218 protein-coding genes, 1 tRNA gene, 8 pseudogenes and 1 riboswitch (2 of these 228 only partly in view) are annotated in these 224,391 nt (G+C 61.3%); of the genes and pseudogenes, 92 read left to right on the top strand and 135 right to left on the bottom strand.

Features of this window, described 5'->3' with window-relative positions; all coding sequences use genetic code 11:
• The 10 genes from KHO53_RS15430 to KHO53_RS15385 form a co-directional block, all read left to right on the top strand.
• Positions 1-486: the end of a KpsF/GutQ family sugar-phosphate isomerase gene (locus KHO53_RS15430; RefSeq protein ID WP_010223379.1), read on the top strand. It extends 489 nt beyond the left edge of the window; 486 of the gene's 975 nt are visible here — the last part of the coding sequence; its start codon lies off the left edge, out of view; its stop codon occupies positions 484-486.
• The gene (locus KHO53_RS15425) at positions 487-1,011 is read left to right on the top strand and encodes a KdsC family phosphatase (RefSeq protein WP_010223380.1); all 525 of its coding nucleotides are present in this window, start codon (positions 487-489) and stop codon (positions 1,009-1,011) included. It abuts the gene before it with no gap.
• A gap of 8 nt (positions 1,012-1,019) precedes the next feature.
• The gene (gene lptC / locus KHO53_RS15420; RefSeq protein WP_010223381.1) at positions 1,020-1,595 is read left to right on the top strand and encodes an LPS export ABC transporter periplasmic protein LptC; all 576 of its coding nucleotides are present in this window, start codon (positions 1,020-1,022) and stop codon (positions 1,593-1,595) included.
• Complete coding sequence (gene lptA / locus KHO53_RS15415; protein WP_010223382.1) at positions 1,582-2,106, top strand: lipopolysaccharide transport periplasmic protein LptA; 525 nt, start codon at positions 1,582-1,584, stop codon at positions 2,104-2,106. Before lptC ends, lptA begins: the two co-directional genes overlap by 14 nt.
• Positions 2,107-2,832 carry an LPS export ABC transporter ATP-binding protein gene (gene lptB / locus KHO53_RS15410; RefSeq protein ID WP_010223383.1) on the top strand — a complete coding sequence of 242 codons (726 nt, stop codon included), beginning with the start codon at positions 2,107-2,109 and terminating at the stop codon, positions 2,830-2,832.
• A gap of 179 nt (positions 2,833-3,011) precedes the next feature.
• Complete coding sequence (locus KHO53_RS15405) at positions 3,012-4,505, top strand: RNA polymerase factor sigma-54 (RefSeq protein ID WP_010223384.1); 1,494 nt, start codon at positions 3,012-3,014, stop codon at positions 4,503-4,505.
• Positions 4,506-4,586: 81 nt separating this feature from the next.
• Entirely contained in the window at positions 4,587-4,895 is a 309-nt protein-coding gene (gene hpf, locus KHO53_RS15400) for a ribosome hibernation-promoting factor, HPF/YfiA family (RefSeq protein WP_010223385.1), read from the top strand.
• 12 nt (positions 4,896-4,907) lie between these two features.
• Positions 4,908-5,372: a PTS IIA-like nitrogen regulatory protein PtsN gene (gene ptsN, locus KHO53_RS15395; protein WP_010223386.1), complete on the top strand. Its 465-nt coding sequence runs from the start codon at positions 4,908-4,910 to the stop codon at positions 5,370-5,372.
• A 2-nt stretch (positions 5,373-5,374) separates the two neighbouring features.
• Positions 5,375-6,229: an RNase adapter RapZ gene (gene rapZ / locus KHO53_RS15390; RefSeq protein WP_010223387.1), complete on the top strand. Its 855-nt coding sequence runs from the start codon at positions 5,375-5,377 to the stop codon at positions 6,227-6,229.
• Between the two features lie 20 nt (positions 6,230-6,249).
• On the top strand, positions 6,250-6,522 hold the full coding sequence (locus KHO53_RS15385; RefSeq protein WP_010223388.1) for an HPr family phosphocarrier protein: 273 nt from the start codon (positions 6,250-6,252) through the stop codon (positions 6,520-6,522).
• Positions 6,523-6,537: 15 nt separating this feature from the next.
• Here the strand turns inward: KHO53_RS15385 and KHO53_RS15380 are convergent, their stop codons facing one another.
• The 6 genes from KHO53_RS15380 to pmbA form a co-directional block, all read right to left on the bottom strand.
• Positions 6,538-7,431: a ZIP family metal transporter gene (locus KHO53_RS15380; protein ID WP_036993956.1), complete on the bottom strand. Its 894-nt coding sequence runs from the start codon at positions 7,429-7,431 to the stop codon at positions 6,538-6,540.
• A gap of 11 nt (positions 7,432-7,442) precedes the next feature.
• Positions 7,443-8,054 carry a superoxide dismutase gene (locus KHO53_RS15375; RefSeq protein ID WP_010223391.1) on the bottom strand — a complete coding sequence of 204 codons (612 nt, stop codon included), beginning with the start codon at positions 8,052-8,054 and terminating at the stop codon, positions 7,443-7,445.
• Position 8,055: 1 nt separating this feature from the next.
• A complete protein-coding gene (locus tag KHO53_RS15370; protein ID WP_010223392.1) occupies positions 8,056-8,517 on the bottom strand; it encodes a DUF2753 family protein in 462 nt (153 codons plus the stop codon).
• Positions 8,518-8,544: 27 nt separating this feature from the next.
• A complete protein-coding gene (locus KHO53_RS15365; protein WP_159388156.1) occupies positions 8,545-9,921 on the bottom strand; it encodes a class II fumarate hydratase in 1,377 nt (458 codons plus the stop codon).
• Positions 9,914-10,315: a FagA protein gene (locus KHO53_RS15360; protein ID WP_081492803.1), complete on the bottom strand. Its 402-nt coding sequence runs from the start codon at positions 10,313-10,315 to the stop codon at positions 9,914-9,916. The genes KHO53_RS15365 and KHO53_RS15360 overlap by 8 nt, the downstream gene beginning before the upstream one ends.
• A 215-nt stretch (positions 10,316-10,530) precedes the next feature.
• The gene (pmbA, locus tag KHO53_RS15355) at positions 10,531-11,877 is read right to left on the bottom strand and encodes a metalloprotease PmbA (protein WP_010223395.1); all 1,347 of its coding nucleotides are present in this window, start codon (positions 11,875-11,877) and stop codon (positions 10,531-10,533) included.
• A gap of 108 nt (positions 11,878-11,985) precedes the next feature.
• Between pmbA and yjgA the strand changes: the two genes are divergently transcribed.
• Positions 11,986-12,507 carry a ribosome biogenesis factor YjgA gene (yjgA, locus tag KHO53_RS15350; protein WP_010223396.1) on the top strand — a complete coding sequence of 174 codons (522 nt, stop codon included), beginning with the start codon at positions 11,986-11,988 and terminating at the stop codon, positions 12,505-12,507.
• 42 nt (positions 12,508-12,549) lie between these two features.
• Here yjgA and tldD read toward each other — a convergent pair whose 3' ends face one another.
• The 8 genes from tldD to mreB form a co-directional block, all read right to left on the bottom strand.
• Positions 12,550-13,989: a metalloprotease TldD gene (gene tldD / locus KHO53_RS15345; RefSeq protein ID WP_010223397.1), complete on the bottom strand. Its 1,440-nt coding sequence runs from the start codon at positions 13,987-13,989 to the stop codon at positions 12,550-12,552.
• 2 nt (positions 13,990-13,991) lie between these two features.
• Positions 13,992-14,843 carry a carbon-nitrogen hydrolase family protein gene (locus tag KHO53_RS15340; RefSeq protein ID WP_010223398.1) on the bottom strand — a complete coding sequence of 284 codons (852 nt, stop codon included), beginning with the start codon at positions 14,841-14,843 and terminating at the stop codon, positions 13,992-13,994.
• A gap of 8 nt (positions 14,844-14,851) precedes the next feature.
• Positions 14,852-18,667 (bottom strand): YhdP family protein, encoded by a 3,816-nt coding sequence (locus KHO53_RS15335; RefSeq protein ID WP_213570475.1) that lies wholly within the window; start codon positions 18,665-18,667, stop codon positions 14,852-14,854.
• 88 nt (positions 18,668-18,755) lie between these two features.
• Entirely contained in the window at positions 18,756-20,213 is a 1,458-nt protein-coding gene (rng, locus tag KHO53_RS15330) for a ribonuclease G (protein ID WP_010223400.1), read from the bottom strand.
• 80 nt (positions 20,214-20,293) lie between these two features.
• Entirely contained in the window at positions 20,294-20,896 is a 603-nt protein-coding gene (locus KHO53_RS15325) for a Maf family protein (RefSeq protein WP_010223401.1), read from the bottom strand.
• A 35-nt stretch (positions 20,897-20,931) separates the two neighbouring features.
• Positions 20,932-21,420: a rod shape-determining protein MreD gene (mreD, locus tag KHO53_RS15320; protein ID WP_010223402.1), complete on the bottom strand. Its 489-nt coding sequence runs from the start codon at positions 21,418-21,420 to the stop codon at positions 20,932-20,934.
• Entirely contained in the window at positions 21,420-22,463 is a 1,044-nt protein-coding gene (gene mreC / locus KHO53_RS15315) for a rod shape-determining protein MreC (RefSeq protein ID WP_010223403.1), read from the bottom strand. The genes mreD and mreC overlap by 1 nt, the downstream gene beginning before the upstream one ends.
• Positions 22,464-22,678: 215 nt before the next feature.
• Complete coding sequence (gene mreB / locus KHO53_RS15310) at positions 22,679-23,716, bottom strand: rod shape-determining protein MreB (protein ID WP_008371426.1); 1,038 nt, start codon at positions 23,714-23,716, stop codon at positions 22,679-22,681.
• A 202-nt stretch (positions 23,717-23,918) separates the two neighbouring features.
• On the opposite strand from mreB, the gene gatC reads away from it, so the two are divergent.
• From gatC to KHO53_RS15280, 6 genes are all read left to right on the top strand, one after another.
• Positions 23,919-24,206, top strand: coding sequence for an Asp-tRNA(Asn)/Glu-tRNA(Gln) amidotransferase subunit GatC (gene gatC, locus KHO53_RS15305; RefSeq protein ID WP_010223404.1), 288 nt, complete (start codon positions 23,919-23,921; stop codon positions 24,204-24,206).
• Between the two features lie 16 nt (positions 24,207-24,222).
• Positions 24,223-25,674, top strand: a complete 1,452-nt coding sequence (gene gatA, locus KHO53_RS15300; RefSeq protein ID WP_213570474.1) for an Asp-tRNA(Asn)/Glu-tRNA(Gln) amidotransferase subunit GatA — start codon at positions 24,223-24,225, stop codon at positions 25,672-25,674.
• A gap of 11 nt (positions 25,675-25,685) precedes the next feature.
• A complete protein-coding gene (gene gatB / locus KHO53_RS15295; protein ID WP_010223406.1) occupies positions 25,686-27,131 on the top strand; it encodes an Asp-tRNA(Asn)/Glu-tRNA(Gln) amidotransferase subunit GatB in 1,446 nt (481 codons plus the stop codon).
• Between the two features lie 137 nt (positions 27,132-27,268).
• Positions 27,269-27,640, top strand: coding sequence for a septal ring lytic transglycosylase RlpA family protein (locus KHO53_RS15290; protein ID WP_010223407.1), 372 nt, complete (start codon positions 27,269-27,271; stop codon positions 27,638-27,640).
• A gap of 62 nt (positions 27,641-27,702) precedes the next feature.
• Positions 27,703-28,746: a calcium/sodium antiporter gene (locus KHO53_RS15285; protein ID WP_213570627.1), complete on the top strand. Its 1,044-nt coding sequence runs from the start codon at positions 27,703-27,705 to the stop codon at positions 28,744-28,746.
• A gap of 11 nt (positions 28,747-28,757) precedes the next feature.
• Entirely contained in the window at positions 28,758-29,135 is a 378-nt protein-coding gene (locus KHO53_RS15280; protein WP_010223409.1) for a carboxymuconolactone decarboxylase family protein, read from the top strand.
• A gap of 22 nt (positions 29,136-29,157) precedes the next feature.
• Here the strand turns inward: KHO53_RS15280 and KHO53_RS15275 are convergent, their stop codons facing one another.
• On the bottom strand, positions 29,158-30,531 hold the full coding sequence (locus tag KHO53_RS15275) for an amino acid permease (RefSeq protein ID WP_213570473.1): 1,374 nt from the start codon (positions 30,529-30,531) through the stop codon (positions 29,158-29,160).
• A 52-nt stretch (positions 30,532-30,583) separates the two neighbouring features.
• Positions 30,584-31,525: an AEC family transporter gene (locus tag KHO53_RS15270; protein ID WP_036993947.1), complete on the bottom strand. Its 942-nt coding sequence runs from the start codon at positions 31,523-31,525 to the stop codon at positions 30,584-30,586.
• Positions 31,526-31,707: 182 nt separating this feature from the next.
• Here KHO53_RS15270 and KHO53_RS15265 point away from each other — a divergent pair, with 182 nt between their 5' ends.
• Together KHO53_RS15265 and KHO53_RS15260 are read left to right on the top strand one after the other, a co-directional pair.
• Positions 31,708-33,348: a hypothetical protein gene (locus tag KHO53_RS15265; RefSeq protein WP_010223413.1), complete on the top strand. Its 1,641-nt coding sequence runs from the start codon at positions 31,708-31,710 to the stop codon at positions 33,346-33,348.
• Positions 33,349-33,362: 14 nt separating this feature from the next.
• Positions 33,363-33,554, top strand: a complete 192-nt coding sequence (locus tag KHO53_RS15260) for a hypothetical protein (RefSeq protein ID WP_036993946.1) — start codon at positions 33,363-33,365, stop codon at positions 33,552-33,554.
• Positions 33,555-33,648: 94 nt separating this feature from the next.
• On the opposite strand, the gene KHO53_RS15255 is transcribed toward KHO53_RS15260, so the two are convergent.
• Entirely contained in the window at positions 33,649-34,209 is a 561-nt protein-coding gene (locus tag KHO53_RS15255; protein ID WP_010223415.1) for a response regulator transcription factor, read from the bottom strand.
• Positions 34,209-35,465, bottom strand: coding sequence for an ATP-binding protein (locus tag KHO53_RS15250; RefSeq protein ID WP_010223416.1), 1,257 nt, complete (start codon positions 35,463-35,465; stop codon positions 34,209-34,211). Before KHO53_RS15250 ends, KHO53_RS15255 begins: the two co-directional genes overlap by 1 nt.
• Before the next feature lie 202 nt (positions 35,466-35,667).
• Here KHO53_RS15250 and KHO53_RS15245 point away from each other — a divergent pair, with 202 nt between their 5' ends.
• The 13 genes from KHO53_RS15245 (at position 35,668) to KHO53_RS15185 (ending at position 51,232) form a co-directional block, all read left to right on the top strand.
• Positions 35,668-36,384: an SIMPL domain-containing protein gene (locus KHO53_RS15245; protein ID WP_213570472.1), complete on the top strand. Its 717-nt coding sequence runs from the start codon at positions 35,668-35,670 to the stop codon at positions 36,382-36,384.
• 314 nt (positions 36,385-36,698) lie between these two features.
• Positions 36,699-38,324 (top strand): ABC transporter substrate-binding protein, encoded by a 1,626-nt coding sequence (locus KHO53_RS15240; protein WP_010223418.1) that lies wholly within the window; start codon positions 36,699-36,701, stop codon positions 38,322-38,324.
• Between the two features lie 254 nt (positions 38,325-38,578).
• The gene (locus KHO53_RS15235) at positions 38,579-40,171 is read left to right on the top strand and encodes an ABC transporter substrate-binding protein (protein ID WP_010223419.1); all 1,593 of its coding nucleotides are present in this window, start codon (positions 38,579-38,581) and stop codon (positions 40,169-40,171) included.
• A gap of 168 nt (positions 40,172-40,339) precedes the next feature.
• Positions 40,340-41,719, top strand: a complete 1,380-nt coding sequence (locus tag KHO53_RS15230; RefSeq protein ID WP_010223420.1) for an OprD family porin — start codon at positions 40,340-40,342, stop codon at positions 41,717-41,719.
• Between the two features lie 72 nt (positions 41,720-41,791).
• Positions 41,792-43,387 carry an ABC transporter substrate-binding protein gene (locus KHO53_RS15225; RefSeq protein ID WP_036993943.1) on the top strand — a complete coding sequence of 532 codons (1,596 nt, stop codon included), beginning with the start codon at positions 41,792-41,794 and terminating at the stop codon, positions 43,385-43,387.
• Between the two features lie 74 nt (positions 43,388-43,461).
• A complete protein-coding gene (locus KHO53_RS15220) occupies positions 43,462-44,472 on the top strand; it encodes an ABC transporter permease subunit (protein ID WP_036993941.1) in 1,011 nt (336 codons plus the stop codon).
• Positions 44,473-44,482: 10 nt separating this feature from the next.
• The gene (locus tag KHO53_RS15215) at positions 44,483-45,412 is read left to right on the top strand and encodes an ABC transporter permease subunit (protein ID WP_036993939.1); all 930 of its coding nucleotides are present in this window, start codon (positions 44,483-44,485) and stop codon (positions 45,410-45,412) included.
• 10 nt (positions 45,413-45,422) lie between these two features.
• Positions 45,423-46,391: an ABC transporter ATP-binding protein gene (locus tag KHO53_RS15210; RefSeq protein ID WP_010223425.1), complete on the top strand. Its 969-nt coding sequence runs from the start codon at positions 45,423-45,425 to the stop codon at positions 46,389-46,391.
• On the top strand, positions 46,391-47,359 hold the full coding sequence (locus tag KHO53_RS15205) for a peptide ABC transporter ATP-binding protein (RefSeq protein WP_036993936.1): 969 nt from the start codon (positions 46,391-46,393) through the stop codon (positions 47,357-47,359). Before KHO53_RS15210 ends, KHO53_RS15205 begins: the two co-directional genes overlap by 1 nt.
• Before the next feature lie 86 nt (positions 47,360-47,445).
• On the top strand, positions 47,446-48,255 hold the full coding sequence (locus KHO53_RS15200) for an AraC family transcriptional regulator (RefSeq protein WP_036993934.1): 810 nt from the start codon (positions 47,446-47,448) through the stop codon (positions 48,253-48,255).
• A 61-nt stretch (positions 48,256-48,316) separates the two neighbouring features.
• A complete protein-coding gene (locus tag KHO53_RS15195; RefSeq protein WP_213570471.1) occupies positions 48,317-49,723 on the top strand; it encodes an NAD(P)/FAD-dependent oxidoreductase in 1,407 nt (468 codons plus the stop codon).
• A 32-nt stretch (positions 49,724-49,755) separates the two neighbouring features.
• A complete protein-coding gene (locus KHO53_RS15190) occupies positions 49,756-50,097 on the top strand; it encodes a cupin domain-containing protein (protein WP_010223429.1) in 342 nt (113 codons plus the stop codon).
• A gap of 55 nt (positions 50,098-50,152) precedes the next feature.
• Positions 50,153-51,232, top strand: coding sequence for a polyamine ABC transporter substrate-binding protein (locus KHO53_RS15185; RefSeq protein ID WP_010223430.1), 1,080 nt, complete (start codon positions 50,153-50,155; stop codon positions 51,230-51,232).
• A 108-nt stretch (positions 51,233-51,340) separates the two neighbouring features.
• Here the strand turns inward: KHO53_RS15185 and KHO53_RS15180 are convergent, their stop codons facing one another.
• Positions 51,341-52,924 carry a peptide chain release factor 3 gene (locus KHO53_RS15180; RefSeq protein WP_213570470.1) on the bottom strand — a complete coding sequence of 528 codons (1,584 nt, stop codon included), beginning with the start codon at positions 52,922-52,924 and terminating at the stop codon, positions 51,341-51,343.
• 334 nt (positions 52,925-53,258) lie between these two features.
• Here KHO53_RS15180 and KHO53_RS15175 point away from each other — a divergent pair, with 334 nt between their 5' ends.
• The 4 genes from KHO53_RS15175 to KHO53_RS15160 are packed head-to-tail and all read left to right on the top strand — an operon-like array spanning position 53,259 to position 56,695.
• The gene (locus KHO53_RS15175) at positions 53,259-53,972 is read left to right on the top strand and encodes an ABC transporter permease (protein WP_010223432.1); all 714 of its coding nucleotides are present in this window, start codon (positions 53,259-53,261) and stop codon (positions 53,970-53,972) included.
• Positions 53,973-53,986: 14 nt separating this feature from the next.
• Positions 53,987-54,895: a glycine betaine ABC transporter substrate-binding protein gene (locus tag KHO53_RS15170; RefSeq protein WP_010223433.1), complete on the top strand. Its 909-nt coding sequence runs from the start codon at positions 53,987-53,989 to the stop codon at positions 54,893-54,895.
• 1 nt (position 54,896) lies between these two features.
• Positions 54,897-55,544: an ABC transporter permease gene (locus KHO53_RS15165; RefSeq protein WP_036993928.1), complete on the top strand. Its 648-nt coding sequence runs from the start codon at positions 54,897-54,899 to the stop codon at positions 55,542-55,544.
• Positions 55,541-56,695, top strand: a complete 1,155-nt coding sequence (locus tag KHO53_RS15160; protein ID WP_036993927.1) for an osmoprotectant ABC transporter ATP-binding protein OsmV — start codon at positions 55,541-55,543, stop codon at positions 56,693-56,695. Before KHO53_RS15165 ends, KHO53_RS15160 begins: the two co-directional genes overlap by 4 nt.
• Positions 56,696-56,785: 90 nt before the next feature.
• Here the strand turns inward: KHO53_RS15160 and KHO53_RS15155 are convergent, their stop codons facing one another.
• The 3 genes from KHO53_RS15155 to KHO53_RS15145 all read right to left on the bottom strand — a co-directional run bounded on the left by KHO53_RS15155 (position 56,786) and on the right by KHO53_RS15145 (position 60,813).
• On the bottom strand, positions 56,786-59,224 hold the full coding sequence (locus KHO53_RS15155) for a TonB-dependent siderophore receptor (RefSeq protein WP_213570469.1): 2,439 nt from the start codon (positions 59,222-59,224) through the stop codon (positions 56,786-56,788).
• Positions 59,225-59,332: 108 nt separating this feature from the next.
• Positions 59,333-60,307: a FecR family protein gene (locus KHO53_RS15150; protein ID WP_010223438.1), complete on the bottom strand. Its 975-nt coding sequence runs from the start codon at positions 60,305-60,307 to the stop codon at positions 59,333-59,335.
• A gap of 17 nt (positions 60,308-60,324) precedes the next feature.
• A complete protein-coding gene (locus tag KHO53_RS15145; RefSeq protein ID WP_010223439.1) occupies positions 60,325-60,813 on the bottom strand; it encodes a sigma-70 family RNA polymerase sigma factor in 489 nt (162 codons plus the stop codon).
• Positions 60,814-61,461: 648 nt separating this feature from the next.
• Here KHO53_RS15145 and KHO53_RS15140 point away from each other — a divergent pair.
• Positions 61,462-62,625 (top strand): type III PLP-dependent enzyme, encoded by a 1,164-nt coding sequence (locus KHO53_RS15140; protein WP_036993923.1) that lies wholly within the window; start codon positions 61,462-61,464, stop codon positions 62,623-62,625.
• 91 nt (positions 62,626-62,716) lie between these two features.
• On the opposite strand, the gene KHO53_RS15135 is transcribed toward KHO53_RS15140, so the two are convergent.
• Positions 62,717-63,226, bottom strand: a complete 510-nt coding sequence (locus KHO53_RS15135) for a hypothetical protein (protein WP_213570468.1) — start codon at positions 63,224-63,226, stop codon at positions 62,717-62,719.
• 108 nt (positions 63,227-63,334) lie between these two features.
• Between KHO53_RS15135 and KHO53_RS25845 the strand changes: the two are divergent.
• A pseudogene (locus KHO53_RS25845) lies at positions 63,335-63,477 on the top strand (type III PLP-dependent enzyme); the annotation flags it as partial.
• Between the two features lie 56 nt (positions 63,478-63,533).
• On the opposite strand, the gene KHO53_RS15130 reads toward KHO53_RS25845, so the two are convergent.
• The 4 genes from KHO53_RS15130 to KHO53_RS15115 all read right to left on the bottom strand — a co-directional run bounded on the left by KHO53_RS15130 (position 63,534) and on the right by KHO53_RS15115 (position 66,294).
• Positions 63,534-64,028: a hypothetical protein gene (locus tag KHO53_RS15130; RefSeq protein WP_010223442.1), complete on the bottom strand. Its 495-nt coding sequence runs from the start codon at positions 64,026-64,028 to the stop codon at positions 63,534-63,536.
• 230 nt (positions 64,029-64,258) lie between these two features.
• Positions 64,259-64,747 carry a hypothetical protein gene (locus KHO53_RS15125; protein WP_010223443.1) on the bottom strand — a complete coding sequence of 163 codons (489 nt, stop codon included), beginning with the start codon at positions 64,745-64,747 and terminating at the stop codon, positions 64,259-64,261.
• 104 nt (positions 64,748-64,851) lie between these two features.
• On the bottom strand, positions 64,852-65,610 hold the full coding sequence (locus KHO53_RS15120) for a tetratricopeptide repeat protein (RefSeq protein WP_213570467.1): 759 nt from the start codon (positions 65,608-65,610) through the stop codon (positions 64,852-64,854).
• Positions 65,611-65,613: 3 nt separating this feature from the next.
• Positions 65,614-66,294 (bottom strand): Fe2+-dependent dioxygenase, encoded by a 681-nt coding sequence (locus KHO53_RS15115; protein ID WP_100781960.1) that lies wholly within the window; start codon positions 66,292-66,294, stop codon positions 65,614-65,616.
• A 229-nt stretch (positions 66,295-66,523) separates the two neighbouring features.
• Here KHO53_RS15115 and KHO53_RS15110 point away from each other — a divergent pair, with 229 nt between their 5' ends.
• Positions 66,524-69,079, top strand: coding sequence for a PepSY domain-containing protein (locus tag KHO53_RS15110; protein ID WP_213570466.1), 2,556 nt, complete (start codon positions 66,524-66,526; stop codon positions 69,077-69,079).
• Positions 69,080-69,154: 75 nt separating this feature from the next.
• Here the strand turns inward: KHO53_RS15110 and KHO53_RS15105 are convergent, their stop codons facing one another.
• The 21 genes from KHO53_RS15105 to trmJ form a co-directional block, all read right to left on the bottom strand.
• Entirely contained in the window at positions 69,155-69,946 is a 792-nt protein-coding gene (locus KHO53_RS15105; RefSeq protein ID WP_010223447.1) for an amidohydrolase, read from the bottom strand.
• Positions 69,934-71,082: a pyridoxal phosphate-dependent aminotransferase gene (locus KHO53_RS15100; protein WP_010223448.1), complete on the bottom strand. Its 1,149-nt coding sequence runs from the start codon at positions 71,080-71,082 to the stop codon at positions 69,934-69,936. The genes KHO53_RS15105 and KHO53_RS15100 overlap by 13 nt, the downstream gene beginning before the upstream one ends.
• Before the next feature lie 171 nt (positions 71,083-71,253).
• Positions 71,254-72,717 carry a ribosome biogenesis GTPase Der gene (gene der, locus KHO53_RS15095; RefSeq protein ID WP_010223449.1) on the bottom strand — a complete coding sequence of 488 codons (1,464 nt, stop codon included), beginning with the start codon at positions 72,715-72,717 and terminating at the stop codon, positions 71,254-71,256.
• A gap of 116 nt (positions 72,718-72,833) precedes the next feature.
• Entirely contained in the window at positions 72,834-73,985 is a 1,152-nt protein-coding gene (gene bamB, locus KHO53_RS15090; RefSeq protein ID WP_213570465.1) for an outer membrane protein assembly factor BamB, read from the bottom strand.
• Complete coding sequence (locus KHO53_RS15085) at positions 73,978-74,586, bottom strand: tetratricopeptide repeat protein (protein ID WP_174242319.1); 609 nt, start codon at positions 74,584-74,586, stop codon at positions 73,978-73,980. The genes bamB and KHO53_RS15085 overlap by 8 nt, the downstream gene beginning before the upstream one ends.
• 72 nt (positions 74,587-74,658) lie before the next feature.
• Positions 74,659-75,948 (bottom strand): histidine--tRNA ligase, encoded by a 1,290-nt coding sequence (gene hisS / locus KHO53_RS15080; protein ID WP_010223452.1) that lies wholly within the window; start codon positions 75,946-75,948, stop codon positions 74,659-74,661.
• 28 nt (positions 75,949-75,976) lie between these two features.
• Complete coding sequence (gene ispG / locus KHO53_RS15075) at positions 75,977-77,086, bottom strand: flavodoxin-dependent (E)-4-hydroxy-3-methylbut-2-enyl-diphosphate synthase (protein WP_159388143.1); 1,110 nt, start codon at positions 77,084-77,086, stop codon at positions 75,977-75,979.
• Positions 77,087-77,089: 3 nt separating this feature from the next.
• On the bottom strand, positions 77,090-78,136 hold the full coding sequence (locus KHO53_RS15070) for a RodZ domain-containing protein (protein ID WP_213570464.1): 1,047 nt from the start codon (positions 78,134-78,136) through the stop codon (positions 77,090-77,092).
• A complete protein-coding gene (pilW, locus tag KHO53_RS15065; protein ID WP_010223455.1) occupies positions 78,136-78,894 on the bottom strand; it encodes a type IV pilus biogenesis/stability protein PilW in 759 nt (252 codons plus the stop codon). The genes KHO53_RS15070 and pilW overlap by 1 nt, the downstream gene beginning before the upstream one ends.
• A 13-nt stretch (positions 78,895-78,907) precedes the next feature.
• Positions 78,908-80,053, bottom strand: coding sequence for a dual-specificity RNA methyltransferase RlmN (gene rlmN / locus KHO53_RS15060; protein ID WP_010223456.1), 1,146 nt, complete (start codon positions 80,051-80,053; stop codon positions 78,908-78,910).
• 28 nt (positions 80,054-80,081) lie between these two features.
• Entirely contained in the window at positions 80,082-80,507 is a 426-nt protein-coding gene (ndk, locus tag KHO53_RS15055) for a nucleoside-diphosphate kinase (protein WP_010223457.1), read from the bottom strand.
• Between the two features lie 90 nt (positions 80,508-80,597).
• Positions 80,598-80,798 (bottom strand): Fe-S cluster assembly protein IscX, encoded by a 201-nt coding sequence (iscX, locus tag KHO53_RS15050; RefSeq protein WP_010223458.1) that lies wholly within the window; start codon positions 80,796-80,798, stop codon positions 80,598-80,600.
• Between the two features lie 14 nt (positions 80,799-80,812).
• On the bottom strand, positions 80,813-81,154 hold the full coding sequence (fdx, locus tag KHO53_RS15045) for an ISC system 2Fe-2S type ferredoxin (protein WP_010223459.1): 342 nt from the start codon (positions 81,152-81,154) through the stop codon (positions 80,813-80,815).
• Positions 81,155-81,157: 3 nt separating this feature from the next.
• On the bottom strand, positions 81,158-83,020 hold the full coding sequence (hscA, locus tag KHO53_RS15040) for a Fe-S protein assembly chaperone HscA (protein ID WP_010223461.1): 1,863 nt from the start codon (positions 83,018-83,020) through the stop codon (positions 81,158-81,160).
• A gap of 42 nt (positions 83,021-83,062) precedes the next feature.
• Positions 83,063-83,584, bottom strand: a complete 522-nt coding sequence (gene hscB, locus KHO53_RS15035; RefSeq protein ID WP_010223462.1) for a co-chaperone HscB — start codon at positions 83,582-83,584, stop codon at positions 83,063-83,065.
• An 8-nt stretch (positions 83,585-83,592) separates the two neighbouring features.
• Positions 83,593-83,916: an iron-sulfur cluster assembly protein IscA gene (iscA, locus tag KHO53_RS15030; RefSeq protein WP_010223463.1), complete on the bottom strand. Its 324-nt coding sequence runs from the start codon at positions 83,914-83,916 to the stop codon at positions 83,593-83,595.
• 28 nt (positions 83,917-83,944) lie between these two features.
• Positions 83,945-84,331, bottom strand: a complete 387-nt coding sequence (gene iscU, locus KHO53_RS15025) for a Fe-S cluster assembly scaffold IscU (RefSeq protein WP_002552476.1) — start codon at positions 84,329-84,331, stop codon at positions 83,945-83,947.
• 46 nt (positions 84,332-84,377) lie between these two features.
• Positions 84,378-85,592 (bottom strand): IscS subfamily cysteine desulfurase, encoded by a 1,215-nt coding sequence (locus KHO53_RS15020; RefSeq protein ID WP_010223464.1) that lies wholly within the window; start codon positions 85,590-85,592, stop codon positions 84,378-84,380.
• A gap of 42 nt (positions 85,593-85,634) precedes the next feature.
• Positions 85,635-86,126 carry a Fe-S cluster assembly transcriptional regulator IscR gene (gene iscR, locus KHO53_RS15015; RefSeq protein WP_036993915.1) on the bottom strand — a complete coding sequence of 164 codons (492 nt, stop codon included), beginning with the start codon at positions 86,124-86,126 and terminating at the stop codon, positions 85,635-85,637.
• A gap of 153 nt (positions 86,127-86,279) precedes the next feature.
• The gene (gene cysE / locus KHO53_RS15010; RefSeq protein WP_010223467.1) at positions 86,280-87,062 is read right to left on the bottom strand and encodes a serine O-acetyltransferase; all 783 of its coding nucleotides are present in this window, start codon (positions 87,060-87,062) and stop codon (positions 86,280-86,282) included.
• Entirely contained in the window at positions 87,063-87,836 is a 774-nt protein-coding gene (gene trmJ, locus KHO53_RS15005) for a tRNA (cytosine(32)/uridine(32)-2'-O)-methyltransferase TrmJ (RefSeq protein ID WP_010223468.1), read from the bottom strand.
• 145 nt (positions 87,837-87,981) lie between these two features.
• Between trmJ and suhB the strand changes: the two genes are divergently transcribed.
• On the top strand, positions 87,982-88,800 hold the full coding sequence (gene suhB / locus KHO53_RS15000; RefSeq protein ID WP_010223469.1) for a type III secretion system regulator SuhB: 819 nt from the start codon (positions 87,982-87,984) through the stop codon (positions 88,798-88,800).
• Between the two features lie 185 nt (positions 88,801-88,985).
• Here the strand turns inward: suhB and KHO53_RS14995 are convergent, their stop codons facing one another.
• From KHO53_RS14995 to queA, 6 genes are all read right to left on the bottom strand, one after another.
• The gene (locus KHO53_RS14995) at positions 88,986-89,534 is read right to left on the bottom strand and encodes a glycine zipper 2TM domain-containing protein (RefSeq protein ID WP_010223470.1); all 549 of its coding nucleotides are present in this window, start codon (positions 89,532-89,534) and stop codon (positions 88,986-88,988) included.
• 119 nt (positions 89,535-89,653) lie between these two features.
• Positions 89,654-90,565: a protein translocase subunit SecF gene (gene secF, locus KHO53_RS14990; protein WP_010223471.1), complete on the bottom strand. Its 912-nt coding sequence runs from the start codon at positions 90,563-90,565 to the stop codon at positions 89,654-89,656.
• A gap of 9 nt (positions 90,566-90,574) precedes the next feature.
• Positions 90,575-92,440 (bottom strand): protein translocase subunit SecD, encoded by a 1,866-nt coding sequence (secD, locus tag KHO53_RS14985; protein WP_010223472.1) that lies wholly within the window; start codon positions 92,438-92,440, stop codon positions 90,575-90,577.
• Between the two features lie 63 nt (positions 92,441-92,503).
• Complete coding sequence (gene yajC, locus KHO53_RS14980) at positions 92,504-92,839, bottom strand: preprotein translocase subunit YajC (RefSeq protein WP_010223473.1); 336 nt, start codon at positions 92,837-92,839, stop codon at positions 92,504-92,506.
• Between the two features lie 47 nt (positions 92,840-92,886).
• A complete protein-coding gene (gene tgt / locus KHO53_RS14975; RefSeq protein ID WP_010223474.1) occupies positions 92,887-94,002 on the bottom strand; it encodes a tRNA guanosine(34) transglycosylase Tgt in 1,116 nt (371 codons plus the stop codon).
• A 14-nt stretch (positions 94,003-94,016) separates the two neighbouring features.
• Positions 94,017-95,066: a tRNA preQ1(34) S-adenosylmethionine ribosyltransferase-isomerase QueA gene (queA, locus tag KHO53_RS14970; RefSeq protein WP_010223475.1), complete on the bottom strand. Its 1,050-nt coding sequence runs from the start codon at positions 95,064-95,066 to the stop codon at positions 94,017-94,019.
• 108 nt (positions 95,067-95,174) lie between these two features.
• On the opposite strand from queA, the gene KHO53_RS14965 reads away from it, so the two are divergent.
• The 4 genes from KHO53_RS14965 to KHO53_RS14950 all read left to right on the top strand — a co-directional run bounded on the left by KHO53_RS14965 (position 95,175) and on the right by KHO53_RS14950 (position 98,981).
• Positions 95,175-95,259: transfer RNA gene (locus tag KHO53_RS14965), tRNA-Leu, on the top strand.
• 163 nt (positions 95,260-95,422) lie between these two features.
• Positions 95,423-96,727 carry a tyrosine-type recombinase/integrase gene (locus KHO53_RS14960; RefSeq protein ID WP_213570463.1) on the top strand — a complete coding sequence of 435 codons (1,305 nt, stop codon included), beginning with the start codon at positions 95,423-95,425 and terminating at the stop codon, positions 96,725-96,727.
• Between the two features lie 1,004 nt (positions 96,728-97,731).
• On the top strand, positions 97,732-98,709 hold the full coding sequence (locus KHO53_RS14955; protein ID WP_213570462.1) for an integrase domain-containing protein: 978 nt from the start codon (positions 97,732-97,734) through the stop codon (positions 98,707-98,709).
• Positions 98,706-98,981, top strand: coding sequence for a hypothetical protein (locus tag KHO53_RS14950; RefSeq protein ID WP_213570461.1), 276 nt, complete (start codon positions 98,706-98,708; stop codon positions 98,979-98,981). The genes KHO53_RS14955 and KHO53_RS14950 overlap by 4 nt, the downstream gene beginning before the upstream one ends.
• A 449-nt stretch (positions 98,982-99,430) precedes the next feature.
• Here KHO53_RS14950 and KHO53_RS14945 read toward each other — a convergent pair whose 3' ends face one another.
• A complete protein-coding gene (locus tag KHO53_RS14945) occupies positions 99,431-101,983 on the bottom strand; it encodes an AAA family ATPase (RefSeq protein WP_213570460.1) in 2,553 nt (850 codons plus the stop codon).
• 571 nt (positions 101,984-102,554) lie between these two features.
• Between KHO53_RS14945 and KHO53_RS14940 the strand changes: the two genes are divergently transcribed.
• Both KHO53_RS14940 and KHO53_RS14935 read left to right on the top strand, forming a co-directional pair.
• Positions 102,555-103,373, top strand: a complete 819-nt coding sequence (locus KHO53_RS14940; RefSeq protein ID WP_213570459.1) for a GIY-YIG nuclease family protein — start codon at positions 102,555-102,557, stop codon at positions 103,371-103,373.
• Between the two features lie 33 nt (positions 103,374-103,406).
• The gene (locus KHO53_RS14935) at positions 103,407-104,390 is read left to right on the top strand and encodes a hypothetical protein (RefSeq protein WP_213570458.1); all 984 of its coding nucleotides are present in this window, start codon (positions 103,407-103,409) and stop codon (positions 104,388-104,390) included.
• A 379-nt stretch (positions 104,391-104,769) separates the two neighbouring features.
• On the opposite strand, the gene KHO53_RS14930 is transcribed toward KHO53_RS14935, so the two are convergent.
• From KHO53_RS14930 to sodC, 6 genes are all read right to left on the bottom strand, one after another.
• The gene (locus KHO53_RS14930; protein ID WP_213570457.1) at positions 104,770-106,602 is read right to left on the bottom strand and encodes a DUF3732 domain-containing protein; all 1,833 of its coding nucleotides are present in this window, start codon (positions 106,600-106,602) and stop codon (positions 104,770-104,772) included.
• Between the two features lie 71 nt (positions 106,603-106,673).
• Positions 106,674-107,141: a three component ABC system middle component gene (locus KHO53_RS14925; RefSeq protein ID WP_213570456.1), complete on the bottom strand. Its 468-nt coding sequence runs from the start codon at positions 107,139-107,141 to the stop codon at positions 106,674-106,676.
• Positions 107,134-108,288: a hypothetical protein gene (locus tag KHO53_RS14920; protein WP_213570455.1), complete on the bottom strand. Its 1,155-nt coding sequence runs from the start codon at positions 108,286-108,288 to the stop codon at positions 107,134-107,136. The genes KHO53_RS14925 and KHO53_RS14920 overlap by 8 nt, the downstream gene beginning before the upstream one ends.
• Positions 108,289-108,523: 235 nt before the next feature.
• Entirely contained in the window at positions 108,524-109,030 is a 507-nt protein-coding gene (locus tag KHO53_RS14915) for a hypothetical protein (RefSeq protein ID WP_213570454.1), read from the bottom strand.
• A 760-nt stretch (positions 109,031-109,790) separates the two neighbouring features.
• Positions 109,791-110,096 (bottom strand): HigA family addiction module antitoxin, encoded by a 306-nt coding sequence (locus KHO53_RS14910; protein ID WP_026001347.1) that lies wholly within the window; start codon positions 110,094-110,096, stop codon positions 109,791-109,793.
• A gap of 72 nt (positions 110,097-110,168) precedes the next feature.
• Positions 110,169-110,681, bottom strand: coding sequence for a superoxide dismutase family protein (gene sodC / locus KHO53_RS14905; RefSeq protein ID WP_010223486.1), 513 nt, complete (start codon positions 110,679-110,681; stop codon positions 110,169-110,171).
• 139 nt (positions 110,682-110,820) lie between these two features.
• Here sodC and KHO53_RS14900 point away from each other — a divergent pair, with 139 nt between their 5' ends.
• Complete coding sequence (locus tag KHO53_RS14900; protein WP_213570453.1) at positions 110,821-111,297, top strand: GNAT family N-acetyltransferase; 477 nt, start codon at positions 110,821-110,823, stop codon at positions 111,295-111,297.
• Positions 111,298-111,349: 52 nt separating this feature from the next.
• A pseudogene (locus tag KHO53_RS14895) lies at positions 111,350-111,976 on the top strand (bestrophin family ion channel); the annotation flags it as partial.
• Positions 111,977-111,998: 22 nt separating this feature from the next.
• Here the strand turns inward: KHO53_RS14895 and KHO53_RS14890 are convergent.
• Both KHO53_RS14890 and KHO53_RS14885 read right to left on the bottom strand, forming a co-directional pair.
• Positions 111,999-112,298, bottom strand: coding sequence for an addiction module antidote protein (locus tag KHO53_RS14890; RefSeq protein WP_010223489.1), 300 nt, complete (start codon positions 112,296-112,298; stop codon positions 111,999-112,001).
• Position 112,299: 1 nt separating this feature from the next.
• Entirely contained in the window at positions 112,300-112,593 is a 294-nt protein-coding gene (locus KHO53_RS14885) for a type II toxin-antitoxin system RelE/ParE family toxin (protein WP_036993896.1), read from the bottom strand.
• Positions 112,594-113,018: 425 nt separating this feature from the next.
• Here KHO53_RS14885 and KHO53_RS14880 point away from each other — a divergent pair, with 425 nt between their 5' ends.
• The 5 genes from KHO53_RS14880 (at position 113,019) to KHO53_RS14860 (ending at position 118,375) form a co-directional block, all read left to right on the top strand.
• The gene (locus tag KHO53_RS14880; RefSeq protein ID WP_081492801.1) at positions 113,019-113,255 is read left to right on the top strand and encodes a hypothetical protein; all 237 of its coding nucleotides are present in this window, start codon (positions 113,019-113,021) and stop codon (positions 113,253-113,255) included.
• A 334-nt stretch (positions 113,256-113,589) separates the two neighbouring features.
• Positions 113,590-114,270, top strand: a complete 681-nt coding sequence (locus KHO53_RS14875; protein ID WP_213570452.1) for a hypothetical protein — start codon at positions 113,590-113,592, stop codon at positions 114,268-114,270.
• Positions 114,271-114,334: 64 nt separating this feature from the next.
• Positions 114,335-114,862, top strand: coding sequence for an RNA polymerase sigma factor (locus KHO53_RS14870; protein ID WP_026001351.1), 528 nt, complete (start codon positions 114,335-114,337; stop codon positions 114,860-114,862).
• Positions 114,855-115,826: a FecR family protein gene (locus KHO53_RS14865; RefSeq protein WP_213570451.1), complete on the top strand. Its 972-nt coding sequence runs from the start codon at positions 114,855-114,857 to the stop codon at positions 115,824-115,826. The genes KHO53_RS14870 and KHO53_RS14865 overlap by 8 nt, the downstream gene beginning before the upstream one ends.
• 107 nt (positions 115,827-115,933) lie before the next feature.
• Positions 115,934-118,375 (top strand): TonB-dependent siderophore receptor, encoded by a 2,442-nt coding sequence (locus tag KHO53_RS14860; protein ID WP_213570450.1) that lies wholly within the window; start codon positions 115,934-115,936, stop codon positions 118,373-118,375.
• A 37-nt stretch (positions 118,376-118,412) separates the two neighbouring features.
• Here the strand turns inward: KHO53_RS14860 and phnE are convergent, their stop codons facing one another.
• The 4 genes from phnE to KHO53_RS14840 are packed head-to-tail and all read right to left on the bottom strand — an operon-like array spanning position 118,413 to position 121,640.
• Positions 118,413-119,180, bottom strand: coding sequence for a phosphonate ABC transporter, permease protein PhnE (gene phnE / locus KHO53_RS14855; protein WP_010223495.1), 768 nt, complete (start codon positions 119,178-119,180; stop codon positions 118,413-118,415).
• Positions 119,177-120,004 (bottom strand): PhnE/PtxC family ABC transporter permease, encoded by an 828-nt coding sequence (locus tag KHO53_RS14850; RefSeq protein WP_213570449.1) that lies wholly within the window; start codon positions 120,002-120,004, stop codon positions 119,177-119,179. Before KHO53_RS14850 ends, phnE begins: the two co-directional genes overlap by 4 nt.
• Positions 119,998-120,792, bottom strand: a complete 795-nt coding sequence (locus KHO53_RS14845) for a phosphonate ABC transporter ATP-binding protein (protein ID WP_010223497.1) — start codon at positions 120,790-120,792, stop codon at positions 119,998-120,000. Before KHO53_RS14845 ends, KHO53_RS14850 begins: the two co-directional genes overlap by 7 nt.
• On the bottom strand, positions 120,789-121,640 hold the full coding sequence (locus KHO53_RS14840) for a putative selenate ABC transporter substrate-binding protein (RefSeq protein ID WP_010223498.1): 852 nt from the start codon (positions 121,638-121,640) through the stop codon (positions 120,789-120,791). The genes KHO53_RS14845 and KHO53_RS14840 overlap by 4 nt, the downstream gene beginning before the upstream one ends.
• 122 nt (positions 121,641-121,762) lie before the next feature.
• Here KHO53_RS14840 and selD point away from each other — a divergent pair, with 122 nt between their 5' ends.
• Both selD and mnmH read left to right on the top strand, forming a co-directional pair.
• Positions 121,763-122,797, top strand: a complete 1,035-nt coding sequence (selD, locus tag KHO53_RS14835; protein WP_010223499.1) for a selenide, water dikinase SelD — start codon at positions 121,763-121,765, stop codon at positions 122,795-122,797.
• Positions 122,797-123,900 (top strand): tRNA 2-selenouridine(34) synthase MnmH, encoded by a 1,104-nt coding sequence (mnmH, locus tag KHO53_RS14830; RefSeq protein ID WP_010223500.1) that lies wholly within the window; start codon positions 122,797-122,799, stop codon positions 123,898-123,900. The genes selD and mnmH overlap by 1 nt, the downstream gene beginning before the upstream one ends.
• A 2-nt stretch (positions 123,901-123,902) precedes the next feature.
• On the opposite strand, the gene KHO53_RS14825 is transcribed toward mnmH, so the two are convergent.
• The 6 genes from KHO53_RS14825 to alaC form a co-directional block, all read right to left on the bottom strand.
• On the bottom strand, positions 123,903-124,286 hold the full coding sequence (locus tag KHO53_RS14825) for a lysozyme inhibitor LprI family protein (protein ID WP_213570448.1): 384 nt from the start codon (positions 124,284-124,286) through the stop codon (positions 123,903-123,905).
• A 48-nt stretch (positions 124,287-124,334) separates the two neighbouring features.
• Positions 124,335-124,886 carry a hypothetical protein gene (locus tag KHO53_RS14820; protein ID WP_036993889.1) on the bottom strand — a complete coding sequence of 184 codons (552 nt, stop codon included), beginning with the start codon at positions 124,884-124,886 and terminating at the stop codon, positions 124,335-124,337.
• Positions 124,886-125,413: a hypothetical protein gene (locus tag KHO53_RS14815; RefSeq protein ID WP_145997583.1), complete on the bottom strand. Its 528-nt coding sequence runs from the start codon at positions 125,411-125,413 to the stop codon at positions 124,886-124,888. The genes KHO53_RS14820 and KHO53_RS14815 overlap by 1 nt, the downstream gene beginning before the upstream one ends.
• A gap of 69 nt (positions 125,414-125,482) precedes the next feature.
• Positions 125,483-126,052, bottom strand: coding sequence for a GNAT family N-acetyltransferase (locus KHO53_RS14810; protein WP_159388122.1), 570 nt, complete (start codon positions 126,050-126,052; stop codon positions 125,483-125,485).
• Between the two features lie 54 nt (positions 126,053-126,106).
• The gene (locus KHO53_RS14805) at positions 126,107-126,481 is read right to left on the bottom strand and encodes a YkgJ family cysteine cluster protein (RefSeq protein ID WP_010223505.1); all 375 of its coding nucleotides are present in this window, start codon (positions 126,479-126,481) and stop codon (positions 126,107-126,109) included.
• A 180-nt stretch (positions 126,482-126,661) separates the two neighbouring features.
• Positions 126,662-127,882, bottom strand: a complete 1,221-nt coding sequence (alaC, locus tag KHO53_RS14800; protein WP_010223506.1) for an alanine transaminase — start codon at positions 127,880-127,882, stop codon at positions 126,662-126,664.
• A gap of 211 nt (positions 127,883-128,093) precedes the next feature.
• Here alaC and KHO53_RS14795 point away from each other — a divergent pair, with 211 nt between their 5' ends.
• The gene (locus KHO53_RS14795; RefSeq protein ID WP_283772001.1) at positions 128,094-130,280 is read left to right on the top strand and encodes a TonB-dependent siderophore receptor; all 2,187 of its coding nucleotides are present in this window, start codon (positions 128,094-128,096) and stop codon (positions 130,278-130,280) included.
• An 8-nt stretch (positions 130,281-130,288) separates the two neighbouring features.
• On the opposite strand, the gene KHO53_RS14790 is transcribed toward KHO53_RS14795, so the two are convergent.
• From KHO53_RS14790 to KHO53_RS14745, 10 genes are all read right to left on the bottom strand, one after another.
• The gene (locus tag KHO53_RS14790) at positions 130,289-131,422 is read right to left on the bottom strand and encodes a hypothetical protein (RefSeq protein WP_010223508.1); all 1,134 of its coding nucleotides are present in this window, start codon (positions 131,420-131,422) and stop codon (positions 130,289-130,291) included.
• Between the two features lie 109 nt (positions 131,423-131,531).
• Positions 131,532-133,292 carry an isocyanide synthase family protein gene (locus tag KHO53_RS14785; RefSeq protein WP_010223509.1) on the bottom strand — a complete coding sequence of 587 codons (1,761 nt, stop codon included), beginning with the start codon at positions 133,290-133,292 and terminating at the stop codon, positions 131,532-131,534.
• A 27-nt stretch (positions 133,293-133,319) separates the two neighbouring features.
• The gene (locus KHO53_RS14780) at positions 133,320-134,024 is read right to left on the bottom strand and encodes an HAD family hydrolase (RefSeq protein WP_036993883.1); all 705 of its coding nucleotides are present in this window, start codon (positions 134,022-134,024) and stop codon (positions 133,320-133,322) included.
• On the bottom strand, positions 134,024-135,019 hold the full coding sequence (locus tag KHO53_RS14775; RefSeq protein WP_010223511.1) for an isocyanide synthase family protein: 996 nt from the start codon (positions 135,017-135,019) through the stop codon (positions 134,024-134,026). The genes KHO53_RS14780 and KHO53_RS14775 overlap by 1 nt, the downstream gene beginning before the upstream one ends.
• Positions 135,020-135,293: 274 nt before the next feature.
• Positions 135,294-136,181 (bottom strand): heme o synthase, encoded by an 888-nt coding sequence (gene cyoE / locus KHO53_RS14770; protein WP_213570447.1) that lies wholly within the window; start codon positions 136,179-136,181, stop codon positions 135,294-135,296.
• An 11-nt stretch (positions 136,182-136,192) separates the two neighbouring features.
• Complete coding sequence (gene cyoD, locus KHO53_RS14765; RefSeq protein WP_010223513.1) at positions 136,193-136,525, bottom strand: cytochrome o ubiquinol oxidase subunit IV; 333 nt, start codon at positions 136,523-136,525, stop codon at positions 136,193-136,195.
• A complete protein-coding gene (locus KHO53_RS14760) occupies positions 136,526-137,155 on the bottom strand; it encodes a cytochrome o ubiquinol oxidase subunit III (protein ID WP_026001353.1) in 630 nt (209 codons plus the stop codon).
• A 3-nt stretch (positions 137,156-137,158) separates the two neighbouring features.
• Positions 137,159-139,177 (bottom strand): cytochrome o ubiquinol oxidase subunit I, encoded by a 2,019-nt coding sequence (cyoB, locus tag KHO53_RS14755; RefSeq protein ID WP_010223515.1) that lies wholly within the window; start codon positions 139,175-139,177, stop codon positions 137,159-137,161.
• A 3-nt stretch (positions 139,178-139,180) separates the two neighbouring features.
• Positions 139,181-140,125 carry a ubiquinol oxidase subunit II gene (gene cyoA / locus KHO53_RS14750; RefSeq protein ID WP_010223516.1) on the bottom strand — a complete coding sequence of 315 codons (945 nt, stop codon included), beginning with the start codon at positions 140,123-140,125 and terminating at the stop codon, positions 139,181-139,183.
• A gap of 563 nt (positions 140,126-140,688) precedes the next feature.
• Complete coding sequence (locus tag KHO53_RS14745; RefSeq protein WP_010223517.1) at positions 140,689-141,195, bottom strand: disulfide bond formation protein B; 507 nt, start codon at positions 141,193-141,195, stop codon at positions 140,689-140,691.
• A 226-nt stretch (positions 141,196-141,421) separates the two neighbouring features.
• On the opposite strand from KHO53_RS14745, the gene KHO53_RS14740 reads away from it, so the two are divergent.
• Complete coding sequence (locus tag KHO53_RS14740; RefSeq protein WP_010223518.1) at positions 141,422-141,685, top strand: YebG family protein; 264 nt, start codon at positions 141,422-141,424, stop codon at positions 141,683-141,685.
• A gap of 6 nt (positions 141,686-141,691) precedes the next feature.
• Here the strand turns inward: KHO53_RS14740 and KHO53_RS14735 are convergent, their stop codons facing one another.
• A complete protein-coding gene (locus KHO53_RS14735) occupies positions 141,692-142,711 on the bottom strand; it encodes a Leu/Phe/Val dehydrogenase (protein WP_010223519.1) in 1,020 nt (339 codons plus the stop codon).
• A 125-nt stretch (positions 142,712-142,836) separates the two neighbouring features.
• Here KHO53_RS14735 and KHO53_RS14730 point away from each other — a divergent pair, with 125 nt between their 5' ends.
• Complete coding sequence (locus KHO53_RS14730) at positions 142,837-143,643, top strand: SirB1 family protein (RefSeq protein ID WP_100781948.1); 807 nt, start codon at positions 142,837-142,839, stop codon at positions 143,641-143,643.
• On the opposite strand, the gene KHO53_RS14725 is transcribed toward KHO53_RS14730, so the two are convergent.
• The 4 genes from KHO53_RS14725 to hmgA are packed head-to-tail and all read right to left on the bottom strand — an operon-like array spanning position 143,564 to position 148,243.
• The gene (locus tag KHO53_RS14725; protein ID WP_010223521.1) at positions 143,564-144,958 is read right to left on the bottom strand and encodes an MFS transporter; all 1,395 of its coding nucleotides are present in this window, start codon (positions 144,956-144,958) and stop codon (positions 143,564-143,566) included. The two genes, KHO53_RS14730 and KHO53_RS14725, sit on opposite strands and share 80 nt — an antisense overlap.
• Before the next feature lie 48 nt (positions 144,959-145,006).
• Positions 145,007-145,633 carry a maleylacetoacetate isomerase gene (gene maiA, locus KHO53_RS14720; protein ID WP_100781947.1) on the bottom strand — a complete coding sequence of 209 codons (627 nt, stop codon included), beginning with the start codon at positions 145,631-145,633 and terminating at the stop codon, positions 145,007-145,009.
• A gap of 12 nt (positions 145,634-145,645) precedes the next feature.
• Positions 145,646-146,938 (bottom strand): fumarylacetoacetase, encoded by a 1,293-nt coding sequence (fahA, locus tag KHO53_RS14715; protein WP_159388120.1) that lies wholly within the window; start codon positions 146,936-146,938, stop codon positions 145,646-145,648.
• A gap of 3 nt (positions 146,939-146,941) precedes the next feature.
• The gene (gene hmgA / locus KHO53_RS14710) at positions 146,942-148,243 is read right to left on the bottom strand and encodes a homogentisate 1,2-dioxygenase (protein WP_010223524.1); all 1,302 of its coding nucleotides are present in this window, start codon (positions 148,241-148,243) and stop codon (positions 146,942-146,944) included.
• A gap of 173 nt (positions 148,244-148,416) precedes the next feature.
• Here hmgA and KHO53_RS14705 point away from each other — a divergent pair, with 173 nt between their 5' ends.
• Positions 148,417-149,208, top strand: a complete 792-nt coding sequence (locus KHO53_RS14705) for an IclR family transcriptional regulator (protein ID WP_036993879.1) — start codon at positions 148,417-148,419, stop codon at positions 149,206-149,208.
• Between the two features lie 309 nt (positions 149,209-149,517).
• Here KHO53_RS14705 and KHO53_RS14700 read toward each other — a convergent pair whose 3' ends face one another.
• From KHO53_RS14700 to KHO53_RS14680, 5 genes are all read right to left on the bottom strand, one after another.
• Positions 149,518-149,871, bottom strand: a complete 354-nt coding sequence (locus KHO53_RS14700) for a hypothetical protein (RefSeq protein ID WP_010223526.1) — start codon at positions 149,869-149,871, stop codon at positions 149,518-149,520.
• Between the two features lie 75 nt (positions 149,872-149,946).
• The gene (locus KHO53_RS14695) at positions 149,947-150,861 is read right to left on the bottom strand and encodes an SDR family oxidoreductase (protein WP_036993877.1); all 915 of its coding nucleotides are present in this window, start codon (positions 150,859-150,861) and stop codon (positions 149,947-149,949) included.
• Positions 150,862-150,984: 123 nt separating this feature from the next.
• Positions 150,985-151,890, bottom strand: a complete 906-nt coding sequence (locus KHO53_RS14690; RefSeq protein WP_010223528.1) for an alpha/beta fold hydrolase — start codon at positions 151,888-151,890, stop codon at positions 150,985-150,987.
• A 187-nt stretch (positions 151,891-152,077) separates the two neighbouring features.
• Entirely contained in the window at positions 152,078-152,764 is a 687-nt protein-coding gene (locus KHO53_RS14685; RefSeq protein WP_010223529.1) for an LrgB family protein, read from the bottom strand.
• The gene (locus KHO53_RS14680; RefSeq protein WP_010223530.1) at positions 152,754-153,140 is read right to left on the bottom strand and encodes a CidA/LrgA family protein; all 387 of its coding nucleotides are present in this window, start codon (positions 153,138-153,140) and stop codon (positions 152,754-152,756) included. Before KHO53_RS14680 ends, KHO53_RS14685 begins: the two co-directional genes overlap by 11 nt.
• Positions 153,141-153,236: 96 nt before the next feature.
• Between KHO53_RS14680 and KHO53_RS14675 the strand changes: the two genes are divergently transcribed.
• Entirely contained in the window at positions 153,237-154,124 is an 888-nt protein-coding gene (locus KHO53_RS14675; protein ID WP_036993874.1) for a LysR family transcriptional regulator, read from the top strand.
• Here KHO53_RS14675 and KHO53_RS14670 read toward each other — a convergent pair whose 3' ends face one another.
• Positions 154,125-154,580, bottom strand: a complete 456-nt coding sequence (locus KHO53_RS14670; RefSeq protein WP_010223532.1) for a flavodoxin — start codon at positions 154,578-154,580, stop codon at positions 154,125-154,127. It abuts the gene before it with no gap.
• A gap of 142 nt (positions 154,581-154,722) precedes the next feature.
• Between KHO53_RS14670 and KHO53_RS14665 the strand changes: the two genes are divergently transcribed.
• Positions 154,723-155,184 carry a PAS domain S-box protein gene (locus KHO53_RS14665; protein ID WP_010223533.1) on the top strand — a complete coding sequence of 154 codons (462 nt, stop codon included), beginning with the start codon at positions 154,723-154,725 and terminating at the stop codon, positions 155,182-155,184.
• Between the two features lie 68 nt (positions 155,185-155,252).
• Positions 155,253-155,858, top strand: a complete 606-nt coding sequence (locus KHO53_RS14660) for a hypothetical protein (protein ID WP_213570446.1) — start codon at positions 155,253-155,255, stop codon at positions 155,856-155,858.
• On the opposite strand, the gene KHO53_RS14655 is transcribed toward KHO53_RS14660, so the two are convergent.
• Positions 155,855-156,805 (bottom strand): MerR family transcriptional regulator, encoded by a 951-nt coding sequence (locus KHO53_RS14655; RefSeq protein WP_010223535.1) that lies wholly within the window; start codon positions 156,803-156,805, stop codon positions 155,855-155,857. The genes KHO53_RS14660 and KHO53_RS14655 overlap by 4 nt on opposite strands.
• A gap of 238 nt (positions 156,806-157,043) precedes the next feature.
• On the opposite strand from KHO53_RS14655, the gene KHO53_RS14650 reads away from it, so the two are divergent.
• The 4 genes from KHO53_RS14650 to KHO53_RS14635 are packed head-to-tail and all read left to right on the top strand — an operon-like array spanning position 157,044 to position 159,022.
• Positions 157,044-157,613, top strand: a complete 570-nt coding sequence (locus tag KHO53_RS14650; protein WP_010223536.1) for an antibiotic biosynthesis monooxygenase — start codon at positions 157,044-157,046, stop codon at positions 157,611-157,613.
• A 55-nt stretch (positions 157,614-157,668) separates the two neighbouring features.
• Complete coding sequence (gene folM / locus KHO53_RS14645) at positions 157,669-158,367, top strand: dihydromonapterin reductase (protein ID WP_010223537.1); 699 nt, start codon at positions 157,669-157,671, stop codon at positions 158,365-158,367.
• 24 nt (positions 158,368-158,391) lie between these two features.
• A complete protein-coding gene (locus tag KHO53_RS14640) occupies positions 158,392-158,688 on the top strand; it encodes a DUF1244 domain-containing protein (protein WP_010223538.1) in 297 nt (98 codons plus the stop codon).
• Entirely contained in the window at positions 158,681-159,022 is a 342-nt protein-coding gene (locus KHO53_RS14635) for a HopJ type III effector protein (protein ID WP_010223539.1), read from the top strand. The genes KHO53_RS14640 and KHO53_RS14635 overlap by 8 nt, the downstream gene beginning before the upstream one ends.
• On the opposite strand, the gene KHO53_RS14630 is transcribed toward KHO53_RS14635, so the two are convergent.
• The 8 genes and pseudogenes from KHO53_RS14630 to KHO53_RS14600 form a co-directional block, all read right to left on the bottom strand.
• Positions 159,006-159,959, bottom strand: coding sequence for an alpha/beta hydrolase family protein (locus tag KHO53_RS14630; RefSeq protein ID WP_010223540.1), 954 nt, complete (start codon positions 159,957-159,959; stop codon positions 159,006-159,008). The genes KHO53_RS14635 and KHO53_RS14630 overlap by 17 nt on opposite strands.
• Positions 159,960-159,968: 9 nt before the next feature.
• Positions 159,969-160,655: a GNAT family N-acetyltransferase gene (locus KHO53_RS14625; protein ID WP_026001356.1), complete on the bottom strand. Its 687-nt coding sequence runs from the start codon at positions 160,653-160,655 to the stop codon at positions 159,969-159,971.
• Positions 160,656-160,834: 179 nt separating this feature from the next.
• Positions 160,835-162,034, bottom strand: a complete 1,200-nt coding sequence (fabV, locus tag KHO53_RS14620; protein WP_010223542.1) for an enoyl-ACP reductase FabV — start codon at positions 162,032-162,034, stop codon at positions 160,835-160,837.
• A gap of 171 nt (positions 162,035-162,205) precedes the next feature.
• Positions 162,206-162,721: pseudogene (locus KHO53_RS26025) on the bottom strand (methyl-accepting chemotaxis protein); the annotation flags it as partial.
• 339 nt (positions 162,722-163,060) lie between these two features.
• Positions 163,061-163,267, bottom strand: a pseudogene (locus KHO53_RS26020) (HAMP domain-containing protein); the annotation flags it as partial.
• Between the two features lie 1,186 nt (positions 163,268-164,453).
• Positions 164,454-165,287 carry a regulatory signaling modulator protein AmpE gene (ampE, locus tag KHO53_RS14610; RefSeq protein ID WP_010223544.1) on the bottom strand — a complete coding sequence of 278 codons (834 nt, stop codon included), beginning with the start codon at positions 165,285-165,287 and terminating at the stop codon, positions 164,454-164,456.
• Positions 165,284-165,850, bottom strand: a complete 567-nt coding sequence (ampD, locus tag KHO53_RS14605) for a 1,6-anhydro-N-acetylmuramyl-L-alanine amidase AmpD (protein ID WP_010223545.1) — start codon at positions 165,848-165,850, stop codon at positions 165,284-165,286. Before ampD ends, ampE begins: the two co-directional genes overlap by 4 nt.
• Positions 165,851-165,929: 79 nt before the next feature.
• Positions 165,930-168,128 carry a DUF1631 domain-containing protein gene (locus KHO53_RS14600; RefSeq protein ID WP_100781943.1) on the bottom strand — a complete coding sequence of 733 codons (2,199 nt, stop codon included), beginning with the start codon at positions 168,126-168,128 and terminating at the stop codon, positions 165,930-165,932.
• Between the two features lie 254 nt (positions 168,129-168,382).
• On the opposite strand from KHO53_RS14600, the gene nadC reads away from it, so the two are divergent.
• Positions 168,383-169,231 carry a carboxylating nicotinate-nucleotide diphosphorylase gene (gene nadC / locus KHO53_RS14595; RefSeq protein WP_010223547.1) on the top strand — a complete coding sequence of 283 codons (849 nt, stop codon included), beginning with the start codon at positions 168,383-168,385 and terminating at the stop codon, positions 169,229-169,231.
• A 59-nt stretch (positions 169,232-169,290) separates the two neighbouring features.
• Here nadC and trxB read toward each other — a convergent pair whose 3' ends face one another.
• Both trxB and KHO53_RS14585 read right to left on the bottom strand, forming a co-directional pair.
• Positions 169,291-170,253, bottom strand: a complete 963-nt coding sequence (gene trxB, locus KHO53_RS14590; protein ID WP_010223548.1) for a thioredoxin-disulfide reductase — start codon at positions 170,251-170,253, stop codon at positions 169,291-169,293.
• Positions 170,254-170,388: 135 nt separating this feature from the next.
• Positions 170,389-170,988 (bottom strand): peroxiredoxin, encoded by a 600-nt coding sequence (locus KHO53_RS14585; RefSeq protein WP_010223549.1) that lies wholly within the window; start codon positions 170,986-170,988, stop codon positions 170,389-170,391.
• A 271-nt stretch (positions 170,989-171,259) separates the two neighbouring features.
• On the opposite strand from KHO53_RS14585, the gene cysZ reads away from it, so the two are divergent.
• A complete protein-coding gene (gene cysZ / locus KHO53_RS14580) occupies positions 171,260-171,988 on the top strand; it encodes a sulfate transporter CysZ (RefSeq protein ID WP_010223550.1) in 729 nt (242 codons plus the stop codon).
• Positions 171,989-172,027: 39 nt separating this feature from the next.
• Here cysZ and KHO53_RS26015 read toward each other — a convergent pair.
• Positions 172,028-172,387, bottom strand: a pseudogene (locus KHO53_RS26015) (methyl-accepting chemotaxis protein); the annotation flags it as partial.
• A gap of 231 nt (positions 172,388-172,618) precedes the next feature.
• Positions 172,619-173,254: pseudogene (locus tag KHO53_RS26010) on the bottom strand (PAS domain-containing protein); the annotation flags it as partial.
• Positions 173,255-173,521: 267 nt separating this feature from the next.
• Between KHO53_RS26010 and KHO53_RS14570 the strand changes: the two are divergent.
• Positions 173,522-174,739 (top strand): glycosyltransferase family 4 protein, encoded by a 1,218-nt coding sequence (locus KHO53_RS14570; protein WP_036993864.1) that lies wholly within the window; start codon positions 173,522-173,524, stop codon positions 174,737-174,739.
• On the opposite strand, the gene KHO53_RS14565 is transcribed toward KHO53_RS14570, so the two are convergent.
• The 3 genes from KHO53_RS14565 to KHO53_RS14555 form a co-directional block, all read right to left on the bottom strand.
• Positions 174,708-175,811 carry an NADH:flavin oxidoreductase gene (locus KHO53_RS14565; protein WP_213570445.1) on the bottom strand — a complete coding sequence of 368 codons (1,104 nt, stop codon included), beginning with the start codon at positions 175,809-175,811 and terminating at the stop codon, positions 174,708-174,710. The two genes, KHO53_RS14570 and KHO53_RS14565, sit on opposite strands and share 32 nt — an antisense overlap.
• A gap of 149 nt (positions 175,812-175,960) precedes the next feature.
• On the bottom strand, positions 175,961-176,443 hold the full coding sequence (locus KHO53_RS14560; RefSeq protein WP_010225806.1) for a glutathione peroxidase: 483 nt from the start codon (positions 176,441-176,443) through the stop codon (positions 175,961-175,963).
• A gap of 153 nt (positions 176,444-176,596) precedes the next feature.
• Positions 176,597-177,082 carry an FKBP-type peptidyl-prolyl cis-trans isomerase gene (locus tag KHO53_RS14555; protein WP_010225804.1) on the bottom strand — a complete coding sequence of 162 codons (486 nt, stop codon included), beginning with the start codon at positions 177,080-177,082 and terminating at the stop codon, positions 176,597-176,599.
• Here KHO53_RS14555 and KHO53_RS25615 point away from each other — a divergent pair.
• The 4 genes and pseudogenes from KHO53_RS25615 to KHO53_RS14540 all read left to right on the top strand — a co-directional run.
• A pseudogene (locus tag KHO53_RS25615) lies at positions 177,051-177,167 on the top strand (DUF3565 domain-containing protein); the annotation flags it as partial. The gene KHO53_RS14555 and the pseudogene KHO53_RS25615 overlap by 32 nt on opposite strands.
• A gap of 93 nt (positions 177,168-177,260) precedes the next feature.
• Complete coding sequence (gene pta / locus KHO53_RS14550) at positions 177,261-179,357, top strand: phosphate acetyltransferase (protein ID WP_010225802.1); 2,097 nt, start codon at positions 177,261-177,263, stop codon at positions 179,355-179,357.
• A 2-nt stretch (positions 179,358-179,359) separates the two neighbouring features.
• Positions 179,360-180,262 carry a 1-acylglycerol-3-phosphate O-acyltransferase, YihG family gene (gene yihG, locus KHO53_RS14545; protein WP_010225801.1) on the top strand — a complete coding sequence of 301 codons (903 nt, stop codon included), beginning with the start codon at positions 179,360-179,362 and terminating at the stop codon, positions 180,260-180,262.
• Between the two features lie 68 nt (positions 180,263-180,330).
• Positions 180,331-180,915, top strand: a complete 585-nt coding sequence (locus KHO53_RS14540; protein ID WP_159388111.1) for a hypothetical protein — start codon at positions 180,331-180,333, stop codon at positions 180,913-180,915.
• Between the two features lie 112 nt (positions 180,916-181,027).
• Here the strand turns inward: KHO53_RS14540 and KHO53_RS14535 are convergent, their stop codons facing one another.
• The 6 genes from KHO53_RS14535 to KHO53_RS14510 form a co-directional block, all read right to left on the bottom strand.
• Positions 181,028-181,345: a DUF3077 domain-containing protein gene (locus KHO53_RS14535; RefSeq protein WP_010225799.1), complete on the bottom strand. Its 318-nt coding sequence runs from the start codon at positions 181,343-181,345 to the stop codon at positions 181,028-181,030.
• Between the two features lie 439 nt (positions 181,346-181,784).
• On the bottom strand, positions 181,785-182,480 hold the full coding sequence (locus tag KHO53_RS14530; protein ID WP_010225798.1) for a YiaD family glycine zipper/OmpA-like lipoprotein: 696 nt from the start codon (positions 182,478-182,480) through the stop codon (positions 181,785-181,787).
• A gap of 95 nt (positions 182,481-182,575) precedes the next feature.
• Positions 182,576-183,220 (bottom strand): MBL fold metallo-hydrolase, encoded by a 645-nt coding sequence (locus tag KHO53_RS14525; RefSeq protein WP_010225797.1) that lies wholly within the window; start codon positions 183,218-183,220, stop codon positions 182,576-182,578.
• Positions 183,221-183,285: 65 nt separating this feature from the next.
• Positions 183,286-183,672: a hypothetical protein gene (locus KHO53_RS14520; protein ID WP_213570444.1), complete on the bottom strand. Its 387-nt coding sequence runs from the start codon at positions 183,670-183,672 to the stop codon at positions 183,286-183,288.
• The gene (locus tag KHO53_RS14515; RefSeq protein ID WP_010225795.1) at positions 183,669-184,361 is read right to left on the bottom strand and encodes a sensor histidine kinase; all 693 of its coding nucleotides are present in this window, start codon (positions 184,359-184,361) and stop codon (positions 183,669-183,671) included. Before KHO53_RS14515 ends, KHO53_RS14520 begins: the two co-directional genes overlap by 4 nt.
• Positions 184,358-185,965 (bottom strand): tetratricopeptide repeat-containing response regulator, encoded by a 1,608-nt coding sequence (locus KHO53_RS14510; protein WP_010225793.1) that lies wholly within the window; start codon positions 185,963-185,965, stop codon positions 184,358-184,360. Before KHO53_RS14510 ends, KHO53_RS14515 begins: the two co-directional genes overlap by 4 nt.
• A gap of 431 nt (positions 185,966-186,396) precedes the next feature.
• Here KHO53_RS14510 and KHO53_RS14505 point away from each other — a divergent pair, with 431 nt between their 5' ends.
• A complete protein-coding gene (locus KHO53_RS14505; RefSeq protein ID WP_213570443.1) occupies positions 186,397-187,890 on the top strand; it encodes an aldehyde dehydrogenase family protein in 1,494 nt (497 codons plus the stop codon).
• A 71-nt stretch (positions 187,891-187,961) separates the two neighbouring features.
• Here the strand turns inward: KHO53_RS14505 and KHO53_RS14500 are convergent, their stop codons facing one another.
• The 6 genes from KHO53_RS14500 to KHO53_RS14475 all read right to left on the bottom strand — a co-directional run bounded on the left by KHO53_RS14500 (position 187,962) and on the right by KHO53_RS14475 (position 198,967).
• A complete protein-coding gene (locus tag KHO53_RS14500) occupies positions 187,962-189,866 on the bottom strand; it encodes a sigma-54-dependent Fis family transcriptional regulator (RefSeq protein ID WP_213570442.1) in 1,905 nt (634 codons plus the stop codon).
• Between the two features lie 118 nt (positions 189,867-189,984).
• On the bottom strand, positions 189,985-192,705 hold the full coding sequence (locus tag KHO53_RS14495) for a winged helix-turn-helix domain-containing protein (RefSeq protein WP_010225788.1): 2,721 nt from the start codon (positions 192,703-192,705) through the stop codon (positions 189,985-189,987).
• 205 nt (positions 192,706-192,910) lie between these two features.
• Entirely contained in the window at positions 192,911-194,275 is a 1,365-nt protein-coding gene (locus tag KHO53_RS14490; protein ID WP_010225787.1) for a DUF1329 domain-containing protein, read from the bottom strand.
• A 27-nt stretch (positions 194,276-194,302) separates the two neighbouring features.
• Positions 194,303-196,192, bottom strand: coding sequence for a DUF1302 domain-containing protein (locus KHO53_RS14485; protein ID WP_010225786.1), 1,890 nt, complete (start codon positions 196,190-196,192; stop codon positions 194,303-194,305).
• Positions 196,193-196,525: 333 nt separating this feature from the next.
• Positions 196,526-198,208 (bottom strand): fatty acid--CoA ligase, encoded by a 1,683-nt coding sequence (locus KHO53_RS14480; RefSeq protein WP_213570441.1) that lies wholly within the window; start codon positions 198,206-198,208, stop codon positions 196,526-196,528.
• A 129-nt stretch (positions 198,209-198,337) separates the two neighbouring features.
• Positions 198,338-198,967 carry a LysE family translocator gene (locus tag KHO53_RS14475; RefSeq protein ID WP_010225784.1) on the bottom strand — a complete coding sequence of 210 codons (630 nt, stop codon included), beginning with the start codon at positions 198,965-198,967 and terminating at the stop codon, positions 198,338-198,340.
• Between the two features lie 147 nt (positions 198,968-199,114).
• On the opposite strand from KHO53_RS14475, the gene KHO53_RS14470 reads away from it, so the two are divergent.
• From KHO53_RS14470 to KHO53_RS14450, 5 genes are all read left to right on the top strand, one after another.
• Entirely contained in the window at positions 199,115-199,693 is a 579-nt protein-coding gene (locus tag KHO53_RS14470; protein ID WP_010225783.1) for an NAD(P)H-dependent oxidoreductase, read from the top strand.
• Positions 199,694-199,704: 11 nt separating this feature from the next.
• Complete coding sequence (locus KHO53_RS14465) at positions 199,705-200,073, top strand: MerR family transcriptional regulator (protein ID WP_010225782.1); 369 nt, start codon at positions 199,705-199,707, stop codon at positions 200,071-200,073.
• 21 nt (positions 200,074-200,094) lie between these two features.
• A complete protein-coding gene (locus KHO53_RS14460) occupies positions 200,095-201,057 on the top strand; it encodes a 2-hydroxyacid dehydrogenase (RefSeq protein WP_213570440.1) in 963 nt (320 codons plus the stop codon).
• Between the two features lie 51 nt (positions 201,058-201,108).
• Positions 201,109-202,107, top strand: coding sequence for a methyltransferase (locus KHO53_RS14455; RefSeq protein WP_036993850.1), 999 nt, complete (start codon positions 201,109-201,111; stop codon positions 202,105-202,107).
• 38 nt (positions 202,108-202,145) lie between these two features.
• Positions 202,146-202,267, top strand: a riboswitch (yybP-ykoY riboswitch).
• A gap of 87 nt (positions 202,268-202,354) precedes the next feature.
• Positions 202,355-202,942: a TMEM165/GDT1 family protein gene (locus KHO53_RS14450; protein WP_010225776.1), complete on the top strand. Its 588-nt coding sequence runs from the start codon at positions 202,355-202,357 to the stop codon at positions 202,940-202,942.
• 111 nt (positions 202,943-203,053) lie between these two features.
• Here KHO53_RS14450 and KHO53_RS14445 read toward each other — a convergent pair whose 3' ends face one another.
• On the bottom strand, positions 203,054-203,869 hold the full coding sequence (locus KHO53_RS14445) for a M48 family metallopeptidase (protein WP_213570439.1): 816 nt from the start codon (positions 203,867-203,869) through the stop codon (positions 203,054-203,056).
• A gap of 154 nt (positions 203,870-204,023) precedes the next feature.
• Here KHO53_RS14445 and KHO53_RS26005 point away from each other — a divergent pair.
• Positions 204,024-205,310 (top strand): annotated as a pseudogene (locus KHO53_RS26005) (methyl-accepting chemotaxis protein); the annotation flags it as partial.
• A 12-nt stretch (positions 205,311-205,322) separates the two neighbouring features.
• Positions 205,323-206,165, top strand: coding sequence for a methyl-accepting chemotaxis protein (locus KHO53_RS26000; RefSeq protein ID WP_502937696.1), 843 nt, complete (start codon positions 205,323-205,325; stop codon positions 206,163-206,165).
• Positions 206,166-206,274: 109 nt separating this feature from the next.
• Here the strand turns inward: KHO53_RS26000 and KHO53_RS14435 are convergent, their stop codons facing one another.
• Genes KHO53_RS14435 through KHO53_RS14425 form a run of 3 tightly spaced genes read right to left on the bottom strand, consistent with a single transcriptional unit; the run spans position 206,275 to position 207,354 of the window.
• Entirely contained in the window at positions 206,275-206,898 is a 624-nt protein-coding gene (locus tag KHO53_RS14435) for an SOS response-associated peptidase (protein WP_010225773.1), read from the bottom strand.
• Between the two features lie 13 nt (positions 206,899-206,911).
• Positions 206,912-207,172: a putative signal transducing protein gene (locus KHO53_RS14430; protein WP_010225772.1), complete on the bottom strand. Its 261-nt coding sequence runs from the start codon at positions 207,170-207,172 to the stop codon at positions 206,912-206,914.
• Complete coding sequence (locus KHO53_RS14425) at positions 207,172-207,354, bottom strand: CPXCG motif-containing cysteine-rich protein (RefSeq protein ID WP_010225771.1); 183 nt, start codon at positions 207,352-207,354, stop codon at positions 207,172-207,174. Before KHO53_RS14425 ends, KHO53_RS14430 begins: the two co-directional genes overlap by 1 nt.
• 124 nt (positions 207,355-207,478) lie before the next feature.
• Here KHO53_RS14425 and KHO53_RS14420 point away from each other — a divergent pair, with 124 nt between their 5' ends.
• A complete protein-coding gene (locus KHO53_RS14420; protein ID WP_026001466.1) occupies positions 207,479-208,642 on the top strand; it encodes a 1-acyl-sn-glycerol-3-phosphate acyltransferase in 1,164 nt (387 codons plus the stop codon).
• A gap of 96 nt (positions 208,643-208,738) precedes the next feature.
• Here the strand turns inward: KHO53_RS14420 and KHO53_RS14415 are convergent, their stop codons facing one another.
• Positions 208,739-208,999, bottom strand: a complete 261-nt coding sequence (locus tag KHO53_RS14415; RefSeq protein ID WP_036993845.1) for a hypothetical protein — start codon at positions 208,997-208,999, stop codon at positions 208,739-208,741.
• Between the two features lie 170 nt (positions 209,000-209,169).
• Here KHO53_RS14415 and KHO53_RS14410 point away from each other — a divergent pair, with 170 nt between their 5' ends.
• Positions 209,170-209,376, top strand: coding sequence for a hypothetical protein (locus KHO53_RS14410; protein WP_010225766.1), 207 nt, complete (start codon positions 209,170-209,172; stop codon positions 209,374-209,376).
• Between the two features lie 63 nt (positions 209,377-209,439).
• Here the strand turns inward: KHO53_RS14410 and KHO53_RS14405 are convergent, their stop codons facing one another.
• The gene (locus KHO53_RS14405) at positions 209,440-210,024 is read right to left on the bottom strand and encodes a YajG family lipoprotein (RefSeq protein ID WP_010225764.1); all 585 of its coding nucleotides are present in this window, start codon (positions 210,022-210,024) and stop codon (positions 209,440-209,442) included.
• Positions 210,025-210,197: 173 nt separating this feature from the next.
• On the opposite strand from KHO53_RS14405, the gene KHO53_RS14400 reads away from it, so the two are divergent.
• Positions 210,198-210,431: a hypothetical protein gene (locus KHO53_RS14400; RefSeq protein ID WP_010225763.1), complete on the top strand. Its 234-nt coding sequence runs from the start codon at positions 210,198-210,200 to the stop codon at positions 210,429-210,431.
• 605 nt (positions 210,432-211,036) lie between these two features.
• Positions 211,037-212,542, top strand: coding sequence for a malate dehydrogenase (quinone) (gene mqo / locus KHO53_RS14395; RefSeq protein ID WP_010225762.1), 1,506 nt, complete (start codon positions 211,037-211,039; stop codon positions 212,540-212,542).
• 52 nt (positions 212,543-212,594) lie between these two features.
• Here mqo and KHO53_RS14390 read toward each other — a convergent pair whose 3' ends face one another.
• The 3 genes from KHO53_RS14390 to KHO53_RS14380 form a co-directional block, all read right to left on the bottom strand.
• On the bottom strand, positions 212,595-212,885 hold the full coding sequence (locus KHO53_RS14390; protein ID WP_010225761.1) for a PA4642 family protein: 291 nt from the start codon (positions 212,883-212,885) through the stop codon (positions 212,595-212,597).
• 70 nt (positions 212,886-212,955) lie between these two features.
• A complete protein-coding gene (locus KHO53_RS14385) occupies positions 212,956-213,423 on the bottom strand; it encodes a hypothetical protein (protein ID WP_010225760.1) in 468 nt (155 codons plus the stop codon).
• Positions 213,424-213,543: 120 nt separating this feature from the next.
• A complete protein-coding gene (locus tag KHO53_RS14380) occupies positions 213,544-214,101 on the bottom strand; it encodes a hypoxanthine-guanine phosphoribosyltransferase (protein ID WP_010225758.1) in 558 nt (185 codons plus the stop codon).
• 164 nt (positions 214,102-214,265) lie between these two features.
• On the opposite strand from KHO53_RS14380, the gene upp reads away from it, so the two are divergent.
• Positions 214,266-214,904: a uracil phosphoribosyltransferase gene (gene upp, locus KHO53_RS14375; protein WP_010225757.1), complete on the top strand. Its 639-nt coding sequence runs from the start codon at positions 214,266-214,268 to the stop codon at positions 214,902-214,904.
• Positions 214,905-214,906: 2 nt separating this feature from the next.
• Complete coding sequence (locus KHO53_RS14370) at positions 214,907-216,181, top strand: uracil-xanthine permease family protein (RefSeq protein ID WP_010225756.1); 1,275 nt, start codon at positions 214,907-214,909, stop codon at positions 216,179-216,181.
• Positions 216,182-216,290: 109 nt separating this feature from the next.
• On the opposite strand, the gene hemH is transcribed toward KHO53_RS14370, so the two are convergent.
• Positions 216,291-217,304 carry a ferrochelatase gene (hemH, locus tag KHO53_RS14365; protein WP_010225754.1) on the bottom strand — a complete coding sequence of 338 codons (1,014 nt, stop codon included), beginning with the start codon at positions 217,302-217,304 and terminating at the stop codon, positions 216,291-216,293.
• Positions 217,305-217,317: 13 nt separating this feature from the next.
• Positions 217,318-218,223, bottom strand: coding sequence for a TIGR01777 family oxidoreductase (locus KHO53_RS14360; protein WP_010225752.1), 906 nt, complete (start codon positions 218,221-218,223; stop codon positions 217,318-217,320).
• A gap of 186 nt (positions 218,224-218,409) precedes the next feature.
• Here KHO53_RS14360 and KHO53_RS14355 point away from each other — a divergent pair, with 186 nt between their 5' ends.
• From KHO53_RS14355 to KHO53_RS14335, 5 genes are all read left to right on the top strand, one after another.
• Positions 218,410-219,396, top strand: a complete 987-nt coding sequence (locus KHO53_RS14355) for an NAD(P)/FAD-dependent oxidoreductase (RefSeq protein WP_010225750.1) — start codon at positions 218,410-218,412, stop codon at positions 219,394-219,396.
• 149 nt (positions 219,397-219,545) lie between these two features.
• A complete protein-coding gene (locus KHO53_RS14350; protein WP_010225748.1) occupies positions 219,546-220,514 on the top strand; it encodes a YbgA family protein in 969 nt (322 codons plus the stop codon).
• Positions 220,504-221,427 (top strand): MerR family transcriptional regulator, encoded by a 924-nt coding sequence (locus KHO53_RS14345; RefSeq protein ID WP_036993832.1) that lies wholly within the window; start codon positions 220,504-220,506, stop codon positions 221,425-221,427. The genes KHO53_RS14350 and KHO53_RS14345 overlap by 11 nt, the downstream gene beginning before the upstream one ends.
• Entirely contained in the window at positions 221,418-222,860 is a 1,443-nt protein-coding gene (gene phrB / locus KHO53_RS14340; RefSeq protein ID WP_100781934.1) for a deoxyribodipyrimidine photo-lyase, read from the top strand. Before KHO53_RS14345 ends, phrB begins: the two co-directional genes overlap by 10 nt.
• Positions 222,857-223,579 (top strand): SDR family NAD(P)-dependent oxidoreductase, encoded by a 723-nt coding sequence (locus KHO53_RS14335; protein ID WP_232531797.1) that lies wholly within the window; start codon positions 222,857-222,859, stop codon positions 223,577-223,579. The genes phrB and KHO53_RS14335 overlap by 4 nt, the downstream gene beginning before the upstream one ends.
• A 24-nt stretch (positions 223,580-223,603) precedes the next feature.
• Here KHO53_RS14335 and KHO53_RS14330 read toward each other — a convergent pair whose 3' ends face one another.
• Positions 223,604-224,122, bottom strand: a complete 519-nt coding sequence (locus KHO53_RS14330) for an acyloxyacyl hydrolase (protein WP_036993825.1) — start codon at positions 224,120-224,122, stop codon at positions 223,604-223,606.
• Between the two features lie 116 nt (positions 224,123-224,238).
• Positions 224,239-224,391, bottom strand: partial view of a glutamate racemase gene (gene murI / locus KHO53_RS14325; RefSeq protein ID WP_036993824.1) — the 3' end only. It continues 648 nt past the right edge of the window; only the last 153 of its 801 coding nucleotides appear in the window; its start codon lies off the right edge, out of view — the gene reads right to left on this strand; its stop codon occupies positions 224,239-224,241.

Genomic DNA, 224,391 nt, shown 5'->3' with positions numbered 1-224,391 from the left:
GTACTGGGCGATGCCCTGGCCATCGCGCTGCTCGAGGCCCGCGGCTTTACCGCTGAAGACTTCGCGTTCTCGCACCCTGGCGGCGCCCTCGGCCGACGCCTGCTGCTCAAAGTCGAGAACGTCATGCACGCTGGCGACGAGTTGCCGCAGGTTCAGCGCGGTACCCTGCTCAAGGACGCGCTCCTCGAAATGTCTCGCAAAGGTTTGGGCATGACCGTGGTACTCGAAGCCGACGGACGGCTGGCCGGGATCTTCACCGACGGCGATCTGCGCCGTAGCCTCGATCGCAACATCGATGTGCACAAGACCCTCATCGAGGAAGTCATGACTGCCCACGGCAAGACCGCCCGCGCCGAGATGCTCGCCGCCGAGGCCCTGAAGATCATGGAAGACCACAAGATCAGCGCCCTGGTGGTGATCGACAAGGACGAGCGCCCGGTTGGCGCCCTGAACATGCACGACCTGTTGCGTGCGGGAGTGATGTAAATGACCCAGGACCTGCTCCAGCGCGGCAAAGCCATCAAACTGGCAGTTTTCGACGTAGACGGCGTACTCACCGATGGGCGCCTGTACTTTCTCGAAGACGGCAGCGAATTCAAGACCTTCAACACCCTCGACGGCCAGGGCATCAAGATGCTCATGAACTCGGGCGTGACCACCGCCATCATCAGCGGGCGCAAGACCCCGGTGGTCGAGCGCCGGGCAAAGAACCTCGGCATTCCTCACCTGTACCAGGGCCGCGAAGATAAATTGGTGGTATTGGACGAGCTTCTTGGCCAGCTCAACCTAAGCTATGAACAGGTTGCCTATCTGGGCGACGACCTGCCTGACCTGCCCGTGATCCGACGGGTCGGGCTGGGCATGGCGGTGGCCAACGCCGCCGCCTTCGTTCGCGAGCACGCTCATGGGGTGACCCTGGCGCGCGGCGGCGAAGGTGCAGCTCGCGAGTTCTGCGAACTGATCCTGCAAGCCCAGGGCAATCTTGAAGCGGCCAACAGCCATTACCTGTAGAGCGACACATGTTCAGTAAGAAAATCCGCAACATTGCGCTGTTCAGTGTGATTGCCGCCTTGCTGGTGGCGATCGGCTACTGGAACATCAGCCCCGAGAGCTTCCTCGACAACAAACCTGTTGTCGGGCCCGACCAGAGCGCCATTGACTATTACGCCGTGAACGCCCGCAGCGTGCAGTTCCTGCCCGACGGCAAGATGCAGTACGAGATGACCGCCGACAAGGTCGAGCACCTCAAGGCCAGCGAAGTGACCTTGCTGACCACGCCGGACCTGCAGATGTACCGTGGCACCACTTACCCGTGGCACGTGCAAAGCGAGCGCGGCGAGGTCAACCCCGATGGCAGCGAAGTCGAACTGATCGACTCGGTACGGGTTGCCCGCACCGATGAAAAAAACCGCACCATGATCATTACCACCAGCCGCATGACGGTATTCCCGCAGAAGCAATATGCGCAAACCGAGCAAGCCGTTAGAATCGACGGCGCCGGTGGCGTAACTACGGGCAATGGAATGAAAGCGTATTTGAAAGACGGCAGGATGGACCTGCTGTCCAACGTAAGAGGACAGTATGAGGCTCGTTAAAACCCTCCCCTTTTTGCTCAGCCTGAGCGCAGCACTGGGAAGCGCGAGCGCCTGGGCCCTGCCGACCGACCGTGACCAGCCGATCCGTATCCAGGCTGACCATGCTCAACTGGATGACAAACAAGGCGTCGCCACCTACACCGGTGACGTGATCATCACCCAGGGTTCGATGATGATCAAAGGCAACACCGTGACCATCACCCGCACTGCCGGTGGCGACATCGACGTGGTGACCTCGGTGGGCAACCTGGCCTACTTCGAACAGCAGCAGAGCGCGGCCAAGCCAGACAAGATGCAAGGCTATGGCAAGACCATCCAGTACAATGCGCCGCAAAACCGCATCGTCCTGATCGACCGCGCCAAAGTGATCAACGAAGGCAACACCACCGAAGGCGAGAAGATCGTCTACGACACGGTGAAACAGATCGCTACCGCCGGTCGCGGTGGCAAAGTCACCGAGTCGCGCCCACGCATCGACATGGTGATCCAGCCGAAGAAGAAGGCCGAGTAAATGGCAACCCTCAAAGCCCAGCACCTGGCCAAGAGCTACAAGAGCCGGCAAGTGGTCCGCGACGTCAGCCTGTCGATCGACAGCGGCCAGATCGTCGGCCTGCTCGGCCCCAACGGCGCCGGCAAGACCACCTGTTTCTACATGATCGTCGGCCTGGTCCAGGCCGATCAGGGCCGCGTCCTGATCGACGACCACGATGTCAGCCATCAGCCCATGCACGGCCGCGCGCGCGCCGGTATCGGCTACCTGCCGCAGGAAGCCTCGATCTTTCGCAAGCTGTCGGTGGCCGACAACATCATGGCCATCCTTGAAACCCGCAAGGACCTCGACCGCGATGGCCGGCGCAAGGAACTGGAAAGCCTGCTGCAGGAATTCCACATCAGCCACATCCGCGACAACCTCGGCATGAGCCTCTCCGGTGGCGAGCGTCGCCGCGTCGAGATCGCCCGCGCCCTGGCCACTGCGCCGAAGTTCATTTTGCTCGACGAACCCTTTGCCGGTGTCGACCCGATCTCGGTCGGCGACATCAAGCAGATCATCCACCACCTGAAGGCCAAGGGCATTGGCGTTCTGATCACCGACCACAACGTCCGTGAAACCCTGGATATCTGTGAAACCGCTTACATCGTCAACGATGGCCAACTGATCGCCGAAGGCGATGCAGAGACCATCCTGGCCAACGATCTGGTCAAAGAGGTTTACCTCGGCCATGAGTTCCGCCTGTAGGCTCAAGGTGTAAGGCGCTGCCAGAGCGCTCTCGATCAAGCCAGTTCATGGCTTAATTGTTACGGCGCTCTAGGCAAACGCTGCAATTTCAGGCATATAATTTGCTTAAAGTTGGCGCTTCGGTGCCCTTGTAGTGGATGGCGCATGTGCGCCGGCAAATAAGGTGTTAAGCCCCTGCCATGAAACCATCGCTCGTCCTAAGAATGGGCCAGCAACTGACGATGACCCCGCAGTTGCAACAGGCCATACGTCTGCTCCAGCTTTCTACCCTGGACCTCCAGCAGGAAATCCAGGAAGCGCTGGAATCAAACCCGATGCTCGAACGCCAGGAAGACGGCGACGACTTCGACAACAGCGACCCGATGGCTGACAACGCCGAGAGCAAACCCGTCGCCGAAGTTCAGGAAACCAGCTTCCAGGAGACCGCCCCGACGGTGGACAACCTCGAAGAAGGCGAATGGAACGAGCGCATCCCCAACGAGCTACCGGTCGATACCGCCTGGGAAGACATCTACCAGACCAGCGCCAGCAGCCTGCCCAGCAACGACGATGACGAGTGGGACTTCACCACCCGCACCTCCGCTGGCGAAAGCCTGCAGAGCCACCTGCTCTGGCAGCTCAACCTGGCACCGATGTCCGACACCGACCGGCTGATCGCCGTGACCCTGATCGACTGCATCAACAACCAGGGCTACCTCGACGAAACCCTGGAAGAAATCTGCGACTCCTTCGACCCCGAGCTCGACATCGAGCTGGATGAAGTCGAAGCCGTGCTGCACCGTATTCAACAGTTCGAACCGGCCGGCATCGGCGCGCGCAACCTCAGCGAGTGCCTGTTGCTGCAATTGCGCCAACTGCCGCCAGGCACCCCGTGGATGGCCGAAGCCCAGCGCCTGGTCAGCGACTACATCGACCTGCTCGGTGGCCGCGACTACAGCCAGCTGATGCGCCGCATGAAGCTCAAGGAAGATGAACTGCGCCAGGTCATCGAACTGGTGCAGAGCCTCAACCCGCGCCCAGGTTCGCAGATCGAGTCCAGCGAAGCCGAATACGTGGTGCCGGACGTGATCGTGCGCAAGGACAACGAGCGCTGGCTGGTCGAGCTCAACCAGGAAGCGGTACCGCGCCTGCGGGTCAACCCGCAGTACGCCGGCTTCGTTCGCCGCGCCGACACCAGCGCCGACAACACCTTCATGCGCAACCAGTTGCAAGAGGCGCGCTGGTTCATCAAGAGCCTGCAAAGCCGTAACGAGACCCTGATGAAGGTCGCCACCCAGATCGTCGAGCACCAGCGTGGCTTCCTCGATCACGGCGATGAGGCGATGAAGCCGCTGGTGCTGCACGATATCGCTGAAGCGGTGGGCATGCACGAATCGACCATTTCCCGGGTCACCACGCAAAAATACATGCACACCCCTCGCGGTATTTACGAGCTGAAGTACTTTTTCTCCAGCCACGTCAGCACCTCCGAAGGCGGCGAGTGCTCGTCCACGGCGATCCGCGCGATCATCAAAAAACTGGTTGCAGCGGAAAATCAGAAAAAGCCATTGAGTGACAGCAAGATCGCTGGTTTACTGGAGGCACAAGGCATCCAGGTAGCACGTCGCACCGTCGCCAAGTACCGCGAGTCCCTCGGCATTGCACCGTCGAGCGAGCGCAAGCGATTGATGTAACGGCTCCTGAGGTGTGCCACCGCAGTTCAGTGGCAGGCGCAACACCTGCCTCTTATGCACCGGCAACAAAGGAGAAGCTGTATGCAAGTCAATATCAGTGGACAGCATGTAGAAGTTACTCAGCCCCTGCGTGAGTACGTCGAGCAGAAGTTGAAACGGCTGGAGGGGCATTTCGACAAGATTACCAATGTGACGGTAATCATGAAGGTCGAGAAGTTGCAGCAGAAGATTGAAGCAACGCTGTTCATTCCCGGCGGCGAAGTGGTTGCAAATGCCGAACACCAAGACATGTATGCAGCGATCGATGCCTTGACTGACAAGCTCGACCGCCAACTGAAAAAACACAAGGAAAAACAGCAAAGCCTGCTGCAAGGTGCAGCGGCCCGCTGATCCCCCTCATCCATGATCCGACTTGAAACCATCCTGACCCCCGGCCGTTCCCTTGTGAACGTGCCGGGCGGCAGTAAAAAGCGTGCGCTCGAACAGATCGCCAATCTGATCGGCAAACAAGTGCCCGAGCTGGACACCCAGGACGTGTACGAAGCCCTGATCGCCCGGGAAAAACTGGGCTCTACCGGCTTCGGCAACGGCATTGCCATTCCGCATTGCCGCCTCAAGGGCTGCGAATCGCCGGTCAGCGCACTGTTGCACCTTGACGCCCCTATCGATTTCGACGCCATCGATGGCGCCCCGGTCGACCTGCTGTTCGTACTGCTGGTCCCGGAAGCGGCTACCGATGCGCACCTGGAGCTGCTGCGCCAGATCGCCAGCATGCTCGATAGCAAGGACGTACGCGACAAACTGCGTGCGGCCACCAGTAACGAATCCTTGTACCAGGTCGTACTGGACGTACAGAACGGGCACTGAACATGCGCTTGATCATCGTTAGCGGCCGGTCCGGCTCCGGCAAGAGCACCGCCCTCGATGTACTTGAGGACAACGGTTACTACTGCATCGACAACCTGCCGGCGGGCTTGCTGCCGCAGCTGGCCGAAAACGCCCTGATCAATACCGAACTGATGCAGCCCAAGGTGGCGGTGTCGATCGACGCGCGCAACCTGCCAAGCCACCTCACGCGCTTCCCCGAACTGCTTGAGGAAGCCCGTAGCCGGCACATCCAGTGCGATGTCCTGTACCTGGACGCCGACGAAGAAACCCTGCTCAAGCGTTTCTCGGAAACCCGTCGCCGCCACCCGCTGACCAATGCCGAACGCTCGTTGGCCGAAGCCATCAAGGTCGAGAGCGATTTGCTCGGGCCGATCGCCGACCTCGCTGACTTGAAGATCGACACCACCAACCTGAACCTCTATCAGTTGCGTGATTCGATCAAGTTGCGCCTGCTGAACCAGCCGGAGCCAGGCACGGCCTTCCTGGTCGAGTCCTTCGGCTTCAAGCGCGGCATGCCGGTAGACGCCGACCTGGTGTTCGATGTGCGCTGCCTGCCCAACCCTTACTGGAAGCCGGAACTTCGCGACCATTCAGGGCTGGAGCAACCGGTGATCGACTACCTGGCAGCACAGCCGGATGTCGAGGACATGTTCCAGGACATCTCCAGCTACCTGCTCAAATGGTTGCCACGCTTTGCCGCCAGCAACCGCGCCTATGTCACCATTGCCATCGGCTGCACCGGCGGTCACCACCGCTCGGTGTACCTGACCGAGCGACTGGGACAGCTGCTGCAACAATCGTTGAAGAACGTCCAGGTTCGCCACCGCGACCTCTAGCCCACAGGATCCCCGCCTCGATGCCCGCTCGTGAAATCACCATCATCAACAAGCTGGGGCTGCACGCCCGGGCGGCGGCGAAATTCGTAGGTGTAGCCGGACGCTTTCCCTGCCAGGTCCGAGTGGGCCGTACACCCCAGAGCCTGGTCGACGGCAAGAGCATCATGGCCGTGATGATGCTCGCAGCTGGCAAGGGCACTCAGGTGCACCTGCACACCGAAGGCGAAGAAGACGACGCAGCACTGGCTGCACTGGTCGAGCTGATCAACAACTACTTCGACGAGGGCGAGTAACCCGCCCCCGTTTTCTCAAGACAGCGCCGTGTCCATCACCATCATCAGGCAGAAGCCGATGCACAGGCCAAGACTGGCCAGCCGGTGATGGCCATTGCTGCGCGATTCCGGAATGATTTCCTGGGTCACCACCAGCAACATCGCACCTGCCGCGCAGGCCAGCCCCAATGGCAGCAACAACTCCGCCACGCTAACCAGCCAGGCGCACACCACTGCCGCCAGCGGCTCGACCAGACCTGAAGCCGCACCGATCAGAAACGCCTTGAAACGGGCCATCCCCGCCCCTGCCAGCACCAGGGCGATGACCAGGCCTTCGGGCACATCCTGCAAGGCGATACCCATGGCCAGGCTGTCGGCATCAGGCATGCCGCCGCCGGCAGACACGCCAATGGCCATCCCTTCCGGAATGTTATGGGCAATGATGGCGATGACGAACACCCAGATCCGCGCGGCGATCACCGGCTGCTGGGCAGTACCGACCAGCGCCTCCGGTGAAGCGCCGGAGACCTTCAGGTCCACCAGGTACAGACAGAAGGCCCCGAACAGCAAGCCGAAGCTGATCAAGCCACCCGCGCCCCATTTACCCAGGCCAATGGCCTGGGCGGCATCCAGCCCGGGAATGATCAGCGAGAAAGCCGTGGCCGCCAGCATCACCCCGGCACCGAAGCCCAGCAGGGTATCGGCGAGCGCCACCGGCATGTTGCGGATCACCAGCACCGGCACGGCGCCCAGGGCAGTGCCCAGGGCGCACAGCGCACCGCCTTCAAGTGCCCGCAGCATGCGCGGCTCCAGATCAAGCCAGGCGATACCCTGAGCCACCAGCAGCGCGAAGCCGACCAGCAGCAACAGGGTACCGAGCGCCAGGCGAAACAGCCGCACTCCGGCAATGGACATCACATCCGAACGCATACCAGCGCGACTCACACAAGCGCGGCTGCGTAACGACGCTCTACCTCGGACCAGTCGATCACGTTGTAGAACGCGTTGATGTATTCCGGACGGCGGTTCTGGTACAGCAGGTAGTAAGCGTGCTCCCAGACGTCCAGGCCGAGGATCGGCGTATTGCCGTTCATCAGCGGGCTGTCCTGGTTACCACTGCTTTCGACCACCAGGGTCTTGGCCGGGGTCACGCTCAACCAGGCCCAGCCGCTGCCGAAACGGGTCAGCGCAGCCTTGGTAAAGGCCTCCTTGAAGGCGTCGAAGCCACCCAATTGCTCCTCGATGGCCTTGGCCACGGCGCCTTGTGGCAAGCCGCCGCCCTTGGGCGACATCACCGTCCAGAACAGCGAGTGGTTGGCGTGTCCGCCCCCCTGGTTGATCACGGCGTTCTGCAGTTTTTCCGGCAGCTGTTTAACGCTGGCGACCAGTTTTTCCACCGGCCACTCGGCATACTCGCTGCCTTCTACCGCCGCATTGAGGTTGTTGATGTAGGTCTGGTGGTGCTTGCTGTGGTGAATCTGCATGGTCTGGGTATCGATGTGCGGTTCCAGCGCATCGTAGGCGTAAGGCAATGCAGGCAAGGTATAAGGCATATCACTGGATTCCATATCGTAGGGCTGAAGGCGCGGTGCTTTCCTGGCCGGCATGCAGGGCCGGCTGCGGCTCGTGCCGGTAGAGCAGACGTTCGGTGCGCGGGTACTGGCCGTACTCGCTGATAAAGCTCAGCAACTCGGTGTAGGTCTTGCTGCTGTGGCGCAGCGCAGCTTCACGCAACCTCGGCGCCAGGCGTGGGTCCTGGGCGCTCTGCAGCAGCCGCTGGTGAATGGCGCAGAGGTACTCGGCGCTTTCCTGCGGCTGATTCAGGCGCAGGTGCAAGTCGGCCAGGTTATGGTGGGCGATGACACAAGCGGCCACCGCTTCGTCGGCGTCATGCCAGCGCTCGAACAACACCTGGGCAAGCGCCAGGGCCTGCAGATACAACTCGCGGGCATCGACCAGCTCGCCCTGCTCGAACAAGCGGTTGGCAATTTCGGTGGTGCGTTTCCAGTGCTGCATGACTAACCTCCAGAGCGGTGGACCGGCTCAGATCCCGCCAGCGGTGAGCTTTTCCGGATCGAGCAGCGCTTCAAGCTGGCTGCGCGGCAGGTCGGTATGTTCCAGGGCCACGTCAATAATCGGGCGACCTTGCTTGTAGGCGGTCTTGGCGATCTCGGCGGCCTTTTGGTAGCCGATGATCGGGTTCAGCGCGGTCACCAGGATCGGGTTGCGTGCCAACGCTTCCTTGAGTTTTGGCTCGTTGACCTTGAAGCTGGCAATCGCCTTGTCGGCCAGCAGGCGGCTGGCATTGGCCATCAGCTCGATGCTGCTGAGCAGGTTCTGGGCAATGATCGGCAGCATCACGTTGAGCTCGAAGTTGCCCGACTGTCCGGCCACGGCGATGGTCGCGTCGTTGCCGATCACCTGCGCGGCAACCATGGCGGTAGCCTCCGGAATAACCGGGTTGACCTTGCCCGGCATGATCGAGGAGCCCGGCTGCAAGCCTTCGAGCTCGATTTCGCCAAGGCCCGCCAGTGGCCCGGAGTTCATCCAGCGCAAGTCGTTGGCGATCTTCATCAGCGCCACCGCCGTTGTCTTGAGCTGGCCGGAAACGGCCACTGCGGTGTCTTGCGAGCCGATCAGGGCAAACAGGTTATCCCCAGGGACGAACTCGACGCGGGTCAGCGCGGTCAGTTGCCGGCTGAAGCGGGCAGCGAATTCAGGGTGGGCATTGATGCCGGTGCCCACCGCGGTACCGCCCTGGGCCAGCGCCTGCAGGCTTGGCAAGGTGGCTTGCAGGTGAGCAATAGCCGCCTTGATCTGCGCCGCCCAGCCACCCAGCACCTGGCTCATGCGCACCGGCATGGCGTCCATCAGGTGGGTGCGGCCGGTCTTGATGAACGGATGCACCTGTTCAGCCTTGGCGTCGATGACCTTGACCAGATGGTTTAGTGCCGGCAGCAACTGCTCATGCAAGGCCAGCGCGGCGCTGACATGAATGGTGGTGGGGATGATGTCGTTGCTGCTTTGCCCGCAGTTGACATGATCGTTGGGGTTGACCGTGTCGCCCAGCACGCGGCTGGCCAGGGTGGCGATCACCTCGTTGGCGTTCATGTTCGAGCTGGTCCCGGAACCGGTCTGGAAGATATCCACCGGGAAGTGCTGCATGAAATCGCCCGCCAGCAGTTGCTCCACGGCGTTGACGATCGCCTCGCCCCGGGCCGGGTCCAGCTGTTTGAGCTCGATATTGGCCTTGGCCGCGGCAGCCTTGGCCAGCAGCAGCGCGCGAATGAACTGGGTCGGCATGCGTTGCTGGCTGATCGGAAAGTTGTTCACCGCGCGCTGGGTCTGGGCGCCATACAGGGCCTCGGCCGGCACCAGCAGTTCACCCATGCTGTCGCGCTCGATACGGGTATTACTCATCATCAAGTCCTTGCATCAGTTCATCGTAGGAAATCGAAGGCAGCAGCACGCAGTTCGCCAATTGCAGGGCGAAGGGCTGCCAGCGCTGGTTGTGTTCATGGCGATCTAGGTTGCGCAGCTCCAGCAGCGGGCGCCAGGCCTGGTCCAGGCACAGGCAGCGCCAATGCCAGGGCAGTGCACGATCGCAGGCGGTATCCAGCAACAGGCGAAATGAAGTCAGGGCGACGGTCCAGGCGCTGGTACCGGTGCAGCACACCAGGTAGCGGCCTTCAGTGAGGTAGTGCTCGATCAGGCGCGGCTCGTCCGGGTCCAGGGCACAGCGAATGCGCCGGCTCAGCCAGCGCCAGTTTTCCAGGTAGGGCAATTCGTGGAGGACTGGTTTCATGAACATCATCGCCGAGATAATGATATTCATTATTAGGTGATAATCAGAATCAGTTCAAGGGCGAGAAAAAAGAAAAACAAAAAGCCCGACACAGGGCCGGGCTTTGCAGGGGGTGTAGGAACGGGCTCTGCGCGCTCGATCGCTGGCAAGTCCAGCTCCCACAGGTCCAGCTTACATCGAACCATTGTGGGAGCTGGCTTGCCAGCGATGAGGCCGGTAGGGGCTTAACTGCCCGCTACGGTCATCCGCTCAATCAATACCGAACCTGTGTGAATATTGCTGCGGGTTTCAAGATCATTACCGATCGCGACGATTTGCTGGAACATGTCCTTCATATTGCCGGCGATCGTCACCTCCTGAACAGCGAACTGAATCTCGCCGTTTTCAACCCAGAAGCCTGCGGCACCACGAGAATAGTCACCGGTGACCATGTTCAGGCCATGGCCCATCAGCTCGGTGACCAACAGCCCGCGGCCCATGCGCCGCAGCAAGGCCGCCTGGTCTTCGACGCCATGGGTAACGAACAGGTTATGCACGCCACCGGCGTTGGCGGTGCTCGGCAAGCCGAGCTTGCGTCCGGAATAGGTGCCCAGCACATAAGACACAAGCTGGCCATTCTCGACGAACGGTTTGGCGTAGGTTGCCAGGCCATCACCATCGAAGGCCGCACTGCCCAACGCCCTTTGCAGGTGCGGACGCTCATCCAGCGTCAGCCAGCTCGGGAACAGGCGCTGGCCCATGGCGCCATCAAGGAAAGATGACTTGCGATACAGGTTGCCGCCGGAAATCGCCGAGAGGAAGCTGCCGAACAAACCGCCAGCAAGCTCGGCGGAGAACAGCACCGGTACTTCACAGGTCGGCACCGGGCGCGCGCCGAGGCGGCTGGCCGCCCGTTGCGCGGCGCGAATGCCGATGCTGCGCGGGTCGGCCAGCAATTCGCCCTGGCGGTTGACGTCATACCAGTAATCGCGCTGCATCTGCCCGTCGGCTTCGGCAATCATCACGCAGCTCAGGCTGTGCCGGGTCGAAGCGTAGCCGCCAATAAAGCCATGGCTGTTGCCGTAAACGCGGCAGCCCTGGTGGGTGTTAAGGGTGGTGCCGTCGGCGTTCTTGATCCGTGCATCGGCGTCGAAGGCCGCAGCCTCGCACTCAAGCGCCTTCTCGATAGCCTGCTCGGGGGTGATGTCCCAGGCATGGTACAGGTCGAAATCCGGCTGTTCACGGGCCATCAGTGCCGGATCGGCAAGCCCGGCGCACTCGTCTTCGGAGGTGTGCTTGGCAATCGCCAAGGCGGCGGCGACGGTTTCCCGGATCGCCTCGCTGCCGCTGGCCGACGTGCTCGCCGAGCCCTTGCGCTGCCCCACGTACAGGGTAATGCCGAAGCCCTGGTCGCGGTTGAACTCCACGGTTTCGACTTCGCGCTGGCGCACCGAGGTCGACAACCCCTGCTCCAGCGATACCGCCACTTCACAGGCGCTGGCGCCCTGGCGCCGGGCTTCGGCGATGATCTGCTCGACCTGCTCCTGCAACGCCGGCAGGGCCTGTGGACCTACGCTCTGGACTGCACTCATGGTTTTCTCCACTCAAATTCTGCGTTCGGCGCGGGTCAATCTACGACCGGACCGGACAAGCGGCCCCCGACTGGTTATCATGGCGGCGATTCTCAGCGGACTGCCCCCATGGTTGATTCTTACGACACCGCCTTTGACGGCGAAAAAAGCAAAACCCAGATCAAGCGCGAGATGCAGGCGCTGGTTGATATGGGCGAGCGCCTCACTACGCTCAAGCCCGACACCCTGGCCAAACTGCCGTTGACCGACGAACTGCGCATGGCCCTGGAAGAACACAAGCGGCATACCGCGAACGAGGCGAAAAGACGTCATAAATCGTTCATCGGCAAGCTGATGCGTGACCAGGACATCGACGCGATCAATGCGCTTCTTGACCAGCTCGACGCCTCCTCGCGCCAATACAACGAGCGCTTCCACAATCTCGAACGCTGGCGCGACCGGCTGATCGACGGCACCGACGAAGTCCTGGAGAAATTTGTCCAGGAGTATCCGGATGCCGATCGCCAGCAGCTGCGCTCGCTGATCCGCCAGGCCCAGCACGAGCTGGCGCGCAACAAAGCGCCAACCGCGAGCCGCAAGATCTTCAAATACATCCGCGAGCTCGACGAGATCCAACGCGGCCTGCGTTGAGCCCCGCACACGGGCAGGCGCCCTGCCTGCCCGGTTTCACCTTCATGCGCCCGTGCCACCGACGGTGATCGCATCGATCTTCAGGGTTGGCTGGCCGACACCCACCGGCACCGACTGACCATCCTTGCCACAGGTACCGACACCGCTGTCCAGCGCCAGGTCGTTACCGACCATCGATACCCGGCTCATGGCTTCCGGACCGTTACCGATCAGGGTTGCGCCTTTGACCGGAGCGGTGATCTTGCCGTCTTCGATCAGGTACGCCTCGCTGGTAGAGAACACGAACTTGCCGCTGGTGATGTCCACCTGTCCGCCGCCGAGGTTGGCGCAGTAGATGCCCTTTTTCACCGAGGCGATGATTTCTGCCGGGTCGCTCTCGCCAGCACGCATGTAGGTGTTGGTCATGCGCGGCATCGGCAGATGCGCATAGGACTCGCGGCGGCCATTACCGGTGCGCGCCATGCCCATCAGACGGGCGTTGAGCTTGTCCTGCATGTAGCCCTTGAGGATGCCGTTCTCGATCAGGGTGGTGCACTCGGTCGGAGTGCCTTCGTCATCGACGCTCAGCGAACCGCGACGCCCTTCCAGGGTGCCATCATCGACGATGGTGCACAGGCTTGAAGCCACCTTTTCGCCCATGTGGCCGCTATAGGCCGAGCTGCCCTTGCGGTTGAAGTCACCTTCCAGGCCATGACCCACCGCCTCGTGCAGCAACACGCCGGACCAGCCCGAACCGAGCACCACCGGCAAGGTACCGGCCGGCGCCGGGATCGCTTCAAGGTTGACCAGCGCCTGGCGCAGGGCCTCGCGGGCAAAGCCCATGACCCGCTCGTCAGTGAAATAGCGGTAATCGGTACGCCCGCCACCGCCATGGCCGCCACGCTCGCGGCGACCGTTCTGCTCGACAATCACGCTGACGTTGAAACGCACCAGCGGGCGAATGTCGGCCGCCAGGCTGCCGTCGGCAGCGGCCACCAGGATGCGCTCCCAGACCCCGGCCATGCTGACGGTGACTTGCTGGATGCGTGGATCAAGCTTGCGCGTGGCGGCGTCGACCCGCTTGAGCAGGTCGACCTTTTCGGCGCGGCTGATGACTTCCAGCGGGTTGTCGGTGCCATACAACTGGACGACGTCCTGGCTGTTGAACGCTTGCACACTGCCATTCTGCCCGGCACGGGAGATCGACCGGGCCGCGCGGGCCGCCGACGTCAGGGCTTCGAGATTGATTGCATTGCTGTAGGCAAACCCGGTCTTCTCGCCGGACTGGGCACGCACGCCCACGCCCTGATCGAGGTTGAAGCTGCCTTCTTTGACGATGCCGTCTTCCAGTGCCCAGGATTCGGAAATCTGCCCCTGGAAGTACAGGTCGGCGGCATCGATGCCTGGCCCTGCCAGCTCGCCCAGCACTGACTGCAGGCTGTCGAGGGTCAGGCCGCCCGGCGCCAGCAGGTGTTCGCTGACAGTGGATAACATCTGGCTCATAGTCACTCCGAGGTGTGCGCAGGCCGCAAGGCGTCCTGCGAGAAAAAGCGCCGGTGCAAGGTCACCGGCATCCGCGCCCGGATGGACGCTTGTTCGCTGCTGTCGCGCTCGCCGAGCAGCACGGCCTCGCCACTGGCCTGTTCGGCGACGATGCGCCCCCAGGGGTCGACGATCGCCGCATGGCCATAGGTTTCCCGTGGCCCCGGGTGGGTGCCGCCCTGGGCTGCGGCCAGGACATAGCATTGGGTTTCAATGGCCCGTGCGCGTATCAGCACTTCCCAGTGCGCTGCACCGGTCACCGCAGTGAAGGCCGACGGGGCGCTGATCAATTCGGCCCCGGCCTCGCGCAGCGCACTGTACAGCTCAGGGAAGCGCAGGTCATAGCAGACGCTCAGGCCCAGACGACCCACCGGGGTATCGGCAACCACCACCTGCCCGCCGTGGGCATAGTCATCGGATTCGCGATAGCGGCCGCGGTTATCCGCCACATCGACATCGAACAAGTGCAGCTTGTCGTAGCGCGCCACCTGCTCGCCATGTTCATCGATCAGCAAGGAACAGGCGTGGGACTTGGCCTCGGCCTGGCCGACCGGCGGCAGCGGCAAGGTCCCGGCCACTATCCATAACTTGAGGTCGCGGGCAGTCTGTTTCAACCAGGGCAGGATCGGGCCTTCGCCCAGCGCTTCGGCGCGGCCGATTGCAGCGCTGTCGCGCCGGCCCATGGCGGCGAAGTTTTCCGGTAGCACGGCGAGCCGCGCGCCACCTGCGGCCGCCTGCTCAAGCAGGTGCCGGGCTCGCTCCAGGTTGGCCAGAACGTCGCTCTGGCTGACCATCTGGATAACCGCTGACTTCATGCCGGCTCCTAGCGTGTTTTTTCGAAAGGTTTGATAAAGCTTATCTTAGGCTCTTTCCACGGACCCTCGACGCGATAATGCACGCTGGCGTATCGCGCCACCCGATCACCGAGCAGCCGGTCAACCAGGAACAATGCCCCGCCGATGGCCGGCGCCCCGACAATCAGGGCGGCAATCGGCAGGTTGTTGGTCACCGGCAAGGTCACCAACAGGTTGGCGTCGACCCGGTCACGGACCATGTCCAGGGTGCCATCCAGTTCCAGGTTGCTGGACGGGCCCGTCAGGGTAATCGGCTCGCGGGTCACGTAGACCCCTTCACTGGCCACCAGCAGGCCCTTGACCCGGTCGTAGCTCAGACCCTTGTCGAGCAGGTCGGAGAAGTCCAGGCGCAAGCGCCGACCAATCGAGTTGAAGTTGAGCAGGCCGAACACCCGCAGCGCCTGGGCGCCGCCTTCCACTTCAACGAACTGACCTTTGCGCAAGGCAGCATCGAGGCTGCCGGAGAAACGCTTGAGCCCGACCCAGGCAGGCGAGCCGGGCCAGCGACCATCGACATCGAGGCGGAAATCACGGCTGGTGACCGTCGGGGCAAAGTTCCAGGCCTTGAGGATGTCAGCCAGGTTCTTGCCTTCCAGGCGGCCCTTGTACCAACTGGCGCTGGCCCCCGGCGCGCCTTCCCAGCCACCGTTGCCGTCGATCTGCAGGCCTTTGACGCTGACGTCGAGGTCGTTGAGAGCGATACCTTTGGCGGTCGGGCGAACTTTTACCGCCCAGCTGCCGAGCAGGTCGTCACCGCGGAACAGCTTGTCGATGGTCAGGTCGACGGCTGGAATCTTGCGCGGATCGATGTTGGCCATCGGATCCGGACCGTCATCGGAAGAGACTTCAGCGGGGTCGGCGGGCGGCAGGTGAATGGTCTGCAGGTTGATCACCATCGGCGCCCCCTTGGCATCAGGGATGCGGGCGTTGCCGATGAGTTCCTTGCTGTCCAGGCGCAAGGCCCACAGGTTGCCGCTGCGGTCCACACGTACCACCGCCTGGGCCAGGTTCAGGCCAAAGCCCTTGAGCTGGCCAATACTCAGGTCGACGCCGCGCAGCATCTGCTTGGCACTGCCGCTCGGGTCATTGCCGGCAAAGCGATCAAGCTGCTTCTGCCAGGGCTCCAGGTCCAGCTCCGCCAGGCGGCCACGCACCCGCAGGCCCTGGCCCGGTGGCAACTGGACGGTCCCGGCGCCGAACAGCAATTCGCCACGCCCCTGGTCGAGCTTGTCCATGGGCGCGGCATAGAACGCCTTGGCGACATCGGCGTAAGTGACATTGAAACGCCGCTCCGGCCCCTGCAAGGTCATGCTGAACTGGCTGTTGCGGGTTTCACTGGAAGCCTTGCCAAAGGGTGCTGGCAAGTCCACCGTCAAGCCCTTGAGGCTGGAATCGACCGTCAGCAGGTTTTCGCGACTGCCCAGGCTCACCTGCAACTGATAAGGCAATTCGCCGGACAGCGGCAGGGCCTGCTTGACCTGCAGCCAGTCGGTCAGCGCCTTGACAGGCATCTGGCCCTTGGCGTTGACGCGAGTTTGCAACTGGCCGGACTTGCCTTCGGCAAAGATCTGCGCGGTGATCGGCTTGTCGAAGGACCGTGCGCTGATGTTCTCGCCGCTCAGGCCCTTGTCGAAGTCAAAGCGGAAATCGCCCTTGAGCTGGTTCAGCTCCAAGGCTGGCGCGGCGATCTTCAACCGTGCATCGCCGGTAGCGAAATCGACCACGATCTTGGGCTTCTGCCCCTTGGCCAAGGGGATATCCAGCTTCAGCTTGCCCTTGAGGCTGCCCTCGCCTTCCCAGCCGGCGAAGATCGGCCCGGTGCCGATCGGGGCGTCCTGGAGAATCTTCAGGCCATCGCCGAGCCCGCCGTCGAATTCACCGTCCAGATAAAGGTGATTGTGTTCACCGGCCACGACATGGGGAATGTTGACCTCAACGTCACGCACCTGGGTATTGAGTAACTGCCCGCTTTGCGCCTTGATGCGCACGCCAGCGTCGTCGATGAACACATCACCGGCAACTTTCTGCACCTGCGGCCAGCCCGGCTGAAAGTCCAGGGCGGCATCGTGCACCTTGAAGAACAGGCTGATGCTCCGGGCCTGCGCCGGGGCACCGTGATTGATCGAGCCCTGATACTGGAAATACCCTTCATCAACCGCGCCCTTGAGGATTGCCGTGCGCAGCCATTCATCCAGCCCCGGGCTGAGCACCTCGGGCAGGTACTTGGCAGTGTAGCGACCATCGCCGTCGACCAGGCCGACACGCAGGTCCATGTAGTCTTCGCGGGTTTCATCGAACAGCAGGCGAATCAGGAAGTCGCCGGCGATCTTGCCCTCATCGCCCAGCACCTTGAGGTACGGCGCGATCAAGGTGAAGCCTTCCTGGTCCAGGCGCCAGGTCAGCCGTGCATTGGCCTTCTGGTAGTGCCAGGGTTTCTCGAAGATCGGGTACAGGTGCAGCATGAAGACATCGGTATCCAGGCGCAGCTCGCCCTGGCCGAGGTCGCCGCTGATGCTGCCGCTGACATTCCCCGCCGCCGGGGCGCCGTGATAGGCATCAAAACCTACCCGCTCCAGGTTGGCAGCGAAGCTCAGGCGCTGGTCACCCTGGGCTTTAGGCCGGATATCCAGACGCACATTGCGCAAGGCCCCCGTGACCTTGAGGCCATCGACTACCGCCATGAGTTTTTCCGGAAGCGGTGCCAAGGCATCGAGCAGCGGCGTGACGGGCGTCAGGTCGAGGCGGTCGGCCTGGATCGCCCAGGTTTCATCGCTCGACTCGGTCGCTGCCGTCTGCTTGAGCTGCACGTGGGATTCCCAACGGGTCTTGCCCAGGCTCATGGCCAGGGAGTCGACCAGCACATCAAGCCCCTTCTCGCTTCGCTGGAACCAGGCATTGAGGGCCAGGTTATCGACCTGCACCGGCTTGCGTTCGGCATAGTTGCCGCGCAGCTGCGGCGCATTGAGGCGCACCATGGCGCTTTGCAACTGGCCCTTGCCCCAGTTCGCCCACAGCTCGCCACCCGCGCGCAGCTCGGTGGCCTGCCACTGGCCCAGCAGGCGAGGTGGCAGCCAGCGCGCCCAGTCGCTTTGCGGCAAGCTCAGGTAGGCATCGACTTCACCGTCGCGCCACTGGCTTGGGCGGATGCGGCTGCGCAGGCTCAACGCCAGCGGCTGGCCATCGGGCAGGGTCACCCGCGCATCCAGGCGCTGACGCACGCTGCCGGTCTGCAGGCCAAGGCTGACGTAGGTGAGGGTCATCGGCTCGCGCTGGAACGCCTGCAGCGTCACCTGGCTGTCGACCACCGTGACCTTGGACACCACCTGGATTTGCTTGAGCAGTTGCTCGGGGTCCAGCGGCTTGTCGTCTTTTTTCGGCAGCCCTTCCAGAGCCCAGGCGCCATTTTCATCTTCGCGCAGACTGAGCTGCAGGCCACCGACCTCGAGGTTGGCCAGGCGCACTTGACGCTCGACCAGGCTGGCCCAGAGGTCGGGCACCAGCTTGACGCCGTCCAGACGCAGGGCCGTTGCCCCTTCGCCGACCTGGATATCACGCACCCGTACAATCGGCGCCAGGCCGCTCCAGTGCCCTTCCAGGGCACCAATATGCACCGGCATGCCCAGGGCCTGCTCGGCCTTGGTTTCGACTTCGGCGCGGTACTCGGCCACCAGCGGAATGAACTGCCGACCGAGGCTGACATACAGCGCCACCAGCACCGCCAGCAAGGCACTGAAGCCGAGCCCCCAGCGGGTCAAGGCGCCAAGAACGCGTATTAGTCGTTCCATGCCAGTGGCCCTCCAGATCGTGGCTTAACTATGGCCGCAACCCGGCGCTTTGCCAGCCGACGCACGGCGCAATGTTGTTCAGAACGAGTCAGAGGAGCACCACATCGTATTGTTCCTGGGAATACATGGACTCGACCTGGAAGCGAATGGTTCGACCGATGAAGGCTTCAAGCTCGGCAACATTGCCCGACTCTTCGTCCAGCAAGCGGTCTACCACCTTCTGGTTGGCCAGTACTCTATAGCCTTCGGCCTGATACGCACGGGCTTCACGAAGGATCTCGCGGAAAATCTCGTAACAGACTGTCTCGGGGGTTTTCAGCTTGCCGCGCCCCTGGCAGCAGTAGCAGGGCTCGCACAGCACCTGCTCGAGGCTTTCGCGGGTGCGCTTGCGAGTCATCTGTACCAGGCCCAGTTCGGTGATGCCGATGATGTTGGTCTTGGCGTGGTCGCGCTCCAGCTGTTTTTCCAGGGTGCGTAGCACCTGGCGCTGGTGTTCTTCATCTTCCATGTCGATGAAGTCGATGATGATGATCCCGCCGATGTTGCGCAGGCGCAGTTGCCGGGCAATGGCGGTGGCCGCCTCAAGGTTGGTCTTGAAGATGGTTTCTTCGAGGTTGCGGTGGCCGACGAAGGCCCCGGTATTGACATCGATAGTGGTCATCGCCTCGGCCGGGTCGACCACCAGGTAGCCGCCGGACTTGAGCGGCACCTTGCGGTCCAGGGCACGCTGGATTTCGTCTTCGACGCCGTAGAGGTCGAAGATCGGTCGCTCGCCCGGGTAATGCTCCAGGCGATCGGCGATCTCCGGCATCAGTTCGGCGACGAACTGCGTGGTTTTCTGGAAGGTTTCCCGCGAGTCGATGCGAATCTTCTCGATCTTCGGGTTGACCAGGTCGCGCAAGGTGCGCAAGGCCAAGCCCAGGTCTTCATAGATTTCGGTCGGCGCGCCGACGGTCTTGATCTGAGTGCCGATCTGCTCCCAAAGCCTGCGCAGGTAGCGGATGTCCATGAGGATCTCATCGGCGCCGGCACCTTCGGCGGCGGTACGCAGGATGAAACCGCCGGCGTCCTGGATGTTCTCCTGGGCGATACAGTCGGTAACCACCTGTTTGAGGCGCTCACGCTCGGCTTCGTCTTCGATCTTCAGGGAAATGCCGACATGGCTGGTGCGCGGCATGTACACCAGGTAACGGGACGGGATCGACAGCTGGGTCGTCAGGCGCGCGCCTTTGGAGCCAATCGGGTCCTTGGTCACCTGCACCACCAGGCTCTGGCCCTCATGCACCAGGGCACTGATGCTCTCGACCGACGAACCTTCGCGCAGGGAGATTTCCGACGCGTGGATGAACGCTGCGCGGTCCAGGCCGATGTCGACGAACGCCGCCTGCATGCCCGGCAGCACCCGCACCACCTTGCCTTTGTAGATGTTGCCGACAATGCCGCGGCGCTGGGTGCGCTCGACATGCACCTCCTGCAGTACACCGTTTTCCACCACCGCCACGCGTGATTCCATCGGTGTGATGTTGATCAGAATCTCTTCACTCATGGCAGGCTCTCGTCAAATGACTTCAGTAATGATGGATCGCGCGTTGGCGACTGGCTAGGGCAGTTCTGGCTTATCCTCGCTCAACGGGCCGACAGGCGCTGCCAGCAGGGGATGCCGAATTGGCCAAGCAGTCCAGCGGTTTCACTTAGAGGCAGGCCGACCACCGCCGAATAGCTGCCTTCAAGGCGCTGTACGAAAACGGCACCCAGGCCCTGTATGGCATAGCCGCCCGCCTTGTCGGCCGGCTCGCCGCTGGCCCAGTAGGCCTCGGCTTCCTCGGCGCTGATGGGGCGAAACAGCACATGGCTGCTGACACTGACGCTCAGGCAACGCTCATGATCGGCCACGGCGACTGCGGTCAGCACCTGATGCTGGCGCCCGGAAAGGGCTGCCAGCATCGCCAGGGCGTCTTCGCGGTGTTGTGGCTTGCCGAGAATTCGACCTTCGAGCACCACGGCGGTATCGGCCCCCAACACCGCTACCGGGCTGTTGTTGCCCTGGGGCAACGACGCCAGGCCGGCGCAGGCTTTTTCCCGCGCCAGACGCTCGACATAAGCCTCGGCCAACTCGGCGGGCAGCGGCGTCTCGTCGATCGCGGCACTCAGCGAAGAAAAGGGAATGCCGATCTGGGTCAGCAACTCACGGCGGCGTGGCGAGCCAGAGGCCAGGTACAGCAGGGTCATCTTGACGTCTCCCTGTCAGCGTCGAATGTAAGTGCTCAGTTGATGCTCAGGCGGCGGCGCAGACCACGCAGGCCATAGCTGATCCACGGCCAGAGCAAGGCGCTGATGACCGCCGACCAGATCAGCGCCAGGGTCGGCAGGCGGTTGCCGGTCAGGGCGCTGAGCCACAGCTGGATCAACTGGGCCAGGCCGAAGATCACCAGGATCACCAGGCTCTGCTGCCACATCGGGAACATCCGCAGGCGCTGTTGCAACGACAGCACCAGGAAGGTGATCAGGGTCAGCACCAGAGCATTTTGGCCCAATAGCGTGCCGTACAGTACGTCTTCGGCCAGGCCCAGGACGAACGCGGTGGTCATGCCGACCCGGTGCGGCAGGGCCAGGGTCCAGAAGGCCAGCAGCAGTGCCAGCCACATCGGCCGGAACACTTCGGCGAAGGGCAGCATCGGCGATACGCTGAGCAGCATACCGATCAGAAAAGTCAGCCAGACGACCCAGCCATTACGGCTGCGGGTGCTTACCATCAGTGTCTCTCCCGGGAAATGACTGGCGCGCCCGGCGTTGCAGCAGGGGCTGCGGGGGCTGCCGTGGCGGGCGGATGGGCACTGGTTGCCGGTGTGGCGGGTGCGGCAGGCGCTGGTGCTGCTGGCGTCGAAGCGGCCGCTGCCGGTGTGACCGCAGCAGGCGCAGCCGGGGACGCGGCAGGCGCAGCACCCACCGCCGAAGCAGGCAGGCCCTGGCGATCCGCCTGTTCCTGGGCAATCGCCGCATCACTGGCACGTTGCTCGGGCGAACGACTGTCGGTGAACACCAACAGCAGGTAGCGGCTGCGGTTAAGCGCAGCAGTCGGGATCGCCCGGACGATGGCAAACGGCTGGCCGGAGTCGTGGATCACTTCCTTGACCGTGGCCACCGGGTAACCGGCCGGGAAGCGCTGGCCGAGGCCCGAGCTCACCAGCAGGTCGCCTTCCTTGATGTCGGCGGTGTCGGCAACGTGGCGCAGCTCAAGGCGCTCCGGGTTGCCGGTACCGCTGGCAATCGCCCGCAAGCCGTTGCGGTTGACCTGCACCGGAATGCTGTGGGTGGTGTCGGTCAGCAGCAGCACCCGCGAGGTGTAGGGCATCAGTTCGACCACCTGGCCCATCAGGCCACGCGCGTCGAGCACCGGCTGACCGAGGACCACGCCATCGCGCTCGCCCTTGTTGATCAGGATCCGGTGGGTGAAGGGATTGGGATCGACGCCGATCAATTCGGCGACTTCGACCTTCTCGTTGACCAGCGCCGACGAGTTGAGCAACTCGCGCAGGCGCACGTTCTGCTCGGTCAGGGCCGCCAGCTTCTGCAGGCGACCTTGCAGCAGCAAGGCTTCGGTCTTGAGTTTCTCGTTTTCGGCAGCGAGTTCGGTACGGCTGCCAAACTGGCTGGCAACCCCCTGCCACAAGCGCTGGGGCAGATCGGTAACCAGGTAGGACGGCATCAGCACCAGGCCCATCTGGCTGCGCAGAGGCTTGAGCAGGGTGAAGCGTGCATCGACCACCATCAGGGTGATCGACAGCACAACCAGCACGAGCAGGTGTACGCCCAGCGAAGGGCCCTTGGCGAAAAGCGGTTTAATGGGCCGCTCCTCGTGGACGACGATTCAAGAGGTCATTCATACGGCAACGCACCGGCCTGCTTGCGGATTGACGGAAAATGACGCCCACACGGACGTCAGCCCAGCACATACAGGTAGCACTGTGAGCACTACCTGTAAACCGGGCGGCGTGAACTGCAGGTTCCAGCTTATTCGCTGGAGAGCAGGTCCATGGTGTGTTTGTCCATCATTTCCAGGGCACGGCCACCACCGCGCGCCACGCAGGTCAGCGGGTCTTCGGCGACGATCACCGGCAGGCCGGTTTCCTGGGCCAGCAGCTTGTCGAGGTCGCGCAGCAGGGCGCCACCACCGGTCAGCACCAGGCCACGCTCGGCGATGTCCGAAGCCAGCTCCGGCGGCGATTGCTCCAGGGCGCTCTTGACCGCCTGGACGATGGTCGCCAGGGACTCCTGCAGGGCTTCAAGCACTTCGTTGGAATTCAGGGTGAAGGCACGTGGCACGCCCTCGGCCAGGTTGCGGCCGCGGACATCGACTTCACGGACTTCGCCGCCCGGATAGGCGGTACCGATTTCCTGCTTGATGCGCTCAGCGGTGGATTCACCGATCAGGCTGCCGTAGTTGCGACGCACGTAGGTGACGATGGCCTCGTCGAAACGGTCGCCACCGACCCGTACGGATTCGGCGTAAACCACACCGTTCAGGGAGATCAGCGCGATTTCAGTGGTACCACCACCGATATCGACGACCATCGAACCGCGAGCCTCTTCAACTGGCAGGCCGGCACCGATGGCGGCGGCCATCGGCTCTTCGATCAGGAACACTTCACGGGCACCGGCGCCCAGCGCCGATTCACGAATGGCCCGGCGCTCGACCTGGGTCGATTTGCACGGCACGCAGATCAGCACCCGCGGGCTTGGCTGCAGGAAGCTGTTTTCGTGAACCTTGTTGATGAAGTACTGCAGCATTTTCTCGCAAACGCTGAAATCGGCGATCACGCCGTCTTTCATCGGACGAATGGCAGCAATGTTGCCAGGCGTACGGCCCAGCATTCGCTTGGCTTCAGTACCGACAGCGACGACACTTTTCTGGTTGCCGTGAGTACGAATGGCCACAACCGATGGCTCATTCAGGACGATACCGCGCTCACGCACGTAAATAAGGGTGTTGGCAGTGCCCAGGTCGATGGAAAGATCGCTGGAAAACATGCCACGCAGTTTCTTGAACATGGGAAAGTGACCCTAGGCAACGCGTGGGTAAAAAAGTGCGGCAAACTCTAACAACGGCGGGGATTTTGGGCAAGGCACCAATATGTTAAATTGGTGGTTTTTCCGAGCAAGCCTGCACATGATCGCGGCCTTATGACCGTAATACTGCCAGCATGTTCCTCATCGCGGACCAAATCCGTTTTTGTTTCCCCAGGAGATCCCCATGGCGCTTGAACGCTGCGACGTGGAAAAGATCGCTCATCTGGCCCGACTTGGCCTGAATGAAAGCGATCTGCCACGCACTACCGATGCCCTGAACAGTATTCTGGGACTGGTCGACCAGATGCAAGCAGTCGACACCACTGGCATCGAGCCACTGGCCCACCCACTGGAAGCCACTCAGCGCCTGCGCGCCGATGTGGTAACAGAAAGTAACCACCGTGACAGCTACCAGGCCATCGCCCCGGCGACGGAAAACGGCCTGTACCTGGTTCCGAAAGTCATCGAGTAAGGGAATAGAGCCTGCCATGCATCAATTGACCCTGGCCGAGATCGCCCGCGGACTCGCCGACAAGAAGTTTTCTTCCGAAGAGCTGACCCGTGCCCTGCTGGCGCGGATCCACCAGCTCGATCCGCAAATCAACAGCTTCATCAGTGTCACCGACGAACTGGCCATCAGCCAGGCCCGTGCTGCCGACGCCCGTCGCGCTGCCGGCGAGAGCGGCGCCCTGCTGGGCGCGCCGATCGGCCACAAGGACCTGTTCTGCACCCAGGGCATCCGCACCAGCTGCGCCTCGAAGATGCTCGACAACTTCAAGGCGCCGTATGACGCCACCGTGGTCAGCAAGCTGGCCGAAGCCGGTACCGTGACGCTGGGCAAGACCAACATGGACGAATTCGCCATGGGTTCGGCCAACGAGAGCAGCTACTACGGCGCGGTGAAAAACCCGTGGAATTTCGAGCACGTGCCTGGCGGTTCCTCCGGTGGTTCGGCTGCCGCGGTTGCCGCGCGCCTGCTGCCGGCGGCCACCGCCACCGACACCGGCGGCTCGATCCGCCAGCCGGCGGCACTCACCAGCCTGACTGGCCTGAAACCGACCTACGGCCGTGTTTCGCGCTGGGGCATGATTGCCTACGCATCGAGCCTCGACCAGGCTGGTCCGCTGGCCCGCACCGCCGAAGACTGCGCGCTGCTGCTGCAAGGCATGGCCGGTTTCGACGCCAAGGACTCCACCAGCATCGATGAACCGGTGCCGGACTACAGCGCCAGCCTCAATGCCTCGCTCGAAGGCCTGCGCATCGGTCTGCCGAAGGAATACTTCGGCGCCGGCCTCGACCCGCGCATCGCCGACCTGGTCCAGGCCAGCGTCAAGGAGCTGGAAAAACTCGGCGCCGTGGTCAAGGAAATCAGCCTGCCGAACATGCAGCACGCGATTCCGGCCTACTACGTGATCGCCCCGGCTGAAGCCTCGTCCAACCTGTCGCGTTTCGACGGCGTGCGTTTCGGCTACCGCTGCGAGAACCCGGTCGACCTCACCGACCTGTACAAGCGCTCCCGTGGCGAAGGCTTCGGTGCCGAAGTGCAGCGCCGGATCATGGTCGGTGCCTACGCCCTGTCGGCCGGCTACTATGATGCCTACTACCTGCAGGCGCAGAAAATCCGCCGTCTGATCAAGAACGACTTCATGGCTGCCTTCAACGATGTCGACGTGATTCTCGGCCCGACCACGCCAAACCTGGCCTGGAAGATCGGCGCCAAGAACAACGACCCGGTCGCTGAATACCTGGAAGACGTCTACACCATCACCGCCAACCTCGCCGGCCTGCCAGGCCTGTCGATGCCGGCCGGTTTCGTCGATGGTCTGCCGGTTGGCGTGCAGTTGCTCGCGCCGTATTTCCACGAAGGCCGCCTGCTCAACGTCGCGCACCGCTATCAGCAAGTGACTGACTGGCACACTCGCGCACCTAACGGCTTCTGAGGGACCACCACATGCAATGGGAAGTTGTCATCGGGCTGGAGATTCACACCCAGCTCGCCACCCAGTCGAAGATTTTCTCCGGCAGCGCCACCACTTTCGGCTCCGAGCCAAACACCCAGGCCAGCCTGATCGACCTGGGGATGCCCGGCGTACTGCCGGTGCTGAACCAGGAAGCGGTGCGCATGGCCTGCATGTTCGGCCTGGCCATCGATGCCGAAATCGGCCAGCACAACGTGTTCGCGCGCAAGAACTACTTCTACCCCGACCTGCCCAAGGGCTATCAGATCAGCCAGATGGAGCTGCCGATCGTCGGCAAGGGCCACCTGGACATCGCCCTCGAAGATGGCACGGTCAAGCGCATCGGCATCACCCGTGCGCACCTTGAAGAAGACGCCGGCAAGAGCCTGCACGAAGACTTCAGCGGCTCCACCGGCATCGACCTCAACCGCGCCGGCACGCCGCTGCTGGAGATCGTCTCTGAACCTGACCTGCGCAGCGCCAAAGAGGCGGTCGCCTACGTCAAGGCCATCCATGCCCTGGTGCGTTACCTGGGCATCTGCGACGGCAACATGGCCGAAGGCTCGCTGCGTTGCGACTGCAACGTCTCGGTACGCCCCAAGGGCCAGGCCGAGTTCGGGACCCGCTGCGAGATCAAGAACGTCAACTCGTTCCGCTTCATCGAGCGCGCCATCAACACCGAAGTGCAACGCCAGATCGAACTGATCGAAGACGGCGGCAAGGTCATCCAGGAAACCCGCCTGTACGACCCGAACAAGGACGAGACCCGCTCCATGCGCAGCAAGGAGGAAGCCAACGATTACCGTTACTTCCCCGATCCGGACCTGCTGCCGGTGGTCATCGAGAACGCCTTCCTCGAAGCCACCCGCGCCACCCTGCCGGAGTTGCCACCGCAAAAGCGCGAGCGCTTCCAGAGCCAGTTCGGCCTGTCGGTCTACGATGCCAACGTGCTGGCGACCAGCCGTGAGCAGGCAGACTACTTCGAACAGGTGGTCGGCGTGTGCGGCGATGCCAAGCTTGCCGCCAACTGGGTCATGGTCGAGCTGGGCAGCCTGCTCAACAAACTGGGCCTGGAAATCGACCAGTCGCCGGTCAGTGCCGAGCACCTGGGCGGCATGCTCAAGCGCATCCTCGACAACACCATCAGCGGCAAGATCGCCAAGGTAGTGTTCGAGAAAATGGCCGCCGGTGACGGTGATGCCGACCAGATCATCGAAGCCGAGGGCCTGAAACAGGTCACCGACAGCGGTGCGATCGAGAAGGTCCTGGACGAAGTCCTGGCAGCCAATGCCGAGCAGGTCGAGCAGTACCGCGCTGCCGACGAGGCCAAGCGCGGCAAGATGTTCGGCTTCTTCGTCGGCCAGGCCATGAAAGCCTCCAAGGGCAAGGCCAACCCGCAGCAAGTGAACCAATTGCTCAAGAGCAAGCTCGAAGGGTAGTTCGCATTACCCTGTGGGAGCCGGCGTTGCCGGCGATGCAAGGCGAAGCCTTGCCAGTTTCTGGGGCTGCCGAGCAGCCCATCGCCGGCAACGCCGGCTCCCACAGGTGATCACTTCACCTCGGAGCAACTGATTTGATGTGGCGTCCCCTCAGCGCACTCGCGCTCTTCACCCTGCTGGCCGGCTGCGCCAGCCACGATATCGACCCGCGCGGTTACGACCAGACCGGTACCGCCTCCTATTACGGCTCCCGTCACCACGGCAAACGTACCGCCAGTGGCGAGCCCTTCAATCAACACGGTATGACCGCCGCCCACCGCAGCTTGCCGTTTGGCTCGCAGGTCAAGGTCACCAACCTGAACAACGATCGCAGCGTCGTGGTCCGCATCAACGACCGCGGCCCGCATACCCGCGGCCGGCTGATCGACCTGTCACGCGCTGCCGCGGAAAAACTCGGGATGATCCGTAGCGGAACCGCGCGCGTACGGGTACAAAGTCTCAGCGACTGACCTGCCCCCGGAGCACGACCATTTTCGACCTGGCCGCTTTACCCACCTTCAGCCTGCTGCAACTGAGCATCGGCCTGCTGTTGCTGATCGCCGGCGCCGAGCTGCTGGTACGCGCCGCCCTGCGCCTGGCCGCCAGCCTGCAAGTACGGCCGCTGATCATCGGCCTGAGCCTGGTGGCATTCGGCAGCAGCGCGCCGCAATTGACCGTCAGCCTGCAGGCCGCCTACACCGGCGCGCCCGACGTGGCCGTCGGCAGCGTGATCGGCAGCAATATCTTCAACATCCTGGTAACCCTGGGCCTGGCTGCGCTGATCATTCCGTTGCGGGTCTCCCGGCAACTGGTGCGCCTGGATATCCCGCTGATGATCGCCGCCAGCCTGGCGGTGTATCTGCTGGCCTTCAACGAACTGCTGGGCCGGCTGGAAGGCGCACTATTGCTGTGCGGCCTGTTCGGCTACCTGGCGATGCTCTGGCACCAGTCCCGTCATCATGCCCGCACCTACCCGGCCCCCGGCCCACGCCCGCAACGTGGTAGCCGCTTCTGGCTGGGGAGCGTGCTGCTGATGCTGGCCGGGCTTGGCCTGCTGAGCATGGCCGGTCATCTGCTGCTGGAGGCGGCGGTGGAGGTCGCCCAGGACCTGGGCCTGTCGGAACGGGTCATCGGCCTGACCGTGGTGGCCGTCTGTACCTCGCTACCGGAGCTGGCCACTTCGCTGATCGCCGCCCTGCGCGGCGAGCGCGAAATCGCCGTGGGCAATGTCATCGGCAGCAATCTGTTCAACCTGCTGGCGGTGCTCGGCCTGACTGCGCTGGTCGCCCCCGAGCCCTTGTCGATCTCACCCAATGCCCTGGCCTTCGACCTGCCGGTGATGCTCGGGGTCGCGGTGCTGGCCCTGCCGGTGTTCTACTCCGGCTACCGGGTGACGCGCGCCGAAGGTCTGGTGTTCCTCTGCCTGTACCTGGCTTATGGTCTGCACGTGGTGGCCTTTACCACCGGCATGCCACTGGCCAGCCGACTTGAAAAACTGATGCTGTTCTACGCATTGCCAGCACTGGGGGCGTTGCTGCTGTACACCACCCTGCGTGCCTGGCGCCGCCAACACTAAGGAAAACAAAAATGGGCGACAACAACAAAACCGGCGAACAGGTTCGCCGCCAGGTCATGGGTGATGCCTTCGTCGATCGCGCACTGAACAACGCCACCGACTTCACCCAGCCGCTGCAGGACTTCGTCAATGAGCATGCCTGGGGCAGCGTCTGGAGCCGCGAAGGCCTGCCCTTGAAAACCCGCAGCCTGATCACCCTCGCCGCCCTCACCGCACTCAAGTGCCCGCAAGAGCTCAAGGGCCACGTGCGCGGCGCCTTGAACAACGGTTGTACGGTCGAGGAGATTCGTGAGGCGCTGCTGCACTGCGCGGTGTATGCCGGTGTCCCGGCAGCCATCGATGCCTTCCGCGCCGCCCAGGAAGTGATCGACAGCTACCAGCAGGGCTGAACGATCACTTGCGCCAAGGCCGTCAGTTGTTGACGACCGGGGCCTTCTGGCCCTTTTTCTTCAGCCAGAAGGCCACGCCCAGGGTGGCGATCCAGGCCGGGATCAACATGACCGAAATGCGGATCGGCGGGGTCAGGTACATCACCACCAGAATCAGGCCGATGAACGCCAGGCACAGGTAGTTGGTCAGCGGATGCCCCCAGCTCTTGTAGAAGGTCGACTCGCCCGACGCCTGCTTGGCGCGGCGGAACTTCAGGTGGGTGATGCTGATGCTGGCCCAGTTGATCACCAGTGCCGAGACCGCCAGGGCCATCAACAGGCCGAAGGCCTCGCCCGGCATCAGGTAGTTGATCAGCACGCACAGACCGGTGGCCAGGGCAGAAACGCCCAGGGCGGTCAGCGGTACGCCACGGCGGTTGACCTTGAGCAGGGCCCGCGGCGCGTCACCCTGGCTGGCCAGGCCGAACAGCATGCGGCTGTTGCAGTATACGCAGCTGTTGTACACCGACAGCGCGGCGGTCAATACCACCACGTTGAGGATGGTCGCCACCAGGTTGCTGTCCAGGTTGTGGAAGATCATCACGAACGGGCTGCCGCCCTGCACCACCTTCTGCCACGGATACAACGACAGCAGTACCGCCAGTGCACCGATGTAGAAAATCAGGATGCGATAGACCACCTGATTGGTGGCGCGCGGAATGCTGTGGCGCGGATCGTCGGCTTCGGCAGCGGTGATACCGACCAGCTCCAGGCCACCGAAAGAGAACATGATCACCGCCATGGCCATCAGCAAGCCGGTGAAGCCGTTGGGGAAGAAGCCGCCGTACTGCCAGAGGTTGGCCACGCTGGCATCCGGCCCGCCGTTACCACTGGCCAGCAGCCAGGCGCCAAAACCGATCATGCTGACGATGGCGATCACCTTGACCAGGGCGAACCAGAACTCCATCTCGCCATAGACCTTCACCTGGGTCAGGTTGATCAGGTTGATCACCACGAAGAAGATCGCCGCCGTGGCCCAGGTCGGAAAATCCGGCCACCAGTACTGCACATAGATGCCTACCGCTGTCAGTTCGGCCATACCGACCAGTACATAGACCACCCAGTAGTTCCAGCCAGAGACGAAACCGGCGAACTCGTTCCAGTAGCGGTGGGCAAAGTGGCTGAAGCTGCCGGCAACCGGCTCGTCGACCACCATCTCGCCCAGCTGGCGCATGATGAAGAACGCCATCAGGCCGGCAATCGCGTAACCCAGCAGCACGGCCGGGCCGGCCATCTGGATGGTCTGGGCAATGCCCAGAAACAGGCCGGTACCGATGGCGCCACCCAGGGCAATCAACTGGATATGGCGATTTTTCAACCCGCGCTGTAATCGCTCTGGGGGGATCTGTTCTTGCATGAAGTGTCCTTGAAGGTGGAAGGCAGTGTTGGCTTTATTGTCGGCACAGAATCTAGATCCAGCCGCCCCACTGCAAGAGGAAAATGCCGATATTCGTGGTTATGGCGGCCATCAGCGTGGTAATCACGATGATCGAGGCGGCCAGTTCATGGTTACCGTTGGCCGCCCGGGCCATGACATAACTGGCGGCGGCGGTCGGGCTACCGATGTACAGGAACAGGATGCCCAGTTCCGCCCCGCGAAAGCCGCAAAGCCAGGCAGCCAGGGTACCGATCACCGGCAGCCAGATCATCTTCACCAGGCTGGCGCTGACCGCCAGGCCGCCGCTTTCACGCAAGGAAGCCAGCGACAGGGTACCGCCGATGCAGATCAACGCCAGCGGCAGGGTCATCTGCGCCAGGTAATCGCCGGAGGTCAGCAACCAGTTTGGCAGCGGCACTTGCCCGTAGGCCATGGGCGTAGCCAGCAACACGCTGATGATCAGCGGGTTGCGCAGGATACTCTTGAAGATGCTCCAGGGGTCGGACTTCATGCTCGGGCTGTACACCGCCAGCACCACCGATGACAGCGAGTTGTACAACAGAATCACCAGGCCGGCGAGGATTGCCCCCAGCGAGATGCCGTAATCGCCATACATACTCGCCGCCAGGGCCAGGCCAATGACCCCGTTATTGCCGCGAAAGCCGCCCTGGGTGTAGATGCCGCGATCCTCGCGCGGGCAGCGCCACAGGGCAAAGCCCCAGGCCAGGGCAAAACTGCCCAGCGTGGCGACCACGAAAAACACCAGCAACCCGGGTTTGACCGCCGCCGTCAGGTCAGCGTGATAAATCCCGAGAAACAGCAGCGCCGGCATACAGACGTTGAACACCAGCGACGACGCGGTGTGGATGAAGCCGTCGTTGATGGCCTTGATGCGCTTGAGCAGCACGCCCATGAACAGCATGGCGAACACCGGCGCCGTGATGTTCAGCGTCTGGATAAAAAGGGCGAGCATGCAGGGTGGTCCCGATGGCTGTCGTTAGGGGGCTAATGATACGTCAGCCGCAAGTTGATGAATCGCATTCTGACGTAAGAAAAAAGAATTGTTGACGTAGGAGACAGATTGGATATGATCCAAACAACTGTACATAAATACAGTTGTTTACGGAAATCCATGACATCTCAAAGGAGTTGAATATGTCAGGTATGCAAACCGGACTGCACGCCCAAAAGGCGCTCGCCACCACCGTGGTCGCCGACCTCGATGCCCTGTTCAGTGTCGACGGTATCAAGATCCCCGGCCCCGATACCCGTATCGTGCTGGTGCTCGATGGTCACCACACGATCAAATACCACCGCCTTGGCCTGCCCGCCAAACCGCCAACCAGCGGCAAGCCGGTGCTGCGCTTCGAAGGTGGTGAACACACCGCCATCGGCGACAACACCCTGCTGCGCTTCAGCCAGGACAGCGCGCCGATCCCCGCCTGGAAAGTCGCCCTGCACCTGCCCAACGGCCTGACCCTCAGCTATGGCCAGATCGTTGCCCTGGGCGGCGACTTCTATGGTGTTCCCGAGCGGCCGATTGCCGATGGCGCCAATGCTGAAGAACGCGTCCAGCGCTTTGCCGCCGCCTTTGATTCGCTGGCCGTGCTTCCCGCCTCCCGGGAAGAAGCCGGCAAGATCCTGGCGGTCATGCAACGGGAAATCGCCGCGGCCAACCAGGCGATCAAAGACGGTCGCCAGCCCCACGAAGCCTACGATCAGTTGGGCGACACCCTCTCGGAAGAATGGAACAAGATCACCGGAGGTGGCAGCTTCGTCTCGCCGATGTTCCCACTTGGCCGCTACCTGAAACTGGCTGCGAGCAACTGGGACCACTTTGGCGAATGGGCGCTGCTGGCCTATATCGCCGGCCACACCGCCGCTCTGCGCCAGGCCGTGAAAGCACGGGCCAGCGGCGATGACGGGCAGCTGGAACTGGCCTACGCGATGAACGCCTTCGCTGACCACTTCCTCACCGACCTGTTCTCGGCCGGCCATGTGCGGGTGCCGCGCAAGGCCATCAAGGACAACGTCACCCCGGCCGACCTCGGCTCGCTGATCTCGCGCTTCATGCACGATGAAGACAGCAAGTACGGCCTGGTGCTGCGCAACGCCCAGGGCGATACCTGGCGTGGCTATGGCGACAAGCGCTACTTCGACAGCATCGATGTGGCCAACCGCAAGCAAGTGGGCCTGGCGGTGCAGAAGTCTGCCGATGAGATCTTCCAGGCGTTCGACAGCGGTAATCTGCCCGCGCCGACAGCCTATGGCGCCCTGCGCATCGCCGCCGACCTGCAGGCCGCGGTAGAGGGGCAAGTGCCGGGCAACTTCGCGCCGCTGTTCGCCCTGCGCAACGGCAAACTGATGCGCCGCGCCGACGTCAACAACCTCAATGACCCGGCGCAGATCGACAACTGGTGGGGCTGGAGCACCTACCTGCTGCTCAAGGACTACACCCCGAACACACCCGCCGGCTACCTCCAGGCCCCTGCCGGTGCACCGAGCGTGCGCGCCGACGGCTGGCAGACCCAGGTACCGAGCCAGCCGAACTGGCTGCCCGGCCATGCCGTGCGGTATGCGGTCAGTGTGGTCAACGGCCTGAATGAATCGTACATCGGCCCGTGGAGCGACTATGCCGAACTGACCGAGCGCTTCCAGCCGACCTTGACGGTGCCGGTGGACACCTCCGGCAAGTCAGTTTCGCGCAACCTGTTTCGCCAGTTCCGCGGTGGCTCGCCGGAACTGATCGCCTCGCTGGATGCGAGCACCACGACCTACATCGATCAACACCCGTGATAAGGAAATCACTCATGAGCATTACCCTGAACATTGAGCTGGCGTCGGGCCAGTCACTCAAGGATGTCCCCCTGGAACTGCTGCGCGATGGCGTAGTGATCGGCCGGGCCAAGCTGGCCGAGACGGGCAAGGTGGTGTTTGACGCCGCGCCCGGGGCCGGGCAGTTGGCAGTGAGGGTGGATCGAACGATCCTCGGCGGCAAGTAGATTCATCGCGGGGCAAGCCCGCTCCCACAGATAAGGCGCTGCTCCCGGGGTTGGCGCAGGACCTGTAGGAGCGGGCTTGCCCCGCGATTTGCGCTCAGCGCCGCACCGGGCGCTTCTGCAGTTTGCGCTGCAAGGTCCGCCGGTGCATGCCCAGGGCCCGGGCCGTAGCGGAGATATTGCCTTCATGCTCGGTCAGCACGCGCTGGATGTGCTCCCACTGCAGGCGGTCGACCGACATCGGGTTTTCCGGCACCAGGCTGTCGAGGTCGGCATGCTCGGAGAGCAATGCGGCCAGCACATCGTCAGCATCGGCCGGCTTGCACAGGTAGTTGCAGGCACCGCGCTTGATCGCTTCAACCGCCGTGGCGATGCTCGAGTAACCGGTGAGGATCACCACGCGCATTTCCGGGTCCAGCTCCAGCAGCTTGGGCAGCAGTACCAAACCGGAATCGCCGTCCATCTTCAAGTCCAGCGTGGCGTAGTCCGGCACGTCGTCCTGGGCGATTTTCAGGCCCTCCTCGGCAGAACCTGCGGTGCTCACGCGAAAGCCGCGGCGACTCATCGCCCGGGCCATCACCCGGGTAAAGGTGGCGTCGTCGTCAACCAGCAACAGGTGCGGCAGCTCTTCGCCTTCAACCTGGATTTCATCACTCATCACACATCTCCTCGCGCGTCACGCGGCAGGCGCAGCTCGGTGAGCGTACCGCCTTCTTCATGACTATAGAGTTTTACCGAGCCGCCAGCACGGGTCACGCTGGCCTTGCTCAAGAACAGGCCCAGGCCGAAGCCTTTGCCCTTGGTGGTAAAGAAGGGTTTGCCGATCGATTCGGCAATCGCCGCCGGCACGCCGGGGCCATGGTCACGGATGCTGATCACCATGTCCTGGGCATCCCAATCCAGGCGTACTTCCAGATCATCCGGGCAGGCATCGGCGGCGTTGTTCAACAGGTTGAGCAGGGCCTGGGTCAGGTCCGGCGGCGGCGCCAGGCGTGGCACGCTACCCTGGCCCAGGCGCTGGAAGCGGTAACTGGCTTCCGGGCGCATCAGGTGCCAGCGGTTGAGCGCCTCGTCGAGCCAGAAGGTCACTTCCTGGTTCTCGACGGCCAGGCGCCGGTTGGCTTCGGCGGCGCGCACCAGATTCTGCAGGGTTTCCTTGCACAGTTTGACCTGATCCTGCAGCACCGCCAGGTCTTCCTGCAGCAGCGGGTCGCTGTGGTCCTGGCGCATTTCCTTGATCAACACGCTCATGGTCGCCAAAGGCGTGCCCAGTTCATGGGCGGCGCCCGCCGCCTGGGTAGCCACGGCCAGCAGTTGCTGGTCACGCAGCCCCTCCTCCCGGCGCTCGGCGCGCAGTTGTTCCTGGCGGCGCAGCTCTTCGGCCATCTTCGCGGCGAAGAAGGTAATCACCGCGGCGGCCAGGGCGATACTCAGCCACATGCCGTAGACCTGCATCTTCTCCCGGGCCATGGGGAAGGTTTCCAGCGGGTAGAACTGCACCAGCAGCAGGCTGTAGGCCGCCAGGGCGATACCGGAAAGGATCAGCGAATAGACCCAGGGCAAGGTCACCGCGGCGATGGCCAGTGGCACCAGATAGTAGGACACGAAGGGGTTGGTCGACCCCCCCGAGTAATACAGCAAGGCACTGTGGATCAGCAGGTCACAGGCCAGCTGGAAGGCATACTCCAGCTCGGTGACCGGCAGCGTAAGACGCAAGCGCAAGGCCGTGAAGGCGCACAGCAGCATCGACAGGCCAAGGGTGATGACCAGCGACAGCCACGGCAGCGGCAGCAGTTCGGTCCAGTAGGCGACACCGACCGAGCCGGCCTGGGCGGCAAGCACCAGGATGCGGATGAAGGTCAGGCGCCAGAGGTTCTGACGGGTTGCAGACAACATTTGTACGGGGGCGAGCATGAGCTCTCCTGATGAGTGCTCCAGGCGAATCGTCGCGAGTATACCGAAGCTGTGGCCTGGTCTGCAGTGATGCGGCAAAGCGCCACACTTTTTTACACAACAATGATGGCCATTTTGAACCTCACTACACTGTTGCCAGTCTTATGGGCCTGCGCACACTGCTTCTGTTCAGTGTTCGCGCCTCAATTTCAAGGAGTCATACATGTTTATCACCCGCAGCAGCGCCGCCCTGGTCATGGCCACCAGCTTGCTTGCCAGCCTTCCGGCCCTGGCTGAAGAAGCCCCTCGCTACAACCAGATTTCGCTGCGCGCCGAAGTCAGCAAGGAAGTGGCCCGCGACCTGATGGTCGTGACCCTGTACAGCGAAGCGCAGAATACCGACCCGGGCAAGCTTGCCACGCAAATCACCGAAACCATGAACAAGGCGGTGAAACAGGCCCGCGAAGTCAAGGACGTGAAGATCAGCCAGGGCAGCCGCAACAGCTATCCGATCTACGACAACAAGGGCCAGAGGATCACCGGCTGGCGTGAGCGCGCCGAACTGCGCCTGGAAAGCGCCAACTTCCCGGCCCTGTCGCAACTCACCGGTACCCTGTTGCAGGACCTGAAAATGGGCGGCATGGACTTCTCCATCGCCCCGGCCACGCGCAAGACCAGCGAAGACGAGTTGCTCAAGGATGCCGTCAGCGCCTTCAAGGCCCGCGCCCAACTGGCCACCGAAGCGCTGGGCGGCAAAGGCTACAAAGTGGTCAACCTCAACCTCAACAGCAGCGGCTACCCGCATCCTTATGCCCGTAGCGCGCCGATGATGATGAAAGCCGGCATGGCCGAAGACGCTGCTGCCGTTCCAGAAATCGAGGCGGGCACCAGCCAGGTGACCCTCAGCGCCGACGGCACCATCGAAGTCCAGATGCCTTAAACAACGTTACTTTTCTGCTGTTTCGCGGCAGCTTCGGCTGCCGCGAACCCTGTTACTCGTAGCACCTCACGCCCCAATTTAGTGCAAAGACTGACTCGATATAGAGACAACGTCTTCGAAATACACTGAAACACCCCCTCGCAAACGATCAACTCCATAAAAAATTATACGGATGCGACATTCTTGTACGTTCGTCCCACTGTTTTCCGTCACACATCCCTTTGAGTGTTGCATTGGGTATGGGGCCTGCATAAGTATCCGCAGGTCGGCTCACAAGGCCCCCTCAAATCAAAAATGACAACAATGAGGCCACCATGCTCAAACACGCGGTCATTCCGTTTCTGGTCGGCGCAGGCTTGCTTGCCGGCGCCCCCTCTGCCCTTGCGGCGACTAACCTGGTGTTTTGCTCCGAAGGCAGCCCTGCGGGCTTCGACCCTGGCCAATACACCACCGGAACCGACTTCGATGCCTCAGCCGAGACAGTCTTCAACCGTCTGAGCCAGTTCGAGCGTGGCGGCACTGCGGTCATCCCGGGCCTGGCAACTCGCTGGGACATTTCCGAGGATGGCCTGACCTATACCTTCCACCTGCGTGAAGGGGTCAAGTTCCATACCACCGATTTCTTCAAGCCGACCCGCGAATTCAACGCCGACGACGTGTTGTTCACCTTCAATCGGATGCTCGACAAGGACATGCCGTTCCGCAAGGCATACCCCACCGAGTTCCCGTACTTCACCGACATGGGCATGGACAAGAACATCGCCAAGGTCGAAAAGCTCGACGATCACACGGTCAAGTTCACCCTCAATGGCGTCGACGCCGCCTTCATCCAGAACCTGGCCATGAGCTTCGCCTCGATCCAGTCCGCCGAATACGCCGACCAGTTGCTCAAGCAGGGCAAGCCCGCCGACATCAACCAGAAACCGATCGGCACCGGCCCGTTCGTGTTCAGCAAGTACCAGAAAGACGCGCAGATCCGCTTCAAGGGCAACAAGGACTACTGGAAGCCTGACGATGTGAAGATCGACAACCTGATCTTCGCCATCACCACCGATGCCTCGGTGCGCATGCAGAAGCTCAAGAAGAACGAGTGCCAGGTCACCCTGTTCCCGCGCCCGGCCGATATCGAGCCGCTGAAGAACGACCCCAACCTGAAGATGCCTGACCAGGCCGGCTTCAACCTCGGCTACATCGCCTACAACGTGATGGACAAGATCAAGGGCAGCAACCAGCCCAACCCGATGGCCCAGCTCAAGGTCCGCGAAGCGCTGGACATGGCGGTGAACAAGCAGCAGATCATCGACTCGGTGTACCAGGGCGCCGGCCAGCTGGCGGTCAACGCCATGCCGCCGACCCAGTGGTCCTATGACACCACCATCAAGGACGCCAAGTACGATCCGGAAAAAGCCAGGCAACTGCTCAAGGAAGCCGGCATCAAGGAAGGCACCGAGATCAACCTCTGGGCCATGCCGGTGCAACGTCCGTACAACCCCAATGCCAAGCTGATGGCCGAGATGCTGCAGTCGGACTGGGCCAAGGTCGGCATCAAGGCCAAGATTGTCAGCTACGAGTGGGGTGAGTACATCAAGCGCTCCAAAGGCGGCGAAAACGGCGCCATGCTGATTGGCTGGAGCGGCGATAACGGTGACCCGGACAACTGGCTGGGCACCCTGTTCGGTTGTGATGCCCTGGAAGGCAACAACTTCTCCAAATGGTGCTACAAGCCGTACGACGACCTGGTCAAGCAAGCCAAGGCCACCTCCGACCAGGCCAAGCGCACCGAGTTGTACAAGCAAGCGCAACACATCCTCAAAGAACAGGTTCCGATGACACCCATCGCTCACTCGACGGTGTATCAACCTATGCGTTCAACCGTACAGGACTTCAAGATCAGCCCCTTTGGCTTGAACTCCTTCTATGGGGTCAGCGTGACCAAGTAGCAGCCAAACGGATCGGCCCCGCGACGCCACACGGCACCCGGGGCCGCAACCTGATGGCCTGGCAGGTCAACCGCTAGCGCATCGACAAGGAAACGTCGCCCGCTCTATCGGATACCTCCTACACACCTCTGCGCAATCGCACCTATCTGCAACGCCCTGATGGACCTACCGTCAAGGGTGCAGCGTAGTCGGCGCGATTCGTACAGCTGTGCGCCATGGACCACGTGAAAAACAACAAGAGAGAAGGGATTGTCATGCGCCACACTCCGATTTATGCGGCATTGCTGGGCCTTGGCCTGCTCGCCCAGGCCCCTACCAGCCTGGCCAACAACCTGGTGTTCTGCTCCGAAGGCAGCCCGGGCGGTTTTGACACGGCGCAGTACACCAGCGCCACCGACAACGACGCCGCCGAACCGATCTACAACCGCCTGGTGGAATTCGAACGAGGGGCGACGGCCGTGAAGCCAGCCCTGGCGAAAAGCTGGGAGGTTTCCGACGACGGCCTGACCTACACCTTCCACCTGCGCGAAGGGGTCAAGTTCCACAGCAACAAGGCTTTCACTCCCAGCCGCGACTTCAACGCCGACGACGTGCTGTTCACCTTCAACCGGATGCTCGACCGCAACCACCCGTTCCGCAAGGCCTACCCCACCGAGTTTCCCTACTTCGTCAGCATGAGCCTGGACAAGAACATCGCGCGGATCGAGACGACCGACCCGATGACCGTGGTCTTTACCCTCAACAGCGTCGATGCCGCTTTTGTGCAAAACCTGGCGATGAACTTTGCCTCTGTACTCTCGGCCGAATATGCCGAGCAGTTGATGACGTCGGGGCGCCCCAGCGACATCAACCAGAAGCCGATCGGCACCGGCCCGTTCGTGTTCCAGCGTTACCAGAAGGACTCGCAGATCCGCTACCGCGGCAACAAGGACTACTGGGACCCGAGCCAGGTGAAGATCGACCAGTTGATCTTCTCGATCAACACCGACCCGTCGGTGCGCATCCAGAAGCTGCGCAAGAATGAATGCCAGGTCACCCTGCACCCGCGCCCCGCCGATCTCAACGCCCTGAAGAGCGACCCGAAGCTGCAGGTCATCGAAAAGCCCGGTTTCAACCTCGGCTACATCGCCTACAACGTGCGGCACAAACCCTTCGACCAGCTCGAGGTGCGCCAGGCCATGGACATGGCGATCAACAAATCGGCCATCGTCAAAGCGGTGTACCAGGAGGCTGGGCAGCTGGCGGTGGGCAGCATGCCGCCGACCCAGTGGTCCTACGACGACAGCATCAAGGATGCCGATTACAACCCGGACAAGGCCCGCGAATTGCTCAAGGCCGCCGGGGTCAAGGAAGGCACTGAAATCACCCTCTGGGCCATGCCTGTCCAACGCCCGTACAACCCCAATGCCAAGCTGATGGCCGAAATGCTCCAGGCCGACTGGGGCAAGGTCGGTCTGAAAGTGAAGATCGTCAGCTACGAATGGGGCGAATACCTCAAGCGCACCAAGGACGGTGAACACGACATCTCGCTGATCGGCTGGACCGGCGACAACGGTGACCCGGACAACTGGCTGGGCACCCTGTACAGCTGCGACGCGATTGGCAGCAACAACTACTCCATGTGGTGCGACCCGCAGTACGACGCCCTGGTCAAGAAAGCCAAGACCATCACCGACCGCGAGCAACGCACCGTGCTCTACAAACAGGCGCAGCAGCGCCTCAAGCAACAGTTGCCCATCACCCCGATCGCCCACTCGACGGTCAACCAGCCGCTCAGTGCCAAGGTCGTGGATTTCAAGGTAAGTCCTTTCGGGCGCAACAACTTTTCAGGCGTCAGTACCGAATAAAAACCGACTTCTCCCTCGGGGGTGCGCATCGCCCTCGCAGGAGAACTCAGCCTGAAGATGCTCGATTGCCCTACAGCAAACGTTTGCAACCCTTGTTCCATCCGGCAAGACGCCCAGCTCAAAAAGCCAGGCGATCACTAAAAAAAGAAAAGAAAAGGGAGCTTTACCTTGAAACGAACCAAAACCGCAGTACTGGCATTGTCCCTCAGTGGCCTGTCAGCCGTGGCCCAGGCCGAACCCGCCAGCCAGGACTTCGTCCCGGTCAGCGTCAAATCCACCAGCGCCCAGAGCGAAGCCAAGGGTTTCATCGAAGGGCAGAGCCTGTCCGGTTCGACCCGCAACTGGTACGCCCGCGAACGCGCCACCCGCGCGCCGATGTGGAAGTACTACAAGAGCGATGGTACCCGCCACGACACCCACAGCCGGGACAACTGGGTCCAGGGCACTATCCTCAACTACACCTCGGGCTTTACCGAAGGTACTGTTGGTTTCAGCACCGAAGTCGCCGCCTACAACGCCATTGCCCTGCAGCGCGGCCGTGCCGCAGTGGCCGGGCCGAACAACCGGACCCTGACCCACAGCGATGGCGACGTCATCGGCCAGTGGAGCAAGATGGGCCTGGCCAACGTCAAGGCGCGGGTTTCCAACACCACCCTGACCGCCGGCCGCCAGTCGATGGACACCCCGGTACTGGCGTTCATTGGCAACCGTGCCTTACCGTCGAGCTTCGAGGGTGTGAGCATCCACAGCGAAGAGTTCGACAACCTGTCCTTTGATTTCGGTACCTTCGACCGGCTCTCGACCCGGACCGAACAGGGCACCAGCAAGTTCGTTGCCGAGTATGGTGATCGCGCCTTTGAAGCCGATCACGTCAACATCGCCGGCGTCAGCTACCAGCCACTGAAGAGCCTGAAGACCAGCTTCTACGTGTCCAACGTCGAAGACCTGTGGAACCAGTACTACTTCGGCGCCAGCCATGAGCTGGGCGACAGCGCGGTGCTGAGCCTGACCACTGGCCTGAACTACTACAAGACCAAGGACGAAGGCAAAAGCAAGCTCGGCGACATTGATAACGACACCTACAGTCTGTCGTTCGGCCTGACCCACCAGGCTCACAACCTGACCTTCTCCTACCAGCAGGTCAACGGCAACGAATACTTCGACTACCTGCACGACACCAACGCGATCTTCCTGGCCAACTCCCTGCTCTCGGACTTCAACGGCCCGAACGAGAAGTCGATGCAGATTGCCTATGTATTGAACATGGCCCAATACGGCGTGCCGGGGCTCAAGTTCAACCTGTACAACGCCCGTGGCTGGGGCATCGACGGTACCCACTACAAGGGCACCGGTTACGACGTCCGCGGCCTGGACGACGAGAACCACTACGAGTGGGGCATCGGCACCACCTACGCGGTGCAGAGCGGCACCCTGAAGGACACCACCATCCGCGCGACCTATACCGCCCACCGGGCCAGCAAGGCCCAGGCCGACGGTAGCCTGGACGAGCTGCGGATTGTCACCACCATTCCTTTCAACTTCCTCTAGAACGCGGTTTCCCGGTCGGTTCGCCGAACCGGCCGGGACGGCTACTCTGGTTAATCGATTGCAGGAGGTTTCATGAAACTGTTACCACTACAGGCTGCCCTGGCAGCCGTCCTGTTGAGTACTGCGGCGGGCCTCTCGGCCAAGCCGCTGGTGGTATGTACCGAGGCCAGCCCGGAAGGCTTCGATATCGTCCAGTACACCACTGCCGTGACCGCCGATGCCTCGGCCGAGGCCATCTTCAACCGCCTGGTCGACTTCAAGCCAGGCACCACCGATATCCAGCCAGCCCTGGCCGAACGCTGGGACATCAGCGCAGACGGCCTGACCTACACCTTCCACCTGCGCGAAGGGGTCAAGTTCCACACCACGGATTACTTCAAACCCACTCGCGATATGAATGCGGACGACGTGCTGTGGAGTTTCCGACGACAGCTGGACCCGAATCACCCGTGGCACAACAAGACCAGCATCGGTTTCCCTTATTTCGAGAGCATGGGTTTCAAGGACCTGCTCAAAAGCGTCGAGAAGACCGACGATCACACCGTGGTCTTCACCCTCAATCGCCCCGAAGCGCCTTTCCTGCGTGACCTGGCCATGGCCTTCACCTCGATCTACTCCGCCGAATACGGCGACCAGTTACTCAAGGCCGACAAGACCGCCGAGCTCAACAGCAAGCCGATCGGCACCGGCCCGTTCATCTTCCAGCGCTACAACAAAGACGCTCAGGTCCGCTACAAGGCCAACCCGGAATACTTTCGCGGCAAGCCTCCAGCCGATGCCCTGATCTTCGCCATCGCCAATGACAACAACGTGCGCCTGCAGAAGCTCAAGGCCAACGAGTGCCAGGTGGCGCTGTATCCCAAGCCCGACGACATCCCCAGCATCAAGGCCGACCCCAAATTGAAAGTGGCCGAGATGGAAGCGCTGACCACCGGCTACATCTCGCTCAACACCGAACACAAGTACCTGAGCGATGTGCGCGTGCGCAAAGCCATCAACATCGCTTTCGACCGCCAGACCCACGTCGACCAATTGTTTGGCAAAGGCAACGCGCTGGTCGCGGTCAACCCTTACCCACCGACCCTGATTGGCTACAACACCGACAATCAGAACCCGCCTCGCGATCTCGACAAAGCCCGTGCCCTGCTCAAGGAAGCCGGCGTGCCGGAGGGCGCGGTGCTGACCCTGTTCACCCGCAACGGCGGCGGCCCGACCAACCCCAACCCGCGCCTGAGTGCCGAAATGCTCCAGGCGGACCTGGCCAAGATCGGCCTGAAAGTCGATATTCGGGTGATGGAATGGGCCGAAATGCTGCGCCGTGCCAAGAAGGGCGAAGCGGACATGGTCTCCGCAGGCTGGGCCGGTGACAACGGCGATCCGGACAACTTCCTCAGCCCGCTGCTTAGCTGCGACGCGGTGAAAAGTGGCGAGAACTATGCCCGCTGGTGCAATCAAACCTTCCAGCAGTTGATCACCAAGGCCCGTGAAGTCACCGACACCAATGAGCGCGCAGCGCTCTATGTAAAGGCTCTGGCGGTGTACGATGAAGATCAACCGTGGATCAGCATGGCGCATCCGAAGATGTTCACCGCCATGCGCGACAACGTTGAGGGGTACCACATCAACCCCCTCACCAATAACAACTTCGCCACTACCCAGGTGAAGTAGAACAAGAACGACCGCCGACACCCTACCCGGGTGTCGGCGGGCATGCCTGACCGGCTGATGAGGTACTCCAGAAGATGTTTAGTTTTATTGCCCGGCGCCTGGGATTGCTGATCCCGACCTTCTTCGGCATCACCTTGCTGACGTTTGCGCTCATACGGCTGATACCCGGCGATCCGGTTGAAGTCATGATGGGTGAACGGCGGGTCGACCCGGAAATGCACGCCCAGGCCATGGAGCGCCTGGGGCTGAACAAACCGCTTCCCGAACAGTACCTGGACTACGTCAGCAAGCTTGCCCAGGGTGACCTTGGCGAATCGCTGCGTACCCGTGAAAGTGTCTGGACCGAGTTCCTCGCCCTGTTCCCGGCGACCCTCGAGCTGGCCATGGCGGCGCTGTTTTTCGCCGGGGTGATCGGCCTGCTGGCCGGGGTGATCGCCGCGCTCAAGCGCGGTTCGCTGTTCGATCACGGGGTCATGGGGATCTCGCTGGCTGGCTACTCGATGCCGATCTTCTGGTGGGGCCTGATCCTGATCATGTTCTTCTCCGTAAGCCTGGGCTGGACCCCGGTTTCCGGGCGCATCGACCTGCTTTACGACATCGAGCCGAAAACCGGCTTCATGCTCATCGACACCTTGCTCAGCGACGAGGAAGGCGCCTTCAAGGACGCGCTGATGCACCTGATTCTGCCGGCCATTGTCCTGGGCACCATTCCGCTGGCAGTGATCGCCCGGATGACCCGCTCCTCCATGCTCGAAGTGCTGCGCGAAGACTACATCCGTACGGCCCGCGCCAAGGGCCTGTCACCGGCCCGCGTGGTGTTCGTGCACGGCCTGCGCAACGCGCTGATCCCGGTGCTGACGGTGTTCGGCCTGCAGGTCGGCACCCTGCTGGCCGGTGCGGTACTGACCGAAACCATCTTTTCCTGGCCGGGCATCGGCAAGTGGCTGATCGAAGCCATCGGCGCCCGTGATTACCCCGTGGTACAGAACGGCATCCTGTTGATTGCCTGCCTGGTGATCCTGGTCAACTTCGTCGTGGACATTCTCTACGGCCTGGCCAACCCACGCATCCGTCATCAGCGCTGAGGGCCTCGTCATGACTACCCCACTTCCGAAATCTGTCACCACCCCGGCCACCGCTGTCGACCAGAGCCTGCTCTACCCTTCGCCGTACAAGGAGTTCTGGCAAGCCTTCTCGCGCAACAAGGGTGCGGTCGCCGGGCTGATGTTCATGAGCCTGATCGTGTTCTGCGCGCTGTTCGCACCCTGGGTGGCGCCGCACAACCCCAGCGAGCAGTACCGTGACTTCCTGCTGACCCCGCCGGTGTGGCTCGAAGGCGGCAACTGGCAGTTCATCCTCGGCACCGACGAACTCGGTCGCGACCTGCTCTCGCGCTTGATCCAGGGCTCGCGCCTGTCGCTGCTGATCGGTCTGTCGTCGGTGGTGATCTCGCTGATCCCGGGGATCTTCCTCGGTCTGTTGGCCGGGTTCTTCCCGCGCATCCTCGGGCCGTCGATCATGCGCCTGATGGACGTGATGCTGGCCCTGCCCTCGCTGCTGCTGGCGGTCGCGATCGTCGCCATCCTCGGCCCTGGCCTGATCAACACCGTGATCGCCATCGCCATCGTCTCGTTGCCATCCTATGTGCGCCTGACCCGCGCGGCAGTCATGGGTGAACTGAACCGCGACTACGTCACCGCCGCACGCCTGGCCGGTGCCGGCCTGCCACGGCTGATGTTCGTCACCGTGCTGCCCAACTGCATGGCGCCGCTGATCGTCCAGGCCACCCTGAGCTTCTCTTCGGCGATCCTCGACGCTGCCGCCCTGGGCTTCCTCGGCCTTGGTGTGCAGCCGCCAACCCCCGAGTGGGGCACCATGCTGGCCTCGGCCCGCGACTACATCGAACGCGCCTGGTGGGTCGTGAGCCTGCCTGGCCTGACCATTTTGCTCAGCGTGCTGGCAATCAACCTGATGGGTGACGGACTGCGCGATGCGCTGGACCCGAAACTCAAGAATGCCGCCTGAGGAGATCGCCATGTCACTTCTGCAAATCAAGAATCTGAATGTGCGCTTTGGCGACGCCAATGCGGTACCGGTGGTCGACGGCCTGGACCTGTCGGTCAATGAAGGTGAAGTCCTGGCCATCGTCGGCGAATCGGGCTCCGGCAAGTCGGTGACCATGATGGCGTTGATGGGTCTGATCGACGCCCCCGGGCGTATTACCGCCGACGCCCTGACCTTCGACGGCACCAACATGCTCAAGCTCAGCGGCCGGCAACGACGCAAGGTGGTCGGCAAGGATATGGCCATGGTCTTCCAGGACCCGATGACCGCTCTCAACCCCAGCTACACCGTGGGTTTCCAGATCGAGGAAGTCCTGCGCCAGCACCTCGGACTGCGCGGCAAGGCTGCCCGCCAGCGTGCCCTGGAGCTGCTCAAAAAAGTTGAAATCCCTGGCGCCGAAAGCCGCCTGGACGCCTACCCGCACCAGCTTTCCGGCGGCATGAGCCAGCGGGTGGCGATCGCCATGGCGATTGCCGGCGAGCCCAAGCTGCTGATCGCCGACGAACCGACCACCGCCCTCGACGTGACCATCCAGGCGCAGATCATGGAACTGCTGCTCAACCTGCAAAAAGAGCAGAACATGGCCCTGATCCTGATCACCCATGACCTTGCCGTAGTGGCCGAAACAGCCAAACGGGTGTGCGTGATGTACGCAGGCCAGGCCGTGGAAGTGGGTCAGGTGCCCGAACTGTTCGACGTACCGGCGCACCCCTACAGTGAAGCGTTGCTAGCGGCGATCCCCGAGCACAGCCAAGGCGCCGAGCGCCTGGCGACCCTGCCGGGCATCGTCCCCGGGCGCTACGATCGCCCCGAAGGCTGCCTGCTGTCGCCGCGCTGCCCGTACGCGCAGGACAACTGCCGCCGGCAACGGCCAACCCTCGACCCCCAGGCCCATAGCCAGGTGCGTTGTTTCTACCCGCTGAACCAGGAGGTGGCGTAATGACCGTCGTCCTTACCGCCCGTGAACTGACCCGTCACTACGAGGTTTCCCGTGGCCTGTTCAAGGGCCATGCCCTGGTGCGCGCACTCAACGGTGTGTCCTTTGAACTGGAAGCCGGCAAGACCCTGGCTGTGGTTGGCGAGTCCGGCTGTGGCAAGTCGACCCTGGCCCGGGCCCTGACCCTGATCGAAGAGCCGTCTTCCGGTTCGCTGAAGATCGCCGGCCAGGAAGTCGCCGGGGCCAACAAGGCCGAGCGCAAGCAACTGCGCAAGGACGTGCAGATGGTCTTCCAGAGCCCTTACGCCTCGCTCAACCCGCGGCAGAAGATCGGCGACCAGTTGGGCGAACCGCTGCTGATCAACACCAACCTGAGCAAGGCCGAACGCCGCGAGAAGGTGCAGGCGATGATGCAACAGGTCGGCCTGCGCCCCGAGCACTATCAGCGCTACCCGCACATGTTCTCCGGTGGCCAGCGCCAGCGTATTGCCCTGGCCCGGGCGATGATGCTGCAACCGAAAGTGCTGGTGGCCGATGAACCGACTTCGGCCCTCGACGTGTCGATCCAGGCCCAGGTGCTGAACCTGTTCATGGACCTGCAGAAGGAGTTCAACACCGCCTACGTGTTCATTTCCCACAACCTGGCGGTGGTGCGCCATGTGGCGGATCAGGTGCTGGTGATGTACCTGGGCCGGCCAGCGGAAATGGGCCCCAAGGAGGATATCTACAGCAAGCCGCTGCACCCTTACACCCAGGCGCTGCTGTCGGCGACACCGACCATTCATCCGGACCCGCTCAAGCCGAAAATCAAGATCGCCGGCGAGCTGCCCAACCCACTGAATCCGCCACCTGGCTGTGCCTTCCACAAGCGTTGCCCGTATGCCACCGAGCGTTGTGCTGCCGAGGAGCCGGCGTTCAGGCAGGTGGGGACGCGGCAGGTGGCGTGCCATTACGCCGAGCAGTTCCTGTAACCGCATCGCGGGTCAAGCCCGCTCCCACAGTGCACTGTGTGGGAGCGGGCTTGACCCGCGATTGGCCCCTCCATCACTATCCAGCAATGACCCCAGACCCAATCCCCGACGGCCCGGAACAAACCCCGGAAACCGCCGCCACCGTCCTGCGCTACCACCTGTGCTGGAAGCATCGCGACCTCGACGGGGTCATGGCCTTGTATCACCCCGATATCCACTACAACGACTTCTTCCAGAACCGCGTCTTGCACCTCGACCAGCTGCGCGAATACGTGCGCGTGAGCATGCCCCGCGAAGCCGATGAAGACATCGTCCACAGTGACCGCATCCGCGTCGACGGCTGCACCGCCTTCATTCAGTATCAGGTCACCCTGCGCGGTGGCGAAGGCCTGGTGGCGTTCCAGTCCAGCGAAGCGATCACCGTGCGCGACGGTTTGATCTGGCGGGTCAACGAGTACGCCTCGCTGGTCCGTGCCCCCAGCCAGGCCCCCGGCCACAACGACCTGCGACCGGCAGTCAGCCGCTTGGGCCTGTCGCCGCGCCAGCTGAGCTTCATGGCCCAGGACCTGGAACAGTACTTCCGGCACCAGCAACCCTACCTCGACCCGGAGCTGGACCTACAGTGCGTCGCCCGCGAAAGTGGCTACAGCCGTAACCAGATCTCCTACCTGCTCAACCAGGTGCTCGGCCAGAGCTTCTACCGCTACGTCAACCAGGCCCGCCTGCAACACCTGCTGACCAGCCTGGAGGCCAGCACCACAGTCGCGCGTGTCGACGAGCTGGCCTTTGCCGCCGGCTTCAACTCGCTGTCGGCGTTCTACAAGTGTTTTCGTCAGCACACCGGCCTGTCGCCCAAGGCCTACGTGAAGCAGAATTCTCTGCGTGCACGCACGTAAGACACAGCGCCCCGCAAGCTTCTAGGATCGCCACAGACCGTTACCGATGTGGAGCCGAACAATGCTGGCATGGCGCAGTATCAGCCTGTGGATGGACCAACTCGATGAGCCGTTGGCCTCACGCCCGGCGCTGCAACAGGACCTGGACGTCGACGTCTGCATCATCGGCGCTGGCTACACCGGGCTGTGGACCGCCTACTACCTCAAACGCCTGGCGCCGCAACTGAACATCGCCATCGTCGAAGCGCAGATCGCAGGCTTCGGTGCTTCCGGGCGCAATGGCGGCTGGCTGATGGGTAACCTGCTCGGCGAAGACCGCCTGCTCGCCGGCTGCACGCCCGAACAGCGACGCGCCAGCTATGACCTGCTGCACGGCATCCCCGATGAAGTTGCCCAAGTGCTCGAGCGCGAAGGCATCGACTGCGACTACCGCAAAGGTGGCGTGCTGTATTGCGCAGCACGCTACCCCGAGCAGGAAACCAGCCTGCGCACCTACCTGAACAAATGCTACAAACAGGGCCTGAGCGAAGCCGACTACCGCTGGCTGAGCCCCGATGAGCTGGCGCTCCAGTTGCGTATCAGCCGCCCCTATGGCGCAATCTTCAACCCCAATGTCGCCACCATCCAGCCGGCCAAACTGGTACGCGGCCTGGCCCGTACGGTGGAGGCCATGGGCGTGAAGCTCTTTGAGAGCAGCCCCGTCACCCAGTGGCGCGCCGGCGAGGTGCGTACGTTGCAGGCACGGGTCAAATGCCAGTGGCTGGTGCCGGCGGTCGAGGGCTACTCGGTCAATCTGCCGCCACTGGGCCGCTATCAAATGCCGGTACAAAGCCTGCTGGTGGCCACCGAGCCGCTGCCCGAACAGACCTGGGAGCAGATCGGCCTCAACCGCGGCCAAGCCTTCAGCGAGAACAGCCGTCAGGTCACCTACGGTCAGCGCACCCTCGACAACCGCCTGGTGTTTGGCGCCCGTGGCGGCTACCGCTTCGCCGGGCGCCTGCGTGACAACTTCGACCTCACCGACAGTGAAATCGAACTGCGCCGCTACCTGTTCGGCGAACTGTTCCCGCAGCTCAAGAACGTCGCCATCACCCATGCCTGGGGCGGCAACCTGGGCATGGCCCGGCGCTTCCAGCCGCACATGTTCTGCGACCGCAAACAGCGGATTGCCCTGGCGGGTGGCTACGGCGGCGAAGGCGTCGGCGCCAGCAACCTGGGCGGGCGAACCCTGGCCGACTTGATCCTGGAGCGGCGCAGCGTGCTTACCGAACAGCCCTGGACCAACCACGACCGGGCCCTGCACAGCCTGCCCGGCTGGGAGCCTGAACCCTGCCGCTGGCTGGGTTACAACGCAATCATCAAGAGTTTCGTCCATGAGGACCAGACCCTCGCCGCCCCCTCCAGCGCCCCCTGGCGCCGACGCCTGGCCAGCGGCGTGGCGGACTTCATGGAAGGCTTCATGCGCTGACTTTTCGTTCCCCCTGCACAGGACTCACCGGTATGAGCATTACCCAGTTCAAGAACACCGACAGCGTCACCCTCGACGACTCCAACCCGGTGGCCGTACCGCTCGGCGAGCCGGTCTCGATCGCCTCGGTAACCTGCGTCGAGCGCAGCGATGGCGTCGAAACCGGCATCTGGGAATGCACCCCGGGGCGCTGGCGCCGGCAGATCGTCCAGCAGGAGTTCTGCCATTTCATCAAGGGCCGCTGCACCTTCACCCCTGACGGTGGCGAACCGCTGAGCATCGAAGCCGGCGACGCCATCCTGCTACCGGCCAACAGCACCGGCACCTGGGATATCCAGGAGACCGTGCGCAAGACCTACGTGCTGATTTTCTGATCATTTGATCGCCTGCCTCCTTCGATAAAAAACAGATGAAGCAAGGAATCCAGACATGCGCCCATTGCTCTTCGCACCACTATTGCTGGCCGCCTCCATCGCCCAGGCGGCCGATACGGTGAAAATCTACAACTGGTCTAGCTACATCGCCCCCGACACCCTCAAGCACTTCCAGCAGGCCAGCGGCATCGTGCCGACCTACGACGTGTTCGACAGCAACGAGACCCTCGACGGCAAGCTGATGACCGGCAACTCCGGCTACGACGTGGTGTTCCCCTCCAACCACTTCATGGCCCGGCAGATCCAGGGCAAGGCGCTCAAACAACTGGACAAGCGCCAGCTGCCCAACTGGAAAAACCTCAACCCGGTGCTGCTCAAGGCCCTGGAGGTCAACGACCCGGGCAACCAGTACGGCTTCCCGTACCTGTGGGGCAGTACCGGGATCGGCTACAACATCGACAAGGTCAAGGCGGTGCTGGGCGACAACGCCCCGGTGGATTCCTGGGACCTGATCTTCAAGCCCGAGTACATCAGCAAGCTGAAAAGCTGCGGCGTGGCGGTGCTCGACAATGGCCCGGAACTACTGCCGATCGCCCTCAACTACCTGGGCCTGGCGCACCACAGCCAAGACCCGAAAGACTACGACAAGGCCAAGCAACTGCTGATGACCGTGCGCCCGTACATCAGCTACTTCCACTCCTCCAAGTACACCGGCGACCTGGCCAACGGCGATATCTGCGTGGTGGTGGGCTTCTCCGGCGATGTGCTGCAGGCCAAGAACCGGGCAGAAGAGGCGAAAAATGGCGTGAAGGTCGGCTATTCGATTCCCAAGGAAGGCGCTCCGATGTGGTTCGACATGGTCGCCATGCCGGCCGACGCACCAGACGAGAAAGCCGGCTACGCCTATATGAACTACCTGCTGCAGCCTGAAGTGATGGCCAACATCAGCAACCATGTGCAGTACGCCAACGGTAACCTCACGGCCGACACCCTGGTCGACCCGGCGCTAAAAGCCAACGGCATGATCTACCCCAGCGACCAGATGCTCGGCAAGCTCTATGCCCTGGAAGCGATGCCGGCCAAGATCGACCGCATCCGCACCCGGATCTGGACCAGTATCAAAGCGGGAAACTAAGCCTTCGGCCAGCTGCAAGCGCCAAGCTTCCAGCTGCAAAAAAAAAAAAGCAGACCGCGCACGGTCTGCTCTTTCTTGACGCTTGAAGCTTGAGGCTTGAGGCTTAAGTTAGTGATGCTCGCGGGTCGCGCGGAACTTCACATCCGGCCAGCGCTCTTCCATCAGCGCCAGGTTGACCCGGGTCGGGGCCAGGTAGGTCAGGTGACCGCCACCGTCGATGGCCATGTTTTCCACGGCCTTGTTCTTGAATTCCTCGAGTTTCTTCTTGTCGTCGCAGCTGATCCAGCGCGCCGACCAGACGGTGATGGGCTCGTAGGCACACTCGACCTTGTACTCTTCCTTCAGGCGGCTGGCGACCACATCGAACTGCAGCACACCGACGGCGCCGAGGATGATGTCGTTGCTGCGCTCCGGGAAGAACACCTGGGTCGCACCCTCTTCAGCCAGTTGCTGCAAGCCCTGGCGCAGTTGCTTGGACTTGAGCGGGTCTTTCAGGCGCACGCGGCGGAACAGTTCCGGAGCGAAGTGCGGAATACCGGTAAAGCCCAGGGCCTCGCCTTCGGTGAAAGTATCGCCGATCTGGATGGTGCCGTGGTTGTGCAGGCCGATGATGTCGCCGGCCCAGGCCTCTTCCAGTTGCTCACGCTCGGAGGAGAAGAAGGTCAGCGCATCGCCGATGCGCAGGTCCTTGCCGGTGCGCACGTGGCGCATTTTCATGCCTTTTTCGTAACGGCCCGAGCAGATACGCATGAAGGCGATACGGTCGCGGTGCTTGGGGTCCATGTTCGCCTGGATCTTGAACACGAAACCGCTGAACTTCTCTTCGGTCGGCTCGACGGCGCGCTCGTTGGCCTCGCGCGGCAGCGGGCGTGGCGCCCAGTCGACGACGGCATCGAGCACGTGGTCGACACCGAAGTTGCCCAGCGCGGTACCGAAGAACACCGGGGTCAGCTCGCCACGCATGAATTCGCCCTGGTCGAACTCGTGGCAGGCGCCCTGCACCAGCTCCAGCTGCTCAAGGAAGCGCTCGTACTCGTCGCCAAGGTGGGCGCGGGCTTCATCGGAGTCGAGCTTCTCGATGATCTTCACCTCGGTGCGCTCATGGCCGTGGCCCGGGGTGTAGACGATGATGTAGTCGCCCGCCAGGTGGTACACGCCCTTGAAATCGCGGTAGCAACCGATCGGCCAGGTGATGGGTGCGGCCTTGATCTTCAGGACCGCTTCGATTTCATCGAGCAGTTCGATCGGGTCGCGGATGTCACGGTCAAGTTTGTTGATGAAGCTGACGATCGGCGTGTCACGCAGGCGGCAGACGTCCATCAGGGCGATGGTCCGTGGCTCGACCCCTTTACCGCCGTCGAGCACCATCAGCGCCGAGTCGACGGCGGTGAGGGTACGGTAGGTATCTTCCGAGAAGTCTTCGTGGCCCGGGGTGTCGAGCAGGTTGATCATGTGCTCGCGATAGGGGAACTGCATCACCGAGGTGGTGATGGATATACCACGCTGCTTCTCCATTTCCATCCAGTCGGAGGTGGCATGGCGGTCGGACTTTCGCGATTTCACCGTACCGGCGACGGCAATTGCCTTGCCCATCAGCAGGAGCTTTTCGGTGATGGTGGTCTTACCCGCATCGGGGTGGGAAATAATGGCGAAGGTGCGGCGTTTCGCGACTTCGGCGGCCTGGTTGGTCATGGGAAATCGCCTGGCAGGTGATTCAAAAAAAGGGCGCAGATTATAGCCCAAATTTGCCCCCGAACTGAACCGTTGGGTTAATCAGCGCTGGCCAAATGCCGCTTCAGATGGGAACCTTTACGACTGTGGAGGCGTCCACTCCCCTGATCCGCAATCGGTCATGACCGTTCGTCAGGGTTGGTTTCACCGGCACTACGAGCCTGACGAGGCTTCGCTTATGGCGTGTTCCACTCCGTTTTCGGACAACGCGCTGCTTATCGCGATCACACTGCCTGCCGCCTGGAATGGTGGCCGCCACGGGAGTGTGTTCGCCGACAACAAAAGGAGTCCGCCTGTGGCTAAAAGCTATGGCAAGGGGCTGATGGGATGTGCCTTCGTGCTCGTCATCCTGGCCCTGCTGATCCACTGGATCGGCATCGATACGATCGCGCACTACCGCGCCGATCTGTGGTTCTACCTGCAAGCGCACCTGATGCTGGTGTTGCTGTCGATGGTGGCGGCGCTAGCCGTGGGCATACCCGCTGGGATTGCCTTGAGTCGACCACATCGGGTCGACCGCGCCGAACGCTTCATGCAGTTTTTCAACATTGGCAACACCATCCCCCCTTTGGCCGTTCTGGCCATCGCCCTGAGTTTCCTGGGCATTGGCGCCGGTCCCGCCGTCTTCGCGCTGTTCCTCGCCTCCCTCCTGCCCATCGTACGCAACACCTACGAAGGCCTGAAAAACGTTCCCGCCTCGCTCAAGGAAGCCGCCACCGGTATCGGCATGACCCCGCGCCAGACCCTTTGGCGGGTCGAGTTGCCCAACGCCGTGCCGATCATCGTCGGCGGTGTGCGGGTGGCCCTGGCGATCAACGTCGGTACCGCGCCGCTGTCGTTCCTGATTGGCGCCAATAGCCTGGGCAGCCTGATTTTCCCCGGCATTGCCCTGAACAATCAGCCGCAACTGCTGCTCGGCGCTGCCTGTACCGCCCTGCTCGCCCTGGTACTCGACGCCCTGGTGGCGCAGTCCAGCCGCCGTTGGCTTGAACGCGGCCTGGCCCACTAAGCGAAGGAGCTCCCATGAAAAGAATCGCCTTGTTGCTGGGCGCGGCCCTGCTGTTCGCAGGATTTGCCCAGGCCGCGACCAAACCTGTGATCCGCCTCGGTGCGCGGGTCTTCACTGAACAGACGGTGCTGGCTGAAATCACTGCCCAGTACCTCAACCAGAACGGCTTTGACGTGCGTATCACCGGCGGCCTGGGCAGCAACCTTGCCCGCAGCGCCCACGAAACCGGCCAGCTGGACATGGTCTGGGAATACACCGGTGTTTCGCTGGTGTCCTACAACCATATCGACGAACGCATGCCCAGCGCCGCCGCCACCTACGCCAGGGTCAAGGAACTGGATGCCAAGAAAGACCTGATCTGGCTGACGCCGTCGAAGTTCAGCAACACCTATGCCCTGGCCCTGCCGCGCAAGGTCGCTGAGCAATACCCGCAGGTCAACAGCATCAGCGAACTGAACCAGGTGCTGCGCGACGAGCAGGGCCGCATCCACGTGGTGGCCCTGGACACCGAGTTCGCCAACCGTCCCGATGGCCTGGTGGGCCTGAGCGAAACCTACGACCTGCAGCTGACCCGCCGCGACATCCGCCAGATGGACGCCGGCCTGGTCTACACCGCGCTACGCAACGGCCAGGTGTTCAGCGGCCTGGTGTACACCACCGACGGGCGCCTGAGCGCCTTTGACCTCAAGCTGCTGGAAGACGACAAGCACTACTTCCCCGATTACACCGCAGCCCCGGTGGTGCGCAAGGCCGTGCTCGACGCCCACCCGCAACTGGCCAGCCTGCTCAAGCCCCTGGCCGAACAGCTCGACGACGAAACCATGCGCCAGCTCAACGCCAAGGTCGATGTCGAACACCAGAGCCCGGGCAAAGTCGCCGCCGAGTACCTGCGCCAGCATCCTCCCGCACAGGAGCAGCCATAACATGCTCGATACCTTTACCCACCTGGACTGGGCCCAGGTCCTGCACCTGACCTGGCAACACATCACCCTGGTCGGCATCGCCGTCAGCCTGGCGATTGTCGTCGGCGTGCCGCTGGGCATCCTCATGACCCGCTTCCCGGCTCTCGCCGGCCCGCTGCAAGCCGCCGCCACGGTGCTGCTGACCATCCCCTCGATCGCCCTGTTCGGCCTGCTGCTGCCGTTCTACTCCACGTTCGGCCAGGGCCTGGGGCCACTGCCGGCGATTACGGCGGTGTTTCTGTATTCGCTGTTGCCGATCCTGCGCAACACCTACCTGGCCCTGACCAACGTCGAGCCGGGCATCCGGGAAGCCGCCCGCGGCATCGGCATGACCTTCGGCCAGCGCCTGCGCATGGTCGAGTTGCCCATCGCCGTGCCGGTGATCCTCGCCGGTGTACGTACCGCCGTGGTGATGAACATCGGCGTCATGACCATCGCCGCGACCATCGGCGCCGGTGGCCTGGGCGTACTCATCCTCACCTCCATCAGCCGCAGCGACATGTCGATGCTGCTGGTCGGTGCCGTGCTGGTGAGCCTTTTGGCCATCATCGCCGACCTGCTGCTGCAAATCCTGCAACGTGCCCTGACTCCAGAAGGACTGCGCAAATGATCGAACTCCAGAACCTCAGCAAGACCTTTCACGCCAACGGCAAAGACGTCAAAGCCGTCGACTCCGTCAGCCTGACCGTCAACGAAGGCGAGATCTGCGTGTTCCTCGGCCCGTCCGGTTGCGGCAAGAGCACCACGCTGAAGATGATCAACCGCCTGATTGCGCCGACCTCCGGCAAGGTGCTGATCAACGGCGAAGACACCACCGGCCTCGACGAGGTGACCCTGCGCCGGCGCATCGGCTATGTGATCCAGCAGATCGGCCTGTTCCCCAACATGACCATCGAGGAGAACATCACCGTGGTCCCGCGCCTGCTCGGCTGGAACCCGCAAAAATGCCACGATCGCGCCCGCGAGCTGATGAGCATGATCAAGCTCGAACCCAAGCAGTACCTGCAGCGTTACCCCCGAGAGTTGTCCGGTGGCCAGCAACAGCGCATCGGCGTGATCCGCGCCCTGGCCGCCGAAGCACCGTTGCTGCTGATGGACGAGCCGTTCGGCGCGGTCGACCCGATCAACCGCGAGATGATCCAGAACGAGTTCTTCGAGATGCAGCGGGCGTTGAACAAGACCGTGATCATGGTCAGCCACGACATCGACGAGGCGATCAAGCTGGGTGACAAGATTGCGATTTTCCGCGCCGGCAAGCTGATCCAGATCGACCACCCGGACACCCTGCTGGCCCATCCTGCGGACGATTTTGTCAGCAACTTCGTTGGCCAGGACAGCACCCTCAAGCGCCTGCTGCTGGTGCGTGCCGAAGACGCCGCCGACAACGCGCCGGCGGTAAGCCCGCAAACGCCGGTGGCCGATGCATTGGAATTGATGGACGAACATGACCGTCGCTACCTGGTGGTCACCGACGGGCAGAACAAAGCCATGGGCTATGTGCGCCGTCGCGACCTGCATCGCCAGCAAGGCACCTGCGCCGACTTCCTGCGTACCTTCAACGCCACCGCCTCGCACGATGAGCACCTGCGCATCCTGCTGTCGCGGATGTACGAATTCAATCGCTCGTGGTTGCCGGTGCTGGATGCCGAGCAGGTGTTCCTCGGCGAGGTGACCCAGGAATCGATTGCCGCCTACCTGAGTTCGGGGCGTTCGCGTGGGGGCAAGACCTGCATTGTCTCGCCGGCACAAGCGCTGGCCTGACACTGAAAAGCATCGCTGGCAAGCCAGCTCCCACAGGGTCCGGTGTCCACCCACCCTGTGGGAGCCGGTCTTGCCAGCGGCCCCTGCTGCTTAAAACCCTACACTGGCCTGCACATAGAAGGTGCGCGGCTCACCCAGGTAGATCCCCGCGTTGTTGTCGCTGGAGCGGGTGTAGTACTGCTTGTCGAAGATGTTCTTCACCCCGGCTGCCAGCTTGAGGTTCGACAGTTCCTTGCCGAAGTCATAGCCGCCGCGCGCCGCCCAGGTCACGTAGCCCGGAATGTCGCCGTACTGGCCATCGGCACTCGGCTCGGTGATGTAGTTGCCGTTGAAGCTGCCGTCGGCATTCATGCCGGTACCCGGTGCGCGCTGTTTCGATTGGGCGTAGGCATCCAGGTTCCAGGTCCAGCGATTGATCTCATAGCGCAGCCCGGCATTGACGATCTGCCGCGAGTAAAACGGCAGGTCGCGCCCCTTGAAGCCCGGGATCTCGCCTTCATAGGTGGCACGGGTGTAGGTGAAGCCGGCATTGGCGCTCAGCCCCTGCAGACGCGGATCAAGCCCCGACAGGTCGTAATGCATCGAGGCTTCGATGCCCTGGTGCTTGGTCGCCCCGAGGTTGGTCCAGCCGATGTCGTTGCTGATGTACTGCAGCTCATCATCGAAGTCGATGTAGAACGCGGTCAGCTCACCCCCCCAAGTGCCGTTGTTGTAGCGGGTACCCACTTCATAGGTCTTGGCTTTCTCGGCTTGCAGGCCGTTGGCGGTCTGATCGCCGCTGCCGCCCTGGCCAAGCTGGAAGTACTGCAGGCTGCCGAACGAGGTTTCGTAGTTGGCGAACAGCTTCCACTCATCGGACAGGTGATACATCACGCTCAGTGCCGGCAGCGGTTCGTTGCTGGTCACGCTGCGGTTCTTTTCCTGCACCGGCACACCGTTGGTGCCGCGCACCGGGCGCTCGTGCCAGTCGGTGTTGATGTGCTCGAAGCGAACGCCCGGGGTGATGGTCCAGTTGCCGACATCGATCTTGTCATCGATGTAATAAGCGCTGGCTTCGGTACCGCCGGTTCGGTCCTGGAACACATGGCCGTCGGAGGTCGGGGTGACGGTCGGCACGTTGTTGATCAGCGCCAGGCGGGTCGACTGCTCGTGCATCGCCTCTTTCAGGTAACGGTAACCGACGCTGACTTCCTGAGTGGTGGGGCCGGCGAAGAAGATCCGTGAAACCCGTGGCTCAATGGCGAAGGTGTGGTAGCTGCGCGGGTACGACGACAGGGTCTTCTGGTCGCGGGCAGCGATGCTGCTGCCACGGAAGCTGTCGGTGTAGTAGGTCTGCACTTCGAACTGGGTGACGTCGTCGATCTGGCGCAGGTACTTGAAGGATACGTCCTTGCGTCGGCCGCTGAACGTGTCGTAATCGCGGTCGGACTGGTACGGGTCGTCGTCGAATTGGGCCTGGGTCAGGCCGCCGGGCATGTCGGCCTTGGCGTCGTAGTAATGGAAGTTGAGCCAGAACTCGTCGCTGTCAGTGACTGCCCAATGGGTCTTGAGCAACACGTCATCGATGTCGTTGTCGTTGTTGCTGCTGCGGTAGCCGTTGCCATTGACTCCGGAGTACAGCAAGGCTGCCCCCAGGCCATTGTCGGCGGTGCCGCCGAGGAAAGCCGATTCGATATGCTTCCAGCCACCATGGCGGGAAGTTTCCATCGTCGTGGACAGCTCGCCGGTGGCTTTCTCGGGGATCGCCCGGGTGACGAAGTTGATCACCCCGCCGACGTTCTGCGGGCCATAGCGCACGGAGCCGGCACCACGCACCACGTCGATGCTGTCGAGGTTGCCGGAAGAGATCGGTGCCATCGACAGTTGTGGTTGGCCGTAGGGCGCAAACGCCGCCGGGATGCCGTCGATCAACACCGTGGAGCGTGGCGACAGACGCGAGGTCAGACCGCGCACGCCGACGTTCAAGGCGATATCACTGCCGCCAGTGCCATTGGAGTCCTGCACCTGGACACCCGGCACGCCGCGCAGTACATCGCGCACGTTCAGCGCGCCCTGCTCGATCATTGCTTCGCGGCGCACCACGGTACGGGCGCCGGGATGGTTGTGGACCACGGTTTCTTCGGCACTGCCGAGCCAGTCACCGACCACCTTGACGTCGGTGGGCGCCAGCTCCAGGCTGCCGGTGGTCAAGGTCCCGGCAGTCTGCAGCGGGTGCAGGACGACGGTGCCCTGGGAGATTTCATAGGTCAGGCCGCTGCCCTCAAGCAAGGCTTGCAGCGCTTCTTCCGGCTGCAGGCTGCCGGACACTGCCGGTGCCTGTTTACCGGCCACCAGTTCGGGGCTGAAGAACAGCTGCAGCGAAGTCTGCTGGCCCAACTGGCTCAAGGCCCAAGCCAGGGGTTGAGCCTGGATCTGGATGCTGGCCGGTGCCGCTGCAGCATAGCTGCTGGCAACACCGCCACTGACAGCCAGGGCCAGGGCCAGAGGCAACCAGCGGCTAGAACGCGGGGAAAACTTGTTGTTGTTCACGTCGTCGAGAGGTCCTGAGGGTCCACATAGATGTCAATGCCATGCAAATGGAAATGCTTGGCAGTTGCAGTTGGACAGGAAGACGAACAACTGGAAAAAAACCTGAATCTATTTTGCGATTATTTCGCTGGAGCCATCGGCATGGGTCTTGATCGCCACTGGCAGGATGCTCGGCAGCGCCCGCAGCAAGGCGTCGGTATCGTTGGCATTGAAGGTGCTGCTCAGGCGTAGCGCGGCAACACTGCCTGGGGCGACACGCAGGGGCTGCTCACGGTAGCGCGAGACGTCCTTGACCACCTCGCTGAGCGGCGCATCGTTGAACACCAGCTTGCCCTTGCGCCACGCGGTCACTGCTGCGGCATCTACCGCGTAGGGCGCCGCCACCTGGCCTTGGGCATCGATATGCGAACCGAGCCCGGCGGTCAGCAGAGCCCTGGAGGCATCGCGGCCTTCGACCCGCACCGAGCCGTTTTCGACCGTCACACGGGTTTGCTCCGGGTCCTGGCGCACATCGAAGCGGGTGCCGGTCACCGTCACTGTGCCGTTGCCGGTGCTGACCACGAATGGCCGCTCGCTGTCGTGGGCGACGCTGAACATCACCTCGCCCTTGAGCAACTGGATATACCGCTGACCGGCGCTGAACTGCACCGCCAACTGCGTTCGGCCGTTGACTTCAAGCTGCGAACCGTCGGGCAAGTTCAGCTGGCGCCGCTCGCCCAGGGCCGTCTGCAATTGCTCCTGGTAATTGAGCTGATGCTCTTGCCAGCCAAACCAGCTCAAGCCCAGCGCCAGGGTCGCGATACCAGCCGCCAGCGCCTGGCGGACAAAACGCCGACGTGGCAACCGGCTGACCGGATCGGCCTGGCAAAGGGCCTCAAGATGCGCGCGCGGCACGTGCCCGGCAGCGCCCCAGAGCGTGCCAAGCAGATCGAACTCGTATTGATGCTGCCGGTGCTCGGCCAGCCAGCGCTGCAGTTCGTCCTGTTGCGCCGGCGCCAGCGCGCCATCACGGCTGCGGGCAAACCATTGGGCCGCCTGCTCGCGCACGCGCTCGCTGCCGCAACGGCACGCGTCCTGATTCATGAAAACATTCGCCTGACTCATCTCGTCGACACATCCAGGTGCTCACGCAGATGCCGGAGCGTGCGGATCATATACTTTTCGACCATGTTCTTGGTCAAGCCCATGCGCTCGGCGATCTCCGCCTGGGTCAGGCCTTCGAGCTTCTGCCAGATGAACACCCGCCGGCAGTTGAGGGGCAACTCGGCCAGGGCACGTTCGACACTGTCGGCCAGCTCCAGTGCATGCATATATGCCTCCGGATCACCGCTGGCACTGCCGCCCGCTTCGAACGTGTCCTGCTCAAGGGCCTGGCGGCGGTCTTCGCGGCGGTAGCCGTCCACCGCAATGTTGCGCGCGGTCTGGTGCAGGTAGGCCCGCGGTTGCTCGACTCCGGCCCGGTCGTTTTCCAGTACCCGCACAAATGCGTCATGTGCCAGGTCCTCGGCCTGCTGACGACTGCGCAGTTTGCGCGTCCAGGTACCGATCAGCTCATGGTAGTGGTCGAGAAAGCCTTTGTGTCGCGACACGATGCACAGGTCTTCGCAGGCGAGGAGGAGTGGCGCGAATAGTAATGTTTCTTATTAAGACCGGCAATCGAAGATCGCTGCTGCCGACGAAGCGCCCGGCGGGAAAAAAATCGACGAAAAAGTGTGTCGACGACCAGCTGTCAGGGCGGAAAAAAATATGAACGGCCACCGATTAAACGCATGCTGCGCTTGAGCGTCGTTGCGCCCCCAAATGACCGATATTTACCGCACTTTCGCCACCAACTTCGACCATTGCATCCATTTGCGTGTTCTACGGGAGATCCAGGCGTATACCGGTATTTTTAACGCTTTTGTCATCAAATTGAACATCTACTGTTTACCTGGGTCGGTAACAAAGTGGCTGGCCGCCCCGGGGCGACGGACGTGTGCAAAAACGCGACATTTTTTGTTGATCTCAAGCCCCTCAGGTCCTAAAGTTCGCGCCGAACGTCCATGCTGGAAACGATCCATCCGGCTCAAGTACTGACGACGAGACAGCAAGGTCACCCGTAGCTCGCTTTATCACGCACGGATGACCTTTTTGCTTTCGGCGACATGCCTTGGGAAGTAGGCGAACCAAAGTGGGGATACGGAGGACGTTCAGTTGCAGCCACTTATTTTTTCAGTTTGCCCATGGAGTCCCTAAGCATGTCGATTCAGGTCGAAGACTACTTCGCGCGCGATACCTTCCAGAAAATGAAGGCGTTCGCCGACAAGCAAGAAACCCCGTTCGTGCTCATCGACACGCAGATGATCAGCCAGGCCTATGACGACCTGCGCGCCGGTTTCGAATTCGCCAAGGTCTACTACGCGGTCAAGGCCAACCCGGCCGTGGAGATCATCGACCTGCTCAAGGAAAAGGGCTCGAGCTTCGACATCGCCTCGATCTACGAGCTGGACAAGGTGATGGGCCGCGGCGTCAGCGCCGATCGCATCAGCTACGGCAACACCATCAAGAAATCCAAGGACATTCGCTACTTCTACGAGAAGGGCGTGCGCCTGTACGCCACCGACTCCGAAGCCGACCTGCGCAATATCGCCAAGGCCGCCCCGGGCTCGAAAGTCTACGTGCGCATCCTCACCGAAGGCTCGACCACCGCCGACTGGCCACTGTCGCGCAAGTTCGGCTGCCAGACCGACATGGCCATGGACCTGCTTATCCTCGCCCGCGACCTGGGCCTGGTGCCATACGGCGTGTCGTTCCACGTCGGCTCGCAGCAGCGCGACATCAGCGTCTGGGACGCAGCCATCGCCAAAGTGAAAGTGATCTTCGAGCGCCTGAAAGAAGAAGACGGCATCGAACTCAAGCTGATCAACATGGGTGGCGGCTTCCCGGCCAACTACATCACCCGTACCAACAGCCTGGAAACCTACGCCGAAGAGATCATTCGCTTCCTCAAGGAAGACTTCGGCGACGACCTGCCGGAAATCATCCTCGAGCCAGGCCGTTCGCTGATTGCCAACGCCGGCATCCTGGTCAGTGAAGTGGTGCTGGTGGCGCGTAAATCGCGTACCGCTGTCGAGCGCTGGGTGTACACCGACGTGGGCAAGTTCTCCGGCCTGATCGAAACCATGGACGAGTCCATCAAGTTCCCGATCTGGACCGAGAAGAAAGGCGAGATGGAAGAAGTCGTGATCGCAGGCCCTACCTGCGACAGCGCCGACATCATGTACGAGCACTACAAGTACGGCCTGCCGCTGAACCTGGCAATCGGTGACCGCCTGTACTGGCTGTCGACCGGTGCCTACACCACCAGCTACAGCGCGGTGGAATTCAACGGCTTCCCGCCGTTGAAGGCCTACTACTTGTAATCTAACCGCGATGGCGACACCTCCTGTCGCCATCGCAACCCTTGAGCGTCAACGACGCTCTTCGCCAACGGATTGAATATCCAGTGTGAATTCAAGCACGTCTCCGTTTTCGGCATTCAAAAAGCAGTACCAGTGATCGCGCACCTGTCGCCGGGTGTGCGCGCAAAGGTTTTTTGCGATTTGCCAACAGGTGCATACGTGAGTGGAGTCCGGGCTCTACAGTAAACCCGTTGAATTGGACGTCGCCCATCCACCAATGGGCAAGCGGTTCGCTACCGGGCGCATACAGTCCGACATAGCTATTCTGACTCAGGTCCAGGCGATAGTTGTGATAAGCCTCATGGCGAGCCCATCGTCTGATTTCGTATCCCAGGCTTCCATCGGCATGGCGAAAACAGCCGAACCAGAACGGCTGCGGTGATAACGGAAAATCAGTAGCCGTCACCCAACCTGTTTGATTGGGCAACACTTCGCCTGGTTGGAAAGGATTTCCACCGGGACGGACAGGTTTGAGTTCACTCGCTTCGACGCGCCCCCGATAACCGGGCGAGGTACATGCTATTGAGGCGAGAAAAGACAGATGCTGCAAGTAAGTCGTCATGATCGAGTGCTCTTTCTGCATTGCCGAGATAGGCAGCCCAGTCGACGTTAGGTCAACCTCTCGCTCGCTATCAGCTTGCACACTTTCCCCGCTTGCCTGCTGCAGATGGCCGACAGCATGTACGAGCACTGTAAGTACCGCCTGCCGCGATCGGTGACCGCCTGTACTGGCTGTCGACCGGTGCCTACACCACCCGCTACAGCGCGGTGGAGTTCAACGGCTTCGCGCCACTGAAAGCCTATGACCGGTAGTACCTGAGCGAGGGCGGCGACAAGCGCCGCCCTCATCAATGGCACAAGAGCAAATGTCAGAGCAGATAGATGTCAGTGGCGACCATGCTCAAGCGGCTCCCCTCATCGACATTGAGAAACTTGTCGCCATTGAAGGACTCGTAGTTTCCCGCCAGATGGCCTCTATGGTCACGCAAATAGAACTGCAGCCGATTGCTGCCGTCCCAATCACCGATGGTCTCGAGTTTCCAGAATGGCGAGGCATCGTTTTCATACAATCCGATGTAGCCATTACGGCTGACGCCCAACTTGCGACCGTAGTAGTTTTCCACGTTCGAATCGCAACTGATGCGGTAGTGAATTCGATCACCTCGCGTCTCCAGGTAGTCGAAGCGAAATCTCGCACCGCTGACATCGCGCCTGTTCCTGGCGGTGATCACCTGCAACCAGCCGCTAGTGGCAAGGTCGACAATGATGCTTCGGCTGGTGCGCGAGATGCCGACCTGCCCTTGATGTCCGGGGGTCGTGCTGTTCAGATACGCATGGAATGAGTGCTTTCGAGGGTCTTTCATAATGGCCTCCTGGCCTGGGTAGACGGTCAACGGAAACGACCTCCGCCCACCTTATCCCTGCCCAGTGCCTAGCCCCACCACGCAGGCTTTCCTCAAGGGGAAACCTTCGTTCATCAAGTCCGCGCGGTGTCGATTTGCGCCGTAATGCAAAACCTGGGGCATCACCACCGCCAAGCTTTGCGCATCTATCATTCACGCACGGCTGGGGTTATCAGTATATTAAGCAACGCTTACAGGAGCGCCTTGACCCTGACCGCGAAGCTCAGTGGCTTACCTTCATAAGCATTTAAAAACCTGTCGCCGTCCCGATGACTGTAGTAGTCCTTTACCTCGTGGCCCTCGTAGTCACGCAGGATGAAGTGGCGTTCACTGCCACCGTACCACTCTGCGAGCGGCTGAACTTTCCAGAAGAAGGTAATTTCGTTTTTTCCGTATAACCCGAGATAGCCGCCACTACTTCTTCCCAGCGTCTTCCCCAGGTAACCGTCAACCTTGGATGCACAGGTAATGTCGTAATGAATCCGGTCACCTTGATCTTCAACGAACTGAAAACGAAAGTTGATCGGCCGTACCCGCTGCCCATGCCCAACAATCTGTAGCCAGCCACTTTCTGCAAAATCAAACTCGGTACGCTGTGCACTGATGCCAATCTGACCTGAACGGCCGGATTTTGTTGAGTACAGGGTCGCGATAAACGATTTATCAACGTGATCAACCATTCTAAAGTCCTTTTAGATTTAGGCCAGGTACTCGATCTTGGGCGTTCCGTCACAAGCAGCGCAGACTGCATTGATTCCCTGGAAACTCATCGAAGACTTCCCGTCTAACGGTGAAACTGCATGAGCGCCAGACGCTGCTCATAGGCACGCAGGACAGGCAGCAGGCGCGAGCGCTGGACCTGCTGCAAGGTGGATACGCTACTGAGCAGGAAATTCTGATTGCCGCCCTGCAGGGCTTTGTCAAACCAGAGCATTGCGTCATCGAACTGATTGCGCTCCATCAGCACCGTGGCATAGCTGAACTGCCCGCGAAAATCCCCCGCCTCGGCTGAACGGCGATACCAGTCGAGAGCCATGCCGACGTCGCTTTCACAGGCCAGCCCCTGCTCCAGGTAACGGCCATACAGGTTCATCGACTTGGCATGGCCCATATGGGCGGCTTGTCGATAGCAGCGCAATGCCAGAGGCTGGTTCTGAACCACCCCACGACCGGTACCCAGCAGGTTGGCGTAGTTGTACAAGCCCCAGTCCAGCCCCATTTCAGCAGCCCGGCGATAGGCCGTGGCTGCAGTCGAGACATCTGGCGCCCCTCCCCAGCCATGCTCCAGGCAACGCCCGAGCATGTTGTGCGCCATGGCACTGCCACGCTTGGCGGCGATGGCAAACCAGCGCCGGGCCAGGGCCGGGTCTTTCTCGATGCCACGCCCGTCGAGAAGGATCTGTCCAAGCAGCACCTGCGCCTCGACGATGTCCTGCCCCGCGGCGGCCAGCAATGCCTGGGCAGCTTTGCCCGGGCTGTGTTCGAGCATCTGGGCGAACTGTGCGCAGTCCAGTTCCTGGCGGTTGCGCAAGGCGAAAGTCATGGCTCAGACCTCGACCCAGCGGCGCAACAGGTTGTGGTAGGTGCCGGTCAGCTGGATCAGCGCCGGGTGATCAGGCACATCGGCGCCCAGCTGCTGGATGGCCTGGTCCATCTCGTACAGCAACGCACGCTGGCTGTCTTCGCGCACCAGGCTCTGGGTCCAGAAAAACGCCGCATAACGCGCCCCACGGGTCACCGGGTTGACCTTGTGCAGGCTGGTGCCCGGGTACAACACCAGGTCGCCCGCTGCCAGCTTCACCTGCTGCACGCCATAGGTGTCCTGGATCACCAGCTCACCGCCGTCGTAGTCCTCGGGGTTGCTCAGGAACAGCGTCGAGGACAGGTCCGTACGCACCCGCTCGTGGCTGCCTCGGGGTTGGCGCAAGGCGTTGTCGATGTGAAAACCGAAGCTGCCGCCCTCTCGATAGCAATTGATCAGCGGCGGGAACACCTTGTGCGGCAAGGCCGCCGACATGAATTGCGGATGCTGCCACAAGCGTTCGATCAGCGCCGTGCCAATTTCCTTGGCCAGCGGGTGGCCTTCGGGCAACTGCAGGTTGTGCTTGGCCTTGGCCGACTGGTAACCCGCGGTGATCTTGCCGTCGGCCCATTCGGTTTGTTCCAGCGCCTCACGAATGCGCTGAACTTCCTCGGTGGAAAACAGGCCGGAAATAGGTAGCAGCATGGCACAGCACCTGAAGGTGAAAGGATGCCAATGGTATTGATTCCCATTGACTCTCTACAAGCTCTTTCGGCCGAAGGGGCACTATCAGGATCGAACATGGCCTGAGTGCGAACGTCCACTTCAGATTGGTGCGTGCAGCAAGCCCCGTTCATTTAGGTGAGCTGGGCTTTTGTGTATCAAGGCATAATGCGCGTCGCATTCGCATTTGCGACACGACAAGGTGATTGATGTGGTGAAGAAATCCCTGTTTCAACTGCACTGGTTCTTCGGCATTACTGCCGGCCTGGTGCTGGCGCTGATGGGCATTACCGGTGCCATCTGGTCGTTCCAGGATGAGCTGCTGGAACTGTTCAACCCCGAGGTACTTACCGTCGAGGTACGTCAGCAAGGCGTACTGCCGATGCCTGAGCTGGTGCGCAGGATCGAGACCGAGCAAGGCGACAAGGTCGCCATGCTCTGGGTCCAGCCGCGTAGCGGCAGGGCCGCGCGGGTTTTCTTCACCCCTCCTCCCGGCGAGCGTCGGGGCGTGTTGCGCTATGCCGACCCGTACGCCGGCAAGCTGCAGGGCGAGGTAGCCGGTCAGGGCTTTTTCGACCTGATGCTGCAGTTGCACCGCTTCCTGGCCATGGGTGATAGCGGCCGACAGATCACGGGCGCCTGTACCCTGATGCTGATTTTTTTCTGCCTCTCGGGCCTCTACCTGCGCTGGCCGCGCAAGGCGCTGAACTGGCGGACCTGGCTGACCCTGGACTGGGCGAAAAAAGGCCGCGCCTTCAACTGGGACCTGCACGCCGTGGCCGGTACCTGGTGCTTGCTGTTCTATCTGCTGTTTGCCCTCACCGGCCTGTTCTGGAGCTACGAGTGGTACCGCGAAGGCCTGAACAAGCTGCTCGCCGACAGCCCGGCTGCTGGTCAGCAACACAAGCGCGGCGAAGGCCGCGGCGGGCGCCCGGGTGGGGCCCTGGGCAAGGACGCCAAGCCGCTGGTGGTCGACTACGACGCCGTCTGGGCCAGCCTGCAGGCCGCTGCCGGCCCCGACATGACCAGCTACAACCTGCGCCTGCCGCCAGCCGGCGGGCAACCGGCAACGATCTTCTACCTGCTTGAAGGCGCCGAACACGAACGCGCGCTCAACACCCTGAGCATCGACCCGGCCAGCGGCCAGGTGAAGACCAACGAGCGCTACGCCGACAAGTCGTTCAAGGCACAGCTATTGGCCAGCGTCTATGCCCTGCACGTGGGCAGCTACTTTGGCCTGACCGGGCGGATTCTGGTGACTATCGCCAGTTTGAGCATGCCGCTGTTCTTCGTCACCGGCTGGCTGTTGTACCTGGACCGCCGGCGTAAAAAGCGCCAGGTTCGCGCTGCACGAGGCAATCTCGCGCCTGCGAACGGGCAAGACGGCGGCTGGCTGGTAGGCTTTGCCAGCCAGAGCGGCTTTGCCGAGCAACTGGCCTGGCAAAGCGCCGGGCAACTGCAGGCTGCCGGCGTCGCGGTACAGGTCCGGCCCCTGGCCGAGCTGACCGAGCAGGACTTGAACCAGGCCCGGCAAGCGCTGTTCGTGGTCAGCACCTTCGGTGACGGCGAAGCTCCCGACAGCGCCCGCGGCTTTGAACGTAAAGTGCTTGGACAGCCCTGGGCCCTGGGTAATCTGAACTATGCCCTGCTCGCCCTGGGCGACCGCCAGTACCCGCATTTCTGCGGCTTTGCCCGGCGCCTGCAGGCCTGGCTTGGCGAGCGCGGTGCCACTAGCGCCTTCACCCCGGTAGAAGTCGACAGCGCTGACCCGGCGGCCTTGCAGCACTGGCAGCAAGAGCTTGCGAAAATCACCGCAAGCACGCCGCCTGCTGCCTGGCAAGCACCCGAGTTCGGCAACTGGACCCTTGTCAGTCGAGAATTGATCAATCCGGGCAGCCAGGGCTCGGCGGTCTATCTGCTCGGCCTCACGCCTGAGCAACCCGCGCAGTGGGAAGCTGGAGACCTGGTGGAGATCCTCCCCCGCAACAATACCCGGAGTCTTGAGCTGTTCCTCAAGGGCCTGGGGCTTGATGGCGAAACTTGCGTGCAGGTCGAAGGCCTGCAGGAGAGCCTGCTGCAGGCCCTGGCCAGCCGCCAGTTGCCGAAAAGCCGCGAGCACCTGGTCGGCCTGCACGCCCAGGCCCTGGTCGATGCGCTGATCCCGCTGGCTGCTCGGGAATACTCGATTGCTTCGATCGCCAGTGACGGCGTGCTAGAGCTGATCGTACGCCAGGAACGCCACCCTGACGGCAGCCTGGGCCTGGGTTCGGGCTGGCTGACCGAGCACCTGGCTGTGGATAACAGCGTCAGCCTGCGCCTGCGCCGCAACAGCGGTTTCCACCTGCCGGCACCGGCAACGCCAATGATCCTGATCGGCAACGGTACCGGGCTGGCCGGGCTGCGCAGCCTGCTCAAGGGCCGCATCGTGGCCGGCGAGCAGCGCAACTGGCTGCTGTTCGGCGAACGCAACCAGGCGTATGACTTTCTCTGCGGGGATGAGCTGCAGGGCTGGCAGCGCAGCGCTGATCTGGCGCGGCTGGACCTGGCCTTTTCTCGCGATCAGAGCCACAAGGTCTACGTGCAGGACCGCTTGCGCGAACAGGCGCCAGAGCTGCGGCGCTGGCTGGATCAGGGCGCGTCGATCTACATCTGCGGCAGTTTGCAGGGCATGGCCAGTGGCGTCGACGAGGTGCTCAACGAGGTGCTGGGGGCTGCCGAGGTTGAACGGCTGATCGAGCTGGGGCGCTATCGGCGGGATGTGTACTAAGCCTTGAGGGCCCCATCGCGGGTCAAGCCCGCTCCCACAGGTCTGGTATGGGAGCGGGCTTGCCAGCGATGGCGATCAATGCAGATCGAAGGTATCGGCATCCAGATTGGCCGGAAACCGCGCGCGGTAGGCCGCAAGGTCCGCCGCGCTGAGCACGACGGTAAACACCCCGTCAGCCTCCCCTGCACTCAGCAGGCTCTCTCCCTGGAAGTCCAGTACCTGGCTGTCGCCGGTGTAGGCAAAGCCCTTGCCGTCGGTACCCACGCGGTTCACCGCCGCCACATAGCAGAGGTTCTCGATGCCCCGCGCCGGCAACAGGCGGTTCCAGTGCTGGCGACGGGCGGCCGGCCAGTTGGCGGTGTACAGCAGCAGGTCGGTGTCCTGGGCATCGCGGCTCCACACCGGGAACCGCAGGTCGTAGCAGATCAACGGCCGGACCCGCCAGCCCTTGATCTCGAACTGCACCTGGCGTTCGCCTGGGGTGTAGTGCTTGTGCTCACCGGCCATGCGGAACAGGTGGCGCTTGTCGTAGAACAGGATCTCGCCATCGGGCCGCGCCCACAGCAGGCGATTGCGGTGGCTACCGTCGGCGGCCTGGATGATCACGCTGCCGGTAACCACGGCATCGAACTTTTTGGCCTGGCTCTTGAGCCATTTGTAGGTCGGCCCGTTCTCGGGCTCGGCCAGGCTTTCGGAGTCCATGGAAAAACCAGTGGTGAACATCTCCGGGAGAATGATCAGGTCGGCGCCACGGGCCTGCTCCAGCAGGGTTTCGAAATGTTCGTAGTTGGCCAGGCGGTCCTGCCAGGCCAGGCTGGTCTGCACCAACGCGATGTTCAGGTTCGGCAGGCTACTCAGATCGCGCATAGTTTTTCCGCTGCCTGACGCAGCGTCTCCTCGCGTTTGGCAAAGCACAGGCGCACCAGGCGCTGCTCGGGAATAGGGTGCTGGTAGAACACCGACACCGGAATGGTCGCCACGCCATGCTCACGGGTCAGCCACAGCGACATGTCGACGTCGTTCAGGTCCGGGCGAATCTGCGAATAATCCACCAGCTGGAAGTAAGTGCCAGCGCTGCGCCTGAACTCCAAGCGCGAGCTGCCCAACAGATCGCAGAACAGGTCGCGCTTGGCCTGGTAGAAGGCCGGCAGTTCTTCGACATGTTCCGGGTGCGCCGCCATGAAATCGGCCAGCGCCCATTGCAGCGGCGTCACGCCGCAGAAGTTGACGTACTGGTGGACCTTGCGCAGCTCGGCGCTGAGGGCTGGCGGCGCCACCACATAGCCGGTTTTCCAGCCAGTGACGTGATAGGTCTTGCCGAACGAGCTGACCACGAAAGCGCGCGGGTACAGCGCCTCATGGGCCAACACACTGGCGTGCTGCACGCCGTCGAACACCAGGTGCTCGTAGACTTCGTCGCTGATCAGGTAGATATCGCGCTCGGCGATCAGCAGCGCCAGCTTGTCCAGGTCGTCGCGGCTGATCAACGCGCCGCTGGGGTTGTGCGGCGAATTGAGGATGATCATCCGCGTGCGCGGGCTGAGCGCGTCGGTGAGTTTCTGCCAGTCGATGGCGAACTCGCCGTCAGTGAGTTGCACATGCACGCAACGGCCACCGGCCAGCTCTACCGAGGGCTCATAGCTGTCGTAACTGGGGTCGAAGACGATGACCTCGTCGCCTGTGCGAATCACCGCCTGAATGGCACAGAAGATCGCTTCGGTGGCACCGGGAGTGATGGTGACTTCATGCTCGGCATCGACGCTGACGCCATAGCTGCGGGCGATCTTGTTCGCCACCTGCTGGCGCAATGCCGGCAAGCCGGTCATGGGGCTGTACTGGTTGTGTCCGGCACTGACATGCCGGCCTACCGCATCGAGCAGTGCTTGCGGGCCGTTGAAATCGGGAAAACCCTGGGACAGGTTCAAGGCGCCGGTTTGCGCGGCGAGCTGGGACATGGTGGTAAAGATGGTCGTGCCGACGTTCGGCAACTTGCTACTGATCATGGAGCCCTCTTTCCTGCAGCACTATCCGGCTCGAGGCGGCGCGGTCTGGGACCGAGCATAGCGGATTGATCGGTCAGGAAAAAGGTTGTAACAGTCGCAGGCCAATCGCGGGTCAAGCCTGCTCCCACAGAGTGGGAGCGGGCTTGCCAGCGAAGAGGCCCTCAAGCCTTGTTAGCGTTTGTCTTTACGCTTCTTCTCGGCTTTCTTGTGGTGCGACATCAAGCGACGCTTCTTGTTGACCTGGCGGTCGGTCAAGGTGTTCTTGTTGCCTTCGTACGGGTTGTCACTGCCCTTGTACTCGATACGGATCGGCGTACCGACCAGCTTGAGTACGCGGCGGTAGGTGTTTTCCAGGTAGCGCGAGTAAGACTTGGGTACCTTCTCGACCTGGTTGCCGTGGATCACGATGATCGGCGGGTTGGCGCCACCGAGGTGGGCATAGCGCAGCTTGATCCGGCGGCTGTTGACCATCGGCGGCTGATGCTCGCTGACTGCGTCTTCGAGGATCTGGGTCAGGCGGCTGGTCGGCCAGCGGGTGACCGCCGACTTGAACGAGTTCTGTACCGACTGGTACAGGTTGCCCACGCCGGTGCCGTGCAGCGCCGAGATGAAGTGGATGTCGGCGAAGTCGACGAAGAACAGCCGGCGTTCCAGCTCGGTCTTCACGTAGTCGCGCTCGCTCGGCTGCATGCCGTCCCACTTGTTCAGGGCGATGACGATGGCGCGACCGGCTTCCAGGGCAAAGCCCAGCAGGTTCAGGTCATGGTCGACCACGCCTTCGCGGGCGTCCATGACGAAGATCACCACGTTGGCGTCCTTGATCGCCTGCAGGGTCTTGACCACGGAGAACTTCTCGACTTCTTCGTGGATCTTGCCGCGCTTGCGCACCCCGGCGGTGTCGATCAGGGTGTACTTCTCTTCGTTGCGCTCGAAGGGAATGTAGATACTGTCGCGGGTGGTGCCGGGCTGGTCATAGACGATGACCCGCTCTTCACCAAGCATGCGGTTGACCAGGGTCGACTTGCCGACGTTGGGCCGGCCGATAATGGCGATCTTGATCCCGTCTTTTTCGCTCGGGCCAGGAATGCGCACCGCTTCCTCGCCTTCGGCGACGTCGGTGTCGATCTCTTCCTCGTCCTTGTCGCGCGGGAAGTCGCTGAGCACGGCTTCCAGCAGGTTGTTGACGCCACGGCCCTGGGCGCCGGCGACACCAATGGCGTTACCCATGCCCAGCGGCGAGAACTCGGCGATGGCCGCCAGCGGATCGATGTTGTCGATCTTGTTGGCGACCAGGAACGAGCGTTTGTTGCGCTTGCGCAGGTGCTCGGAAATCATCTGGTCGGCGGCGGTCAGGCCGGCACGGGCATCAACCAGGAACAAGACCACATCGGCTTCTTCGATGGCCAGCAGCGACTGCTCGGCCATTTTTTCGTCCATGCCTTGCTCGTCACCGGAAATACCACCGGTGTCGACCAGGATGTACGAACGGCCTTGCCAGCGCGCTTCACCGTACTGGCGGTCTCGGGTCAGCCCGGACAGGTCGCCGACGATAGCGTCGCGGGTCCTGGTCAGGCGGTTGAACATGGTGGATTTACCGACGTTCGGTCGGCCCACCAGGGCGATTACGGGAACCATTCGGCTCTCCACTGCGTAAATTCAGAAAATACAAAGGCCGCTGCACTGCAGCGGCCGGAGTTCGAGCGGCACCCGAAGTGCCGCAGCCCGAGGCCGGCATGGCCTCAAGCATAGCCTCAGCGGATGGTCAGCGCCTCGAGCTTGCCGCTGTTGCCGTACACATAGATGGTGTCACCCACCACCAACGGACGGGCGCGCAGGCCATCGCTGTCGATACGCTCACGACCGACGAAACGACCATCGACCTGGCTGAGCAGGTGCAGGTAACCTTCCAGGTCACCCACCGCCACATAGCTGGAGAACACTTCCGGCGCCGACAGCTGGCGGCGTGCCAGCGAGTCGTTACTCCACAGCGCGCTGGATGAGCGCTCGTCGATGCCTTCCACGGTGCCCGAAGCCAGGCTCACGTAGACGTTACCGAAGCCCTGGGCCACACCGGTGTAGCTGGAAGCATCACGCTGCCACAGTACCCGGCCGCTCTCCAGGTCCAGGCCGGCGACGCGGCCCTGGTAGCTGGAAACGTACAGGGTACCGCCGGACAGCAGCAGGCCGCCGTCGATATCCACCACCCGGTCAAGCTCCGAGCGACCTTGCGGGATGGCCACGCGCTGCTCCCAGACCGGCACGCCGTTCTGGGTGTCGAGGGCAATCACCTTGCCGGTCGACAGGCCGACAACGGCCAGACGGTTGGTCACGATCGGCGCGCCGGTACCACGCAGGGTGAGTACCGCCGGCGTGCTTTCGTAGATCCAGCGACGGTCGCCAGTGCTGGCGTCCAGGCCGATCACGCGGTCGTCCTGGGTCTGCACCACCACCACGTCACCGTTGGTGGCCGGCGGAGCCAGTACTTCACTGGTAACGCGCGCGCGCCAGCGTTCTTCACCGGTGCTGGCATCCAGGGCAATCACTTCGCCTTTGAGGGTACCGAGCATGACCATGCCGTAACCGACGCCAACGGCGCCGGACACCGGCAGTTCGAGGTCCTTCTTCCAGGCCACATCGCCGTTGTTGCGATCCAGCGCCATCACCACGCCGGTGACATCGGCGGCATAAATGCGGTCGTTTTCGATCGCCGGCACCAGCATGTTGAAGGTCTCGCCCTGACCGTCACCGATCGAGCGGCTCCACTGCTTCTTGAGGACCACCTCTTCGGTGAACTTGGTGAGTTCGGCCGGCGGCAATTCCTTTTTGCTGTTGCTGCTGCAACCCACGGCCAGAAGGGCCAGGGTCAGCACTGCTGCATGTTTCCAACCGATCACGTCACGCATCCCCTTTGGCCAGGTCGTCGAGCTTGAGTTGCAGGCCACCGATCGCGGCATCGTCAGACAGCGCGGCCTTGGCTTTTTCGTAAGCGGCATGGGCTTCGCCAGCGCGGCCCAGTTGTACCAGCAGGTCACCCTTGAGCTCTTCGCGGCTGGCCAGGAAGGCCTGGTCGGCATCGCCTTCGAGCAGCTTCAGCGCCTCTTCAACCTTTTTCTGCGCAGCCAGGACACGGGCCAGGCGCTGACGGGCGATTTCGCCCAAGGTTGCGTCAGCCGGCTTGTCCATCACCAGCTTGAGCTCGGCGGCGGCGTCATCAAGCTTGCCGCTCTCGACGGCCACCTTGGCCACGAACAGGCTGGCGTACTGGGCATAGGCCGAGCCGCCAAATTCGTTCTTGAGCTTGCCGGACAGCTCGGCGACCTTGGCCGCGTCAGGCTCGCCAGTTGGCGTCAGGGTAGTCTCCAGCAGGGCCTGGTAGAGGTTCGAGGCGCCTTGCGACTGGTTGGTCTGGTATTTCTGCCAGGCTTGCCAGCCGAACACCACGACCAGCGCCAGCAGGCCACCGGTTACCAGCGGCTTGCCATTGCGGTCCCACCAGTCCTTCATCGCGACCAGTTGTTCATCATCGGTACTCGACACCCCAATACTCCTTTTCACCAAATCGGCTGTTGACTCGCCTCACGCCTGCGCGAGCGAGGCTTCCAGGTGCTCTGCCAGAGCATCCCAGGCAATGTTTTGTTGTTCGCCCTGACCGCGCAGGGGCTTGAAACCTACCACTTGTTGCGCCAGTTCGTCGTCCCCCAGGATCAAGGCGAACAGCGCGTTGCTCTTGTCGGCCTTCTTGAACTGGCTCTTGAAGCTGCCAGCACCGGCGTTGACCTGCAGGCGCAGGTTCGGCAGACGGTCACGCAGGCGCTCGCTCAGGGTCAGCCCAGCCAGCTCGGCCTGCTCGCCGAAGGCGCACAGGTAAACGTCGACCTGGCGGTTGATCGATTCCGGCACCTGCTCAAGGGTTTCCAGCAACAGGATCAGGCGCTCGATGCCCATGGCGAAACCAACGCCCGGGGTCGGCTTGCCGCCCATCTGCTCGACCAGGCCGTCGTAGCGGCCACCGGCACACACGGTGCCTTGGGAGCCGAGCTTGTCGGTGACCCATTCGAAAACGGTCTTGCTGTAGTAGTCCAGGCCACGCACCAGCTTGGTGTTGATCACGAACGGGATGCCGGCGGCATCCAGGCGTGCTTTCAGGCCGTCGAAGTGCACGCGGGACTCTTCGTCCAGGTAGTCTTCGAGTTTTGGCGCGTCGACCAGCACCGCCTGGGTGTTCGGGTCCTTGCTGTCGAGGATGCGCAGCGGGTTGCTTTTCAAGCGGCGCTGGCTGTCTTCGTCCAGTTGCTCCAGGCGCGCCGAGAGAAACTCGACCAGCGCGTCACGGTAGCGGGCACGGGCTTCGCTGGTGCCCAGGCTGTTGAGCTCGAGCTTGACCGCGTCACGGATGCCCAGCAGGCCCCAGAGGCGCCAGGTGAGCATGATCAGCTCGGCGTCGATGTCCGGACCGTCAAGGTTGAAGACTTCGACACCAATCTGGTGGAACTGGCGATAACGGCCTTTTTGTGGACGCTCGTGGCGGAACATCTGGCCGATGTACCAGAGCTTCTGCACCTGGCCACTACCGCTGATGCCATGTTCGAGCACAGCCCGCACGCAGGCGGCGGTGCCTTCCGGGCGCAGGGTCAGGGAGTCGCCGTTGCGGTCGTCGAAGGTGTACATCTCTTTTTCGACGATGTCGGTGACTTCACCGATCGAGCGCTTGAACAGCTCGGTGAACTCGACGATCGGCGTGCGGATCTGGCGATAGCCATAGGTATCCAGCAGACCGGCCACGGTGCTCTCGAAATAGCGCCACAGCGGCGTCTGATCGGGCAGGATATCGTTCATGCCACGGATGGCTTGCAGCGATTTGCTCACGGAAAATCCCTTAACAATTCTGTGTCAGTCAGCCACGGGCGATCAGCGCCGCGTCGGCCTCGGCTTTTTCAGCCGCTTTCTGGCGGATGAGTTTTTCCAGCTCATCGACCAGGTTGTCATTGGTCAGCTTCTGTGCAGGCTTGCCGTCGATGTAGATCAGGTTCGGCGTGCCGCCGGTGAGCCCGACATGGGCTTCCTTGGCCTCGCCCGGACCGTTGACCACGCACCCGATCACTGCCACGTCCAGCGGCACCAGCAAGTCTTCCAGGCGCCCTTCCAGCTCGTTCATGGTCTTGACCACATCGAAGTTCTGCCGCGAGCAGCTCGGGCAGGCGATGAAGTTGATGCCACGCGAACGCAGGTGCAAGGACTTGAGGATGTCGTAGCCGACCTTGACCTCTTCGACCGGGTCAGCTGCCAGCGAAATGCGAATAGTATCGCCAATCCCTTCAGCAAGCAGCATACCCAGGCCCACTGCGGATTTCACCGTGCCCGAGCGCAGGCCGCCGGCTTCGGTGATACCCAGGTGCAGCGGCTGGATGATCTGCTTGGCCAACAGGCGGTAGGCTTCGACGGCCATGAACACGTCGGAGGCCTTGACGCTGACCTTGAAATCCTGGAAATCCAGGCGGTCGAGGTGCTCGACGTGACGCATGGCCGATTCGACCAGCGCCGCCGGGGTTGGCTCGCCGTACTTTTTCTGCAGGTCTTTTTCCAGGGAACCGGCGTTGACGCCGATCCGGATCGGGATACCGCGGTCGCGGGCGGCATCGACCACCGCACGCACGCGGTCTTCGCGGCCGATGTTACCCGGGTTGATGCGCAGGCAGTCAACGCCCAGCTCGGCTACGCGCAGGGCAATGCGGTAGTCGAAATGGATGTCGGCGACCAGCGGTACGCTGACCAGTTGCTTGATCTTGCCGAAGGCTTCGGCAGCGTCCATGTCCGGTACCGAGACGCGCACGATGTCGACGCCGGCATCGACCAGGCGGTTGATCTGCGCCACAGTCGCGGCCACGTCATTGGTGTCGGTATTGGTCATGCTCTGGACCGCGATGGGAGCATCGCCGCCAACAGGCACATTACCTACCCAGATTTTCCGGGATTCGCGACGTTTGATCGGAGATTCGCCGTGCATGACTTATTGTCCCAACTTCAGGCGAGCGGTCTCGCCACTGGTGAACGGCGCAACGTCGACAGGCTGGCCGTTGTAGCTGACCTGCACGCCACGGGCAAAGCCCAGGCGGACCGCGAATGGCGGCTTGCCGGTCAGGTCCAGGCTGTCGCCCTTGCGCTTGATGGCGCTGAACAGCACCTTGCCGTTGCCATCGGTGACCGAAGTCCAGCAATCGGCGTTGAACTGCAAGTGCAGCTGGCCGCTACCAGCCGGGGCTGGAGCAGCAGGTACTGCCGGTGCTGCGGCAACCGGGCTATTGACCACCGGTGCAGCCGGGGCTGGCGCCGGAGCAGGCACAACCGGGGCCACCGGAGCCGCTGGCGCTAGCGCAGCGCTGGCAGCAGGTGCGGCAGCCGGGCTGGCCGGTGCTTGCGCGGCGGGTGCTTGTTCAGTCGCTACTTGTTCAGCTGGTGCTGCGCCGGCCTGCTCGGCGGGCGTCGAGGCCTGCTCAAGGTTCAGCGTCGTGCTTTGCGGTTGCTGACCCGCGGTCACGGCCTGGTCTTCAGGCTCGTCCAGCGGGTGAATCTGGGTAGTGCCGTCGGCGCTTTCGACTTCGACGTGCTCCAGGGCCATGTTGGCCAGGTCCTTGCCTCGCAAGCTGGTCTGGTCCTGCCACCAGAAGAAGCCACCGCCGATCACCACCACCAGCAGCACCAGGCTGACGATGCGCAGGATATTGTGCGACAGGCGTACCGGTTCTTCGATGCGGCCCAGGGCGTGCACGTCGCTGCCCTGGGCGTGGGTACCGGTGCACTGGTCGAAGGCCTGCACCAGAGTGGCCTGATCCATGTCCAGCAGCTTGGCATAGGCGCGGATGTAGCCTCGGGCAAAGGTATGCCCCGGCAGCTTGTCGAAGGCGCCGGCTTCAAGATTGTTCAGGGAACTCACGGTGAGGTTGAGCTTGCGAGCCACTTCGGCCTGGGACCAGTCCCTGCTCTCGCGGGCCTGACGCAGGATTTCACCGGGATTTTCGCGAGTCGCTGCTGCTGCTTCGGGATGCGCCGCTTTCATCATTGCTCCGACAGGTATTGCTGATATTCCGGCGTACCGGGATAAAGTCGTTGTAATTGCAGGCCCAGCTCGCTGGCCTTGTTCCGTTCTTCGAAGACATTGGCCAGGCGACTGCCCAGCAGCAGGCTGCGGGCACTGTGGTCGCTCAGCTGGCTGAAACGATCGTAGTAGTCACGGGCAGGCACATAATGCCTGTCTTCGTAAGACAACTCAGCCATTTCCAGCAACGCGCGCGGTTGCTGCTGGTTGAGTCGCAAAGCTTTTACCAGGTATTCCTGCGCTTGCGCGCGCTGGCCTTGCCTGAGCGCGGTCAGGCCGAGGTTCTCGAACACCCGGGAGCGTTCAGGATACAGGGTATCGGCCGCCGCTTGGGCAAACATCTGCTGCGCCTGGGCGTATTGCCCACGAGCATAAAGGAAACTGCCGTAATTGTTGCGAATTCGGCTGTCGTCCGGGCGGCTGGCCAGGGCCTTGCGAAAGTGCGCCTCGGCCAGTTCCGGCTCGTCTTCGGCCTGAAACACCAAAGCCAGGGCCGCATTGGCTGCGGCATCCTGGCTATCGAGGTCGAGGGCTTTTTTCAGCGGCGCCTTGGCCTGCTCGGTCAAACCTTGTTGCAAATAACCCAGGCCCAACTGCACATAGGCCTGCCGCGCCTGTTCGCGCCCTTCACGACTGCCCAGCGCGTCCGAACTCCCGCCGGACACGCAACCTGCAAGCAGGGCGAGCGCCAGGATCGACAGCGCGAAGCGCAGGGTCATGGAGGTCCTCTCTTTAGTTACGCGCGGCGCTTTCTTGCACGTCAGCGTCGGCGTTCAACTGACGCACGGCGATATAGCGCTCGCTGCGACGGGTGCGGTCCATTACCTGGCCAACCAGCTGGCCGCACGCCGCGTCGATGTCTTCACCACGGGTGGTACGCACCGTGACGTTGTAACCGGCGTGATGCAGGTGGTCCTGGAAGCGGCGGATGGCGTTGTTGCTCGGGCGCTCGTAACCGGAATGCGGGAACGGGTTGAACGGGATCAGGTTGATCTTGCACGGTACGTTCTTGAGCAGCTCGGCCATTTCCACGGCGTGCTCGAGCTTGTCGTTGACGTCCTTGAGCAAGGTGTACTCAATGGTCAGTACGCGCTTCTCGCCCAGTTGCGACATGTAGTTCATGCACGCCTCGAGCAATACCTTGAGCGGGTACTTCTTGTTGAGCGGCACCAGTTCGTTGCGCAGCGCATCGTTCGGCGCGTGCAGCGACAGGGCCAGGGAAACGTCGATGTGCTTGGCCAGCTCTTCGATCATCGGAACAACGCCAGAGGTGGACAGGGTCACCCGGCGCTTGGAAATACCGTAGCCGAGGTCGTCCATCATCAAATGCATGGCGGCGACCACGTTGTCGAAGTTCAGCAGCGGTTCGCCCATGCCCATCATCACCACGTTGGTGATGGCGCGGTCGATGGTGGCGGGAATGCTGCCGAACGACTTGTTGGCAATCCACACCTGGCCGATCACTTCGGCGGCGGTGAGGTTGCTGTTGAATCCTTGCTTGCCGGTGGAGCAGAAGCTGCAGTCCAGGGCGCAACCGGCCTGGGACGAGACACACAGGGTGCCACGCTTGCCCTGGGGGATGTACACGGTCTCGACGCAGCTGCCGGACGCCACGCGCACCACCCATTTACGGGTGCCGTCGCTGGAGATGTCCTCGCTGACCACTTCCGGACCGCGAATCTCGGCAACCGCCTTGAGCTTTTCGCGCAAGGCCTTGCCGACATTCGTCATGGCGTCGAAATCATCGACGCCAAAGTGGTGAATCCATTTCATTACCTGACCGGCACGGAAACGCTTCTCCCCGATAGAGTCGAAGAATTTTTCCATTTCCGGCTGGGTCAGCCCCAACAGGTTAGTTTTGCCAGTCGATGTCGTCATGGATTCACCCTCACCCGTAAGCTTTCGCTTAGCGAGTGGTTACCTCGGTAGCTGCGAAGAAGTAAGCGATTTCGCGAGCAGCAGCGGCTTCGGAGTCCGAACCGTGAACGGCGTTGGCGTCGATGGATTCAGCGAAGTCAGCGCGGATGGTGCCTGGAGCAGCTTCTTTAGGGTTGGTAGCGCCCATCAGCTCACGGTTCAGAGCGATAGCGTTTTCGCCTTCCAGAACCTGAACAACAACAGGACCGGAGATCATGAAAGCAACCAGGTCACCGAAGAAACCGCGCTCTTTGTGCTCAGCGTAGAAGCCTTCGGCTTCGGCTTTGGACAGTTGCTTCAGTTTCGAAGCAACGACGCGCAGGCCGGCTTTTTCGAAACGGGTGGTGATCTCGCCGATCACGTTTTTAGCAACTGCGTCAGGCTTGATGATCGAGAAAGTACGTTGAACAGCCATGGAAAACTCCAGAAACGTTGAGTGAAGCGAAAAATTAAACCCGCGAATTATACGCGGGTTCCGGGGGATTGCCTAACCTGCCGAGCGCGCTCAGTCGGCTTCTTCGATCCAGGCCGCCTGGATGGCTTCGAGAACCTTCTCGCCGCCACGCTGCGGATCGTCACTGAAATCCGGCAATGCCAGCACCCACTGGTGCAGATCGACGAAGTTCACATAACGAGGATCGACTTCCGGCTTGCTTTCGGCAAGCTGGATTGCAATTTCAAGTACATCAACCCATTTCAGACTCATGATGGCTCCCTGAATCAGTGCGGCGCTTCGGCGGCCAGGTTGATCGTGTACTTCGGAATCTCGATGGTCAGGTCTTGCTCACCAACGATCACCTGGCACGCCAGGCGCGACTGTGGCTCCAGGCCCCAGGCCTTGTCGAGCATGTCTTCCTCGAGTTCGTCGGCTTCTTCGAGCGAATCGAAGCCTTCACGCACGATGCAGTGGCAGGTGGTGCAGGCACACACGCCGCCACAGGCACTTTCCATCTCGATGTGGTGCTCGTGGGCCAGCTCCAGGATGTTGGTTCCTGGTTCCACCTCCACCACCAGCCCTTCCGGGCAGAACTTCTCGTGGGGCAGAAAAATCACCTGCGGCATCAGTTATTCCTCGATCTCATTCAGGTTGCGCCCGGCCAAAGCGGCTTTTACCGTCGAATCAAGGCGACGGGCGGCAAAGGCATCGGTCACCTGCGACAGACGCTTGGTCTGCTGCTCGATGGCCACGCCATCGGTGCCGGTGATCAAATCACGCAAGTCTTGCATCTGTTGCTCGATCGCCAGGCGCTCTTCGGCGTCCAGCAGGCGCTCGCCATCGGCGTCCAGGGCGCCCTGCACCGCTTCGAGCAGGCGCTCGGCGTCGACCTGGTGCTCGCGCAGCTGGCGCGCCACCTTGTCGAAACCGGCATGTTCGAAGGAGTCCTTGAGCATGCGGGCAATTTCGCCGTCGGTCAGACCGTAGGACGGCTTGACCTGGATGCTCGACTCAACGCCCGAACCCAGTTCGCGCGCCGAGACATTGAGCAGGCCATCGGCATCGACCTGGAAGGTCACGCGGATCTTCGCGGCACCGGCGACCATCGCCGGAATGCCACGCAGTTCGAAGCGCGCCAGGGAGCGGCAGTCACTGATCAGTTCGCGCTCACCCTGCAGCACGTGGATCATCATGGCCGACTGGCCATCTTTGTAAGTGGTGAACTCCTGGGCACGGGCAACCGGGATGGTGGTGTTGCGCGGAATCACCTTCTCCATCAGCCCGCCCATGGTTTCCAGACCCAGGGACAGCGGAATCACATCGAGCAGAAGCAGTTCGCCACCATCGCGGCGATTACCGGCCAGGGTATCGGCCTGGATAGCGGCGCCGATGGCGACCACCTGGTCCGGGTCGATTTCGGTCAGCGGGGTACGGCCAAACAGCGCACCGACAGCCTCGCGCACACGCGGCACGCGGGTCGAACCACCGACCATGACCACCGCAGCGACTTCTTCGAGCTCCACGCCGCTGTCACGCACGGCGCGGCGGCAGGCCTTGAGGCTGCGGGCGACCATCGGTTCGATCAGGGCATCGAAGGCACTGCGAGTCAACTCGGCCTGCCAGCCGCCATAGGCAACCGTCACCGCATCAGCGCTGGTCAGGGCCTCTTTGGCTGCACAGGCGGTTTGCAGCAGCTGGCGCTGGGCACCGGGATCGAGGTCCGAGGACAGCCCAGCCTGCTCGACGATCCAGCTGGCGATGGCGTGATCGAAGTCGTCGCCACCTAGGGCGCTGTCGCCGCCAGTGGCCAGCACTTCAAAGACACCGCCGGTCAGGCGCAGGATCGAGATATCGAAGGTACCGCCACCCAGGTCATAGATGGCCACCAGGCCTTCGGCATTCTGGTCCAGGCCATAGGCCACGGCCGCCGCGGTCGGCTCGTTGAGCAGGCGCAATACGTTCAGCCCGGCCAGGCGCGCGGCGTCCTTGGTGGCCTGGCGCTGGGCGTCGTCGAAATAGGCCGGCACGGTGATCACCGCGCCGACCAGCTCGCCACCCAGGGTCTCTTCGGCGCGCTGGCGCAGCACCTTGAGGATATCGGCCGAGACTTCCACCGGGCTTTTCGGGCCCTGGACGGTGTCGATAAACGGCATGTGCGACTCGCCGCCGACAAAGCGGTACGGCAGCTGTTCGCCCAGTTGCTTGACGTCCGCCAGGCCACGGCCCATCAGGCGTTTGACCGACAGCACGGTATTGAGCGGGTCGCTGGAGGCGGCGTCGCGGGCCCCCTGGCCGACATCGATGCGGTCGGCGTGATAACGCACCGCGGACGGCAGGATGACCCGGCCTTGGGCATCCGGCAGGGGCTCGCTCCGGCCACTGCGCAGGGCAGCAACCAGGGAATTGGTGGTACCAAGGTCAATACCCACCGCCAGGCGACGCTGGTGCGGCTGGGGGCTCTGACCGGGTTCGGCGATCTGCAGTAGGGCCATGCTTATCTGAATACCAGGGGCGCCGCCAGAAGCAGCGCCGGGTTAATCGTCGAGGCGCTCTTCCAGCTGGCGCACTTCGTAGGCGAGCTTGTCGAGAAACTGCATGCGGCGCATCAGGCGCTCGGCCTGTTCACGCTGCGCAGCATCATCCCAGCAGGCGGCGAAGTTCTCATTGAGTGCTTCCTGGGCAGTTTTCAAGCGACGCTTGAAGACGGCCACGCCATCGAGGTCGGCACTGTCCTGGAGGTCTTCGAGCTCTTCACGCAGCTGCATCTGCTGCAGCAGGAACTCGGGATCATGGACGGTGACTTCCTGCGGCACTTCATGACCGCCGATCGCCAACAGGTAGCGTGCACGCCGGGGCGCGCTCTTGAGAGTCTGGTAGGCCTCGTTCAGCGCAGCCGAACGCTCCAGCGCAATGCGCTGCTCACGTTCGGAGGCATCGGCGAAGCGATCCGGATGGACCTCGCGGGCCAGCTCGCGATAGCGAACGGCCAGCTTGTCGAGATCCAGACGGAAGCCAGGTTGCAGGTCAAACAGGGCGAAATGACAAGGAGTACCCACGCGCAGCCTCAGACGTTGAAGCTTTCGCCGCAGCCACACTCACCGCGCACGTTGGGGTTGTTGAACTTGAAGCCTTCGTTCAACCCTTCCTTGACGAAATCCAGTTCGGTACCGTCGAGGTACGTCAGGCTTTTCGGATCGATGATGACCTTCTCGCCATGGCTCTCGAAGACCAGGTCTTCGCTGTCCGGCTGATCGACGAACTCCAGCACATAGGCCAGGCCCGAGCAGCCGGTGGTGCGCACGCCGAGGCGAATACCTTCACCCTTGCCACGTCCGTCGAGGGAGCGCCGCACATGTTTGGCGGCGGCTTCTGTCATGCTGATAGCCATCGAGACTCCTTACCTGCAACAGGCGACCTTAGAGCAAACCTTTCTTCTGCTTGTAATCGCGCACGGCCGCCTTGATGGCGTCCTCGGCGAGTACCGAGCAGTGGATCTTCACCGGCGGCAGCGCCAGTTCTTCGGCCAGCTGGGTGTTCTTGATGGTTTCGGCTTCGTCCAGGGTCTTGCCCTTCATCCACTCGGTGGCCAGGGAGCTGGAAGCGATGGCCGAACCGCAGCCGTAGGTCTTGAACTTGGCGTCTTCGATGACGCCCTGCTCGTTGACCTTGATCTGCAGACGCATGACGTCGCCGCACGCCGGGGCGCCGACCATGCCGGTGCCGACATCCGGGTCCTCGGCATTCATCTTGCCGACGTTACGCGGGTTTTCGTAGTGGTCGATGACCTTTTCACTGTATGCCATGGTGCAATTCCTTCCTCATCAGAGAGCCGCTCTTGCCGGCGACTACTTAGTGCGCAGCCCACTCGATCTTGGAGATGTCGACGCCGTCTTTGTACATATCCCACAGCGGCGACAATTCGCGCAGCTTGGTCACGGCCTCGCAAACCTTCTGCGCGGCGTAGTCGATTTCTTCTTCGGTGGTGAAACGACCGAAGGTGAAGCGGATCGAGCTGTGTGCCAGTTCGTCGTTGCGGCCCAGGGCGCGCAGTACGTAGGACGGCTCGAGCGAAGCCGAAGTACAGGCCGAGCCGGACGAAACGGCCAGGTCCTTGAGCGCCATGATCAGCGACTCGCCTTCGACGTAGTTGAAGCTCAGGTTCAGGTTGTGCGGAATGCGCGCGGTCATGCTGCCGTTGATGTACAGCTCTTCGAGGCCTTCAACCTGCTTGTAGAAGCGGTCGCTCAGGGCCTTGATGCGCACGTTTTCGCTGGCCATCAGTTCTTTGGCGATGGCGAAGGCTTCGCCCATGCCGACGATCTGGTGGGTGGCCAGGGTGCCCGAACGCATGCCGCGTTCGTGACCGCCGCCGTGCATGGCGGCTTCCAGGCGCACGCGAGGCTTGCGGCTGACATACAGCGCGCCAATGCCTTTAGGGCCGTAGGTTTTGTGCGCCGAGAACGACATCAGGTCGACTTTCAGCTTTTGCAGGTCGATCTCGACCTTGCCGGTGGACTGCGCGGCATCGACGTGGAACATGACGCCGCGGGCGCGGGTCAGTTCGCCAATGGCGGCGATGTCGTTGATGGTGCCGATTTCGTTGTTCACGTGCATGATCGACACCAGGATGGTGTCTTCACGCAGGGCCGCTTCGACCATGGCCGGGGTGATCAGGCCATCGGCACCTGGTTCGATGTAGGTGACTTCAAAACCTTCACGCTCCAGCTGACGAGTGCTGTCCAGAACAGCCTTGTGCTCGATCTTGGAGGTGATCAGGTGCTTGCCCTTGGTGCTGTAGAAGTGCGCGACGCCCTTGATTGCCAGGTTGTCGGACTCGGTTGCACCGCTGGTCCAGACAATTTCCCGCGGGTCGGCATTGACCAGGTCGGCGACCTGGCGACGGGCGTTCTCGACCGCTTCCTCGGCTTTCCAGCCAAAGACGTGGGAGCGCGACGCCGGGTTACCGAAGTTCCCGTCGACCAGCAGGCAATCGCTCATCTTCTGGGCGACGCGTGGGTCGACCGGTGTGGTCGCGGAGTAATCGAGGTAGATCGGCAACTTCATTGAATATCTCCTATCAGGCGGTCGCGCCGCGCATCGAAACGGTCATTCGACGGCGGACGTCTCAATCTTGTCCAGCTGCGGTGCCCGGCCTGCGATACGACGCAGGTCCTGGCGCTGGGCGACTTCTTGTACCTCACGGCGAGTGACAAGGTCAGCCAGGCTGATGCCGCTGAGGAATTCGTGAATCTGCTGGCTGAGGTCGCACCACAGGTGGTGGGTCAGGCAGGTGTCGCCGGCGTGGCAATCACCCAGGCCCTGACAACGCGTGGCATCGACCGATTCGTTGACCGCGTCGATGACCTGGGCGACCTGAATGCTCTCCATGCTTCGCGACAGCTGATAGCCGCCGCCGGGGCCGCGCACACTGGAAACCAGACTGCTACGGCGCAGCTTTGCAAACAGCTGCTCCAGATAAGAGAGAGAAATGCCTTGGCGCTCGGAAATGTCGGCCAGAGACACCGGCCCATTCTGCGCATGCAACGCCAGGTCGAGCATGGCGGTCACGGCGTATCGGCCTTTTGTAGTCAGTCGCATGGCTAGTAGGTACCACGGGGTTACGGAATGGGAGCGAGTATGCTATTCCCGAGCGTTTAAGTCAACTATAAGACCTAGTGCTTTAGTCGGGTTTACCGCAAGAGGGCGGCCGAATGATAGCAAACTAAGGGGCGCTTGCGCACGCCCCTTCTGTCAATGCGTCGACGCGTCGCTACGGGCCTCGTCCTTGATCTGGGCGAAGTCTTCTTCACGCAGGGCCGGCAGCTCCTTGGCGCAGTAGTCGCTGCCCAGTTTCTTCAGCGCGCCGCACATGTCCTCCAGGCGCCCGTCGACGGCCTGCAGGTGGTCGAGCAGCTGACCAATGGCGCGAGCCACCGGGTCGGGCATGTCCTCGCTGACGCCATAGGCATCGAAGCCGATCTTCTCGGCCATGGCCTTGCGCCGGGCTTCGACTTCGGCATCGGTCTTGACGATAATCCGCCCCGGAATACCCACGGCAGTCGCACCGGCCGGCACCGCCTTGGTCACCACCGCATTGGAGCCGATCTTGGCCCCGGCGCCGACGGTGAACGGCCCCAGCACCTTGGCCCCGGCGCCCACCACCACGCCGTCTTCCAGGGTCGGATGACGCTTGCCCTTGTTCCAGGTGGTGCCCCCCAGGGTTACGCCCTGGTACAGGGTGACGTCGTCGCCGATTTCAGCGGTTTCGCCAATAACGATGCCCATGCCATGGTCAATGAAAAATCGCCGGCCAACCTTGGCGCCGGGGTGGATCTCGATCCCGGTCAGCCAGCGCCCGAAGTTCGACACCAGCCGGGCCAGCCACTTCCAGTCCCGCAACCACAGGGCGTGCGCCGCGCGATGCAGCCAGATCGCATGCATGCCCGGGTAGCAGGTCAGCACTTCAAAGGCATTGCGCGCCGCCGGGTCACGGTGGAAAACGCTCTGGATATCTTCACGCAGACGCTCGAACATCTATTGATCCTTCCGCTTATGCGGTTCGCCACGAGCCACTTTCTGGGTTTCCGTGAGAATGCCGCGCAAAATACTCATTTCCGAACGATTGACCGAGCTGCGCCCGTACAGCCGACGCAGACGCGGCATCAGGTGCCTGGGCTTCTCCGGGTCGAGAAAACCGATGTCGACCAGGGTCTTTTCCAGGTGTTCGTAGAACAGCTCCATTTCATCCATGGTCGCCAGCTCGCTGCTGCGCTCCGGCGCCACTTCAGTGTTTTCCGTCTTCGACAGCTGCCCCTCCAGCGCCAGCCAGGCCATGCGCACTTCATAGGCCAGCACCTGCACCGCAGCACCGAGGTTCAGCGAGCTGAAGTCCGGATTCGAGGGGATGTGCACATGAAAATGGCAGCGCTGCAGTTCTTCGTTGGTAAGGCCCGCATGCTCGCGACCAAACACCAGGGCGATCTCCTCGCCCTGAACGGCATGCTCGATGACCTTGCTCGCGCACTCGCGCGGGTCGACCAGCGGCCAGGGGATGCGTCGCTCGCGGGCACTGGTGCCGAACACCAGGTTGCAGCCGACCAACGCGTCTTCGAGGGTGGCGACCACTTGCGCACCGGCGAGCACGTCATCGGCACCCGACGCACGGGCATCGGCCTCGTGGGACGGAAAATCCTGCGGGTCGACAAGCACCAGCCGCGACAAGCCCATGTTTTTCATGGCACGCGCTGCGCCGCCGATATTGCCCGGGTGGCTGGTATTGACCAGAACAACACGAATATTTTGCAGCAAGGCGAGCGCTCACAGACGTTGCGAAGGGGGAGCAAATCTTACAGAAGCGACCGACTTTACGCTACGAAAGCAAATGTCACCCTTCTTCGCGCAAAGTTTTCTGCTAGAATGTTCGGCTTTCTTTAACGACCCAGGTGAAACGTCCATGCAGCCCATGCTGAATATCGCGCTGCGCGCCGCCCGCAGCGCCAGTGAATTGATTTTCCGCTCCATCGAGCGCCTGGATAGCATCAAGGTTGATGAAAAAGACGCCAAGGATTACGTCTCCGAAGTCGATCGCGCCGCAGAGCAGAAAATCATCGATGCCCTGCGCAAGGCCTACCCGAACCACTCCATCTACGGCGAAGAGACCGGCCTGCATGCCGGTAGCGGCGAAGAAGGCAAGGACTACCTGTGGATCATCGACCCACTGGATGGCACCACCAACTTCCTGCGTGGCGTTCCGCACTTTGCTGTCAGCATTGCCTGCAAATACCGTGGCCGCCTTGAGCACGCCGTGGTGCTGGACCCTGTCCGCCAGGAAGAATTCACCGCCAGCCGTGGCCGTGGCGCCCAGCTGAACGGCCGCCGCCTGCGCGTCAGCCCTCGCACCAGCCTGGAAGGCGCCCTGCTCGGTACCGGCTTCCCGTTCCGTGACAACCAGATGGCCGACCTGGACAACTACCTGGGCATGTTCCGCGCCCTGGTCGGCCAGACCGCCGGCATCCGCCGCGCCGGCGCTGCCAGCCTGGACCTGGCCTACGTTGCCGCTGGTCGTTTCGATGCCTTCTGGGAATCGGGCCTGTCGGAGTGGGACATGGCTGCAGGCGCCCTGCTGATCCAGGAAGCCGGCGGTCTGGTGAGCGATTTCACCGGCGGCCACGACTTCCTCGAGAAGGGTCACATCGTTGCCGGTAACACCAAGTGCTTCAAGGCCGTCCTGACTGCTATCCAGCCGCACCTGCCTGCCTCGATCAAACGCTGAGTTTCGACCGGGCACAAAAAAGCACCCTTCGGGGTGCTTTTTTTGGCCTTATGGACCACCTTCTCTCTGTGGGAGCTGGCTTGCCAGCGATGAGGCCGGTATAGCCAACACTGTAGCCGGCACCTGGACTGCGACCGCTTCGCACTCGATCGCCGGCAAGCCCAGCTCCTACAGAGACCGCGCCGTTACTGACCGGGCTGGGCCTGGCCGAGCACCAGCTTGCCTTCTTTATCCAGCGGAATCTGCGAACCCGGATCACGGTCCATGCGCACCTGACCGACCTTGTCGCCGATCGAGTACTTCACGTCATATCCGACAACCTTCTCGCTCAGGTCATTGACCGTGTTGCAGCGGGTTTGCGTGGTGGTATAGGTATCACGCTCCTGCATGCCCTCCTGCACCTTGTTACCGGCATAGCCACCACCGACAGCACCGGCCACGGTAGCGATTTTCTTACCGGTGCCGCCGCCAATCTGATTACCCAGCAGGCCACCCGCCAGCGCGCCAACCACAGTACCGGCGATCTGGTGCTGATCCTTTACCGGCGCCTGACGCGTCACGGTGACATCCTTGCACACTTCACGAGGTGTCTTGACTGTCTGCTTGACCGGCTGCACCGCCAACACTTCGGCGAACTCCGGTCCCCCCTTGACCAGGTTGTAGGTGGCAACAGCACCTCCGGCTGTTACACCGACAGCACCCAGAACCGCACCCACCAGCATCGACTTGTTCACCTGAACCTCCTGATCGTACCTGCAGGACAAAGCCCGCCTTCTCCCTGCCTTGGAGCATAAAAAAAGGCGCGAGTTCAACACTCGCGCCTTTTTGTACGGCCAACCGCGTGGGAAAACCCTTATGGACGGTCGTCCACGCCCTCGGCTTTTACGGTCGGGATCAGGTCTTCGCTGCTCAGGTTCAGCCAGATCAGCACCACGTTGGCGATGTAGATCGACGAGTAGGTACCCGCCATGACGCCGATGAACAGCGCCAGGGAGAAGCCCCACAGGTTGTCGCCACCGAAGAACAGCAGCGCGGCAATGGCCAACAGGGTCGATACCGATGTTGCCACGGTACGCAGCAGGGTCTGGGTGGTCGAGATGTTGATGTTCTCGATCAGCGAAGCCTTGCGCAGTACCCGGAAGTTCTCCCGCACCCGGTCGAACACGACGATGGTGTCGTTGAGCGAGTAACCGATGATCGCCAGCACCGCCGCCAGTACCGTCAGGTCGAAGGTGATCTGGAAGAACGAGAGGATCCCCATGGTCACGACCACGTCGTGGATCAGCGACAGGATCGCACCCAGGGCGAACTTCCACTGAAAGCGGAAGGCCAGGTAGATCATGATGCCGCCAAGAGCCAGCAACATGCCCAGGCCGCCCTGGTCGCGCAGCTCTTCACCGACTTGCGGGCCAACGAACTCGACGCGCTTGACCACTGCAGGGTTGTCGGAACTGACCTTTTGCAGCGCCTCGGACACACGATTACCCAGCAGCGGGTCATCGCCTGGCATGCGCACCAGCAGGTCGGTGGTAGCACCGAAACTCTGCACCACAGCATCCTCGAAGCCGGCCTTGACCAGCTCCTCGCGGACCTCCCCAAGGTTGGCCGGACGCTCGTAGGTCAGCTCGATGAGCGTACCGCCGGTGAAGTCCAGGCCGAAGTTGAGGCCCTTGTAGAACCAGCTGAACAACGCCAGCACGGTCAGTAGCAGGGTGATGCCGAACGCAACGTTGCGCACACCCATGAAGTTAATGGTACGTAACATGGCAGCCCCTTATACCCACAGCTTCTTGATATCACGCCCGCCGCAGGTCAGGTTGACCATTGCGCGGGTAACCATGACGGCCGTGAACATCGAGGTGAAAATCCCGAGGGACATGGTAACCGCAAAGCCCTTGACCGGGCCGGTACCCATGGCGAAGAGGATGCCACCGACCAGCAAGGTGGTCAGGTTGGCATCGACAATCGCCGTGTAGGCACGGTTGAAGCCTTCGTGGATGGCGCGCTGCACCGACATGCCGTTGGCCAGCTCTTCGCGGATCCGCGAGAAGATCAGCACGTTGGCGTCGACCGCCATACCCATGGTCAGCACGATACCGGCGATACCCGGCAGGGTCAGTGTCGCCCCCAGCAGGGACATCAGCGCCAGCAGCATGACCATGTTACCGGCCAGGGCGATGGTCGCAATCAGACCGAAGAAGCGGTAGATGGCCATGATGAACAGCGAAACGAACAACATGCCCCACAGGGAAGCATCGATACCCTTGGTGATGTTGTCGGCACCCAGGCTCGGGCCAATGGTGCGCTCTTCAGCGAAGTACATCGGCGCCGCCAGACCACCGGCACGCAGCAGCAGGGCCAGTTCCGACGATTCACCCTGACCGTTCAGGCCGGTGATACGGAATTGGCTACCCAGTGGCGACTGGATGGTCGCCAGGCTGATGATCTTCTTCTCTTCGGTGAAGGTCTGCACGGCAACGTCTTTTTCGACGCCGTCGACCATCTGCTTGACGTAGCGCGTGGTAGGACGCTGCTCGATGAAGATCACCGCCATGCTGCGACCGACGTTGCTACGGGTAGCACGGCTCATCAGCTCGCCGCCATGACCATCCAGACGGATGTTCACTTGCGGACGGCCTTGCTCGTCGAAGCTGGCCTGGGCGTCGGTGACCTGGTCACCGGTGATGATCAGGCCACGCTCGACCGCAGCCGCACGACCGCCCTCGCGGAATTCGAAGGTTTCGGTGGTGGCTTTCGAGGCACCAGGCTCAGCACCCAGGCGGAATTCGAGGTTGGCGGTCTTGCCGAGGATCCGCTTGGCTTCGGCGGTGTCCTGCACGCCTGGCAGCTCGACCACGATGCGGTTGGCACCCTGGCGCTGAACCAGTGGCTCGGCTACACCCAGTTCGTTGACCCGGTTACGTACCGTGGTCAGGTTCTGCTTGATCGAGTATTCACGGATTTCCGCGACCTTGGCCGGGGTAATCGCCAGACGCAGCACGGACAAGCCGTTACGCTCGGTGGTGGTCAGCTCGAAATCGTTGAAATTCTTGCGGATCAGGCTACGGGCCTGTTCGCGGGAGTCATCATCGGAGAAGCCCAGCTGAATGCCGCCATCTTGTTGCGGCAGGCTGCGGTAGCGCACGCGCTCTTTGCGCAGCAGGCTTTTGACTTCACCTTCGTAGACTTTCAGGCGGGCCGACATGGCCTTGTCCATGTCCACTTCAAGCAGGAAGTGCACACCACCGGAAAGGTCCAGACCCAGCTTCATCGGGCTGGCGCCCAGGTTGCGCAACCATTGCGGGGTAGTCGGGGCCAGGTTGAGCGCTACTACATAGTCGTCGCCCAGTGCCTTGCGCACTACATCCTTGGCTGGCAGTTGGTCTTCCTGTTTGGTCAGGCGCACCAGCCCAACCTTGCCCTTCTCGCCCAGGCTCGCGGCCTTGACCTGGATTCCGGCCTCAACGAGCGCTTTGCTCACGCGGTCCAGATCAGTCTGATTGACCTGCAGCGCCGTGCTGGCACCACTGACCTGAACGGCCGGATCATCAGGGTAGAGGTTGGGAGCGGAATAAATAAAACCGATCGCCAGTACCACCAGGATCAGTGCGTATTTCCACAGAGGGTATTTGTTCAGCATCACGCCGCCCGTTCAAGACGCGGGGCGCCTTGCGCGCCCCGTCGATTGGTAAAAAACTGAAACTTAGATCGCTTTGAGCGTGCCTTTAGGCAGGGTCGCGGCTACGGCGCCCTTCTGGAACTTCAGCTCGACGTTGTCGGACACTTCCAGAACCACGAAGTCGTCGGCAACTTTGACGATCTTGCCGGCGATACCGCCGTTGGTGACAACTTCGTCACCTTTTTGCAGGTTGCTCAGCAGGTTTTTCTGCTCTTTGGCACGTTTGGCCTGCGGGCGCCAGATCATCAGGTAGAAGATGACCAGGAAACCGACCAGGAAAATCCACTCGAAGCCAGTACCGGCTGGGCCGGCGGCTGGGGCAGCTGCGTCCGCGTATGCGGCAGGGATCAGAAAGCTCATTTAGCACTCCAGTTGCAAATCAGTACTTGTTAGGGATCGACAATACATCAATCCAAGGGCGGCACAGGCAGCCCGCGCTTGGCGTAAAAGGCATCGACAAAGGCGGCCAATGTACCTTGTTGAATAGCCTCGCGTAAACCAGCCATCAACCGCTGGTAATGGCGCAAGTTATGGATCGTATTCAACATACTGCCCAACATTTCGCCGCATTTATCCAGGTGATGCAGATAAGCACGGGAGAAGTTCTGGCAGGTATAGCAATCGCAGGTCGGATCCAGGGGCGAATCATCGTGGCGATGGAACGCGTTACGGATTTTCAGCACGCCGGTATCGACAAACAGATGACCGTTGCGCGCGTTGCGCGTGGGCATCACGCAATCGAACATGTCGACGCCGCGGCGCACACCCTCAACGAGATCTTCCGGCTTGCCTACCCCCATAAGGTAACGAGGTTTGTCAGCCGGCATGCGCCCTGGCAGGTAATCCAGCACCTTGATCATTTCGTGCTTGGGCTCGCCCACCGACAGGCCGCCGATGGCCAGGCCGTCGAAACCGATCTTTTCCAGGCCTTCGAGCGAGCGCATGCGCAGGTTTTCGTGCATGCCGCCCTGGACAATGCCGAACAGCGCCGCAGTGCTGTCGCCGTGAGCGTTTTTCGAGCGCTGGGCCCAGCGCAGGGACAGCTCCATGGACACGCGGGCGACGTCTTCATCGGCCGGGTACGGGGTGCATTCGTCGAAGATCATCACCACGTCCGAGCCCAGGTCGCGCTGGACCTGCATCGACTCTTCCGGGCCCATGAACACCTTGGAGCCGTCGACCGGCGAGGCAAACGTCACGCCCTCTTCGCGGATCTTGCGCATGGCGCCCAGGCTGAACACCTGGAAACCACCGGAGTCGGTGAGAATCGGGCCCTGCCACTTCATGAAGTCATGCAGGTCGCCATGGGCCTTGATCACCTCGGTGCCCGGGCGCAGCCACAGGTGGAAGGTATTGCCAAGGATCATGTGCGCGCCGATCGCTTCGATGTCGCGCGGCAGCATGCCCTTGACCGTGCCATAGGTGCCCACCGGCATGAACGCCGGGGTCTCGACCACGCCGCGGGGGAAGGTCAGGCGGCCGCGACGGGCCTTGCCGTCGGTGGCCAGCAATTCGAAGGACATACGACAGGTGCGACTCATGCTTGATCCTCGGGGCCGCGTGGCGCCGGATTGCGGGTGATGAACATGGCATCACCGTAACTGAAGAAGCGGTATCCGTTCTCGACCGCCGCCGCATAGGCAGCCATGGTCTCGGGATAACCGGCGAAGGCCGAAACCAGCATCAGCAGCGTGGATTCAGGCAAATGGAAATTGGTCACCAGGGCATCGACCACATGGAATGGCCGGCCCGGGAAGATAAAGATATCGGTATCACCGCTGAACGCCTTGAGCACACCATCGCGGGCGGCGCTTTCGAGCGAACGCACGCTGGTGGTGCCCACGGCAATCACCCGCCCGCCACGGGCGCGGCAGGCCGCCACGGCATCGACCACGTCCTGGCCGACCTCCAACCACTCTTTATGCATGTGGTGGTCTTCGATGCGCTCGACCCGCACTGGCTGGAAGGTACCAGCCCCCACGTGCAGGGTGACGAAGGCGGTTTCCACGCCTTTGGCGGCGATCTTGGCCAGCAGCTCTTCATCGAAGTGCAGGCCGGCGGTCGGTGCGGCCACGGCCCCGGCGCGCTCGGCATATACCGTCTGGTAGCGCTCGCGGTCGGCGCCCTCGTCCGGACGATCAATGTACGGCGGCAGCGGCATATGGCCGACGCGATCGAGCAGCGCCAGCACCTCTTCGGCAAAGCGCAGCTCGAACAGCGCGTCGTGACGGGCGACCATCTCGGCCTCGCCACCGCCGTCGATGACGATCAGCGTGCCCGGCTTGGGCGCCTTGCTCGAACGCACGTGGGCCAGCACCCGGTGACTGTCGAGTACGCGCTCGACGAGGATCTCCAGCTTGCCGCCGCTGGCCTTCTGGCCGAACAGACGCGCCGGAATCACCCGGGTATTGTTGAACACCATCAGATCGCCCGGGCGCAAATGCTCGAGCAGGTCGGTGAACTGGCGATGCGCCAGTGCCCCGCTCGGCCCGTCCAGGGTCAGCAGCCGGCTGCTATGGCGCTGCGCCAGCGGATGGCGAGCGATCAGGGAATCAGGAAGCTCAAAAGAAAAATCGGCGACGCGCATGATGGTGTTCGGTTCGACAGGGCCGGAAAGTTTAGCCGAAACCGTGAAAATTGACCATGAAACCTGATTGACCAACGGTAGGCGCCTCTTTATACTTCGCCGCCACAAGCCCTGATGGCGGAATTGGTAGACGCGGCGGATTCAAAATCCGTTTTCGAAAGGAGTGGGAGTTCGAGTCTCCCTCGGGGCACCATTTGCAGTACATAGACGACTACCAGCGTCTACTCAACACCCCTAGAGCCCGCTAACTGCGGGCTTTTTGGTCTGTGGGGTTCCACCCCAATCTCTTGCAAGCCAGCCTCTTTTTGGTACATTTTCTGTACATATTCCAGTTCGAGAACCGGAGGTGTACAGCGATGCCATTGACCGCCTTGCAAATCAAAGCGTCCAAGCCTGCCGACAGACCGTTCACGTTGAGTGATAGTTCGGGTCTTGCTCTGTTGGTTAAACCTAACGGCAGCAAGTATTGGCACTTCCGGTACACGTATCAGGGTCGAGCGGCACGCATGTCACTGGGTGTGTATCCGCATATCTCCTTGCAGGAAGCCCGTGAACGGGCTGCAGAATGCCGCAATCTACTCAAGCAAGGCACCAACCCCGGAGCCAAACGCCGCGATGACAAGCTGCGACAGCAAGAGGCCGGGCTCAACACCTTCAGGCGAGCCGCGGAGTACTGGTACCAATTCAAATCGGACTCCGGCCGCAGCAGCGCGACGCTGAAGAAGATCCGCGACTATCTCGATAAGGATCTACTGCCCGCTCTCGGCGAGAAGCAACTGGAGCTCATCACGCGAAGTGACTGCGCAAAACTGCAGGCCAGCATCGAAAAACGAGGCGCCTTCAATGTTGCGGACAAGACCCGAACCTGGCTGAAACAGATTTTCAGTCAAGCCATTGCACGAGGCCTGTGCGAACACAATCCAGCATCCGAACTCCATGCCATTGCGATAGCGCCACCGCCCACTCAACACTACCCACATCTGCACGAACACGAACTACCTGAATTTCTCCGGGCCTTAAGCAAGACCACCAGCCGGTTGCCAGCAAGGATTGCATCGTGGATGACAATTCTGACAGCGAGCCGCCCCGGCATGGTTCGCTACGCAAAATGGGAAGAAATCGATTTTGAGGAATGGACTTGGACCATCCCGGCCGCCCGCATGAAGATGCGCAGAGACTACGTCAGCCCTCTACCTCATCAATTGATCGCCATGCTTACAAAACTGAACCAAAGCACTGGCCGAAGTCGATATCTATTCCCTGGCAATGGTGAAAAGCAGCCAGTTATCAGTGAAAACACGATCAACCTGGTGTTCGCCAAGATCGGCTATAAAGGACGACTCGTCAGCCATGGTACTCGTCATACCGCAAGCACGCTTCTGCGCGAACATGGCTGGATGAAGGACCATGTCGAAAGCCAGCTGGCTCACGTCGAGGGCGGCATCTCTGGTGAGTACAATCAAGCCCTATACTTGCCGCAACGTCGGATCATGATGCAGTGGTATGCGGACTATCTCGACGCCCTCAAAGAAGGCATTACAGCCAACCTTCGCGATCAATTTGATACTCGCGTTAATCAGTTTCTCGCACGCCCTTCTGCATCGCCTCTAACAGCATCCCACGCACGCATAGATGGTAAGTTTTCTGTCGAAACAGACTAAGCTGCGATACTGCGATCACGCGATGCCTTACGAACTCGACCCGGTCCGCGACAACATCATCGCCTTGCAAAACAACCCTGGCGCATTTCAACACTGCTAAACCTGTTAGATCTCCGCAGCCCAGCTTTCCACGCGGGTCCATCCAAGCAGGGCTGCAAAGCCGCCCTGCTTGGATGGACCTCACTTAAAAAATCTAAAGCCCACACAACTGTCGGTGGAAAACCACTGATTTCCACCGCTGGATAATCATCTCCACAGCCGCAATACTCCCGAAAACTCGAGCCTTGACCCGAATTATCCACAGGCGTAAAAAAGATCGGGCAAAGCGCTGTCGTTGACAGCAACCCAGGTAGCCAGAACCTTTGAGGCTACGCCACACCGTGGCGGTTCTCCCAAAGTGCGATTAGCGTCCGGCGGCTCGCACGATCACAGCGATGTGATGGATGCCTACTTTTACCAGTGCGCCCACTGCGGCAACTCATCCCCTTTCATAGCTGCTCTGCAGCAACCTATCCGCTTGGCCATTCACTGCGCCAACCTGCGCCCGTCTCTTTCTTCCGGAAAGAGACGGGCGCTCCAACCGCTGCTGCAGCCCAACTCGTACAAGGCTTTGCGGCATTCCCCCCTCGTGACAATCGGCGTGACAAACACCGAAGTCACCAGCAACAGCGATGCCGATGATGGTGCCGCAGCCCAAGGAATGGACCGCACCTGACTGACAGTCAGGCATGCCCCGATCACCGCTTCACTGCCTTTACCTGACTCGGATCTCGCGGCGCCGGTCTCGTCAGCCAGCGCCACCTCCACCCGCCCACTTCTGCGGAAGTGTTCAGGAGGCCAGATCATGAGATGCCCAAGCTCCCGGTTGTAAGGAGCCGCCAGTCCCGCGTCAGTGGACAACCCTCACAGGCCGCAGGGGCCTTGATCCCTGATAACACTCAACATTCTTGGCGGGATGACGTGGGGAAAGTTTCAAGGGCTTTGGCATTGAGAGGAGTTTGATCATGGCGTTGGTAGGTAATCGGGATGGGCGCAATTTTGGCTATGGCCGGCAACTGAGCTACGCCGGGCCGCAGGCGTTGCGGGACATGTTTGGCGGCGGGCATTACGGCACGGTCAAAGCTCACAGTGATCGCTGGCAGGCATTTGTACGGTGGTGTCGGTCGGAGGAAGGGCCGGGGTTTAACGATGCGCGACAAATTGATCGGCAGACCTTGCTGGACTACGCAGGACATTTGCGTCAGCAAGTTGAACAAGGTGAGCTCGCTATCGCGACCGCGCAAAACCGATTATCCAGTGTGAATCGAACCCTGGCCGCGCTTCGCGGTGATCAATATGTGAAAGTGCCGAGTCCGAGCAAGGTGTTGGGAATGCAGCGCACCACCATCCGCACGACAGCTCCACAAGGCCAGGATCGCGAACACCTGATGCGCATCGTCGAGACGCTCAGCGAACAGCATCCTCGTGCCGCGGCCATCGCTCAGTTGGCGCGAGCCACCGGCATGCGCCTGCGCGAGGCCATTTTGGCCGACTTACCGCGCTTAAAACGTGAGGCCGAATACTACGGCAAGATCAACATCCAGGATGGCACCAAAGGGGGCTGCTCAGGTGCCTCGGCACCTCGGTGGATCAGGGTGGATGATCATATTCACGAAGCGCTGATATTCGGCGAACAGGTCTCACCCGACGGCAGCCACAACCTACTTGCGCCGAACGAACGCTACCTCGATTTCCTACGAGAAATCGTCCGTCCTGCACGGGACATCCTCCATCAGCACGACCTCAAAGGCTTCCACGAATTGCGCGCGGCCTATGCATGCGAACGCTATCAGCAGATTACCCATCATCCCGCGCCGATCAACGGTGCCCATTGCTATCAGCTCGACCGAAACCTTGATCGAGAGGCCAGAGTACAAATCAGCTATGAGCTGGGGCATGGCCGTATCGATGTGGTAGCGGCTTACATTGGTGGTTTAACATGAGCAAGGCATTTGATATGGAACTCTTCCTCGCAGGGGTTCTGACCGGGTCACATGCCACGCGCCAACGCCATGTGCGCCAGGCGAAGGCCATCCAATCCGCAATCGCTGAGCGTTGGCAATCTGACAATCCATGGACTTGGAAGAGAAAACACCTTGCGTGGTTTTTGAATCACCATCTAAACCAGCGCACTGAATCGACGCGCTATTACTATTTGCTGACCATGCAATTACTCACTCATCGTCTAGGAAAATCTTGGCAGTTCAACCCCTAAACGAAGGTCAGAAACGGCCGATTCTGTTGAAAAAGTCGGTCATGATTTGCGCAGCAGAAAAGTATGCGTCCGAGATTGAAATCTTTGCTTTCGGCTGAGGCTTGCAGACACAGATTTCACGCAGCAGCGTGCAAAAAAATGCGTTTCCACCGGTCAACGATCATGCAGTTTTGGATGACCGACTTTTTCAACAGAATCGGCCAGAAGCAGTCATTGAGGGAAGGCGGCCCCCGACTCTAGAAGGAGACGATCATGCTTATGTTCTCTGTGCTATCAGTCAGCCAGGCCGGCTGAAAGCACTTCGGACTGTTCTAAGCCTATCGTCACTGCAATGAGTTCCTCTGACAGCATCGTCTTACCACTGCCGCCATTCATCAAGGCCGGTATGAACTGTTGGCTCAGCTCACAGGATGTGCAGGCCTAGCGGTTAACCGCTTTGACTTTTATTATCATACTGGACGCCTACTCTCCAATTGCAACTTCATATTTTTGATCTCATCATACCAAGTTGAAAATTGAAAAATTGACTTACCAGAATAGTAATTTCTAAGGTCATCATGCTCTAGCGGGCTAAGATTTGCATACAAGTCTTTCAATCTATCCGCCTCAGCCTGAAGCAGCGGAACCAGCTTCGTATAATCCTTAAAGTTCGACACTGTTAGTGTCTTCACTTTGTATTGATGCCGCTGTTCATTGAATACGTACGCGTTCATGAGCTTTTCTACGAGACGCCTGAGCAATGCTGACAACTTTTCTTTGTCGGATATGGTCGGTTCGCTAGGCAGACCGAAATAGGCGTCAATCTCGGCACAAAGCTCATCCCACTTTTCTGTGTACTCTGCCACCGTAGAGCAACTCTCTAAAACCTGAACAGACATGTGATTATTCAAACCAGAACCATTGATCGTGGCTTGTAGGTTAGAAAAGAAATCCCAGTTATGAGTCAGGACAATCACTTGGGAGGCAGGGTTGTCCCTGCAATAATCCCTCAATCGCTCACAAAAATTTGATACATAATTGTAATCAAAACTGGTCACCGGATCGTCAAGAACCAGAACCTGATGTGAAGAGACGCTTGCCTCACACATGAATAGTGCCAGCGCATGAACTTTCAGCTCTCCCTCGCTCAAGACCCGCTGAACAAGCTCACCACCGATTTTCGGCAGCACTATCGCATCAGTACCTTGGTTCGCTAAGCGAACGCCCATCTGCTCAAGTGACGCCCCACACAGGCGTTTATACTCCGAATCTAAATGTGGGACGAAAGAATGTAAAACCAGTTCCGAATGAGCCTCTTTTTTCTTGGCGGTCAACGCAGCTAAACGAGCTGTGAAATTGAATTTTTCGAATACTCCTGACAGCTTTTCGAACGCGATGCTATTGGTGCATATCTGCTCAATTTCGGGCTTGAGCTGGTACGCTGTGGCCTGGATTGCCAACGACTCAAGCTTAGTTGATATGCGCGAGGTCTCGACGTTTAGGTTTTGCAGTCCGCTTGCTGCCAGGGCGATAGCCGAATCAACCTTATCGAGCAGGTCAGATATGCCCTTGAGGTAGCCATTAAGTTCCACCCATCGTCCATAGTTTGTAATAGCAGGGGAATCAATGATCGGAGCCGCAAGGGCATCACGAATGGAATCAACCAAGCCAGCAAGCGCGTTCAAAAACTCTGGATTGATAACGTGTTCATATTGGGAGTACTGAAGAGGCGAGTAATCGTGAATTAATTGCTTTTTTGCAATCTGAGCATCACGCTCTGCGCGCAAACGGGAGAGGTCAAACTGAAGTGTGGAGCTTAGATGCTCGTGGTACGCAGCAAACAGAGCATGGGCCTCGGGCGACAACCTCTGATGGCAAAGCACACACTCGTCAGATGGAGAAAATGGCTTGACCGCCGCTGCCGCTGACAACAGGGCTTGCTGGGCAGGCACCGAATAGTTGGGTAAAAAGACCGCTCCGGCTAACTCAATGCTTGCGGCCTCTTTCTGCTGAATTAGCCTAAGCGTGTCAGCGAAATTCGAGTAAGAAAACCCACTACAGCGATCACGAAGGGTTGTCAGAGAACTTTTGATCTGAGCGAACAATTGCCTCTGCATACTCAGTGATTGCTGCCCCTCCACGCTTGAGGCAGCTTTCAGTTGAGCAAGCCTCACCTGCGCGTCTGTTTTTTCTTGCTCCTGCTCTGGCCCGTATACGACGGTTTTTATCCAATCGAGCATCGGTTGGTAGTTGCTCGCACTCCAGTCTTTGAATACGCCGTTATTAATATCTATTGCCGACTGTGCCTTTGCCTTCACACCAATGATGCTTAGATTGGTAGCACCTCTAGACTGGCTAATGAACCCGGCGCCATAGGATTGAAATTGCTTTAGGCATTCTCGGGCGTAATCGAAGCACTCCAACCGGAACACACTCAACTCGACCACTGCCTCGGGCTTGATGGAGCTGTTCACGTGATTAAATGCGACTGTGGCGTCAAAATATTTCAGCGCTTGCGCTTGAGTTCCAAATCCATCTAGATCTGTCCAAGTATTCTGAAGTTGTCCTCGGAGCTTAAAATTGAAAGATGGTAGCGACACGCCAGACATCAAAACATTGTGGAGCGGCTCCTTTGGCTTTTCCGGATTTGCGAGAACTTTCAGAGCTTGGCATAGGCTCGACTTACCAGCGCCATTTCGACCAAACACCAAGGTAATCCTTTTGGTGAGGTCGAGCTTGAGGGACGGCCTGAGCTTCTTGAACTCAGAGAAGCCTGACAGGCTCTCTAAGTAGAACGGAGGAATGGAGCCACGCAGTGGAGGCAGTAGTGGTGCAGGTGCCGAGGCGGTACAAGTGTAGGTTTCAGTACCGTGAAAAAGCCGCCAAAGCCGACCCAGCTCACCCGTCGAAAGTTCTTGTCCGTTAGAACTGATTGCAGCATCGCAAACCGCTTGAAACCAGGCCTCATTAACGGCATCACGGTGGGCCAGTAGGTAACCAGTTGCATCGTTATGCTTTGCCATGATGCCGTCCCTGCGCTTGATGACCGTGCCACTATAGAGGCGTTAAGCCGTGCCCGCCATACGGAGACTAGATAACCAACGGCTCTTGCTCTTCATTTCCATGTCTGCCGCCGCCGGGCGTGAGCCAATGATCCCGTCACCGCGTACGACTGATTTGCTTCACGTAAATGATCCAGCGGGCGTCCAATATCTAACCTGGAAGAGTCCGTCGAGTACTTCTCAGCCACTCACACCGCTAACCCTCAGCATTTTCGCTTGTTTCGTAAGGCCGAGAACACCCTGGCGCGTGAGGGACGTGCAGCTGAGGTTATGATTGGCGAATTATTATCGTTTTCTGCGAAACGCCACTAACAAGGCGCATGGGTTGTCGTCCAAGCATGCATGGATGAACAATACGAGGGCCAGATGTAACCCCTACACCAGCCTGTAATGATGCGCTTCCCCCCCACAGAGCCCTAGGAGGGCTGACGCTAGACCTCATCCAGGCTGCTTCATGTACCGAACCCGCAGGGGTGGTGTTTATAATTTCTCGGGAATCGAACAGAATTTAAATAATGGATAAGGAATCCCTATGATAGGTGGAGAGGTTGAACTCGCAGATATCGCACCCAAGGATCTACTCACGCGATGTGACATCCACCTTGCGACGAGAGTCGGAGCAGAGACTGCGCTGGATGTTTTCAGAAAAGACATGGCAAATTGGCCTATCGCACTTAATGAATTATTTTTGCCCCACACAATACCCAGCGACGTGATAATTTCACTAATTGAGATTCCATCTCAACGTGATACTTGGCTGTTCGCAGGTTTCGTACATGTTTCAAGCGTTCGAAATAAAAGCTGTATTACTGTGCGCCACGAGCACGAATTCAAAGGATTGATCGGTCGTCTAAAGTTAAAATTCCGCCGAGGAGGTGCATCAAAACCTTTTTTAAAAGGCGAGAAACACCTTCAGAACATTATCGTTCAAGAAATCCTGCCCACCCCATTCACTAGCGAGCCGTTCCCTGGGTATGAAAATATCAATATAAGCTTTCGCGAACTCCGCGCCTTAGTAGACGAGAATCAATCCGACTGGGTTGTCGCGCTCTCAAATATGAAGGGAGTGTACTTGATCACTGACAAATCGACGGGGCGAAAATATGTTGGGGCGGCATACGGAGAAGAGGGCTTATGGCAGAGATGGAAAATTTATGCAAAAACTGGCCATGGGAATAATTCCGAATTACTTCGACTGCACAAAAGCACGTTGAATTATGCGCAGGACAATTTCTCATTTAGTTTACTAGAGCATCACCCCAAAATAGTACGCGACGAAAAAATCATCAGTAGAGAGGCGCATTGGAAAACCGTGCTTCTGACCCGTACCCACGGCTACAATAGAAATTAATTACCACTTAAACACTAGACATCGAGACTAAGAATGGATCTCTGCGACTTTTATGAAGTAGCAACAGAAGACCTGATATATAGCACTACCATTGGATCAGCCGACATTCTTTATTCCTATCTCGAGAGCCATGGATATGTCGTCACCTTTCGTTATACTCGCCACCCTGAAACATCTGAACTTGAGCGTCGATTCTATCTAATCGACTATCACTGCGGCAGACTTCGTGATAGTTACGGATCTATTTCAGAAGAATCAAAAAAAGAAAATCTGGAACAAGTCATAGAACACCTAAAGAAAGAGTATAACAACGTCAAACTTCAGTATTTCGAGATAGTAGAACCAATTGAGCCAATGTATTTGCTATCTTTAAAGCTGCGGCATGCAATGCCGCATTGCCAGCTTTTAGACGAAGAGTCATTTGTCGAGCTATATGAATCAGCCGTGCTACCATTTGTTCAGTTCATAACAGGCCAATTAGAGCGACTTCCGACAGGCCGAGAAGACTGCTACAAATACGAAAAGCTGATCGGAATTTTTTTAAACATATACTTCCTTTCCGCTGGCTTTAGAGTCACCTACCAAATAGCTAACGCATCCAACCAGCACCGCAGAGATTTTTTCGTAAGAGTAAAGCGCACAACCGATGTAGACTTCAACGAACTTATTGTTGAAACACAAGCAAAATCAATAGTCGTAGAATGTAAAAACTCCATTCAAAAAAAAGAATTTATAGACGCCGTATCCCAAGTTGAAAAATACTCAAAAGCATCCAGCTTTGGAAAGCTTGGCATGATTTTCACTAGAAAGAAATGTGACATTTTCAAACTCATTGACTACACAAAAAGCCCGTGCACCATTATAGTCATGGACGACTCTGACATTCGCACATGGCTATTTAAAATTTCAACCTCTTACAGCTATTACAAACGGCACAAAAATAAAGAAAAGCTTCTTCAAGATATAGATGGCTGCTCAGATTTCTTTGAGAGATATCAAGAGATCTGTGAGAAGTGAGAAGTGAGAAGTGAGAAGTGAGAAGTGAGAAGTGAGAAGTGAGAATACTGGCAATCCTGAATGTGAGTGCTTTTTACGAGCAAAACTGAAGTTAACACTTAAAGAATCATAATTCTCGGTTCATTACCAACGCGTCATCAGCTGCCCTAGGTAGCGGAGCAGCGCAGCTGGTGGCGGCGGTATGGCAATTGGAACTGTCGTCGTTACAGGCGCTGGTGCCGTAACGGGCGCAGCTTTATCAAGTGGTGTAGCAGTTGTAACCAGCTAGGCAAAATGGGTGAGCATCTAGACCTAATCGTCGCAGCCCCAGGAGCTAAAAATCAACATTTGCCGAAAAGGGGCCGGGATCATGACGATCCCGGCCGGGACTGAGCTATTGCTAAATTAGAGCGTTATCACCGTGCCAATCAGCTCGGACAAACTTCTTAAAATTATACTTACCGAGGTTTAGATTCTGGGCGTGGTCCAAGATGATGACCTGAGGGTAAAAGCCCACCTCGGGTCGAATGCGATGTATTTCACGCAAAATCGTCACGTAAAGCTCCTGCACTTTATCCGTGTCCTCGCTGTTCGGAGAATTAGGATTTGGAAAATACACTTGACTAGGTTGATCCAGAAACAAAAAACTAGGAACGCTTGACCCTGGAGAGTTACAAAATAGACGTAGCATTCCCATAGACGCTGCGAGGTGAAAAGCTAGCCAGTTTGCACCGCTCCCCATGTCCGACAACGCCACGTGTCCGAATTTTTCATCAACATGCAGAAGACTTAGCTCATCGAGCTTCATTTTCAGATTCGGTGGCCTAAACTCCTCCTCAAAATCCAAATGAGCACATAGCGTACTCATCCATTTATTCAACTTAGCTTCAGCGCTTGAAATTGATTTGGCGAAATCATAATCAGAAAATTGCTTATTGAGTAGATTTAGCTCTTTACGCAGATCCTTTAAAGCCGATGCATCTTCGTTACCTACATCACCCACTACCCTTATCGCGAAATCTATCTGGACCTTATAGTAATTCAATGCATCCGTTAGGCTCTTGTATTTTTTAAAATTCTCCTCGAATAAATCAAGTGTTTTCAACTCATCCTCAAGCCTCTTGATCTCGGAAATTAATTCCCTTCGAGTAGCGCGAAAAGATTCAAGCTGTTCAGAATCGTACCTGGCAAAATTTGCCATCGACGCAATTTCTGAGTTTAGGCTATCCATCGCAGTTACATATTTACGGGATTCCTCAAGCATCTCCGGCACATCCTGACTGCACACAGGGCACGTGACCATATCATGTGCTACGGCTACACCTCTTGCTAAGTCATTTTTATGGTGTATCAGCGTCTTATTTGCATAATCCCTAACTGTTTCTATCTGCTTTATTTTTTTATTAGCCGCGCTTAGCTCAAGCTGTTTCGCCGCTAACTTCATCGCCACAGACTCATACCGGCGAGTCGTATCGGTCTTTAAATAATAATCATCTGCCAGACCCGGAAGACTTTTCCCAGCTTTCAACACGTCCTTGGTCGTGACCAAATTTGGAGGTGTGATATTGATCAACGCGTAGTAGCTTTCAATAAGTTCTTTCAGCCGATCACCATACTTGGAGCTTTCTTCAGCATTTCGCTCTGCATCGCGTTCAATTCGCTTAATTTTTAACTTTAACTCATCGACTTGTCGTTTAACACTAAAGTAGTCATCATTAACCAAGCCTAAAAATATCGGCAACTGATCCAAAATATCCTTACGTTTAAATACATCCTCCATTTTAGAAAACAAGGCATGTTTGCTGGCAATCAGATTTTGATACTGATACAGAAACGGCGTCATGTTTCTTATGCTAGCTTTTCCAGATTTCCGTTCTGCGTCAGCCGGGCTCGGATTGACAACTCTAAGCCCAATATACCTCTCAATATCATCTTGCCCTGCCCCTTTGATCTTTAAAAGAGGCAGGCTATCAAAGTACTCAATATTGAGCTTGTGAATTATAGAATAATCACTTTCAAATCGAACATGAATTTTTGATGCTCCATCGAGTTTCCATGCCGGCCTTGCAATGATTAAATAACCTTCTTTTAAGCGCAGCACAACACAAAAAAGCTTTGCGTAGGATTCGATCTTGCCTTTAGGTATGGTATTCAAACTTGAGCACAAGCAGTAATCGACAATTTCAATTAACGCACTTTTTCCGCGTTTCGAAACACCAGTGACGATGTTCAAGCCTTTCGTCAGCCTAAGACACCGACTAGTCCCATCATTACCAAAAATTCGAATTTGCTTTATATAGCAGTTCATACCTTGAAAACTCCAAGCTTATAGAAGCAAGCCGCGAGATCTTCCTTAGAGAAAATCATTCCTAAATTTCGCGATGCCTTAAAATATTCTTTAGCTGCATGACTTGTATACGCTTCTTTTTTTGGCACATAGTCAGGTGCATTACTAATTTCCAGACCGAAATTATGCCCTCTCGCGGAATACGCCAATATAGCGCGCTTGGTATACACTGAATAGTTGTTTACGGCCAGTTGAAGCGCCAATACCCTTCTACGCTTTTCATTGGTATCGAGAAATGCAGAGTACACAGTGCTTGTGCTTTTAAGAGCCACTAATGGTTCACGAGAATCACGACGCAACACTAATGGTATCATCAGATAAACGAGCTGAAACGGGACGGGCCTTCCATATCCACAAACAAAATGCTCAATAAAATCGGCCAACCAAAAAGGACTAAGTGCAAGCGTGATTTTTTCGTCAATCATCGACATCCAGCTCCGTTATACGCCAACAAAATTCAGAAGTATTAACATAAGAATGCAACATTCCTCTATTGAACTTCTTGGCCTCTGCACTTCCGTCGGTTCCGCCCACCCGTACATTTCTAAGTGAAGTTACATATAGCTGCTTGGACGCTCTGACTAACGCATCTTCAGTAATAGGTGCTTTTGCTAATTCCAAGCAACTGCTTACCTTATCGAGATCAAGATCATCTCCAATCCCCTCTTCTATTTTTTGAAATTCTTTCAAAATAAAGGGATCTTCGTCAGCGGTGATGCCCACCGTCAGCGTGTAGTAGTAATAATCTTGGGCCGCCGAGAAGACCTGCTTCTCATAAGGGATGAACCTGATCTGCTCAATGCATCTATGCCGAAATATCTCCTCCCCGCACGTCGTGTGTTTTAGATCAGGATAGTAAAGCACCCCTCCATTGTTTATCACGGCGGTTTGGGTTATCAGAAAGTGATGTATTTCGTCTCGCTCTATGTCCCAAGCGCCAGGTGCAGTTATTCCTTTTACTGCAATCATGCCTAGAAGCGATCTGACCATATTAGCTCTAGACTTAATAGGAGTTGCCGAGAAGGCAATATGCGCTACTAACCCATTGTAAAGTTTCAAAGCTCCATCGGAAGAATGCTTTATAGTCACTCGCGATAGGATGCAGGCTAGCTTTTCTTGATCGTAATCAGAGCTAAATTCGTATATTTTATGCACGTACGGGATGATCGTTTTAAAAGAAGTCGGCTGATCAAGTATCTCATCCGCCTTCATTTTAAGATTGCTATATCTGTCGTGAGGAGCCGCAGCATTCCATTGCCCTAACAATGACTCTGCACGAACAATCGAGCTGGTCAAGAGAACCAAATTTGAAAACGTTTTCAGTAAATCGTAGTTATCAACCCAGTTTTTTAGCGTTTTCCAAAAATCGACATGTGTATCAACGAGCACATGCTCTGGGTTGTCGTGATGTTTAATCTCATATTGGTAGTCAGCTGTAGTGATATCGCCCAGCTGCTCAAGATTTATTATCGCGCCAGCGGGCGCTTCTAAGCATATCTTAAGCACCATTAAATACTGGTAGAGATTTCCAAGCTGGCTCAGTGCCGCATTATTTTTCGCTGGTGAAGCCATTTTTAAGCTCCATCTTTTGGCAAACTCATGCCACTCATAGTCTCTTCCTAATATCAGGAGTTACCGTAATCACCGACGCCACCAACATCCTGAATTCCTTTTCTCAACAGTTGAGCGCTCTTAAACGCTTATTTCGTCATGCACACATCCACTTTTGGTCAGCTTTGGCTGAGGTAGTAAACGGTGCAGGGAGCAGACGAAACCGCACTGGCCAACAAGCCATAAAGGATCTACCTCACAAGAATCTGAGTTTGCGCACCACGTCTAAGGCCCCTTCGAGCAGCTGGGATGCGTGCTCAAAATTGTCTCGCTGCCCTTTTAAGTCATACGCCCACTTCGTGCCGTGAAAAAAATTGTTCCTGAATCGATACACAATCAGTAAAGACGCGCTCAAGCAGTCCGCGTGGACATTCGTACTTCCACACAATGCGGATAGGGTATGAGCTCGCGATTTCTCGTCGTGGAAAAACAAATTTTCAAAATACTGTGTCGGTTTACCGTCTTCCACGTAGCGCGCCTGGAAGTAATCAAAAACCGGGGTATGCCAGCAGCTCTCAAGGTGGCCGTCGCGCGCCCATCGCTCTGCTAACTCGACAATTTTGCCCGGGGCAGCGTTCGTGCCCAGCGCTTGAGCTTCGAACAGCGTCCACAGGATCGTAAATACATGGATAGCTGTCATCTCTTCCTGCGACAGCGTCGCCAAACCAGGTGCGAACCGTTCCATTCCAATCAGGTCCTGCATGCGTCCTCCATGAATTCACCATAAGCGCGGGCACTCAATATGGCACAACGCCACACATTAAAACCATCCACCTTCACGCCTTTGCAGGCAAAACCACTGGCGGGTCTGTACATTTTGTTTTGACGTTATTGATGTCGTTAATAGAAGCGGTCGCAGCCTCCTCTATGGGGCGCTCTCTGCCGGTCATAATCACGAAGCGCGTTGGCGAAAACGGAAAGGTAGCGAGGCTTGAGCGGGAGGGAGCTGGTGCGCTGTAGCTGCCTGACGGTAGTGATCTCTGACTCATATGTATGACAGCAAGAGCCGAAAGCAAGTGCTTGTGAGCCGGTATTCGAACTGGGTAGAGATGCGCGGATCGGCGGACGTCGCCGATAATGTTTGGGGCGCCCTAGAAACGATCGATCGAAACGAGGAGTTCATCAAGATAACGTTTGCGGTGCTCATGACGCCCGACTAATCGCGAAAGTTTGCCATGTGTCGGTTCGGCATTTTTGGCAGACCAAGGAGTCTATCCGTAACCAGTTTCTTGTAGATATTATTCACAGCTCGTCGGAAATTGGATGGAGTAATCCGATCAAGCTTCCATCCACACCAGTCCTTATTGGAGGCAGGTAGGGTGTACACTTCACGGTACAACGTGGAAGTGTACACATGCAAAAAACTATGTTAATTATACAGTTATGCTATTGTTCGAGTCTCCCTCGGGCACCAAACGCAAAAAGAAACCGACCCTAGGGTCGGTTTTTTTGTGCCCGGCGAATCAAGCGCAAGCCACCAGGCGCTGCACCTGCCGGTGGATTTCCTCACCGTGATTGAGCTCGGCAGTGCGCAGGTCAAACGCCGTCTGCAGGTTGAGCCAGAACTCGGGGGTGGTGTCCAGGCAGGTGGCGAGGCGCAAGGCCATGCCTGCCGATACACCGCGACGCCGAGAAAGAACGCCATGGATCGAAGTGGCAGATACGCCGAGCGCACGAGCCAAAGCGGCAGCGCTAACACCCATCTCGCTTTGGAAGTCCTCGCGCAAGACCTCTCCTGGGTGGACCGGACGCATGGCGTTCTTGCAGATCATGATGCACCTCAGTGGAAGTCCGTAGTTTCAACACTTACAGGCTTAGCGCATTGCGCAATGGATTGCCCGTCACTGCACCACCCCACACGCAATCCGCGCCCCACCACCACCCAACGCCTGTGGGTGATCGCTGTGGTTATCACCGCCGCCATGCACCATCAGCGCATGGCCCTTGAACTCTTCGGCCTTCAGGCGTGGCGCCAGGACCGGATAACGGGCAGTGCCGTCGGCGCTGACATACAGGGCCGGCAAGTCGCCTTTATGCCCGGCATCGTCGTATGGGCCCAGGTGTTTTTTACTCTGTTGCGGATCCCAGTGCCCGCCCGCGGCACCTGCCGGTGTGGTCTTGCCATCGGCGGTTGCCGGTGCACAGGAAGGCTGTTCGTGCAGGTGAAAACCGTGTACGCCCGGCGGCAAGTCGCGCAGGTCAGGCGTGAGCAGGGTGCCGTATTGGTTCTGCTCGAGGGTGATGGTACCGACCGGTTTGGCGCTGCCGTCGGCGCCCACCAGGGCCAGTTCCACAGTCTGGGCCTGGGCGGCGCCCGCTGTTGCCAGGGCGGCAGTGAACAAGAGTGCTTTCATGGTGTTGCTCCTTGTGGGTCGATGCAGCCGAAGGGCACCTTATCAAGGAGACCCTTGGTCCAGCGTGGGGATTGCATTACCGGCTTTGTCAAAATGTGTAGGATCACTGTCCCCCCTCATTTGCAGATCGAGTCGCGCCATGCAATTGACCCACCGCCCCGTCCAGCCCCACGACATCGCTGCCATTTGCTGCTTCCCCCAGGGCCCGGACGAGCTGTTCTACATGTTCCCCAAGGCCAGGTACCCGCTGACACCCGCGCAACTGAGCGAGGCCATCGCCCAGCGCAGCGGCTCGACCGTGGTCGAGGGCGACGGGACCGTGCTGGCCTTCGCTAACTTCTACAAGGCAGAGCATGGTGGCGTTTGCGCCCTTGGCAATGTGGTGGTGGCCCCCGCCGCGCGCGGCCATGGCGTAGCGCGCTATCTGGTGCAGAGCATGATCGAGCTGGCGCGCCGTCAGTTCGAGGCTCGCGAGGTGCAGGTGTCATGTTTCAACAGCAACACCGCCGGGCTGCTGCTTTATCCACAGCTGGGCTTTGAGCCCTTCGCCATCATCGAACGTGAGGGCCCCGGCAATACGCGGGTCGCACTGGTGCAGATGAAGCAGGCGCTGTAGCCGATCGATGGGCTGCAACGAACCTTGAGCGTGCGACGGCGTTCGATCCCGTGCGCTGGTGGTGCTGGTCAGCTTTCGCAACAGCAGCGCCTACAACCGCTGGTGGGAAGCGCGCACCTTGTGGGGCGGGCTGGTCAACAGTTCACGCAGCTTTGCCCGCCAGGTGCTGACGCTGATCGATGATTTGGATGACGGCGTCAACCCGATCAAGACGACATTGCTGCGCCGCCATATCGCCTATGTGAACTGCCTGGCCGCACACCTTCGCGGCGAACCGTGCCCGGATGAACTGATGGCCTTCATCCCGCCCGAAGAATTCGACCGGCGCAGCCGCTCGAACAACTTCGCCAACGACATCCTCACCGGCTCTGCGGCGCTGCTAACCCGCGAATACAAGGCCGGGCGCCTGGACAGCATTCGCCTGGCGCGGCTGGAATCGACCCTGGTCGACCTGTCCAACAGCCAGGGCGGCATGGAGCGCATCGCCAACACGCCCCTGCCCTACCCTTACGTGTATTTCCCGCGGCTGTTTATTTCGCTGTTCTGTTTGCAGAGCCCGTTCCGGATCAGTGAGCATCAGATTCAGATGGATGCGATTTGTGAGACCATCGAAAGGAATTTGGAGTCGATGCAACGGGATGCGCAGTGTGGGGAGCTGGTTGGCGAATCTACCCATTGACGTGCAATCGAGTGCGGGCGACTCAGAGTCTCGACGAAGCATGAGGGTGGGCCAGAAGATCAATCCCTAGCGCCCGGATGACCTTCAGTACAGTGTCAAAACGAGGCTTCGCACCGGGGGTCAACGCCTTGTACAGGCTCTCGCGCCCCAATCCACTGGCAGTTGCGATCTGGCTCATGCCGCGAGCCTTGGCGATATAGCCGAGGGCGCGAATCAGTTCGTCATGATCACCATCCGCCAGCACTTGAGAAAGGTACTCGCTGATTGTCTCATCGCTATCGAGCAACGCGGCCATATCAAACGTAGTAAGTGACAAACTCATATCAAATTTCCTTGGCCAGCTTCCTGGCCAGTTGGATATCAACAGATTGCGATGACTTGTCACCACCTGCCAACAAAACAATGACTACACCGTCCCGAGCCGTGAAATACACCCGATAACCCGCCCCCACATCGATGCGCATCTCGCAGACCTGACCACCGACGGACTTCACATCTCCCAGATTTCCCGCCGTTACACGCTCTATTCGCCGTGCGATTGCCACCCTTGCACGCATGTCGCGTACGGAAATCAACCAAGAGGTGAATCTGGGCGTTTGCAAAACACTGTATTTCAAGGCTCACACCAATGTATCCCTTTGGATACAAGCAAGCAACCAGCAACCCACACCTCTCATCGCCTGGCCAGAAATTTGGCCGGGTTATGCAGATGCCTGAAGATGGCAACAATGACACCGAGAGAGAGGTTGCTGGATACCGCTGCTTCGCTGTTTCGTGTAGTCCATTTCCCAAGCATAATCCCCAAGCACTTCAGCTGTTGCGCCTGCATCGCTAGCTGCCTAGTCTTGGCCGGTCGTTGCCAAATCAACGACCGGTTTTGACAGACCGCTGTTGATACAGTCGCACTGCTCTATGGCAGCTGTGCGTGGGGCACATTCGTGTGCGCCGGTTCCTGTATCACCGGTCTGTCAACCCACGTACTGCTGCCACCCTCCTGTTTGACAGCGGGTTTGTGGCGGCTCGACCGATACAGGAGCTGACCATGCTGAAAATAGTCCCCGATCCCCCGCTTCTCTCCACCGATTCCCCTCATTGCCTTGAAGACATCCTGGTTCATGCCGGCGAGCATCTGGCCTGTGCCCTGGCTGTCGGCCAGCAAGCGGTGTTGTTGCATCCCGATAGGCATGGGCAGGCGCTGGTGCGTACTGCCCTGCACGAGATGGAAACGGCGCGCTGGCGGGTTGAACAGGCGCTGGCCTGCGTTCAGGTAGCCCACTGATTACGAGCGCTTTGCGCTCGATCGCTGGCAAGCCAGCTCCCACAGGGTTCGGCGCATGCCGATCGTTTGTGGGAGCCGGACTTGCCGGCGATGGGCGGCGCAGCCGACCCGGGCATCCCCAGCGAACAGGCACTGGAGCACGCCTCGCTAGGTGCCAGCGAAGAAGACCCCACTCTGGCCTGGGCCGCGCACCTTCTGGACGAGATGGCAAGGCGATTGTTGATGACATGGGCCTGGGTTTGCAGCAGGCCGAGCACGCAACAGGTAAAACCCAGTGAGGATTTCGCCCGCGCGGCCGTTATCCTCAAGGTAAGACCCTGCGCCCGAGGTAACGATGTTTCAACAATGGAGCGAAATGCTGCAGCTCTACAAACGCAGCCGCCCGAACTATTGGCACGCGATTCGCCACAATCCGCTGGCAGCGCACCTGTTGCCGACCTGGCTGGTGGTGCTGGCAATCATTCTGGTGGTCAGCGCGTCCTTCAGCGTGCAACAGCACCCGCTGGGACCGGTTACGGTGATGTTCAGTACCAGCCTGTGCATGTGGGCGCTGTTGCTGGCCCGTGAGTACTTTGTCGCCGAGCAGTTCAAAAGCCTGTATCAACGCCACGCCATCGCCAGCCAGCCGCTGCTGCAGCGCGACAGCTACCTGCGCTATGCACATTTCCTGCAGATGCTTGAACAGAACGCTGTCAGTGCGGCCCAGGCGGCCGAGATCGTAGCGTTTGCGAAGATTTCCGAGAACCCGCCCAAGTCGTTGAACCTGACCCAGAACGCGATGTTCGTGGCGATCATGGCCTTCCTCGCCACCATTGCCGCCGAAAAGGCCAAGTTGACCGAGCTGTGGGCGTACGGCAAAGGCAACCTGGTCATCCTGCTGACCTTCGCCGTCCTACTGGTGCTGTGGCTCGGATTGATAGTGGTGCGCGATCACCTGCATTACAAGGAACGGATCATCCGCTACCTGGAATGGGCCAGCCATGATCTGCCCGCTCGTGAAACCCCTTGGAAATGAGACTCACTCTTATTAGTATGCGCGACTCGCGTGGGGCGAAATCAGGGTGGCGGGGGCTGTGGCCGTGGAGACGAATCAACAAAAGCTCAGCACGCTTTTTATCGGGCAGCGCAGTGCCTTGATCCGCATGCTGTCGCGAGTCGTCGGCTGCGCCAGCCTGGCCGAGGACCTGGCGCAGGAAACCTATCTGAAAGTGGCTAAAGCGCTGAACACCCGACCGATCGAGCATTTGCACCCGTTCCTCTACCAAACCGCCCAGTACCTGGCATTCGATCACTTGCGCAGTCAACGAAGCAAGCGTCGCTTCGAAGACCCGTACGCGGATGAAAACCTTGTGGTGGAAGTGCCGACCAGCGCGCCTGGCCCGGACAGTCACGCCCAGGGCCAGCAACAGTTGCAACAGTTTCAGCAAGTGCTCGCAACCTTACCCAAACGCCAGCAACAAATCCTGATATTGCATAAACTGCATGGCCTTGCCCAAGCTGAGATTGCCCAGCGCCTGCAGGTTTCTCTGAGCACGGTGGAAAAAGACCTACGCAATGCGCTCACTGCCTGCATTAAAGCCACCGACATGCAGACCGCCCATGACTGAAGCATCCCCCCTCCTCATTCCCGGCGAATCGGCCAGAGAGCAGGCAAGCTACTGGTTCGCCCACCGTGCCCAGATCGCCAGTGATCAGGCAACCCGCCAGCGCTTCGAGCAGTGGCGCGGTGCCGATGCAGAACATGACGCAGCCTATGCCGAGCTAGAAGCACTGTGGAACAACCGCGCGTTCGAGCAGGCTCTGCAAAGCCTGGAAGTCGATCTGGGGTTGCCACCCGCGCCTGTCCAGCGCTCCTGGCGACGCCCAATGCGCCAATACCTGGCCACCGCCGCTGCCGTACTGCTGATGCTCGGTGCCGGCTGGATGGCCGATGTGCCGATGCGCTTGCAAGCCGAGCACCTGACCGCCATTGCCCAGGTCGAACACCTGGAGCTGGCTGACGGTTCGCATATCGTCCTGGGCAGCAACAGCGCAATCAGCACCGCGTTTGACGGTCAATCCCGGCATATTCGCTTGCTGCGTGGCGACCTTTACATCGAAGCCTTTCACGACGCCGCGCGCCCGTTGATCATCGATACCGGCGAAGCCAGGGTAACGGTGGTCGGTACTCGCTTCAGCGTCAGCAAGCGTGACAAGCAAGTCACCGTTGCCGTACGCGAAGGCCGGGTACGCTTCGCCAACAACGCCGGTGACAACAACCTGCTGCTGGCCGGTAACTGGCAACAACTCAAGGCCGGGCACCTGCAACCTGCGCACCAGGAAGGCGGCGAACGGCAGATGGCCTGGATCAATGGCCGCCTGTCGTTCCAGGATGCGCCGCTGGCCGACGTTCTCAGCGAGTTGCGCCGCTACTACCCGGCGCCCATCCTGCTGTTCAACAGCACTGCCGCCACTCAACGCGTCAGCGGCAATTACCAGTTGGATGAGCCCCTGGCGATTGTCCAGGCGCTGAGCAAAGTTACCGCCACACAGGTCACCCGCCTGCCCGGCGGAGCCCTTGTGGTTCGCTGAGCGACACCAGCCGATCACACCGGTGAAAAAAGTTTTACGGCTTTCGAGCTTTCAACCCGTCAAGGTTTTTGCGCTTGCAAATAATTCCTATTCAGAACGGGGCTCGCATGCACCTTCCAGCACTCCACCCAACCCACGCCCATAGCATCCTGGCACTGGCCATCTACCTGGCCTGTAGCAACGCCATAGCCGCCGAGATCATCGACACACCGATTGGCAACCAGGTGTTGAGCACCCACGATTTCGCCATTGCCGCACAACCACTGGCCAACGCCCTCGATCAATTGAGCGAGCAGAGTGGCTTGCAGATCGCCTATTCGGCAGATCTGGCCCAAGGTGTGCAATCGTCCGGTGTCAGTGGCCAGATGACCAGCCAACAAGCGCTGGCCCAACTGCTGGCAGGCACACAGCTGGGCTTCGAGCCCAACGGCGCGAATGCAGTCATGCTCGTGCGCCGCCCTGCCCCGGGTTCGGCACTGGAGCTGGGCGCCACCAGTATTATCAGTAACCAGCTAGGCACGGTTACCGAAGGTACGGGCTCCTATACCCCAGGCACTATCGCCACGGCAACGCGCCTGGTCCTGACACCCCGGCAAACCCCGCAGTCGATCACCGTCATCACTCGCCAGCACATGGATGACTTCGGCCTCAACAACGTTGATGACGTGATGCGCCATACACCCGGCATCACCGTCTCGGCCTTCGACAGCGACCGTACCAACTATTACGCCCGTGGTTTTTCCATCAACAACTTCCAGTACGACGGCATTCCCTCCACCGTACGCAACGTCGCCTATTCGGCGGGCAATACCCTGAGCGACATGGCCATCTATGACCGTGTCGAGGTACTTAAAGGCGCCACAGGACTGTTGACCGGTGCCGGGTCCCTGGGCGCCACCATCAATCTGGTGCGTAAAAAACCCACCGCTGATTTCCAGGGCCACGCCAGCGCCGGGATGGGCTCCTGGGATAACTACCGCAGCGAACTGGACCTCAGCGGGCCCCTGACCGACACCGGCAATGTCCGTGGCCGGGCGGTGGCGGCCTACCAGGACAAGAACTCGTTCATGGACCACTACTCGCGTAAAAGCTCGGTGTACTACGGCATCCTCGAGTTTGATCTGTCACCTGACACGATGTTGACCGTGGGCGGCGATTATCAGGACAGCAACCCCAAAGGCTCGAGCTGGTCGGGGAGCTTCCCGCTGATCAACTCCGCGGGTGGTCACAACAGCGTCTCGCGCTCGTTCAACAACGGCACCGACTGGAGCGGCTGGGAGCAATACACCCGCACCGTGTTCGCCACCCTCGAACATGAGCTGGGCGATGGCTGGGTCACCAAGCTGCAACTGGACCACAAGATCAATGGCTACCATGCCGCGCTTGGCTCGATTCAGTTCGACCAGCCCAAGCCCGATGGCAGCGCCAGCATCAACGCGCAGAAGTACACTGGCGAAACCACCAGCGACTCGGCCGATCTCTATGTCAGCGGGCCCTTCACGCTACTGGGACGCGAGCATGAGCTGGTGCTGGGTGGTTCGATCGGTACCTCGCACTGGAAAGGCAAGGGCTACTGGGACGTGACCCATCGCGGTCCCAACATTGTCGATTTCAATCATTGGAACGGCAATTTCCCCGAGCCTGACTGGGGCCCGGTGTCCCAACGTAGCGATGATGTGGTGCGCCAGACCGGCGCCTACATGACCACCCGGCTGAACCTCAGCGATGACCTGAAAGTCTTTCTTGGCGGTCGCGTCGTGAACTATCACCTGACAGGCCTGAACCCGTCCTACAAGGAGTCGGGACGCTTCGTGCCTTACGTCGGCGCAGTCTATGACCTCAACGACACCTATTCGGTGTACGCCAGCTACACCGACATTTTCATGCCCCAGGAAAGCTGGAACAAAGACCGCGACAGCAAGCTGCTCGAACCGGACGAAGGGCAGAACTACGAGTTGGGCCTGAAGGCGGACTTTTTCGAAGGCCGCCTGAACAGCAGCCTGGCCTACTTCGAGGTGCATGAAGACAACCGCTCCATGCCCGATGATGACTACAACAACCTGCAACCCACGCCACCCAACTACGCCTTCAAAGGCACCCAGGCGGTGACTAAAGGGTATGAGCTGGAGATTTCCGGGGAGCTCAGCCCGGGCTGGCAGTTGCAGGCCGGCTACACCCACAAGATCGTGCGCGATGACAATGATCAAAAGATCTCGACCTTTGAACCGGAGGACCAGGTCAGCCTGTACACCAGCTACAAGCTCAACGGTCGCCTGGAAAACCTGACCGTCGGCGCCGGCGCGCGCTGGCAAAGCGTGGGTTGGCAATCGATCTACAACGCCCCTCTCGGGCATTACCAAGACATCTCCCAGGAGTCCTACTGGCTGGTGGACCTGATGACCCGTTACCAGTTCAGCGAACACCTGTCGGCAACGCTCAACATCAACAACCTTTTCGACAAGTACTACTACACCAACGTCGGTTTCTATAACTCGGCGGCTTATGGTGAGCCACGCAATTTCATGCTGAGCACCCGCTGGGACTTCTGATCCGGGCACATCGCGGTAAACAAAGCCAGCGGACTGATCAAGCCCGCACAAACCGCTGCCTGAGCACGTCACTCAAGGCATCCACCAGCAACACCAGCACCAGCATGGCGATGATCACCGTGCTGGCCTGGGCTTCCTGGAACAGGCTCAGGGTGGTGTAGAGCATCTGCCCCAGGCCACCGGCACCAACAAAACCCAGTACGCTGGCCATGCGGATGTTGTTCTCCCAGCGGTACAGGCTGTAGGCCAGCAACTGCGGCCAGAGGTTGGGCAAGGTGCCGAAGCAGAACGCCGTGACCTGGCTGCCGCCTTGCAGGCGAATGGCCGCAGCCGGTTCTGGCGGGGTGTTTTCCAGCGCTTCGGCGAACAGGCGGCCGAGTACGCCTGAGGTATGCAAGGCCAAGGCCAGCGTGCCGGCATTCGGTCCAAGGCCCGCGGCCAGGACGGTCAAGGCCGCCCACACCAGCTCCGGAATCGCCCGCAATGCGTTGAGCAGCAGGCGCGCTACGCCTTGCAACGGCCAGCCAAAACGCCCGGCTGCCGGCAAGGCCAGCAACAGGCCGAGCACCACCGCAAGCAAGGTACCCAGCCCTGACATGGCCAGGGTTTCCAGTGCGCCTTTGCCAACCGCCCGCAGGTGATCGGGGCTCAGGTCGGGGCTGAGGAATCGCAGCGCGTAAGCACCCATCTGCCCTAACCCGCCATCGCCAAACAGCGCCTGCAGATCAAGACTCAAATAAGCGAACGAAGCTGCCACCGCCGCCAACAGCGCCAGCACCAGCGCCGTGTTGACCAACGCTCTCATGCCAACCTCCCGCGCAGCAGGCGACTGAGCTGGTCGGCCAGCCATACCAGCAGCAGAAACGTCAGCAGCATGCTTGCTACCTCGGCGCCTGCGAACATGCGCATGGACAGGTCGATCTGCTGGCCCAACCCGCCCGCGCCGACAAAGCCCATCACCACCGAGGCACGGATCGCGCATTCCCAGCGGTACACCGTGTAGGACACCAGCTCCGCCGCCGCAGCGGGCAGGATGCCGTAAAAAAACGCGCTCAAGCGGCTGCTGCCGGCCTGCAACAGGGCATGGGCCGGGCGCTGGTCGACCGATTCGAAGATCTCCGCGTAGACCTTGCCAAGCATGCCGCTGTAGGTAATGGCGATGGCCAGCACCCCGGCGGTCGGGCCCAGGCCGACCGCGCGGACGAACAACAGCGCCCAGACGATCTCCGGCACGCTACGCAGGAAGATCAACAAGGCGCGCACCGGCAGACGCAAGGTGCGCGACCAGAAGCCCAGGCGCCCGCCCCGTGAGGCAGCGCGCAACGACAGCGCCCGGCTGGCCAGCAGGCTGGCCGGGATCGCCAGCAGCAAGGCCAGGGTCATGCCGGCAGTAGCCACTGCCAGGGTCTGCAAGGTGGCATCCAAAAGCAGCCGAAGGAAGTCAGGCTCATGGGCCGGCGGCCAGAAGGCGCTGAGGAAAGTGGCCATCTCCCGGCGGTTGTCGGCCTGCAGCAATACGCCGGGGTTCAGTTCGCTGAGGCGGATGGCTGGCCACAACAGGGCAATCGCCAGCAGCGCCAGCAGCACCCTGGGCAGTGCCGCCGGGTCGCGGCTATCGGCCTTCAGCATCGGGGAATCTGCAGGTTCAACGCTGGCAGCGGTAGCGGCGGCGACACCAGATGTTCGTTGGCATACAAGCCATCGAGCATGTCGCTGGAGACCTCGCTCGCCGGGCGATCAAAGACGATCCGCCCTTCTCGAACACCAATCACCCGCGGGAAATGCGCCAGCGCCAGCTCTACCGCATGCAGGCTGGCGATCAGGGTCACGCCGCGCTCATTGGCATGCTGGTTGAGGGTTTTCAGGCTGTGTTCGGCCAGCACCGGGTCCATGGCCGAAACCGGCTCGTCAGCCAGCAGAATCTGTGGTTGCTGATACAGTGCCCGGGCAATGCCGACCCGCTGCAACTGGCCACCGGACAGCTGCCCGCACTGGACAAAAATCTTCTCGGCCATGCCCAGGCTCGTCAGCACTTCGCGTACACCCGGAACGTCCGCCGGGTGCAGCAGATTGAGCAGCCCGCGCAAGGTGCTCCACTGCCCCAGGCGCCCGGCCAGCACCGCCGTCACCACCCGCTGGCGCGGTGGCAGCGGCGGCGCCTGATGGATCAGGCCGATGCGCGCGCGCAGGCGCTGACGCGCCCCGGCCGACAAGCGCCAGGGCGCCACATCGAGCAGCTCGACGGCGCCGGTACTGGGGGCCAGGGCAGTGCCCAGCAACTGCAACAGGCTCGACTTGCCCGCCCCCGAAGGGCCGATGATCGCCACCCGCTCGCCGGCGCCAATCTGCAGGTCAATGCCGTGCAGGGCCTGGACCTGGCCATGGCGCAGGCTGGCGCCGGTCAAACGGATGGTCATTTCAGCAGTTCGGCGGCGCGCGCGGCCTCTTCGATGCCCTTGTAGTTGTCCGGGCTGGTTTCGATAAAGCGGCTGGCGGCCTGCAGGTCGAGGATGGCCTTGTCGGCGGGCTTGGCCGGATCGAGGTCGAGGAACGCCTGTTTGATCTTGTCTTTCAGCGCCGGGTCGAGGCTGCCGCGCACGGTCCAGTTGTAATCGAAGTAGCTTGGGGTGGTGGCGAACACCTTCACCTTATTGGTATCGACCTTGCCCGAGGCCACCAGCTTTTCCCAGACGCTGGCGTTGAGTACCCCACCGTCGGCCTTGCCGGCCTGGACCCACGCCGCCGTAGCATCGTGGGCACCGGAATAGGCGACGCGGCTGAAGTAGGTTTCAGGCTTGATGCCATCCTTGAGCATGAAGTAGCGCGGCATCAGGCTGCCCGAGGTGGACGAAATGGAACCGAAGGCAAAGGTCTTGCCCTTCAGATCGGCGAGGCTCTTCACATCCGGGTTGGCGGTGATGAATTTGCTGGTGAACTTGGCGTCCTGTTCACGCTGTACCAAAGGCGTGGCTGTCGGATCCTTGAGGTGCACCTGCACGAAAGTGAAACCGCCCAGCCAGGCCATATCCAGCTTGTTGGCGACCAGCGACTCGACCACCGCCGGGTAGTCTGCCACCGGCACGAACTCGACTTTCATCCCCAGCTTCTGCTCCAGATACTCACCCAACGGCTTGAACTTGCGCAGCAGTTCGGTGGGCGCTTCGTCAGGGATCGCGCTGACCCGCAGGGTATCGGCCGCCTGGGCCAGGTAAGACGTGCAGGACAATAGCAGACCGGCAAACAGCGCCAGGGGACGTTTGAGCATGGGGATTCTCCGGTTCAATAGCGGGGAAAGGGCCGGTACGGGCCACCCCGGAAATTATAAGAGGCATCGGCGCAAAGGCCAGCTTTGCTACACTCGGGCCTTGACGATTTTTCGAGGTGCGTATGAGCGAAACGATTCGCCTGACCCAGTACAGCCACGGTGCCGGTTGTGGCTGCAAGATCTCTCCGAAGATGCTCGAGGTGATTCTCGCCGAAAGCGGTACCCAGGCGCTGGACCCGAAACTCTGGGTCGGCAACGCTTCGCGCGATGACGCGGCAGTTTACGCCCTCGATGACGAACGCGGTGTGGTTTCGACCACCGACTTCTTCATGCCGATCGTCGATGACCCTTATGACTTCGGCCGCATTGCCGCCACCAACGCCATCAGCGATATCTACGCCATGGGCGGCGACCCGCTGATGGCCATCGCCATTCTCGGCTGGCCGGTCAATGTGCTGGCCCCGGAAGTGGCCCGTGAAGTGATCCGCGGCGGCCGTGCCGTGTGCGCAGAGGCCGGCATTCCCCTGGCTGGCGGCCACTCCATCGACGCCCCCGAGCCGATCTTTGGCCTGGCGGTAACCGGCGTGGTGCAAAAGCGTCACATGAAGCGTAACGACACCGCCACGGCAGGTTGCCGTCTGTACCTGACCAAACCCTTGGGTATCGGCATCCTCACCACCGCCGAGAAAAAGGCCAAGCTGCGCGATCAGGACAAGGGCCTGGCCCGCGACTGGATGTGCACCCTGAACACTCCCGGCAGCCGCTTCGGCAAGCTGGCCGCGGTCAAGGCCATGACCGACGTCACCGGCTTCGGCCTGCTTGGCCACCTGGTGGAGTTGGCCGACGGCAGCGGCCTGAGCGCACGCCTGAACTACAACGCGGTGCCCCGCCTGCCGAGCGTCGAGCATTACCTGGCCGAAGGCTGCGTGCCCGGCGGAACCCTGCGCAACTTCGACAGCTACGGCGACAAGATCGCGCCCCTGAGCGATGAGCAGAAGCACCTGCTGTGCGATCCACAAACCAGCGGCGGGCTGCTGGTGGCGGTGACCCCGGAAGGTGAAACGGAGTTTCTCGCCGTCGCCGCCGAACTGGGCCTGAACCTGGCGCCGATCGGCGAGCTGGTGGAGCGACAGAGCCATGCGGTTGAGGTGCTTTGATGCGTGACAACTGCACCGACTACCGCCAGCTGTTTCTCAACGATGTAGCCATGATGGACCTGCGCGCCCCGGTCGAATTCACCAAGGGCGCCTTCCCCAATGTCAGCAACCTGCCGCTGATGAACGACCTTGAGCGGCAAAAGGTCGGCACCTGCTACAAGCAGCAGGGCCAGCAGGCCGCCATCGCCCTCGGCCATCAACTGGTCAGCGGCCAGACCAAGGACCAGCGCATTGCCGCCTGGGCCGCGTTCGCCCGGGCCAACCCAGAAGGTTACCTCTACTGCTTTCGCGGTGGCCTGCGTTCGCAGATCGTCCAGCAGTGGCTCAAGGCTGAAGCCGGCATCGACTATCCGAAAGTGGTCGGCGGTTACAAGGCAATGCGCACGTTCCTGATCGAGACCACCCGGCAGGCCGTGGCGGAGTGCGACTTCGTGCTGATCGGCGGCCTCACCGGTACCGGCAAGACCGAAGTGCTACAACTGCTGGATAACACCATTGACCTGGAAGGCCACGCCAACCACCGCGGTTCCAGCTTTGGCAAGCGCGCCACCGGCCAGCCGGGGCAGATTGACTTCGAGAACGGCCTGGCCATCGATGTGCTGAAGAAACGCGCCCGGGGCATCGAGCAGTTTGTGCTGGAAGATGAGGGCCGCATCGTCGGCAGCTGCACGGTGCCGCTAGAGCTGTACCAGGGCATGCAGGGTTACCCGCTGGTGTGGCTGGAAGACAGCTTTGACAACCGCGTCGAGCGGATTCTCGGCGATTACGTGATCAACCTGTGCGCCGAGTTCGTTGCCCTGCACGGTGATGAAAACGGCTTCAGGCTGTTTGCCGAACGCCTGACCCGGAGCATGGCCAATATCCTCAAACGCCTGGGCGGCGAGCGCTACCAGCGACTGTCGGCGTTGCTCCAGCAAGCGCTACAGGAACAACTGCGCAGTGGCGCGGTGGAGCTGCACCGCGCCTGGATCAGCGGCCTGCTCAGCGAATACTATGACCCGATGTACGCCTACCAGCGCGACAGCAAGGCCCAGCGCATCGAGTTTGCCGGCGATCAGCGCGAAGTGCGCGAGTACCTGCGCGAGCGCGCCGCCCGGCGCTGATCTCAGGGCTGCAGCAATGCCTGCAGTTCGTCTGCCCGGTCCCGGGTGCTGCCGAGGATGCACCCGGCGCCATTGAGCTGGTCGATAGTGCCGCCGGTGAGGCTGTAATACAGGTTGCAGTTGGCGTCGCGGTACTTGATCCAGGCCCGCTGGGCCTCACGCAGCTGGGTTTGCTGAGGGCCTTCGAGAGCGGCCATGGCCTTTTTGTAGGCGCTGTTGAGGCGGCTGTCCTGGCGCTTGATCTCGGCGCCGTTGCAGTTGTTCATGGCCAGGGTGGACTCGGCGGTTTTCATGCAGGCTGTGTAGGCCGGGGCGTACTCGTCCTGGGCCTGGGCTATTGAAGATCCACAGACCAATAGGCCGAGGAGCAAAAATGGGCGGTTCATGCTGCGGACTCCGTCTTGGGTGGGAGCGGGCTGATCGTGGTCGGCATGCTAGATGGCGCCCTTGTCGATCTGGACCGGCGTCGGTGGCTCGATCACTTTCTTTAGCTGAAAGTGCAGGCTCGGCGTCTGGATCGCGTAGACGATGGCAATGTTGAGCACGATTGCCAGGCCGCCATCAAGCCAGTGCCAACCCGGCATCTGCGCACCTTTGACCCCCTGTCGGCACCACCAGGCCTGCGCTACGCAGAAGAAGCCGATCGATAGCAGCCAGACGTAATAACCGGGGCCAAAGCCGGTGACGTCGAGAAAACTGTAGCTGTGATTGTCTGGCAGACGCTCGACTTGCAGCGCGCTGAGCGCCAGGTACAGCGCGCCAAGGCCAAGCACCAGGGCCAGCCAGCGCCAACGCCGGTGCATCAGGATCGCCAGCCCCAGCAACGGGTTGGCAAACCAGCCGTAGATCTGCATGACAATGCCCCAAGGCCCGAGCAGCAGCACCTGCAAAGCATGCAGAGAGCCGTCAGCCGACAGGTAGATGGCTTTGAAGCACAGGCTCAACAGGTACAACGCCAGGGTGATTGCAACGTAGAAACGGGCCATCAGTTGCCTCCGCACTCAATGCACGGTACCTGCTCGGGGACCGACCGAAACGGCACTTTACTCCAGGGCGTGAATGCCAGCGGCACACTGACTACGATGCCAGCGACCAGCACCCAGCCCGGCCAGCCCAGCAGCGGTACCCTGCTGCTACCCGCAGGTTCCTGGCGGTAGCGCCACTGGCCAAGGATGAACAGCGCCATCGCCAGCAACCACACGTAGTAGCCGATCAGCAGCCCCGGACCGTTGGGCGAATCGGGTACCGGGGTCAAGTCGAACCAGCCCAGCGGCACCATCGAGCCACTGAGCAACAGCGCAGCGCACCCCAGGTACAGGGCCACCCGTGGTTGTTTGCGGTGCATCACCAGGGCGGCGAAATACAGCGGATTGGCATACCAGAAGGAGCCGCCCAAGACCCCCAGGGCCAGGGCGTGCATGCCACGCATCACATCGTGCTCACGGGCACAAGCCTCAAGGAACAGGCAGGTCAGGTAGCAGGCGAGGCTGAGGGTCAGGTAGTTCAGGGGCACCAGTAAATCCATTTGGCTGGTCAAAGAGCGCGCGACAATAGCGCAGACTGCGCTGCCGCGCTTGAGTATTCAACCTTCCATTGGCGCCTGATCGAGCAGCAGCCCGTATAGCCCCGAGTCCGACAGCTCACCGGCGACACACCAGCGCTGGCGCAGCAACCCTTCGAGCACAAACCCCTGACGCTCCAGGGTGCGTGCCGAGCCGTGGTTGCGCGGGTCGATTTCGGCCTCCAGGCGCCGCAAGTGCAGGCCGTGAGCCAGGTAGTCAATGAAACAGGTCAGCGCCTCGTCCATGAAACCACGGCCTTGGGCAGCACTGGCCAGGCAGTAGCCGATTTCCCCGCGGCGCGAAGTGGGCTCCAGGTTGAACAATTGGCTCATGCCGATCAGTTCGCTGTTGTCGCGCCGGTAGATGCCCAGCTTCAGCATCTGCCCAGCGGCATAAGCGGCGCGGTCTTCGGCCAATGCCGCCCGTGCCTCGGTCAGCGCTTGCCAGGGACGGTGGTGCCAGTAACGCATGACCTGCGGGTCGGCCATGATGGCAAACCATGCGTCGGCATCCTCGAGCACCATCGGGCGCAGTTGCAAGCGCGGGCTTTCCAGGCACAGGTCAGCGGGAAAACTGTACATGCGGGTCACGCGGGACCTCCTGTCCGATTCATGAACCCGCCAGTGTACCCCTCAAGCCGCGCCTCAGGCGACTTCAGCGCCCTCGTCCGGCCAGATCGGTTCGTTGGCCTCGAGCGGTGGCAACCCATAGGCGGCGCGGGCCGCATCGCAGCTGGGGTTGGCTTCGCCATTGACCCAGGCCGCGTCGAACTCCCGGCACGGGCTGGAGCGTTGTTCATACAAGGTGCAGCTCACACCTTTGCCAATCTCGCCTTCGAGCCCGATGCAGCGACAGGGCTTGCTGTCGGTGCCGATCATCGCCACGCGGCTGGGGCTGATCTGGACCACCAGATCGTCGGGCACGACACCACCCGCCGACGTGCACTCACCCCAGAAGAAAGACACACGGAAATACCCGCAGCAGGCGCCGCAGTTCAAACAAGGATTATGTTCGGACATGATCAGAAGGGGGGAGGTTGATTATCGTTATAGGGAGAAACCCGCCGCCATTCTATGCTTTGCCGGATGTTTGAGAAGGGGGGTATTGCAGAAATAAATCGCCGCTGACGGACGGTTGTTTCGCTGCGGCAATCCCGCTCCCACTGTAGGAGCGGGATTGACCCGCGATGGCCTGTACGCTTACTTCTGGGCCGGCTTGCTGCCCACACCATCAGCCCTGAACATCTGCCGGATGCCGCGCACCGCCTGACGGATGCGGTCCTGGTTCTCGATCAGGGCAAAGCGCACATGGTCGTCACCATAATCACCAAAGCCGATGCCCGGCGACACGCAGACCTTGGCCTCGGCCAGCAGCTTCTTGGAAAACTCCAGCGACCCCAGGTGCGCGTACTCTTCGGGGATTTTCGCCCAGACGTACATCGACGCCTTGGGGTTCTCGACCATCCAGCCCAACTCGTGCAGGCCCTTGACCAGCACGTTGCGACGCTGGCGATACTGCTCGGCGATATCGAGCACACACTGCTGATCGCCTTCCAGCGCGGCAATGGCCGCGACCTGCAGCGGGGTGAAGGTGCCGTAGTCGTGGTAGCTCTTGATGCGTGCCAGGGCGCTGACCAGCTCGGGGTTGCCGACCATGAAGCCGATCCGCCAGCCGGCCATGTTGTAGCTCTTGGACAGGGTGAAGAACTCCACGGCAATGTCCTTGGCCCCCGGCACCTGCATGATCGACGGTGCTTTCCAGCCGTCGTAGACGATGTCGGCGTAGGCCAGGTCGTGGATCACCAGCACGTCGTACTGCTTGGCCAGGGCCACCACCCGTTCGAAGAAGTCCAGCTCGACGCACTGCGCGGTCGGGTTGGAGGGAAAGCCAAGGATCATCATCTTCGGTTTCGGGATGGTTTCGCGGATTGCCCGCTCCAGCTCGTTGAAGAAATCCACCCCCGGAATCAACGGCACCGAACGCACCTGGGCACCGGCTATCACCGCCCCGTAGATGTGAATCGGGTAGCTGGGGTTGGGCACCAGCACGGTGTCGCCATGGTCAAGGGTGGCGAGCATCAGGTGCGCCAGGCCTTCCTTGGAGCCGATGGTGACGATAGCTTCGCTTTCCGGGTCGATCTCGACCTCGTAGCGGTCCTTGTACCAGCGCGAGATCGCCCGGCGCAGGCGTGGGATACCGCGGGAAGTCGAGTAGCCGTGGGTGTCTTCACGCTGGGCGACCTGCACCAGTTTCTCGACGATGTGCGGCGGCGTAGCGCCGTCGGGGTTGCCCATGCTCAGGTCGATGATGTCCTCGCCACGACGGCGCGCGGCCATCTTGAGCTCGGCAGTGATGTTGAAGACGTAGGGGGGGAGACGATCAATGCGCGCAAAGCGGCGCGGCGAACCTTGGTCAGCCATGGCTTCCTCGAAGACGTAAGCGCCCGGAACCGTCCGAGCGACGTTGGCCACTGCGGTGGCCGAGGCAAACCATAGAGCCTTTGCCCGCCGGGTGTCCAGTAACTGCAGAAAAATACCTCGCCAAGCCTTTCTTTTGCATTACAGTCCTGACACCATAATGAGAATCATTTGTATCACATTTATTAATTAGCCAGCATTCAAAGGAACTGCAATGCTTCCCCCCCTCCCCCAGCACCTCCCGTTCACACCGACACTTCTTGCCATCGCGCTATGTGCCGCCAGTGCCGGGCTGCACGCAGCCACGCCAGAAGACGACACTGAACCTGTCGACGTTCATCACCATCATGTGTGGGAACTTGGCGAAACCCGGGTCATCAGTAACCAGCTGGGGACCATCACCGAAGGCAACGGCAGTTACACCCCGGGCACCATCGCCACTGCCACCCGCCTGGTGTTGACCCCCAAGCAGACTCCGCAGTCGATCTCGGTGGTCACCCGCCAGTTCATGGATGACTTCAATCTCAACGCCATCGACGAGGTGATGCGCCATACACCGGGCATCACGGTATCGAGACTGGACAGCGAGCGCACCACCTACTATTCCCGTGGCTATTCGATCCAGAACTACCAGTACGACGGCATTCCCACCCTGGATAACGGCGTCAACGCCGCCGGCAACAACCTCAGCGACACTGCCATCTACGACCGCATCGAGGTGATCAAGGGCGCCAACGGCCTGCTTTCCGGTGCCGGCAAACCTGGTGCAGCGATCAACTTCGTACGCAAGAAACCCACCGCCGACTTCAATGCCCATATCGGCGCCAGCGGTGGCTCCTGGGACAACTACCGCAGCGAGCTCGATGTCTCTGGCGCACTCAACGACAGCGCCAGCGTGCGGGCTCGGGCCGTGGCCGCCTTCCAGGACAAACACTCGTTCCAGGATCACTATGAACGCAAGACCAGCGTCTACTACGGCATTGTCGAAATGGACCTGGATGACGACACCCTGCTGACGTTGGGCGCCGACTACCAGGACAACGACCCCAGGGGCTCCAGTTGGGCGGCCATCCCGATATTCAACAGCGATGGCAACCTGAACAAGGTTTCGCGTTCGTTCAATCCGGGGGCGCAGTGGAGCCGTTGGGAGCAATACACCCGTACCGCATTTGCCAGCCTGGAACGGCACTTTGCCAGCGACTGGGTCGCCAAGTTCGAGCTGAGCCACAAGCTCAACGGTTACCACGCAAGGCTCGGCTCTCTCAGCGGCGGTGCCCCCAACCCTCGCACGGGCAGCGGCAGCGCCCTGTACTCGGGCAAGTTCACCGGCGAAACCAAAACCGACACCGCAGAGCTCTATGCCACCGGCCCTTTCGAGCTGTTCGGGCGCGAGCACGAGTTGGTGGTCGGCACCAGCTATTCGCGGGCCAGGTTCGATGCCAAGGCCTATGACGCGGCGGCGGGTTACAACAACCGGGTCGACAACTTCTACACCTGGAACGGCAACATTGCCGAACCGGACTGGAAGCTGTCGCGCACCGACGACCTGACCACCCGCCAGACTGCCAGCTACATCACTGCGCGTTTCAAGCCCACTGATGATCTGGCACTGATCCTCGGGAGCCGGTTTGCCAACTTCACCCGCTCCGGCGACAGCGATCAGAAGGAAAGCGGACGCGCCGTGCCTTACGCGGGCGTGGTCTACGATCTCAATCCGACCTACGCCGTCTATGCCAGCTACACCAGCATTTTCAACCCGCAGTCCAGCCAGGATCGCTTTGGCAAGACCCTGGAGCCCAACGAGGGCGACAACTATGAAGTCGGTCTGAAGGGCGAATGGTTCGACGGGCGCCTCAATGCCAGCCTGGCCTACTTCGAGATCCATGAAGACAACCGCGCCGAACAGGACCGCAGCGGGCAACCGTCACAGGTTCTGAGCCCCTATGTGGCGACCAAGGCCAAGTCCAAAGGCTACGAAGCGGAGATTTCCGGGGAACTGGCCCGCGGCTGGCAGGTGCAGGCCGGTTATACCCACAAGGTCATTCGCGATGACGATGGCGACAAGATCTCTACCTGGGAACCGGAGGACCAGGTCAGCCTGTTCACCAGCTACAAGCTGCCCGGCGAGCTGGAGCGCATGACCGTTGGGGGTGGCGCGCGCTGGCAGGGCAAGTCATGGCAAGCGGTGAACAACCCGGTTCGCGGCCGGGAAGACTACACCCAGGAAGCCTACTGGCTGGTCGACCTGATGACCCGGTATCAGTTCACCGACAGCCTCTCCGGCCAGGTCAACCTGAACAACCTGTTCGACAAGAAGTACTTCACCAACGTCGGCTTCTATAACTCCTACTATTACGGCGACCCACGCAACGTGAGTGTCAGCGCTCGCTACGACTTCTAAGCCATGTCTCAGCGAATTTCCTGGTAGGAAGATGCCTGCCAGGTGATAGGCGCTGCCAACCCGGCAGGCGGCATCAAGGTGCCGCCCTTCACCGCAGAGAAGCCAGCGCCCTGGCTGCCCAGCGAAACAGCCCGCTCGCCCTTCTCCGACTCGGTCAGCACGGTGTAGGAATGCGTGCGCATTGCCTGGTACTTGCTGTCGTCGCGCGCGAGCACCTGGTGATAGGCCTGCAGGTCGCGCTCGCCGAGGTTGAGCATTTTCTGCAGTTTCACTCCCCAACGGGTCAGGCACACTTCAGCAAAATGGCGAACGATCAGGCCCGGCTCGGCCAGCACCTTGCCACCGGCGGCACCATCGGCTGCAGCATTGCCCACCAGAGTGGCATGGCGCCCGGGCATCGGGTAGACATGGCAACGGGTGCTGGCATGGGTCTTGGGGATCACGCAGGAGAAACCTTTGGAGCGTTCGTCGCGGGAGAAGAAGCCAACGTACTGCTTGACGTTTTCGCCCAGTTGCACCCGGTGGTGGTCGAAGTTGCCAATGCCTGGTACCGGATCGATGGCGAAAATATTCACCGCAAGCTTCTTCAACTCACTATCGCCAAGCAGGGCATTGGCCAGCATGTGACAGCTGACGCCGCCTCGGCTCCACCCCACCAGGTTGACCTGGGTGGGGATGATGCCGTCCTTGCGAAATTGCTTGATGATCTGCTCCTGGAGCATTTGCGGCGTAATCTTGCGGTTGCCGTAGTTGTAGGTGCGCCAGAACCAGGAAGCCGTTGCCGTCGAGTTGGGGATTGGGACGCCAGCGGCTTTCAGGCGCTGATACTCCTCCTCACTCAGTTCCGTGCGCTGCCAGTTGCTCTCGCCCTTGATGATCTGCAGTGCATGCTGGACATTTTCCTCCCAGCCTTTGCCAAACAGGGTCTGGTTCCAGTTGTAGTAGCCACCTGGCTCCACGAACAACTCATCGGCCTGCAGGTTGCCACTGCCTGGGCCGTCGACGGCAATCCAGTGGGCATACTCCTTGCCCTGGTCGTTGGAGGCCAGGGTCGAAACCAGCTCGCCATTCCAGAAGTTGGGGTTCTTGTCGTCGAAACGATGAGAGCCGGTGCCACAAAAGTAAACGGTCAAAATGCTCATGTCATGATCCTGTCAGGTTGAGGACCAGCACACGCTATTGCAGCCCGAGCGCCACCGACAGACGGAAAGAAACCCTGACAGCGGGCACCCCGCTGTCAGGGTCAGCGCCTCAGTAGACCTGAACCCGCCAGAGCTCGCGCGAAGCCGAAGCCGGCGACATCGGCAAGCGACCATGCAGGGTCTGGTAGTTGTCGATCAGAACCAGATCGCCCTCGACCCACTCATGGGCGATCAGGCAATCCTCGTCATAGACCAGCGCATTGAGCTGCTCGAGCAAAGCCTGCTGGGCTTGCGCCTCGAACCCGTGCACTTCCTGGCTCAAGGTCTGCAGGGTCGACTCGGTGCCTTCCTGGTAGCGCAAAATACGTTCACCGGTGCGCGGGTGCAGGTCCACCAGGCTGTAGCTACGCGGCGAGCCACCGAAGTAGGTCATGCGCGTGTAATAGGTAATGTCCACTGCCTGCCATTGCCGGGCTACCTGGCTGCCGACCTTGCGCAGGGCATTGCGGCTGTCGACGATGGTGGTCTGGCCTTCACCCGGCTGCGGCGCGGTCTTGCAATAGAGCATGAACTTGCTCGCGCAGAACTTCGGATCACGCTGCACCTGGGCATCGCTGGCCGGCAGCATGTTCAGGTCCCAATGCAGTGGCGTCTTCTCCAGCGAGTGCACCACGCCCTCGGGCTTGTCCGCCGGCTTGACCACATGCACCTTGCCGAAGGCCCATTGGTAGATGGTGCCGAAACGTTCGCAATCGCGGGCGAAGCTGTCGCGGTCTTCGAAGGTGCAGCCGCGCAGGCAGACAAAACCGAAGGTTTCCACCAAGGCTTCGAGCAATTGCGTCGAGAAACGCTCAAAGCCCAGGCCCAAGGGGGCGCGTACCAGCAAGCCGAACAACGGGCGCTTCTGGAGCTCGAATTCAAAGCCCTGCAGCGCCTCGCCGGTGGTTTCGTGGTACAGCCAGGGGCGCCCCTGGTACTGCACCAGCAGGTGCCGGTCGATATCCACTTCAGCCCGGGTGCGCAGCGTTTGGCTGCCATCCAGATGACGCACCGGCACCGCATGCCAGGGGCTGGAAACCCGTGTCAGGCCATCAGCCAAGGCCAGGGTGAACTTCGGCCCGGCATTGTCGTACTGATGCACCGACAGACGAATGTCGTCCGGGAAGAAGCGATTGACCGCGGCATTCAGCGCTTGCCCGCGGAACATCATCTGATAGGCCTTGTAGCCGATCTGCAGCAGGTGCTCGTCTTCGCTCTGCCCCGCTTCGCGGCACAGGCGCAGGTCGTTGTAGAGGTGGCTGCAGAGCTTGTCGTGGGCATGACTGAGGGTCTCGTCATGGCGACTCTGCGCGATCAGCGCCTCGACGTTCTTCCACGGCAGCCGGGCCTGCTTGACCAGCGTGGCGCGCACGGCATCGGCGCTGCTGGCCTGGGGGAACAGGTCTTCCATGCTTACCCAGTTGATCGTGTGGGTGGTGCACAACTCGCGCAATGCCTGGTTGTAGGCTTTGCGCACGTCGTCGGGCACGCCGACGATATCGTTGAAGGTCGTGCCGTCACTCAGGATCGATACCACGCAACCTGGCGCGTACAGCGCCGCGATCTCCTGGCCCAGTTGGTCCAGACGCTCGATGGCCATGGCTTCGCCGTAATCTGGCAGCACACCGAACGTCTGGTCGCGGGCATTCGGCGACTTGCACGGGAAGCCCGGCAACACCAGGCGTACCGGCGCCTGTTGATCGTAGAAGTGGGCAAGGCTGGTGGCCAGGCTGGCCCGACCTGCCCTGTCGAACCGATCGTCGTTGTCCTTGAGCAGATAACCTGCCAGCACATCGCTGACCGCCTTGATCCAGGTGTCCTTGTGTTGCATGACCTTTCTTCCTTGAGAGGTGGTGTATCAGAGCGGGCTGGCAATAGCGCCAGCCACGCAGGTTGGGTTGGCCCGCTGCACGGCATGCAGCAGGTCTGCCGGTTGATCGCAGTACAGGTCCGCCGTCTGTGCTTGCAAGGCATAGGCCCGACCGTAGCCCCAGGTCACGCCAGCGGCGTGCATGCCGGCTGCGCGTGCGGTCATCAGGTCGATGACGGTATCGCCGACGAACAGGCAGCGGGAGGGTTCCACCGCCAGATGCCGGGCCGCTTCCAGGGCAGCATCCGGCTGGGGTTTGAGCGGGTGGCCACGGCGCTGGCCAAGAACGATTTCGAAGGTGTTTGAGGGGAACAGCTGCCCAGCCACCTGCAACGCCATGTCGTGGGCCTTGTTGGTGACGATGGCCATCGGCAATTGCAATTGGCGACAGCCCTCGAGCATTTCCAGCACGCCCTCGAACGGTCGCGAGAACTGCACCAGGTGCTGCTGGTAGCAGGCGATGTAATGGGTATGCAGGGCCTTGTCATCGGCAATGCCCAGGCGCGCGGCGACACGCTCGAGCATCGCCCCGGTTCCACCGCCGACATAGGCGCTGATGGTCTCCCGTGGCAGCGGCTGATAGCCCTGATCCTGCAGCACCCGGTTCAGGCACCAGACGATGTCCGGCAAGGTATCGACCAAGGTACCGTCGAGGTCGAAAATCACGGCATCTGCCGTCAATGCTGGAAGCATCATTGCGCACTGGCGTAGTGGCAGGGGCGGCCCTGGCGGAACACCAGGCGGCTGTAGCGCTCGTCGATATTGCTGCGCTTGTCGAGCATCACCACCCCGCGGCGCTTGATCGCTACCGAGTGCCAGGGCGTACGCCACAGGTCGCTGGTGGGCACCAGGCGGATGCCGATCTTCTGTGACACGGCCAACTGCGGGTGAATCGACAACCGCAGGCACTGTGGGTAGCGCGCCTGCAACAGCGCGCTCCAGGCTTCGCTGCGCTGGATCACCCGTTGCGACGCCGGCTTGGCGATCTTCTTCACGGCGTTGAGGCTCATGCCGGCGAACTCGGCAAGCCCCGAGTAATCCTCGGACAGAAAACGGTGAATGCCGCAGTACATCAGCATCATGTGTGGCTCATCCTGAAAGCGCTGGCCCAGTGCGATCAGCGACTGGCCATACTCGATCATCAGCTCCTCGCGCATGGAGTCCAGGCAGCCCAGTTGTGGGTAGGCATCCTTGAGATCGAACAAGGCGAAGCTGTGCGGATAATGCTGCTCGGCGTAACGCTGGATTTCGTCGGTGTAAGCCTTGACGTGGGCATCGGGCACACGCACCAGGTCGGAAAACACGTAGCCGTCGGAACAAATGTGAATCAACGCGCCCGGCGCATACAGCGCCTGGATTTCAGCGCACAGGTGCTGCAGTTCGTCGATGGCGTGACGCTCGGCAAGGTCCGGTAGGTGGCTGAGGGTTTTCTGCCGGTTCGGCGACTTGCCCGGGAAGGCTGGCAGGACCATTTCGATGCGCTGGCCGGCTTCGATCGCGCTGAGGACTTTATCCAGATGCGGCTCGAGCACTTCAGCCGACAACTCGTCGTCCTGACCCGGTGCCAGGCTGCGGCGGCGGAACAGGCAGTCGAGTACCTGCAAGGCGGTATCGAGGTGCGCAGAGGTATGGCGTTCGCGCAGCAGCGCGAGGCACGCCCGTTGAGCAACGGCGTTTGGCTCGGTCATGGACAATCCCTTGTGTGGTCAATCACGGCCAGCATCCTCTGGCCATACGCAGATACTCCTTACCCGCGCCGCGCTAAAATCCGGCAAACCCCGGGTACTTGTCAACAGCAGATTCGGTCGTTGTGGCGTTCACTATCGATCGCGGGACAAGCCCGCTCCTACAGGGTTGATGCAATTCCTGTGGGAGCGGGCTTGACCCGCGATGAGCCCACCGGCACAAACAAAAACGCCCCAGGCTCTGCAGCCTGGGGCGTTTTTGTTACACGCGGATGAATCAGTGCGCGTAAGTCAGCAACAGCTCGGTCGGCACCTTGGTGTCCAGCGACATCATCACGCTCAGGGCAGTGATGGTGAAGATCGAGAACACGAACAGCTTGCGTGCCCACAGGCGATCGTCCACTGCCTTGTAGCCGGTCCAGGCCATGTACAGCCAGTACATGCCCATGGCGGCGGCAACGGCCAGGTAGCTCATGCCCGCGTAGCCGCCCAGGGTCAGCATCAGGGTCGCGACCAGGAACGCCACGATGTACCAGAGGATGTGCTTCTTCGCCACCAGGATCCCACGCTTGACCGGCAGCACCGGAATCGATGCGGCCAGGTAGTCGTTGAAGCGGAAGATCGCAATGGCGTAGGAATGCGGCATCTGCCACAGGCTGAACATCACCAGCAGGGTCAGTGCAGCCAGGTCGAAGCTGTTGCTCACCGCGCAGTAGCCGATCACCGGAGGCATGGCACCGGACAGGCTGCCCACCAGGGTGCCGTGCACCGATTTGCGCTTGAGGTACAGGCTGTAGAAGCCGACGTAGATGACAAAGCCGATCAGGCCGAACAGCGCCGCCAGGGCATTGGCCTGCACATACAGCAGGCCAAGGCCGGCCACCCCGAGCAGGGTGGCGTAGGCCAGCGCGACGTTCAGCGAGATCTGGCCCTGGACCATCGCACGGTTCTTGGTGCGCTCCATCTTGATGTCGATGTCACGGTCGATGCAGTTGTTGAACACGCAACCGGACGCCACCACCAGCGAAGTGCCAATCACCGTGGCCAGGAACAGCATGAAGTCGACATGCCCTTGCGCGGCAAGGAAAAAACCGCCTGCCACAGAAAGCACGTTACCGAAAATGATCCCCGGTTTGGTGATTTGGATAAAGTGCTTAACGGACATGTCGTCTTACCTCACTTCGCCATCATGCTGGTGTGGATGCTGAACATGATCCACAGCGACAAGCCGACCAACAGTGCAATGACCATCGCTGTAAACAGGAAGGTCGACACGTTGGAGCGCTGCTCGGCGGAACGGTCCATGTGCAGGAAGTACACCAGGTGAACCACGACCTGAATGACCGCCAGGGCCACCACGATCATGATCGTGATGTCCTTCGGCATGCTCGGGAACATCACCAGGCCGAACGGAATCGCCGTCAGGATCACCGACAGGATGAAACCGATCACGTAGGACTTGACGCTACCGTGGTTGCCCTCGGCGTGGCTGTTATGTGCGTTAGCCATTTACAGAACCCCCAGCAGATACACGACGGTGAACACGCAGATCCAGACCACGTCCAGGAAGTGCCAGAACAGGCTCAGGCAGCTCATGCGGGTCTTAGCGGTACCGGTGATACCGTGCTTGTTGATCTGGTACATCATCACCGCCATCCAGATCAGACCTGCGGTCACGTGCAGGCCGTGGGTACCGACCAGCGCGAAGAACGCCGACAGGAAGCCACTGCGCTGCGGGCCGAAGCCCTCGGCGATCAGGTGATGGAACTCATAGACTTCCATCGCGATGAAGCCGGCACCGAACAGGAAGGTGACAGCCAACCAGCCCAGCACGCCGCCCTTGTTGCCTTTGAACATCTGCAACATGGCGAAGCCGAAGGTGATACTCGAGAACAGCAGCAGTGCGGTTTCGACCGCGACAAAGTCCAGCTGGAAAATGTCGTGACCCGACGGGCCGCCGGCAAAACTGCCGGACAGCACCGCGTAGGTGGCGAAGAGCGACGCAAACAGGATGCAGTCGGTCATCAGGTACAGCCAGAAACCGAATACGGTCATCTGGCCCGAGTCGTGGTGGTGGTCGTCATGCCCATGGTCGTGACCATGAGCATGAGTATCAGCGTTAATTACATGACTGGACATTGATTAAACCCGTTCAAACGATTCGACACGTGCGCCAACCGGGGTACCGGTAGCCAGGCCCAGGGACTTCATGCGCTCACCTTCGATGCGCGCCACTTCCTCGGCTGGAACCATGTAGCCCTGGTCGTCACGAGCAGCGTGGGCGACGAAGACCGCGATGGTACCGATCAGGCTTGCGCCGACCAGCCACCAGATGTGCCAGATGAAGGCGAAACCGAATACGGTGAGCAAGGCACCCATGAACACACCGGTAGAGGTGTTGTTCGGCATGTGGATCGCTTCGTACTTGGCTGGAACCTTGTAAGCCTTACCGGCTTGCTTGGTTTCGTGCCATGCATCCAGATCGACATTCTCAGGCATGCTGGCGAAGTTGTAGAACGGCGGTGGCGACGAAGTCGACCATTCCAGGGTACGGCCGCCCCATGGGTCGCCGGTCACATCCATGTTGTCCTTGCGGTCGCGGATCGAGACGTACAGCTGGATCAGCTGGCAAGCGATACCGAACAGGATCAGCACGGCGCCGAACACGGCTACGTACAGGTAGGGTTCCCACAGTGGGTTGTCGGAGTGGTTCAGACGACGGGTCATACCCATGAAGCCCAGTGCGTACAGCGGCATGAAGGCCACGTAGAAACCGGAGATCCAGAACCAGAAGGCAGCTTTGCCCCACTTCTCGTTCAGGGTGAAACCGAAGGCTTTCGGGAACCAGAAGGCGAAGCCGGCAATGTAGCCGAACACCGCACCACCGATGATCACGTTGTGGAAGTGAGCGATTACGAACAGGCTGTTGTGCAGGACGAAGTCAGCACCTGGAACAGCCAGCAGTACGCCGGTCATACCACCGATCGAGAAGGTCACCATGAAGCCCAGGGTCCACAGCACCGGTGCGGTGAAGCGCAGACGGCCCTGGTAGATCGTGAACAGCCAGTTGAACAGCTTCACCCCGGTCGGAATCGAGATCAGCATGGTCGCCAGACCGAAGAAGGTGTTGACGCTGGCGCCCGAACCCATGGTGAAGAAGTGGTGCAGCCATACCGCAAAGCCCAGTACCGCGATCGCGCCCGAAGCGTAGATCATCGACTTGTGGCCAAACAGGCGTTTGCCGGCGAAGGTCGAGGTGACTTCCGAGAACACACCGAAGGCCGGCAGGATCAGGATGTAAACCTCAGGGTGACCCCAGGCCCAGAACAGGTTGACGTACATCATCGGGTTCCCACCAAGCTCGTTGGTGAAAATGTGGAAGTCCAGATAACGGTCAACAGTCAGCAGAGCCAGTGCAGCGGTCAGGATCGGGAACGAAGCGACGATCAGCACGTTGGCCCAGGTGCAGGTCCAGGTGAAGATCGGCATGTCCATCAGCTTCATGCCAGGGGCGCGCATTTTCAGCACGGTGGCGAGGAAGTTGACACCCGTTAGCGTCGTACCCAGACCCGATAGCTGTAGCGCCCAGATGTAGTAGTCGACACCCACGCCAGGGCTGTACTGGATACCCGCCAGCGGTGGATAGGCGACCCAGCCGGTCTTGGCGAACTCACCAACACCCAGGGAGACGTTGACCAGCACGACGCCGGACACCAGCAGCCAGAAGCTCAGGGAGTTCAGGAACGGGAAGGCAACGTCACGTGCACCGATCTGCAGAGGCAGGGCCAGGTTCATCAGGCCGGTGAAGAATGGCATTGCCATGAAGATGATCATGATCACACCGTGAGCGGTGAAGATCTGGTCATAGTGTTCGGGAGGCAGGTAGCCCTCGGAACCGCCGGTGGCCATGGCCAGCTGCGTGCGCATCATGATGGCGTCGGCAAAGCCGCGCAGCAGCATGATCATCGCGACGATGATGTACATCACCCCGATTTTCTTGTGGTCGACCGAAGTCAGCCACTCGGACCACAGGTAGGTCCATTTCTTGAAATAGGTGATTGCACCGATCAACGCAATACCGCCGAGCGCGATCATGGCAAGTGTCACCATGACTATCGGCTCGTGATACGGAATCGCATCCAGACTTAGTTTACCGAACATCTCTTACTCCTCTGCCCCAGCAGCTGAATGCATAGTCACGTCCATCCCTTCGGTACCGGCCGCTTCTTTGCTCTGCTCTTTTTCGTGGACCGGCCGACCGCGGTTCATGCCTTCGTACTTGTCGACGATGGACTGGAACTGCTCAGGCGAGGCCACGCTGTACAGCGCGACTGGATTGTTTTCGCTCGTTTTGGCCAATGCCGCGTATTCAGCCGCATCCAGCTGTTTAGGCGATTGCTTGACTTCGTTCACCCATGCTTCGAAATCAGCCTGGGAGGTGGCGGTTGCCTTGAACTTCATACCGGTGAAACCAGCACCGCTGTAGTTGGCGGAGATACCGTCGAACTCACCGTTCTCGTTGGCGATCAGGTGCAGTTTGGTGGTCATGCCAGCCATTGCGTAGATCTGCCCGCCCAGGCCCGGGATGAAGAAGGAGTTCATCACCGAATCGGAGGTCACGCGGAAGTTGACCGGGGTGTTGGCCGGGAAGACGATCTTGTTGACCGTGGCAATGCCTTGTTCCGGGTAGATGAACAGCCATTTCCAGTCCAGGGCGACCACGTCGATCTGCACCGGCTTCACGTCGGAAACCAGCGGACGATACGGGTCCAGCTCATGGGTGGTCTTGTAGGTGACGTAACCCAGGGCAATGATGATCAGCACCGGGATGGTCCAGACCGCCACTTCGATCTTGGTCGAGTGCGACCAGTCCGGGGTGTAGGTGGCTGCCTTGTTGGAAGCGCGATACTTCCAGGCAAACGCCAGGGTCATGAAAATGACAGGAATCACCACCAGCAACATCAAGCCGGTAGCGATCAGGATAAGGTTCTTTTGCTCAATGCCGACCTGGCCCTTCGGGTCGAGCAGGGTCCAGTTGCACCCACTGAGTAAAAGCATGCCTAAAAAGGGCAGAATGCCAAACAGTCTGGGGTAACGCTTTTTACTCATCTCACGACCTCTAGAGCAGCTTGCTTCAATGCAATTTGTGTTTTGGTCGCCAACACTTCGTCCTGCCAAGCGTCAGCATTTATGGGATCGAATACGGTCATGCCTTGAGGCCAGCTGCGGCGGCTCGGCATAAACCGGGTATTACGGTGTTTATTGTTTTGACTTCAGTAGGCAACAGGCCTGTCTTCAGACCAATTCCATTTGGTGCGGGAAATCACGGAGGGGGGTCAGCCCGGCATCGCCGCAGGCGATGCTCGTCAGAGTCAGCGAAAAGAGCCTGGGCTCCTTTAATCCTGCGACTCGCAAGCGGTGCCGAACGGAAATTGGGGGCGATTGTAGATAGGTAACCAATCGTTGACTATGACTTATTGAGCAACAGTCCTTTACCGATTACGTAACAATAGCGCCTGAAAAATCAGTTTCGCGACAGTTTGTCGCACCCCTTCCAATACCCCTGGAACGCCCGTTTTACAAGGGCCGAGACTTGATCAGGATCAAGTCTGGTGCGACAAACTTTGCAAATCTCATTGCGCAACGGACTTGCGTCAACACATGACTTTTGTCTAAGCCTGGCGGCGGTTGCGGTAGATGCCCAGAGGCACCAGAACGGCGGTCAGGATAAAGGCCGCCAGGGCCCATTGCGCCAGGGACAGGCCCATGACCGGCGGGTACGGCGTGGAGCAGAAACCATCGACCTGGAACACCAGTGGCAGCACCGACGCCAGCGGCAGGCCGTCGACGATCGGTTGCAGGGTATCGATGCCGCAACTGACCGCTGGATTGGCCAGAATGTACACATGATTACCGGCAGCGGCGATACCGCCGATGGCGCTGAGCACCACCAGGCCTTCGAGCACGGTCAGGCTGCGTTTGCCGGGCATGGCCGCACCGATGAAGGCAAACAGCGCGATCAGCAGCAAGGCATAGCGTTGCAGGATGCACAGCGGGCATGGCGCCTCGCCCAGCACGATCTGCATGTACAGCGCCCCGCCGATCAGGGCCAGGCAGATCACCCCCAGCAGTACCAGAAAGCGCCGTTCCCGATTCAGGCGCGATGTTTGCTCGTTCATTGCTGTTCCTTCGTAGACTGGATGGCTCGACTGCCGATACGCAATTCTACACGCTGAAGCAGACCATAGAGAGCGGCAAAAGTGCCGCGCCAGGCCCTCGTGGAGAGAAGCGAAGAGCAGAATACTGATTTGCCACTATCTTAGTCCTGTGGATTACCCTATCATTAACACTGTACAAATAAACAGTATCGAATACATCGATTACCAAAGGCATGTGAGGTGATGAATGGCCGTCGAAGTGGTATACCGCAGCAGCCGCGACCTGGAGCGCTTGTTCATGGATAAAGCCGAAGCAGACCGTCACGACAAGATGCTCGAGCTGGCCGAGCTGTTGGCCGAGGTCCTGAAGAAAGCCGTGCCTTCGCTGAGCGAACAGCAGGTCGAGGATGCCGGTATCTATATGGCGAAAAACCGTGATGTGTTCGCCAAGGCCTTCAAGAGCCAGCCCGACGCCCTGTCCGAGTTGCTCAACGACAGTACCGCCGAGTAACCGTCTTCAGTTGTAGATCAACTGCTCGGCCAGCATCTGCGCCACCCGCGCCGGCGAGCGCTTCTCGGCCTGGGCATGAGCGAAGACCTCGGTCAGGCGCAAGGGGATGCGCGCCAGGTGCGCGGTAATGGTGCTCAGGTCCTCGCCACGGTGCCTGAGCGCCACGTAGATCAACCCGCCGGCATTGATCACGTAATCCGGGGCATAAAGGATGCCGCGGCTTTCCAGCTGATCGGCCACCTGCAAGGTGGTCAACTGGTTGTTGGCCGCCCCCGCCACCGCCGCACAGCGCAACTGCATCACGCTCTGCCCCGTGAGCACCGGCCCTATCCCGCACGGGGCAAAGATGTCGCAGGGTGTGCTGATCAACATCTCGTTGGCCACCGGCCGGGCATTGAACTGCTCAATGGCCAGTTGCACCCGCCCCGGGTCATGATCACTGACCAGCAACTCGGCACCCGCTGCATGCAACTGCTCAGCCAGCGCATAACCGACATTGCCCAGGCCCTGCACGGCAATACGCAAACCTTCGAGGTTATCGCTGCCCAGGCGTGCCATCGAGGTAGCGCGAATGCCGGCGAACACCCCCATGGCCGCATGCGGCGAGGGGTCGCCGGCAGCGGTGGTGCTGGTGACGTGCTGGGTGGTCTGGGCGATGCAGTCCATGTCCAGGGTCGAGGTGCCGCTGTCCACGGCCGTAATGAAGCGCCCCTGCAGGGTATCGACAAAGCGCCCGAACGCCTCGAACAAGGCTGCACGGTTTTCCACATGGGGGTTGCGAATGATCACCGCCTTGCCCCCGCCCAACGGCAACCCTGCCAGCGCAGCCTTGTAACTCATGCCCTGGGCCAGGCGGATGGCGTCGATCATGGCGCTGTCGTCGTCCGGGTAAGCCAGGTAGCGGCAACCTCCCATGGCCGGGCCCAGGTGTTCGCTATGAATGGCGACCACTGCTTTGAGGCCGGTCGGCGGATCGATGCACAGGTGCAGCGACTGCGTGCGGGTGCTTTGCATGAGAGCGAACATCAACGGGCTCCTCGATGAGGTGCTGATCCCAGTATAGGTCGCGCTTTCACGCCTGATGACAACACTCGGACCACTGGACGAAAAGCCGCGCCAGCGCTACAACAGAAGCTTGAGCGGAGATTGTCATGAACCCACGTAGCGCCTGCCTGGCTTGCCTTGAACGTGACCCGGTCGCCTTGCTGGAAGCGGCACTGTGGATTGCTGCCGAGCACGATGAGAGCGTGGTGCCGGCGCAGGTCCTGGCCGAGGTTCAGGCATTGCAGCAGGAGGTCAGCGCCGGGCTGCCGATGCTGCCGCTCAGCGAACTGGCCCAACCCTTGTTGCGCCGCCTCAACGCCCTGGGTTTCCAGCAGGACGAGTACCACCCCCTGCGGCCCCAGTCGGCGCTGCTCGACAAAGTCATGCAGCGTCGCCGCGGTCAGCCATTGGCCCTGGCCCTGCTGACCCTGGAACTGGCCCATGGCCTGTCGATCCCCCTTGAGGGCGTGAACTTCCCCGGGCATTTCCTCTTGCGGGTGCCAGGCGCCGATCACCTGCTCGATCCTTGTGGCGGGCGGCGCCTGTACCCGGCCGATTGCCGCGAACTGCTGGGCCGTCAGTTCGGCCCGCAACTGGCCCTGAGCGCCGACCACCTGCTGACCGCCAGCCCTATGCAGATGCTCCAGCGCCTGTCACGCAACCTGCGCCAATTGCACGCCAGCCACGATGACTACCTCGAAGCCCTGAAGGATGCCGAACGGGTGTTGCAGCTGGGCCCGGGCACGGCTGCCGACTACATGGCACGCGCCACCCTGTATCAGCACCTGGAATGCCCCCAGGCCGAACGCTTCGACCTGGAGCACGCCCTGCTGCTCAGTGACGATCCAATCCAGCGCTTGCGCCTGACGGAACGCCTGAGTCATTTGCCACCGGCGTCGCCATCGGTGCATTGACCGCCTCGGCCGGGCTGCGCACCTGAATGATCAACAACGCTGCCAGCACCGCCGGAATCGCGCAGAAGAAGAATATCTGCTCGACCGGCAGGTGCATGGCCAACAGCAGGCTGCCGAACAGCGGCCCGAGGATCGAACCAAAGCGCCCTACCCCCAGCGCCCACCCCGTGCCGGTGGCCCGCACCTGGGCTGGATAGAAGTTGCTGGTAAAGGCGTTGAGCGTCAGTTGCCCGCCGATGATGCAGAAACCGGCGGCGAACACGCAGACCACCAGCCAGCGCGGGTTGCTGTGGTTCAGGCCGACCAGCACGGTAAACACCGCCGCCGCCAGCAGCACGGCACTGAGCAGGCGCACCTTGCGCTTGAGGCGGTCGGCGAACCAGGCCATGAACACCGCACCCAGGGTGCCGGCAAACAGGAACATCGAGGTCACCAGGTTGGCCTGATTCAGGGCCAGACCGCTTTCAAGCAGCAGCGAGGGCAGCCAACTGATCATGAAATACAAAAGGATCAGGCTGACGAAGAAGGTCGACCAGATCAACAGGGTCGGCCTGGCGTAGCCATCACGAAACAGCGCCACGACAGTGAGCTTGTTCTGGTTGTCTGCCATGGCCTGCGCACTGGCTGCAGGCGGCTGCCAGCCCGGGAGCATCTTCGCCGTGATCTTGAGCAGGCGCGCATAGGGCGGCGCATCACGCAGCAAGCGGGGCAAGGATTCAGGCAGGTACAAGACCAGGAACGGAAACAACAGCAGCGGCGCAATACCGCCGGCGAGGAACACCGCCTGCCAGCCGAAGCTGTCGATAAACCCGGCAGCGACGAAACCGCCCGCAGCGCCCCCCAGCGAGAAACCGCAAGCGGCCAGCGTGACCATCAGGGTACGCAAGCGCGGCGGCGCATATTCGGACATCAGCGCCATGGCACTGGGCATCGCCCCGCCCATGCCGATGCCACACACAAAGCGCGCCAGCATCAGGCTGTTGAGGGAGTTGGCGAACACCATCATCACGGTCAGGCTGGAGTACAGCAGTACACAGCACAGCAGCACCCGACGCACGCCAAAACGATCCGCCAGCGGCGTCACCGCCAGCGAACCGAGGGTCAGGCCCAGCAGGTTAGCGCTGAACACCGGCCCGAATGCGGCCTTCTCCAGGCCCCAGTCCTGGGCCAGAGAAGGAATCACATAGCCCAGCACCTGAGCATCATAACCATCGGTAACCAGCAATAAGGCGAGTAACAACAGCAATAACCACTGATAACGCGACACGGGCCGGGCATCCAGCGCCGTGCGAAAGCTGGCAATCTGATTGTGCATCGCAAGGTACCTTTTATTGTTATGGGTATCAGGTGCGGGCAGCGGGGTTTATGGCGTATCGGGCTGCCTCGACGGATGAGCCTGGGCGAACGCCGCATGTTGCTCGGCCAGCGCGGCGACCCGGCGAATGCGCGGGAAGCCACTGAGGTCGATGTTGAAGCGTTCGGCGGCATACAGTTGCGGAATCAGGTAGACATCAGCCAGCCCCGGCTCGTCGCCAAAGCAGAAGCCTTCATCGTCGATCAACTGCTCGACAGCAGCCAGGCCCTGGCTGATCCAGTGGCCGATCCACTGGTTGACCTGGGCGTCATCGTGGCCCAGGCCACGCAACTGGTTAAGCACACTGACGTTGTGCAGCGGATGAATATCGCAGCCGATCAACGCCGCAACACCACGGGCCTGGGCCCGCCGAAGCGGATCTTGCGGCAGCAGCGCCGGCTGTGGATAAACCTCTTCCAGGTATTCGATGATCGCTGGCGACTGCACCAGCACCTCACCGGAGTCGACCTTCAGCGCCGGCACCCGCCCTTGCGGGTTGAGGGCCAGGAAGTGCGCCTCGCGCTGCTCGCCCTTGAGCAGGTTGACCGGCAGTTGCCGGACCTCCAGCTGCTTGAGCGCCAGGGCAATCCGCACCCGGTAGGACGAGGTCGAGCGGTAGTAGGTAAAGAGTTCCATGGCCCTGCCCTCTCAGTGAGCCGCAAGGATCTTGCCGCGGCATTCACCGAAGCCGATCGAGGCCACGCCATCGCGCTTGCAACGGGCGCGCAGGATGATCTCGTCACCGTCTTCGAGGAACTTGCGCACCTCGCCCGACGCCAGTTCGACCGGCTCCTTACCGCCCTGGGTGATTTCCAGCAGGCTGCCGAACTGGCCCGGCTGGGCACCGGACAGGGTGCCGGAACCGAACAGGTCGCCCGGCTGCAGCTGGCAACCGTTGACGCTGTGGTGGGCAACCATCTGCGCCACGGTCCAGTACATGCTCAGGGTGTTGCTCAGGGTCAGGCGATGGGCCGGCAGCTTCTGCTCGCGCATGCGCTCGGTCAGCAGCAGCACTTCCAGCTCGATATCGAAGGCGCCGTTGGCCTGGTCGCGCTTGTCGAGCAGGTACGGCAGTGGCTGCGGATCACCTTCCGGGCGCGCCGGCTGGGCGCAGCGGAACGGTTCCAGGGCTTCGGCGGTGACCACCCACGGAGAAATGGTCGAGATGAAGCTCTTGGACAGGAACGGGCCCAGCGGCTGGTATTCCCAGGCCTGGATATCGCGTGCCGACCAGTCGTTGAGCAGGCAGAAGCCGGCGATGTGTTCAGCGGCTTCGGCGACCGGGATCGAATCGCCCATGTCGTTGCCCTGGCCGATCCAGATGCCCAGCTCCAGCTCGTAATCCAGGCGCGCGCACGGGCCGAAGCTCGGTTCGCTCTGGCCGGCGGGCAGGGTCTGGCCTTTTGGCCGGCGCACGTCGGTACCGGACGGGCGAATGGTCGACGCGCGGCCGTGGTAGCCGATCGGCACGTGCTTGTAGTTGGGCAGCAGCGGGTTATCGGGGCGGAACAGCTTGCCGACATTCTTGGCGTGTTCGATGCCGACATAGAAGTCGGTGTAGTCGCCGATACGCGCCGGCAGGTGCAGTTGGCACTCGCTGGCCGGATACAACAGCGGCTTGAGCGCGGCCTGGTGCTCGCTGTGCTCGCCGAGCAACTCCAGCAGGCGTTCACGCAGGGCGACACGCGCATTACGGCCGAGGGCGAAGAAAGCGTTCAGCGCACCGCCGCGGGTGGCTTCAACCGCAGCGCGTGCCTGGCCGTCGAACAGACCGGCAGCCAGCACGGCTTCCAGGTCGAGAATGGCATCACCGATAGCCACGCCACAGCGCGGCGCCTGGTCCTTGCGGCTGAAGATCCCCAGAGGCAGGTTCTGCAGCGGGAAGTCGCCGTGGCCGTTGGCGTGTTCGACCCAACTGCGGGCAAGGGCGGACTGATTCATGGGTTATCTCCGATTCGGGGTAAAGGTGCTCGGCAACGAGGCCCAGCAACTATCGTAGTCGGCCTGCAATTGCGGGCATTCGAGCGCATGACGGCTCGGGCGCAGCACCTGGCTGGTCTCGAACATGAAGGCCATGGTGTTGTCGATCTTGTTCGGTGCAAGCTCCACGGCAATGGCCTTGCTGCAGGTCTCGGCATCCGGGCCATGGGCGCTCATGCAGCTGTGCAGCGAAGCGCCGCCGGGCAGGAAGCCTTCGGCCTTGGCGTCGTACTCGCCCTTGATCAGGCCCATGAACTCGTTCATCAGGTTGCGGTGGAACCACGGCGGACGGAAGGTGTTCTCGGCCACCATCCAGCGCGGCGGGAAAATCACGAAGTCGAGGTTGGCCATGCCTGGCACGCTGGTCGGCGAGGTCAGCACGGTGAAGATCGAAGGGTCCGGGTGGTCGAAGCTGACCGTGCCGATGGTGTTGAAGCGGCGCAGGTCATATTTGTACGGCACGTTGTTGCCGTGCCAGGCGACCACGTCCAGTGGCGAGTGGTTGAGTTGGCAGCCCCACAACTCGCCGAGGAATTTCTGCACCAACTGCACCGGGCCGTCGATTTCTTCGTAATGGGCCACCGGCGCCAGAAAATCGCGCGGGTTGGCCAGGCCGTTGCTGCCGATCGGCCCCAGGTCCGGGATGCGCAGCGGCGCACCATGGTTTTCGGCCAGATAACCACGGGCCTGGGCGTCGAGCAGTTCGACGCGGAACTTCAGGCCACGGGGCAGTACCGCGATCTCCAGCGGCTCGACGTCCAGCACGCCCAGCTCGGTGACGATGCGCAGGCGGCCCTGCTCCGGCACCAGCAGCAGTTCGCCGTCGGCGTTGAAGAACACCCGTTCCATGGAGCGGTTGGCGCAATAGGTATAGATGCTGATGCCCGCCGGTTTTTCACCCGCCGAGTTGGCCGCCATGGCCACCCAACCGTCAATGAAGTCGGTCGCGTCGCTCGGGATCGGCTGTGGGCTCCAGCGCAGGCGATTGGGCGTCACCGAGCCCAGCGGACCACCGGCCAGTTGACGCTCCAGGCGCTCGAAGCGCGGGTGCAGGGCCGAAGGGCGAATGCGGTACATCCAGGTGCGGCGCAACTCGCTGCGGGCCATGGTGAAGGCGGTACCGGAAAACAGTTCGGCATACAGGCCGTACGGGGCTTTTTGCGGCGAGTTCTGCCCGACAGGCAGGGCGCCAGGCAAGGCTTCGCTGGCGAATTCGTTGCCGAAGCCGCTCTGGTAGCCGAGGACAGGGGTGTTATCGAGGTTCATCGAGCCTCCGGGCCCAGTGCAGGCCGGTCAATGGCAGTTGGCTGCAGGCCTTGAAGGGGTGGCAGCGCTTCTGCGTTATTTTTATCGTAATTACATTACGCATAACGTAATTTGATTGACGAAGACCGTCAAGCTATAAAGACGCCCACTGAACTCCCCGGATCGACTCCACCATGGCCAAAGCCAGCTCCCCCGCCGACAGCTCCGGCAAACAGAAGGTCCGCTCGGCCGAGGTCGGTACCGACATCCTCAAGGCCCTGGCGCAGTTGTCGCCGTCCACCTCGCTGTCGCGCCTGGCCGAGCATGTGGACATGCCGGCGAGCAAGGTCCACCGTTACCTGCAGGCGCTGATTGCCAGCGGTTTTGCCGAGCAGAACCCGGCCACCAACCACTACGGCCTGGGCCGCGAAGCCTTGCGCGTGGGCCTGGCCGCGCTGGGCGGGATGGACGTCTTGAAAGAGGCGGCGCTGCCACTGTCGCAACTGCGCGATGAGCTTAACGAAAGCTGCTTCATTGCCGTATGGGGCAACCAGGGCGCAACCGTGGTCAGTATCGAGCCGGCGGTACGCGCGGTCACCGTAGTCACCCAGATCGGTTCGGTACTGCCCTTGCTCACCTCCTCGACGGGCCTGGTGTTCGGCGCCTACCTGCCAGAGCGTGAAACCATCGAACTGCGCGAGCAGGAGCTGGCCACTTCTGGACACCGCTTCAGCGACTACGAAGCCTTGTTCGCCACGATCCGCCAGCGCGGCCTGCACCATGTCCATGGCCTGCTGATGCCGGGCGTCGATGCACTGTCGGCGCCGGTGTTCAACGCGGTCGGCAAGATTGCCGCGGTGCTGACCGTGGTCGGCCCGACCTCCATCTTCCATGCCGACGAGCAGGGGCCGGCAGCACAACGGCTGTTGGCTGCGGCGAAGCTGATCAGTTGGCGTATGGGGTATGAGGAAGCGCCGGCGGGATAAACTTGTTTACACACGATCACAGTCTTTCATCAAGCCAGCGCTTAATCTGACCACCGGGCACTGTTACTAGAGTTGTAACAGTGAATGTCACAATCGGCTATTTTTCCTCACCGATCAGCGGCTTATCCTGAACGCACTTACACAGCAGCAGGCAAAGCCCCAAGCCAGCTGTCTATTCCGGGCCTTTGCGGCGTGAACACCCCGCCCCCGCGACCTGTAAGCCCAGGTTCACCGACGTTGATTTTGAAGCTCCTTGATCTGCGTCTTACTTGGCCGCTGCACTGCAGCGGCCTTTTTTATGCCCGTGATTCAATCGCCATCGGCGTCGTCAAAGTGAAATCGGTGCAACAATCGGTGAGCGATGGGCGCCAGGATCAAGCCGATGCTGGCGACGAACACCAATCCCACATAAAGCCCGTAACCGGCGAAGAACAACTTGCCGCCGATGGACTCGGGGAGGATTACCGGCCCCACTCCGCCGAGCAGCAAGGTGGCATTGAACAGCGCATCATGCCAAGGCACCTGCGGCTCGAAATACAGATGCCCGACCACACCAAACAGAATCGAGCCAATCAGCAACAGGCAGGCTGCGAAGCCGTGCCACATCAGGCGGTAGCCAAACTGTCGGGTAGAGATGACAGCATCCGTTCTGGATTCGTACATCCACTGTGCTCCTGCAACCTGGGTGGCCGTCCAGCATAGGCAACTTCAGCCGACGACCACAACCTTGGGGCAGGTTCAGCCCTGTGGATACTTCTGCAGATTGGCCATCATCTGCTGTAAGGCTTGCAGGCTGTCTTGCGGGTGCACAGCGTTGTCGAAGTCGCCGATCTGCTGCCAGTTCGCCGCAATATCTTCGGGTGAAAAGCCCTCGCGCGGGTCAAAACCGACACCCAGGCTGCGCTCCCAGCGCACCTTGCCGACCCAGCCACCGCCCACTTCGTAGAGGCCGCCGCTGTCCTGGCAATCGTCACTGCCCAGGTACACCACCAGCGGGCTGACCAGTTCCGGCTTGAGCTGTTCGAACACCTGTGGAGGAATCAGCCCTTCGGTCATGCGCGTACCGCCGGTGGGGGCAATGGCGTTGACCAGGATGCCGTGCTTGCGCCCTTCGATGGCCAGGGTGCGGGTCAGGCCATACAAGCCGAGCTTGGCCGCACCATAGTTGGCCTGGCCGAAGTTGCCATAGATCCCCGAGGTCGAGGCAGTGAAGATCACCCGTCCCCAGTTCTGCTCGCGCAGGTGCGGCCAGGCGGCGCGGGTGACCTTGTAGGCACCTTCGAGGTGCACCTGGTAAACCTGCTCCCAGTCACTGTCCTCCATCTTGTGGAAGGTCTTGTCACGCAGGATACCGGCGTTGTTGATCACCACATCGACCCGACCGAAGCTGTCCAGGGCCTGTTCGACAATGCGCTGGCCATCGGTGACCGAGTCATGGTTGGCAACCGCAGTGCCGCCGGCTTCGCGAATCTGCGCCACCACCCGGTCGGCGGCCGAGACGCTGGCGCCTTCGCCATGGGTCGAGCCGCCCAGGTCGTTGACCACCACCCTGGCGCCATGCCGGGCGAACAGCAGGGCATGGGCGCGGCCCAGGCCACCGCCGGCTCCGGTGACAATCACCACTTTTTCGTCCAAGCGAATCGTCATGCTCATTTCTCCAGCAGAACAAGGGAGGGATGCCCGAGTGTCGGCCAGCACTGGCTGGCACACAATCAAGCGGGCAGACGCTGAATGGCAGGCGATAAGGCCGGGCGATAATTGCGCACACCTGGCCGCTCAGGACCAGGCGACCTTCTGCGGCATATTCACCAGGGGTTGCTCGCGAAACGCCAGGTAATGGCGCAGCACCTGTACCGGTGCTTCGGTATGCGGATAGTGGCCGATGCCCTGGAGCATCACGGTGTCGGCGTTGGGCACCAGTTCCTGGTAGCGCTCAACCATGTGTGCGCCGGAAATCGGATCGACCGCGCCGTTGATCAGCCGCAGCGGCACGCCTTCGGCCTGCAACGCCCCGACCCAGCGCTCACGATGGGCAACCCGTTCGGGCAGGTAAGTGATCAGCTTGTGCAGGATTCGTGTACCGCGGTTGGAAGCGACAAGGCTCCAGTAATCGTCCAGTGCGCTTTCACTGGGATGGGTGCAGGGGCCGTAGATCTGGGTCACGTTGCGCACCAGGTCGTCTCGCCCGAACGAACGCCCCACCAACCAACCCAGGCGGCTGAGCAGCAGTTTCTGGATCAGCAGCGGCCGATGACGCTCGGGAAACAGGCCGCCATTGAGGAATACGCAACTGGCGATTTGCGCACGGCCCTCATGGTGGCGGGCGAGCAATTCCTGGGCGACGCTGCCGCCATAGTCATGCCCGAGCAAATGCACCGGCTGCTCGACCTGCAGGTGCGCCAGCAGCGCCTGCAGCAAGTCGGCCTGCTCCAGCAGGCTGTAGTCGTGAGACAGCGGCTTGGCCGAATCGCCAAAGCCAAGCATGTCACAGGCAATCACCCGAAAACGCTGGGTCAGGGGGGCCCAGAGGTAATGCCAGTCCCAGCTGGCGGTGGGAAAGCCATGGATGAGCAGGAGCGGTTCGCCCTGCCCTGCGCTCCAGTAGCGGATGGCCAGGCCACGGAAGGAGAAATTCAAGCCCCGGGTCCGCCAGACGCACAATGGAATCTCGGCCAAAGGCATCACAGTGGTCCCGGTAGGTTGTAGCTGTTCGTGTTGGGCAAGGCATCGGCTGCGATCATTGCAATCACCTCGGCACATTCGTGTGCTCTACTGACTCAACAGTCTAGTCAGGCAGGCCCGTGCCGAGAGTTGCGTTGGCAGCCAGCTTATTGACCTTGGGAGTCAGCGCGCAAAATAGCGTGGTGAATCACAGCAGCAAGGTCAGCAACGGCGCGGCAAACAGGTTGAGCAAACCGGTCAGGACCATGACCAGGCCGGCCACCGAGCCCTCCTCGCCACCCACTTCATGGGCGCGGCTGACGCCCGCTCCGTGAGCGCCGACACCAAACAGCGCGCCACGGGCCAATGGCGTGCGCAGCGGCAGGTACTTGAGCAGCACGCCACCCAACATCGCCCCCAATACACCGGTAAACATCACGAATACGGCGGTGAGCTCCGGCACACCGCCCAGGTCCTTGGCCAGCGGCATGGCAAAGGGCGTGGTGATCGAGCGCGGCACCAGCGACAGACTGACCGAGCTGTCCAGTGCCAGCAGGTGCGCCAGGCCCCAGGAGCTGCCGATCGACGCCGCGCTGCCCATCAGCATACCCAGGGTCAGGGCCGGCCAGTGGCGGGCGAGCAAGGCGCGCTGTTGCCAGATCGGTACGGCAAAGGCCACGGTCACCGGGCCCAGCACCGTCATCAGCCAATGGGTATTGCGCGCATACTCGGCGTAGGCGGTATGCAACGGCACGGCAATCGCCAACAGCACTGCCGGCACCAGAATCAATGGCGACAGCAGGTAGCGCCCGGTGCGCCGGTACAACCAGCGGCTGCCCAGATAGGCCAACAGGGTAATGAGCAGCCAGAACAGCGGCATCGGCTCAAGCGTCATGGCGCAGCCTCCAGCGGCAGACCCACTCCACGGTTACCGCCGTAACCACCATTACCAGCAAGGTACTCACGCCGATCACCAGCAAGATCCGCCAGCCTTCATCGCGCAACAGGCTGCCATAATCGAGCAGGCTCATCAGCGCCGGAATGAAAAACAACAGCATCTCGGCCATCAGTACCCCGGCACCCAGCTGCAACATGGCCGGCTTGAGCACGCCGGCGGCGAACAACAGCAACAGCAGGGCCAGGCCAATGACCCCGCCTGGAATCGGCCAGGCCAACCAGGCGGCCAGCACACCACCGACCTTATAAAGAGCCAGCAACACCGCCAGCTCGGCGAGCAGGCGGACAAATCGGTTAAACGCAGGGGGTTTCATCGCGGGGGTCCTCTCAGGCCTTCATTTTAAAAGCCCGCTCCCCACGCCAAAAGCGAATTGTTAGACTGCCAGCTATTCCAGATTGGAATTGCGCGAATGGAATTCAAACAGCTACGCAGTTTTCTCGAAGTGGTGCACCGCGGCGGTTTTACCCAGGCCGCGCTGACCTTGCACATCAGCCAGTCCGCAGTGAGCAAGCAGGTCGCGCAACTGGAGCAGGATCTTGGCGTTGCGCTGCTTGAGCGCCAAGGCTCGCAATTGCACCTGACCGCCGCCGGTAAAATCGTTCTGGAACGCGGCGAAGCCATGTTGCGCCTGCGCCAGGAGCTGCTCAGCGAACTGGATGACCTCAGCCAGCTGACACGCGGCGAGCTGCGCCTGGGCCTGCCGCTGCTGGGCAGCGATGCGCTGTTCGCCCGATTGTTCGCCGAGTACCGGCGGCGCTACCCGAATATCAGCATCCAGCTGTTTGAAGGCGGCAGCCGCAGTGTCGAGCACGCCGTGCTCAGCGGCGAGCTGGAACTGGGCGGCAGCCTGACGCCAAACGACCCGGCCTTTGCCTACCAGCCGTTTTGCAACGAGCCCCTCGACGCCCTGCTGCCCACCGATCACCCGTTGGCGAACGCCGGCCAGGTCAGCCTGGCGCAACTGGCCGACACGCCGTTCCTGCTCTATCAGCGCAGTTTCGTGCTCAATGATCGTTTGCTCAGTGCCTGCCAGCAGCTGGGATTTACCCCGCGCGAAGGCGGGCGCAGTGGTCAGGCCGACTTTCTCGCCGCGCTGGTGGCGGCGGGCCAAGGGGTCGTACTGCTGCCCAGCGTGGTCGCCCGTGGCCTGGAGCGGCCGGGGGTGGTTCGCCTGTCACTGAGCGAACCGACGGACCTGCGCTGGGACATTGCCTTTATCTGGCGCCAGGGCGCCTACCTTTCACGCGCAGCCCAGGCCTGGCTTCAACTGCTGCGCGAGCAGCCACAGCCGCCGTGATCAGCCGCGCAGTTTTTCCACCAACTGGGCAATCCAGGGCTCGGCATCGGCTTCCGGGGTGACGGTTTCGCTGGCATCCAGGCGCAGCATCGGCAGCACTTCCTCCAGGCCCAGCTCGGCGAACAGTTCACGCAGTTGCTCGCCGCCACCACAGAACGTATCGCCATAGCTGGAATCGCCCAGGCCGATGACCGCGCCCTTGAGTCCACGCCACTCGGCGGGCAGCACGTCGCGAATGGCACTGTACAGCGGCATGATGTTGTCCGGCAGCTCGCCCATGCCAGTGGTCGAGGTCACGGCCAGGAATGCCTGCGGGGCAAAGCCCTGGATGTCCTGCAGGGTGGCCCGGTTCGCGTGCCAGGCCTCGAAACCTGCTTGTTTGAGCAACTTCTCGGCGTGCCGAGCAACTTCTTCGGCGGTGCCGTAGACCGAACCGGAAAGGATCGCGACTTTCATAGAGGTTTCCGAAACTGAGTAAAAACGTAGGATACTAGCATCCGGCACTGGCAAAAGGCCTTATTCGGCAGCTGTACAGCGACGGTCAATCTACTAGAATCAGCCAGCATGCCCGATCTACAGCCCTTGCGGACCTAACAAGATGATCAATGCCACATTGCTGCAGCGCATGATTGACGCCTCCAATGACGGGATCGTAGTGGCCGAACAGGAGGGCGACGACGACACCATCCTGATCTACGTGAACCCGGCCTTCGAGCGCTTGACCGGCTACGACGCCAACGAAATCCTCTACCGCGACTGCCGCTTCCTGCAGAACGACGATCGCGACCAAAGCGCCCGGGCACTGATCCGCCAGGCGATCAAGGATGGCCTGCCAAGCCGGGAAATCTTGCGTAACTACCGCAAGGACGGCAGCGCATTCTGGAACGAACTGTCGATCACCCCGGTGCTCAACGAGGCCGACAAGCGCAAGTATTTCATCGGTATCCAGAAAGACGTCAGCCGCCAGGTCGAAGCCGAACAGCGGGTGATAGCGCTTGAGCGCCAGCTGGCTGAAGCCCGTGCGCGCATCGCTGCGCTGGAAGCCGACCAACGGTCTTAACAAACCCGCCGTTTGGTTGTCCATGACGGTGAAAAAACGCACTCACGACTGCAACTTCGAGTTCGACCATGCAAGCAGATGCCCTTCTGACCCAGGATGAGCTGGACTTCATCCGCTCCATGCAGCACGCGCCCCAGCCCCACCCGGCTGAACCGCCGTCGCGCCTGATGGTCAATGGCGGCAGCGAAATCAAGAACCTGCTGACCCGTCTGATCGCCGACGAGCAGGTGACCCTGCAGGCACAGTTCAACAACCAGCAGATGACCTTCCCGCTGCAGTTGGTTGAAGACGAGTTCCACGCCCTGCACCTGCAACTGGGCGTGCCGAACATCTACGAAGAAGGTGCCGTGGTCCGCCCTTGGCGCCTGACCCTTGAGCAGCCGGTGGCCCTGGAAGACGAACTGGGCTTGAGCACCGGTTTGTGGGTGCGGGAAATCTCCTTCAAGGGTGTGCTGCTGGAAGTGCGCGAGCAACCCGAGCCACCCAAGCATTTCGAGCTCTGGTTCAGCCCCGACGGCGATGCCCCCATTGCCCTGCATGGCACCCTGCAACGGCGCACCGGCGATCGTCTGGCCGCCTACAACCTGGGCCAGAGCCTGCCGGCTGAAATCGAGCGCTTACGCGAGTACATCCTCCAGGCCCACCGCCGCGCCCACCCCGAACTGCACCCTTAAGAGTCCAGGTGACCGGCCAGGTATTGCTGCAGCCGCCGGCGCATCAATCGCCCGTCGCTGCCCAGGCAGGCCACCTGCGATCCGATCAGGCTGTCCTGAGCCAGGTCTGCGGCCTCCCCCGCCAGCAGCAACGGGCACTCCAGCCCCAGCGCCAGGCGCGCCAGGCGCTTGGGCAAGTCACTGGTCGGTGGCAGGTTGGAAAACAGCACCAGGGCATGAGGCGTCATGCGCTCGCAGACCAGGCTCAACTCTTCCAATGGCTGGCCAAGGCCGAGCACGCTGATGGCAATTTCACTGGTGCCGAGCAATAGCGCTGCCACCAGCAACTCCAGCTCGCGGCATTGGCCGGGAATTGCCGCCAGCACCACGCGTACTTCCTGCTGCTCACGGGCCAGCTGCAAACGCTGCAACACCCGCCCGCGCAAAAAGTTGTCGAGAAACAGCCATTCGCTGGCCTGGCCAAAGGCCTCGTGGGTGCTGCGCAGCGCCTGCCAGACCGGCATGAGGATGTCCTGGAACACCACCAGCTGTGGATAACTGCTGAACACCTGACCGTACAGTTGCTCCAGACGACGCTCGTCGAACGCCCTGACGGCCTGGCGCACGTGCGCCTGCCATTGATTGAAGTCGGCCAGGGATTCGTCGCTGCGCTGCGGCTGGCTTTCGGCCTTGAGGTTCTGGCTTTTGGCGAGGATGCGCCCGACTTTGCTGACAGCCACACCGCGTTCGATCCAGCCGAGGATGCTGCGCACCTCGTCGATATCGGCTTGTGAGTACAAACGGTGCCCACTTTCGGTGCGCGTAGGCTGAATCAGCCCATATCGGCGCTCCCAGGCACGCAGGGTGACCGGGTTGATACCGGTCAGGCGGGACACTTCGCGGATCGGGAACAGTTCTTCGTGGTCGAGCTGATGAGTACTCAATGAAGGCTGGTCAGGTTCGATCATTGCCAGGAAACCGCGGGTTTATGGGCCAACAGCCATTCTACTCCGGCTGCTGCAAGCGCGACCATTGGCATTTCTATCAGGTCGGCGACCGCCAGCACTGACGAGTCAGCCGATTTAGGGAATAATCCGCGCCCGATTCTTGCATCGATTCTTGCAAAGAAGCGAATACCGTCCAACACCCCGGGCGGCGTTCAAGGGGCAGGCCTACCGGCCACGCCCAGTTGCCAGGAGATATACCATGTCTACCCCACCCGTAACCCTGATGGTTACCCGCCGCGTCGCCGATGGTCGCTACCAGGACCTGATGGCCTGGTTGCACGAAGGCGAACAGCTGGCCACCGACTTTCCCGGCTACCTGGGCTCGGGCGTGCTCGCCCCGCCGCCGCAAGGCGATGAGTTCCAGATCATCTTCCGCTTCGCCAACGAGCAGACCATGCACGCCTGGGAACATTCGGCCTCGCGCAAGGCCTGGCTGGCCCGTGGCAATGGCCTGTTCGCCGAGCCGTCGGAACAGCGGGTCAGCGGCCTGGAAGGCTGGTTCGGCAACAACCCGGTACAGCGCCCGCCGCGCTGGAAGCAGGCGGTGGCGATCTGGCTGGCATTCTTTCCGGTATCGCTGCTGTTCAATCTGCTGTTCGGCCACTGGCTGGGCGCGCTGGACCTGGTGCCGCGCATCCTGCTCAGCACCTTGGGCCTGACACCGTTGATGGTGTACTTCTTCATTCCACTGTCGACCCGCCTGCTGGCCAACTGGCTGAACGCCAGCCCTGCCCGCCCGAGACCGCAGGGCGCGCGCAATCCCGCCTAGTTCGGGTATGCTGGGGGTTATCCAAGCGAACCAGTAAAAGTTGACCGCCCCCACCATGAACAGCCCAATTCTTGTCACCGGAGCCAGCCAGCGAGTCGGGCTGGCGCTGGCCCTGAACCTGGCGCAGGCCGGCCATACCGTGGTCAGCGCCAGCCGCAGCAAAAACCCCGAGGCCGCACACCCGAACATCGTCCAGTTCCAGGCCGACCTGTGCCGGGAAGACGATCGCCTGGCCCTGATCGAGCACCTGCAAGGCCACTACGACGGCTTGCGCGCCATCGTCCACAACGCCTCGTTGTGGCTCGACGATGACCTGGCCAACCTCAACACCATGTTCAAGCTGCACGTCGAGGCGCCCTATCACCTGAACCTGGCCCTGGGCGCCCAACTGGCCAAGGTGGACAAGGCCGACATCATCCATATCTGCGACGAGACCTCCTCACGCGGCAGCGGCAGCCATATCGGCTATGCCGCCACCAAGGCTGCATTGCAGAACATGGTGCTGTCGTTTGCCGCCAAGTACGCGCCGAACATCCGCGTCAACGCGATTCTGCCGGGCTTGCTGATCCTCAAGGCAAACAGCGACGAGGCCTACCGCCAGCAAACCCTGAAAAAGGCCCTGCTGGAATTCGAACCCGGCGCCCAGCCGTTGATCGATGCCGTGCGCTTCTTGCTCGACAGCCAGTACAGCACCGGCAGCAATCTGGTCATCAACGGTGGCCGTCACCTGAAAAACCGCCTCGCGGTAGACTGACCTACCGCTGACACGAGAACGTCCATGAACGATCAACAGAAGCTAGAACTCGAAGCCGCCGCCTTCCGCCGCCTGGTTGCCCACCTGGACAGCCGCAAGGACGTGCAGAACATCGACCTGATGAACCTTGCCGGCTTCTGCCGCAACTGCCTGTCCAAATGGTACAAGGCCGCCGCCGACGAAAAACAGATCGAGCTGAGCATGGATGAAGCCCGTGAAGTGGTCTACGGCATGCCTTACGCCGAATGGAAATCCCTTTACCAGCAAGAAGCCAGCGCCGAACAACAAGCGGCGTTCGCCAAAGGAAAGCCCCATGACTGATCTGAACACCCTGCGCGCCAGCCTGAAATCCGGCGAGCACGTCTTCGCCGACACCCTGGCCTTCATCGCCGAGCACTACACCTATCAGCCACAAGCCTTCAACAATGGCGGCGTAGAGAATGCTGCCGGGCAGAACGAAGGTTCGTGCAAGACCCTGGGCCTGGCCCTGCTCGAAGGCCTGAGCGATGAAGAAGCCCTGCTGGCGTTCGGCGAGCACTACCGCTCGGTGCAGGCCACCCCGCAAGGCAGCGACCACGGCAACATCCGCGCGCTGATCGAACACGGCCTGGCTGCGGTCAAGTTCGCCGAGCAGCCGCTCAAGCGCCTGGCCTGATCAAACGCCCCGGCGTGCCTTCGGCCAATTGCCCGTGGCGCAGCCAGTGCAGGGCAATTGGCCACAGCCTGGGCTGGAAGCGGCTGTGGAAAAAGGCGAAATGACCGATACGGTTCTCGGCGATATCACCTGGGGCAATGCGCAGGTGACTGCGCTCACTGGCCTGGAAGTACCCCAGTAAACGCTCGATGGCAGCAACCGTGCCGAACGGGTCGTCGGTCAGGCTGATGGCCAGGGTTTGCGCCTTGACCCGGGCGAACGGCAATCCATTCAGCCCATTCAGCGCCCGCCCGCTAGGGCGATGCTCATAGCTTGCAGTGCGCGTGCTCCAGTCCTGCACCACCCCGGCCGGGGTATCTTCCAGCCACCCCAGGCGCTTGCCGGGAAAGTAACCGAATACCCGGGTCAGCAGCGGCATCAGCACATGCCATTTGCCGAACAGTTGCCAGCGGCTGTCAGCGGCATAATCGCGCCAGTAGGCAAACTGAGCGCCGACCGTCACCAACCGGCGCAGTTGATCGGCCGACGGCGCCAACCCCGCTGCACAGCCACCAAAACTGTGACCGACCACATCGACAGGCTGGCCAGGAAACTCGCGCCGGGCGCGTTGCAACATGGCTTCGAAATCCAGCGCGCCCCAGTCGGTCCAGGAGGCTTTGAAGTGGCGCATGGAGGCCGGGCGCGACTCACCGATGCCGCGATAGTCATAGGTGATGACGTCGAAACCATGGGCAAACAGGTACTGGGCAAAGCGGGCGTAATAGCTGCAGCGCACCGAGGTGGCGGCGTTGATGATCACCAACGGGCGCGTGGGGGCCGGCACCTGGTGGCGCCAACAGAAACCGCCAAGGGAATAACCGTCGGCGGTTGTCTCACGGAAGGCGTGCCCGCTGTTGCTGGCTACGGGCAAAGCCGGGAATGCTTCGAGACTGCTCATCGACCTCTGTCACGCCGAAGCCGCTACCTGCGGTGCAGGGACCTTGCGCAAGTCGCTCAGTCGCGAGCCATCGTAGCGGGTTTCGCGGAACAGGCGCCAGCGCCCGAACACCCCATACACGTGCGTCACCCGGCCCTGCTCTTGATAACCCATGCGCAAATGCATCTTGAGCGCCGGGATATTGTGGGTTTCACAGACATCCACCACTGTGTGGCAACCCTTGGCGCGCATGGTCTCCCACAGGCTGACCTGGGCATCTGCCGACAAACGAGTGCCAAAGTAGGCGCGGGTCATTTCGCCGCCGAATTCAAAGAACTCACCGGGCTTCACCGGGAAGGTGCAGCCGTAATAATGACGGTCGTGATAGTCGCGCATGCTGGCAAAGATGAACCCTACGGCATCGCCTTGTTCATCCAGGTACATGTGCCCGGTATGGCCTTCGGCGGCCAGCTCGCGCATGGTCTGCACGCGGTCGCCAAAATAGCGGGCGAAGGCATCGGCGTTTTCCGCGGTAATGTCCACCAGGCGTACCGCAGGATGGTCGCGCAGGTTGTGCGGCGGTACCGGGCTGACCAGGTCGCGTTCCATCCACAGCAACTCCCAATGGAAGAAGATGTAACGCTCATAGAGGGTTTTGAGGACTTTTTGCAGACCCTTTTGCCTGATCCGCTCTTTTAGTTTTTGTAGCCCACTCATGGTGCCTCCTGTCGAAACCTTGACGGTTTAAAAGGGCATGTAGAGAGTGGTATAGAACAGTGGCGGCGCGGGAGTAGCAAAGGGCCAGAAATGGACTTGTTTCAAATTGTTTCAAGGCTGAAAATGTTGCCGCACCCGGTTAAAAACAGGTGCAGCAACAAACACTTGGCAAGTGCTACTTACAGCTCTATGCAGTCGAACCGTACGTCGGTAGCCACATCGGCGTCATAGTCAACATCCTGACGCTCGAAACCGAACAGGTTGAGGAACTGCTTCTTGTAACCGGCGTAGTCGGTAATTTCGAACAGGTTCTCGGTGGTCACCTGCGGCCACAGGGCCTTGCAGGCATCCTGTACGTCGTCGCGCAGCTCCCAGTCGTCCAGACGCAGGCGGCCTTCTTCGTCCAGCGCCGCCGGCGCGCCATCGGCACGGTACAGACGGTCACGGAACAGGCGGTCGAGCTGATCCTGGGTACCTTCGTGAACGTTCTTCTCTTTCATGATCTTGAAGACCATCGACAGGTACAGCGGCATCACCGGGATGGCCGAGCTGGCCTGGGTGACCACGGATTTCAGTACCGCGACGTTGGCGCCACCACCGACCTTCTGCTCCAGGCGCTTGGCGGTTTCGTCCAGGTCCATCTTGGCCTTGCCCAGGGCGCCGTGCCAGTAGATCGGCCAGGTGATTTCAGTGCCGATGTAGCTGAAGGCCACGGTGCGCGCTTGCGGCGCCAGAACACCGGCGGCGTCCAGGGCGTCGATCCACAGCTGCCAGTCCTGACCACCCATGACGGTGACGGTGTCGGCAATTTCCTGCTCGCTGGCAGGCTCGATGGATGCCTCGATGATGGTGTCTTTGTTGGTGTCGATGGCGGTTGACTTGTACGGCTGGCCAATTGGCTTGAGGGCCGAGCGTACCAGCTCGCCAGTCTGTGGCAGCTTGCGCACCGGCGACGCCAGGGAGTAGACCACCAGGTCGACCTGGCCGCCCATTTCGTTCTTGATCAGCTCGATGACCTTGGCCCGCGCTTCGTCAGAGAAGGCGTCGCCGTTGATCGACTTGCTGTACAGGCCTTCGGCCTTGGCGAACTTGTCGAAAGCGGCAGCGTTGTACCAGCCCGCAGTACCGGCCTTGGTCTCGGTGCCCGGCTTTTCAAAGAACACGCCCAGGGTATCGGCCTTGAAGCCGAAGGCGGCGGTGATGCGCGCCGCCAGGCCGTAACCGCTGGAAGCACCGATCACCAGGACCTTTTTCGGACCATCCTCGCGCACGCCCTGCTTGCGGGTGGCTTCGATCTGATCACGTACGTTCAGCTCGCAACCGGTCGGGTGCGTAGTGGTGCAGATAAAACCGCGGACTTTGGGATGGATAATGGCCAATGTCTGTACCTCGTCAGTGAATTTGCTGAGGGAGCCGAATCGCTTGGACTCGAGGTTCCGTGTGCTGTGAGGGTGAGACTACACCCGCAGCGTTGCCGACACATCCGGCCCCCTGGAATCCTTCAGGGCGCTACTTTGTCACAGCGTGGAAAACTTCAGCAACCGCTGATCTCAGACCCGGAACGCACCGATCAGGCGCTTGAGTTCCAGCACCTGGGTCGACAGCTGGCGGCTGGCGTCCTCGGTCTGGTGCGCGCCCTGGGTGGTGTTTTCCGCCGCCCGGTTGATCTCGACGATGTTCTGGTCGATGTCGTGGGCCACCGCCGTCTGCTGCTCCACCGCCGCAGCGATCTGCTGGTTCTGGTCGACGATGCTGCCAATGGCGCCAAGGATGTTCTCCAGCGCCTGCTGCACCTGCTGCGATTCGCCAACCGTGCCCGAAGCCATCTGATGGCTGCTGTCCATGGCCTTGACTGCGGCCCCTACCCCACCCTGCAGGCGCGAGATCATCTGCTCGATCTCTTCGGTGGACTGCTGGGTGCGCTTGGCCAGGGTGCGCACCTCATCGGCAACCACGGCAAAACCGCGGCCCTGCTCGCCCGCCCGGGCCGCCTCGATGGCGGCATTGAGGGCCAGCAGGTTGGTCTGCTCGGCGATGCTCTTGATCACCTCCAGTACCCGGCTGATGGCCTGGCTGTCGCTGGCCAGCTGGTTGATCACCGCCACCGACTGATCGATCTCGCCGGCCAGGCGGGCGATATTGCCTTGCTGGGTTTCCACCAGGCCACGCCCGCTGACGGTTTCCTGGTTGACGCTATGGGCGCTGCTGACTGCCGCCGCAGCGCTGCGCGCTACCTCCTGGGCAGTTGCCGACATCTGGTTCATGGCCGTGGCCACCTGCTCGATCTGCCCGCGCTGGCCACTGACCGCCTGGTTGCTGCGCGCCGATACCGCATGCACCTGCTCGGCCTGGCGCTCGACCTCGGCGACGGTATGGCCGACCTGCTCGATCAGGTCATGGATGCGCCGCACCGTACCGTTGAACACCTGGCCCAACTCACCCAGTTCATCGCGGCTGCTGGCCTGGAAATTCGCCGTCATGTCGCCGGCGGCAACCTTGTCCATCACCGCACCGAGGCTTTTCAGGGTATTGCGGGTCGAGGCGTAAAAGCCGCTATAGAGGTAGACAATCAGCAGGAATACGGCCGCCAGCGCCGACACCAGCAAAATCATGTGCAACCGGTGCTCGGCCAGACGCTGCTCGAGCTGCTGGCCGAGAAACTCGCCAATGGCGGTATTGAGCGTGTAGGTCTGCGCCATCAAGCCGCTAATCTGCTTGTAGAACCCCGGCCACGGTGCATCGAGGGTGTCGGCCACCACAACCTGTTCTTCGATCAGCTCGCTGGCCTGCTTGAGCGACGCCTGGCTGCTGTTGCCCAGGCTGCCAAGCCTGACCTGCGCGCCGGGCTCGGTGGCAAGCGCCTCATCCAGGCGGATGGCATAGTCGGCGCCGAGTTTTTCCAGTTTCAACAACAGGTCATCGAAGCGCGCGCTGGAGGCCGAATTGACAAAGCCCTGGCCTAGCGAATACGAGCCGATGGCCCGCCCTTCGCCGAGCGTCTGGGTAACTTGCGGGGTCACCGTGGTCATCAGTTCGCTCAGCTGGCGGATCGCCGAGTCGCTGTCCTGGCTGAGCCCGGCCTGGCTGGCAATCACCTTGCTCAGTACCTGGGCCTGGCCCAGCAGCTTGTCGAAAAGCGCCACCTTGCTCAACAGCGAGGTCTCGCTTTGGGCGGTTTTGAGCGTCTCGAGCATCTCGGCGCGCTTGCCATCGAAAGCCTTGGCCTGGGCCTCGTCACCGCTCACTGCAATCAAGCCGGACAAGCGGCTCTGCACCTGTTGCTCGACGCTGGCGATCTGCGCCTCGACATCCTCGGCCTTGCCCGACTGACCGAGCACGGCGTTGATCTGCACCAGGTTGCCGAGGGTTTCCACGTCACCGCGCAAGGCCAGGCTGCTGCCGAGCAGTTCCAGGCTCTGCAGTTCGGTGCGGGTGGCATGGAACTGCGCATAGGAATCGCGGACCAGGTAGTAGTTGGTGACCAGCATGGGCAGGAAAAACAGAATACTGATCAGGCTGAACTTCATCCCGAAGCTCAGGCGGTTCATCAGCGCGATGGCCGGATACAACAGGCTCTTCAAGGGTGGTGCCCTCCGATTCTTATTGTTTTTACGGTTCCTGCCTTTGCACCATCCTCTGTAGGAGCGGGCTTGCCCCGCGATTGCGGTTTGCGCCCCCACAGTGGCACAAGGCCACCGAACGTATTCAGCAACACCTGTATAGCGCATATCGGATCGGGGGTTTGTAACTTAAGGTTAACCGGCAGCGGAGCGACCAACGGCCGCTCCGCGATGGGCTTTAGCCGAGCACGGTCCACAGGGCGAAACAGGCGTACCAGAGCACTGCCGAGCGCAGCAGCAGCTCCCACAGGTTGTCGAGGCCGAGCAGGCCATCGGGGCCTGCCGACGCGTTGCCGGGCAGTTCAGCGGCGACGCGGCCGACCGAGTCGATCAAGCCGGCCGCGCTGATGTGCCAGTTCAGCAGTTCGTGCAACATCACCCGGCTGACTGCAACGAAGTTGCCGACCAGGGCGAAGCTGACGCCCAGCACGCGCACCGGCGCCCAGTCAAAGGCGTGGCGCAGTTGCAAGGCATGGTCGCGCAGCACAGGGGTACGCCCATGCTCGGCGGTCAGTGCCAGCAGCCGATACGCCAGGGCTGCGGCCGGGCCGAGGAGGAAGTACCAGAAAATCACCGCAAAAAAGCTCTGGTAGGCCTGCCACAACAGGTTGCCCTGCACCCGCTCCAGCAGGGCCTGGGCATTGTCGGCGGTCAAACCCAGGTCGCGCTCGGCGACATGCACCGCTGCTTGCTCGTCACCGCGCCGCCAGGCATCGCGAAACGGCCCTTGGGCGGCCTTGATGTCGCCCCGGCCGAGGCTGTAGATCAGCACCAGCAGGTGCACCGGCAAGGCCAGCAAGCCATAGGCCACCGGCTCCAGCACGTGCAGCAGCAAGGCCAGCAAGGCCACCGGCAGCAACACCAGGATGGTCAGCACCCACCAGGGATGGCGCCTGCCGTCACGCTCCAGGCGGGTAAGTTCGGTGACATAAAAACCGTCGCGTTGCAGACGCTGGCGCAGGGCCGAGAACTTCTCGAACCACAACACCAGCAACAACACCAGAAAACTCATGCTTCGTCCTCCTTGTCCTTGAGGCTTGCGCGGTAGCGCAGCCAGTCAAAAGCGCCACCGGGGTCGGTCTTGCGTCCCGGAGCAATGTCGCTGTGGCCCTGAATCCGTTCAGTGCCAATGGCCGGCCAGGCGTCCTGGATCTGCCGGGTCAATGCTTGCAGTGCCTGGTACTGGGCATCGGTGAAGGGCAGCTCGTCAGTGCCTTCAAGCTCGATGCCGATGGAAAAGTCGTTGCACGCCTCGCGCCCCTCGAAACAGGACACCCCGGCATGCCAGGCACGCTCCAGACAGGAGACAAACTGCGTGACCTTGCCGTCACGTTCGATGAGGAAATGCGCCGACACGCGCAGGTGCTTGATGCCTTCGAAATAGGGGTGCTCGCTGGCATCCAGCCGGTTCTGGAAGAACTCCTGGACCTTACCGGTACCAAATTGCGCCGGCGGCAGGCTGATGTTGTGGATAACCAGCAGGGAGATGACTTCGCCTTCGGCGCGGGCATTGCAATTGGGCGAAGGACAATGGCAGACGCCGGCGAACCAGCCAGTAGCGCGGTCCAGTTGCATAGAAAATCCTGAGACACGGGGGCACCGGCTCAGTATGCCCCGTGGTGGCTATAGTTGCATCGTTAAAACGCGTAGGAATCTAGCGTGCCTGCGCCTGGCGCAACTGGCTGAGCACCGAGTCCAGTGCCCGGTCGAACAACAGGGTGTCGTCCAGCAAGCGTACATGGCCGCGGCGCAAGGCCACGGCCAGGGCCATGCGCGACCATTCGCGGACTTTGAGCCCGGTACGGTTGACGAAAATGAAACGGTCGGTGCTGTCGATCTGGGCAATCAGCTTGCAGCGCTGCACTTCATCGTCGCCGATCAACTCGACCCAGGCGCCAATACGCAGACGCTCGACCTGCAACAACGCCGGGTCGTCATCGGCCAGGCGCACCAGGGAAGCTTCCGACTCACCGCCTTCGGGGGCACGCAAGACGATTTCATCGAGCACCAGCACCCGTTCGCTGGCATTGACAGGGATAACGCGCCCGCCCTCCACCGCGGTATCGAACAGCTGCACATGCAGGGTTTCGAGCTGGGCGAAGAACTCGCTGGTGGCAAAGGGATCGAACGCGGCGCCGGCGAGGCCATCGCGCAACGCCTTGAGTAGCCCCGGCACCAGTTCCAGCAGGCGCAGGCGTGCCTGCTCGTCACTGTGCGGCTGCACGCTCCAGATCAGTTCATCCATGGTTTCCAGCGCTTCAAGCCATTGGCGAGAGGTGTCGCCGTGTTTGAGACAGGCGAGCAACAGCACCTGACTCCAGGCCTGTTCGAGAAAGCGCACCACCACCCGCGGCAACGAACGGCCAAGCAGGCGCTGATTGAATTCCTGCTGCACCCGCTGACGCGCCAGTGCGGTACGTGCGCGGCCTTCTTCGGCATCGCGGGTGCGCTGCTCAAGCAACTCATTGCGGCGTCGCTCGTCACTGCTGAAGGCAAGAAACTCGGCGAGCAGTTCAGAGAAGATCGCCGGGTCATCGACAAAGTCGCTGAGCAGGCGCTGAACGATTTTTTCCACTCGCAGGTACAGGCTGTCGCGCTGGCAATCATCGCTGGCTCCCCAACCCATGGCCGCCGTGGCAATCTCGTTGAGCAAGCGCCGGGCCGGGTGGTTGCTGCGGCTGAAGAAGCTCTTGTCGAGCACCGCCACCTTGAGCATCGGGATCTGCAGGCGACCAATCAGGGCTCGCAGCGAGTGCGGCAGGTTGCGATCGCCAAGGATGAACTCGAAGAGCATGGCAATGAGGTTGATGACATCCTCGTCGACCACCTCGATCTTGCGGTAGGTGCCGCTTTTGACGCTGACCCGGGTCAGCAGTTGTTGCAGCTGTTGGTGCAGGTCGAAATCGTCACTCTCAGAGGTAGGCGGCACGTAGTGCTGCAGGTGCGAGAGCAGGCGCAACAGGTCACGGGTGCTGATCGCCTGCACCTGCTCGCAAGCCTCAAGGCGCGGGGCAACACGCCCGCGTACCGGCGAGAGCAAGGCCTGCAGCGAGGCGAACACCGCCTGGCCGTTGGCATCCAGCGGGTTGCTGTGCGGTTTGCTGTCGCCCTGGCTGGCCGACGGCTCGCATTCGGCCAGTGGCCGCTCCCGAGCCCGGCGTCGCGGCACGGCCTTGAGCTCGGGCAGCACGCCGGTGGCGATCAACAACTGGTTGGCTTCGCCGTACAACGGGTCGGCATCCTGCAGCACATAACGCTCGAACAGCTTGAGAATGATCAGTTTGACCTTGATCCCCACTCCCAGGCTGCGCCCGGCGCGCAAAAAATAATCACAGAGCATCGCCGGGCCCAGCGGGTTGCGCGCATCGTCCAGCGTCTGGCCCACCAGGGCGCCGAAGCGCAAGGTCAACTGGTTCAGGGCGATGCCGTCGCGCGCCAGTACCCGCGCGACCATGGCATCCAGGGCCATGTTGCGCTCCAGCTCATCGTTGGCCACCAGGGTCAGGCGCTCGCAGGCATCGCTACGCAGGGCCGGCAGTGCATCGGACTGACCGATCTGCACGAAGGCTTCATAGAAGTGGTCGAGATAGCCGCGCTCGATGTTCTTGCGCTTGAGGCGCAGGTCGCGCATGGCTTCGAAAAGGATGTTCTGTTCAACATTGTTGGCGGCCTTGTCGGCCATCTCGAACAGCGTATCGTCAGCGTTGTCGAATAGCGCCTGCAGGCTTTGGCGCAGCTGCAGCGCGGCCTTGTCACGGACCTGAAGAAGCACCACCGGCAGACGAGCGAGGGGCGCATTGTGCGCCTGTTCGGTGATGGCCTTGATCGGCACCACCTTCCCGTCGTTGTGCATCCTGGTCTCCTTGCCGGTTCGGTTTTGAGCGCTTGAACGCTCGTCAAAGCTATGACGCCAAATACAAGGCGCATTATCGAGTAAAAACCCTTCACTCGCCAGTGCACGGCACGCTGCTGCCGATAGACCCTGGTCCGGGTAAAACGCTCATTCGGCCTGACCAAAGGTCAAGCGTTGGCCACCCCTGCAGTGTTTGCTGCAAGCGCAGGCTGCCCTGCCCTATAATCCCGGGCACTTAGCTTGTGGAGCCCGCCATGCCGAATTTACGCCTCGCCGACCTGACCGCCGAAATCGAAGCCAACGTGCGCCGTGCGTTACTCGAAGACATCGGCAGCGGCGACATCACCGCCCAGTTGATCCCGGCCGAGCGCCTGGCCAAGGCCACCATCATTACCCGCGACGACTGCGTGATTGCCGGCACGGCCTGGGTCGATGCGGTGTTCCGTCAGCTCGACCCGCGGGTGGCGGTGCACTGGCAGGTCAAGGATGGCGACCGCGCCAGCGCCAACCAGGTGCTGTTCAACCTTGAAGGCCCGGCGCGTTCGCTGCTCAGTGGCGAGCGCTCGGCGCTGAACTTCCTGCAGATGCTGTCGGGCGTTGCCACGCACGCGCAATTTCTCGCCGACAAGGTCGCCGACACCCAGGTCAAGTTGCTCGACACCCGCAAGACCCTGCCCGGCTTGCGTCTGGCGCAGAAATACGCGGTCACCTGCGGCGGTTGCCACAACCACCGCATTGGCCTGTACGACGCGTTCCTGATCAAGGAAAACCACATCGCCGCCAGTGGCGGTATCGCCGAGGCAATCACCGCCGCCCACCGCATTGCCCCAGGCAAACCGGTGGAGATCGAGGTAGAAAGCCTGGACGAGCTCAAAGAAGCCCTGGATGCGGGCGCCGACATCATCATGCTCGATGAGCTGAGCCTGGATGACATGCGCGAAGCGGTGCGCCTGAACGGCGGCAAGGCCAAGCTTGAAGCCAGTGGCGGCGTGACTGAAAGCACCCTGCGGGTGATTGCTGAAACGGGTGTGGACTACATCTCGATCGGGGCGATGACCAAGGATGTAAAGGCGGTGGATCTGTCGATGCGCCTTAGCCTCTGAGGCTGACTGCAGGTATAAAAAAACCGGCCTTAGGGCCGGTTTTTTTTAGATTGACTCTATCAGAGCGCTGCGTTCTGCAGGCCGTCCAGGTAGCGCTCGACATCCAGCGCCGCCATGCAACCGGCACCGGCCGAGGTAATGGCCTGACGGTAAACATGGTCAGCCACGTCACCGGCAGCGAACACACCTTCAACGTTGGTCGCAGTGGCGTTGCCGTCACGGCCGCCATTCACCACCAGGTAGCCGTCTTTCAAGGTCAGCTGGCCTTCGAACAGCGAGGTGTTCGGGGTGTGACCGATAGCGATGAACACGCCATCGACCTTGATGTCGTCGAAGCTGCCGTCGTTGTTCTTCAGACGCGCGCCGGTGACACCCATATTGTCACCCAGCACTTCGTCCAGGGTGGCGTTGAGTTTCAGCTCGATCTTGCCTTCGGCCACGCGGGCGTTGAGCTTGTCGACCAGGATCTTCTCGGCGCGGAAGGTCTCGCGGCGGTGAACCAGGGTGACCTTGCTGGCGATATTGGCCAGGTACAGGGCTTCCTCAACAGCGGTGTTACCCCCACCGACCACGGCCACCGGCTTGTTGCGGTAGAAGAAGCCGTCGCAGGTCGCGCAGGCGGAAACGCCCTTGCCCATGAACGCTTCTTCCGATGGCAGGCCCAGGTAGCGAGCGCTGGCACCGGTGGCGATGATCAATGCATCGCAGGTGTAGGTGGCGCTGTCGCCCTTGAGGGTGAACGGCTTGCTGGCCAGGTCAACGGCATTGATGTGGTCGAACACCACTTCGGTCTCGAAACGCTCGGCGTGTTCCTGCATGCGTTGCATCAGCGCCGGGCCGGTCAGGCCGTGGGCGTCGCCCGGCCAGTTGTCGACTTCGGTGGTGGTGGTCAGCTGGCCGCCGGCCTGCATGCCGGTGATCAGCAGCGGCTTGAGGTTGGCGCGCGCGGCGTACACGGCAGCGCTGTAACCGGCAGGGCCGGAACCGAGAATAATCACTCGCGAATGACGTACTTCAGACATGTCACACTCCTGTCGAGCGGGCGTTCAATTGCCCGCATCGTATCGCCGGGATCACCGGCTGGAATAAAAAAGAACCTGCGAAGCACTTGGGGAAGGCTTTTGGCCGCAGGTCCTGAAAAACGTTGAATCGCAGCCTTACAGGCTGGCGGCGTTCTCGGCCAGGTAGTCGGCAACGCCCTTGGCGTCGGCCTTCATGCCTTTCTGGCCAGGGCGCCAGCCGGCCGGGCAGACTTCACCGTGCTGTTCAGTGAACTGCAGGGCTTCGACCAGGCGGATCATCTCGTCGACTTCGCGGCCCAGCGGCAGGTTGTTGACCACCTGGTGCTGGACAACGCCTTGCTGGTCGATCAGGAACGAGGCACGCAGGGCCACGCCGTCATCGTGCTCGATACCGTAGGCACGGGTAATCTCGTGCTTGACGTCGGCTACCATGGTGAACTCGACCGCGCCGATGCCGCCCTTCTCGACCGGGGTGCTGCGCCAGGCGTGGTGGGTGAACTGCGAGTCAATGGACACACCGACCACTTCCACACCCAGCTCGCGGAACTTGTCCATGCGATTGTTGTGGGCAATGATTTCCGACGGGCAGACAAAGGTGAAGTCCAGCGGCCAGAAGAACAGCACGACGTATTTGCCGCGCAGGGAAGAAAGCTTGAAGCTGTCGACGATCGAACCGTCGCCCAACACCGCCGCCGCATCGAAATCAGGGGCTTGCTTGTTGACCAGAATGCTCATGGAAACTCCTTGAAAATCAGAATTCGAAGGCGTTGAAAAGATGTGCGCACTTTAGCGAGGTGGCAGAGATTAAGGAAATATCCTTAGACAATCCACCTTATAGGCCTGCTCTATTTATCAACAAAAGCGCTCGTGGTTTATCTATGAAGCCCTGCCCGGGATGCTGCCGAGGTTTTGTTACAGCCCGTTTCTCGCTCTGCACCGCGCTTTCGCCAGGCGCACAAACTCGGTAAGGTCAGCGCGTTTGCCTTTACCCGGAGCCTTCCCCTTTATGCAAGCCCCTGTCCTCTCTGGCCCACAGTACCTGCGCGAAGGGCTGAAACTGGTCCTGAGCCCGAGCCTGCGCCTGTTCGTGTTGCTGCCGCTGGCGGTCAACCTGCTGCTGTTCGTCGGCCTGATCTACTTTGCCGGCCATCAGTTCAGCCTCTGGGTCGATTCGCTGATGCCCAGCCTGCCGAGCTGGCTGAGCTTTCTCAACTACGTGCTGTGGCCGCTGTTCGTGGTTTTGGTCGGGCTGATGGTGTTCTTCACCTTTACCATGCTGGCCAACGTCATTGCCGCGCCGTTCAATGGTTTCCTGGCAGAAAAGGTCGAAGTGGTGGTGCGCGGCACCGATGACTTCCCGGCCTTCAGCTGGGCGGAGCTCATGGCCATGGTGCCACGCACCCTCGGTCGCGAGGCGCGCAAGCTCGGCTACTTCCTGCCACGGGCGATCGGCCTGTTCATCCTCTCGCTGATCCCGGTGGTGAACATCATCGCCGCGCCGCTGTGGCTGCTGTTCGGTATCTGGATGATGGCTATCCAGTACATCGACTACCCGGCGGATAACCACAAGATGAGCTGGCAGGACATGCTCGCCTGGCTGCGCGAAAAACGCTGGCAGAGCCTGGGCTTTGGCGGTTCGGTGTACCTGGTGTTGCTGGTGCCCTTCCTCAACATCCTGATGATGCCGGCCGCAGTGGCCGGCGCCACGCTGTTCTGGGTGCGCGAACGCACCTGAGCCCTGGCCGCGTAGCCGCCCGGCTACGCGGCGCAGCCATCAGTTCGACAGCTGGTTGGAGAACTGCCCCACCGCATTGACTACCTTCTGCGCACCGTCCTGAATCTCGACGATCACCGTACCGGTCTGCCCGGCCAGGGACAGGCCCTGCTCGGCCTGGCGCTTGCTGCTGTCGATGATATCCACCGCCGCCTTGGCCAATTGCTCATTCTGCTGCACCACGCGAGCGATTTCTTCGGTGGCGGTGCTGGTGCGCGAGGCCAGTTGCCGGACCTCGTCGGCAACCACGGCAAAGCCGCGCCCCTGCTCGCCGGCACGGGCGGCTTCGATGGCGGCGTTGAGGGCCAGCAAGTTGGTCTGCCCGGCGATGTCGCTGATGGTCTTGATGATCGAACCGATCACCTGCGACTGCTTGTCCAGCGCCTCGATGCCTTCGGCGGCTTCCTGCATGTAGGTTTCCAGGCCGCGCATGACGTCCACGGTCTGGGTCACCACCTCAGTGGCCTTGCGTGCACAGGCGTCGGTTTCCAGCGAGGTGTTGTAGGCGATGTCGGCAGCCTGGGCTACGGCGGTTTCCTGGTTGACCTGGTCGGTGATCACCGTGGCGAACTTGACCACTTTGTAGAGCACGTCGTGGGCATCGATGATCGGGTTGTAGGACGCCTCCAGCCACACCACACGGCCATGGGCATCGATCCGCTTGAAGCGCTCGGCGACGAACTCACCATGGCGCAGTTTGTCCCAGAAGGCCTGATAGGCCACCGAGTTGTACTCCTCAGGCTCGCAGAACAAGCGGTGGTGCTTGCCCACGACCTGATCGAGCTTATAGCCCATGGTCTGCAGAAAGCGGTCGTTGGCGGTCAGCACTTCACCATTGAGGTTGAACTCGATCACCGCCGTGGAGCGCATCAGCGCCTTGATCAGGCTTTCGTGCTCGCGGGAGGTTTCGATGGTGCGGGTCAGGTCGCTCGAATGCAGGGAGAAGTACTTGATCCGCCCTTCGCTGTTTTTCACCGGCTGCAGGATCGACCGCAACCAGGCTTCCTGGCCATTGCCGCGCAGCAGGCGGAAGGCGCCATTGAGGTGCTCGCCACGGGTGATGGCGTGCTTCATGCGCTGGTAAAAGTCGAGCTGCTTGACGTGCGGGGGAACGATTTCCTCGATGTTGCGACCAATCAGTTGATGGCCGCTATAGAGCATCTCTTTTTCGAAGTTGCTGTTGACCGATTCGATTCGCCCTTGAGGGTCGAGTTGTAACACCAGCATCTCGCTGTCGAGGCTGCTTTTGACCTGTTCCATGGACTGCAGGTCTTCACGCAGCTGGAGGATTTCTTTCTTGAGTTTGCTGTTGAACATGACGCTCTCCCGGAGCGAAACCAGTCATTCGAATGCCTCTGCATCGGCTGCTGGCCAGGCAATCTTGAGTCACTTGCTGGGAAATATTTAAGCGCTGAAAACCGCCGGTAATCAGGCGTCATCGATCTGTCATTTATTGGTCACAGAGCGGCAATCCGGGCGGTCGACACTGGCTTCATGAGCACACCGTCCCTGCATGTCACCCTGATCAGTGAAACCTTCCCACCGGAAATCAACGGCGTGGCCAATACCCTTGGCCGCCTCAGCGATGGCTTGCGCTCGCGCGGTCACCGGGTCGAGCTGGTGCGCCCGCGGCAACTGGCCGAACAGCCCTCTGCCAGCGATGAAAACCTGCTGTTGTGCCGGGGCTGGCCGTTGCCGGGGTATCCGGGTTTGCAGTGGGGCCAGGTGTCGATGCACAAGTTGATCCGCCGCTGGCGCCGGCAACGCCCCGACGTGCTGTACATCGCCACCGAAGGCCCGCTGGGCCTGAGCGCCCTGCGCGCGGCGCGGCGCCTGGGGATTGCTGTGGTCAGCGGTTTTCACACCAACTTCCAGCAATACTCCAGCGAGTACGGCCTGGGCCTGCTGGCGCGCCTGCTGACCCACTACCTGCGCTGGTTCCACCGGCGCACCCACACCACCCTGGTGCCCAGCCTCAGCCAGCGCCTGGAGCTGGAACGGCGCGGCTTCGATAATCTCAGCCTGATGGCCCGCGGGGTCGACAGCCAGCTGTTCAACCCGGCACGGCGCAATCAGGCGTTGCGTGAACAATGGGGCCTGGGCGATGACGATATCGCCCTGCTGCATGTCGGGCGCCTGGCCGCCGAGAAGAACCTCGGTTTGCTCCAGCCGTGCCTGGAGGCCCTGCAGCAGCAGTATCCACAGCGGCGCATCAAGCTGATCGTAGTGGGTGACGGGCCCCAGCGCAGCATGCTTGAACAACACCTGCCGGGCGCAGTGTTCTGCGGCGCCCAGCGTGGCGAAACGCTGGCCGAGCACTATGCCTCGGGGGATGTGTTCCTGTTTCCCAGCCTGACCGAAACCTTCGGCAATGTGGTGCTTGAAGCCCTGGCTTCAGGCCTGGGCGTGGTCGCCTACGATGAAGCGGCAGCAGCCCAGCACATCCGCCACGGGCACAGCGGCGCACTGGCCATGCCGGGTGACGAAGCGGCCTTTATCGATGCCGCCGCCTGGTTGCTGGAAGAGCCGGAAACCCTGCGCCGGGTGCGCCTCAATGCCCGCCAGCACGCCAGCCGCCAGGGCTGGCCGGCGATTGTCGAGCAGTTCGAAGCGCACTTGCAGGCAGCCTGCCGCCAGGGCCAGGGCAACGTTGCGCGCCCGAGCCCGGCAGCACTTGCAATCAAACCAGAGTCGTCAACGCCTCACGGCTGAACGGCAGGATGTCCTGCTCGCGGCCATCACGCACTTTGGCTGCCCAGTCTGGGTCCACCAGCAGCGCCCGGCCGACCGCCACCAGGTCGAACTCGTCGTTGTTCAGGCGCTTGAGCAGGTTCTCAAGGCTAGCCGGCTGTGCCACTTTGTCGGTGGCGACCATGAACTGCAGGAACTCGCCATCCAGGCCGACGCTACCGACGGTGATGGTCGGCTTGCCGGTGAGCTGGCGGGTCCAGCCGGCCAGGTTGAGGTCCGAGCCTTCGAACTCCGGCTCCCAGAAGCGCCGGGTCGAGCAATGGAAGATATCCACACCGGCGTCGACCAACGGCTGCAGGAACGCCCCCAGCGCCTCGGCGCTCTGCACCAGGCGCGCGCTGTAATCCTGCTGCTTCCACTGCGAGAAGCGGAAAATGATCGGGAAGTCCGGGCCCACCGCCGCGCGCACCGCCTCAATCAGCTCGATGGCAAATCGCGAACGGCCAGCCAGGTCGCCACCATACTCGTCGCTGCGCTGGTTGCTGGCGTCCCAAAAGAACTGGTCGATCAGGTAGCCATGGGCGCCATGGATCTCGACACCGTCCATGCCAATGGCCTGGGCGTCGCGGGCAGCCTGAGCAAAAGCCTCGATCACTTCACGGATATCGGCCTTGGTCATGCCGTGCACCACCACCTGGCCATCCTTGAGCTTCTCGCTCGGACCATGGCCCGACACGCTGGCATCCGGCTCGGTGCCCAGGCGGCGCACGCTACCCACGTGCCAGAGCTGCGGAACGATGCGTCCGCCTTCGGCATGCACGGCTTCGACGACTTTTTTCCAGCCGGCCAGGGCGTCTTCCCCGTAAAAACGCGGCACATTCGGGTAGCCATTGGCGGCTTTGTGGCCGACCGTGGTGCCTTCAGTGATGATCAGGCCGACGCCTGCCGCGGCGCGGCGGCGGTAGTATTCCACCACTTGCGCGTGCGGTACGCCGCCAGGGCAGAAGGTACGGGTCATCGGTGCCATGACCACCCGGCTTGGCAGCGCGAGGGTGCCCAGTTGGAAGGGAGTGAAGAGTGCGTTGGCGGACATGGGGCGCTCCAGGGAATGGGGAATGCGCCTGAGGATAGGGGGAGCCGTTCGGGTGGCCCAGTACTATTGATCTGGGTGATTGAACAGCATCGCGGGGCAAGCCCGCTCCTACACTTCTGTAGGAGCGGGCTTGCCCGCGATAGGGCCGATCAGGCCAAAGCCTTCTCGATCGCCTGCACCACTGTCGGATCATCCGGCGCGGTACGTGGCGAGAAACGCGCCAGCACGCGGCCGTCCTTACCGACCAGAAACTTCTCGAAGTTCCAGGTGATATCGCCCGGAAACTCGGCGCCTTCACCCGCCAGCAAGCGATACAGCTGATGACGGTCGTGGCCGTTGACTTCAAGCTTGCTGCCCAACGGAAAGCTCACGCCGTAGTTCAGGCTGCAGAACTTCTGGATTTCTTCTTCAGTCCCTGGCTCCTGGCCGGCAAACTGGTTGCACGGCAGGCCCAGCACACTGAAGCCTTTGCCCTTGTACTGCTGATAGAGGTTTTCCAGCGCCGCATACTGTGGGGTCAGGCCACACTTGGAGGCGACATTGACCACCAGCACCACCTGGCCCTTGAACGGCGCCAGAGGCAACTCCTGGCCATTCAGTGCCTGCAGCTTCAGGTCGTGAAATGCACTCATGACGTACTCCCCTTTCCAGATCCCGGTTGCCGCTGCGAGCTGCAATCAGTAAAACCAGCCCATCAAAAAGGCGCCCTGCCAAGCCGTCTTCCCCTGCTGGAGCGACGGACTTGCCCGGGCGCCTTCGCGACTCTCTGAGCTTAGCGCAGAAAATCAGTGGTGATGGCCACCTTCGCCATGGACGTGGCCATGGGCTACTTCTTCTTCGCTGGCATCACGCACGTTGACGACCTTGACCTTGAAGTTCAGGCGCTGGCCAGCCAGTGGGTGGTTGCCGTCGACGGTGACGTCGTCGCCGTCCAGGTCGCGAATGGTGACGATCTGCATCTGGCCATCCGGCGCCGAAGCGTGGAACTGCATGCCCACTTCCAGCTCGTCGACACCTTCGAACATGCTGCGGTTCAGGGTGCTGACCAGCTCGGCCAGGTATTCGCCGTAGGCGTCTTCCGGCTCGACGGCAACGTCCAGCTCGTCACCGGTGGTTTTACCTTCCAGGGCTTTTTCCAGGCCCGGAATGATGTTGCCTGCGCCATGCAGGTAGACCAGCGGAGCGCCGCCGGCGGAGCTGTCGATGACCTCACCAGCGTCGTTGGTCAGGGTATAGTCGATGGAGACAGCCTTTTTGGCGGCGATCAGCATGGGGCGAGACCTTTTGCATAAGAATGTAGAACGAACAAGTGTAACCAAGGCCTCGCCTGAAAGCGAACGCAACCCGGACAAACGGGTTGCCGGATATTTGCGACGGGTGCGCTCGGGGGGTCGATAGCGATACCCTTGGCAATTGATTCTTTTGCACAGCTCATTTCGAGAAGCTCGCATGCAGACATTTTTTATCGCGCCGACCGACTTTGGCGTCGGCCTGACCTCCATCAGCCTGGGCCTGGTGCGCACCCTGGAGCGTGCCGGGTTGAAGGTTGGCTTCTTCAAGCCGATTGCCCAGCCGCACCCGGGCGATACCGGCCCGGAACGCTCCACCGAACTGGTTGCCCGCACCCATGGCCTCAAGCCACCGCAGCCGCTGAGCCTGGCCCATGTCGAGCGTATGCTGGGCGACGGCCAGCTGGATGAGCTGCTCGAGGAAATCATTACTCTCTACCAGCAGGCCTGCATCGGCAAGGACGTGGTGGTGGTCGAAGGCATGGTCCCGACCCGCCACGCCAGCTACGCCGCGCGGGTCAACCTGCACCTGGCCAAGAGCCTGGATGCCGAAGTGATCCTGGTGTCGGCACCGGAAAACGAGGTGCTCACCGAGCTGTCCGGGCGCGTCGAACTGCAGGCCCAGCTGTTTGGCGGGCCACGCGACCCGAAAGTGCTCGGGGTAATTCTCAACAAGGTGCGCACCGACGAGGACATGAGCGCCTTCGCCGCGCGCCTGGTCGAGCATTCGCCGCTGCTGCGCGGCGGCGACTTCCGCCTGCTCGGCTGCATCCCCTTCCAGGCCGGCCTCAACGACCCACGCACCCGCGACGTGGCCGAACTGCTCGGCGCCCAGGTACTCAATGCCGGCGACTACGAAACCCGGCGGATGAACAAGATCATCATCTGCGCCCGCACCGTGGCCAATACCGTGCCGCTGCTCAAGCCCGGCACGCTGGTGGTGACCCCGGGGGATCGCGACGACATCATCCTCGCCGTGAGCCTGGCGGCGATCAACGGTGTACCGCTGGCGGGCCTGCTGCTGACCAGCGACAGCAAGCCCGACCCGCGCATCCTTGAACTGTGCCAGGGCGCGCTGCTGGCCGGCTTGCCGGTCCTGTCGGTAAGCACCGGCTCCTACGACACCGCCAACCAGCTCAACGGCCTGAACAAGGAAATCCCGGTGGATGACCGCGAGCGCGCGGAGCTGATCACCGATTTCGTCGCCAGCTACCTGGACGCCGACTGGCTGCACCAGCGCTGCGGCACCCCGCGCGAGCTGCGCCTGTCGCCAGCCGTGTTCCGCTACCAGTTGATCCAGCGCGCCCAGCAGGCCAACAAGCGCATTGTCCTGCCCGAAGGCGCCGAGCCGATGACCGTGCAGGCCGCCGCCATCTGCCAGGCCCGCGGTATTGCCCGCTGTGTGCTGCTGGCCAAGCCCGACGACGTTCAGGCCGTGGCCCGCGCCCAGGGCATTACCTTGCCCGAAGGCCTGGAGATCCTTGACCCGGACCTGATCCGCGAGCGCTACGTCGAGCCGATGGTCAGCCTGCGCAAGAGCAAGAGCCTCAATGCACCGATGGCCGAGCAACAACTGGAAGACCCGGTGGTGATCGGCACCATGATGCTGGCCCTGGACGAGGTCGACGGCCTGGTGTCGGGCCTGGTGCACTCCACCGCCAACACCATCCGCCCGGCCCTGCAACTGATCAAGACCGCGCCGGGCTGCAGCCTTGTGTCGTCGGTGTTCTTCATGCTGTTCCCCGAGCAGGTGCTGGTGTACGGCGACTGCGTGATGAACCCGCACCCAACGGCCCATGAGCTGGCGGAAATCGCCCTGCAGAGCGCCGACTCCGCCGAAGCCTTCGGTATTGCCCCGCGGGTGGCGATGATCAGCTACTCCAGCGGTGATTCGGCCAGTGGCGAAGAGGTCGAGAAGGTTCGCGAAGCCACCCTGCTGGCCCAGGAAACCCAGCGCGGCCTGCTGATCGACGGCCCCTTGCAGTACGACGCTGCGGCCAACCTGGACATCGCCCGGCAACTGGCGCCCAACAGTCAAGTGGCCGGCCGCGCCACCGTGTTCGTGTTCCCCGACCTGAACACCGGCAACACCACCCACAAGGCCGTGCAGCGCAGCGCCGATTGCGTAAGCCTGGGGCCGATGCTGCAAGGCCTGCGCAAGCCGGTCAACGACCTGCCGCGCGGCGCCCAGGTCGACGACATCGTCTACACCATCGCCCTGACCGCCATTCAGGCCAACCGCTCACTGGATAGTTGAACATGCTCGGATTGCTACCCGCGCCGCTGCGCGGGGTTATCGCCTCGTTGCTGCTGGGGCTCAACACCATCGTCTGCTGCACCCCGTTGTTCATCGTCAGCCTGTTCAAGCTGTTGCTGCCGTTCGCCGCGGCGCAGCGGCTCACCGATGAACTGATGCGCCACATCCACGAAACCTGGATCAGCAACAACAACGCCTGGATCAACCTGCTGGGCAAGGCCCGCTGGCAGGTCGAGGGCCTGGCCGGGCTGGACTACCAGCACAGCTACCTGGTCACCAGCAACCACCAGAGCTGGGTCGATATCCTGGTACTGCAGTACGTGCTCAACCGCCGTATCCGCCCGCTGAAGTTCTTCCTCAAGCAGGTACTGATCTGGGTGCCGGTGATCGGCCTGGCCTGGTGGGCGCTGGGCTTCCCGTTCATGAAGCGCTACTCCAAGGCGTACCTGGCCAAGCACCCGGAAAAGGCCGGCAAGGACCTGGAAACCACCCGCCGCACCTGCGCCAAGTTTCGCGGCAAGCCGACGGCAATCTTCAACTTCGCCGAAGGCACGCGGTTCACGCAGGCCAAGCATCGCCAGCAGCAGTCGCCGTTCAAGCACTTGCTCAAGCCCAAGGCCGGCGGTATTGCCTTTGTGCTCGATGCCATGGGCGAGCAACTGCAGTCGATCATCAACGTCACCATTCACTATCCAAACGGGGCGCCAGGCTTCTGGGACTTGCTGTGCGGGCGGGTCAGGCACATTGTCGTGCACTTCGAGGAACTGGCGATTCCGGCCGAGTTCCTGGGCAGGAACTACGACCAGGATGAGACCTATCGCCTGGCCTTCCAGCAATGGATCAACCAGCTGTGGAGCGATAAGGACGCCTTGCTCGAACGGCTGCGACAAAACGCCGACGGGTAATTTGCCGGACAGCATCTATGCTCACTTCCTACGATGATTTCACTAGCAATCACAAGGAACGTAAGCCTATGAAACCGCTGCGCCGCTTTGCCCATGCTTTTGCTGTTGTTTCACTTCTGTCTGCAGCCAGTTTCACGGTGCAGGCAGAAGACATCCTGATCGACGCTGTCGCCACTGAGGATGTGGTCAATACCAAAGTCCTTGCCGTTGACCTCGATAAGCGCGTCGTTACGGTGGCAGGGCCTGAGAACTCTGAGGTGCCGATCCAGGTGAGCGAACAGGCCAAGGACCTGCATAACCTCAAGGTCGGCGACCTGGTCAACATCACAGTCAACCGCTCGGTTGCTACTGTGCTCGAAACCGACCTCACCAAGGCCCCGGGCATCAGCAAGGAGGCCGGTGTCATTCGCGCCACCAAGGACAACCCTAACCCAGGTGGTGAGGCATTTCGGCAGATCAAGGTCACCTCGAAGATCACCAAGATCGACCTGAAAACCCATGAGGTAACGCTGACGCCACCTGAGGGCCCGCAAAAGGTCGTGAAGGTCGAAGACCCTGACCTTCAGGCCCGCATGAAAAATCTCAAGGTCGGCCAGTCTGTGGTCATCGTTTATACCGATGTACTGACAATCACTACCAGAAGCCCAAGCTGAGTCGCCTGACCTACCGTATCGCCGGCAAAGCCGGCTTCCACAATTAATCTGGGCACACACCGGACCTGTGGGAGCTGGCCTTGCCAGCGATCGAGCGCAACGCGCTCGCAACTCAGGCGCCGCCTGGCATCCTGATCACACGGCTCTCCAGCCCATCGAGCAACGCATCAATCAATGCCTTGGCCATTTCATGGGAATGCAGGGTCGCCTGAAGAAACCCTCGCCCCGGCTCACAGGTATGCTCGACCGCCAGCGGCCCGGTCAGGCTTGCGCACTTCAAATACAGCGATGCATGCACCAGCGCATCTTCGACATTGACCCCGGCGCGCACGGCGAATAACTGTGGATGACCAGCATCGCAGAGGCCGAATGGGGTTTCTGTGGTTTCGAGAAGGTGGAATTCAGGTGGGTCTGGAACGATTTTTTTCATGATGAAGCTCCTTTTGGAATGGAGCAGCCACCGACTCGTCGCCAAACGAAGGGGTGGCGGCTGTACGCGGATTGGCGAACCGAGCCAAAAGGGAAACCCGGCAGGGCCGAAGCCCTCCCGCGCACAGCCACCATAAAGTGAAGTCAGCGCAACTTAACGCCGACAAGCATTCACATGGTGCAGTCTTTTGTTTGCTCCAGGTCGCCAAACCCGATCGCTGATACATCAGCGACCCGGTGAGCCTAGTGGCGTACTTCCCCCGGAGCAATCATCTGCAGGGCGACAGAATTCGTAGGATAGGTCCTAGGACGCTCAAACTACCAGCCCAAGGCTGTTGCAGGATGCTAACCAGGCCTCTGTGAGAGCTGGCTTGCCAGCGATGAGGCCACTGCAGGCACAAAAAAGGGGAGCCAGGCTCCCCTTTCTTACATCTTGCAACTTACTGGTACTGCTGCCCAGGAATCGGCTTGAGGTTGACCTCTACCCGACGGTTCTGCGCGCGGCCGTTGGCGTCGGCGTTGCTGGCGATCGGCTGGTCCGGGCCCAGGCCACGGGCGCTGACGCGGCTCGGGTCAACACCCTGGGAGGTCAGGTAGCTGACCACCGATTGCGCCCGACGTTGCGACAGGTCCATGTTGTGCTGACGGCTGCCGGTACTGTCGGTGTAGCCGACCACTTCAATGGTGTTCTGGTTGAACTGCTTGAAGGAGTTGGCCAGGTTGTTCAGCGGCGAGTAGAAGCTCGGGGCAATGTTGGCCGAGTCGGTGGCGAAGGTGATGTTACCCGGCATGATCAGCTTGATCTGATCGCCCTGGCGTTGAACCTCGACACCGGTGTTGGCCATGCTCTCACGCAGGGCAGCTTCCTGCTTGTCGGCGTAGTAGCCATAACCTGCGGCGGCGGCGCCCACCGCGGCAGCGCCGATCAGCGCACCCTTGCCGCGGTTGTTATGGTCGATGGCGGCACCGGCAATGGCACCGGCCAGCGCGCCCAGGCCGCCGTACTTGGCAGTTTTGCTCATCCCTGTGGAACCCTGCTGCGCCTGACCCTGGCTGTCATACGGGTTGGGGCTGGCACAACCGGACATCAGCGCGGCAGCGGTAGCGACGATAATCAAACGACGCATGGTGAACATGGACAAGCTCCTACTGTAATTCGAAAGTGCAGCGGATCTGATTCGGATCTATGCCAGCCTTGGATTGCAGCAAAGCAGAAAAATTCCCTGAAACTTCACGCGCGCACGAACGGGTTCTGGCGCATCTCATCACCCAGGCGGGTATCCGGCCCATGTCCGGTCACCACCGTGGCCTCTTCATCCAGGCTGTACAAGCGCTGCTTGATAGAACGAACGATAGTCGCCTGATCACCACCCCACAAATCGGTGCGACCAATCCCACGGCGAAAAAGCGTATCGCCTGCAATCAGCAGCTTGGCCTCGGCGAACCAGAAACTCATCGAGCCCGGCGTGTGCCCCGGGGTGTGCAAGGCCACGCCACAGCCGCAGGCCAGTTCTTCGTCATCGGCCAGCCAGCGGTCCGGCGCCGGCACCGGAGTGTAGGGCACGCCGAACATCTGGCACTGCATTTCCAGGTTGTCCCAGAGGAACTGGTCGTCCTTATGCAGGTGCAGGGTGGCGCCGGTCTTCTCCTTCAACTGCCCGGAGGCGAGGAAATGATCCAGATGCGCGTGGGTATGGATGATGCTCACCACCTTCAGGCCATGGGCATCCAGGCGGGCGAGGATCTGCTCGTGATTGCCACCCGGATCGACGACGATGGCCTTTTTGCTGATCGGGTCACCGATGATGGTGCAGTTGCACTGCAACGGGCCGACGGGGAAGGTTTCGCGGATCAGGGCGGGTTTAGCCGGGTTCATGGGGCAATCCTGTGGAGCAAAGGGTGGAGTGTCGCACAGCCTTCCACCTCCGGCGACGACACTCGTCACTTCACCTCAAGGCGATACTCGCGATCCGCACTCAAGCCAGCACACTGCGTACCAAACGTCCCCACCGACACCACGAAGTGATAGACCCCCGCACGTTGCGGTGTGCCGACCAATGTCGCGTCAGGCCTGCGGCCCTGGTGCTGCAGTGTCAGCCCTGGCGGTAAGGGTTCGGCATAGAAGCCACTCACCGGCGAACTGCTGGCGATGAGCGTGATCTGCGCCTGATAGGGCTGCCCCACCCTCGCCAGCGGCAAGGCTTCAGGGGAGAGCGTCGGCTGCGCACGCAAAGCGCAGCTGACCAGGGTAATCGGGTACAGGGCAATCTGACACCCGCTCAATGGCAGCAACAGCCCGGCCAACAGCCCGCGGGATAACCACTTCACGGCAAATAGAGCCTGAAAAGCCCCCCGCCCAACACCCCGCCGTTGGCAATCTCGATCCGCCCCTTGACGCCGTTGCGCTCGTGCAGAGCGGCAATCCGCGCCGCGAAGTATAGCCCCAGGCCGGTGCTGCCGCTCTTGCCGTCGATACCCTGCACATACTCCTGCTGACGCTCGAGCATGCGCGCCGGGAAGCCCGGTCCGTCATCGTTGATGCTCAGCAGCAGTTGTTCGCCTTCGTCGCTGACGCTGATCAACAAGGTATGCCCGGCATAACGAATGGCGTTGTTGAGGATGTTGGCCACTACCGAGCCAACCAGTTCGCGGTCGAAGAAACCCAGCGGGCTTGCGGTTTCAATGCGCCAGCTGGCGAGGATGTCGCGGTGCTGCAGCAGGTTCTGCTGGGCCGCCAGCTGGGCTTCGATGAAATCGTCGAGCTCGTGATAGTCGGGGCACATGGGCAGTTGGTTGACGCCCAGCTTGTACAAGCCCAGCAACTGCACCAGCATGCCGTTGAGGTGGCTGAATTCGTGCTCCATCACCCCCTGTTCGCTGCCGCTGCGCAACGCTTCGGGCAGGCGCGCCAGCCACTGGCTGTGGGCCTGGGTCAGGGCCGCCAGGGAGTTCTTCATGTCGTGTACGGTGGAGGCGATCACCGTGGAGAAATCCAGCCCCTGGTTGTCCTGGTTCATGCGCCAAAGGCCCGGATGTGCAGTTTGCGGTAGCGATCGTAACGGTTGTCGCTTTTCGGGATGCCGGTCACGCTGCCCAGGCAGGCACGGCACTCGTCCATGATCGCCGGCGGCGGTGCCTCGCCACCGATGCGCAGCAGCGCCTGGGCGGTGTTGAGGGCAATACTGATGTTCTTCGGCTGCAGCGTCAGGGCCCGGCGGAACTGCGCCAGCGCTTCGCTGAGCTGGCCGGCCTGGTAACTGCGAACGCCCTGGCGGTTAAGGTCGACCGCTTCGGTCACCGCGCCCAACACGTTCGGATCATCGGTCAGTTGTGCCACGCTCTGCATGACCTTGGGGTCGTCGCCGTAGGTCTCCACGCAGCCCTTGAGAATAGAGGTGCCGGCGGCCTCCTGGCCGAGCTTTTGCAACTGCGTGGCCACCACCAACGCGGCTTCCACCGAGAAAAACTGGTCCATTTTCTCCAGCCGGGCCATGGCCTGTTCGGTCAGCTTGGCGGCGGTTTCGGCGTCGCCAGCCTGCTGCAGGCTGGCGGCTTTCATCAACCGTGCGCGCACCTGCAGCCCCTGGTCTTCGACGTTCTCTTTGGCCACTTCGCTGAGCACGGTGTTGATCTCGACCCGGGTACGTGCATCCAGGCCGTTGCCGGCGTTCTTGTTCATCAGCGCCTGCACCAGCCCGAGGTTGCTCTCCGGGTCTTTGTAACGCGAGCTCTGGCCCTGGTTGACGGCGTGCCGGTAGGCCTTGGACGAGGTGTCGTAGTCGTCGTTGCTCAGGGCCAGCTTGCCCAGCATCATCTGCCGGCGTACGGCCAACGGTGAAAGGCGCACGGCCTCTTCCAGCACACCCTGGGCGCGCTTGCTTTCACCCAGGGCCACCAGCACCTCGGCCAGGCCATCGTACAGCCCGGGCATCATCGGGAAAGCCTTGAGTGCTTGTTCGTATACGCCCTGGGCCTGGGCCAACTGGTTGCGCTTGTACAACAGGTTGCCCAGGGCGGCATAGGCCCAGGGCGTGGCGCGGCTGGCGATGATGGTGGTGAGGAACTTCTCCAGCTCATCGACGCGGTTGAGGTCGCGCAAGGCATCGGCGCGATAACGCAGGCACAGCGGCGCGAAGCGCGGGTCCTTCTTGCACAGCTCGGCACAGGCCGCCAGCACCTCGGCCGGACGGCCGCGGTCCAGGGCCTGGAGGATCGGTTTGAGCAAGGTCTTGCGCTGCACCAGTTTTTCCAGGCGCTGAGCCAGGCCGATGCGGTTGAACGGCTTGGTCAGGTAGGCGTCGGGCTCGTGCTCCAGGGCGCTGAGGACAATCGCCTGGCTGCTTTCGGCAGTGACCATGAGGAACACGCACTCATGACTGATCAGTTTGTCGAGGATCAGGTCCTCGAGCACCTGCTGGCCGTTCTTCTTGCCATCGCCCAGGTGGAAGTCTTGAAGGATAAAGTCGTAACGTTTCTGCGCGCACATGCGCAGTGCCTGCTCGCCACTGTCGGCGGTGTCGACATCGCGCACGCCCAGTTCGCGCAACATCGAGCGGGCCGAGCTGCGAAAATCGGAGAAGTCATCGACAATCAGAAAGCTTTTTTGGCTGTAGACCTGCATCCACGAAACCTGTCATGGCAAATGAAAAAATAGACGCAGAGGCACCTTCACGGACAGGCTCGGCTTCGCGGGTAGATTCGCTGCGGCAATGAATCGGCCCGCACTCGCAGAGTATCGGCCACACAGGGCGATAGCTTGAGGCTTGCGCTGCGCATATTTGGCGCACGATCGTACCAGCAATGGCGCAAATAATAGCACTATGCTATCACCGTTCATGCTAAGCACAGAGTAAAGCGCCGCGCCCCTGTTGCGGACAACGGTGCTGAGGTGACGATACATACCGACCCGTCTCACCACTGTCTCAAAATGAGACGGAGCATCCCGGCGACAGGCTGCCAACTTTGCCCGACAGCGCCTGAAAACAGGGACTTCGCCACTTTGGCACACGCGTTGCGAACACCCGGCACTCACTCACAACAATGAGGTTTGCCATGTCCACCACTGCCCCCCTGCACCCCGACGCCGAAGCCTTCATTCGCCGCGCCCCACGCATGCTGATTGGCGCCGACTGGGTCGACTCCAGCGATGGCGCCCGCCTGACCCTGCGCAACCCGGCCAACGGCGAGAACCTCTGCGAGGTGCCCGCCGCCACCCCGGCCGATGTCGACCGCGCGGTACACGCCGCCCGCCAGGCGTTCGATGACTCCGCCTGGAGCCGCACCCGCCCACGCGAGCGGCAGAACCTGCTGTGGCGCCTGGCCGACCTGCTTGAGCGCGACGGCGAAATCCTCGCCCAGCTCGAATGCCTGAACAACGGCAAGAGTGCCATGGTAGCCCGGGCCATGGACGTGCAGCTGTCGATCGACTTTCTGCGCTATATGGCCGGCTGGGCCACCAAGATCGAAGGCAGCACCGTCGAGGTGTCGATGCCGTTGATGCCCGCCGATCAGTTCCACGGGTTCGTGCGCCGTGAAGCGGTCGGCGTGGTCGGCGCCATCGTCGCCTGGAACTTCCCCCTGCTGCTGGCCTGCTGGAAGCTCGGTCCGGCCCTGGCCACCGGCTGCACCATGGTCCTCAAGCCTGCCGATGAAACCCCGCTGAGTGCTCTGAAACTGGCCGAACTGGTACTGGAAGCGGGTTACCCGGCGGGGGTCTTCAACGTCGTGACCGGCACCGGCCTGGTCGCCGGCGATGCCCTGACCCGCAACCCGCTGGTCGACAAACTGACCTTCACCGGCTCCACCGCCGTGGGCAAGACCATTGGCAAGATCGCCATGGACTCCATGACCCGGGTCACCCTGGAACTGGGCGGCAAATCACCGACCATCGTCATGGCCGACGCCGATCTGGCCAGCGCCGCCGCTGGCGCCGCCAGCGCGATCTTCTTCAACCAGGGCCAGGTGTGCTGTGCCGGTTCCCGCCTGTACGTACAGCGCAAGCATTTCGACAATGTGGTGGCCGATATCGCCGGCATCGCCAATGCCATGAAACTCGGCAACGGCCTGGACCCCAGCGTGGAAATGGGGCCACTGATCTCCGCGCGCCAGCAGAAGCGCGTCTACGACTACATCGAGCAAGGCCGCAGCAGCGGTGCGACCATCGCCTGCGGTGGCGAGCAATTCGGCCCCGGTTACTTCGTCAAGCCAACGGTGATTGTCGATGTCGACCAGCGTCACCCGCTGGTACAGGAAGAAATCTTCGGCCCGGTGCTGGTGGCCATTCCGTTCGATGACGAAGCTGACGCGGTGCGCATGGCCAACGACAGCCCCTACGGCCTGGGTGCGAGCATCTGGTCCAACAACCTGGGCGCGGTGCACCGGATGATCCCGCAGATCCGCTCGGGCTCGGTATGGGTCAACTGCCACAGCGCCCTCGACCCGGCGTTGCCGTTCGGCGGCTACAAGATGTCGGGGGTCGGTCGGGAAATGGGCGCAGCGGCCATCGAGCACTACACCGAGCTCAAGTCGGTGCTGATCAAGCTGTAACCCTCAGAGTGGCAATGCGCTGTTGCTGGCCGCGCTCGCCCAACGGGCGGTCGAGGCCAGCAGGCGCTGGATCAAGGCGGCGTCTGCTTGAGCTTGCGGTACAGGGTTGCACGGCTGATGCCCAGGGCCTCGGCTGCCGCAGTGACATTGCCAGCATGGCGTTCCAGGGCCTGGCGAATCAGCACGCTCTGGCTGTCACGCATGCGTGTGCTGGGCGGCCGGGCGCTGTCGCGCAATTCGTCGAGCAGGTTGTCGGGCAGGTGATCCAGGCCCAGTTCCTGTTCACCGGCTTCACGCATGGCCAGCAGCAAGCGCAAGGTCATTTCCAGCTGACGGATGTTGCCCGGCCAGTGATAGCCGGCGAACAATGCACTCAGCTCGCTCGAAAGCTCGACGCCCTGGCCACCGAGGCGATCAAGCAGGCTGCGCACCAGCGCCGGCAGGTCTTCGCGCTCCCGCAACGCGGGCAACTGCACGCTGATGCCATGGATACGGTAAAAAAGGTCTTCACGAAACTGCTGGCTTTGCACCTGGGCCTTGAGGTCGCGATGGGTGGCGCAGATCAGGGCGATATCCAGGTCTTGCTCCTGGCCCGCGCCCAACGGCGCAACCTTGCGCTCCTGCAACACCCGCAGCAGGCGGGCCTGCAAGGCCAGCGGCATATCGCCAACTTCGTCCAGAAACAGCGTACCGCCATGGGCCTGCTGCAGGCGCCCGATCATGCCGCCGCGACGCGAGCCGGTGAACGCCCCTTCACGGTAGCCGAACAGCTCCGACTCGATCAGGCCTTCAGGGATCGCCGCGCAGTTCACCGCCACAAAGGGCTTGCCGGCGCGCGCGCTGTCCTGATGCAGGGCGCGCGCTACCACTTCCTTGCCGCTGCCGGTCTCGCCCAGCAGCACCACCGGCAGGCCGTTGGCCAAGCCCTGACGCGCCATGCGCAGGGCCCTGGCGTGGCGGCTGTTGCCGGCGCCAAGGCGCTCCAGGTCCGGCTGTTGAGTGCTTTGCCGAGGCGCCCGTGCAGCCGGCACGACAACGCTCAGTGGCCGCTGCGGCACCTGCAGGGCCTTGTAGAAAAAACCACCCTTGGCTGTCTCGGTGCTTTCGACACTGCCTGGTTGCACGCGCGCCAGCCATTGCTCCAGGCGCATGCCGAGCAGGCTGTCGCAACGTTGGCCGAGCAGCGCCTCGCGCTGACTGCCGAGCAGTTGGCAGGCCTGATTGCTGGCAGCCAGGATACGCCCGTCCAGGCCCAGTGCCAGCAGGCCCTGCCAAGGGGAGCCGAGGTATTGCCGGCGGCTGTGAAACGCCAACACGATCTGCTGCGGGTAACTGTTGTTGAACAGCTTGCCCTCAATCTGGCTGACCGCCAGGGCGAGCAAGGCAGTGCGGTCCTGCAAGCGGCCCAAGGGCCCTTGGCGGGTCAGGTCGAGCACGCCGAACAGGTCACCTTGCGGGCAGTGGATCGGCACTGAGGTGCAGGAATAATCGCTGAGCCGTTCGAGAAAATGTTCGCCACAATCGATCTGCACCGTGCGCGCCTCCACCAGCGCCGTCCCCAGGGCATTGGTGCCGCATTCGGCTTCACTCCAGCGGGTGCCAGGGACAATCCCCGCCTCGGTGCTGTGGCGCACAACGTCGGCCGGGCCTTCAACGGCCAGGATGGTCGCATCGGCGTTAGCCAGGATGATCAGGGCGTCCTGGCCCTGATGCCCACTCAAGTAATCGAGTTCCGCGGTGGCGGCATCGAGCAGCAAGCGGTTGTTGGCGAGTAACAGATCAAGGTTGGCCACCGGGGCCAGGCCGAGGTCATGCTGACTGTGCACGCCGACGCCATGATCAAGGCTGCGGCGCCAGGAGGCGTCGATTTCGGCACGCAACACGCCTTCCGGCACCTGGCCGTCCACCGCGAGTATTTCCCGGGCTAGGCGTGTACTGGGAGGGAGTGCGATCGTTGTTGTTTGTTGCGGGCTCATCGGCTGCTCCGGATCGGTATCCCGATTCAAGCAAGTCCCACGCCAGCAATGGTCGACGGGGCAAGCGGCTCCCATCCTTTTACGTCAAGGACGGTTGCGCTGCAATCACCCGGTGTCACTATTGCAGCATCCCCAGGGCCTTGGCCCGGGCCACCGCCTGGGTCCGGCGCTCGACGCCCAGCTTGCTGTTGATGTGGCTGGCGTGGGTTTTCACCGTGTGCAGGGAAATGAACAGGCGCTCGCTGATTTCCTGGTTCGAGCAGCCTTGGGCAATCAGCTCCAGCACGGCCATCTCGCGGCTACTCAACGATTCGTTGCCAGCCATCGATTCGACCGATTCAGGCGTCGGCAGCAACCCCAGCAAGCTGCTTTGGGCGGCCCCCTGAGGGTGTTGCAGCAACTGCTCACGCAGCCATTTCGGGTGGTCCTGCAGCAGGCGCTGGAAAGGTTGCAGAACACCGCCGCGCGCGGACTCCAGGGCCAGGCCCAGCAGGTCTCGCGCCTGCGCCTCGTTATTGCTGGCCAGCAGCAGAACCATCCACTGGCACAGCGCAGTGACGCAGAGCATCTGCCCGCCGCTGGCCTGGCCGCGCTCCACCAGTGCCTGCAAGCGGCGCCCGGCCTGTTCCAGACGACCTTGGGTGCGTTCGAGCAAGGCCTGCTGCAGTTCGATATGCAGCGGCAACAACGGGTGGAACTCGGGAGCAGCCGCCGCCTGTTCGCCACCGTAGGTCTGGCCCAGGCGCAACAGCCAGGACTCGGCCAGGTCGGTGCGGCCCTGGGCCAGCCACAGCTCGCACTTGACCAGGGTGATCATCGCCAGATAGAAAATCGGCGGAACGTCCCAGATGTGCATCAGCCGCTCGGCTTCGGCAAGCTCGGCAAAGGCTTCGGCGAAACGCCCTTCGCGGCCATCCAGCGAAGCGATCACGCAATGGCCGATCAGTACGCTGATGTCGCGACAGGCGCGCGCCTCGATCAGCCCGGCGCGCAGGCGGCTACGGCCGGCTTCCGGTTTTAGCCGTGCCGCCAGCAGGTAGCCCTCGTACAGGGTCAACCGCGCTCGTGCCGCGTACAGCCGTTGCGCCGACAAACCCTGCAGGCGCTGCAGGCCCTGGCGCACTTCATCCAGGGCGCGCAGCACCTCACCACGGGCGTGCAGTACCCGCGCGCGGTCGTAATGGGCCAGGGCTTCGAACAAGGGATTGCCGACCCGCTGGGCCAGCTCCAGCGCTTCGCGGTTCCAGCCGCGGGCACGCCAGAAATCGGCATCGGCGATGGCCAGGTTGGACAAGGTCGACAGGCATACCAGACGCTGCCCATAGCGCTTGAACGGCAAGCTGTGCAGCGCCTCGGAGCAGTATTCGAGGGTGCGCTGGCGGTCGCCGCGACCACGGGCAATGACCCCGCTCAACGCCAGCCACTGGGCCAGCATGGATTTCTGCGCGGTGGCTGAAGGCGCCGGCAAAAAACGGCTCAGGTGGCTGGCCAGCTCTTCGGCGGCATCCAGTTGCCCGGCCAGGCCCAGGGCCCAGCTGTACAGCACGATCAGCCGCGGCGTGCTGATCAGCAGGCTGTCGGGCAGGTCCATCTTCCAGCGCAGGAGCATGCCGACGTTCTGCTCGGCCAGCAGTTGCTCCTCGGACAGGTTCTGCACCAGGTTGGCGGCCACATCCAGGTGCCCGGCACGCAAGGCCTGCTCGACGGCTTCATCGAGCAGGCCCTGGCCATGGAACCAGCGACAAGCGCGCAGGTGCAGGCTCGACAACGGCAGGCTGGCCTGGCGGGTGCGCAGCAGGTCGGAGAACAAGTGATGATAACGGAACCAGCGCCCGTGCTCGTCCAGCGGCACCAGGAACACCTGGTGTGCCTGCAGGTATCGAAGGATCTCGGCACTGTCATGGCTTTCGCGCAGGGCGTCACAGAGCTCGGCGCAAAAGCGCTCCTGGCAGGCGGTGTCGTATAGAAACCCCTGCACTTCGGCGGGCAGCATCTCGATCACTTCTTCGAGCAGGTAGTCACGAATCAGCCCTTCGCCGCCATGCAGGGCCTGAGGCAAGGCACTGTCGGCCCCCGCCTCGTTGGCGGCGAGCAACCAGAAACGCAAACCGGCGACCCAGCCATCGCTGCGCTGGATCAGGTTGTCCAGCGCCTGTCCACGCAGCACGCTGGGTTGCTGGCCAAGCACGGCGAGGGATTCATCGGTGGTCAGGCGCAAGTCCTGCTCATTGAGTTCGAGCAACTGGCGCGACAGACGCAGGCGCGCCAGGTGCCAGTCTGGCCGCTGCCGGCTGGTCACCAGCAGCACCAGGCCAGGCGGCAGGTGATTGAGGAAAAACTGCAGGCAGCGATCGAGCACCGGGCCCTGGGCCAGGTGGTAATCATCCAGCACCAGCAGCAAGGGGTTGTGCGGCTGCAGGTGCCGGGCCAGCTCATCGAGCAGGCCGTCGAGCCATTCTTCGAAGGCGAACGGCTGATGCCGCTGGCGCATTTTCAGCAGGCCCAGGGCCTGGCCGCCAAGCGCCGGGCAGTACTGCTGCAAGCCTTCGAGCAAGCGCTCAAGAAAGCGCCCGGGGTCGTTGTCGCGCCGGCTCAGCCCCAGCCACAGGCTGCTCCAATGGTTGGGCAGCCCCTGGCAGAACTCCACCGCCAATGAACTTTTACCGAAGCCTGCCGGTGCGTTGACCAGCAACAAGCGCCCACCGAGCCCCGCGTGCAAACGCTGGCACAAGCGCGCTCGCGGTACATAGCCTTCGGGCAATGGCGGACGAAAGAAGCGGCCCTCCAGGACGCTCATGGCCTGGCTGGCGAACCCTTGCGTACGGGACAGATCAGTCATGGCCGGCTCGTTCTAGTTAGGGAATCTTCGGCAGTACGGATCAAGGCAGACTAACGGGTTAAACCGCACATTTGAAGATGATTGCCCCTTTATGCCGAAAAAAGACTACAACAAAAAACGACAAACCTGAGCGGGTCACGCTGCGCAAACAGAAACGCCCCGGCAAGCCGGGGCGTTCTGGGAGATCACACGGAGGTTTTAAAGCTTAGCGCACACCTTCCTGGCGAAGCGCGGCAGGCTGGAAGTCAGCCTTGGAGGCAGTGAAGCCAAAGTCGTAGGCTCTCTTTTCCTCGTTCTTCATGCCCAGAGCCAGGTAACGACCCGATTGCAGGTCGTAGATGACTTCCAGGGCGTACCACGGCACCTGGACGTTGTAGTAGTCCTGGGAGTGGGCCTCGGACACGCGCCACAGCTGGTTGCGGCCGTCGTACTGGTCGATCACCGCGGCTTGCCAGGTGTCTTCGTCGATGTAGAAGTCACGCTTGGCGTAGATATGGCGCTGGCCCGGTTTCAGGGTCGCAACCACATGCCATACCCGGCGCAGCTCGTAACGGGCGAGGTCCTGGTTGATGTGCCCGGCCTTGATGATGTCGGCGTACTTGAGCTTTGGATCGTCGAGCTTGTAGCTGTTGGAGGCAATGTACAGCTCTTTCTTGCCTTCCAGCTTCCAGTCGTAGCGATCCGGCGCACCGTTGTACATGTCCAGGTTATCGGAGGTGCGCAGGCCGTCGGCAGCAGTACCCGGGCCGTCATAGGAAACCTGTGGCGCAGCCCGTACCCGACGCTGGCCGGCGTTGTAGACCCACGCTTTGCGAGGCTCTTTGACCTGGTCCAGGGTTTCATGCACCAGCAGTACGGTACCGGCCAGACGCGCTGGCGCCGTCACCTTCTGTTTGAAGTAGAACAGTACGTTGCCCGGGTTGGCCGGATCGTAATCCTTCATCCGGTCACGGAAAACGAACTGGTCCTGGAAGTACACCAGGCTGTACGAGCCGTTTTGCTGCGGCGTGGCCTGGGTTACCAGACGGGTCACGCTGCCGCCACGGTAGCGGGTGATGTGGTTCCAGATCACTTCCACGCCGCTTTTCGGAATCGGGAACGGTACGGCGTTGTCGAAGTTCTCCAGGCCGTTGCCACCACCGACCAGGTTGGTGCTGGTGGCGTTTTTCTTGATCGCGGCAAACACTGCATCCGGCACGGTGGAACCGCGGTGGGTCGGGTACACCGGAATCTTGAAGGTGTCCGGATAGCGCTTGAACATAGCGACCTGGCCTGGGGACAGTTTGTCCTTGTACTGGTCGACGTTCTGCGCGGTGATGGTGAACTTCGGTTGCTCGTTGCCGTACGGGTCGGAAAGGAAGCCCTTGCCGTCGACGCTACCGGCGCCGGTGGACAGCGGCTTCCAGGCGGTGATCGAGCCGTCGGCGTTACCGGCCTTTTCCGCCCCCATCGGCGTCAGGCTCGCGCCCAGCTTGGCCGCCTCGTCGGCGGAAACCGCCGCCATGACACTGGTCGCCAACAGGGACAGGCCCAGTACACCGGCTTGCAGCAGAGTCTTGGTTGTTTTCATCTTCATGGTCGTCCTGAATCCGAATTCTTAGAAGTTCACGCCGAAGCTGAGGGCGATGAAGTCGCGGTCATCCACGGTGGTGTACTTGCCGTCGAAGAAGTTGGTGTACGACAGGCTGGTGGTGTAGGTGTTCTGGTACTCGGCGTCCAGGCCCAGGCTGATCGCCTTGCGCCCTTCCTCGAAGTTGCCGCCAGGGCCTGGCGAGTAACCGGAGACGTCATGGGACCAGGCGATGTTCGGCTTGAGGTTGACCCCGGCGAACACGTCGTTGTAGTCCCAGATCGCCCGGGCGCGGTAGCCCCAGGAGGTGCTGGTGGTGTAACCGTCGTTTTCGCACTTGCGACTGCGGTTGTCGCCCGAGGTGCCGGGACCTGCGCCGGTGATGGTGCCACTGTTGAGGATCTGCGAGCAGGTATCGAAACCGCCGGTTGCCGGCAATGGACCAGGACCGTAGACCGGGTCACGGCCATAACGCACTTCATGGGCGCTTTCCAGGCCGCCGACATGGGTCACGCCCAGCTCACCCACCACGGTCAGACGGCTGGCGCCCATGACCTGGTCGAAGAAGTGCGTCAGGGTGGTCTGGAACTGGGTGATTTCCTTGCGCCGGTAACCGTGCAGGTCCTGGCCAGGAACACCATTGAGCAACGAGGCGTTAGCCAGGGTCCCGCCAATTGGACGCACGCCAGCAAACAGGATGTCGGTGGTGTTCAGTTGCACCGGCGCATTCGGCCGGTAGCTGATTTCACCGCTCCACGCGGTACCGGTAGGCAGGGTGGTGGAGAAGCTCAGGCCATACAGGCGGATGTCTTCAGGGTACTCGACGAAGTACTGCGAGTTGCCCGCAACGATCATCGGCGCCAGCGGCCGCAGGGATGCCGGCAAGCCAGCCAACCCGGCATAGACCGATGGCGCGGCGCCGGTGGCGCTGAAGATCGGCGCACGGCTGTGGTAATTCATGAAGTAGGCGCCGAATTCGGTACCCAGCGGGTCGTACATGTAACGGAAGGCCACACCGAACTGGCCGCTGTCGCGCGCATCGCGGTCCGGGCCACGGCGTACCAGCACGCCTTCTTCGTTGATGTTCACCCCGCGGGTGGCGAGGAACTGCTGGGCAGCGCCCGGCACCGTACGGCTGCTGTTGAGCACGCGCAGGTTGTCGGTACAGCCGTCGGCAATGATGTCCGGCTGGGAGAAGAAGGTGCCGCAGTTGTCGACGACGGTCTGGTCCCATTCGATCTGGTAGAACGCTTCGGCCGAGAGGTTGTCGGTCAGGCTCTGGGACACATAGAACATGTTGACCGGAATCAGGCCTTCCTTCACTTCGGCGCCCGGGCGACGGAATGCGGCGACGTCGATCGGGTTGATCGAGTTGATGCCGCCACCGATGAAGGTACTTTCACCCCAACTGACCACCTGCTTACCCAGGCGCACCGAGCCCGGCTGATCGGCGATGGAGTAGTTGTGATAGACGAAGGCGTCGAGGATCTGCCCGCCGGACGATTGCGCGCCCTCTTTACGGTTGGAATCGCTGATGTCCTTGAACTCGCGATGCTCGTCCTTGAGTTCGAAGTCGTACCAGTACTTGCCACGGACGAATACCCCGGTATCGCCGTACTTGAGCTCCAGGTCATGGATGCCCTTGAAGATCTTCGAGAAGGTTTCACCGCGCTTGAAGTTCAGGTGGCCGTCATCGGAGGTTTGCGACAGGCCCTTGCCGCCGTTGTTGACGCCGATCAGGTTCTTGTTCGGGTTGGCTGTCGACCAGCTCGCCCCCACCGACAGCGACGAGTCGAACGAGCCTTCGATTTCACCGATATTGAAACTGACGCCGAAAGCAGGACCGGCGAGCGTAGAAGCGAGGCTGACGGCCAGGGGCAGTTTCGCCCGGCGCCAGAACAGATTTGCTGATGTCATCGACGCTACTCCATGTACTTTATTTTTATGGCAGTGAGTCCTTTGCAGAAACGCATCGTTCGAGCGGTGTGAGCGCACCTTTTGCTCGAGCGAGTGGCTGGGCACATGCATGTGCGATCCCCCGTTCCTGAAAATCCCCTGAACCGACTATAGCCAGCAGGTTGAACTGCTTGATCCCTCTAAAGTGTGATTTGCATCCCAACCCCTCTGCCGTGGTCTGCATGACCGGCCACTATGCTGGCAGGGGGAAGAATGGCTGAATTTCGTCATTTGACAAGGCAGCCATGCGTCTGGCGTGCGGGTCGCGCCCGAATGGGCACGACCCGCCTGACGTTACAGGGTCGAGAGGAAGGTGCTGTTACTGGCTTGCCATTGGCTGATATCCACGCGGATTCGCTTCTTGTCGAGCTTGCCGACGCTGGTCTTGGGAATTTCAGTAACAAGGGCGATCTGACTGGGGATTGCCCACTTGTTGATGTGCCCCAGCTCCACGAACGGCTTGAGGTGCGCCTTGAGCGCCTTGGCATCGATGCTCTGGCCTTCGTGGAGCACCAGCAGGGCAAACGGCCGCTCGCCCCACTGTGGATCGGCGACGCCGACCACTGCCACTTCGCGGACCGCCGGATGACGGCTGATCAGGTCTTCGAGCTCCAGTGAAGAGATCCACTCACCGCCGGTCTTGATCACATCCTTGATCCGGTCGCGGATATCGATCACGCCCATGCTGTCGAGGGTGGCGACGTCGCCGGTGTGCAGCCAGCCGCCGTGCCAGAGTTCGGCGCCCTTCTCGGCCTCGCGGAAGTAGCCCATGGTCAGCCACGGCGCCCGCAATACCAGTTCGCCCTGGGTTTCGCCATCGGCCGAGAGGAACTTGCCAGTACCGTCGACGATCGCCGCCTCCACCAACGGTACCGGCACCCCGGCCTTGATCCGGTAGGTGATGCATTCATCTTCGCTACCGGCCAGCAATTCGTCGTTGAGGTGGGCACAGGCCACCAGCGGGCAGGTCTCCGACATGCCATAGGCCGCGGTCAACTGGATGCCATGGGCCTTGGCCGCCTCATACAGGGCGCGGTTCAGCGCACTGCCGCCGATGATGATCTTCCAACCGCCAAAGTCCTGCTGCTGGGCGCCCTTGGCGTTGAGCAGCATCTGCAGGATGGTCGGTACGCAGTGCGAGAAGGTCACCTGCTCCTTGCGCCACAGCTCGCACAGCATCTCCGGTTCGTAACGCCCCGGGTAAACCTGCTTGATGCCAAGCATGGTCGCCACGTAGGGAATACCCCAGGCGTGGACATGGAACATCGGGGTAATGGGCATGTACACATCGTTGCTGCCGAGCAGGCGCACGCTGTCGATACTGCCGGTGACCGACGCCGCCGCCAGGGTGTGCAGCACCAGTTGCCGGTGGGTGAAGTACACCCCCTTGGGGTTACCGGTGGTGCCGGTGGTGTAGAACGTGGTGGCCACCGAGTTCTCGTCGAAATCGGGGAAGTCGTACACCGGGCTGGCCGCCGCCAGGAGTTGCTCATACTCACCGACCAGGTTGGGCAGGTCGGCGGTTTTTTGCTCACCATCGGTCAGCAACAGGGTTTTCTCGACCGTGGTCAGTTGCCCGGCGATAGCCTGGTAGAGGCCGACAAAGTCGCTGTTGACCAGCACGAAGCGGTCGTCGGCGTGATTCATGGTGTAGAGGATCTGCTCCGGCGACAGGCGCACGTTGATGGTGTGCACCACTGCGCCGATCATCGGGATGGCAAACATGCATTCGAGGTAGCGATGGCTGTCCCAGTCCATCACCGCCACGGTGTCACCGGCCTTGACCCCCGCCGCGGTGAGCACGTTGGCCAGCCGCGCGATGCGTTCGTTGAGGGTCAGGTAGCTGTAGCGCAGTTGATCGCGGTAGACGATTTCGCGGGTTTTCTCGTAGCGACTGCCCGACAGCAGTAAACGCTTGATCAACAGCGGAAACTGATAGGCGCCCTCGGCGGGAGGAATGACGCGAGTCTGCAACATAGGAGTCCCTTTTCTAGTGTGCACAAGCTAAGCAAGACATGTCCTACTCTAGAACGCCACAGCAGCGGCCAAATCAGCCAAAGGAATGATTTGACCGGTACAGGGACCAGCGGCGTTTAACCATCACTGTCAGTGCATCTCGGTGAAGGCAATCTTCACGCCCAGGGCAATCAGCACCGCCCCCATGCTGCGGTCGAACCAGTGGCCCATGCGCGCAAAGGCGGCGCGCACCCGCTGCTGGCTGAACAGCCTGGCCACCAGGCAGAACCACAGGCCGGTGGCCAGTGCCAGGTAGACGCCGTAGCCGGCCTGCACGGCCAACGGGGTGTGCGGGTTGATCACCACGGTGAACAGCGACAGGAAAAACAGCGTCGCCTTGGGGTTCAGGCCGTTGGTCATGAAGCCTGCGACAAAGGCGGCACGCGGCGTGCGCTCGACCGTCGAGACCTGCACGGCGTCACTGCCAGGCGCCGCAGGGCGGGCGCGCAGGGCCTTGAAACCGATATACAGCAGATAGCCTGCTGCCAGCCATTTCAGCACGTTGAACAGCATGATCGACTGCGACACGATCAAGCCGATACCCAACAGCGAATAGCCCACATGCAGGAAAATCGCCGTACCGACACCGCAGGCCGTCCAGGTGCCGGCGCGCCGGCCGTGGGTAACACTCTCGCGTACCACCACGGCAAAGTCCGGGCCGGGGCTGGCCACCGCCAGCAGGTGAATCAACGCGACAGTCAGAAATTCAGCCCAGTACATGGGGGCTCCTTGCGGCAAAGAAGGCAATCGGGGGCGCTACATTACGCTTTCGTCCTTTCGGGCAACAGTCTCTGGTAGGAGCGGGCTTGACTCTCCTCCTGAGGGCAGGGGTTAGCCTCAGCGCTTTTGCCCCTGGACCTGCCTTCGATGAGTAAACGAATCCTGGTGATACTCGGCCACCCTGCGCGCAACAGCTTCTGCGCCGCGTTAAGTGACAGCTACATCAATAGTGCCCGGGATAAAGGCCATAGCGTCTGCCTGCTGGCACTCGGCAACCTGGCCTTCGACCCGATCCTGCATGACGGTTATCAACAGGTGCAACCCCTGGAGCCCGACCTGCTGCACGCCCAGCAACTGATCAGTTGGGCCGAGCACCTGGTGTTCATCTTCCCGGTCTGGTGGGGCGGCATTCCGGCGTTGCTCAAGGGCTTTCTCGATCGCATCCTGCTGCCCGGCTTTGCCTTCAAATACCGCAGCGGCTCGCCCTTCCCCGAACAACTGCTCAAGGGCCGCAGCGCCGACCTGCTGGTGAGCATGGACACGCCTCCCTGGTATTACCGCTGGGTCTATCGCATGCCGGCCCTTGAGCAAATGCGCCGCACCACCCTTGGCTTCTGTGGAATCAGGGCCAAAAAGACGTTAACGTTCGGTCCTGTCATCAGCTCAAGCGAACGGCAACGCGAAACCTGGCTGCAACAGGCGCGCACACTGGCTCGCCGGCATTAAAAGGACGTTCGATGTACATTGGCAAAGCCGCGCAGTTGTCCGGGGCGACCATCAAGAGCATTCGCCACTATGAGCGCATCGGCCTGTTGCCGGCGCCCAGGCGCCAGGGAAGCTATCGCCTGTATGACCAGCAGAGCGTCGCCCTGCTGAGCCTGATCAAGTGCGCGCAGAAGCTCGGTTTCAGCCTCAAGGAAATGCAGGCGCTGGTCGGCGATGATCAGGCCGGGCTGCCGATGGAGCGCGTGCGCCAAGCGATTGCCGGCAAGAAAGCCCAGTTGCAGGCGCAGATCCAGGCGCTGCAGCAACAACATCAAGGCCTGCTCGAACTGGAAAGCAGTCTTGAGCAAAGCCATTACGATTGCTTCGTCTACAACGCCTGAGCCCTCACAGGAGTCATCCTAATGTCCACCTCCCGTCGCGCCGTATTTCTCGACCATAGTTCCCTGGACCTGGGTGACCTGGCGCTGGATCGCCTCAAGGCCTGTTTCGATGATTTGCAGCTGTATCCGGCAACCGCTCCCGAGCAGGTCGCCGAACGCCTGCAGGGCGCAACCGTGGCGATCAGCAACAAGGTCATGATCGACGCCGCCACCCTGGCGGCCTGCCCCGAACTGAAGCTGATCCTGGTGGCCGCCACCGGCACCAACAATGTCGACCTGCAGGCGGCACGCGCTCAAGGTATCGTCGTCAGCAACTGCCAGGGTTACGGCACCCCGTCAGTGGCGCAGCACACCCTGGCCCTGCTGCTGGCCCTGGCCACCCGCCTGAGCGACTATCAAAAGGCCGTCGCCGACGGCCGCTGGGGCCAGGCCAAGCAGTTCTGCCTGCTGGACTTCCCGATCGTCGAGCTGGAAGGCAAGACCCTCGGCCTGCTCGGCCATGGCGAGCTGGGTGGCGCCGTGGCGCGCCTGGCCGAAGCTTTCGGCATGCGCGTGCTGCTAGGCCAATTGCCCGGCCGTCCGCCGCGCGAAGACCGCCTGGCGCTGGATGAGCTGCTGCCGCAAGTCGACGTCTTGACTCTGCACTGCCCGCTCAACGAGCACACCCACAACCTGATCGGCGCCCGCCAACTGGCCCTGCTCAAGCCGGGCGCTTTCGTGATCAACACCGCCCGCGGCGGCCTGATCGACGAGCAGGCCCTGGCCGATGCCTTGCGTGCCGGCCACCTGGGCGGTGCCGCCACCGATGTGCTGAGTGTCGAGCCGCCAGTCAATGGCAACCCGCTGCTGGCGACGGACATCCCGCGCCTGATCATTACCCCGCACAGCGCCTGGGGCGCGGTCGAATCACGCCAGCGTATCGTCGAGCAGTTGAGCGAAAACGCCGAGGCGTTTTTCGCCGGCAGCCCGCGCCGCCAGGTCTAAGCCAGGCCCGGCTCTGGTAAACTGCGCCACTTTTTTCAGGAGTCGCCGTCCATGGACCCGCGCAGTGAAGTGTTGCTTCGTCAGGCTGATCTTTTCCAGGGCTCGCTGTTGCTGGCCGGTTTGCCTGCTGACGACCTGCTCGGCAAGCTGCCAGCGGCCCATGGCTGGAGCTGGCATGCCGGCGATCATGCGGCGCTCGATGCGCGCTTCGCCGGGCGCAGCCACTTCGGCGTAGAAGCACCGGCCCAGGCCTTCGACGCCGCCGTAGTGTTTTTGCCCAAGTCCCGTGACCTGGCCAATTACCTGCTCAACACCCTGGCTTCGCGCCTGGCCGGCCGCGAGCTGTACCTGGTCGGCGAGAAACGCGGCGGCATCGAAGGCGCGGCCAAGCAGCTGCACGCCTTCGGCAAGCCCCGCAAGCTCGACAGCGCCCGCCATTGCCAGTTGTGGCAGGTCACCGTGGAGCACGCACCGCAAGCCAAATCGCTGCAAAGCCTGGCCGAGCATTTCGAACTGGCGCTGGCCGATGGCCCGCTGCAGATCGTCAGCCTGCCGGGTGTGTTCAGCCACGGCCGCCTGGATCGCGGCAGCGCCCTGCTGCTGGAAAACCTCGATCAACTGCCCACCGGCCACGTGCTGGATTTTGGTTGTGGTGCGGGCGTCCTCGGCGCGGCCATCAAACGTCGCTATCCGCAAAACCGCATCACCTTGCTTGATGTCGATGCCTTCGCGGTCGCCAGCAGCCGCCTGACCCTGGCCGCCAATGGTCTGGACGGCGAGGTGATCAGCGGCGACGGCATCGATGCCGCACCGCGCGAGCTTGACGTGATCATCAGCAACCCGCCGTTTCATACCGGGGTGCACACCAATTACCAGGCCTCAGAAAACCTGCTGCGAAAATCAGCCGATCATCTGAAAAAAGGCGGAGAAATGCGCCTGGTGGCCAATAGCTTCCTGCGCTACCAACCGCTGATCGAAGAGGCCCTGGGCAACTGCCGGATCCGCGACGAAGGGCAAGGCTTTCGCATCTACCAGGCAACACGCGGTTAAAATCAGCGCTTGCCGAAACGGATTTGCCTAGGCAGAATCCGCTCCGTCCTAGGGGAGTAGTCTCCCGCGAGCACCCAGCTCGCCCGGTACGCGTCAACATACTTGGTCCACAGACCATGGCGCGTGCGACCCACGGTCCGCACAGACGGACCCAGGGTTTGACAAGACCTATGACACGAACACCTTACCCGGGGCGGGAAGGCTGTACGTGTCATAGCCGTGTCGACCCGCCCCCGTAGGAATCCTGATGCTGGAATCATTGCTCGTCCCCACCGCGATCGTGGCCCTCGCCGAAATTGGCGACAAGACCCAATTGCTCGCGCTCATCCTTGCCGCCCGCTTTCGCAAACCCTGGCCGATCATTGCCGGCATCATTGCTGCGACCCTGGCCAACCATGCGGCTGCAGGCGCGGTCGGCGCCTGGGTCAGCACCTTCTTCAGCGCCGCCACCTTGCACTGGATTCTCGCGGCCAGCTTTGCCGCCACGGCGTTGTGGACGCTGATCCCGGACAAGATGGACGATGACGAAGCCAGCACCGCCCGGCGCTTCGGCCCGTTCCTGACCACCCTGATCGCGTTCTTCATCGCTGAAATCGGCGACAAGACCCAGGTCGCCACGGTGATGCTGGCGGCACAGTATCCGCACCTGATCATGGTGATTATCGGTACCACCCTGGGCATGTTGATTGCCAACGTACCGGTGGTGCTGGCGGGCAACTTCGCCGCCGAGAAACTGCCGCTGACCCTGATCCGCCGCCTGGCTTCGGCCGCGTTCTTCGTCCTGGCCGCTGTGGCGGTGTATTCGGCAATGCAGGTCAGTGGCTGGATAGGCTGATCGGTGGTGACTTCATCGCTGGCAAGCCAGCTCCCACAGGCCTTGTATACACAGAACCCTGTGGGCGCCGGTCTTGCCGGCGATGGGCCGCAGCGCGGCCCCGGCTATAACTTACTTGCGGGCCTGTTCGTACAACGGCATCACCTTCGGAATCGCCGCCTGCAACGACGCCTGGCGGCTCGCCGAGGCCGGGTGAGTGCTCATGAACTCCGGCTGCGAACCGCCCGAGGCCTGAGCCATCTTGTCCCACAGGCTGATGGCTGCATTCGGGTTGTAACCGGCTCGGGCGGCCAGTTCCAGGCCGATCAGGTCGGCTTCGTTCTCGTTAGCCCGGCTGTTGGGCAGGGTCAGGCTGTATTGCACCACGGTGTCGGCAATTGCCAGGCTGTCCTGGCCCAGGCCCAGCAAGGCTCCCGCGCCCTGGCGGGCCATCTGCACACCATAGGCCTTGGACATCGCTTCACGGCCATGCTCGCGCAAGGCGTGGGCGATTTCATGGCCCATCACCGCAGCCAGCTCGTCATCGGTCAGCTTGAGTTTGTCGATCAGGCCGTTGTACACGAAGATCTTGCCGCCAGGCCCGCAGTTGGCGTTGAGCTCGTCGCTCTTGATCAGGTTCACTTCCCAGTTCCACTGTGCCGCATCCGGGCGGAATTGCGGTGCCTGGGCAATCAGGCGATTGGCGATGGTCTGCACGCGCTTGGCATTGGCGCTGCTCTTATCGAGCACACCCTTGCTCGAAGCCTCACCCAGGGTCTGCTGGTAGGACTGGGCGTACATCTGGTTGACTTCATCGGTCGACAGCATGCTGAACATATATTGCTTACGCTCGACACCCACGGCGCCGCCGCTGGTGGTGTTCACCGCCTGGCAGCCAGCAAGCAGGACGCTGGCGCTCAATGCACCGATTACAAATGACTTACGCATGAAAACACTCCCTTCGAACATGCCGCGTATCCTAGGCCGACTCGCTTGAGCCCGCCATATCCCTGATGAAGATTTCTCCAGACGGTGCTCATGCTTTCGCCCCGCCGGGCCGATAACGCAAGGCAGACGCCTTTCCTTGCGCTTGGAGCCCCACATGAAGTTCCGGTCGATCCAGTTTTCCGTCGCCGCCCTGGCTGGTGCCATTGTCCTGAGCATTGTTGCCGCTCTGGTGCTCTACGCCGTGTATGCCGGCGAACGCACCCAGGAACTGGTGCAAACCCGCACTCAGCAGCAGTTCGAGGCGGTGATCGAGCAGCGCCTGACCGCCCTGGCGCGGACCCAGGTCAGCGAAATCCAGCGCGGCCTGGAAGCGCCCCTGCTGATCGCCCGCGGCCTGGCTACCAGCAACGCCATGCTTGGCATGCAGGACAGCAACGGCAATGCCCTGCTGAAGATCGAACGCGAGCAAATGATTGCCCTGCTCAAGCAGACGGCGCTGACCAACCCGCTGATTCTCGGCACCTACCTGGGCTGGGAGAGCAATGCCCTGGACCACGATGACGCGCGCTTCGTCGGCACCTCGGTCACCGGTATCGACAGTGCCACCGGGCGCTTCCTGCCCTGGTGGTTCCGCAACGAAGACGGCAGCCTGGGCCTGGACAAGCTGGCCGACGTCAATGACCAGACCGTCCTCGCCACCGGCGTGCGCGCCAGTGAGTACTACCTGTGCCCACGGGAGTCGAAAAAAGCCTGCGTTATCGACCCGGCACCTTACAAGGTAGGCGACAAGGTGGTGATGCTCGCCTCGTTCGTCGAGCCGATCATGATCGACGGCAAGTTCCAGGGCATTGCCGGCGCCGACCTGTCGGTGAACTTCATCCAGGAACTGCTCAATACCGCCGACCGCCAGCTCTATGACGGGGCCGGCGAACTGGCGCTGGTGTCCGGCAACGGCCGCCTGGTGGCCTTTACCAAGGACCCGGGCAAGTTCGGCGAAAAAGCCAGCGACGCTCTCGACGCCAATGCCGCCGGCACCCTGGCGCAACTGAGCGGCGAAAACCTGCACTACGAAGTCGACAAGAGCGCTGGCCGCATCGAGCTGTACCTGCCATTCAAGATTGCCAATACCGACGCCCGCTGGACCCTGCTGCTGGAGCTGCCGATCAGCGCAGTGATGGCCGATGTGGAAAAACTGCAAAGCGACCTCAGCGCCCAGCGCAGCACCGACATCACCGGCATGACCCTGGTAGGCCTGGGCATCGCCGCGCTGGGCCTGCTGGTGATCTGGCTGCTGGCCCACGGCATCGCCCGACCACTGCGGCAGATGGTGGCGATGCTCGATGACATCGCCCAGGGCGAAGGCGACCTGACCCGCCGCCTGAGCAGCGACCGCGCCGATGAACTGGGCTCGATCGCCAAGGGCTTCAACACTTTCCTGAGCAAGCTGCAGGCGATGATCAGCCAGGTGGTGGCCTCGGTGCAGAAGGTCAGCGACTCCTCGGAGCACACCGCCGACATCGCCATCCGCACCAACCAGGGCGTGCACAAGCAAATGGCCGAAATCGACCTGGTGGCCACCGCCGTGCACGAGATGACCGCCACCGCCCAGGACGTTGCGCGCAACGCCACCCATGCGGCCCAGGCCGCCAACAACGCCGATCAGGCCGCCCACCAGGGCCTGGAAATCGTGCGCAACACCTCCCATTCGATCAGCGCCCTGGCCGAGGAAATCGGCCGCGCTGTCGGCGTGGTGCAAACCCTGGCCCGCGACAGCGAGAACATCAACGCCATCCTTATCGCCATCCGCGCGATTGCCGAACAGACCAACTTGCTGGCGCTCAACGCCGCGATCGAGGCAGCGCGCGCCGGTGAACAGGGCCGTGGTTTTGCCGTGGTGGCCGACGAGGTGCGTAACCTGGCGCAGAAAACCCAGCAGGCCACTGAAGAAATCCAGCAGATGATCCAGCAACTGCAGCAGGGTACCCGCGATGTGGTGCGCGTCATGGAAGACAGCCAGGGCAAGACCGACGACAGCGTGCAGCAAGCGGCGCGCGCCGCCGAAGCCCTGGAGAGCATCACCCAGGCGGTATCGGTGATCAACGACATGAACACGCAGATAGCCAGTGCAGCCGAAGAACAGAGCGCGGTAGCCGAGGATATCAACCGCAACGTGATCAATATCGGCCAGGTGGCCAACGAAGTGGCGGGCGGCGCCGATGAGTCAAGCACCGCCAGTGCCGAGCTGACCAAGCTGGCCGAGCAGCAGCGGCGGTTGATCAACCAGTTCAGAGTGTGAGGCCTTGGGGCTGCTTCGCAGCCCATCGCTGGCAAGGCCAGCTCCCACAGGGTCAGTACACACTCCATTGTGGCAGCCGGCCTTGCCGGCGAAGCCCTTTCCAGCCCCCTCAAGCCGGGGTCAAGCACTCCGGCCCATTGAGCTTGGGATCGTTGACGAAATTGGCCAGCACCCGCTCGCGCAGCGGTGCCTGGCCGCCCGCCAGCAATTCGTACAAGCGCGCCGGCGGGGTCTGGGGATCAAGCCACGCCGCTTGCCCGGCGGCATCAAGAATCAGCGGCCGTCGCTGGGTCATCGCCGCCTGGGTCACCACCGCGGTGCTCAGCCAGACCTGATCCTGCACCGGATACGCCTCCCAGATCGCGGCAAAAAACAACGAGGAGCCCTCCCCCGGCGTCAACCAGTAGGGGCGCTTGCGCTGGGTGCCACGCCATTCGTAAAAACCGTTGGCCGGCAACAGGCAGCGGCGCAGGCGAAAGGCCTCACGGAACATCGGCTGTTCGGCCAGGGTCTCGGCCCGGGCATGGGCCGGGGTGCGTGACAAGTCGGTGAGCCAGGCCGGAGTCAGCCCCCAGCGCGCCCGCGCCAGTTCCATCTGGCCATCGTCGAGACGGCGCTGGATCAGCACCGAGGCACCGGGGGAGATGTTCCATTGCGCCTGCTGGTCACTGGGAAATCCCGGCAACGCAGCAAAGGCGGGAGACCAGCGAAACAGCGCATAACGTCCACACATGAGGGGCAAAAACCTAGCAAATCAGGGTTCCGGGGAGGTTCTCCGGTTCGTCGCCCACAAGTGGCTGGGCGCTATTGTACGCGGCGATCAGCTCGCGTGCGCAGGCGGCCTGCTCATCAGCCACCGCCAGGCCCAACAGACCGTGCATCGGCAGGTCGCCCATGGCGCCCATCAGGTCGCGACCGACCAGGTGCACGGTGATGCCTTCACTGGCGAGCATGCCGATAAGCATTTGCGCTTCCAGCAGGCTTTCAGGCTCGTAAATTCGCTGCATCAGTCATTCTCACCATAAACGTCCAGCATCCATTCCTCGCCATGCACCTGCAGCACGAAGCGGATCGGCTTGCAGCACACCTGGCAGTCCTCGATGTACTCCTGATCGCCGCCCGACAGGTCCACCGTCGTCTCGACTTCTTCACCACAATAAGGACAATCGTAGATCGCTGTCTCCAGCATCGCGGCCTCCCGAGTGACTTGTGCGTATAATTGCCGGTCTATTTACAGGCCCTGAGTGTGTCTGAGCCGTTTTTCAGACCCCGGCCCTACCTATTACCCTAGCCGTTTCCAACAAGAGAGCATGATGGGCGAATTCGATGCCATCCGACCGTACGACGACGCTGAAGTCCCTGCCGTTCTGGCACGGCTGCTCAGCGACCCGGCATTCCTCGATATCCTCACCCACTTCCGCTTCCCGCGCATGGCCGGAGCCTTCGGCTGGCTGCTCAAGCCGTTGATCGCCCGACGCCTGCGCAAAGAGTTTGCCGGGGTCAGCTGCGTCTCGACGCTGCAGGACAAGGTCGAATACTACGTCGACCACACCATCGAGCGGGCAACCGACGGCGTGACCTATACCGGTGTAGAGCAGCTCAAGGCCGGTACCGCCTACCTGTTCCTGGCCAACCATCGCGATATCGTCATGGACCCGGCGTTCGTCAACTATGCCGTCTACCACGCCGGCCTGCCTACCCCGCGCATTGCCATTGGCGACAACCTGCTGCAAAAGCCGTTCGTCAGCGACATGATGCGCCTGAACAAGAGCTTTATCGTGCACCGCTCGATCACCGGCCGCCGGGAAAAGCTTGCCGCTTACCAGTTGCTGTCGGCCTACATCAACCATTCGATCCGCAATGACTGCCAGTCGATCTGGATCGCCCAGGCCGAAGGCCGGGCCAAGGATGGTGATGACCGGACCGATTCGGCGATCCTGAAAATGTTCCACATGAGCCGCAAGGACGAGCCGTTCGGCGCAGTGATCCAGTCGCTGAACCTGAGCCCGGTGTCGATCAGTTACGAGTACGACCCGTGCGATCAGGCCAAGGCCCGCGAGCTGTACATCCGCGCCACCACCGGCACCTACAGCAAGGCGCCAGGTGAAGATGACGTCAGCATTGCCCAGGGCATCACCGGCTACAAAGGCCGCGTACACATCAACTTTGCCCCGCCGGTGAGCGAGTTCGTCGAGGACACCAAGCAACTGGCAGCCGAGATCGACCGGCAGATTCTGGCCGGTTACCGGTTGTTCCCGGTGCACTATCTGGCGTATGCGCAGTGGACCGATGCCGACCCGACGCTGGCAGTACCGGTGGCGGCCAAGGTGTTTCCGGCCGATGAACTGGCCCGCGCCCAGGCCGAATGGCAGCGCCGCCTGGACGCTTGCCCGGCCGAGCATCGGCCGTTCCTGGTGCAGCAGTATGCGACGCCGGTACGCAATCAGTACCGGGTCAAGGCGGGGTTGGCGCTTTAGGTCGCACCGCGTCGCCTGCATCGCTGGCAAGCCAGCGCCCACAGGAACACTCTGTGGGAGCCGGCTTGCCAGCGATGGGCTGCGAAGCAGCCCCGATCACACCCAGGTACTGAACCAGGACAGCAACAAGGCCAGCGCCAGGAAGGCGAAACCGAGGATGTAGTAAAAACGGTTGATGCGCAGGCTCATGCCATCGACCACCGCCTCATCGGCGGCCATGCCCGCCAGGGTTTGCGCCGCGCGACGCCGGGCGCTGTGCAGCAGCAGGCCGCCCGGGCAGGTCAGCAGCAGGGCCAGCAGGTTGATCAGCTTGGCCGGATGGGCGGCAAACAGCCCCCAGATCACTTGCAACGACATCGCAAAACCTCAAAAAGAAGTACATCGATACTTTCGACACGGCGGGCATTCTACCCAAGCGCCGCGCCCGTGCCTGCCCTTTGCGACCAACGACGATTAATTCGCAGCGTCACACGCTCGTCATCTGGACACGCCACTCTATCGGCCGTCGCCACCCACCGGAGCTTGTCATGCTGCACGCCGAAAACCAGGACCGTCTTTACCTGATCGCCCAGAGCGACGAGCAGCAGGCGCTGATCGACGGCCTGGCGTTCAACGTCCAGGACCGCCAATGGCTGGTGTACTGCGCCCTGGGCGGACATGCCCATGATGATCTGCCCGAAGTCGACGGTCCTACCGGCATCAGCGTACTGGATTTCTACGTCGAAGCCGCCTGAGCGTCCAGAAACGCAAAAGCCCGATGCCTACCCTGCAGGCATCGGGCTTTTTACTGTCTGGGCTTACTCGCCGAGGATCTGGCCGACGGCCTGGTCCTTGAACAGACGGGTCAGGGCGTCGCTCAGCACATCACCCACCAGCTTGGTGTTGGTTTCCTGGTTCGGCGCCATGCCGAAACGCTGGTCGAGCGAGGCGCCGTAACGGCCGCTGTAGCGACGGTTGGCGTTGGCCACGTCAGCCTTGAAAGTCGCACCGATGGTGGCTTCGGTCACGTACATGCCTTCTTTTGGCGACTGGTACTTGAGCTCGGTCAGGGTCACGGTCAGTTGCGGCGCGTTGTAGGCATTCGGCGTCGGCGTGAAGCCCAGCAGCCGCACAGCAGCTTCGGCCTGGGCCTGCAGTTTTGGCAGGATATCGTTGCTGGTCACCGTGATGGCACTGGTTTCCGGGTACAGGCCGCCACGGGTGCCCAGGGTTTGCGAGGCACGGCCATCGACCACCTTGACCACCACCGGCTGGCCATGACCGACCGGCGCCAGCTGAGCGGTGAGTTTCGGTTGCGGGCTGAGTTGTTGCGGGCTGTGGGCACAACCGGCCAGGGTCAGACTGGTCACCGCGATCAAACCGAACAACAAACGTTGCAACATGCTCATCTCTCCAGAATAGGCAGCAAAGGCCGCCAGTATAACCAGCACAAGGCAGCCCAGCTATCGGCGTGCCATTAGTGAGTAAGACAGGCCGCAGCGGCCACGGTTCGCTGTCACAATCGTTTCATCACTGCCCGGTTATCCTTGCCTCAAATCTTCACAGGGATACCGCCATGCCCTCGCTCCTGGCCCTGCTGTTCAAACGCAATCCACAACGCTGCTTTGCCCGCCTCGACGCCCAGGGCCATTGCCAGGCCTTCAAGCAGTGCGCGCAGGCCCCCGCGACCAGCGGCTGGGTGGAAATCAACGAAATTCGCCTGGCCTGGCTCAACCGTCCACTGCCCGCCAACGCCCGTGTTTCAAAGCGTGTCAGCGGAAACTGGCTGCAACGCACCCTCGCCGCCTGAGTTTTGCCTCAATAAAAGTCGCTAATAAAGAGTTTTTCTGCCCGCGACATCGCTATAATCTCCCCCCGATTATAAGGACGTCTCCTGATCGGGCCTCGCAGTACCGCCAATGCACAGCATTGCGCATCCCCCCCACCGCCCACAGAGAGCCTTCCACACAGGTCTTGCACCAGCCAGTGTGCCTGCGTCATTCGGCCCTCTGCCCTGCCTGAACCTGCCGGGTCTGCCATCGCGCAGTCCATTTTGAGGTTCACGTCTCCAAAAGAGCGTGAAAAAACGGGTTTTCACAACTTCACGAGAGTGTGGCGAGCAATGAACAGTCTGGCATGTGCAAAAGCACCTAAAGTGTCCCGAACAGCCCTGAACAGCTGGCAACAGCGCTCATTTGCAATGGGTGCCTGAAACCGGTCCATAACGCACGACGGATACCTTGACCATAAGTCGAATTGCCGCACCGGCTGTAAAATGCGTTCATAGGCAACGCAAAGCCCGGTTGGTGGTGTCCGCTGAAGTTGCAAGAACTGCGAAGAATCGGACATGGCGATCCTGGCAAGCCAGGGATCCTATGCTGTCAATTTGGTGCTGAAGATTTTGGAGACGCGTTAATGGCGCAGAACGAAGCAGTCGATGTAGTACTGGTAGGGGCAGGCATCATGAGTGCCACCCTGGCCGTACTGCTCAAGGAACTCGACCCGGCGATCAAGCTGGAAGTCGTCGAGTTGATGGATTCGGGTGCCGCGGAAAGTTCCAACCCGTGGAACAACGCCGGGACCGGCCATGCCGGGCTGTGTGAACTGAACTACACGCCACAGGCCGCCGACGGCAGCATCGATATCAAGAAAGCGGTGCATATCAACACCCAGTTCGAGGTTTCCCGGCAGTTCTGGGCTTACCTGAGCAAAAAAGGCGCGTTCAGCTCGCCACGGGCGTTCATCAACCCCGTGCCGCACCTGAGCTACGTCGAAGGCGAAAAGGGCATCAGCTTCCTCAAGAAACGTTTCGAGCTGCTCAAGCAGCACCATGCCTTCGCCGAGATGGAATACACCGAAGACAAGGCGGTGATGAACGAGTGGATGCCGCTGATGATGCCGGGTCGCCCCGCCGACCAGCAGATCGCCGCCACCCGCGTCATGAAAGGCACCGACGTCAACTTCGGCGCGCTGACCAACAAGCTGCTCAAGCACCTGGCCAACGCGCCCCAGGCGCAGGTCAAGTACTGCAAGAAGGTCACCGGCCTGCGCCGTAACGGCAGCGGCTGGACCGTCAGCATCAAGGACGTCAACAGCGGCAGCAGCCGTGAAGTCGACGCCCGCTTCGTGTTCCTCGGCGCCGGTGGCGCGGCCCTGCCGCTGCTGCAACTGTCGGGTATCGAGGAGAGCAAGGGCTTTGGCGGTTTCCCGGTCAGCGGCCAGTGGCTGCGTTGCGACAACCCTGAAGTGGTCAAGCACCACCAGGCCAAGGTCTACAGCCAGGCCGCGGTCGGTTCGCCACCCATGTCGGTACCGCACCTGGATACCCGCGTAGTTGACGGCAAGACCTCGCTGCTGTTCGGCCCGTATGCCGGCTTCACCACCAAGTTCCTCAAGCACGGCTCGTTCCTCGACCTGCCGCTGTCGGTACGCATGGGCAACATTGGCCCGATGCTGGCCGTGGCCCGCGACAACATGGACCTGACCAAGTACCTGGTCAGCGAAGTGATGCAGTCGATGGAGCAGCGCCTGGAGTCCCTGCGCCGCTTCTACCCCGAAGCCAAGGCCGAGGACTGGCGCCTGGAAGTGGCTGGCCAACGCGTGCAGATCATCAAGAAAGACCCGAAAAAAGGCGGCATCCTGCAGTTCGGTACCGAACTGGTTGCAGCCAAGGACGGCTCCCTGGCCGCCCTGCTCGGTGCTTCGCCAGGTGCTTCGGTGACCGTGTCGATCATGCTGGAACTGATCGAGCGCTGCTTCCCCGAGCAAGCCAAAGGCGCCTGGGCTGCCAAGCTCAAGGAAATTTTCCCGGCCCGGGAAAAGGTCCTGGCCACCGACGCTGCCCTGTACCACAAGATCAGTGCGTACAACGACGAGGCCCTGGGCCTGGTCGAGAACAGCCCGGCGCAGAGCTACGCGTAACTTGCCGGCATAAAAAAACGCCCTTCGGGGCGTTTTTTTATGGGCGCTGTTTTCAGCTGCGGGCCTTGTCGATGATCTCGATGTAGTCGGCGGCGTTACGCTGATCCTTGATGATCTCGACAAAAGTCTGGCCGTGCTCGTCCTTGCCGTCCAGGTCAAAGCCAGCCTCGACGAAGAAGCCGACATAGCGCTCGAAGTCATCGATGCGCAGGCCGCGGTAGCCCTTGATCAGCTTGTGCAGCGACGGCGAAGTGACGTTATCAGCCGGCTCGTACTGGAGGAACGACTTGACGTAGTCGTCGCTGATCTCATCACCAATCACTTGCTTCTTGTCTTTACGCATTGCCGACTCCAACTGAACCATCACGGACATTTTCACGGGTCGGCAGTTTACCCCCGGGCAGCGCCGGCACTCAACGCGCGCGTACGCTACCGGTGTGCAGATCGGCCCAGATGTGACCATTGGGGTAGCTGAGGAACTGCACATAGACCGTATCGTTGCGCAGCAGATCGAGCATGACCCGGTACTGGGCCAGCGGGTAGTTCAGCGTCAGAGTCTTGCTCTTGTCATCGAACACCGGCTTTTTCAGGCTTTTGCTTTCGGCATCGAAGCTGATCAACACCTGGCTGATGGTCGCGCCCTTGCTCAGCGGCTTGCCTTTGAGGCGCAGGATCAACGGTGAGGTCACCGGGATAGGCTGCTGGTTGGACTGGCGCTGGTTGCCGACCACTACGGAGTAGCTGGTGACCTGCAGCAGCTGCTGTGACTCAGCAGCTTCCTTGCGCAGCCCAAGATCATCGGGCGGCAGGAACTGGCTATGCAGGGGCGCTGCGGCCAGCGGCATGCTCAGCAGGAACAACAGGGGGAAGATCGCACGCATGTCAGGCTCCTTGGGGGCAGCCTGGCACTCTAGCATGGGCCGATGATCGCGGGGCAAGCCGCTCTCACAGGTTATGTGAGAGCGGCGCTGCGGCGCCTCGGCTTGCCCCGCGATTGGAAGTCAGAGTCCTTTAACCGCGTAGATACCGTTGGCGTTACGCCAGTAACCTTTGTAGTCCATACCATAACCGAACACGTAGCGGTCGACGCAGCTCAAGCCGCAGAAGTCGGCCTTGAGGTCGGCGCTGGCCTTGCGATCATGGTCCTTGTCGATCAGTACGGCAGTATGCACGGCACGGGCACCGGCGTGCTTGCAGAAGTCGATAATAGCGCTAAGGGTATGACCTTCATCAAGGATGTCGTCGATGATCAGCACATCACGATCAATGAACGAAACTTCCGGCTTGGCCTTCCAGAACAGGTCGCCGCCGCTGGTCTGGTTGCGGTAGCGGGTGGCGTGCAAGTAGGACGATTCCAGCGGGAACTGCAGATGAGTCAACAGCTTGCCGGCGAAGATCAGGCCGCCGTTCATCACGCAGAACACTACCGGGTTGCTATCGGCCAGCACTTCGGTGATCTGCGCGCCCACGCGGGCGATGGCTGCCTCGACTTCGGCTTCGGTGTGCAGGCAGTCAGCCTCGCGCATGACTTGACGGATGTGCTCGAGATCGGCGGACATGGCGCTCTCCAAGGGGCGGCAATTGAGAAAAGCGGGCAAAGGTACGCATCCCGTCGCATCAGATCAAGCATTTCTGGACTAACGTCCAGTAAGTCTGAGGACATGCATGGCTGAATAGATTAATCTAGCGCGGTTTTTTTGCCCGCCCCCCGGAGCCTTTCCCTATGCCTACCCGTGAGATCCGTCACCCGCTGATCCGCCACAAGCTCGGCCTGATGCGTCGCGCCGACATCAGCACCAAGAATTTTCGCGAGCTCGCCCAGGAAGTCGGTACGCTCCTGACCTACGAAGCCACCAAAGACCTGCCCCTGGAAAGCTATGAAATCGATGGCTGGTGCGGCAAGGTCCAGGTCGAGAAAATCGCTGGCAAGAAAATCACTGTAGTACCGATCCTGCGTGCCGGCATCGGCATGCTCGATGGCGTGCTCAGCCTGATTCCGGGCGCCAAGGTCAGCGCCGTTGGCGTGGCCCGCAACGAGGAAACCCTCGAAGCGCACACCTACCTGGAAAAACTCGCCCCGGAAATCAACGAACGCCTGGCCCTGATTATCGACCCGATGCTGGCCACCGGCGGCTCGATGGTCGCCACCATCGACCTGCTGAAGAAAGCCGGGTGCAAGGACATCCGCGCCATGGTCCTGGTCGCCGCGCCCGAAGGCATCGCCGTGGTGGAAAAAGCCCACCCGGACGTGCAGATCTACACCGCCTCGATCGACCAGCGCCTGAACGAACACGGTTACATCATCCCTGGCCTGGGCGATGCCGGTGACAAGATTTTCGGCACCAAGCAGAAGGACGCCTGAACATGCAGGATGAGTTCAACGACCCGCTCTGGCGCCAGGTCGTCTCTGGCGCGCAGATGCTCTTCGTCGCCTTCGGCGCGCTGGTACTGATGCCGCTGATTACCGGCCTTGACCCCAACGTCGCGCTGTTCACGGCGGGTCTGGGAACTCTGCTGTTTCAGGTGGTTACCGGTCGCCAGGTGCCGGTGTTCCTGGCTTCGAGCTTCGCGTTCATTACCCCGATCATCCTTGCCAAGGGCCAGTTCGGCCTGGCCGAGACCATGGGCGGGGTAATGGCAGCAGGTTTCGTCTACACCTTCCTCGGCCTTGCGGTAAAAATCAAAGGCACCGGCTTTATCGACCGCTTGCTGCCGCCGGTAGTGATTGGCCCGGTGATCATCTCCATCGGCCTGGCAATGGCGCCGATTGCCGCCAACATGGCCATGGGCAAGGCCGGTGACGGCACCGAGCTGCTGCCCTACAGCACCGCGATGATGATCTCCATGCCGGCACTGCTGACCACCCTGATCGTTGCCGTGTTCGGCAAAGGCATCTTCCGCCTGGTGCCGATCATCGCCGGCGTGCTGGTGGGCTTTGGCCTGTCGTTCTACTTTGGCGTGGTCGACACCGCCAAGATCGCCGCCGCGCCATGGCTGGCGCTGCCGCACTTCACCGCACCTGCGTTCAACTGGCAGGCGATCCTGTTCATCGTACCGGTGGCCCTGGCGCCGGCGATCGAGCACATCGGCGGCGTGATTGCCGTTGGCAGCGTGACCGGCCGCGATTACCTGAAAAAGCCCGGCTTGCACCGCACCCTGCTCGGGGACGGCATCGCCACCACCACTGCCGGCCTGTTCGGCGGGCCACCCAACACCACCTATGCCGAAGTGACCGGCGCGGTGATGCTGACCAAGAACTACAACCCGAAGATCATGACCTGGGCGGCAATCTTTGCCATCACCCTGGCCTTCATCGGCAAGTTCGGCGCGCTGCTGCAGAGCATTCCGGTACCGGTAATGGGCGGCATTCTCTGCCTGCTGTTCGGCTCGATCGCGGCGGTAGGCATGAACACCATGATCCGCCACAAGATCGACCTCAGCGAGGCGCGCAACCTGGTGATCGTTTCGGTGACCCTGGTGTTCGGAATCGGTGGCGTGCTGATCGGTAGCGGCACCGGCCCCGATGACTGGGGCCTGAAGGGCATCGCCCTGTGCGCGGTGGTGGCTATTGCCCTGAACCTGCTGCTGCCGGGTAACGACAGCTGGAAGAACAAGGCGCTGGACGATCAGTTGCCTTGATCTGAATGCCAGTCAGGGCCGCTGCGCGGCCCATCGCCGGCAACGCCGGCTCCCACAATGGCAATGCATGCCATTTGTGTGGGAGCTGGCTTTGCCAGCGATGAGGCCCTCAAGCCTCTTCGCACATCCCCTTCAAGGCCTGTACCCACTGCGGGTGATCATTCAGGCACGGCACCAGCACCAGCTCTTCGCCGCCCGCCTCGACAAACTGCTCGCGCCCACGATCACCGATCTCCTCCAGCGTCTCGATGCAGTCGGCGACAAACGCCGGACACATCACCAGCAGCTTTTTCACCCCAGACTTGCCCAGTTCGTCCAGCCGCGTTTCGGTATAGGGCTCGATCCACTTCGCCCGCCCCAGCCGCGACTGAAACGACACCGACCACTTGCCGTCGGCGATACCCATCTTCTGCGCAAAGGCCTGGGCGGTGCGCAGGCACTGGCCGCGGTAACAGACCGCAAGCATCTCGGGCGAAGCATCGCGACAGCAATCAGCGTCCTGGAAACAATGGTTGCCGGTCGGATCGAGTTTTTTCAGGTGCCGCTCGGGCAGCCCATGAAAACTCAACAACAGGTGATCGTAATCCTGCTGCAGATAAGGCTGTGCACTGGCCACCAGGGCATCGATGTACTCGGGTTTGTCGTAGAACGGCTGCAGAATCGCCATCTCGATCGGCAGCTTCTGCTCGGCAATTACCTGTTTAGCCTGCTCGACAACCGTGGTCACGGTGCTGTCGGCAAATTGTGGATAAAGCGGTGCGAGGGTGACGTTCTTCACCCCCTGGGCTGCCAGGCGCGCCAGCACCGTCGGCAGCGAAGGCTCGCCGTAGCGCATGGCGATTTCCACCGGGCCGTGTGTCCATTGCTCGCGCATGGCTGCCTGCAGGCGGCGGGTCAGCACCACCAGTGGCGAACCCTCGTCCCACCAGATCGAGGCATAGGCATGGGCCGACTGCTCCGGGCGCTTGATCAGGATCAGCGACACCAGCAGGCGCCGCACCGGCCACGGCAGGTCGATGACATAAGGGTCCATCAGAAACTGATTGAGGTACCGGCGCACGTCGGCGACAGAAGTGGAGGCCGGTGAACCCAGGTTGACCAGCAGCAAAGCGTGATCGGTCATGCAACGTCCTATTTCAGAGGCGGCTGGACAGTTCGTCCAGGGCCGATTGCAGATCATTGAAGCGGAAGGTAAAACCGGCCGCCAGCAAACGTACCGGCCGCGCCCGTTGCCCACCCAGCAGCAGGGTCGACAGCTCGCCAAGCCCGGCCTTGAGCACCAGCGCCGGCAACGGCATCAACGCCGGGCGGTGCAAGGCCCGGCCCAGACGCTTGGCGAACTCGCGGTTGCGCACCGGCTCCGGGGCGCAGGCATTATAAGGACCGCTGGCATCCTTGTGCTGCAAGAGAAAATCAATCAGGGCGATCTGGTCATGTATATGAATCCACGGCATCCACTGCCGACCATCGCCGATAGGCCCGCCCAGCCCCAGTTTGAACGGCAGGCGCAGGCGCGACAAAAAGCCGCCCTCGCTCGATAGCACCAGACCGGTACGCACCAGTACCACCCGAATACCCAAGGCCTGGGCTGTCATTGCGGTTTCTTCCCAAGCGATGCACAACTGGCTGGCGAAATCCTCCTTGACCGGCTGTGAAGCCTCGGTCAATTCACGCTCGCCGCCATCGCCGTACCAACCGACCGCCGATCCGGAAATCAGCACCTGCGGACGTTGCTGGCGCGCCTCAAGCCAGGCTATCAACTGTTCAGTCAGGGTGATTCTGCTTGCCCACAATAGCGCGCGGCGCCCGGAGCTCCAGGGGCGGTCGGCGATCGGCGCACCGGCCAGATTGATCACCGCATCCAGGGTGTCGTCATTGCTCAGGTCTTCAAGCCGGGCAATGCCGCGCACACCGGCACCACACAGCCTGCCCACCTGTTCAGGGCGGCGACTCCAGACCGTCAACCGATGCCCCTGGGCCAGCCAGTGCTGACACAGCTGTTGGCCGATCAACCCGGTACCGCCGGTCAGCAATATATGCATGGCTGTGTCCTCACATGGCGCGCCAGTGGTCTATTTTTAACAACAAGGCACTTTTTTGACCGATCGCTCTCGGATAAACATAGGCCAACCTGTGGTAACGAGCGGAATCATCTTATACATGATCCATGCATTGTACAGGTTAGCCGGGCAGCATAGTCTGCAACCCTAAGGTTCGAAGAGGCCATCATGACTGTACCTATTGCCATCATCGGGGCCGGTATTGCCGGCCTGTCCGCGGCCCAGGCGTTGCAAAAGGCCGGGCAGACCGTTCATTTATTCGACAAAGGCCACGGTAGCGGCGGACGCATGGCCAGCAAGCGTAGCGATGCCGGTGCCCTTGATCTCGGCGCCCAGTACTTCACCGCCCGCGACCGGCGCTTTGTCGACCAGCTCCAGCAATGGGTGGCCGCTGGCTGGGCGGCCGAATGGAAGCCGCAGCTCTACCACTATCAGGACGGCGTGCTCAGCCCCTCGCCCGACGAACAGACGCGCTGGGTCGGCGTGCCGCGCATGAGTGCAATCACCCGCGGCCTGCTCAAGGACGTCACGGTGAATTTCAGCTGCCGCATCGCCGAGGTCTATCGCGGCCAGAAATACTGGCATTTGCAGGACACAGACGGCTGCAGCCATGGCCCCTTCAGCCGGGTAGTGGTCGCTGTACCGGCGCCCCAGGCCACCCAGTTGCTCAGTGCTGCCCCCAAGCTCGCCGCCACCGCTGCGGGTGTACAAATGGACCCGACCTGGGCCATCGCCCTGGCCTTCGACACCCCGCTCGACACCCCGATGCAGGGGTGTTTCGTCCAGGACAGCGCCCTCGACTGGCTGGCACGCAACCGCAGCAAACCCGGGCGCGACGAACATATGGATACCTGGGTGCTGCATGCCACCTCCAGCTGGAGCAAGCAACACATCGACCTGCCCAAGGAGGCCGTGATCGAGCAACTGTGGGGCAGCTTTGCCGAACTGGTCGGCTGCGTGGTCCCTGCCCCGAATTTCTCCCTCGCCCATCGCTGGCTGTATGCACGCCCCTCCAGCAACCATGAGTGGGGCGCATTGGCCGACGCCGACCTGGGCCTGTATGCCTGTGGCGACTGGTGCCTGTCCGGCCGCGTCGAAGGGGCCTGGCTCAGTGGCCAGGAAGCGGCTCGGCGCTTGCTGGAACACCTGGAGTAAATCAGCGGAGCTACCCTCGTTCAGCCCCGCCGCCGTTCAAGACCCTGCTGAAAAGCTGTACAAGAAAATTGACTTGCATAGGTTTATCTCTATGATGAGATTTACCTGTACAAGATTTTATTTCTGTACAACTAATACAGGATCTATTCATGGACGCGTGCGACCTGCCGTGCAAACCTAGAATTGCCGTCAGCGCCTGCCTGGTCGGCCAGGAGGTTCGCTTCAACGGCGGCCACAAGGCATCACGACTGTGCAACGAGGTCCTGAGCAAACATTTCGATTTTGTTCCGATATGCCCGGAAGTGGCCATTGGCCTGGGCGTGCCTCGCCCGGCCATCCGCCTGGTGGGCGACCCCGCCGACCCGCAGGCGGTGTGCAGCCGCGATCCAGGGCTGGACCTGTCCGGCCCGTTGCGCGCCTATGGTCAGCAAATGGCCAATGACCTCAATGACATTTGCGGCTACATCTTCATGCACAAATCACCGTCCTGCGGGTTGCAGCGGGTCAAGGTGTATCAGGCCAATGGCTACCCCGCAGTAGAAGGTGGCCGCGGGCTGTTCGCCGCCGCGTTCTGTCAACAGCGCCCCGACCTGCCGGTGGAAGAAGACGGCAGGCTGTGTGATCCAGTGCTGCGGGAGAACTTCATCACCCGGGTCTACGCCTATGCCGACTGGCAGCAATTGCTCGCCGCAGGGGTCAGCCGCGGGGCCCTGATTGCGTTCCACGCCCGCTACAAGTACCAGTTGATGGCCCACAATCCGCAGCAGTACAAAACCCTGGGCAAGCTGTTGGGCAGCATGACCCGTGACGACGATCCAGCAGCACTCGCTGCGCGCTACTTCAGCCAGCTGATGCAGGCCCTGAGCCGCTGCGCCAGCCGTGGTACCCACAGCAATGTGCTGCTGCACCTGAGCGGTTACCTGCGCAACGCCCTGAGCGGCAACGACAGACAGGAAATCCAGCAGCTGATCGCCCAGTACCACGCCGGCGAAGTACCGCTGGTAGTGCCGCTGACGCTGCTCAAGCATCACCTGCGCAATCACCCCGACCCGTACCTGCTGCAGCAGGTCTACCTGCAGCCACACCCGCAAAGCCTGAGCCTGCGTAATGCCATCTGAAGCGCTGCTGCCGATCCGTGAAGTGACGCGCCTGACCGGCGTCAACCCGGTCACCCTGCGCGCCTGGGAGCGGCGCTACGGGTTGATCGTGCCGCAACGCACTGGCAAGGGGCATCGCCTTTACAGTCAGGATGACGTCCAGTGCATCCGGCAGATCCTCACCTGGCTCAATTGTGGCGTTGCAGTGAGCCAGGTCAGATCCTTGCTGGAGGCTGCGCCCAGTGCAGCGCAAGCGCCGCCCGGCAGCGACTGGCAAACCTTGCGTGAGCAACTGACGGAAGCCATCGGCGCACTCGCCGAGCGCCGTCTTGAGCAACATCTGAACCAGGCCATGGCCCTGTACCCGCCAGCAACGCTGTGCCAACAGCTGTTGATGCCGCTGCTTGCCGACCTGGAACTGCGCTGGCAAAGCCAGTTCGCCGCACACCTTGAGCAAGTGTTCTTTCACTCCTGGCTGCGCAGCAAACTGGGCGCGCGGGTGTACCACAACAATCATCAGCTGGGCGGCGCCCCGCTGTTGCTGGTCAACGCCTCTGACCTGGCCTTCGACCCGCGGCTATGGCTGAGCGCCTGGCTGGCGAGCAATGCCGGCTACCCGGTGCAGGTCTTCGATTGGCAACTGCCGGGCAATGAGCTGCCCCTGGCCATTGCCCGCCTGCAACCCTGGGCGCTGCTGCTGAGCGTCGACAAAACGCTCGACCTGGCGCGCCTGCAGCGAAACCTGGCCAACATTGAAATTCCGAAACTCCTGTGTGGCCGCGCAGTCAGCATTCATAACCAAGCGCTGCAAACCTGGAGCGACGAGACGCTGTTTGCCCTCGACTCGCCCCAGGCGGCGCTTAACTGCCTGCAGCAACTCAGCGGACGCGCCCTGAACACCACCGACAACGGCCAAGGATTCCCATGCAACTGATCTGGCTGCGCAGCGACCTGCGCGTACTCGACAACACCGCACTGGCAGCGGCCTGCGAACGGGGCCCGAGCCTGGCAGTGTGGCTGCTGAGCCCCGGGCAGTGGCAAGCCCATGACGATGCCGCGTGCAAGGTCGACTTCTGGCTGCGCAACCTGCAAGGCCTGAGCACAGCATTGGCGCAGTTGAACATTCCGTTACTGATCCGTCGCGCCGATACCTGGCAGCAGGTACCCGAGGCCCTGCTGCAACTGTGTCAGGAACATCGGGTACAGGCCGTGCATTTCAACGACGAATATGGCGTCAACGAAAGCACCCGCGACCAGGCTGTGCGCTGCACCCTGGAACAGCAAGGCATTGCCGCTCACGCCTACCTCGACCAATTGCTGTTCAAGCCCGGTAGCATCCTGACCCGCAGCGGTGGCTACTTCCAGGTCTTCAGTCAGTTCCGCAAAGTCTGTTACGAGCGTTTGCACCTAGGGCTGCCGCACCAGGTCAAAGCGCCCAAGGCGCAAGCACCGACGGGTGTGGCAAGCGACCCGGTGCCGGCTGAAGCTGCCGGCTTCCCTCTCCCCGCACAGCCTTTACGCGAACTTTGGCCTGCGGGTGAAGAAGAAGCCCGGCGCCGCCTGCGACGCTTCACCGACGAATGTGCCGAGGACTATCAGAAGCAGCGCGATTTTCCCGCCGTCGCCGGTACCAGCCAACTGTCGGCTTACCTGGCGGCCGGGGTGATTTCGCCACGCCAATGTCTGCACGCGGCGTTGAGCAACAACTTCGGCGAGTTCGACAGCGGTAACCAGGGCCTGCTGACCTGGATCAACGAGCTGCTCTGGCGCGAGTTCTACAAGCACATTCTGGTGGGCTACCCGCGCGTATCCAAACACCGCGCCTTTCGCGCGGAAACCGAAGCCCTGCCCTGGCGTCACGCGCCGGATGAGCTCAAGGCCTGGCAGCAGGGGCAAACCGGGATCCCGATCATCGACGCCGCCATGCGCCAATTGCTCGCCACTGGCTGGATGCACAACCGCCTGCGCATGGTTGTCGCCATGTTCCTGACCAAGAACCTGCTGATCGACTGGCGCGAAGGCGAACGCTTTTTCATGCGTCACCTGATCGACGGTGACCTGGCCGCCAATAATGGTGGTTGGCAGTGGAGTGCCTCGACCGGCACCGACGCAGCGCCCTATTTTCGCATCTTCAATCCCCTGAGCCAGTCTCTGCGTTTCGACCGCGCCGGCCACTTCATTCGACAGTGGCTCCCTGAACTGGCTAGCCTGGATGAAAAAAATATCCACAATCCCGTGCCTGCTGACGATCTTTTTGCTACTAATCTTTATCCACAACCTATTGTGGACCTCGGTAGCAGTCGCCAACGTGCGTTGAATGCATTCAAGAATTTACCCACGCGGCAGGAAGAGAGGGCAGTAACGTGATCGAACCCATCGCGCGCAAGGTGTGGGTCACCGGTGCAGGCTCCGGCCTGGGTCTGGCGTTGGTGCAACAACTGCTTGCACAGGGCTGGAAAGTCGCCGCCAGCGGGCGGGCATCAACCGAACTACAGGGGCTGTCGCAACTGAACCCGCAGCAGTTGTTACTGCTCGATGGCAACTTGACCGATGCCGCCCAGGCGGCGCAGGCCAGCCAGCGACTCCAGGCGCAGTGGGGTGCCCTTGATTGCCTGCTGGTCAATGCCGGAACCTGCGATTATCTCGACGCGAGTATCCCGCCGACGGCAATTTTCGAAGCGATCGCCAGCAGCAACCTGAGCGCTTCGGTCCACTGCCTGCACAATGCGCTGCCACTGCTGGAGAACGGCCAGTCGCCGCAGATCATGGCAGTGCTCAGTCGCTATTCAGCGCTGCAGCTCTACGAACCAAGTCAGCCGGCAACACCGGACAACAGCCTGGCAGAAGTGTTTCGCAGCGAGTGCCAGCACTTGGCAAGCAAAGGTATCGACCTGACCCTGGTCGCGCCCCAGACCCTGAAAGTGCCGCTGGTGGCGACGCAGGTCATGCCGCAAGAGTGGACTGCAGAAAGTGCCGCCGATGTGTTGCTCCAGCGGCTACCTGAGCGGGCCCCGGAGTTGCTGCTCGAAGCCCTGAATCTCAACAGCCTCTGGCCATTGCCCGAACAACCTTCAAGCCCTGTGTAAAACCCAGGGCTGTCGTTGCAGAGGTCAGAGCGGCATACGATAGTGCAGCGAGTAACTTTCCACACCGTCGTTGGGCATCTTCAGCCCGGCATTGGAATAGTGGATCGCGCGTACACCTACTTCATGTCCGCCGGCAAAACGCAGGCCGAAGCCGATACGGTCTTCGAACTGGAAGGAGGAGCCGAGTTCATTACTCTCAAGTTCGGTACTGGAAAACGCTGCCACACCGATGCCGGCTTCGATGTAGGGTTTAACCGACTCACCGGCGAACTCGTAAACGAACACGGGTGAGAACGACAGGCTGTGGTTGCTGGCGGTTTCATCGCCATCCCAATAGGTGTAGGCACCATCCCAATAACCGGTAATGCGCCCTACGCTAGTTTGCCACCAACTGGCATCCCAGTTCGATTGCAGGCCCAGCCGATAGGTCATGGTCGAATCGCCGGTCTGCCCGACCGACAACGATACGTCCGCTGCTTGAGTGGTAAAAGATTGCCCCAGGGTAACGGCTGCAAGCGCAGCCAAACAAAGCAGTTTCTTCATGAGAAACATCCTTTTTCCTAATGCTGTTGTTGGTTTCTCTGTCTCACCAGACAATAAAATAAAAATCGGCGGCGTTGCGTTAGCTCAGTCAATGTTGAGTGCTTTTCACACTCTTTTTACATCGTGAAGCTTCGCACACTGTCAGATTTATTCCACAACATTGGAAGGATCTTTCGCAAATGTTCGGGGCTGGCACTGGTCCAGAATTGCGCGTCCTGTGCCGGTCCCGCGGCTAGCAAGTGACGCTCGCCAAGCAGGCGCTGCAATTG

The sequence above is a fragment of the Pseudomonas sp. RC2C2 genome, from assembly GCF_018390435.1.
Classification (GTDB): Bacteria; Pseudomonadota; Gammaproteobacteria; order Pseudomonadales; family Pseudomonadaceae; genus Aquipseudomonas; species Aquipseudomonas donghuensis.
This window is presented reverse-complemented; position numbering and strand designations above follow the sequence as displayed.

Bases quoted from the DNA above. Each gene is read 5' to 3' on its own strand.
- KHO53_RS14430 (WP_010225772.1), bottom strand. From the start codon at position 207,172: ATGCAGCGAATTTACGAGCCTGAAAGCCTGCTGGAAGCGCAAATGCTT.
- KHO53_RS15245 (WP_213570472.1), top strand. From the start codon at position 35,668: ATGTTTATCACCCGCAGCAGCGCCGCCCTGGTCATGGCCACCAGCTTG.
- KHO53_RS14650 (WP_010223536.1), top strand. From the start codon at position 157,044: ATGTCTACCCCACCCGTAACCCTGATGGTTACCCGCCGCGTCGCCGAT.
- KHO53_RS15325 (WP_010223401.1), bottom strand. From the start codon at position 20,896: ATGACCCTGCTGTACCTGGCCTCTGGCTCGCCACGCCGCCGTGAGTTG.
- KHO53_RS14495 (WP_010225788.1), bottom strand. From the start codon at position 192,705: ATGACTGATCTGTCCCGTACGCAAGGGTTCGCCAGCCAGGCCATGAGC.
- yjgA (WP_010223396.1), top strand. From the start codon at position 11,986: ATGGTTGATTCTTACGACACCGCCTTTGACGGCGAAAAAAGCAAAACC.
- KHO53_RS15190 (WP_010223429.1), top strand. From the start codon at position 49,756: ATGAGCATTACCCAGTTCAAGAACACCGACAGCGTCACCCTCGACGAC.
- secD (WP_010223472.1), bottom strand. From the start codon at position 92,440: ATGCTGAACAAATACCCTCTGTGGAAATACGCACTGATCCTGGTGGTA.
- iscA (WP_010223463.1), bottom strand. From the start codon at position 83,916: ATGGCTATCAGCATGACAGAAGCCGCCGCCAAACATGTGCGGCGCTCC.
- KHO53_RS14725 (WP_010223521.1), bottom strand. From the start codon at position 144,958: ATGCACAATCAGATTGCCAGCTTTCGCACGGCGCTGGATGCCCGGCCC.
- pilW (WP_010223455.1), bottom strand. From the start codon at position 78,894: ATGACCCTGCGCTTCGCGCTGTCGATCCTGGCGCTCGCCCTGCTTGCA.
- KHO53_RS14695 (WP_036993877.1), bottom strand. From the start codon at position 150,861: ATGAGCATGACGATTCGCTTGGACGAAAAAGTGGTGATTGTCACCGGA.
- ampE (WP_010223544.1), bottom strand. From the start codon at position 165,287: ATGAGTTTTCTGGTGTTGTTGCTGGTGTTGTGGTTCGAGAAGTTCTCG.
- KHO53_RS14875 (WP_213570452.1), top strand. From the start codon at position 113,590: ATGTTTCAACAATGGAGCGAAATGCTGCAGCTCTACAAACGCAGCCGC.
- KHO53_RS15405 (WP_010223384.1), top strand. From the start codon at position 3,012: ATGAAACCATCGCTCGTCCTAAGAATGGGCCAGCAACTGACGATGACC.
- cyoB (WP_010223515.1), bottom strand. From the start codon at position 139,177: ATGTTCGGTAAACTAAGTCTGGATGCGATTCCGTATCACGAGCCGATA.
- KHO53_RS15425 (WP_010223380.1), top strand. From the start codon at position 487: ATGACCCAGGACCTGCTCCAGCGCGGCAAAGCCATCAAACTGGCAGTT.
- KHO53_RS14880 (WP_081492801.1), top strand. From the start codon at position 113,019: ATGCTGAAAATAGTCCCCGATCCCCCGCTTCTCTCCACCGATTCCCCT.
- KHO53_RS15125 (WP_010223443.1), bottom strand. From the start codon at position 64,747: ATGGTTGATCACGTTGATAAATCGTTTATCGCGACCCTGTACTCAACA.
- KHO53_RS14945 (WP_213570460.1), bottom strand. From the start codon at position 101,983: ATGGCAAAGCATAACGATGCAACTGGTTACCTACTGGCCCACCGTGAT.
- phrB (WP_100781934.1), top strand. From the start codon at position 221,418: ATGCAACTGATCTGGCTGCGCAGCGACCTGCGCGTACTCGACAACACC.
- KHO53_RS14825 (WP_213570448.1), bottom strand. From the start codon at position 124,286: ATGAACCGCCCATTTTTGCTCCTCGGCCTATTGGTCTGTGGATCTTCA.
- bamB (WP_213570465.1), bottom strand. From the start codon at position 73,985: ATGCGTGACGTGATCGGTTGGAAACATGCAGCAGTGCTGACCCTGGCC.
- cyoE (WP_213570447.1), bottom strand. From the start codon at position 136,181: ATGTCCGTTAAGCACTTTATCCAAATCACCAAACCGGGGATCATTTTC.
- hscA (WP_010223461.1), bottom strand. From the start codon at position 83,020: ATGGCCCTACTGCAGATCGCCGAACCCGGTCAGAGCCCCCAGCCGCAC.
- suhB (WP_010223469.1), top strand. From the start codon at position 87,982: ATGCAGCCCATGCTGAATATCGCGCTGCGCGCCGCCCGCAGCGCCAGT.
- KHO53_RS15380 (WP_036993956.1), bottom strand. From the start codon at position 7,431: ATGCGTTCGGATGTGATGTCCATTGCCGGAGTGCGGCTGTTTCGCCTG.
- KHO53_RS14925 (WP_213570456.1), bottom strand. From the start codon at position 107,141: ATGATTGACGAAAAAATCACGCTTGCACTTAGTCCTTTTTGGTTGGCC.
- KHO53_RS15275 (WP_213570473.1), bottom strand. From the start codon at position 30,531: ATGCAAGAACAGATCCCCCCAGAGCGATTACAGCGCGGGTTGAAAAAT.
- KHO53_RS14845 (WP_010223497.1), bottom strand. From the start codon at position 120,792: ATGACCATCCGTTTGACCGGCGCCAGCCTGCGCCATGGCCAGGTCCAG.
- KHO53_RS15185 (WP_010223430.1), top strand. From the start codon at position 50,153: ATGCGCCCATTGCTCTTCGCACCACTATTGCTGGCCGCCTCCATCGCC.
- KHO53_RS14795 (WP_283772001.1), top strand. From the start codon at position 128,094: ATGCTTCCCCCCCTCCCCCAGCACCTCCCGTTCACACCGACACTTCTT.
- KHO53_RS15375 (WP_010223391.1), bottom strand. From the start codon at position 8,054: ATGCCTTATACCTTGCCTGCATTGCCTTACGCCTACGATGCGCTGGAA.
- KHO53_RS15235 (WP_010223419.1), top strand. From the start codon at position 38,579: ATGCGCCACACTCCGATTTATGCGGCATTGCTGGGCCTTGGCCTGCTC.
- KHO53_RS14420 (WP_026001466.1), top strand. From the start codon at position 207,479: ATGGGCGAATTCGATGCCATCCGACCGTACGACGACGCTGAAGTCCCT.
- KHO53_RS14560 (WP_010225806.1), bottom strand. From the start codon at position 176,443: ATGAGTGCATTTCACGACCTGAAGCTGCAGGCACTGAATGGCCAGGAG.
- KHO53_RS15130 (WP_010223442.1), bottom strand. From the start codon at position 64,028: ATGAAAGACCCTCGAAAGCACTCATTCCATGCGTATCTGAACAGCACG.
- KHO53_RS14680 (WP_010223530.1), bottom strand. From the start codon at position 153,140: ATGAAACCCCCTGCGTTTAACCGATTTGTCCGCCTGCTCGCCGAGCTG.
- KHO53_RS15170 (WP_010223433.1), top strand. From the start codon at position 53,987: ATGAAAAGAATCGCCTTGTTGCTGGGCGCGGCCCTGCTGTTCGCAGGA.
- KHO53_RS14630 (WP_010223540.1), bottom strand. From the start codon at position 159,959: ATGAGCAGTCTCGAAGCATTCCCGGCTTTGCCCGTAGCCAGCAACAGC.
- KHO53_RS14740 (WP_010223518.1), top strand. From the start codon at position 141,422: ATGGCCGTCGAAGTGGTATACCGCAGCAGCCGCGACCTGGAGCGCTTG.
- KHO53_RS14505 (WP_213570443.1), top strand. From the start codon at position 186,397: ATGTCCACCACTGCCCCCCTGCACCCCGACGCCGAAGCCTTCATTCGC.
- yajC (WP_010223473.1), bottom strand. From the start codon at position 92,839: ATGAGCTTTCTGATCCCTGCCGCATACGCGGACGCAGCTGCCCCAGCC.
- KHO53_RS15105 (WP_010223447.1), bottom strand. From the start codon at position 69,946: ATGCGCGATCTGAGTAGCCTGCCGAACCTGAACATCGCGTTGGTGCAG.
- KHO53_RS15340 (WP_010223398.1), bottom strand. From the start codon at position 14,843: ATGAAGTCAGCGGTTATCCAGATGGTCAGCCAGAGCGACGTTCTGGCC.
- KHO53_RS15135 (WP_213570468.1), bottom strand. From the start codon at position 63,226: ATGACGACTTACTTGCAGCATCTGTCTTTTCTCGCCTCAATAGCATGT.
- cysE (WP_010223467.1), bottom strand. From the start codon at position 87,062: ATGTTCGAGCGTCTGCGTGAAGATATCCAGAGCGTTTTCCACCGTGAC.
- phnE (WP_010223495.1), bottom strand. From the start codon at position 119,180: ATGAGAGCGTTGGTCAACACGGCGCTGGTGCTGGCGCTGTTGGCGGCG.
- KHO53_RS14655 (WP_010223535.1), bottom strand. From the start codon at position 156,805: ATGATCGAACCTGACCAGCCTTCATTGAGTACTCATCAGCTCGACCAC.
- der (WP_010223449.1), bottom strand. From the start codon at position 72,717: ATGGTTCCCGTAATCGCCCTGGTGGGCCGACCGAACGTCGGTAAATCC.
- KHO53_RS14525 (WP_010225797.1), bottom strand. From the start codon at position 183,220: ATGAACCCGGCTAAACCCGCCCTGATCCGCGAAACCTTCCCCGTCGGC.
- KHO53_RS15100 (WP_010223448.1), bottom strand. From the start codon at position 71,082: ATGATCAGTAGCAAGTTGCCGAACGTCGGCACGACCATCTTTACCACC.
- KHO53_RS15020 (WP_010223464.1), bottom strand. From the start codon at position 85,592: ATGAAGTTGCCGATCTACCTCGATTACTCCGCGACCACACCGGTCGAC.
- gatC (WP_010223404.1), top strand. From the start codon at position 23,919: ATGGCGCTTGAACGCTGCGACGTGGAAAAGATCGCTCATCTGGCCCGA.
- KHO53_RS14425 (WP_010225771.1), bottom strand. From the start codon at position 207,354: ATGCTGGAGACAGCGATCTACGATTGTCCTTATTGTGGTGAAGAAGTC.
- KHO53_RS15370 (WP_010223392.1), bottom strand. From the start codon at position 8,517: ATGCAGCACTGGAAACGCACCACCGAAATTGCCAACCGCTTGTTCGAG.
- KHO53_RS14865 (WP_213570451.1), top strand. From the start codon at position 114,855: ATGACTGAAGCATCCCCCCTCCTCATTCCCGGCGAATCGGCCAGAGAG.
- lptA (WP_010223382.1), top strand. From the start codon at position 1,582: ATGAGGCTCGTTAAAACCCTCCCCTTTTTGCTCAGCCTGAGCGCAGCA.
- cyoA (WP_010223516.1), bottom strand. From the start codon at position 140,125: ATGAGTAAAAAGCGTTACCCCAGACTGTTTGGCATTCTGCCCTTTTTA.
- KHO53_RS15070 (WP_213570464.1), bottom strand. From the start codon at position 78,136: ATGAAAGCGGCGCATCCCGAAGCAGCAGCAGCGACTCGCGAAAATCCC.
- KHO53_RS14760 (WP_026001353.1), bottom strand. From the start codon at position 137,155: ATGTCCAGTCATGTAATTAACGCTGATACTCATGCTCATGGTCACGAC.
- KHO53_RS15365 (WP_159388156.1), bottom strand. From the start codon at position 9,921: ATGAGTAATACCCGTATCGAGCGCGACAGCATGGGTGAACTGCTGGTG.
- KHO53_RS14465 (WP_010225782.1), top strand. From the start codon at position 199,705: ATGTACATTGGCAAAGCCGCGCAGTTGTCCGGGGCGACCATCAAGAGC.
- ptsN (WP_010223386.1), top strand. From the start codon at position 4,908: ATGATCCGACTTGAAACCATCCTGACCCCCGGCCGTTCCCTTGTGAAC.
- KHO53_RS14935 (WP_213570458.1), top strand. From the start codon at position 103,407: ATGGATCTCTGCGACTTTTATGAAGTAGCAACAGAAGACCTGATATAT.
- tgt (WP_010223474.1), bottom strand. From the start codon at position 94,002: ATGTCCTTCGAATTGCTGGCCACCGACGGCAAGGCCCGTCGCGGCCGC.
- KHO53_RS14475 (WP_010225784.1), bottom strand. From the start codon at position 198,967: ATGTACTGGGCTGAATTTCTGACTGTCGCGTTGATTCACCTGCTGGCG.
- fdx (WP_010223459.1), bottom strand. From the start codon at position 81,154: ATGCCGCAGGTGATTTTTCTGCCCCACGAGAAGTTCTGCCCGGAAGGG.
- secF (WP_010223471.1), bottom strand. From the start codon at position 90,565: ATGTTACGTACCATTAACTTCATGGGTGTGCGCAACGTTGCGTTCGGC.
- KHO53_RS14950 (WP_213570461.1), top strand. From the start codon at position 98,706: ATGAGCAAGGCATTTGATATGGAACTCTTCCTCGCAGGGGTTCTGACC.
- KHO53_RS15270 (WP_036993947.1), bottom strand. From the start codon at position 31,525: ATGCTCGCCCTTTTTATCCAGACGCTGAACATCACGGCGCCGGTGTTC.
- KHO53_RS14640 (WP_010223538.1), top strand. From the start codon at position 158,392: ATGAACGATCAACAGAAGCTAGAACTCGAAGCCGCCGCCTTCCGCCGC.
- KHO53_RS14350 (WP_010225748.1), top strand. From the start codon at position 219,546: ATGGACGCGTGCGACCTGCCGTGCAAACCTAGAATTGCCGTCAGCGCC.
- KHO53_RS15120 (WP_213570467.1), bottom strand. From the start codon at position 65,610: ATGACTTTCGCCTTGCGCAACCGCCAGGAACTGGACTGCGCACAGTTC.
- KHO53_RS14410 (WP_010225766.1), top strand. From the start codon at position 209,170: ATGCTGCACGCCGAAAACCAGGACCGTCTTTACCTGATCGCCCAGAGC.
- KHO53_RS15260 (WP_036993946.1), top strand. From the start codon at position 33,363: ATGAGCATTACCCTGAACATTGAGCTGGCGTCGGGCCAGTCACTCAAG.
- KHO53_RS15265 (WP_010223413.1), top strand. From the start codon at position 31,708: ATGTCAGGTATGCAAACCGGACTGCACGCCCAAAAGGCGCTCGCCACC.
- KHO53_RS14915 (WP_213570454.1), bottom strand. From the start codon at position 109,030: ATGCAGGACCTGATTGGAATGGAACGGTTCGCACCTGGTTTGGCGACG.
- KHO53_RS14565 (WP_213570445.1), bottom strand. From the start codon at position 175,811: ATGTCCGCCAACGCACTCTTCACTCCCTTCCAACTGGGCACCCTCGCG.
- KHO53_RS15250 (WP_010223416.1), bottom strand. From the start codon at position 35,465: ATGCTCGCCCCCGTACAAATGTTGTCTGCAACCCGTCAGAACCTCTGG.
- lptB (WP_010223383.1), top strand. From the start codon at position 2,107: ATGGCAACCCTCAAAGCCCAGCACCTGGCCAAGAGCTACAAGAGCCGG.
- KHO53_RS14820 (WP_036993889.1), bottom strand. From the start codon at position 124,886: ATGGCCCGTTTCTACGTTGCAATCACCCTGGCGTTGTACCTGTTGAGC.
- gatB (WP_010223406.1), top strand. From the start codon at position 25,686: ATGCAATGGGAAGTTGTCATCGGGCTGGAGATTCACACCCAGCTCGCC.
- hpf (WP_010223385.1), top strand. From the start codon at position 4,587: ATGCAAGTCAATATCAGTGGACAGCATGTAGAAGTTACTCAGCCCCTG.
- KHO53_RS14480 (WP_213570441.1), bottom strand. From the start codon at position 198,208: ATGTTGCAGACTCGCGTCATTCCTCCCGCCGAGGGCGCCTATCAGTTT.
- KHO53_RS14510 (WP_010225793.1), bottom strand. From the start codon at position 185,965: ATGCAGGTCTACAGCCAAAAAAGCTTTCTGATTGTCGATGACTTCTCC.
- KHO53_RS14485 (WP_010225786.1), bottom strand. From the start codon at position 196,192: ATGACATCAGCAAATCTGTTCTGGCGCCGGGCGAAACTGCCCCTGGCC.
- KHO53_RS14850 (WP_213570449.1), bottom strand. From the start codon at position 120,004: ATGCTGAAGGCCGATAGCCGCGACCCGGCGGCACTGCCCAGGGTGCTG.
- hemH (WP_010225754.1), bottom strand. From the start codon at position 217,304: ATGACCGATCACGCTTTGCTGCTGGTCAACCTGGGTTCACCGGCCTCC.
- KHO53_RS14535 (WP_010225799.1), bottom strand. From the start codon at position 181,345: ATGAAAAAAATCGTTCCAGACCCACCTGAATTCCACCTTCTCGAAACC.
- lptC (WP_010223381.1), top strand. From the start codon at position 1,020: ATGTTCAGTAAGAAAATCCGCAACATTGCGCTGTTCAGTGTGATTGCC.
- KHO53_RS15225 (WP_036993943.1), top strand. From the start codon at position 41,792: ATGAAACTGTTACCACTACAGGCTGCCCTGGCAGCCGTCCTGTTGAGT.
- iscR (WP_036993915.1), bottom strand. From the start codon at position 86,126: ATGCGACTGACTACAAAAGGCCGATACGCCGTGACCGCCATGCTCGAC.
- KHO53_RS14890 (WP_010223489.1), bottom strand. From the start codon at position 112,298: ATGAGTTTGTCACTTACTACGTTTGATATGGCCGCGTTGCTCGATAGC.
- KHO53_RS14460 (WP_213570440.1), top strand. From the start codon at position 200,095: ATGTCCACCTCCCGTCGCGCCGTATTTCTCGACCATAGTTCCCTGGAC.
- KHO53_RS14635 (WP_010223539.1), top strand. From the start codon at position 158,681: ATGACTGATCTGAACACCCTGCGCGCCAGCCTGAAATCCGGCGAGCAC.
- KHO53_RS14455 (WP_036993850.1), top strand. From the start codon at position 201,109: ATGGACCCGCGCAGTGAAGTGTTGCTTCGTCAGGCTGATCTTTTCCAG.
- KHO53_RS14665 (WP_010223533.1), top strand. From the start codon at position 154,723: ATGATCAATGCCACATTGCTGCAGCGCATGATTGACGCCTCCAATGAC.
- pta (WP_010225802.1), top strand. From the start codon at position 177,261: ATGCAGACATTTTTTATCGCGCCGACCGACTTTGGCGTCGGCCTGACC.
- KHO53_RS14570 (WP_036993864.1), top strand. From the start codon at position 173,522: ATGAGCACACCGTCCCTGCATGTCACCCTGATCAGTGAAACCTTCCCA.
- KHO53_RS14690 (WP_010223528.1), bottom strand. From the start codon at position 151,890: ATGCCTTTGGCCGAGATTCCATTGTGCGTCTGGCGGACCCGGGGCTTG.
- KHO53_RS15290 (WP_010223407.1), top strand. From the start codon at position 27,269: ATGTGGCGTCCCCTCAGCGCACTCGCGCTCTTCACCCTGCTGGCCGGC.
- KHO53_RS14515 (WP_010225795.1), bottom strand. From the start codon at position 184,361: ATGAACCAGGACAACCAGGGGCTGGATTTCTCCACGGTGATCGCCTCC.
- KHO53_RS26000 (WP_502937696.1), top strand. From the start codon at position 205,323: ATGATCAGCCAGGTGGTGGCCTCGGTGCAGAAGGTCAGCGACTCCTCG.
- KHO53_RS15280 (WP_010223409.1), top strand. From the start codon at position 28,758: ATGGGCGACAACAACAAAACCGGCGAACAGGTTCGCCGCCAGGTCATG.
- queA (WP_010223475.1), bottom strand. From the start codon at position 95,066: ATGCGCGTCGCCGATTTTTCTTTTGAGCTTCCTGATTCCCTGATCGCT.
- iscU (WP_002552476.1), bottom strand. From the start codon at position 84,331: ATGGCATACAGTGAAAAGGTCATCGACCACTACGAAAACCCGCGTAAC.
- KHO53_RS15195 (WP_213570471.1), top strand. From the start codon at position 48,317: ATGCTGGCATGGCGCAGTATCAGCCTGTGGATGGACCAACTCGATGAG.
- KHO53_RS15180 (WP_213570470.1), bottom strand. From the start codon at position 52,924: ATGACCAACCAGGCCGCCGAAGTCGCGAAACGCCGCACCTTCGCCATT.
- fahA (WP_159388120.1), bottom strand. From the start codon at position 146,938: ATGAATCAGTCCGCCCTTGCCCGCAGTTGGGTCGAACACGCCAACGGC.
- KHO53_RS14540 (WP_159388111.1), top strand. From the start codon at position 180,331: ATGAAACCGCTGCGCCGCTTTGCCCATGCTTTTGCTGTTGTTTCACTT.
- trxB (WP_010223548.1), bottom strand. From the start codon at position 170,253: ATGTCTGAAGTACGTCATTCGCGAGTGATTATTCTCGGTTCCGGCCCT.
- KHO53_RS14355 (WP_010225750.1), top strand. From the start codon at position 218,410: ATGACTGTACCTATTGCCATCATCGGGGCCGGTATTGCCGGCCTGTCC.
- KHO53_RS14920 (WP_213570455.1), bottom strand. From the start codon at position 108,288: ATGGCTTCACCAGCGAAAAATAATGCGGCACTGAGCCAGCTTGGAAAT.
- KHO53_RS14400 (WP_010225763.1), top strand. From the start codon at position 210,198: ATGCCCTCGCTCCTGGCCCTGCTGTTCAAACGCAATCCACAACGCTGC.
- upp (WP_010225757.1), top strand. From the start codon at position 214,266: ATGCCTACCCGTGAGATCCGTCACCCGCTGATCCGCCACAAGCTCGGC.
- rng (WP_010223400.1), bottom strand. From the start codon at position 20,213: ATGAGTGAAGAGATTCTGATCAACATCACACCGATGGAATCACGCGTG.
- pmbA (WP_010223395.1), bottom strand. From the start codon at position 11,877: ATGAGTGCAGTCCAGAGCGTAGGTCCACAGGCCCTGCCGGCGTTGCAG.
- selD (WP_010223499.1), top strand. From the start codon at position 121,763: ATGAGCGAAACGATTCGCCTGACCCAGTACAGCCACGGTGCCGGTTGT.
- ndk (WP_010223457.1), bottom strand. From the start codon at position 80,507: ATGGCTGTTCAACGTACTTTCTCGATCATCAAGCCTGACGCAGTTGCT.
- KHO53_RS14450 (WP_010225776.1), top strand. From the start codon at position 202,355: ATGCTGGAATCATTGCTCGTCCCCACCGCGATCGTGGCCCTCGCCGAA.
- KHO53_RS14785 (WP_010223509.1), bottom strand. From the start codon at position 133,292: ATGCAACACAAGGACACCTGGATCAAGGCGGTCAGCGATGTGCTGGCA.
- mnmH (WP_010223500.1), top strand. From the start codon at position 122,797: ATGCGTGACAACTGCACCGACTACCGCCAGCTGTTTCTCAACGATGTA.
- KHO53_RS15150 (WP_010223438.1), bottom strand. From the start codon at position 60,307: ATGAATCAGGACGCGTGCCGTTGCGGCAGCGAGCGCGTGCGCGAGCAG.
- KHO53_RS14390 (WP_010225761.1), bottom strand. From the start codon at position 212,885: ATGCGTAAAGACAAGAAGCAAGTGATTGGTGATGAGATCAGCGACGAC.
- ispG (WP_159388143.1), bottom strand. From the start codon at position 77,086: ATGCACGGCGAATCTCCGATCAAACGTCGCGAATCCCGGAAAATCTGG.
- KHO53_RS15220 (WP_036993941.1), top strand. From the start codon at position 43,462: ATGTTTAGTTTTATTGCCCGGCGCCTGGGATTGCTGATCCCGACCTTC.
- KHO53_RS14555 (WP_010225804.1), bottom strand. From the start codon at position 177,082: ATGCTGATCGCCGCCAAAAAGGCTGTCTCCATCGACTATACCCTGACC.
- KHO53_RS14660 (WP_213570446.1), top strand. From the start codon at position 155,253: ATGCAAGCAGATGCCCTTCTGACCCAGGATGAGCTGGACTTCATCCGC.
- KHO53_RS14900 (WP_213570453.1), top strand. From the start codon at position 110,821: ATGCAATTGACCCACCGCCCCGTCCAGCCCCACGACATCGCTGCCATT.
- folM (WP_010223537.1), top strand. From the start codon at position 157,669: ATGAACAGCCCAATTCTTGTCACCGGAGCCAGCCAGCGAGTCGGGCTG.
- KHO53_RS14735 (WP_010223519.1), bottom strand. From the start codon at position 142,711: ATGTTCGCTCTCATGCAAAGCACCCGCACGCAGTCGCTGCACCTGTGC.
- KHO53_RS14600 (WP_100781943.1), bottom strand. From the start codon at position 168,128: ATGCACAACGACGGGAAGGTGGTGCCGATCAAGGCCATCACCGAACAG.
- KHO53_RS14960 (WP_213570463.1), top strand. From the start codon at position 95,423: ATGCCATTGACCGCCTTGCAAATCAAAGCGTCCAAGCCTGCCGACAGA.
- maiA (WP_100781947.1), bottom strand. From the start codon at position 145,633: ATGGAACTCTTTACCTACTACCGCTCGACCTCGTCCTACCGGGTGCGG.
- KHO53_RS14445 (WP_213570439.1), bottom strand. From the start codon at position 203,869: ATGCGTAAGTCATTTGTAATCGGTGCATTGAGCGCCAGCGTCCTGCTT.
- KHO53_RS14530 (WP_010225798.1), bottom strand. From the start codon at position 182,480: ATGTTCACCATGCGTCGTTTGATTATCGTCGCTACCGCTGCCGCGCTG.
- iscX (WP_010223458.1), bottom strand. From the start codon at position 80,798: ATGAGTCTGAAATGGGTTGATGTACTTGAAATTGCAATCCAGCTTGCC.
- KHO53_RS15360 (WP_081492803.1), bottom strand. From the start codon at position 10,315: ATGATGTTCATGAAACCAGTCCTCCACGAATTGCCCTACCTGGAAAAC.
- alaC (WP_010223506.1), bottom strand. From the start codon at position 127,882: ATGGCTGACCAAGGTTCGCCGCGCCGCTTTGCGCGCATTGATCGTCTC.
- mreD (WP_010223402.1), bottom strand. From the start codon at position 21,420: ATGGTAAGCACCCGCAGCCGTAATGGCTGGGTCGTCTGGCTGACTTTT.
- hmgA (WP_010223524.1), bottom strand. From the start codon at position 148,243: ATGAACCTCGATAACACCCCTGTCCTCGGCTACCAGAGCGGCTTCGGC.
- KHO53_RS15205 (WP_036993936.1), top strand. From the start codon at position 46,391: ATGACCGTCGTCCTTACCGCCCGTGAACTGACCCGTCACTACGAGGTT.
- yihG (WP_010225801.1), top strand. From the start codon at position 179,360: ATGCTCGGATTGCTACCCGCGCCGCTGCGCGGGGTTATCGCCTCGTTG.
- KHO53_RS15160 (WP_036993927.1), top strand. From the start codon at position 55,541: ATGATCGAACTCCAGAACCTCAGCAAGACCTTTCACGCCAACGGCAAA.
- KHO53_RS15140 (WP_036993923.1), top strand. From the start codon at position 61,462: ATGTCGATTCAGGTCGAAGACTACTTCGCGCGCGATACCTTCCAGAAA.
- KHO53_RS14585 (WP_010223549.1), bottom strand. From the start codon at position 170,988: ATGAGCATTCTGGTCAACAAGCAAGCCCCTGATTTCGATGCGGCGGCG.
- KHO53_RS14730 (WP_100781948.1), top strand. From the start codon at position 142,837: ATGAACCCACGTAGCGCCTGCCTGGCTTGCCTTGAACGTGACCCGGTC.
- sodC (WP_010223486.1), bottom strand. From the start codon at position 110,681: ATGAAAGCACTCTTGTTCACTGCCGCCCTGGCAACAGCGGGCGCCGCC.
- KHO53_RS14360 (WP_010225752.1), bottom strand. From the start codon at position 218,223: ATGCATATATTGCTGACCGGCGGTACCGGGTTGATCGGCCAACAGCTG.
- KHO53_RS14775 (WP_010223511.1), bottom strand. From the start codon at position 135,019: ATGACCGAGCCAAACGCCGTTGCTCAACGGGCGTGCCTCGCGCTGCTG.
- nadC (WP_010223547.1), top strand. From the start codon at position 168,383: ATGCCGAATTTACGCCTCGCCGACCTGACCGCCGAAATCGAAGCCAAC.
- KHO53_RS15335 (WP_213570475.1), bottom strand. From the start codon at position 18,667: ATGGAACGACTAATACGCGTTCTTGGCGCCTTGACCCGCTGGGGGCTC.
- KHO53_RS14405 (WP_010225764.1), bottom strand. From the start codon at position 210,024: ATGTTGCAACGTTTGTTGTTCGGTTTGATCGCGGTGACCAGTCTGACC.
- KHO53_RS14370 (WP_010225756.1), top strand. From the start codon at position 214,907: ATGCAGGATGAGTTCAACGACCCGCTCTGGCGCCAGGTCGTCTCTGGC.
- KHO53_RS14840 (WP_010223498.1), bottom strand. From the start codon at position 121,640: ATGCTCAAACGTCCCCTGGCGCTGTTTGCCGGTCTGCTATTGTCCTGC.
- KHO53_RS14470 (WP_010225783.1), top strand. From the start codon at position 199,115: ATGAGTAAACGAATCCTGGTGATACTCGGCCACCCTGCGCGCAACAGC.
- KHO53_RS14955 (WP_213570462.1), top strand. From the start codon at position 97,732: ATGGCGTTGGTAGGTAATCGGGATGGGCGCAATTTTGGCTATGGCCGG.
- rapZ (WP_010223387.1), top strand. From the start codon at position 5,375: ATGCGCTTGATCATCGTTAGCGGCCGGTCCGGCTCCGGCAAGAGCACC.
- cyoD (WP_010223513.1), bottom strand. From the start codon at position 136,525: ATGGCTAACGCACATAACAGCCACGCCGAGGGCAACCACGGTAGCGTC.
- KHO53_RS14700 (WP_010223526.1), bottom strand. From the start codon at position 149,871: ATGTACGAATCCAGAACGGATGCTGTCATCTCTACCCGACAGTTTGGC.
- KHO53_RS15240 (WP_010223418.1), top strand. From the start codon at position 36,699: ATGCTCAAACACGCGGTCATTCCGTTTCTGGTCGGCGCAGGCTTGCTT.
- cysZ (WP_010223550.1), top strand. From the start codon at position 171,260: ATGCAAGCCCCTGTCCTCTCTGGCCCACAGTACCTGCGCGAAGGGCTG.
- KHO53_RS14860 (WP_213570450.1), top strand. From the start codon at position 115,934: ATGCACCTTCCAGCACTCCACCCAACCCACGCCCATAGCATCCTGGCA.
- mreB (WP_008371426.1), bottom strand. From the start codon at position 23,716: ATGTTCAAGAAACTGCGTGGCATGTTTTCCAGCGATCTTTCCATCGAC.
- KHO53_RS15115 (WP_100781960.1), bottom strand. From the start codon at position 66,294: ATGCTGCTACCTATTTCCGGCCTGTTTTCCACCGAGGAAGTTCAGCGC.
- KHO53_RS15165 (WP_036993928.1), top strand. From the start codon at position 54,897: ATGCTCGATACCTTTACCCACCTGGACTGGGCCCAGGTCCTGCACCTG.
- rlmN (WP_010223456.1), bottom strand. From the start codon at position 80,053: ATGACGACATCGACTGGCAAAACTAACCTGTTGGGGCTGACCCAGCCG.
- gatA (WP_213570474.1), top strand. From the start codon at position 24,223: ATGCATCAATTGACCCTGGCCGAGATCGCCCGCGGACTCGCCGACAAG.
- tldD (WP_010223397.1), bottom strand. From the start codon at position 13,989: ATGAGCCAGATGTTATCCACTGTCAGCGAACACCTGCTGGCGCCGGGC.
- ampD (WP_010223545.1), bottom strand. From the start codon at position 165,850: ATGCAACTGGACCGCGCTACTGGCTGGTTCGCCGGCGTCTGCCATTGT.
- KHO53_RS14705 (WP_036993879.1), top strand. From the start codon at position 148,417: ATGGCCAAAGCCAGCTCCCCCGCCGACAGCTCCGGCAAACAGAAGGTC.
- KHO53_RS14675 (WP_036993874.1), top strand. From the start codon at position 153,237: ATGGAATTCAAACAGCTACGCAGTTTTCTCGAAGTGGTGCACCGCGGC.
- KHO53_RS14745 (WP_010223517.1), bottom strand. From the start codon at position 141,195: ATGAACGAGCAAACATCGCGCCTGAATCGGGAACGGCGCTTTCTGGTA.
- KHO53_RS14625 (WP_026001356.1), bottom strand. From the start codon at position 160,655: ATGAGTGGGCTACAAAAACTAAAAGAGCGGATCAGGCAAAAGGGTCTG.
- KHO53_RS14790 (WP_010223508.1), bottom strand. From the start codon at position 131,422: ATGAGCATTTTGACCGTTTACTTTTGTGGCACCGGCTCTCATCGTTTC.
- KHO53_RS14380 (WP_010225758.1), bottom strand. From the start codon at position 214,101: ATGTCCGCCGATCTCGAGCACATCCGTCAAGTCATGCGCGAGGCTGAC.
- KHO53_RS15255 (WP_010223415.1), bottom strand. From the start codon at position 34,209: ATGAGTGATGAAATCCAGGTTGAAGGCGAAGAGCTGCCGCACCTGTTG.
- KHO53_RS14805 (WP_010223505.1), bottom strand. From the start codon at position 126,481: ATGTCCGAACATAATCCTTGTTTGAACTGCGGCGCCTGCTGCGGGTAT.
- KHO53_RS14490 (WP_010225787.1), bottom strand. From the start codon at position 194,275: ATGAAAACAACCAAGACTCTGCTGCAAGCCGGTGTACTGGGCCTGTCC.
- KHO53_RS14345 (WP_036993832.1), top strand. From the start codon at position 220,504: ATGCCATCTGAAGCGCTGCTGCCGATCCGTGAAGTGACGCGCCTGACC.
- KHO53_RS14330 (WP_036993825.1), bottom strand. From the start codon at position 224,122: ATGAAGAAACTGCTTTGTTTGGCTGCGCTTGCAGCCGTTACCCTGGGG.
- KHO53_RS14435 (WP_010225773.1), bottom strand. From the start codon at position 206,898: ATGTGTGGACGTTATGCGCTGTTTCGCTGGTCTCCCGCCTTTGCTGCG.
- mqo (WP_010225762.1), top strand. From the start codon at position 211,037: ATGGCGCAGAACGAAGCAGTCGATGTAGTACTGGTAGGGGCAGGCATC.
- KHO53_RS14385 (WP_010225760.1), bottom strand. From the start codon at position 213,423: ATGCGTGCGATCTTCCCCCTGTTGTTCCTGCTGAGCATGCCGCTGGCC.
- KHO53_RS15085 (WP_174242319.1), bottom strand. From the start codon at position 74,586: ATGAAGGACTGGTGGGACCGCAATGGCAAGCCGCTGGTAACCGGTGGC.
- KHO53_RS14500 (WP_213570442.1), bottom strand. From the start codon at position 189,866: ATGAGCCCGCAACAAACAACAACGATCGCACTCCCTCCCAGTACACGC.
- KHO53_RS15215 (WP_036993939.1), top strand. From the start codon at position 44,483: ATGACTACCCCACTTCCGAAATCTGTCACCACCCCGGCCACCGCTGTC.
- KHO53_RS15210 (WP_010223425.1), top strand. From the start codon at position 45,423: ATGTCACTTCTGCAAATCAAGAATCTGAATGTGCGCTTTGGCGACGCC.
- KHO53_RS14670 (WP_010223532.1), bottom strand. From the start codon at position 154,580: ATGAAAGTCGCGATCCTTTCCGGTTCGGTCTACGGCACCGCCGAAGAA.
- KHO53_RS14685 (WP_010223529.1), bottom strand. From the start codon at position 152,764: ATGACGCTTGAGCCGATGCCGCTGTTCTGGCTGCTCATTACCCTGTTG.
- KHO53_RS14940 (WP_213570459.1), top strand. From the start codon at position 102,555: ATGATAGGTGGAGAGGTTGAACTCGCAGATATCGCACCCAAGGATCTA.
- KHO53_RS15385 (WP_010223388.1), top strand. From the start codon at position 6,250: ATGCCCGCTCGTGAAATCACCATCATCAACAAGCTGGGGCTGCACGCC.
- KHO53_RS14780 (WP_036993883.1), bottom strand. From the start codon at position 134,024: ATGCTTCCAGCATTGACGGCAGATGCCGTGATTTTCGACCTCGACGGT.
- KHO53_RS15200 (WP_036993934.1), top strand. From the start codon at position 47,446: ATGACCCCAGACCCAATCCCCGACGGCCCGGAACAAACCCCGGAAACC.
- KHO53_RS14415 (WP_036993845.1), bottom strand. From the start codon at position 208,999: ATGTCGTTGCAAGTGATCTGGGGGCTGTTTGCCGCCCATCCGGCCAAG.